The 230,686-nt window shown below is 35.7% G+C and carries 218 protein-coding genes, 1 tRNA gene, 1 other RNA gene and 1 pseudogene (2 of these 221 only partly in view); 128 read left to right on the top strand and 93 right to left on the bottom strand.

Annotation, left to right across the window (positions count from 1 at the left end; translation table 11 throughout):
* Nucleotides 1-783, bottom strand: partial view of a transposase gene (locus KKI44_RS03405; protein ID WP_250902065.1) — the 5' portion only. Its footprint begins 180 nt before the window's first position; 783 of the gene's 963 nt are visible here — the first part of the coding sequence; it begins with the start codon at nt 781-783; its stop codon lies off the left edge, out of view.
* Between the two features lie 777 nt (nt 784-1,560).
* On the opposite strand from KKI44_RS03405, the gene KKI44_RS03400 reads away from it, so the two are divergent.
* From KKI44_RS03400 to KKI44_RS03385, 4 genes are all read left to right on the top strand, one after another.
* The gene (locus tag KKI44_RS03400; RefSeq protein WP_076390536.1) at nt 1,561-2,397 is read left to right on the top strand and encodes a 1,4-dihydroxy-2-naphthoyl-CoA synthase; all 837 of its coding nucleotides are present in this window, start codon (nt 1,561-1,563) and stop codon (nt 2,395-2,397) included.
* Nucleotides 2,398-2,468: 71 nt separating this feature from the next.
* Nucleotides 2,469-3,398, top strand: coding sequence for a 1,4-dihydroxy-2-naphthoate octaprenyltransferase (gene menA / locus KKI44_RS03395; RefSeq protein ID WP_214589840.1), 930 nt, complete (start codon nt 2,469-2,471; stop codon nt 3,396-3,398).
* A 9-nt stretch (nt 3,399-3,407) separates the two neighbouring features.
* The gene (locus KKI44_RS03390; protein WP_214589839.1) at nt 3,408-3,689 is read left to right on the top strand and encodes a hypothetical protein; all 282 of its coding nucleotides are present in this window, start codon (nt 3,408-3,410) and stop codon (nt 3,687-3,689) included.
* A 29-nt stretch (nt 3,690-3,718) separates the two neighbouring features.
* Nucleotides 3,719-4,405, top strand: a complete 687-nt coding sequence (locus KKI44_RS03385; RefSeq protein WP_214589838.1) for a metal-dependent hydrolase — start codon at nt 3,719-3,721, stop codon at nt 4,403-4,405.
* 105 nt (nt 4,406-4,510) lie between these two features.
* Here KKI44_RS03385 and ffs read toward each other — a convergent pair.
* An RNA gene (gene ffs / locus KKI44_RS03380) (signal recognition particle sRNA small type) lies at nt 4,511-4,608 on the bottom strand.
* Between the two features lie 131 nt (nt 4,609-4,739).
* On the opposite strand from ffs, the gene KKI44_RS03375 reads away from it, so the two are divergent.
* The 12 genes from KKI44_RS03375 to KKI44_RS03320 all read left to right on the top strand — a co-directional run bounded on the left by KKI44_RS03375 (nt 4,740) and on the right by KKI44_RS03320 (nt 15,515).
* Nucleotides 4,740-5,339 carry a DUF4199 domain-containing protein gene (locus KKI44_RS03375; protein WP_185204623.1) on the top strand — a complete coding sequence of 200 codons (600 nt, stop codon included), beginning with the start codon at nt 4,740-4,742 and terminating at the stop codon, nt 5,337-5,339.
* Between the two features lie 17 nt (nt 5,340-5,356).
* Nucleotides 5,357-6,307: a glycosyltransferase family 2 protein gene (locus tag KKI44_RS03370; RefSeq protein WP_214589837.1), complete on the top strand. Its 951-nt coding sequence runs from the start codon at nt 5,357-5,359 to the stop codon at nt 6,305-6,307.
* A gap of 11 nt (nt 6,308-6,318) precedes the next feature.
* Nucleotides 6,319-7,077 (top strand): hypothetical protein, encoded by a 759-nt coding sequence (locus KKI44_RS03365; RefSeq protein WP_214589836.1) that lies wholly within the window; start codon nt 6,319-6,321, stop codon nt 7,075-7,077.
* Nucleotides 7,078-7,123: 46 nt separating this feature from the next.
* Complete coding sequence (locus KKI44_RS03360) at nt 7,124-7,831, top strand: GIN domain-containing protein (protein WP_214589835.1); 708 nt, start codon at nt 7,124-7,126, stop codon at nt 7,829-7,831.
* 8 nt (nt 7,832-7,839) lie between these two features.
* The gene (locus KKI44_RS03355) at nt 7,840-8,451 is read left to right on the top strand and encodes a hypothetical protein (RefSeq protein ID WP_214589834.1); all 612 of its coding nucleotides are present in this window, start codon (nt 7,840-7,842) and stop codon (nt 8,449-8,451) included.
* Between the two features lie 134 nt (nt 8,452-8,585).
* Complete coding sequence (locus KKI44_RS03350) at nt 8,586-10,301, top strand: phospho-sugar mutase (protein ID WP_214589833.1); 1,716 nt, start codon at nt 8,586-8,588, stop codon at nt 10,299-10,301.
* 16 nt (nt 10,302-10,317) lie between these two features.
* The gene (locus KKI44_RS03345; RefSeq protein ID WP_214589832.1) at nt 10,318-11,226 is read left to right on the top strand and encodes a hypothetical protein; all 909 of its coding nucleotides are present in this window, start codon (nt 10,318-10,320) and stop codon (nt 11,224-11,226) included.
* A gap of 20 nt (nt 11,227-11,246) precedes the next feature.
* The gene (locus KKI44_RS03340) at nt 11,247-12,500 is read left to right on the top strand and encodes a pyridoxal phosphate-dependent aminotransferase (RefSeq protein WP_116099159.1); all 1,254 of its coding nucleotides are present in this window, start codon (nt 11,247-11,249) and stop codon (nt 12,498-12,500) included.
* An 85-nt stretch (nt 12,501-12,585) separates the two neighbouring features.
* Complete coding sequence (kdsB, locus tag KKI44_RS03335; protein WP_214589831.1) at nt 12,586-13,308, top strand: 3-deoxy-manno-octulosonate cytidylyltransferase; 723 nt, start codon at nt 12,586-12,588, stop codon at nt 13,306-13,308.
* Nucleotides 13,309-13,398: 90 nt separating this feature from the next.
* Nucleotides 13,399-14,061, top strand: a complete 663-nt coding sequence (locus KKI44_RS03330) for a histidine kinase (RefSeq protein WP_076390160.1) — start codon at nt 13,399-13,401, stop codon at nt 14,059-14,061.
* Nucleotides 14,062-14,082: 21 nt separating this feature from the next.
* Nucleotides 14,083-14,661, top strand: a complete 579-nt coding sequence (locus KKI44_RS03325) for a glutathione peroxidase (protein WP_076390161.1) — start codon at nt 14,083-14,085, stop codon at nt 14,659-14,661.
* 59 nt (nt 14,662-14,720) lie between these two features.
* Nucleotides 14,721-15,515: a tetratricopeptide repeat protein gene (locus tag KKI44_RS03320; RefSeq protein WP_214589830.1), complete on the top strand. Its 795-nt coding sequence runs from the start codon at nt 14,721-14,723 to the stop codon at nt 15,513-15,515.
* Between the two features lie 74 nt (nt 15,516-15,589).
* Here the strand turns inward: KKI44_RS03320 and KKI44_RS03315 are convergent, their stop codons facing one another.
* Nucleotides 15,590-16,246 (bottom strand): NAD(P)H-binding protein, encoded by a 657-nt coding sequence (locus KKI44_RS03315; RefSeq protein WP_214589829.1) that lies wholly within the window; start codon nt 16,244-16,246, stop codon nt 15,590-15,592.
* A gap of 93 nt (nt 16,247-16,339) precedes the next feature.
* Here KKI44_RS03315 and KKI44_RS03310 point away from each other — a divergent pair.
* Nucleotides 16,340-16,686 (top strand): annotated as a pseudogene (locus KKI44_RS03310) (MmcQ/YjbR family DNA-binding protein).
* Here the strand turns inward: KKI44_RS03310 and KKI44_RS03305 are convergent.
* Nucleotides 16,683-17,603 carry a bifunctional riboflavin kinase/FAD synthetase gene (locus KKI44_RS03305; protein ID WP_214589828.1) on the bottom strand — a complete coding sequence of 307 codons (921 nt, stop codon included), beginning with the start codon at nt 17,601-17,603 and terminating at the stop codon, nt 16,683-16,685. The pseudogene KKI44_RS03310 and the gene KKI44_RS03305 sit on opposite strands and share 4 nt — an antisense overlap.
* Nucleotides 17,604-17,807: 204 nt before the next feature.
* On the opposite strand from KKI44_RS03305, the gene atpD reads away from it, so the two are divergent.
* The 3 genes from atpD (at nt 17,808) to KKI44_RS03290 (ending at nt 20,584) form a co-directional block, all read left to right on the top strand.
* On the top strand, nt 17,808-19,316 hold the full coding sequence (gene atpD, locus KKI44_RS03300) for a F0F1 ATP synthase subunit beta (RefSeq protein ID WP_116099167.1): 1,509 nt from the start codon (nt 17,808-17,810) through the stop codon (nt 19,314-19,316).
* 84 nt (nt 19,317-19,400) lie between these two features.
* A complete protein-coding gene (locus KKI44_RS03295) occupies nt 19,401-19,682 on the top strand; it encodes a FoF1 ATP synthase subunit delta/epsilon (protein ID WP_214589827.1) in 282 nt (93 codons plus the stop codon).
* An 80-nt stretch (nt 19,683-19,762) separates the two neighbouring features.
* Complete coding sequence (locus KKI44_RS03290; protein ID WP_214589826.1) at nt 19,763-20,584, top strand: hypothetical protein; 822 nt, start codon at nt 19,763-19,765, stop codon at nt 20,582-20,584.
* A 155-nt stretch (nt 20,585-20,739) separates the two neighbouring features.
* On the opposite strand, the gene KKI44_RS03285 is transcribed toward KKI44_RS03290, so the two are convergent.
* From KKI44_RS03285 to KKI44_RS03275, 3 genes are all read right to left on the bottom strand, one after another.
* Nucleotides 20,740-22,932 (bottom strand): B12-binding domain-containing radical SAM protein, encoded by a 2,193-nt coding sequence (locus KKI44_RS03285; RefSeq protein WP_214589825.1) that lies wholly within the window; start codon nt 22,930-22,932, stop codon nt 20,740-20,742.
* 113 nt (nt 22,933-23,045) lie between these two features.
* Nucleotides 23,046-24,317, bottom strand: a complete 1,272-nt coding sequence (locus KKI44_RS03280) for an aminotransferase class I/II-fold pyridoxal phosphate-dependent enzyme (protein WP_214591091.1) — start codon at nt 24,315-24,317, stop codon at nt 23,046-23,048.
* 75 nt (nt 24,318-24,392) lie between these two features.
* Nucleotides 24,393-25,430: a PLP-dependent cysteine synthase family protein gene (locus KKI44_RS03275; RefSeq protein WP_214589824.1), complete on the bottom strand. Its 1,038-nt coding sequence runs from the start codon at nt 25,428-25,430 to the stop codon at nt 24,393-24,395.
* Nucleotides 25,431-25,652: 222 nt separating this feature from the next.
* Here KKI44_RS03275 and KKI44_RS03270 point away from each other — a divergent pair, with 222 nt between their 5' ends.
* From KKI44_RS03270 to KKI44_RS03175, 20 genes are all read left to right on the top strand, one after another.
* Nucleotides 25,653-29,138, top strand: a complete 3,486-nt coding sequence (locus tag KKI44_RS03270) for a protein O-mannosyl-transferase family (protein WP_214589823.1) — start codon at nt 25,653-25,655, stop codon at nt 29,136-29,138.
* Between the two features lie 93 nt (nt 29,139-29,231).
* On the top strand, nt 29,232-30,719 hold the full coding sequence (locus tag KKI44_RS03265; RefSeq protein ID WP_214589822.1) for a hypothetical protein: 1,488 nt from the start codon (nt 29,232-29,234) through the stop codon (nt 30,717-30,719).
* A 57-nt stretch (nt 30,720-30,776) separates the two neighbouring features.
* Complete coding sequence (locus KKI44_RS03260) at nt 30,777-31,388, top strand: hypothetical protein (protein WP_214589821.1); 612 nt, start codon at nt 30,777-30,779, stop codon at nt 31,386-31,388.
* Between the two features lie 247 nt (nt 31,389-31,635).
* Nucleotides 31,636-32,160, top strand: coding sequence for a DUF1697 domain-containing protein (locus KKI44_RS03255; protein ID WP_214589820.1), 525 nt, complete (start codon nt 31,636-31,638; stop codon nt 32,158-32,160).
* 285 nt (nt 32,161-32,445) lie between these two features.
* A complete protein-coding gene (locus KKI44_RS03250; protein ID WP_214589819.1) occupies nt 32,446-33,252 on the top strand; it encodes a hypothetical protein in 807 nt (268 codons plus the stop codon).
* Nucleotides 33,253-33,766: 514 nt separating this feature from the next.
* Nucleotides 33,767-34,399, top strand: coding sequence for a hypothetical protein (locus KKI44_RS03245; RefSeq protein WP_214589818.1), 633 nt, complete (start codon nt 33,767-33,769; stop codon nt 34,397-34,399).
* Nucleotides 34,347-34,883, top strand: coding sequence for a YfiT family bacillithiol transferase (locus tag KKI44_RS03240; RefSeq protein ID WP_214589817.1), 537 nt, complete (start codon nt 34,347-34,349; stop codon nt 34,881-34,883). The genes KKI44_RS03245 and KKI44_RS03240 overlap by 53 nt, the downstream gene beginning before the upstream one ends.
* Nucleotides 34,877-35,338 carry a DUF1569 domain-containing protein gene (locus KKI44_RS03235; protein ID WP_250902152.1) on the top strand — a complete coding sequence of 154 codons (462 nt, stop codon included), beginning with the start codon at nt 34,877-34,879 and terminating at the stop codon, nt 35,336-35,338. Before KKI44_RS03240 ends, KKI44_RS03235 begins: the two co-directional genes overlap by 7 nt.
* Nucleotides 35,335-35,712, top strand: a complete 378-nt coding sequence (ytxJ, locus tag KKI44_RS03230) for a bacillithiol system redox-active protein YtxJ (protein WP_214589815.1) — start codon at nt 35,335-35,337, stop codon at nt 35,710-35,712. Before KKI44_RS03235 ends, ytxJ begins: the two co-directional genes overlap by 4 nt.
* Nucleotides 35,712-36,308, top strand: a complete 597-nt coding sequence (locus KKI44_RS03225; RefSeq protein WP_214589814.1) for a Crp/Fnr family transcriptional regulator — start codon at nt 35,712-35,714, stop codon at nt 36,306-36,308. The genes ytxJ and KKI44_RS03225 overlap by 1 nt, the downstream gene beginning before the upstream one ends.
* Nucleotides 36,309-36,550: 242 nt before the next feature.
* On the top strand, nt 36,551-36,787 hold the full coding sequence (locus tag KKI44_RS03220) for a hypothetical protein (RefSeq protein ID WP_214589813.1): 237 nt from the start codon (nt 36,551-36,553) through the stop codon (nt 36,785-36,787).
* A 230-nt stretch (nt 36,788-37,017) separates the two neighbouring features.
* Nucleotides 37,018-37,614, top strand: a complete 597-nt coding sequence (locus tag KKI44_RS03215) for a Crp/Fnr family transcriptional regulator (protein ID WP_214589812.1) — start codon at nt 37,018-37,020, stop codon at nt 37,612-37,614.
* Nucleotides 37,615-37,666: 52 nt separating this feature from the next.
* A complete protein-coding gene (locus KKI44_RS03210; RefSeq protein WP_235130737.1) occupies nt 37,667-38,281 on the top strand; it encodes a Crp/Fnr family transcriptional regulator in 615 nt (204 codons plus the stop codon).
* A gap of 219 nt (nt 38,282-38,500) precedes the next feature.
* On the top strand, nt 38,501-39,316 hold the full coding sequence (locus KKI44_RS03205; protein WP_214589811.1) for a KGG domain-containing protein: 816 nt from the start codon (nt 38,501-38,503) through the stop codon (nt 39,314-39,316).
* A gap of 80 nt (nt 39,317-39,396) precedes the next feature.
* Nucleotides 39,397-40,026, top strand: a complete 630-nt coding sequence (locus KKI44_RS03200) for a ferritin-like domain-containing protein (protein WP_214589810.1) — start codon at nt 39,397-39,399, stop codon at nt 40,024-40,026.
* A 57-nt stretch (nt 40,027-40,083) separates the two neighbouring features.
* Nucleotides 40,084-40,404, top strand: coding sequence for a hypothetical protein (locus KKI44_RS03195; protein WP_214589809.1), 321 nt, complete (start codon nt 40,084-40,086; stop codon nt 40,402-40,404).
* Nucleotides 40,405-40,461: 57 nt separating this feature from the next.
* Complete coding sequence (locus tag KKI44_RS03190; RefSeq protein ID WP_214589808.1) at nt 40,462-42,597, top strand: catalase; 2,136 nt, start codon at nt 40,462-40,464, stop codon at nt 42,595-42,597.
* A 64-nt stretch (nt 42,598-42,661) separates the two neighbouring features.
* The gene (locus tag KKI44_RS03185) at nt 42,662-43,162 is read left to right on the top strand and encodes a CinA family protein (protein WP_214589807.1); all 501 of its coding nucleotides are present in this window, start codon (nt 42,662-42,664) and stop codon (nt 43,160-43,162) included.
* Nucleotides 43,162-43,914, top strand: coding sequence for an SDR family oxidoreductase (locus KKI44_RS03180; protein WP_250902151.1), 753 nt, complete (start codon nt 43,162-43,164; stop codon nt 43,912-43,914). Before KKI44_RS03185 ends, KKI44_RS03180 begins: the two co-directional genes overlap by 1 nt.
* Nucleotides 43,915-44,091: 177 nt before the next feature.
* The gene (locus tag KKI44_RS03175) at nt 44,092-44,883 is read left to right on the top strand and encodes a phosphatase PAP2 family protein (protein ID WP_214589806.1); all 792 of its coding nucleotides are present in this window, start codon (nt 44,092-44,094) and stop codon (nt 44,881-44,883) included.
* Nucleotides 44,884-44,989: 106 nt separating this feature from the next.
* Here KKI44_RS03175 and KKI44_RS03170 read toward each other — a convergent pair whose 3' ends face one another.
* Entirely contained in the window at nt 44,990-45,499 is a 510-nt protein-coding gene (locus tag KKI44_RS03170; RefSeq protein ID WP_214589805.1) for a pyridoxamine 5'-phosphate oxidase family protein, read from the bottom strand.
* A gap of 138 nt (nt 45,500-45,637) precedes the next feature.
* Complete coding sequence (locus tag KKI44_RS03165; RefSeq protein ID WP_214589804.1) at nt 45,638-46,480, bottom strand: NAD(P)-dependent oxidoreductase; 843 nt, start codon at nt 46,478-46,480, stop codon at nt 45,638-45,640.
* 350 nt (nt 46,481-46,830) lie between these two features.
* On the opposite strand from KKI44_RS03165, the gene KKI44_RS03160 reads away from it, so the two are divergent.
* Nucleotides 46,831-47,457 carry a chloramphenicol acetyltransferase gene (locus tag KKI44_RS03160; protein ID WP_214589803.1) on the top strand — a complete coding sequence of 209 codons (627 nt, stop codon included), beginning with the start codon at nt 46,831-46,833 and terminating at the stop codon, nt 47,455-47,457.
* Between the two features lie 561 nt (nt 47,458-48,018).
* Nucleotides 48,019-48,360 (top strand): helix-turn-helix transcriptional regulator, encoded by a 342-nt coding sequence (locus tag KKI44_RS03155; protein WP_214589802.1) that lies wholly within the window; start codon nt 48,019-48,021, stop codon nt 48,358-48,360.
* A gap of 13 nt (nt 48,361-48,373) precedes the next feature.
* On the opposite strand, the gene KKI44_RS03150 is transcribed toward KKI44_RS03155, so the two are convergent.
* Entirely contained in the window at nt 48,374-49,105 is a 732-nt protein-coding gene (locus tag KKI44_RS03150; RefSeq protein ID WP_214589801.1) for an MBL fold metallo-hydrolase, read from the bottom strand.
* Between the two features lie 337 nt (nt 49,106-49,442).
* Here KKI44_RS03150 and KKI44_RS03145 point away from each other — a divergent pair, with 337 nt between their 5' ends.
* From KKI44_RS03145 to KKI44_RS03135, 3 genes are read left to right on the top strand one after another with little or no spacing between them, the layout of a single operon-like run.
* Nucleotides 49,443-50,141, top strand: a complete 699-nt coding sequence (locus KKI44_RS03145; protein ID WP_214589800.1) for a DsbA family oxidoreductase — start codon at nt 49,443-49,445, stop codon at nt 50,139-50,141.
* A gap of 10 nt (nt 50,142-50,151) precedes the next feature.
* On the top strand, nt 50,152-50,733 hold the full coding sequence (locus KKI44_RS03140; RefSeq protein WP_116099468.1) for a nucleosidase: 582 nt from the start codon (nt 50,152-50,154) through the stop codon (nt 50,731-50,733).
* Between the two features lie 3 nt (nt 50,734-50,736).
* Nucleotides 50,737-51,258 carry a GNAT family N-acetyltransferase gene (locus KKI44_RS03135; protein ID WP_214589799.1) on the top strand — a complete coding sequence of 174 codons (522 nt, stop codon included), beginning with the start codon at nt 50,737-50,739 and terminating at the stop codon, nt 51,256-51,258.
* 18 nt (nt 51,259-51,276) lie between these two features.
* Here the strand turns inward: KKI44_RS03135 and pdeM are convergent, their stop codons facing one another.
* The 5 genes from pdeM to KKI44_RS03110 form a co-directional block, all read right to left on the bottom strand.
* Nucleotides 51,277-51,921 carry a ligase-associated DNA damage response endonuclease PdeM gene (gene pdeM / locus KKI44_RS03130; RefSeq protein WP_214589798.1) on the bottom strand — a complete coding sequence of 215 codons (645 nt, stop codon included), beginning with the start codon at nt 51,919-51,921 and terminating at the stop codon, nt 51,277-51,279.
* A 189-nt stretch (nt 51,922-52,110) separates the two neighbouring features.
* The gene (locus tag KKI44_RS03125) at nt 52,111-54,510 is read right to left on the bottom strand and encodes a ligase-associated DNA damage response DEXH box helicase (RefSeq protein WP_214591088.1); all 2,400 of its coding nucleotides are present in this window, start codon (nt 54,508-54,510) and stop codon (nt 52,111-52,113) included.
* A 231-nt stretch (nt 54,511-54,741) separates the two neighbouring features.
* Complete coding sequence (locus KKI44_RS03120) at nt 54,742-56,322, bottom strand: ATP-dependent DNA ligase (RefSeq protein WP_214589797.1); 1,581 nt, start codon at nt 56,320-56,322, stop codon at nt 54,742-54,744.
* A gap of 198 nt (nt 56,323-56,520) precedes the next feature.
* Nucleotides 56,521-57,537, bottom strand: a complete 1,017-nt coding sequence (locus tag KKI44_RS03115) for a ligase-associated DNA damage response exonuclease (protein WP_214589796.1) — start codon at nt 57,535-57,537, stop codon at nt 56,521-56,523.
* 57 nt (nt 57,538-57,594) lie between these two features.
* Entirely contained in the window at nt 57,595-59,079 is a 1,485-nt protein-coding gene (locus KKI44_RS03110) for a PLP-dependent aminotransferase family protein (RefSeq protein ID WP_214589795.1), read from the bottom strand.
* A 65-nt stretch (nt 59,080-59,144) separates the two neighbouring features.
* On the opposite strand from KKI44_RS03110, the gene KKI44_RS03105 reads away from it, so the two are divergent.
* The 5 genes from KKI44_RS03105 (at nt 59,145) to bioA (ending at nt 64,394) form a co-directional block, all read left to right on the top strand.
* Nucleotides 59,145-59,771 (top strand): hypothetical protein, encoded by a 627-nt coding sequence (locus tag KKI44_RS03105; protein ID WP_375181596.1) that lies wholly within the window; start codon nt 59,145-59,147, stop codon nt 59,769-59,771.
* Nucleotides 59,761-60,870: an aminotransferase class I/II-fold pyridoxal phosphate-dependent enzyme gene (locus tag KKI44_RS03100; protein WP_214589794.1), complete on the top strand. Its 1,110-nt coding sequence runs from the start codon at nt 59,761-59,763 to the stop codon at nt 60,868-60,870. Before KKI44_RS03105 ends, KKI44_RS03100 begins: the two co-directional genes overlap by 11 nt.
* 312 nt (nt 60,871-61,182) lie before the next feature.
* The gene (bioD, locus tag KKI44_RS03095; RefSeq protein ID WP_250902149.1) at nt 61,183-61,833 is read left to right on the top strand and encodes a dethiobiotin synthase; all 651 of its coding nucleotides are present in this window, start codon (nt 61,183-61,185) and stop codon (nt 61,831-61,833) included.
* Nucleotides 61,830-62,810 carry a biotin synthase BioB gene (gene bioB / locus KKI44_RS03090; protein ID WP_214589793.1) on the top strand — a complete coding sequence of 327 codons (981 nt, stop codon included), beginning with the start codon at nt 61,830-61,832 and terminating at the stop codon, nt 62,808-62,810. Before bioD ends, bioB begins: the two co-directional genes overlap by 4 nt.
* 312 nt (nt 62,811-63,122) lie before the next feature.
* Complete coding sequence (gene bioA / locus KKI44_RS03085) at nt 63,123-64,394, top strand: adenosylmethionine--8-amino-7-oxononanoate transaminase (RefSeq protein WP_214589792.1); 1,272 nt, start codon at nt 63,123-63,125, stop codon at nt 64,392-64,394.
* A 179-nt stretch (nt 64,395-64,573) separates the two neighbouring features.
* Here bioA and KKI44_RS03080 read toward each other — a convergent pair whose 3' ends face one another.
* Nucleotides 64,574-64,894, bottom strand: coding sequence for a winged helix-turn-helix transcriptional regulator (locus KKI44_RS03080; RefSeq protein ID WP_214589791.1), 321 nt, complete (start codon nt 64,892-64,894; stop codon nt 64,574-64,576).
* A 93-nt stretch (nt 64,895-64,987) separates the two neighbouring features.
* Between KKI44_RS03080 and KKI44_RS03075 the strand changes: the two genes are divergently transcribed.
* The 3 genes from KKI44_RS03075 (at nt 64,988) to KKI44_RS03065 (ending at nt 67,167) form a co-directional block, all read left to right on the top strand.
* Complete coding sequence (locus KKI44_RS03075) at nt 64,988-65,755, top strand: MBL fold metallo-hydrolase (protein ID WP_214589790.1); 768 nt, start codon at nt 64,988-64,990, stop codon at nt 65,753-65,755.
* A gap of 58 nt (nt 65,756-65,813) precedes the next feature.
* Nucleotides 65,814-66,350, top strand: a complete 537-nt coding sequence (locus KKI44_RS03070; protein WP_214589789.1) for a GNAT family N-acetyltransferase — start codon at nt 65,814-65,816, stop codon at nt 66,348-66,350.
* Between the two features lie 109 nt (nt 66,351-66,459).
* Entirely contained in the window at nt 66,460-67,167 is a 708-nt protein-coding gene (locus KKI44_RS03065) for a DUF421 domain-containing protein (protein WP_214589788.1), read from the top strand.
* A 180-nt stretch (nt 67,168-67,347) separates the two neighbouring features.
* Here KKI44_RS03065 and KKI44_RS03060 read toward each other — a convergent pair whose 3' ends face one another.
* A complete protein-coding gene (locus KKI44_RS03060; protein ID WP_214589787.1) occupies nt 67,348-68,199 on the bottom strand; it encodes an AraC family transcriptional regulator in 852 nt (283 codons plus the stop codon).
* A gap of 357 nt (nt 68,200-68,556) precedes the next feature.
* On the opposite strand from KKI44_RS03060, the gene KKI44_RS03055 reads away from it, so the two are divergent.
* Nucleotides 68,557-69,090 carry a carboxymuconolactone decarboxylase family protein gene (locus KKI44_RS03055; RefSeq protein ID WP_214589786.1) on the top strand — a complete coding sequence of 178 codons (534 nt, stop codon included), beginning with the start codon at nt 68,557-68,559 and terminating at the stop codon, nt 69,088-69,090.
* A 149-nt stretch (nt 69,091-69,239) separates the two neighbouring features.
* The gene (locus tag KKI44_RS03050) at nt 69,240-70,160 is read left to right on the top strand and encodes a DUF3078 domain-containing protein (protein ID WP_214589785.1); all 921 of its coding nucleotides are present in this window, start codon (nt 69,240-69,242) and stop codon (nt 70,158-70,160) included.
* 87 nt (nt 70,161-70,247) lie between these two features.
* Here the strand turns inward: KKI44_RS03050 and KKI44_RS03045 are convergent, their stop codons facing one another.
* The 3 genes from KKI44_RS03045 to KKI44_RS03035 form a co-directional block, all read right to left on the bottom strand.
* A complete protein-coding gene (locus KKI44_RS03045) occupies nt 70,248-71,063 on the bottom strand; it encodes a ferritin-like domain-containing protein (protein WP_076390205.1) in 816 nt (271 codons plus the stop codon).
* Nucleotides 71,064-71,087: 24 nt separating this feature from the next.
* Nucleotides 71,088-71,795: a ferritin-like domain-containing protein gene (locus KKI44_RS03040; RefSeq protein ID WP_076390204.1), complete on the bottom strand. Its 708-nt coding sequence runs from the start codon at nt 71,793-71,795 to the stop codon at nt 71,088-71,090.
* A 104-nt stretch (nt 71,796-71,899) separates the two neighbouring features.
* Nucleotides 71,900-72,469, bottom strand: coding sequence for a fasciclin domain-containing protein (locus KKI44_RS03035; protein ID WP_214589784.1), 570 nt, complete (start codon nt 72,467-72,469; stop codon nt 71,900-71,902).
* Nucleotides 72,470-72,831: 362 nt separating this feature from the next.
* Here KKI44_RS03035 and KKI44_RS03030 point away from each other — a divergent pair, with 362 nt between their 5' ends.
* Nucleotides 72,832-73,284, top strand: coding sequence for an RNA polymerase sigma factor (locus tag KKI44_RS03030; protein ID WP_250902148.1), 453 nt, complete (start codon nt 72,832-72,834; stop codon nt 73,282-73,284).
* A 1-nt stretch (nt 73,285) separates the two neighbouring features.
* Nucleotides 73,286-74,098: an anti-sigma factor domain-containing protein gene (locus tag KKI44_RS03025; protein ID WP_214589783.1), complete on the top strand. Its 813-nt coding sequence runs from the start codon at nt 73,286-73,288 to the stop codon at nt 74,096-74,098.
* A 77-nt stretch (nt 74,099-74,175) separates the two neighbouring features.
* Here the strand turns inward: KKI44_RS03025 and KKI44_RS03020 are convergent, their stop codons facing one another.
* Nucleotides 74,176-76,020: a chloride channel protein gene (locus tag KKI44_RS03020; protein WP_214589782.1), complete on the bottom strand. Its 1,845-nt coding sequence runs from the start codon at nt 76,018-76,020 to the stop codon at nt 74,176-74,178.
* A gap of 67 nt (nt 76,021-76,087) precedes the next feature.
* Entirely contained in the window at nt 76,088-77,365 is a 1,278-nt protein-coding gene (locus KKI44_RS03015; RefSeq protein ID WP_214589781.1) for an NAD(P)/FAD-dependent oxidoreductase, read from the bottom strand.
* A 141-nt stretch (nt 77,366-77,506) separates the two neighbouring features.
* Here KKI44_RS03015 and KKI44_RS03010 point away from each other — a divergent pair, with 141 nt between their 5' ends.
* From KKI44_RS03010 to KKI44_RS03000, 3 genes are all read left to right on the top strand, one after another.
* Complete coding sequence (locus tag KKI44_RS03010; protein WP_214589780.1) at nt 77,507-78,496, top strand: aldo/keto reductase; 990 nt, start codon at nt 77,507-77,509, stop codon at nt 78,494-78,496.
* A 282-nt stretch (nt 78,497-78,778) separates the two neighbouring features.
* Nucleotides 78,779-81,964 (top strand): TonB-dependent receptor, encoded by a 3,186-nt coding sequence (locus KKI44_RS03005; protein ID WP_214589779.1) that lies wholly within the window; start codon nt 78,779-78,781, stop codon nt 81,962-81,964.
* A gap of 161 nt (nt 81,965-82,125) precedes the next feature.
* Nucleotides 82,126-82,698, top strand: coding sequence for an OmpH family outer membrane protein (locus KKI44_RS03000; protein ID WP_214589778.1), 573 nt, complete (start codon nt 82,126-82,128; stop codon nt 82,696-82,698).
* Nucleotides 82,699-82,790: 92 nt separating this feature from the next.
* Here KKI44_RS03000 and KKI44_RS02995 read toward each other — a convergent pair whose 3' ends face one another.
* Nucleotides 82,791-82,961 (bottom strand): lmo0937 family membrane protein, encoded by a 171-nt coding sequence (locus KKI44_RS02995; protein ID WP_214589777.1) that lies wholly within the window; start codon nt 82,959-82,961, stop codon nt 82,791-82,793.
* A gap of 133 nt (nt 82,962-83,094) precedes the next feature.
* Nucleotides 83,095-83,892 (bottom strand): Cof-type HAD-IIB family hydrolase, encoded by a 798-nt coding sequence (locus tag KKI44_RS02990; protein WP_214589776.1) that lies wholly within the window; start codon nt 83,890-83,892, stop codon nt 83,095-83,097.
* A gap of 153 nt (nt 83,893-84,045) precedes the next feature.
* Here KKI44_RS02990 and KKI44_RS02985 point away from each other — a divergent pair, with 153 nt between their 5' ends.
* Complete coding sequence (locus KKI44_RS02985; protein WP_214589775.1) at nt 84,046-84,501, top strand: PA2169 family four-helix-bundle protein; 456 nt, start codon at nt 84,046-84,048, stop codon at nt 84,499-84,501.
* Nucleotides 84,502-85,087: 586 nt separating this feature from the next.
* On the opposite strand, the gene KKI44_RS02980 is transcribed toward KKI44_RS02985, so the two are convergent.
* A complete protein-coding gene (locus KKI44_RS02980; RefSeq protein WP_214589774.1) occupies nt 85,088-86,719 on the bottom strand; it encodes a response regulator transcription factor in 1,632 nt (543 codons plus the stop codon).
* A 379-nt stretch (nt 86,720-87,098) separates the two neighbouring features.
* On the opposite strand from KKI44_RS02980, the gene KKI44_RS02975 reads away from it, so the two are divergent.
* The 5 genes from KKI44_RS02975 to KKI44_RS02955 all read left to right on the top strand — a co-directional run bounded on the left by KKI44_RS02975 (nt 87,099) and on the right by KKI44_RS02955 (nt 91,337).
* Nucleotides 87,099-87,563: a transposase gene (locus tag KKI44_RS02975; RefSeq protein ID WP_214589773.1), complete on the top strand. Its 465-nt coding sequence runs from the start codon at nt 87,099-87,101 to the stop codon at nt 87,561-87,563.
* 10 nt (nt 87,564-87,573) lie between these two features.
* Nucleotides 87,574-87,858, top strand: coding sequence for a helix-turn-helix domain-containing protein (locus tag KKI44_RS02970; RefSeq protein ID WP_250902147.1), 285 nt, complete (start codon nt 87,574-87,576; stop codon nt 87,856-87,858).
* A 65-nt stretch (nt 87,859-87,923) separates the two neighbouring features.
* Nucleotides 87,924-89,072, top strand: a complete 1,149-nt coding sequence (locus tag KKI44_RS02965; protein WP_214589771.1) for a hypothetical protein — start codon at nt 87,924-87,926, stop codon at nt 89,070-89,072.
* Between the two features lie 158 nt (nt 89,073-89,230).
* Entirely contained in the window at nt 89,231-90,421 is a 1,191-nt protein-coding gene (locus KKI44_RS02960) for a hypothetical protein (protein WP_214589770.1), read from the top strand.
* 67 nt (nt 90,422-90,488) lie between these two features.
* Nucleotides 90,489-91,337: a hypothetical protein gene (locus tag KKI44_RS02955; protein WP_214589769.1), complete on the top strand. Its 849-nt coding sequence runs from the start codon at nt 90,489-90,491 to the stop codon at nt 91,335-91,337.
* Between the two features lie 315 nt (nt 91,338-91,652).
* Here the strand turns inward: KKI44_RS02955 and KKI44_RS02950 are convergent, their stop codons facing one another.
* The gene (locus KKI44_RS02950; protein ID WP_214589768.1) at nt 91,653-92,333 is read right to left on the bottom strand and encodes an XRE family transcriptional regulator; all 681 of its coding nucleotides are present in this window, start codon (nt 92,331-92,333) and stop codon (nt 91,653-91,655) included.
* Nucleotides 92,334-92,918: 585 nt separating this feature from the next.
* Between KKI44_RS02950 and KKI44_RS02945 the strand changes: the two genes are divergently transcribed.
* Nucleotides 92,919-93,497, top strand: coding sequence for a YdeI/OmpD-associated family protein (locus tag KKI44_RS02945; protein ID WP_214589767.1), 579 nt, complete (start codon nt 92,919-92,921; stop codon nt 93,495-93,497).
* A gap of 151 nt (nt 93,498-93,648) precedes the next feature.
* Nucleotides 93,649-94,152 carry a hypothetical protein gene (locus KKI44_RS02940; RefSeq protein WP_214589766.1) on the top strand — a complete coding sequence of 168 codons (504 nt, stop codon included), beginning with the start codon at nt 93,649-93,651 and terminating at the stop codon, nt 94,150-94,152.
* 46 nt (nt 94,153-94,198) lie between these two features.
* On the opposite strand, the gene KKI44_RS02935 is transcribed toward KKI44_RS02940, so the two are convergent.
* Nucleotides 94,199-95,230: a threonine aldolase family protein gene (locus tag KKI44_RS02935; RefSeq protein ID WP_214589765.1), complete on the bottom strand. Its 1,032-nt coding sequence runs from the start codon at nt 95,228-95,230 to the stop codon at nt 94,199-94,201.
* An 84-nt stretch (nt 95,231-95,314) separates the two neighbouring features.
* On the opposite strand from KKI44_RS02935, the gene KKI44_RS02930 reads away from it, so the two are divergent.
* On the top strand, nt 95,315-95,968 hold the full coding sequence (locus tag KKI44_RS02930; protein WP_214589764.1) for a metal-dependent transcriptional regulator: 654 nt from the start codon (nt 95,315-95,317) through the stop codon (nt 95,966-95,968).
* A gap of 357 nt (nt 95,969-96,325) precedes the next feature.
* Here KKI44_RS02930 and KKI44_RS02925 read toward each other — a convergent pair whose 3' ends face one another.
* The 4 genes from KKI44_RS02925 to KKI44_RS02910 all read right to left on the bottom strand — a co-directional run bounded on the left by KKI44_RS02925 (nt 96,326) and on the right by KKI44_RS02910 (nt 100,784).
* A complete protein-coding gene (locus KKI44_RS02925; protein ID WP_214589763.1) occupies nt 96,326-97,504 on the bottom strand; it encodes an aminotransferase class V-fold PLP-dependent enzyme in 1,179 nt (392 codons plus the stop codon).
* A gap of 142 nt (nt 97,505-97,646) precedes the next feature.
* On the bottom strand, nt 97,647-98,786 hold the full coding sequence (locus KKI44_RS02920) for a hypothetical protein (protein ID WP_214589762.1): 1,140 nt from the start codon (nt 98,784-98,786) through the stop codon (nt 97,647-97,649).
* Nucleotides 98,787-98,796: 10 nt separating this feature from the next.
* A complete protein-coding gene (locus tag KKI44_RS02915) occupies nt 98,797-99,711 on the bottom strand; it encodes a TssN family type VI secretion system protein (RefSeq protein WP_214589761.1) in 915 nt (304 codons plus the stop codon).
* A 56-nt stretch (nt 99,712-99,767) separates the two neighbouring features.
* Nucleotides 99,768-100,784 carry a type VI secretion system baseplate subunit TssG gene (locus tag KKI44_RS02910; RefSeq protein ID WP_250902146.1) on the bottom strand — a complete coding sequence of 339 codons (1,017 nt, stop codon included), beginning with the start codon at nt 100,782-100,784 and terminating at the stop codon, nt 99,768-99,770.
* Between the two features lie 211 nt (nt 100,785-100,995).
* Here KKI44_RS02910 and KKI44_RS02905 point away from each other — a divergent pair, with 211 nt between their 5' ends.
* From KKI44_RS02905 to KKI44_RS02870, 8 genes are all read left to right on the top strand, one after another.
* Nucleotides 100,996-101,787, top strand: a complete 792-nt coding sequence (locus KKI44_RS02905; protein ID WP_214589760.1) for a S1/P1 nuclease — start codon at nt 100,996-100,998, stop codon at nt 101,785-101,787.
* Between the two features lie 391 nt (nt 101,788-102,178).
* Entirely contained in the window at nt 102,179-103,045 is an 867-nt protein-coding gene (locus KKI44_RS02900; protein WP_027385416.1) for an RNA polymerase sigma factor RpoD/SigA, read from the top strand.
* Nucleotides 103,046-103,209: 164 nt separating this feature from the next.
* Entirely contained in the window at nt 103,210-103,557 is a 348-nt protein-coding gene (locus KKI44_RS02895; protein ID WP_214589759.1) for a hypothetical protein, read from the top strand.
* Between the two features lie 111 nt (nt 103,558-103,668).
* Complete coding sequence (locus KKI44_RS02890; RefSeq protein ID WP_214589758.1) at nt 103,669-104,916, top strand: hypothetical protein; 1,248 nt, start codon at nt 103,669-103,671, stop codon at nt 104,914-104,916.
* A gap of 313 nt (nt 104,917-105,229) precedes the next feature.
* The gene (locus tag KKI44_RS02885) at nt 105,230-106,453 is read left to right on the top strand and encodes a hypothetical protein (protein ID WP_214589757.1); all 1,224 of its coding nucleotides are present in this window, start codon (nt 105,230-105,232) and stop codon (nt 106,451-106,453) included.
* The gene (locus tag KKI44_RS02880) at nt 106,453-107,247 is read left to right on the top strand and encodes an alpha-ketoglutarate-dependent dioxygenase AlkB (RefSeq protein ID WP_214589756.1); all 795 of its coding nucleotides are present in this window, start codon (nt 106,453-106,455) and stop codon (nt 107,245-107,247) included. Before KKI44_RS02885 ends, KKI44_RS02880 begins: the two co-directional genes overlap by 1 nt.
* A gap of 273 nt (nt 107,248-107,520) precedes the next feature.
* Nucleotides 107,521-108,129 (top strand): hypothetical protein, encoded by a 609-nt coding sequence (locus tag KKI44_RS02875; protein WP_214589755.1) that lies wholly within the window; start codon nt 107,521-107,523, stop codon nt 108,127-108,129.
* Nucleotides 108,129-109,247 (top strand): FAD-dependent monooxygenase, encoded by a 1,119-nt coding sequence (locus KKI44_RS02870; RefSeq protein ID WP_214589754.1) that lies wholly within the window; start codon nt 108,129-108,131, stop codon nt 109,245-109,247. The genes KKI44_RS02875 and KKI44_RS02870 overlap by 1 nt, the downstream gene beginning before the upstream one ends.
* A 570-nt stretch (nt 109,248-109,817) precedes the next feature.
* Here KKI44_RS02870 and KKI44_RS02865 read toward each other — a convergent pair.
* From KKI44_RS02865 to kdsA, 6 genes are all read right to left on the bottom strand, one after another.
* Nucleotides 109,818-112,607 carry a multicopper oxidase domain-containing protein gene (locus tag KKI44_RS02865; RefSeq protein ID WP_250902145.1) on the bottom strand — a complete coding sequence of 930 codons (2,790 nt, stop codon included), beginning with the start codon at nt 112,605-112,607 and terminating at the stop codon, nt 109,818-109,820.
* Between the two features lie 276 nt (nt 112,608-112,883).
* Nucleotides 112,884-113,357 (bottom strand): DUF3347 domain-containing protein, encoded by a 474-nt coding sequence (locus KKI44_RS02860; protein ID WP_214589753.1) that lies wholly within the window; start codon nt 113,355-113,357, stop codon nt 112,884-112,886.
* Nucleotides 113,358-113,466: 109 nt separating this feature from the next.
* Complete coding sequence (locus KKI44_RS02855) at nt 113,467-113,844, bottom strand: HYC_CC_PP family protein (protein WP_214589752.1); 378 nt, start codon at nt 113,842-113,844, stop codon at nt 113,467-113,469.
* A 107-nt stretch (nt 113,845-113,951) separates the two neighbouring features.
* The gene (locus KKI44_RS02850; RefSeq protein WP_214589751.1) at nt 113,952-116,198 is read right to left on the bottom strand and encodes a TonB-dependent receptor plug domain-containing protein; all 2,247 of its coding nucleotides are present in this window, start codon (nt 116,196-116,198) and stop codon (nt 113,952-113,954) included.
* A gap of 40 nt (nt 116,199-116,238) precedes the next feature.
* Complete coding sequence (locus KKI44_RS02845) at nt 116,239-116,616, bottom strand: hypothetical protein (RefSeq protein ID WP_214589750.1); 378 nt, start codon at nt 116,614-116,616, stop codon at nt 116,239-116,241.
* A 138-nt stretch (nt 116,617-116,754) separates the two neighbouring features.
* Nucleotides 116,755-117,564 (bottom strand): 3-deoxy-8-phosphooctulonate synthase, encoded by an 810-nt coding sequence (gene kdsA / locus KKI44_RS02840; protein WP_214589749.1) that lies wholly within the window; start codon nt 117,562-117,564, stop codon nt 116,755-116,757.
* Between the two features lie 194 nt (nt 117,565-117,758).
* Here kdsA and pncA point away from each other — a divergent pair, with 194 nt between their 5' ends.
* A complete protein-coding gene (pncA, locus tag KKI44_RS02835; RefSeq protein WP_108410940.1) occupies nt 117,759-118,364 on the top strand; it encodes a bifunctional nicotinamidase/pyrazinamidase in 606 nt (201 codons plus the stop codon).
* Nucleotides 118,365-118,960: 596 nt separating this feature from the next.
* Here pncA and KKI44_RS02830 read toward each other — a convergent pair.
* Nucleotides 118,961-120,106, bottom strand: a complete 1,146-nt coding sequence (locus KKI44_RS02830) for a pseudouridine synthase (RefSeq protein WP_228457585.1) — start codon at nt 120,104-120,106, stop codon at nt 118,961-118,963.
* A gap of 103 nt (nt 120,107-120,209) precedes the next feature.
* Here KKI44_RS02830 and aroB point away from each other — a divergent pair, with 103 nt between their 5' ends.
* The 4 genes from aroB to KKI44_RS02810 all read left to right on the top strand — a co-directional run bounded on the left by aroB (nt 120,210) and on the right by KKI44_RS02810 (nt 123,871).
* Nucleotides 120,210-121,262: a 3-dehydroquinate synthase gene (aroB, locus tag KKI44_RS02825; protein WP_214589748.1), complete on the top strand. Its 1,053-nt coding sequence runs from the start codon at nt 120,210-120,212 to the stop codon at nt 121,260-121,262.
* 269 nt (nt 121,263-121,531) lie between these two features.
* Nucleotides 121,532-122,215: a porin family protein gene (locus KKI44_RS02820; protein WP_214589747.1), complete on the top strand. Its 684-nt coding sequence runs from the start codon at nt 121,532-121,534 to the stop codon at nt 122,213-122,215.
* Between the two features lie 241 nt (nt 122,216-122,456).
* Nucleotides 122,457-123,173: a porin family protein gene (locus tag KKI44_RS02815; RefSeq protein WP_214589746.1), complete on the top strand. Its 717-nt coding sequence runs from the start codon at nt 122,457-122,459 to the stop codon at nt 123,171-123,173.
* Between the two features lie 119 nt (nt 123,174-123,292).
* Nucleotides 123,293-123,871, top strand: coding sequence for a porin family protein (locus KKI44_RS02810; RefSeq protein WP_076390240.1), 579 nt, complete (start codon nt 123,293-123,295; stop codon nt 123,869-123,871).
* Nucleotides 123,872-123,944: 73 nt separating this feature from the next.
* Here KKI44_RS02810 and purF read toward each other — a convergent pair whose 3' ends face one another.
* The 5 genes from purF to KKI44_RS02785 all read right to left on the bottom strand — a co-directional run bounded on the left by purF (nt 123,945) and on the right by KKI44_RS02785 (nt 129,611).
* Nucleotides 123,945-125,444, bottom strand: a complete 1,500-nt coding sequence (gene purF, locus KKI44_RS02805; protein ID WP_214589745.1) for an amidophosphoribosyltransferase — start codon at nt 125,442-125,444, stop codon at nt 123,945-123,947.
* Between the two features lie 119 nt (nt 125,445-125,563).
* A complete protein-coding gene (gene purC / locus KKI44_RS02800; RefSeq protein WP_214589744.1) occupies nt 125,564-126,283 on the bottom strand; it encodes a phosphoribosylaminoimidazolesuccinocarboxamide synthase in 720 nt (239 codons plus the stop codon).
* A 32-nt stretch (nt 126,284-126,315) separates the two neighbouring features.
* Nucleotides 126,316-127,011, bottom strand: coding sequence for a DUF3307 domain-containing protein (locus KKI44_RS02795; protein WP_214589743.1), 696 nt, complete (start codon nt 127,009-127,011; stop codon nt 126,316-126,318).
* A 2-nt stretch (nt 127,012-127,013) separates the two neighbouring features.
* Nucleotides 127,014-127,619, bottom strand: coding sequence for a SatD family protein (locus KKI44_RS02790; RefSeq protein ID WP_214589742.1), 606 nt, complete (start codon nt 127,617-127,619; stop codon nt 127,014-127,016).
* Nucleotides 127,620-127,745: 126 nt separating this feature from the next.
* Entirely contained in the window at nt 127,746-129,611 is a 1,866-nt protein-coding gene (locus KKI44_RS02785; RefSeq protein ID WP_214589741.1) for an endonuclease, read from the bottom strand.
* 191 nt (nt 129,612-129,802) lie between these two features.
* Between KKI44_RS02785 and KKI44_RS02780 the strand changes: the two genes are divergently transcribed.
* From KKI44_RS02780 to KKI44_RS02750, 7 genes are all read left to right on the top strand, one after another.
* Nucleotides 129,803-130,942, top strand: coding sequence for an acyl-CoA dehydrogenase family protein (locus KKI44_RS02780; protein WP_076390246.1), 1,140 nt, complete (start codon nt 129,803-129,805; stop codon nt 130,940-130,942).
* 34 nt (nt 130,943-130,976) lie between these two features.
* Nucleotides 130,977-131,474 carry a DinB family protein gene (locus KKI44_RS02775; RefSeq protein ID WP_214589740.1) on the top strand — a complete coding sequence of 166 codons (498 nt, stop codon included), beginning with the start codon at nt 130,977-130,979 and terminating at the stop codon, nt 131,472-131,474.
* A gap of 205 nt (nt 131,475-131,679) precedes the next feature.
* The gene (locus KKI44_RS02770; protein ID WP_214589739.1) at nt 131,680-134,610 is read left to right on the top strand and encodes a reprolysin-like metallopeptidase; all 2,931 of its coding nucleotides are present in this window, start codon (nt 131,680-131,682) and stop codon (nt 134,608-134,610) included.
* 376 nt (nt 134,611-134,986) lie between these two features.
* Nucleotides 134,987-135,454, top strand: coding sequence for a nucleoside triphosphate pyrophosphohydrolase family protein (locus KKI44_RS02765; protein WP_087710124.1), 468 nt, complete (start codon nt 134,987-134,989; stop codon nt 135,452-135,454).
* Nucleotide 135,455: 1 nt separating this feature from the next.
* Nucleotides 135,456-136,022, top strand: a complete 567-nt coding sequence (locus KKI44_RS02760; RefSeq protein WP_214589738.1) for a TlpA family protein disulfide reductase — start codon at nt 135,456-135,458, stop codon at nt 136,020-136,022.
* A gap of 3 nt (nt 136,023-136,025) precedes the next feature.
* Nucleotides 136,026-136,631 carry a DUF4230 domain-containing protein gene (locus tag KKI44_RS02755; RefSeq protein WP_076390251.1) on the top strand — a complete coding sequence of 202 codons (606 nt, stop codon included), beginning with the start codon at nt 136,026-136,028 and terminating at the stop codon, nt 136,629-136,631.
* A 12-nt stretch (nt 136,632-136,643) separates the two neighbouring features.
* Nucleotides 136,644-136,832 carry a hypothetical protein gene (locus tag KKI44_RS02750; protein ID WP_087710119.1) on the top strand — a complete coding sequence of 63 codons (189 nt, stop codon included), beginning with the start codon at nt 136,644-136,646 and terminating at the stop codon, nt 136,830-136,832.
* 354 nt (nt 136,833-137,186) lie between these two features.
* Here the strand turns inward: KKI44_RS02750 and leuB are convergent, their stop codons facing one another.
* The 4 genes from leuB to KKI44_RS02730 form a co-directional block, all read right to left on the bottom strand.
* Nucleotides 137,187-138,308 (bottom strand): 3-isopropylmalate dehydrogenase, encoded by a 1,122-nt coding sequence (leuB, locus tag KKI44_RS02745; protein WP_214589737.1) that lies wholly within the window; start codon nt 138,306-138,308, stop codon nt 137,187-137,189.
* Nucleotides 138,298-138,897, bottom strand: a complete 600-nt coding sequence (gene leuD, locus KKI44_RS02740) for a 3-isopropylmalate dehydratase small subunit (RefSeq protein WP_214589736.1) — start codon at nt 138,895-138,897, stop codon at nt 138,298-138,300. Before leuD ends, leuB begins: the two co-directional genes overlap by 11 nt.
* A 333-nt stretch (nt 138,898-139,230) precedes the next feature.
* The gene (gene leuC / locus KKI44_RS02735) at nt 139,231-140,610 is read right to left on the bottom strand and encodes a 3-isopropylmalate dehydratase large subunit (RefSeq protein WP_214589735.1); all 1,380 of its coding nucleotides are present in this window, start codon (nt 140,608-140,610) and stop codon (nt 139,231-139,233) included.
* A gap of 30 nt (nt 140,611-140,640) precedes the next feature.
* Nucleotides 140,641-141,804, bottom strand: coding sequence for a 2-isopropylmalate synthase (locus tag KKI44_RS02730; protein WP_087710112.1), 1,164 nt, complete (start codon nt 141,802-141,804; stop codon nt 140,641-140,643).
* Between the two features lie 147 nt (nt 141,805-141,951).
* Here KKI44_RS02730 and KKI44_RS02725 point away from each other — a divergent pair, with 147 nt between their 5' ends.
* The 9 genes from KKI44_RS02725 (at nt 141,952) to KKI44_RS02685 (ending at nt 152,317) form a co-directional block, all read left to right on the top strand.
* A complete protein-coding gene (locus KKI44_RS02725) occupies nt 141,952-143,502 on the top strand; it encodes a hypothetical protein (RefSeq protein WP_214589734.1) in 1,551 nt (516 codons plus the stop codon).
* Nucleotides 143,503-143,657: 155 nt separating this feature from the next.
* Nucleotides 143,658-145,595: a threonine--tRNA ligase gene (thrS, locus tag KKI44_RS02720; protein ID WP_214589733.1), complete on the top strand. Its 1,938-nt coding sequence runs from the start codon at nt 143,658-143,660 to the stop codon at nt 145,593-145,595.
* 152 nt (nt 145,596-145,747) lie between these two features.
* Complete coding sequence (infC, locus tag KKI44_RS02715) at nt 145,748-146,248, top strand: translation initiation factor IF-3 (RefSeq protein WP_175608770.1); 501 nt, start codon at nt 145,748-145,750, stop codon at nt 146,246-146,248.
* Between the two features lie 254 nt (nt 146,249-146,502).
* The gene (locus KKI44_RS02710; protein WP_214589732.1) at nt 146,503-147,324 is read left to right on the top strand and encodes an alpha/beta fold hydrolase; all 822 of its coding nucleotides are present in this window, start codon (nt 146,503-146,505) and stop codon (nt 147,322-147,324) included.
* A gap of 781 nt (nt 147,325-148,105) precedes the next feature.
* Complete coding sequence (gene rpmI / locus KKI44_RS02705) at nt 148,106-148,303, top strand: 50S ribosomal protein L35 (protein WP_076390550.1); 198 nt, start codon at nt 148,106-148,108, stop codon at nt 148,301-148,303.
* A 120-nt stretch (nt 148,304-148,423) separates the two neighbouring features.
* Nucleotides 148,424-148,768 (top strand): 50S ribosomal protein L20, encoded by a 345-nt coding sequence (rplT, locus tag KKI44_RS02700; RefSeq protein ID WP_029293267.1) that lies wholly within the window; start codon nt 148,424-148,426, stop codon nt 148,766-148,768.
* Nucleotides 148,769-148,872: 104 nt separating this feature from the next.
* On the top strand, nt 148,873-150,045 hold the full coding sequence (locus KKI44_RS02695; protein WP_214589731.1) for a M28 family peptidase: 1,173 nt from the start codon (nt 148,873-148,875) through the stop codon (nt 150,043-150,045).
* 98 nt (nt 150,046-150,143) lie between these two features.
* Entirely contained in the window at nt 150,144-151,319 is a 1,176-nt protein-coding gene (locus tag KKI44_RS02690) for a M28 family peptidase (protein WP_214589730.1), read from the top strand.
* An 80-nt stretch (nt 151,320-151,399) separates the two neighbouring features.
* Nucleotides 151,400-152,317 carry a M28 family metallopeptidase gene (locus KKI44_RS02685; protein WP_214589729.1) on the top strand — a complete coding sequence of 306 codons (918 nt, stop codon included), beginning with the start codon at nt 151,400-151,402 and terminating at the stop codon, nt 152,315-152,317.
* 57 nt (nt 152,318-152,374) lie between these two features.
* Here KKI44_RS02685 and KKI44_RS02680 read toward each other — a convergent pair whose 3' ends face one another.
* On the bottom strand, nt 152,375-153,334 hold the full coding sequence (locus tag KKI44_RS02680) for an NAD(P)-binding domain-containing protein (protein ID WP_214589728.1): 960 nt from the start codon (nt 153,332-153,334) through the stop codon (nt 152,375-152,377).
* A 106-nt stretch (nt 153,335-153,440) separates the two neighbouring features.
* Between KKI44_RS02680 and KKI44_RS02675 the strand changes: the two genes are divergently transcribed.
* Nucleotides 153,441-153,800, top strand: a complete 360-nt coding sequence (locus KKI44_RS02675; protein WP_214589727.1) for a winged helix-turn-helix transcriptional regulator — start codon at nt 153,441-153,443, stop codon at nt 153,798-153,800.
* 34 nt (nt 153,801-153,834) lie between these two features.
* On the opposite strand, the gene KKI44_RS02670 is transcribed toward KKI44_RS02675, so the two are convergent.
* The 26 genes from KKI44_RS02670 to KKI44_RS02545 all read right to left on the bottom strand — a co-directional run bounded on the left by KKI44_RS02670 (nt 153,835) and on the right by KKI44_RS02545 (nt 179,286).
* The gene (locus tag KKI44_RS02670; RefSeq protein WP_214589726.1) at nt 153,835-153,975 is read right to left on the bottom strand and encodes a hypothetical protein; all 141 of its coding nucleotides are present in this window, start codon (nt 153,973-153,975) and stop codon (nt 153,835-153,837) included.
* Nucleotides 153,976-154,168: 193 nt separating this feature from the next.
* Nucleotides 154,169-154,756: a bifunctional phosphoribosyl-AMP cyclohydrolase/phosphoribosyl-ATP diphosphatase HisIE gene (gene hisIE, locus KKI44_RS02665; protein WP_214589725.1), complete on the bottom strand. Its 588-nt coding sequence runs from the start codon at nt 154,754-154,756 to the stop codon at nt 154,169-154,171.
* Nucleotides 154,753-155,505, bottom strand: a complete 753-nt coding sequence (gene hisF, locus KKI44_RS02660) for an imidazole glycerol phosphate synthase subunit HisF (RefSeq protein ID WP_214589724.1) — start codon at nt 155,503-155,505, stop codon at nt 154,753-154,755. Before hisF ends, hisIE begins: the two co-directional genes overlap by 4 nt.
* Nucleotides 155,498-156,220, bottom strand: a complete 723-nt coding sequence (gene hisA / locus KKI44_RS02655) for a 1-(5-phosphoribosyl)-5-[(5-phosphoribosylamino)methylideneamino]imidazole-4-carboxamide isomerase (RefSeq protein ID WP_214589723.1) — start codon at nt 156,218-156,220, stop codon at nt 155,498-155,500. The genes hisF and hisA overlap by 8 nt, the downstream gene beginning before the upstream one ends.
* Before the next feature lie 8 nt (nt 156,221-156,228).
* Entirely contained in the window at nt 156,229-156,807 is a 579-nt protein-coding gene (hisH, locus tag KKI44_RS02650) for an imidazole glycerol phosphate synthase subunit HisH (protein ID WP_214589722.1), read from the bottom strand.
* Nucleotides 156,807-157,901, bottom strand: a complete 1,095-nt coding sequence (hisB, locus tag KKI44_RS02645; RefSeq protein WP_214589721.1) for a bifunctional histidinol-phosphatase/imidazoleglycerol-phosphate dehydratase HisB — start codon at nt 157,899-157,901, stop codon at nt 156,807-156,809. Before hisB ends, hisH begins: the two co-directional genes overlap by 1 nt.
* 65 nt (nt 157,902-157,966) lie before the next feature.
* The gene (gene hisC, locus KKI44_RS02640; protein ID WP_214589720.1) at nt 157,967-158,992 is read right to left on the bottom strand and encodes a histidinol-phosphate transaminase; all 1,026 of its coding nucleotides are present in this window, start codon (nt 158,990-158,992) and stop codon (nt 157,967-157,969) included.
* The gene (gene hisD / locus KKI44_RS02635; protein WP_214589719.1) at nt 158,979-160,271 is read right to left on the bottom strand and encodes a histidinol dehydrogenase; all 1,293 of its coding nucleotides are present in this window, start codon (nt 160,269-160,271) and stop codon (nt 158,979-158,981) included. The genes hisC and hisD overlap by 14 nt, the downstream gene beginning before the upstream one ends.
* Before the next feature lies 1 nt (nt 160,272).
* Complete coding sequence (gene hisG, locus KKI44_RS02630) at nt 160,273-161,130, bottom strand: ATP phosphoribosyltransferase (RefSeq protein ID WP_214589718.1); 858 nt, start codon at nt 161,128-161,130, stop codon at nt 160,273-160,275.
* A 249-nt stretch (nt 161,131-161,379) separates the two neighbouring features.
* A complete protein-coding gene (locus KKI44_RS02625) occupies nt 161,380-162,474 on the bottom strand; it encodes a glycosyltransferase family 4 protein (protein ID WP_214589717.1) in 1,095 nt (364 codons plus the stop codon).
* Entirely contained in the window at nt 162,471-163,247 is a 777-nt protein-coding gene (locus tag KKI44_RS02620; RefSeq protein WP_214589716.1) for a polysaccharide deacetylase family protein, read from the bottom strand. The genes KKI44_RS02625 and KKI44_RS02620 overlap by 4 nt, the downstream gene beginning before the upstream one ends.
* Nucleotides 163,248-164,177 carry a glycosyltransferase family 2 protein gene (locus KKI44_RS02615; protein ID WP_214589715.1) on the bottom strand — a complete coding sequence of 310 codons (930 nt, stop codon included), beginning with the start codon at nt 164,175-164,177 and terminating at the stop codon, nt 163,248-163,250.
* A gap of 2 nt (nt 164,178-164,179) precedes the next feature.
* Complete coding sequence (locus KKI44_RS02610) at nt 164,180-165,349, bottom strand: glycosyltransferase family 87 protein (protein ID WP_214589714.1); 1,170 nt, start codon at nt 165,347-165,349, stop codon at nt 164,180-164,182.
* 31 nt (nt 165,350-165,380) lie between these two features.
* Nucleotides 165,381-166,193, bottom strand: coding sequence for a 2,3,4,5-tetrahydropyridine-2,6-dicarboxylate N-succinyltransferase (locus KKI44_RS02605; RefSeq protein WP_076390279.1), 813 nt, complete (start codon nt 166,191-166,193; stop codon nt 165,381-165,383).
* A 726-nt stretch (nt 166,194-166,919) separates the two neighbouring features.
* The gene (locus KKI44_RS02600; protein WP_214591082.1) at nt 166,920-167,486 is read right to left on the bottom strand and encodes a C40 family peptidase; all 567 of its coding nucleotides are present in this window, start codon (nt 167,484-167,486) and stop codon (nt 166,920-166,922) included.
* A 418-nt stretch (nt 167,487-167,904) separates the two neighbouring features.
* Nucleotides 167,905-168,282: a hypothetical protein gene (locus tag KKI44_RS02595; protein ID WP_214589713.1), complete on the bottom strand. Its 378-nt coding sequence runs from the start codon at nt 168,280-168,282 to the stop codon at nt 167,905-167,907.
* 27 nt (nt 168,283-168,309) lie between these two features.
* Nucleotides 168,310-168,383: transfer RNA gene (locus KKI44_RS02590), tRNA-Ala, on the bottom strand.
* A gap of 199 nt (nt 168,384-168,582) precedes the next feature.
* Nucleotides 168,583-169,998 carry an efflux transporter outer membrane subunit gene (locus KKI44_RS02585; RefSeq protein ID WP_214589712.1) on the bottom strand — a complete coding sequence of 472 codons (1,416 nt, stop codon included), beginning with the start codon at nt 169,996-169,998 and terminating at the stop codon, nt 168,583-168,585.
* 87 nt (nt 169,999-170,085) lie between these two features.
* Nucleotides 170,086-173,232 (bottom strand): efflux RND transporter permease subunit, encoded by a 3,147-nt coding sequence (locus KKI44_RS02580; protein ID WP_214589711.1) that lies wholly within the window; start codon nt 173,230-173,232, stop codon nt 170,086-170,088.
* Nucleotides 173,232-174,416: an efflux RND transporter periplasmic adaptor subunit gene (locus KKI44_RS02575; RefSeq protein ID WP_214589710.1), complete on the bottom strand. Its 1,185-nt coding sequence runs from the start codon at nt 174,414-174,416 to the stop codon at nt 173,232-173,234. The genes KKI44_RS02580 and KKI44_RS02575 overlap by 1 nt, the downstream gene beginning before the upstream one ends.
* Nucleotides 174,417-174,418: 2 nt before the next feature.
* Nucleotides 174,419-174,871 (bottom strand): transcriptional regulator, encoded by a 453-nt coding sequence (locus KKI44_RS02570; RefSeq protein ID WP_214589709.1) that lies wholly within the window; start codon nt 174,869-174,871, stop codon nt 174,419-174,421.
* 117 nt (nt 174,872-174,988) lie between these two features.
* On the bottom strand, nt 174,989-175,501 hold the full coding sequence (locus KKI44_RS02565) for a GNAT family N-acetyltransferase (protein WP_214589708.1): 513 nt from the start codon (nt 175,499-175,501) through the stop codon (nt 174,989-174,991).
* Between the two features lie 37 nt (nt 175,502-175,538).
* Entirely contained in the window at nt 175,539-175,814 is a 276-nt protein-coding gene (locus tag KKI44_RS02560; protein WP_214589707.1) for a SemiSWEET family sugar transporter, read from the bottom strand.
* Nucleotides 175,815-176,024: 210 nt separating this feature from the next.
* A complete protein-coding gene (locus KKI44_RS02555; RefSeq protein ID WP_076390287.1) occupies nt 176,025-176,252 on the bottom strand; it encodes a DUF2007 domain-containing protein in 228 nt (75 codons plus the stop codon).
* A gap of 62 nt (nt 176,253-176,314) precedes the next feature.
* On the bottom strand, nt 176,315-177,640 hold the full coding sequence (gene lat, locus KKI44_RS02550) for an L-lysine 6-transaminase (protein ID WP_214589706.1): 1,326 nt from the start codon (nt 177,638-177,640) through the stop codon (nt 176,315-176,317).
* Nucleotides 177,641-177,735: 95 nt separating this feature from the next.
* On the bottom strand, nt 177,736-179,286 hold the full coding sequence (locus tag KKI44_RS02545; protein ID WP_214589705.1) for an aldehyde dehydrogenase family protein: 1,551 nt from the start codon (nt 179,284-179,286) through the stop codon (nt 177,736-177,738).
* 113 nt (nt 179,287-179,399) lie between these two features.
* Here KKI44_RS02545 and KKI44_RS02540 point away from each other — a divergent pair, with 113 nt between their 5' ends.
* The gene (locus KKI44_RS02540) at nt 179,400-179,621 is read left to right on the top strand and encodes a hypothetical protein (protein ID WP_214589704.1); all 222 of its coding nucleotides are present in this window, start codon (nt 179,400-179,402) and stop codon (nt 179,619-179,621) included.
* Nucleotides 179,622-179,702: 81 nt separating this feature from the next.
* On the opposite strand, the gene KKI44_RS02535 is transcribed toward KKI44_RS02540, so the two are convergent.
* The 3 genes from KKI44_RS02535 to ccsA form a co-directional block, all read right to left on the bottom strand.
* A complete protein-coding gene (locus KKI44_RS02535; protein ID WP_076390291.1) occupies nt 179,703-179,891 on the bottom strand; it encodes an Arc family DNA binding domain-containing protein in 189 nt (62 codons plus the stop codon).
* A 259-nt stretch (nt 179,892-180,150) separates the two neighbouring features.
* Nucleotides 180,151-181,017, bottom strand: a complete 867-nt coding sequence (locus KKI44_RS02530) for an SPFH domain-containing protein (RefSeq protein ID WP_076390292.1) — start codon at nt 181,015-181,017, stop codon at nt 180,151-180,153.
* Between the two features lie 319 nt (nt 181,018-181,336).
* The gene (gene ccsA, locus KKI44_RS02525; RefSeq protein ID WP_214589703.1) at nt 181,337-184,582 is read right to left on the bottom strand and encodes a cytochrome c biogenesis protein; all 3,246 of its coding nucleotides are present in this window, start codon (nt 184,580-184,582) and stop codon (nt 181,337-181,339) included.
* 417 nt (nt 184,583-184,999) lie between these two features.
* Between ccsA and KKI44_RS02520 the strand changes: the two genes are divergently transcribed.
* The 5 genes from KKI44_RS02520 to KKI44_RS02500 all read left to right on the top strand — a co-directional run bounded on the left by KKI44_RS02520 (nt 185,000) and on the right by KKI44_RS02500 (nt 191,682).
* The gene (locus KKI44_RS02520; protein WP_214589702.1) at nt 185,000-187,573 is read left to right on the top strand and encodes an FtsK/SpoIIIE family DNA translocase; all 2,574 of its coding nucleotides are present in this window, start codon (nt 185,000-185,002) and stop codon (nt 187,571-187,573) included.
* A gap of 63 nt (nt 187,574-187,636) precedes the next feature.
* Nucleotides 187,637-188,284, top strand: a complete 648-nt coding sequence (locus KKI44_RS02515; RefSeq protein WP_087710051.1) for a LolA family protein — start codon at nt 187,637-187,639, stop codon at nt 188,282-188,284.
* A gap of 109 nt (nt 188,285-188,393) precedes the next feature.
* On the top strand, nt 188,394-189,854 hold the full coding sequence (locus KKI44_RS02510; protein WP_214589701.1) for an LptF/LptG family permease: 1,461 nt from the start codon (nt 188,394-188,396) through the stop codon (nt 189,852-189,854).
* A gap of 130 nt (nt 189,855-189,984) precedes the next feature.
* Nucleotides 189,985-190,773, top strand: a complete 789-nt coding sequence (locus tag KKI44_RS02505; protein ID WP_076390297.1) for a hypothetical protein — start codon at nt 189,985-189,987, stop codon at nt 190,771-190,773.
* 270 nt (nt 190,774-191,043) lie between these two features.
* Nucleotides 191,044-191,682, top strand: a complete 639-nt coding sequence (locus tag KKI44_RS02500) for a hypothetical protein (RefSeq protein ID WP_214589700.1) — start codon at nt 191,044-191,046, stop codon at nt 191,680-191,682.
* 64 nt (nt 191,683-191,746) lie between these two features.
* On the opposite strand, the gene frr is transcribed toward KKI44_RS02500, so the two are convergent.
* Nucleotides 191,747-192,301, bottom strand: a complete 555-nt coding sequence (frr, locus tag KKI44_RS02495) for a ribosome recycling factor (RefSeq protein WP_214589699.1) — start codon at nt 192,299-192,301, stop codon at nt 191,747-191,749.
* 146 nt (nt 192,302-192,447) lie between these two features.
* Complete coding sequence (gene pyrH / locus KKI44_RS02490; protein ID WP_040999212.1) at nt 192,448-193,155, bottom strand: UMP kinase; 708 nt, start codon at nt 193,153-193,155, stop codon at nt 192,448-192,450.
* A 263-nt stretch (nt 193,156-193,418) separates the two neighbouring features.
* Here pyrH and porQ point away from each other — a divergent pair, with 263 nt between their 5' ends.
* From porQ to KKI44_RS02465, 5 genes are all read left to right on the top strand, one after another.
* Nucleotides 193,419-194,411, top strand: a complete 993-nt coding sequence (gene porQ, locus KKI44_RS02485) for a type IX secretion system protein PorQ (RefSeq protein ID WP_116099245.1) — start codon at nt 193,419-193,421, stop codon at nt 194,409-194,411.
* Nucleotides 194,412-194,507: 96 nt separating this feature from the next.
* Nucleotides 194,508-195,182, top strand: coding sequence for a (d)CMP kinase (gene cmk / locus KKI44_RS02480; protein WP_214589698.1), 675 nt, complete (start codon nt 194,508-194,510; stop codon nt 195,180-195,182).
* A gap of 95 nt (nt 195,183-195,277) precedes the next feature.
* Nucleotides 195,278-195,625, top strand: coding sequence for a YtxH domain-containing protein (locus KKI44_RS02475; RefSeq protein WP_214589697.1), 348 nt, complete (start codon nt 195,278-195,280; stop codon nt 195,623-195,625).
* A gap of 80 nt (nt 195,626-195,705) precedes the next feature.
* Entirely contained in the window at nt 195,706-196,014 is a 309-nt protein-coding gene (locus tag KKI44_RS02470) for a phage holin family protein (RefSeq protein ID WP_214589696.1), read from the top strand.
* Nucleotides 196,015-196,017: 3 nt separating this feature from the next.
* Nucleotides 196,018-196,515: a phosphoribosyl-ATP pyrophosphatase gene (locus tag KKI44_RS02465; protein WP_214589695.1), complete on the top strand. Its 498-nt coding sequence runs from the start codon at nt 196,018-196,020 to the stop codon at nt 196,513-196,515.
* A 90-nt stretch (nt 196,516-196,605) separates the two neighbouring features.
* Here the strand turns inward: KKI44_RS02465 and KKI44_RS02460 are convergent, their stop codons facing one another.
* Nucleotides 196,606-197,337, bottom strand: a complete 732-nt coding sequence (locus KKI44_RS02460) for a TrmH family RNA methyltransferase (RefSeq protein WP_214589694.1) — start codon at nt 197,335-197,337, stop codon at nt 196,606-196,608.
* Between KKI44_RS02460 and KKI44_RS02455 the strand changes: the two genes are divergently transcribed.
* Nucleotides 197,323-199,920 (top strand): BamA/TamA family outer membrane protein, encoded by a 2,598-nt coding sequence (locus tag KKI44_RS02455; protein ID WP_214589693.1) that lies wholly within the window; start codon nt 197,323-197,325, stop codon nt 199,918-199,920. The genes KKI44_RS02460 and KKI44_RS02455 overlap by 15 nt on opposite strands.
* Before the next feature lie 51 nt (nt 199,921-199,971).
* Here the strand turns inward: KKI44_RS02455 and KKI44_RS02450 are convergent, their stop codons facing one another.
* Nucleotides 199,972-200,589, bottom strand: a complete 618-nt coding sequence (locus KKI44_RS02450) for a vancomycin high temperature exclusion protein (protein WP_214589692.1) — start codon at nt 200,587-200,589, stop codon at nt 199,972-199,974.
* Complete coding sequence (locus KKI44_RS02445) at nt 200,586-201,710, bottom strand: ferredoxin--NADP reductase (RefSeq protein WP_214589691.1); 1,125 nt, start codon at nt 201,708-201,710, stop codon at nt 200,586-200,588. Before KKI44_RS02445 ends, KKI44_RS02450 begins: the two co-directional genes overlap by 4 nt.
* A 33-nt stretch (nt 201,711-201,743) precedes the next feature.
* On the opposite strand from KKI44_RS02445, the gene KKI44_RS02440 reads away from it, so the two are divergent.
* From KKI44_RS02440 to KKI44_RS02375, 14 genes are all read left to right on the top strand, one after another.
* Nucleotides 201,744-202,298 (top strand): TlpA family protein disulfide reductase, encoded by a 555-nt coding sequence (locus KKI44_RS02440; protein WP_214589690.1) that lies wholly within the window; start codon nt 201,744-201,746, stop codon nt 202,296-202,298.
* Nucleotides 202,299-202,310: 12 nt separating this feature from the next.
* Nucleotides 202,311-203,282 (top strand): iron ABC transporter permease, encoded by a 972-nt coding sequence (locus tag KKI44_RS02435; protein ID WP_214589689.1) that lies wholly within the window; start codon nt 202,311-202,313, stop codon nt 203,280-203,282.
* A 215-nt stretch (nt 203,283-203,497) separates the two neighbouring features.
* Entirely contained in the window at nt 203,498-203,875 is a 378-nt protein-coding gene (locus KKI44_RS02430) for a GxxExxY protein (protein WP_214589688.1), read from the top strand.
* A gap of 96 nt (nt 203,876-203,971) precedes the next feature.
* Nucleotides 203,972-204,895, top strand: coding sequence for an ABC transporter ATP-binding protein (locus tag KKI44_RS02425; protein ID WP_214589687.1), 924 nt, complete (start codon nt 203,972-203,974; stop codon nt 204,893-204,895).
* Nucleotides 204,896-205,060: 165 nt separating this feature from the next.
* Nucleotides 205,061-205,510, top strand: coding sequence for a MarR family winged helix-turn-helix transcriptional regulator (locus KKI44_RS02420; protein ID WP_076390553.1), 450 nt, complete (start codon nt 205,061-205,063; stop codon nt 205,508-205,510).
* Between the two features lie 128 nt (nt 205,511-205,638).
* On the top strand, nt 205,639-208,032 hold the full coding sequence (locus KKI44_RS02415; RefSeq protein WP_214589686.1) for a 3-hydroxyacyl-CoA dehydrogenase/enoyl-CoA hydratase family protein: 2,394 nt from the start codon (nt 205,639-205,641) through the stop codon (nt 208,030-208,032).
* An 84-nt stretch (nt 208,033-208,116) separates the two neighbouring features.
* Nucleotides 208,117-208,581, top strand: a complete 465-nt coding sequence (gene tnpA / locus KKI44_RS02410; RefSeq protein WP_214589685.1) for an IS200/IS605 family transposase — start codon at nt 208,117-208,119, stop codon at nt 208,579-208,581.
* A 102-nt stretch (nt 208,582-208,683) separates the two neighbouring features.
* Nucleotides 208,684-209,862 carry an acetyl-CoA C-acyltransferase gene (locus KKI44_RS02405; protein WP_214589684.1) on the top strand — a complete coding sequence of 393 codons (1,179 nt, stop codon included), beginning with the start codon at nt 208,684-208,686 and terminating at the stop codon, nt 209,860-209,862.
* A 36-nt stretch (nt 209,863-209,898) separates the two neighbouring features.
* Nucleotides 209,899-210,177, top strand: a complete 279-nt coding sequence (locus KKI44_RS02400; RefSeq protein ID WP_317195187.1) for a four helix bundle protein — start codon at nt 209,899-209,901, stop codon at nt 210,175-210,177.
* 110 nt (nt 210,178-210,287) lie between these two features.
* Nucleotides 210,288-212,066: an acyl-CoA dehydrogenase family protein gene (locus KKI44_RS02395; RefSeq protein ID WP_214589683.1), complete on the top strand. Its 1,779-nt coding sequence runs from the start codon at nt 210,288-210,290 to the stop codon at nt 212,064-212,066.
* A 162-nt stretch (nt 212,067-212,228) separates the two neighbouring features.
* A complete protein-coding gene (locus KKI44_RS02390; RefSeq protein WP_214589682.1) occupies nt 212,229-212,546 on the top strand; it encodes a hypothetical protein in 318 nt (105 codons plus the stop codon).
* A gap of 21 nt (nt 212,547-212,567) precedes the next feature.
* Nucleotides 212,568-212,900, top strand: coding sequence for a YegP family protein (locus KKI44_RS02385; protein WP_214589681.1), 333 nt, complete (start codon nt 212,568-212,570; stop codon nt 212,898-212,900).
* 81 nt (nt 212,901-212,981) lie between these two features.
* Nucleotides 212,982-213,428 (top strand): phosphohydrolase, encoded by a 447-nt coding sequence (locus KKI44_RS02380; RefSeq protein WP_214589680.1) that lies wholly within the window; start codon nt 212,982-212,984, stop codon nt 213,426-213,428.
* 21 nt (nt 213,429-213,449) lie between these two features.
* Nucleotides 213,450-215,501: a M48 family metallopeptidase gene (locus KKI44_RS02375; RefSeq protein ID WP_214589679.1), complete on the top strand. Its 2,052-nt coding sequence runs from the start codon at nt 213,450-213,452 to the stop codon at nt 215,499-215,501.
* On the opposite strand, the gene KKI44_RS02370 is transcribed toward KKI44_RS02375, so the two are convergent.
* The 4 genes from KKI44_RS02370 to KKI44_RS02355 form a co-directional block, all read right to left on the bottom strand.
* Complete coding sequence (locus KKI44_RS02370) at nt 215,498-216,214, bottom strand: DUF2490 domain-containing protein (RefSeq protein ID WP_214589678.1); 717 nt, start codon at nt 216,212-216,214, stop codon at nt 215,498-215,500. The two genes, KKI44_RS02375 and KKI44_RS02370, sit on opposite strands and share 4 nt — an antisense overlap.
* A gap of 75 nt (nt 216,215-216,289) precedes the next feature.
* Nucleotides 216,290-218,101 (bottom strand): TonB-dependent receptor plug domain-containing protein, encoded by a 1,812-nt coding sequence (locus tag KKI44_RS02365; RefSeq protein WP_214589677.1) that lies wholly within the window; start codon nt 218,099-218,101, stop codon nt 216,290-216,292.
* Between the two features lie 272 nt (nt 218,102-218,373).
* Nucleotides 218,374-218,595: a hypothetical protein gene (locus tag KKI44_RS02360; protein WP_214589676.1), complete on the bottom strand. Its 222-nt coding sequence runs from the start codon at nt 218,593-218,595 to the stop codon at nt 218,374-218,376.
* Nucleotides 218,596-218,808: 213 nt separating this feature from the next.
* Complete coding sequence (locus KKI44_RS02355) at nt 218,809-219,735, bottom strand: IS1595 family transposase (protein ID WP_214589675.1); 927 nt, start codon at nt 219,733-219,735, stop codon at nt 218,809-218,811.
* A gap of 333 nt (nt 219,736-220,068) precedes the next feature.
* On the opposite strand from KKI44_RS02355, the gene uvrA reads away from it, so the two are divergent.
* Nucleotides 220,069-222,861, top strand: a complete 2,793-nt coding sequence (gene uvrA / locus KKI44_RS02350) for an excinuclease ABC subunit UvrA (protein WP_214589674.1) — start codon at nt 220,069-220,071, stop codon at nt 222,859-222,861.
* A 135-nt stretch (nt 222,862-222,996) separates the two neighbouring features.
* Here the strand turns inward: uvrA and KKI44_RS02345 are convergent, their stop codons facing one another.
* Together KKI44_RS02345 and KKI44_RS02340 are read right to left on the bottom strand one after the other, a co-directional pair.
* A complete protein-coding gene (locus tag KKI44_RS02345; protein ID WP_214589673.1) occupies nt 222,997-223,632 on the bottom strand; it encodes an NAD(P)-dependent oxidoreductase in 636 nt (211 codons plus the stop codon).
* Between the two features lie 658 nt (nt 223,633-224,290).
* On the bottom strand, nt 224,291-225,208 hold the full coding sequence (locus tag KKI44_RS02340; protein WP_214591081.1) for a ClpXP adapter SpxH family protein: 918 nt from the start codon (nt 225,206-225,208) through the stop codon (nt 224,291-224,293).
* A gap of 248 nt (nt 225,209-225,456) precedes the next feature.
* On the opposite strand from KKI44_RS02340, the gene KKI44_RS02335 reads away from it, so the two are divergent.
* Nucleotides 225,457-225,825, top strand: a complete 369-nt coding sequence (locus KKI44_RS02335) for a winged helix-turn-helix transcriptional regulator (protein WP_076390327.1) — start codon at nt 225,457-225,459, stop codon at nt 225,823-225,825.
* Between the two features lie 405 nt (nt 225,826-226,230).
* On the opposite strand, the gene KKI44_RS02330 is transcribed toward KKI44_RS02335, so the two are convergent.
* The 4 genes from KKI44_RS02330 to KKI44_RS02315 form a co-directional block, all read right to left on the bottom strand.
* A complete protein-coding gene (locus KKI44_RS02330) occupies nt 226,231-226,731 on the bottom strand; it encodes an endonuclease V (protein WP_214589672.1) in 501 nt (166 codons plus the stop codon).
* A 67-nt stretch (nt 226,732-226,798) separates the two neighbouring features.
* The gene (locus KKI44_RS02325; RefSeq protein ID WP_214589671.1) at nt 226,799-227,161 is read right to left on the bottom strand and encodes a glyoxalase; all 363 of its coding nucleotides are present in this window, start codon (nt 227,159-227,161) and stop codon (nt 226,799-226,801) included.
* Between the two features lies 1 nt (nt 227,162).
* Nucleotides 227,163-227,600, bottom strand: a complete 438-nt coding sequence (locus KKI44_RS02320; protein WP_214589670.1) for a GNAT family N-acetyltransferase — start codon at nt 227,598-227,600, stop codon at nt 227,163-227,165.
* A 75-nt stretch (nt 227,601-227,675) separates the two neighbouring features.
* Nucleotides 227,676-228,722, bottom strand: coding sequence for a M28 family metallopeptidase (locus KKI44_RS02315; protein WP_214589669.1), 1,047 nt, complete (start codon nt 228,720-228,722; stop codon nt 227,676-227,678).
* An 88-nt stretch (nt 228,723-228,810) separates the two neighbouring features.
* Between KKI44_RS02315 and KKI44_RS02310 the strand changes: the two genes are divergently transcribed.
* Nucleotides 228,811-229,950 carry an aminotransferase class I/II-fold pyridoxal phosphate-dependent enzyme gene (locus KKI44_RS02310; protein WP_214589668.1) on the top strand — a complete coding sequence of 380 codons (1,140 nt, stop codon included), beginning with the start codon at nt 228,811-228,813 and terminating at the stop codon, nt 229,948-229,950.
* A 177-nt stretch (nt 229,951-230,127) separates the two neighbouring features.
* Here the strand turns inward: KKI44_RS02310 and KKI44_RS02305 are convergent, their stop codons facing one another.
* Nucleotides 230,128-230,686, bottom strand: partial view of a sodium-translocating pyrophosphatase gene (locus KKI44_RS02305; protein WP_214589667.1) — the end only. 2,168 nt of this gene lie beyond the right edge of the window; only the last 559 of its 2,727 coding nucleotides appear in the window; its start codon lies off the right edge, out of view; its stop codon occupies nt 230,128-230,130.

The raw sequence follows: 230,686 nt of genomic DNA, 5'->3' as shown, positions 1-230,686 counted from the left end.
TATAGTAAAATACGATCGTCTGATAAGCTTGTGGGTATACCAGTATCTTTCGGTTTCAAGATTAATTGTTTTTTCATTAATATAATCCTGATGTCTCAAATACCAGTCGTTGAGTTCATTTTTCCACCAGATTTTATCGTTTTGTGTTTTAATTTTCAGTAATAATAAAACGTGTTTTCGAAGTTCCTGACCGGCAATGTGTTTAGGAAACTTTGTGAGCCAGATCAGGCACATTCTCTGAATATGAACCAGACATCTCTGAGTAATGATGTCTCCATCAGATTTATTTATGGCTTTCAAAACGCTTTTATGTCCATCTGTAGTAATGCTTTCCAGCTTTACGCCCAGCCGTAAAAGATTGTTTAAATCTTCCCTGATTTCTTCATAATGTTCTCCATCGGTAAAACGGATAAGCTGTGTATATCCATCAAAATCATCCTGATAAGCAATTAAACAGAACTGAGCAAAATAAGTTGCATCCATTCTTAAATTCACCTTTTCCCGTTTGATGATCTTTAAGGTAGGAGACTGCTCTAAAATGGTATAAAATGTTTTCTGCAAAGTATCTTTCGAATAACCGCTGTCTCTGCAAAGCGTTTTGTAGGTCTGCCTTTCCAATACCCATTTTTTGAACCAGATAAAACGATTTTTAATTCTCTGCTCCGTTCTGTTTTGAGTAAATAAAATCCCGCAATTTTTACATTTAAATCTTTGCTTTCCCCCTTGTTTTCCCCAACGAATTACCTCCAGGCTTGAACAAGACCAACAACGTTTTTTTGCCATTTTTCAGACAAAGAAAAAGTTTTATGAAACACGTTTCATAAAACTTCCTCCAAGCAGCCTAACAATGAGGTTTTGATAGGATTCTACCAACTATTTTTCAGTATTATGCCAATATTTTCATGCTTTAATAATGTAGTATTAGATATCTGTCATTATGAAAGAAGCGAAGCGTATTGAAGAATCTGTTTCTATTGCCCAAATTTAATCTTCAAAAAAAATTCGGGTTTTGTATTGGAATAAAGTTAGTTTTCAAATATTCAGCATTATTCAATTTTTTGAGCCAAAAGTAACTAAAGTATCAAAATATTTTTCATCTTTTGCGGTAAAAAAGTTTAAACAGGATGTAATTTAAAAACAATGAGCCGTTAAACAAGATGCAGCGAAATTTGTATTAAAATAACCTTAGTTCGGGATAAGAAATAAATTTAAATAATTGATTTATAGTATAGTATTTATTTATCGCAAAGAAAAACAAAAGATTTTTTTACTTATTGAAAGTTGGTAAGCTAAACAAAAGCACTTCGTTTATTTAAAAAAGACAAAAATGGTATTACTTTGATAAGTTTTACGCCTTTGTATATCTTAAAAGCTGAATTACTGATAATTGAATCTCTTTGTTTAACGTTGCGTGTAATAAGACTTATCCCGAACTCAGGTTAAAATAATTTCTAGCATCAAAAACAGCTGATATTCGAACCAAAATTCCAACGATTATCATCAAAAATCAATGTTAAAATTCTCTGCAATTCCGTATCTTTGAGAAAAATTTTTACAAAAATGATTGAGTGGAAAACCGCCAAAGAATACGAAGATATTACGTACAAAAAATGTAATGGGGTAGCGAGAATTGCTTTCAACAGACCGGAAGTCCGTAACGCTTTCAGACCAAAAACAACCTCAGAATTATACGATGCTTTTTATGACGCTTATGAAGATCCGAAAATTGGTGTTGTCCTGCTTTCAGGAGAAGGACCAAGTCCGAAAGACGGAGGCTGGGCATTTTGCAGTGGTGGAGATCAGAAAGCAAGAGGACATCAAGGGTATGTAGGAGAAGACGGAAGACACCGTTTAAATATTCTTGAAGTTCAGCGTCTCATCCGTTTTATGCCAAAAGTGGTGATTGCAGTGGTTCCGGGTTGGGCTGTTGGTGGAGGACACTCTCTTCATGTGGTTTGTGATCTTACTTTAGCAAGTGAAGAACATGCAATTTTCAAGCAAACCGATGCCGATGTTACAAGTTTCGATGGAGGTTACGGATCTGCTTATCTTGCAAAAATGGTAGGCCAGAAAAAAGCCCGCGAAATTTTCTTTTTAGGAAGAAATTATTCCGCTCAGGAAGCTTTCGAAATGGGAATGGTAAATAAAGTGGTTCCTCATGCAGAACTGGAAGATACAGCCTATGAATGGGCTCAGGAAATTTTAGCTAAATCTCCTACTTCTATCAGAATGCTGAAATTTGCCATGAACCTTACAGACGACGGAATGGTGGGGCAGCAGGTTTTTGCAGGTGAAGCAACACGTCTGGCGTACATGACGGAGGAAGCAAAAGAAGGAAGAAATGCATTCCTTGAAAAAAGAAAGCCGAATTTCGGAGACGATCAGTGGATATCTTAACATAAGTAATTGGCAATGAGTAATGAGCAATAAAAACATTACTTATTACCAATTACTCATTACCTATACATATGAAAGATTGGATAAAAGCCGCAAGGCTTAGAACGTTGCCGTTGTCGCTCAGCGGAATTATTATGGGAGCTTTCATTGCAAAATGGAGGCTTTATGGTGAAGGTAAAATTTGGGACTGGAGAATTTTTGCTTTGGCATTAGTTGTAACTTTATTATACCAGATCCTTTCAAATTACGCCAATGATTACGGAGACGGAGTAAAAGGAACCGATGCCAAAAGAGCGACAGAAGCAGAAGCAAGAGCAGTAGCCTCAGGAAAAATTACGGCAAAACAGATGAGAAATGCAGTTATTCTTTTCTCCGTTTTATCTTTTATAGCAACAGTAGCCCTTTTATATGTGGCGTTTATTCCCAATTATATGAATGAATTTTACATATTCATCGGTTTGGGAATCTTGAGCATTTTAGCGGCAATTGGTTATACGGTGGGTAAGAAACCTTACGGATACATGGGATTGGGAGATATTTTTGTATTTATCTTCTTCGGTCTTGTTTCGGTCTGCGGAAGTTATTTCCTGTTTACCAAATCGTTCAGCTGGGATATGTTACTGCCCGGAACCGCGATCGGAATGATGAGTATGGCTGTTCTGAACCTGAACAATATGAGAGACATCGAAAGCGATAAATTATCAGGGAAAAACAGTTTTGCACTGAGAATCGGCTTCAAAAATGCAATGATTTATGAAATGATTCTTTTACAGCTTCCTCTGATTTTAATTTTGTTGTTCTTAGGAGTCAATGGTTTTTTCCAGACTCAGAATTACAAAGTGTTTATTGTGATGATCTTAATGATCCCTTTAATGAAAATCAGAAGAAAGATTATGACCGTAAAAAATCCGAGAGAACTGGATCCTTTCCTGAAACAGGTAGGAATCATGACGTTTATGATTGCAGCTCTTACTGCTGCAGGACTTAATCTGTTTGGTTAAAATAATAATATGACCGCTTTAAAAATTACCTCCTGTTTATCCGTAGCAGCGGCATTCATTATAATTTACAGTTTAATTAATGAAATGCAGGATGGGGCGTCTTTCTCAGAGATTGCCTTTCTGCCATTTTTAATCCTGATTGCTGTTTTGACAAACGCGGTTATGGCGGTGCTTTTTTTAGCAGGAAAAATAAAGCTGATAAAGGAATTCCTTATTATCCAGATTTTTATCTTGATGCTTACCGGCTTCATGATATTTCAGATTTTATTTAATTCAACAATTTCAGACTAAATCAAAATATAATTTTTAAATAAATTAAAATGAAAATACAATACTTAGGACAAAATTGCTTTTTGTTCACGTACAAAGACAAAACAATATTATCAGATCCATTCTACAACTATAAAAAGGCAGAGTCAGGATTCGATATTTCTGCACAGAAAATCGATTATATTTTATTAACGCACGCTCATGGAGATCACATTGCGGATGTAGAGGAAGTTTTACAGCATCATCCTGAAGCAACACTTATTGCAGTTCCCGAAATCTGCGGATACTTTAAAAATGCAAAAAACACAGACGATGTCAACTTAGGAGGATCAGCAAAAATCGATGATCTTAAAATTTCTATGGTTCCGGCTCATCATACAAGTTCGTTTCCGGACGGAAGTTATGGCGGCGTTCCTGTAGGCTATATTTTCAGGCTTCCTGAAGGTAAAAACCTGTATATGGCAGGAGACACCGGAGTAATGGCAGATATGGAGCTGTTTCCAAGGTTGTACGGTAATTTACACCTTTCCATCCTTCCGATCGGAAGTCACTACACAATGTGCCCGAGAAAGGCAGCATTTGCAGCAGCAGAATTATTAAAAACTCCAAAAGTAATCGGATGTCATTTTGATACTTTCCCTGCTATTGAAATTAATCATGAAAGTGCATTAAAGCATTTTGAAGATAAAAATGTAGAACTTGTTTTACCAAAACTGGGAGAGACGTTCGAATTTTAAATAAATGTTGGGAGGTAATTTGAAAACAGGAATTAAAATGTTGAAGTATATAAAAACAAAAAAAGATAATTATCCAATTACCTCTCTTCAACTTAAACCAATAAAAAATGGCAAGCTACCTAAATCACACCGCTACGACCGATTACCTTTGCTGCGTTCCCACCCTGGAGGATTCTCAGGAGCTGGTTGTTTAGGACTTGCCGTTGCAAAGGTAGGAATATTTTGCAAAACTCAAAACTTTATTAAAGAAAATTAATGGAAAAAATTGGCTTGCAGAGGTAGTTTGCTGAAATTCAGACCAATAATTTTTCAGAAATTTTCAAAAAAATTAGATATGACGAAGAGCCCTTCCACATTAGGAATTTTACTGTTTGGCGCTACGATGATCGTTTTTTTCGTGGTGTATTACTTCTTTTCAGGAGTTAATTATTTTGATATTTCATTGAAAGCCAATGCTTTCGTTTTACCGATTCTGTATGCCGGAGCTGCGTTCTGGTCGGTGAAATCTTACTGGAGCAGCCATAGAACGGTGAGCTTCAAAGAAGCATTTAAAAGAGCTTTCGTTCCCATGTTTATCGGAGGAATTTTATCCATTTTCAGCATTTATGCTTTCTTAAATTTTGTAGATACAGACGCGAAAAAACTGCTGAATTATCAGTATGTGACAAGACAGAAAGCGGAAATGGATAAAGAATATTATTCTGCAAGAAAAGTTTTAAAGCACCAGAAAGACATTGATGAACTGGATAAAAAGTACAAAGAAAGGCTTCCAAGCTTCTCTCCGGAAGCGGTGAAAGGAAAAGATATGCTTACTGCAAGTCATTTTTCAGGATATTTTGCGGCAATTCTTATATTTTACGTAGTTTTGTCAGTGTTTTTCGGAGCGTTTTTCAGAACAAAAACAATCTATCAGGAAGAACAAAACCAAGAATAATTTTTTATTAAAATTAAATGAATTTATCTATAGTTATTCCGTTACTGAATGAGGAAGCCTCTCTGGAAGAGCTTTTTTCAAGGATTGATAACGTTTGTAAATCAAATAGTTTATCTTATGAAATCTGGTTTGTAGATGATGGAAGTACGGATCTTTCGTGGAGCATTATCGAAAATTTGAAAGTACAGCATCCTCAGATCCACGGAATTAAATTTTCTAAAAATTACGGAAAATCTCAGGCGCTTCATGCTGCGTTTGAAAGAACAAACGGAGATGTCATCATCACCATGGATGCTGATTTACAGGATTTTCCGGAAGAAATCCCTGAATTGTACAACATGGTTGTTCAGGATAATTACGACATTGTTTCCGGCTGGAAAAAAAAGCGTTTTGATAACGTAATGACGAAAAACGTACCGTCGAAATTATTCAATGCCGCAGCCAGAAAAGTCTCCGGTGTTTATCTTCACGATTTCAACTGCGGACTGAAAGCTTACAAAAAGCAGGTCGTAAAATCAATTGATGTTTACGGAGATATGCACCGTTACATTCCTGTTTTGGCGGCAAATGCAGGATTCAGAAGAATTACGGAAAAAGAAGTTCAGCACCAAGCGAGACCTTACGGAACTTCAAAATTCGGAACCGAAAGATTTATCAGAGGATTTCTGGATCTGGTAACACTTTGGTTTGTAAGTCGTTTCGGAGGAAGGCCGATGCATTTCTTCGGAGCGGTAGGAACTTTAATGTTTATCTTTGGTTTTCTCTCTGCACTTTGGTTGGGTGTTTCAAAGTTAATTGATGTGGCAAGAGGAATTTATGGTCATTTAATTACCAATAATCCGTGGTTTTTTATTGCTTTAACCATGATGATTATGGGAACCCTGCTTTTCGTAGCCGGATTTTTAGGAGAAATGATTATCAGAACCAACAGAGAGCATAAGAATTATAATATTGATGAAGTTTTGTAAATAAAATCAGAATGAAATCCCGATTAATTCCGGTTTTTTTGGTGTTCCCTTTTCTGGTTTTTTCGCAAACTAAACATAAGAAAATAAAAAGGGTTTTTACGAATCAGAATATTGCGATTATAGAGAAAAATCATTTACAGCAGGAATCTACTTTTCTGTTTGAGTTTGATGAAGGCAATCAGGCTTTTTCTTTACCTGCCACCAGACTGAGATTAGGCATAAATAAAGATGTTGAAATTTTCACGGATATCAATTTTGGATACACAAAACCTTCAGGATTCGGACTCCAGCCTTTGTCTTTCGGTGCAAAAGCCAATGTGTTTAATGAGGGAAAATATTGTCCCGAGATAAGCATTTTAGGCGAAGTGCAGACAAAAAACTGGGGCTCAAAAAACTACAGGAATGAAAGTTTTCTGGTACCGCTCTTATCATTTATGATTCAGAAAGATTTTAATGATAAATTTTCGGGTGAACTGGATTATAGTGTACAATGGTTTGACGGTAATGCGAAACCCAGTTTCATAAAAGATCTATTCTTTAATTATAATTTTAATCAGATCTATTCTGCAAGCATTGGAATTACCGATTTTTCTACGGAATTACAGAATAATAACTTTCTTTTTTATGGAAGTGTGACAGATACTTTTAAAGACAAAAACTTTACCTTGTCTCTGGAATATGGGAAATATATAGAAAACTCTATTCAGAATTCTTATTTTAGTTTAGGGTTTACAAAAAATTTTAATCTGAAAAATAATGATAAAAATTAAAATCATATCTTATTTTTGTACGAGTATGAAAAAAAAATATAACTGTATGGTATGGAGGAATTTGCTATATGTGGCTTTTTTTTCTGTTCTCTTTTCATGTGGTAAAATATCTCCGAAAGGAAATATCGAAAGAAAAGATGTAGAGGTAGCGGAATTTGTAAATCTAGATTTGCAGGGGAAATTCCGTGTTTTCTACGCAAGGGGAAGCAAAAACTTTATAGAAATCGAAACCTATCCGAATGTCGCCGATAATCTTGATGTGGATGTAAAAGATAAAACCCTGACCATCAGAGAAAAACGAGGAACAAAAGGAGTAGATTTTTATAATGTAACGATCTATTCAAAATACAATCTGGAAAAAGTAACCGCTTCAGATTCTGTAGAAATGAATATTTCGAGCGAAATTAAAACCGATAATTTTAAGCTGAATTTAAAAAATTATGCTACTTTTATGGGTTCGGTAAATACAAGAAGGGCAGAAGTGGAAATGATGAACCGAAGCAGGGCCAATTTTCTGGGGCAAACAAAAGATGCTGTCATTAAAGTATCTGATACAGCAAGTTTAATCGCTCCTTACTGGAAAATTGAAAACCTGAATATCGACTCTAAAAACGGAAATTACGCCGAAGTCAATGTAAAAGATTCATTAAAAGGACATATTCAGAATACGGCAAAATTTGTGTATTATAATGATCCGGTTAGGGTTTTTAAAATTGATAAAAGTACAAGAGTGGAGAATAAGAAATTGGATTGAGAAGTAAGTTGGAAGAAAAAAAATACACAGCGAATAGTATTCAAAGCTTAGAAGGAATGGAGCATGTAAGACTTCGTCCTAAAATGTATTTTGAAGACTGTTTTAAAGAAAATAATTTAAATGCTCTTGTATTTGGATCTTTATGTCACGCTATTGATGAATATTTTGATGAAAATTGTAGTGAAATTATAATTAATGCTGTAGGAAACTCATTAAAAATTGAATATAATGCAGGAATGTCTTTAGAAAAATCTCACGATTTAACTATAGCAGAATGCATTATGACCAAAATCGGCGCATGCAGTAATGAGAAGAAGCATTTGGAAGTAGGTGATGAATTTTGTCGGGTTGGAATGGCAATAATTAATGCTGTCTCTGAAAAATGTGAACTCAAGACAATTTTCAACAGACAAGAAGGTCATTTTATTTTTGAAAAAGGAAAAACAGTATCGAAGGAAATTATTAAAACGGATAATTCTGAGGATTTTACAACAATAAGCTTTGAGATCAGCAAAGAGATTTTTGGAGATTCTGTTTTTGAATTAAATGATTTGCAATTGAAATTAAATGCTTTGAAAGAAAGACTGCCAAATTTAAAAATTGAGACAAGTAATCTATAAATAAGTGCTTGTCATTTTGAATGAAATGAAGAATCTTTTATAAACAGATTTCTCCTTCGTCAAAATGACAAATGCTGAAACGATAAAACAAAGAAATTAAAACCGGAACTTTATAAAAATTAGAAAATACAAATATGACAACATTAGAAAAAGCAAAACTTTGGTTGGGCGAAACATTTGATGAGGAAACAAGAAACGCTGTTCAGGTATTAATCGACAGCAATTCACCTGATCTGGAAGACTCTTTTTACAGAGAACTGGAATTCGGAACAGGAGGGATGAGAGGAATTATGGGCGTTGGAACCAACCGTTTAAATAAATATACTTTAGGTCAGGCAACACAGGGACTTGCCAATTATATGTTAAAGCAGTTTCAGGGAGGAGAAATTAAGGTGGCGATTGCTTATGACGTAAGAAATAACTCGAAAGAATTCGGAAAACTGGTGGCTGATGTTTTAACGGCAAACGGAATTAAAGTATTGCTTTTCAAGGATCACAGACCGACTCCTGAATTGTCTTTTACTGTGAGAAATAAAAAATGTCACGGAGGAATTGTTTTAACAGCTTCCCACAATCCGCCTGAATATAACGGTTACAAAGTATACTGGAACGACGGAGCGCAGATTGTTCCGCCACACGATGAAGCAATCATCAATGAAGTTTATTCTACAAAATTTGAAGATATTAAATTCAACGGAAATGATGATTTAATCGAATGGATCGGGGAAGAGCAGGATGATGTGTATATTGATGCATGTATCGAAAATTCTACCTATCAGAATGTAGGAAAAGAAAATTTAAACATCGTTTTCACATCCATTCACGGAACAACTTATACAACCGTTCCGAAGGCTTTGGAAAAAGCAGGATTCAAAAAAATTGATCTTGTGAAAGAGCAAATGATCCCAAGCGGAAATTTCCCGACGGTAGATTCTCCAAATCCGGAAGAACCTGCCGCTTTGGAAATGGCAATGGATTTGGCAAAAATTACCAATGCAGATATCGTGATCGGAACAGATCCGGATGGTGACAGACTGGGAATTGCGGTAAGAAATCTTGACGGTGAAATTGAATTGTTAAATGGAAACCAGACCAATACGATCCTTACGTATTATATTTTAAACGAATGGAGAAAGCAGGAAAGAATCACCGGAAAAGAATTCATCGGTTCTACGATCGTAACTTCTGATATTTTCTTTGATATTGCACAGAAATTTGGTGTAGACTGTAAAGTTGGATTAACCGGATTCAAATGGATCGGAAAAATGATCCGTGATTTTGAAGGAAAAGAAAAATTCGTTTGCGGTGGCGAAGAAAGTTTCGGTTTCATGACGGGTGACTTCGTTCGTGATAAAGATTCTTGCGGAAGTATTGTTTTAGCCTGCGAAATTGCAGCGTGGTGTAAAGCCAACGGAAGAACGATGTACCAATACATGATCGAAATTTATCAGGAGTTGGGAATGTATTATGAAGGACTGGTAAATCTGGTAAGAAAAGGAAGAGACGGAGCGGAAGAAATTCAGAATATGATGAAAAATTTCCGTGAAAATCCTCCAAAAGAATTGGCTGGTTCATTGGTTGAAGAAGTGAAAGACTTTAAAGAACAGACTAATTTTATCGTTTCAAAAGGTGAGAAACAAGTAATGAACGATATTCCGAAATCGAATGTATTGATTTATTACACTCAGGACGGAACCAAAGTCTGCGTAAGACCTTCAGGAACAGAACCAAAGATTAAATTCTATATTTCTGTAAAAGATTCCGTTACTTCTGAAGCAGATTTCAGAGATAAATTGAAGTCTTTAGAAGCAAAAATAGAAGAAGTAAGAAAGGATTTGAAATTAGATTAATTTCAAATCGATCTTCATGATAAAAAGAAGTTTAGCGGCTTTTACTCTGTTGGTTTTTATTTTTTCATGCAAAAAAGAAGCACCAAAAACTTCTGCAGGAAATATAGAAAAAAACACCGTTTCAAAAGCAGAAACAAAAGAGGATTCGTTTAAGCCTATTGATACTGCCTGTTCTTCCAGAAATAAGACGGAAGATTATATTGCAGCGTTTCAGTGGTATCAGCAGAAAACGGAAAAAGAAATTGCTCAGAATTCACCTGAACAGAATGATAAATTATACGAAGATTATATCAGGATTCGTGAAAAATATACAGCTTGTTTAAGCGAAAGTCTGAGTAAGATCCTTGAAGAATATGTGAATTATTATGATTCCGAAAGCAAAAGTTACAAGTTTCCTGAAAATATAAAGAAACTGATTGCCGAACTGAAGGAAGCTGATCTTGAATTTAAAGAAGTAGGAGAAGGATATACCGAAATATATTCGGTTCCGGATCATTATTTTTCTGTATTTAAAGATAAAGTAACTCCTGATTATAATACGTATATCGAGCAGTTAGCGAAAGAAAGCGAAGGTCTTTATTCGGCGGATGCAGGATTGGTAATTTCATGGAAAGAGTTAGGAGAAAGGACTGTTTTTTGGGAAAATTTTATAAAAAAATATCCTAAAAATTCATTGATTTCCAGAGTAAAAGAAATATACAATAATTATTTGTATGATTATTTATTCGGTATGGAGAATACACCAACTTACGAGTTTTTGGATGGAACCATATATGACGAAAACAGGAAAGAATTCAATAGGATCATAAAGAAATATCCGAATTCTGCTGTAGCTAAAAAGGCAAAAGAATTAATCAGCCTTCTGGATGCAAAAGTTCCTGAAGAAGAAGTTGTAAGAAAAATAAATATTAGAAGAATATATTAAATAAATTTAAATAAAATAAAGTGAAAGTTTCAAAATTAGCGGCGAACCTGATTGGTTCTGAAATTGTAAAAATTGGTAATGAAGTAAATGATTTAAAGGCAAAAGGAGCGGAGATTGCCAATCTTACGATTGGTGATTTGAATTCTAATATTTATCCGATTCCCGCAAAATTGAAGGAAGAAATTCAGAAAGCTTATCAGAATAATCTGACAAATTATCCGCCTGCAAACGGACTTTTATCTTTAAGAAAAGAAGTTTCCAAAGATTTAAAAACCAGATGGAATTTAGATTATTCTCCAAATGATATTTTAATTACGGCAGGTTCAAGACCTTTAATTTATGCGGTGTACAAAACAATCGTGGATGAAGGAGATAAAGTAGTGTATCCGATTCCGTCCTGGAACAATAATCATTATGCTTACCTTACTTCTGCCAATGCCGTAGAAGTAAAGACCACTCCTGAAAACAATTTCCTTCCGACTGCAGATGATCTTAGACCTCATTTAGAAGGAGCCGTTTTACTGGCACTTTGTTCACCGTTAAATCCTACCGGAACCATGTTTACAAAAGATCAGCTTGCTGAAATCTGCGAACTGGTTTTAGCGGAAAACAAAAAAAGAGGTGAAGACGAAAAACCTTTATATTTAATGTACGACCAGATTTATTCTAACCTTACTTTTGGGGCTGAACACGTAGATCCGGTTTCTCTTTTCCCTGAAATGAAAGAGTTTACGGTGTATATCGACGGTATTTCAAAATGTCTTGCCGCAACAGGAGTTCGTGTAGGATGGGGGTTTGGTCCGGTTCATATCATGGACAAAATGAAAGCTCTTTTAACGCACGTTGGAGCTTGGGCGCCAAAACCTGAACAGGAAGCAACGGCAAAATATTACGAAAATCCTGAAGATGTGAATGAATTTGTTGAAGATTTTAAAGGTAAACTGGAAGCCAGCCTGAAAGTTCTTCACGGCGGAATTCAGGATTTAAAAGGAAAAGGACTTTCTGTTGACAGCATCGAGCCAATGGGAGCACTTTATCTTACCATTAAATTAGATTATATCGGAAAAACAAAACCGGACGGAACAGTGATTGAAAACTCTTCTGATCTCGTATTCTATTTAATCAATGAAGCAGGTGTTGCTTTGGTTCCCTTCTCTGCTTTCGGGGAAGAAAAATCAGAACCTTGGTTCAGAGCTTCTGTAGGAGGTTTGGCAATCGATGAAATTGAAGTGATGATGCCAAAACTGGAAAATGCTTTGAACGCTTTAAAATAAAATATTGAAAAAATATACCAATCTAACAGTGTAACAGTTTAATAATTGTTACACTGTTAGATTTTTAAATTGTTATATTGGTAGTATGAAAATTATCGCAGTTATTCCCGCACGTTATGAAGCCAGCCGTTTTCCGGCGAAACTGATGCAGTTGTTGGGAGATAAAACCGTTATTACCACCACTTATCAGAATGTGGTAGAAACAGGTTTATTTGATGAAGTCTTTGTTGCCACAGATTCTGAAATTATTTTCGATGAAATCACTAAAAACGGAGGAAAAGCTGTAATGACCGGTCAACATGAAACCGGAAGCGACCGTATTGCCGAAGCGGTGCAGAATATCGACTGTGATATCGTGATCAATGTTCAGGGAGATGAACCTTTTTTAAAATTAGAACCTTTACAACAGCTGATCGAAGTTTTTCATCAGGATCATAATCAGGAAATTTCTTTGGCTTCATTAAAAATAAAACTTACTGAAAAAGAAGAGATTGAGAATCCGAATAACGTGAAAGTAATTACCGACAACAACGGTTTTGCACTGTATTTCAGCCGTTCTGTAATTCCGTTTCATCGTGAGATTTCATATAATGTTGATTACTTTAAACATATTGGAGTATATGCCTTCAGAAAACACGCTTTGATCCAGTTCTCAAAACTGGAAATGAAACCTCTGGAGATTTCAGAAAAGATAGAATGCATCCGCTATCTCGAATATGGCATGAAAATCAGGATGATAGAAACCAATTTCGTTGGTGTAGGAATAGATACGCCGGAAGACCTTGAAAAAGCAAGAAGATTAATTTAAAAATGTGATGTAATTCACATTTTCAAATTGTTTCATTTTCAAATTTTCAAATTAAAAAAGCCTTATATTTGAATTGATAAAATAAAATTAATGAAGAAGTTACTTTTAGTATTCGTCCTGATCATTTCACAATCCTTTTTTGCGCAAACCGCCAAAGAAATTATTGATAAAAACATTGAATTGTCCGGAGGATTAACCAATTGGAAACTATTAAATTCAGTATTGCTGCAGGGAAGAGTTATTCTGGGAATCAAGGATGAATATCCTATCAAAATTTATCAGCAGCGTCCGAATCTTACCAAAACCGTCATTACCATTAGCGGAAAAGATACAGCCATTGAAGGCTACGACGGATCAAAAGGATATGCTATGAATTATGCGACCAACAAAGTTCAGGAATATGCAGGATATGTAGCGGAAAGTTTCGACAATGATTTTATAGACTGGGAAAATAAAGGATTTGAAGCGAAATATTTAGGCAAAGAAGTGGTAGGAAATATTTACTGTCATAAAGTGGAATTAACGAAAAACGTTAACAAAAACATCTATTATTTTGACACAAAAAACTATATGTTGCTGAAAGAAGTAAAAAAAGATGAAACTTTATCGTATTCAGATTATAAAAAAGTCGGAAATTTATCCATGCCTTTCAGAATAGAATCTTCCAGTGCAAAAAAAGACGGAGATTATGTAATGCTCATCAACAGGATTGATATTAATAAGGTATTTCCTGCCAATACATTTAAATTTTAAATCAGATAATAAAATTTAGTTATGAAAAAGTTATTTTTAATGTTCTTATCAGTTGTTGCATTTTTCAACAGCTGCGCTCAGAAAAAAAGTGAAGAATCTAAAGCCAAAACCAAAGAACTTATGGGAAAATCAATATACGACTTCAAGGTTGATGCCTTGGAAGAAGGAAAGCAGATTAATTTTGCAGATTTTAAAGGAAAGAAAATCCTTATTGTAAATACTGCTTCAGAATGCGGATTCACTCCTCAATATGCTGATCTTGAAAAAGTTGCTGAAGAATATAAAGACAAATTGGTCGTGGTAGGATTTCCTGCCAACAATTTCGGAGGTCAGGAACCGGGAAGCAATAAAGAAATCGGAGCTTTCTGCCAGAAAAATTACGGAGTAACATTCCCGATGGCTGCCAAAGTTTCAGTAAAAGGAAGCGACACAGCTCCAATCTTCCAATATTTAACGGAAAAAGACCTGAACGGAGTAAAAAATACAACCATCCTTTGGAATTTTACCAAATTTTTGGTAGATGAAAACGGAAAACTGATCGATTCTTTTGTAAGTACAACAAAACCAACGGACGAAGCGATTACCAAATATTTGAAATAATATCAAAAAAATATATTTTTGTAAAGTGGATTTTGATCCACTTTTTTATTTTAAAATTTATGAAAAAACTACTAACCATTTTTATTTTGATTTTTTCAGTTAAAACATTTTCACAGGACTTTTATTTTTCTGGTAAAATGAATTACTGCACTCCGGAACATGCAGATTCTAAAAAGAACTTTGAGACCGCTTTTTTAGGATTAAAATACCCTCAGTATTATGGAGGAGTCACGGCATTACTTCTGAAAATAATAGAAAAAGATCCTAAATATTGTGATGCTTATTTTATGGCTGGATATTTTTTCAGATTGCAGGAAATGCACAAAGAAGCCCTTGCTTTATATTATGTTGCAGATAGCCTCGCTCAAAATAAGGCTCCGATTTTCAAACAGAATTTAGCCATAGAATTTATGAAATTCGGAAAGGTTGACAAGGCTAGACAAAAGTATGAGGAAATGATAAAATATTTCCCCGATAATCCTGAAGGATATTATGGAATTGGCAATACTTCTATTGTTATGGGAGATTATGATAATGGGTTAAAAAATCTGAAGCAAGCCGAAAATTTATATAATACTTCAGGAAAAGTTAAGGATGATGTTATTTATATGTACGGAATGTTGTATACCTTAAAAGAAAACTATGATGTAGCTTTACCATATCTTGAAGACGTTTACTCAACATATAAAAAAGATGATGGATATCTTTCTTTATATGCTCTTGCACTGATAAAAGTAGGTAAAAGTAAAAATGACGAAAAACTTATCAAAAAAGCTCAAAAAACTTATGATAAGGTAAAAGATAAAGTTATAGTTCAGGAAATCAGAAAAAAGTTAAATTCAGAGTTTGGTTAATTTGTATAATTGATTACAAAATTTATTCGACTCTATTTGGTTAAAATATAGTTAAATAGAGTCGAAATCAAAAGTTAATCATTGCTCTTTTCCGCAAAACAAAAAATATTCCCCAGTTTTATGCTTGAATAGCCATTGCTTTTAATCTTGGAAGAATTAATCATTGCTTTTGCCAGAACATCTGTCGGTAAAGGTTTCTGACTTTCTAACAGTCCTAGTTTATTGGCAAATTTAATGATACGGCTTCCTAAAACTTCTCCTGTTCTGTCAGAATCTTTTCTTTCCAGCATTCCCGGTTTGAAAATGGTTATTTTATTGAAATGAAGCTGTTTTACAGCATCTTCCAGTTCGCCCTTCATTTTAGAATAAAAAATTTTAGATTGGGGATTCGCTCCGTAAGCAGAAACTAGAATATAATCATCTACATTATTTTCTTTGGCAGCTTTTGCAAATTCGTACTGGTAATCAAAATCTACTTTTCTTTGTGCTTCCTTGCTTCCGGCTGCTTTTAAAGTTGTTCCGAGACAGGAAAATGCAACATCACCTTTTACTTTACCTTTCCATTCTTCAGGTTTTTCAAAATTAACGATATGCACCTTAAGTTTATCATTTTCAATTTCAAGAGGTTTTCTCACAAAAATATTTACTTCTTCAAAATCTTTATCCTGAAGTAACTGATTCACAAGGTCTTTTCCTGTAGCACCTGTTGCGCCGATAACTAAAGCTTTCATAAAGAATTTGATTTTAATTAATAATTAAAGAATTTACCTACTAAATTTACAAAATTTTAATAATATTGAACTCTCAATTTTTAAACCAATTTAATGGACGCTAACGAAATTCTGGACTATTGTTTATCGAAAAAAGGAGTAACCGAAAGTTTTCCTTTTGATAACGAAACCCTTGTGCTAAAAGTAGGAACGAAAGTATTTTTATTGATGGGTCTTGAAAGACAGCCTCTCGGAATCAATGTAAAAACAGATCCGGCGCAGAACTTCGTGAGCAGCATCCGCAAATTACAGGTGCTTATCATATGAACAAAACCCATTGGAACTCTGTGGTTATAGACGGTTTAAGAAAAGATTTAATTCTGAAAATGATCGATCAGTCGTATGAATTGGTCTTTAAATCTTTGACGAAAAAAGTAAAAGAAGAAATTTTAAACAGTTAAAAATTAAACTCTTCCGTTAATCTTTTATCTTCGTCTAATCTTTCAATTAATTTTTCAAGACCTTCAAATTTAATTTCGTCGTGAAGAAAATCTCTGAATTTTACAGTAATTTCTTCATCATAAATATCACCATCAAAATCAAGAATATAAACTTCAACTGTTAATTTTTCGCCATTTACGGTTGGGTTGGTTCCAACGCTCAACATTCCTTTATGCTGTTGGTTTTTTACAAAAACTTCAACAATATAAGCTCCTTTTTTAGGCAAAAGTTTAATGGATTCCGTTTCGATATTGGCGGTAGGATAGCCAATTGTTCTTCCGATCTTCTTCCCGTGAACAACAGTACCGGAAACAGAGTAGGAGTATCCCAACATTTCATTGGCTTCTTTAATATTTCCTGCCGAAAGTGCATTGCGGATTTTCGTAGAGCTGATGTTATTCTCGTGAATATTAATGGCTTCCATCTGTTCAACTTCAAAATCCAACTCTTTTGAAAGTTTCTGAAGCAGTTCAAAATTGCCACTTTTATTTTTCCCGAATGAATGGTCGTAACCAATAATCAGGTATTTTACATTCAGTTTTTCAATTAAAATCTGTCGTACAAATTCTTCTCCGGTTAAATTCCTGAATTCCTCATCAAATTCCTTTAGAAATAAATTCTCGATGTTGTATTTTTCCATCAGAAATTTTTTTTCTTCTAAAGTGTTTAAGAGCTTAAGATCCTCATTGGGGTTAAAAACAAATCTCGGATGCGGCCAGAAAGTAAGGACAGCGGTTTCCAGATCGTTCTGTGAACCCACTTTAATTAATTCATCAATAATACTTTTATGCCCAAGATGAACCCCGTCGAACATTCCCAAAGACAGCGCTAATGGCTTCTGAGAGGTATAATCTTTAAAATTTTTGAAAACTTTCAAACCGGAAAAATTTTGACTGCAAATATAGGAAATAATGTAACAATGTATCAATATAACAGTTTACCAATATTTAATCTCCGATTATTGTTATATTGCTAAACTGATAGATTCTTATACTTATAAAAAGATATGATAAAAATCTGTTTTTTACCAATTGCAGGTTTATGAAGAATCATTATATTTGCACCAAGAAAAAATTTAGCAATGGCAAACCAAATTAAAGGTAAAATTTCTCAAATTATTGGTCCGGTAATCGACGTTGTCTTCAGTGATGTGGAAGCAGTTCCAGCGATCTATGATGCGTTAGAAATTACAAAAGAAAACGGTGAAAAAGTAGTTTTAGAGGTAGAACAGCATATTGGCGAAGATACAGTAAGATGTATTGCAATGGATGCTACTGACGGTCTTAAAAGAGGGCAGGACGTAATCGGATACGGAAATCCTATTATGATGCCAATCGGTGAGGCTGTAAACGGAAGACTATTTAACGTTGTTGGTGATGCTATCGACGGACTTCAAAATATATCTAACGAAGGTGGTCTGCCAATTCACAGACCAGCTCCGAAATTTGATCAGCTTTCAACTTCTGCTGAAGTTTTATTTACAGGTATTAAAGTAATCGACCTTATCGAGCCTTATGCAAAAGGAGGTAAAATTGGTTTGTTCGGTGGTGCAGGTGTAGGTAAAACCGTATTGATTCAGGAGTTGATTAACAATATTGCAAAAGGACACGGAGGTCTTTCTGTTTTTGCCGGAGTAGGTGAAAGAACGAGAGAAGGAAATGACCTTTTGAGAGAGATGTTGGAATCCGGAATCATCAAGTATGGTGACGATTTCATGCACTCTATGGAAAACGGAGGTTGGGATCTTTCTAAAGTAGATTTAGAAGCAATGAAAGATTCTAAAGCAGCATTCGTTTTCGGACAGATGAACGAGCCACCTGGTGCAAGAGCGAGAGTAGCACTTTCCGGTCTTACATTAGCTGAGTACTACAGAGACGGTGGAGAAAGCGGACAGGGTAGAGACGTACTTTTCTTCGTAGACAATATCTTCCGTTTTACACAGGCTGGTTCTGAGGTATCTGCACTTTTAGGTCGTATGCCATCTGCAGTAGGTTACCAACCGACACTAGCTTCTGAAATGGGGGCGATGCAGGAAAGAATTACTTCTACTAAAAATGGTTCAATTACTTCAGTACAGGCGGTTTACGTACCTGCGGATGACTTAACTGACCCGGCTCCTGCAACTACGTTTGCTCACTTGGATGCTACAACGGTACTAGATAGAAAAATTGCTTCATTGGGTATTTATCCTGCGGTAGATCCATTGGCTTCTACTTCAAGAATCCTTGCTCCTGAAATTATCGGTGAAGAACATTATAACTGTGCACAGAGAGTAAAAGAAATTCTTCAGAGATATAAAGCACTTCAGGATATCATCGCGATTCTTGGTATGGAAGAACTTTCAGAAGAAGATAAATCAGTTGTTTACCGTGCAAGAAAAGTTCAGAGATTCCTTTCTCAGCCTTTCCACGTAGCAGAACAGTTTACAGGTATTCCAGGATCTTTGGTAGACATCAAAGATACCATTAAAGGATTCAACATGATCATCGATGGTGAATTGGATCACTTACCGGAAGCTGCTTTCAACCTGAAAGGAACTATCGAAGAAGCGATCGAAGCAGGACAAAAAATGTTAGCTGATAACGCTTAAGAAATTTTAAATGTTAAATTTTAGATTTTAGATTGAATTTCAATAATTTATAATTTAAAATCTATAATCTATAATTTCATAAAAATGAATATAAAAATTTTAACACCAGAATACGTAGTTTTTGAAGGAGAAGTAGACTCAGTATTATTGCCTGGGAAAAATGGTGAATTCCACATCATGCATAACCACGCAGGAATTGTTTCTTCTTTAATCGGTGGTAAAGTAAAATTATATGCCAAGTCGATAGATGAAGCCTATTCAAAATACTTTACAAAAGGAACGGACAAAGATTCTTTTTTCTCTTATCCTATCAAAAGCGGTGTTGTAGAATTTAATCATAATAAAGGAATTATCCTTTGTGAATAATTAAATGAAAAGCTAAATATATTTTCAAGAAAGTGTAACGAATTGTTACACTTTTTTTATTTTTGTATGAATTTGGTTTTATGAAGGGATTTTTAATTATTTTACTGTCTGTTTTAGGAGCATTTTTTAATGCGCAAACCGTTAAAATTAAAAGAGGAATTGTTGATCTTGAAGGAGTTCATGTCGCAAAACTGTCTAACAAAGGAAGAGTGTATACTTTTATGGATCTTAAAGAAACCCCGATTTATACGATAGAATTTGTAGATAAAACGGTAGTAGATTCTGTACGGGACAGTTATATTAAGCTTAAAAGAGTTTACAATCAGGATAAAACGCTCGATTTGGACTATATTTCGCCATCTGCATTTTCAGGTGAAGAAAAATCAGCAGCTTACACCTGTGTTAAAAGTCTGAAAATTATTGATGAAAGAGGAATCAATATTAAAAACCTAGATGAGCTTTTTAAAAATTCCCCTAAAAGAAAACTGGATACGAAAACGAAAGATGCTTATACCATCCGAACTAAAATTGATAAATTAAATATTACGGTAAATAATGTAGGTGAAATTTTAAGTAACGGAAAACCAGTGGGTTATTTTACTAATTTACCGGCAAGTTTTGGTTCTGATGATACCATTACGGATAAAACTTTTGTTGATATTGAAGTTTATGATGCGAACAGCAAATACATCGGAAAATATATTACGACAACTAAGCAGATTAAAACTGCCGGAGGGAAAATCTTTACTCTGTACCGCGAAATGTCGGGAAGGGCATCGATTTTAAAATTCCCAACCTACAAAGCTATTGCCGAAAGAATGGCAATTATGGATCCGAATTTTATTAAAATTCAGGAAAAAGTAATTGTGGGTGAAGTCACAAAAGACGGTGTTCAAAAGTAAAAATCATCAATAGGAACGGGCTTTAGCCCGTTTAGTTTAATAAAATTCGATTGGCTTCAGCCAAAACATAAAAAAGCTTCAGATATTTTGAAGCTTTTTTATTTAATTTTTCCTGATTAGAATTTCTAAATAATTTAAGCCTGATATTTTTTAATCTACAAACTCAGAATAACGCCATTTTCTTTCAACTGCTGCATCGGTTTAGAAAACCAGAATAATTCAAAGTCTTCAAAATTTTCTTCGAATTGAGTTTTCAATTGTTGCAAAGTTGGCTTTTTTAAATTTTCTATTGGATATTCACTAAACATTTTCATAAGCCATTTTGCGTGTTCCTGCTCCAAATCTACACTTACGACATTGGTTTTTAAGTGCGCTGTAATTTTTGTGTACGCATAAATATATTTCTTTTTATTTTTTACGCGATTCTCAGCGATTACGTTTTTAGCTAAAAATAGAACTTTAGAATTTCCTTTAAAAACAAAATCATCCTCTTCCAGAAGACAGTCATGAATATAATCCGGATGAATCGTTGTTCTCGGAATTTTAAAATCAAACCATTCTTGAAGCGGAAGTTCGAAATTAATTCCGTGCATATAATTGAATAAAGATTTTTTTAAACCAAAGCTGAATTTTCCATGATCGATTCCTGTTTTGTCTGTAAAATCAACGTCGTTGTTCGCAAACAGAATTTCCTGTTTGATGGGAGTTACTCCAAATTCTTCGGGATTTAATCCCACTGGTGAATGAGCAGTCATCGCAAACTGATGCCAGAATCCACTTTGTAAAATTCCCATCTCAAAAAGCTGACGAACCATTTCCAGAGAATCCACTGTTTCCTGAATAGTTTGAGTAGGATAGCCATACATTAGATAAGCATGAATCATGATTCCGGCTTCTGTAAAATTTCTTGTTACTTTGGCAACCTGTTCTACAGAAATTCCTTTATCGATCAATTTCAAAAGTCGGTCACTCGCAACTTCCAGTCCACCTGAAACGGCAACACAACCGGAAAGTTTTAAAAGAAAACACAAATCTTTGGTGAAACTTTTCTCAAAACGAATATTCGTCCACCACGTTACGACCAGATTCCTTCTTAAGATTTCCAATGCAACTTCACGCATCAATGCCGGAGGAGCCGCTTCATCCACAAAATGAAATCCTGTTTCTCCAGTTGTCCGAATCAATTCTTCCATTCTGTCAACCAGAATTTTAGCTGAAATCGGTTCGTAAATTTTAATATAATCTAAAGAAATATCGCAAAAAGTACATTTTCCCCAATAACAGCCATGCGCCATTGTGAGCTTATTCCATCTTCCGTCACTCCACAAACTGTGCATAGGATTGGCAATTTCAATTACAGAGATGTATTTATCTAATTGTAAATCAGAATAATCGGGAGTTCCGATATCGGCTTGTTTGTAATCGTGTCTTGTGGAATTATTTTTATAGGAAACTTCTCCGTTTTCAATTAAAAAAGTTCTTTTGACTTCGACAGGCTCAGTCACCTTCGAAATTATATTTTGATAAAGTAATTCAATCGGAAGTTCTCCGTCATCCAAAGTAATAAAATCAAAAAACTCAAAAACTCTTTGATCTTTTAATTCTCTAAGTTCTGTATTCGGAAATCCGCCGCCCATTGCAGTTTTAATGTGCGGATAATTTTCTTTGATGTATTTCGCACAACGAAAAGCAGAATATAAATTTCCCGGAAAAGGAATAGAAAAACAAATCAGCTTTGGCTGAACAAACTCTAATTTTTCCTGAAGAATTTTTAAAGTAAAATCATCTATAAAAGTAGGTTCACCGCAAATTTTAGAATAGAGTTCATCAAAAGAATTGGCACTTTTTCCTAATCTTTCCGCATAACGGCTAAATCCAAAATCGGGATCAATATTTTCAACAATATAATCCGAAAGATCTTCTAAATACAAAGTTGCCAAATGTTTGGCTTTATCCTGAAGCCCCATATTTCCGAAAGAAAATTCCATATCATCAAGCTGATTGAATCGGGAGGCTTCCGGAAGAAAGTTCATCGAACAGATTTGTCTTGCCAACGTTGGGGTTTTACCCTGCAGAAAAGCAATAACCTGATCGATCGTTTTGAGATACTCTTCTTTTAAAACATAAATTCTCTGAGCGTTTTCTGAAATATTTTGAAGATCAATTTCTTTGGCAAAAATTTTCTGAAGTCCGTCTTTCGAGAATAGTTTCAAAATGACCTCAATTCCCAAATCTGTCTGAAAGCTGGAAATATTTTTGGTATTCAGAAAACCTTTAATATAAGCTGTTGCCGGATAAGGCGTGTTAAGCTGAGTGAAAGGCGGAGTAATGAGAAGTAGATCTTTCAAAAGAAAATTTTTGCAAAGTTATTTTAAATATTCAGATTCTGAAAATTTATGACCGTTTAAAACAAAACCACTGATCGGATGTCAGTGGTTTTTTAATTTATTTTATATTCAGATTAAATTTCTTTGAAACTTAAACCTTGTTCTGCCAACAGTTTTTGTTCCTGATCTTTGTAATAACCACTTACTAATTTATCGTGAATGGCTTCAAACGCTGCAAGGGTTTCATTGATTTCAACATCGGTGTGAGAAGCTGTAGGAATTAATCTTAACAAAATCATTCCTTTCGGAATTACAGGGTATACTACTACCGAAGTAAAGATTCCGTAGATTTCTCTTAAATCTTTTACCAGAAGGGTAGCTTCTACCGGGGTTCCCTGCATCATCACCGGAGTTACACAAGTGTTTGTGTCTCCAATGTTAAAGCCTCTTTCTTTAAGACCATTCTGTAATTTGTAAGTATTTTCCCAAAGTTTTGCTTTGATTTCCGGTCTTGTTCTCAGCAGTTCCAGTCTCTTTAAACCTCCGATTACCATTGGCATCGTTAAAGATTTAGCAAAGATCTGAGATCTTAGATTGAATTTCAGGTATCTGATAATTTCTTTATCACCCGCGATGAATGCTCCAAAACCCGCCATAGATTTGGCAAAAGTAGAGAAGTACACATCAATCTGATCCTGACAACCCTGTTCTTCACCGGCTCCGGCTCCTGTTTTTCCAAGAGTTCCGAATCCGTGAGCGTCATCAACTAAAAGTCTGAATTTATATTTTGATTTTAATTCACAGATTTCTTTTAATTTACCTTGTTGTCCTCTCATTCCGAAAACCCCTTCGGTAATCACTAAAATTCCTCCTCCGGTTTCTTCCGCTACTTTGGTTGCTCTTTCAAGGTTTTTTTCAAGACTGGCAATATCGTTATGTCTGTACGTAAATCTTTTTCCTGCGTGAAGTCTTACACCGTCTACGATACAAGCGTGAGAATCAACATCGTAAACGATTACATCGTTTCTTCCCACCAAAGCATCAATGGTAGAAACCATTCCCTGATAACCGAAATTTAATAAATATGCAGATTCTTTCTGAACAAAATCAGCCAGTTCTTTTTCCAATTGCAAATGCTGCTCAGTTTCTCCCGACATTGCTCTTGCGCCCATCGGATAAAACATTCCGAATTCTGCCGCTGCTTTTGCATCAGCTTCCAGAACTTCAGGATGATTACACATTCCCAAATAATCATTCGCGCTCCAGAAAATAACTTCTCTTCCCTGAAACTGCATTCTCGGTCCGATTGGTCCTTCTAATCTCGGGAAAATAAAATAGCCTTCACCATAATCTGCAAATTGTCCAAGAGGTCCTGGATTTTCTTTTATTCTGTCAAAAATATCCAACATTTTTATTAATATTTTAAGTAAAAAAGCCTTTTGCGATTACAAAAAGGCTTGATTTGTATAAATTTTTCGTCCTTATTTAATGAATTCAGTTTTAAAAACTTCGTCGTAGTTGTGCACGCAGTTGTTTATAAATCCTTGTTCTGCCATCCACTTATCACTGTATACTTTAGTGATATATCTTGAACCGTGATCCGGGTAAATCAATACAACTAAATCATTTTCTGAAAATTCGTGAGATTGGGCATATTGCATTAAAGCCTGTGTAACGGCTCCTGTTGTATAACCTCCCATAATTGCTTCTTTCAAAGCGATTTCACGGGTTCTGTAAGCCGACATTTCGTCATTTACTCTTACAAATTCATCTACTTTATCGAAAAGAAGGGCAGAAGGGATTAAATTTTTTCCCATACCTTCAATCTGATAAGGATGAACATCTTCTTTATGAATTTCTCCGGTTTCGTGGTAGCTTTTCAGGATAGATCCGTCTGCATCCACTCCAATGATTTTAATATCCGGATTTTTCTCTTTTAAGAATTTTGCTGAACCTGACAGAGTTCCTCCGGTTCCTGTACACGCAAAAAGGTGAGTTACTTTTCCCTGAGTCTGTTCCCAGATTTCAGGACCTGTGGTCTGGTAATGCGCATCAATATTCAATTCATTGAAATACTGGTTGATATAAACGGAATTAGGCGTTTCTGAAGCGATTCTTTTGGCAACTTCATAATAGGATCTCGGATCATCTGCGGGAACATTGGCAGGGCAGATATAAACGGTAGCTCCTAAAGCTTTCAGATAGGCAATTTTTTCAGGCTTGGTTTTATCACTTACCGCCAGAATACATTTATATCCCTTGATGATACAAACCATTGCAATTGAGAATCCTGTATTTCCTGAAGTAGTTTCCACCACTACGGAATCTTCTTTTAATAAACCTTTTTTCTCAGCGTTTTCTATAATATGAAGTGCGATTCGATCTTTTGTGGAATGTCCAGGATTATATGATTCTAACTTGGCATAAACGGTTGCAGGAATATCTTTCGTCACAGTGTTAAGCTTCACCATAGGAGTATTTCCTATTAGGCCAAGTATATTATCGTAAACATTACTCATTATTTGTTATTTTTCAATAAAAATCTGTCGGCAAAAATACAAAAAAATAAATTTATTTCTAAACTTTTGTTTGATTTCTAACCTCTAAAATAGATAAAAAATTGTTTTCTGTTGCTATCTAAAGATGAAACTTTTCAAAAAGCGAGCCAAAATCTTTAAATTTTGTTAAAAACCGTCTAAAATCATATAAAAGCCTTATTTTCGCGTAATTGATTTATTACTATGAAAAATTGGACTTTTAAGCAATGGAACACCATTCTCGGATGGGTCGTTTTCGTCATTGCATTTTTCACGTACTTGTCCACCATAGAACCGAATTTCAGTTTTTGGGATTGTGGCGAGTATATTTCCTCGGCGGTAAAACTTGAAGTAACGCACGCTCCGGGAGCGGCTTTGTTTCAGATTGTGGGTGCTGTGGCAGCCATTTTTGCTTTAGGAAAGGGCGAAAATTATTCTATCGTGATCAACGCGATGTCTGCATTGTTTAGTGCGTTTACGATTTTGTTTTTGTTCTGGACTATTACACATCTTGTAAGAAGGCTTTTAAACAAGGATTTTGATGACATTACAAAACATCAGGAGATTTCTATTCTTTTTGCAGGAGTTGTAGGAGCGTTATGCTTCACCTTTTCAGATACCTTCTGGTTCTCTGCGGTAGAAGGGGAAGTTTACTCGATGGCTTCTATGTTTATCGCACTTTTGGTCTGGTTAATTACCAAATGGGAGAATGAATATCAGGCGAAAGATAGCGAGAGATGGATTATTTTAATTTTCTTCATTCTCGGACTTTCAGTAGGGGTTCACATGATGTGTATGCTGGCGATTCCGGCAATTTGTCTTATCTATTATGCGAGAAATTATACTTTCACCTGGAAGAATTTCATTTGGGCAAATGTAATTACACTGGTAATCTTAGCCATTGTTTTCAAAGGGATTTTCCCATTAATCATGACGATGTTCGGGAAACTTGAAATTTTCTTTGTGAACGGTTTAGGTCTTCCTTTCCATTCAGGAACCATTGCTGCTTTTATTTTAATGGTTGCGATCTGCTATTTCCTGATTTCTTACGCAAGAAAGATGAAGAAAAATCTTTATCAGACAGTTGCCTTATCCATTGTTTTCATGATGATCGGTTTTTCATGCTGGATGGTTATTCCTATCCGGGCAAATGCCAATCCGCCAATGAACCTTAATGATCCGGACAACGCCATCGGAATGCTGGACTATTATAACAGAGAACAATACGGAGACTGGCCGACAATTTACGGTCAGAATTATACGGCTTTTCTGGATGCAAACGGAATTGAGAAAAATGAAGACGGAAGCTTCAAAACTCAGAAAACCGGAGAAATTTACGAAAAAGACGAGAAAACAGGAACGTACAGAAAAACGGGAGACCGATTCAATTATGTTTTCAACAAGGCTCATGTAGGTTTTATGCCAAGAATGTTCAATGAGGACAAAGATGTAATGGCAAACTACATTTCAATGTACGGTGCGCCGGATTTCACCTTTAATTACAGTAATGAAGATGTTGCAGACAGCCCTGAAGCGAAGCAGATTTTCGATGAATTAAGAAAGAAATATGAAGACGGATCTATTACCGCTGCAGATTATTTAAAAGTAAAACCATACAACTTAATCAACGTTCAGAAGCCTTCTCTGGCTCAGAATATGGATTATTTCATCACGTTCCAGAACGGATATTACTTTGTAAGATATCTGATGTGGAATTACGTAGGTCGCCAGAATGATCTTGAAGGTAACATGGAAAGCACAAGAGGAAACTGGATCTCAGGAATTTCTTTTATTGATGATGCTTTATGGGGAAATCAGGAAAAGATGCCTGCAAAATTCAAAAATGAAAGTACCGTAAAATTTTTCTTTTTACCTTTAATTTTAGGATTAATCGGATTCTTTTTCCAGCTTAACAGAGATTTCGGAAGATTTTATGCAATGCTTTCAATCTTTGTATTGATGAGTGTAGGAATCGTTTTCTATACCGGAGTAAAACCTTTTGAACCGAGAGAGAGAGATTATGCAATGGTAGGTTCATTCTACGTTTTTGCCATCTGGATCGGATTGGGAGCAGGAGCAATTCTTTGGTTCTTGCAGTCTAAAATCAAATCAAATGCAGCAAATATTGTTGCAGGAGTGGTTCTTCTTGGAGTTCCTTTCATGATGGGCTTCCAGAATTATAATGTACATAACAGACACGACAGATATACTTCTTACGATTACGGATATTCTGTATTGAAATCTCTGCCTAAAAACGATATTGTTTTCGTTTACGGAGATAACGATACGTATCCGGTTTGGGCAATTCAGGAGACTGAAAACTTCAGAGATGATGTAAAAGTAGTTAACTTTACCTTAGCTTCCACACCTTGGAATATCGATCAGATTAAGAGAAGAACGTACAATGCGGCTCCTGTTCCGGGAGTTTTAACGCATGACGATTACAGAGACGGTGTAAACGACCAGATCTATATGATGAAGAAGGAAGACTGGCAGGGACTTTTCTCAATGTTAAAAGAACAGGGAGCTCCGCCAACAGAATTTGCGGAATTCAGAAAATATCTTACTCAGGATTCTATGACGATGAAAGAAGCGATCAGCTTCCTGAAATATACTTCTCCGGCGAAAAATGAACTTCTTAAAATGTATTTCGGGGAAGAAAAATTCGAGAAATATAATATCTTACCTGTCAATAAATTTATTTTACCTGTCAATAAAGAAAATGCGGTAAAATCAGGAATTATTAAAGCGGCAGATCTTCCGGAAACAGTCAATCAGATCATGATTAGTTATAAAGGAAATACGCTGTATAAAAACAATTTAATTTTACTTGATGTTTTAGCGAATTTCGACTGGAAAAGACCAATCAACTTCTCTTCGGGAGGAATCTATGACAGCGAAAATATTTTCTTCTTAGATGAATATCTTCAGTTTGACGGATTCAGCTACAGATTAGTTCCGATTCATACTCCGCAATCGCAGGGCGGAGATATGGGAAGAGTAGATGCCAATTCTCTTTACAATGTGGTTAAAAACTTCAGATGGGGTAATTTTAAGAATTTAAATGCCCACTTTGACGAAACTGCAACGTCTAACATTATGAGCTACAGAGCTTCTGCAAGCAGAGCAGCAGCAGCTTTAGCAACGATGGGAGAAAAAGGAAAAGCACTGGAATTATTGGATTTAGCTTCTAAAGAAATCCCTGCTGAAAAATACAACGATCCTCGTTCTCTAAGCTCAATGGTTTACGGATATATTGTTGCAGGACAGGAGAAAAAAGGATTACAGCTTGCTGAAGTTCTGAAAAAAGGAATTTTTGAAGAATACGATTATTACATGAGCCTGAGCAAATCTGACCAGAGTTATCTGAAAAGACAGATCAGAACAAAACCAATGGAATATTCTTTAGTAATCTCTGCCGTTACGGATGCTTATTCGAAGATTGGAAGAAAAGATAAAGCATATGATTATCTGATAAAATCCATCGAGCCGATTGATAAGAAATTCAACACTTTTGTAGAAAACCTTAAAGAAATGGGCAAAGAGAAAGCGATGAAGGAATCTGAACAGGTACAGAAAATCACTCCTTTTTACCAGTATCTTTTCGATGTAATGGAACCTTTTGATTCTACTTACTCCAAAGAAAAAGAGGCGCAGATCACCAATTCAATTATTAAAGCAACGCAATAATAACAAAACTTAAAACGGAACTTCGGTTCCGTTTTTTTTATGTATTGGGATTCAGAAATTTTAAGATTATATTTGTGGGATCAAAGAAGCACAATGGTAGAGACGAAAAATAACAAAATCCCGGTGTATGCTGTAATTTTTACAGTCGTTTTTAAACTTTTATTTTTACTTACCCGCTACATTCAGGAAGATGCATTCATCACCTGGAGAGTCGCACAAAATCTTCTGGATTACGGAGTAATCGGATTTAACGGCGATACGAAAATATCTGCATCTACAACGCATCTTTATGTTTTTGTATCTTATCTCTTCAATTTAATTTTAGGGAAAGACAATTTCATAGAACCACTTCTTGTATTTAATTCCATACTTTTCACGATAGGAACTTTATTTCTTTCGAATCTGGTTCTGAAAAATGTCTGGCACAAAGCTGTTTTTATCTTTTTGATAGGAATCTTACCGCCATCAATTAAAATTTCCATCCTCGGAATGGAGTACGGAATTCTTTTCTTTTTAGAAATGGCTCTGCTGTATTATGGCTTTCATAACGGTAAAAAGTGGGCTCTGATTGTATTGCCAATCCTCATTTTGTTTACAAGAATTGATACGGTTATCTTTTTGGGAATTGTGTTTATAATCGATCTTTTGTGGAATAAAAAGATTCGGTGGACTTATATTTTAGGAGGGATTTTAGGGATTTCAGTTGTTTTGGCTTTCAACTGGTTATACTTTGGTGAATGGGTTAACAATACGATTGTCGCCAAAAAACTGGCGTATGACAACCATTTTACTCTGCAACAGGATCTTGAATGTTTCAGGCTGAACTTCGGAAACTTCTGGGGAATGCTGAAACTTCCCGGAGATTTTAATCCGCTCACTGTTTTATTGCTCGTCTTTGAATTGCTGTGCTTTATTTATCTGGTAAGACAGAGAGACAGAAGAAACATTTTCTTATGGATGATCTTCATTTTCGGATGGGTAAAACAGTTCATATTCCTTTCTCAGAAAAGTCTTTTCGACTGGTATTATTGGGTTCCGCAGATCTTACTTTTCGTGCCTGTCCTGATTTTTGTGTTGGAGCAGAAAGTAAAAAGAGATCTCTGGTTATCTTTATTGGTTATCGTCTATATCATTCCGATGTTAGCTTTTCAGACGGTACATTCAATTGCTACCGGAAACGGGGAATGGAATTACAGAAGAACAATCGGAACATTTTTAAACCAATATGAGAAAGACAAAAACCAATGGATTTTCCTTGAACCTGCAGGTTATGTTCCATATTTTTCAGGGTTAAAAACCATCGATGAAGTAGGTTTGGTGGATAAAAAAGTACAGGAAGAAATCAGAAAAGACAAGCCGAATTTCTGGATCAATACCGTAAAAAACAGAAAACCTAAATATCTTCTTTCTTACGACGACCTGTTTACATCTAAAAATGCAGAATATTTAAAACTTCATTATAAACTGATTAAAGAATTCCGTGTAAAGGACCATCTGAAAAGTGATAATAAGATTTTAGAAAAGATTTATATTTTAAAACCTTCCGGAACGGATTATAATTTATACGAAAGAATTGATTAATTTGGCTGGAAATGCTGGAAGCTGAAAGTTATCAGCAATTTTTTAAAGACTGTATCCGTGAAAAATATTTGCAAGCTAATTTTAGTATTTATTTTACCAATTTTATTTGGATGTAAAGACGAATTACAAAGAAAAGAATTTCTAAAAACTGCAAAAATTTATCTTAGCAAAGAGTTAAAAAATAATGCAGATTATAAATCCTTAGACTCTTTGAGAATATTAAAAATTGACACATTGTCTGATAAAGATGAATTATATCTGTATATATGTCAATTATATAGATATAAAAACCATTTATTATCACAATCAAAATCGCCGAAAGATTTGTACGAATTAAAATATGGAACTGATGATTTTGATTCGCAAATGTATGAAGACTACGTAAAGTTAGAATATAAGTCTGTAAAAGAAAAAGAAGCAAAATTTAATGTTCTGAGGGATTCTATTGACTTTATTAAAAAACAAATAAAACATTATGAACAAATATTAGTCAAAAAAGATAGTTTAAATTTATGTATGTATGAAGTTGAATATAGTTATCAAATAACAAATAAAAATATGATTACTAAAAAAGGTGAGACATATTTATTATTTACAAAGGATATGAAAATGATTGAAGATAAAAATCTGGAAATAAAAAATCTTCACAAATTTCCATTTATTAAATAGAAAAACTGCAGATAAGATCGTATTGCCAAAATGCGGGGCTTTAGTGTTAATTGAACTACTTTACTTTTATTTCTGCTAATATTTTCCAATTCCACATTTTGATTAACTTAGTTTCATTGAAAAAACATTGGCTATGATTGGACTGAACTTAAACTTTCGTTCAAATTAAGCCCGCACTTCGCCAATACTTTTTCCGTTTAATGCATAACCAATAAAACACAATAACCCTAAAAACTCTCAAACTTAAATGAAATACTGTGCATTTCTCCGCGGCGTCAACGTAAAAGGAACCAATATGAAAATGGCAGAAGTCTGTCAGGTTTTCAAAAATGCCGGAATGAGCGACGTTGTTTCAGTTTTGGCATCGGGAAATATTGTTTTTTCATCCGATAAAAAAAGTGATGAATTAAAGCTGATTCTTGAGAAAGCGATGTCTGAACATTTCTCTTACGAAGCTTATCTGTTTATAAAATCTCAGCAAGAAACAGAACAGTTTTGGAACGGAAATCCTTTTGAAAAGAATGATGATCTTCATGTGTATGCCTTTGCAGGAAATGATGGCGTGGAAAATATTTTAATGAAGGAATTTGAAAATGCTGTGAAATCTGAAAATGAAAGTGCAGAAATTGTGAATCATATTTTTTACTGGCAGGTTTCCAAAGGAAATACACTAGATTCTGCTTTTGGAAAAATTTTAGGTAAAAAAAGCATGAAAGATCAGTTTACAAGCAGAAATATCAATACTTTTGAGAAAATTTTAAAGAAATTTTAAATCGATTTCTCTTATACATGCTTCGAAAGTTTCTGAATGGGTATAAAACTTGTTTGAATTTAATAGCTGTAACCATTACAAAGGTTCCAAATATTCATTAAATACTATATTGTCATCAGTTATCAAAACTCGCTTTATTATGGAAAAAGCTTAAAGCATGTTACTACCGTTTGGAATATATTCTTATTATCAATTATTTTGATGGGATTATTTCTTTAAAATCATTACGTTTTCCCGTAAATCCCATATAAAAAATATTTCTTTATTTTGTGGAAAATTTTAATCATGAAGAAATATTTATCACTCGTATTATTTTTAATACATGGTATTTTGTTTTGCCAAAATGATATTAAAGGATTTAATGAACGTTATTTTGTTGGAGACGAAATCGGAAGCCTTAAAGGAAAGACACTAGTTGCTCTACCTAAAAAAGATTTGGAGAAAGAGTTTGGGTATAGTGACTTTTATGAAGAATTTGAACTAAAGAATATTTACAAGAAGTCTTCTAAATATTATTCCTCAAATTATGATGATATTGCTAATAAAAAATTCTTATTAAGCGATGTAAAAAAAATTGACGATTTATTATACCCGAAATATATTCTTACTTTAATTGATGAAGAAGATGATTATGTTTATTTCAAATATGATGTTAAAAACCCCACTCTCTTTCCTTTTATAACTGAACAACCTATTGAATTGACTATTGACTATTGCTCCAAAATCGATATAAAAAAAGATAAATTTACTAATATTATAACAAAAAGATCACCAGCAAGCGATCCCGTTTGTTTTATTAAAGATGGTAGTTATTATCTAAGGTTAATTACGTATGGATCAACACCTGTAGTAGATGGAAATGGTGTTATTATATTATTATCTAATGGTAAAAAAATTATCAAAAGCACAGAGATAGATGTCGATGTTGAAGATGGCAAATATGAATATCGCGCATTTATACGGTTGAATAAATCCGATATAGATTTATTGTCAAAATATGCTATTGAAGATTTTAAGCTTTATATTTTTGAAAACACTCAAAAATTAAGTGGAGAAATTTATAAAGAGTATCTAAAATGCATTATTAAATAACTCTCTTCATAGTTCTTCATAGTACTAATTGCTTTTTCTACAGTTCTTATATTAACCTTGCAATTTCCAGCAATTTCCCTTTTACGCTCCATGCTCGATTCGATATGTTTATGGCTTTCGTATTGCTCATAAATAGAAAGAAATCCTTATTGATAATCTTTGATTTTCTTGCGCCTAAAGATTGAGATTAATAAGAAACTTGTGTCTTTGCATTTTCCAACAAGAATATTTTTATTTTAAAAAAGTTTAAACAAACATAATAAGACATAAAACTTCAATGTTAAATTGGGGCTTTTTTATTGGAGATTTCTTTAATAGTCTCACAAGAATAGCATTTAAAATAAGAATAATTTGAAAGATTCGGAGTAGTTTTTTTATGACAATCCGACGATTAATACTATTTCTCAAATTATTAAACCTGATCTCAGTTCAGATTCACGAATTTTAAATAAATTTACAAAAACTAATATTCAAAAAAATGTCTGGACAATAATTTCAGACAAACCGGAATTTTATGAAAGAATTTACTATTGTTCGCGGATTATTTGATACACGGAAAAGATCATTAATCATTGACGACAATTTTATAAAATTTGAAAATAAAGATCAAAAGAATGATCTTTTTACCATCATCAAAAAGGAGGATATTGCCGGAATTCGTTACGGTATTCATTTCATCGACGGATATAAATTTACTATCGGAAGAGAATATCAGATTTTTATCCGAAATAAATCAGACAAAGAACTCAAAATATTTTTCAAACTTTTTTACAGAAGAAAATTAGACGAAAAACATCAGTTGTATTGTGATATTGTTGATGAATTGTGGGAAAAATTCATTAATGAAATTGTACATAATTATCTTTCAAAATATAGGAATAACGAGAAAATCAATATTTCAGGAATAGAAATTGATGAAGACAGAATCAGATTCAATAAGAAAGAAATATTGTTTGAAGATCTGGAATTGAAACAATATCGCCATCATTTTATGATTTTCTCAAAAGAAGATAATTATAACAACAAAATGTTGTACTACTTAAAAGATAAAGATGCAGTAATTCTGTTTAGTGTATTAAAAACTATAATTAAAGATGAACAACTTAGAACAAAAGAAATTTCCGATAGGAAAGTATCAGGAGCCTGAAAATATTTGTGATGTTACACTTGATGAATATATTAAAGTAATTAAAGACTTTCCCGGAAGGCTGAAAAACCTGATCGAAAACTTTAACGACGAACAGTTAGATACCCCATACAGAGAAGGCGGATGGACAGTGAGGCAGGTTGTGAATCATCTGGCAGACAGCCATATCAATAGTTTTATGCGTCTGAAACTGGCTCTTACCGAAGATAATCCTACGATAAGACCTTACGACGAAGCAAAATGGGCAGAACTTCAGGACAGCCTCAATATGCCTGTAAAACCTGCCATGAGAATGCTGAAAGGAACGCACCAGAGATGGACAGCTTTACTGAAAAGTATGACCAATAAACAGTTTGAAAGAACTTTTCATCATCCGGAACACAATAAAGACTACAATTTAAGAAGCCATCTTGCGCTTTACGTATGGCATTGCAATCATCATTTTGCGCACATCGAAACTTTGAAGAAAGAAAAAGGTTGGTAAAAAAAAGTCTCCATAATCCTGAAGATTTTAATGAAATTGTACAGAGAATTTCAGGGCTAAAGCAAAATTCACCCAGAAAATGGGGGAAAATGAATGTCTGTCAGATGATGAGGCATTGCAGTTATGTCCTGTTAATTCCGCAGAGAAAATTACAGCTTACGCCAATAAACATTCTTTTCCGCTGGATAGGAATTGTTACAAAATTGGAAATGCAAATTTTTAATAACGGAATTCCCCGAAATATGCCGACTTTTCAAAAACTTATTGTTAATTTTGAATGTGATTTTAATTCAGAAAAAGTGAACCTCCTGAAAACGCTTGAAGACTACAAAGTAACTTTTAAGACAGGAAATTTGCCCCTTCAACACGTGCTTTTTGGACAAATGAAAGAAAAAGACTGGGGATTTTTAGAGTATAAACATCTGGATCATCACTTAAAACAATTTAGTACATGAGTTTTTTTGATAAAATATTTGGCGGAAAAGAAGATACACCGGAGCAGAAATCGTTCTGGAAAAAGATAGAATCTGAAGAAGATCTGGAAAAAGCCATCCAGGATTCTTTTCAGCACAGGATAGCAATATTCAAGCATTCAACAAGTTGCTTTATCAGCAAAACCGTGTTGAGAAATTTTGAGAAAGAAATAGAAAATCTGGATCAGAAAATAGATTTATATTACTTAGATTTGCTGGCTCACAGACCGGTTTCCAATAAGATTGCTGAAGATCTCGGAGTAACGCACCAAAGTCCGCAGCTTATTGTAATAGAAAACGGAAAGGCTGTAAACAACGCTTCTCACCAGAATATATCGGTAGACCAAATTGTATAATGACGAATATAAATAATTATCTAGCAAAAGTTTTGAATGTTCCTTTGGAAAAAGTGAATATGTGCAGCCTGCATTATGAGGTAAAAAAAGTGCAGAAAAACCAGTTTCTTTTACAGTACGGTGAAGTCTGCAGATATATTTATTTCGTGGAAAAAGGACTTCTGAAAATGTACTCCATCGATAAAAACGGCAAAGAACATATCATCCAGTTTGCGCCCGAAAGCTGGCTTACTTCAGACCGGAGCAGTCTTTATTTTAACGAAAAGTCCGTGTATTATATTGAAGCGGTAGAAGATTCCGAAGTACTACTGCTGCATCCGGATTTTATCAATAAACTGATCGGGGAATTTCCCGACAGTCTGGAAAAAAGCGATATACTCCTTCAGAAACACATCAAAAGTCTTCAGGACAGAATCAATTCCCTTTTGGCAGAAACTGCAGAAGAAAGATATATGAAATTCATTAAAATGTATCCGGATCTCCTGCTGAGAGTTCCACAATGGATGATTGCCTCTTATCTTGGGATTACTCCCGAAAGTTTAAGCCGTGTAAGAAAAGAACTTGCAAGGAAAAATTTCGTTCCGGACAGCAAATAATTTTTAAATGAGTCTTTTTAAACTTTTACATAACCACAAAAGATAAACTGAACTTTACGGCTGTAAATGAAAAAAGACCACAATAGCTTAATAAAAAAATGTTTTTTAATTATTAAACAGTTGATTTTCAATTTATTATATTGCTTTTATTTCGTGTGATTTTTTCTTATGACCAAGGTCATAAATACTTAACATAATATTATCCTACTTTTGAAGTATCACACCACTTAAAATATAATATTATGAAATGTATCGCATCGATTGCCCTTTTGGGCATTCTCGTATTGAGCTGTCAGAAAAAAGAAAACTCAACAACCTCTAATTCTGATTCGGGGTATGATTCGACTGTTGTAACAGATCCTTCTGTAAATACTACCACGCCGATGTCTAATGATTCTATTCCAAAGAACGACAGTACAAACACCACAACACCCCGCTCCGGAGGAACAGGATCGGACAGCACACGAACTGTAAAATAATCTCCAACAATTATAACCGAACCCGTTTTATAATTTAAAGCGGGTTTAGATTCTATACATTTAAACTATTCATAAAAAGCAATATCTGCTTAAAAGATTTAACCCATACAATATTCAACTTCTTAATTTTTAACAGATTAAGGTTCGATTTTTGTACTGATTAAATTTATATCCAATTTTATTTCTACTAGGAATGCTTCAGTATTAAGAAATATCAAAAAACAGCTAATATGGTTATTAAAGAAGAAATTTTGCATTCAGTAGGAGCGAGTATTAAAAATTACAAACCCTCGGAAAGCATATTTACAGAAGGAAGCTATCCCGGTTATTACTATCAGATCATTAAAGGAGAGGTAAAGCTTAATAACTTTAACGAAGACGGAAAGGAAAGTATACAGACTATTTTGGAAGACGGACATAGCATCGGAGAGTCTCTTTTATTTATAGATAAACCTTATCCTGTAAATGCTGTTGCCCTTACAAACTGCGAAGTTCTGAAACTTCCGAAATATATATTTTTAGATTTACTAAAATTATATCCGGAAATATCTCAGGATATAAATGTTTTTATGTCTGAAAGATTGTATTATGGCCTGATTATGTCTCAGAATTTAGCCAGTCAGAGTCCTGCCGCAAAATTGAAAACCCTCATGGATTATCTAAAAAGTTTTCAGGAAGAACAGGCTCCGTATTCCTTTATGATCCCCCTTACAAGACAGCAAATGGCTGGTCTTACGGGACTTTGCGTGGAAACAGCCATCAGAGCCATTAAGGTGATGGAGAGAGACAAACTTCTGCAAATCCGGAACAGAAAAATATTGTACTGATTATAAGACATATGGTCTTTTTTTTGCTGGAGAATTGTTAAAATTCTAAGATATGAAAACTATAAGCTGCATGAACATTGATCCGGAATTATTATATGAATTCGGAGCAGAAGATAGATTTTATAAGGCGAAAGAAATAATCTATAAAGAAGGAGATACAGCTTTGTATTACTACCAGATTATCAGCGGTAAAGTGAAGCAAAACAGCTATAATGAAGAGGGAAAAGAATTTATTCATAACATTTTAGGAGAAAAAAACAGCTTTGGAGATCCCATGCTCTTCTTAGAAAAATTTTACGCAATGAATGCCATCTGTATTACAGATACAGAAATTATCAGACTTCCGAAAAACAGTTTTTTGGAACTTCTCGAAAAAAATCCGAAAATTTCTTTAGAAATGAACCACTGTCTTTCTCAAAGACTTTATTTTAAAGCCATTATGCTTCAGAATATGTCTTCCTTAAACCCCGTAACAAGATTAAAAGGCTTACTGGATTATCTGAAAAGCTACCATGAAGGAGATTGCGAACAGTGTTTTCATGTAGACCTTACCAGACAGCAGATTGCCAATCTTACAGGCTTAAGAGTAGAAACAGTCATCAGAACCCTGAAAAAAATGGAAAAAGAAGGCAGTTTAAAAATAGAAAGCCGAAAAATTTTATATTAATCCTGCAATTGTGACCTCAGTCATAAAAATAAGGGACATTTCAGTTGTACATTTGAGTATATAATTCATATTCATTCTTTCAGTTCTCGATAAGAGAAACAGTAAAAGCATTTGCTTTTTTTTAAATCTTTTTATTACTAAAACCAAAACCATTGCTGTCTAAATACTAGTCACGGCCGGCAATACACATCACTAAATATTAACATAAAAAAAACAGTTATGAACACTAGAAATTCAGGAAACCGTAGTTCAAGAGGAAATTCAGACTCATCAAGCAATCTTGAGGAAATCTACCAGTTAGGATACGATCACGGGTATAACGATGCCCAAAATGATGAAGATTATGATGATGACTTCTCAGAGTATGAAGATTACTTTGATGATGAAGACGATGATTATGAAAACAGCTACGACGACTATGATGATGAAGATTACGACGACGATGACTATGATGATGAAGATTACGACGACGATGAAGACGATAACGACAACAGAGGTCGTGGAAGAGGACGAAGCGGAAACGGAAATCAGCAGAGAGACAGCCAGGGAAGATTTACTTCAGGAAGCGGAAGAGGAGGTTCGCGCAGCGGATCGGGAAGATCTTCAGGTTCAAATTCCGGCAGATCAGGATCAGGATCGGGTTCAAGATCCGGCGGAAGAGGAAGGTCGTCTTCCGGCAACTCTAACGACGATAATTATGACCACAGACACGATAATCCGGGAAGACCGAGAGGAAGCAGAAACAGTGGCGGAAGATCTGGTTCGGGTTCCGGCTCAAACTCCGGAAGATCATCGAATTCCAATTCAGGAAGCAGCAGAGGAAACTCAGGTTCAGGTTCAAGATCAGGAAACAGCAGCGGTTCAGGTCGAAGCTCCAGTTCAGGATCTGGTAACGGTACTTCAAGAAGAGGTTTCGCATCAATGAGCAAAGCCGAACGTACGAGAATCGCTCGTATGGGAGGGCAGGCTTCTCACGGAGGCGGAAGATCTTCAGGTTCCGGCAGATCGGGATTCGGAGGCAGACGTAATTCATAATTCTTTTTCAGATTACCTCTTTATTTGTGATTATGTAAAGGGGTAATCTTTTCATAAACTTAAACACCAAAAGCAAAATTATGGCAACCAAAACCACAGAAAATAAAGATAACAGCACGGTTAAAGATTCTTCGGCAACTGCAGAAACAGCAGTTTCTGCATCTAAAAAAAACATACAGGCAGATAATGCTTCCGTAAATGAAAGTGAGATGAAAAATTCTCCGCTTCATAAATTTTTTGTTTCTGCACTTAAAGACATCTATTTCGCGGAAAATGCAATTATTGATGCCTTAGACAAAATGCAGGAAGCTGCTACAACGGAAGAATTAAAGGAAGCTTTCGAAGATCATCAGCTTCAGACGAAAAAGCACGTAAGCCGACTTGAAAAAGTTTTTAAACTGATTGATGAAACTCCCGAAAAAAAAGAATGCAAGGCAATTAAAGGAATCATCGAAGAAGGAGAGGAAATTATAAAATCTACCGAAGAAGGTTCTATGACGCGTGATGCAGCACTTATTATCGCAGCCCAGAAAGTTGAACATTACGAAATCGCCACTTACGGCGGACTTGCTCAGCTTGCCATTACCATGGGACACGACAAAGCCGCAGATCTTCTGGAAAAAACGCTTCAGGAGGAAGAAGACACAGACTATGATCTTACGGAGATCGCCGAAACCTACATCAATTTCGACGCAGAGCAGGAAGAATAATATAAATAAGCCATGTAGATTTTTTCTATATGGCTTTTAACTAAGATAATTAAATAGATGAATTGCAGAAATATTGTAAAAAACTTAGAATCAGATCATTTTACAAAAATTAAAAACAGGGGAAAATGGTTTGAAGAAGGCGCTGAAATCTATGCCAAAGAAATCAGGGAAAATATTTTTCTGCTTTTTATTGTTTTAAAAGATTCTGAAAATGAAGATATAAAGGCATTGATTGCAAAATTTTACGGTGCAGATACTATAGGAATAAGAGAACCGGAACAGATTATGTTTTACCTCTCCGTTAAATGCAAAGAAGACCTTCACTATTTCGAAAAATATATAAAAAATACCGAAAGTGAACCGGCAAAACTGAAATAGAACCGCATCCGTTTTTATTTTGCCACTTACAAAAACAAACCACAAAATATAAGAATTATGAAAGACAAAAAACCGACAAACGATAAGCTGAATCAGCTTGAATCACACAAAACATCCAACGAAGAGACGAAACTTACCACTAATCAGGGTTTAAAGATTAACGACAACCAGAACTCCCTGAAAGCCGGAGAAAGAGGCGCCACTTTACTGGAAGACTTTATTCTGAGAGAAAAAATTACCCACTTTGATCACGAAAGAATTCCCGAAAGAATTGTTCATGCACGCGGATCGGGAGCGCACGGCGTTTTTACATTAAAGAAAAGCCTTAAACAATATACAAAAGCTAAATTTTTAACTGAAGTAGGAAAAGAAACTCCTGTTTTCGTTCGGTTTTCTACGGTTGCAGGAAGCAGAGGAAGTACAGATCTGGCAAGAGACGTAAGAGGTTTTGCCGTAAAATTCTACACAGAAGAAGGAAATTATGATCTTGTAGGAAACAATATGCCTGTTTTTTTTATTCAGGATGCCATTAAATTTCCGGATCTTGTACATGCCGTAAAACCGGAACCTCATAACGAAATTCCGCAGGCAGCTTCGGCGCACGATACATTCTGGGATTTTATCTCGCTGATGCCCGAAAGTATGCACATGATTATGTGGCTGATGAGTGACAGAGCCATCCCGAGAAGTTTCAGCAGAATGGAAGGGTTCGGCGTTCATACCTTCAGATTTATTAATGATGAAGGAAAAGCCCATTTTGTAAAATTTCATTTCAAGCCGAAATTGGGAGTACATTCCGTAGCATGGGACGAAGCGCAGAAAATTTCCGGAGTAGATCCGGATTTCCATAAAAGAGATCTTTGGGAATCTATTGAAAGCGGAAATTTTCCGGAATGGGATTTCGGAGTACAATTAATTCCCGAAGAAGATGAAGATAAATTCGATTTTGATCTTCTCGATCCCACCAAAATTATTCCTGAAGAAGAAGTACCGGTAGAAATTTTCGGAACATTAACTTTAAACAGAAATCCTGATAATTTCTTTGCTGAAACAGAGCAGGTGGCTTTTCATCCGGGACATCTTGTTCCCGGAATCGATTTTACCAACGATCCGCTTCTGCAAGGAAGATTATTTTCCTATACAGATACACAGCTTTCAAGACTAGGTTCGCCCAATTTTCATGAAATTCCAATCAACAGATCTGTAAATACCGTTCACAACAATCAGCGTGACGGACACATGAGACAGCAGATCGTGAAAGGAAAAGTAAGCTACGAACCCAATTCCATCGGAGGAGGATGCCCTTTTCAGGCAATGATGTCGGAAGGAGGATTTACTTCACATCAGGAAAGAGTTTCAGGAACAAAAATAAGAGCCAGAAGTGAAAGCTTTGTAGATCATTATTCTCAGGCAAAATTATTTTACAACAGCCAGACCGATCATGAGAAAACCCATCTTCAGAATGCCCTGATTTTTGAATTGTCGAAAGTCACCATTCCGGAAATCAGAGAAAGAATGGTGGGACAGCTTAATTTCATTGATAAATCCTTAGCAAAGACGGTTGCCTTAAATGTAGGCGTTGAAGTAAAAGAGCTGGAATTCCCTAATAAAAGCCTTCCGGCAGACAGCAATCCTACAGATCTGCAAAGTGAAGAAAGAGAAGCACATACGAGAGCTTCTGAAGCTTTAAGCATGGCAAATACCGTAAAAAATACCATTCAGGGAAGAAAAATTGGCTTTATTATCGCTGATGGAGCCAATTTTGGCACTATAAATGATCTAAAAAATAAACTGGAAAGTGAGAATGCAGTTGTTGAAATCATTGCACCCAGTTTAGCTCCGGTAAAGACGGACAGCGGATCTGCCTTAACGCCAAAACACTCCCTCACAAGTACAGCAAGCGTATGTTTTGATGCCCTGTTCATCGGTGCAGGAGAAGATTCCGCAAAAGAGCTTATGAAAGCGGACAACAAGCACAAAGTGTTACATTTCATTAATGAAGCGTACAAACACTGCAAAGCAATTTATTTTGATGAAGGTACAGAAGCACTTTACAAAAACAGCAATGTCGGTTTAAGAAAACATGAAGATTCTGCCATTGTAACCTGGGAAGATCCTGAGCCTGACAGTAAATTTATACAGGCAATTGCCAGCCACAGAGTCTGGGAGTTTGAAGCCGAAAGAAACACGTAATAAATTTTGATCTGAAAAGACAAAAATTAGATATACACCACAACCACATAAAATAGTAAAGATTATGGAATTTCAAAAAAACCTCTTAGATTACATCAGTCAGTCGCTGATTACCGCTGATGAAACAATTTCTGTGGTAGAAAGCGTAACCTCCGGATGTTTACAGCTTGCCTTTTCACAAATGCCCAATGCATCATTGTTTTACAAAGGCGGAATGACAGCCTATACTTTACCCGAAAAAGTGAGACTTCTGAATGTAGATCAGACAGAAGGTGAAGAATGTGACTGCGTTTCGGAAAATATCGCAGAAACTATGGCTCTTAATGTCGCAAAGTTTTTCGAATCCGACTGGTCTATTGCCACAACAGGATATTGTACGCCGATCCGTAATTCTTCGTATAAGATTTTTGCTTACTTTTCTTTTGCCTACAAAGGAGAAATTGTTCTCACTAAAAAACTGGAACTTCATCCGAAAACACAGGCTTTGAACGCTCAGTTGTATTACACCGAATTTATTTTAGGCTGTTTTAAAAGTGAGATCAATCAGCTTTTAATTTTGAAATAATGAGGAAATTGAAATTAGACGGTAAAACCGCTCTTATCACAGGAGCCGACAGTGGAATTGGAAAGGCTGTTGCGCTACTTTTTGCTGAAGAAGGAGCAGATATTGCGATTATCTATCATTCCGATGAAAAAGATGCAGAAAAAGCGAAATCAGAAATTGAAGCTGCAGGAATAAAATGTTCTGTTTACAAAGGAGATATTAATGATTATGAATTTTGTGAAGAGGTAACCTCAAAAGTTATTTCAGAATTCGGAAAGGTTGATATTCTTGTTAATAATGCCGGAACACAGTTTCCTTCAAAAAGTATCGAAGAACTCGAAGAAGAAAATATCCGGACAACATTCAATTCAAATATAATCGGTATGATTTTATTAACGAAGGTTGTTTTTCCGTATCTGAAAGAGGGAAGTTCTATCATCAATACCACTTCCGCAGTGGCTTATCAGGGACATCCTGAACTCCTCGATTATTCAGCAACAAAAGGTGCCATTGTTTCTTTTACAAGATCTCTGGCATTGCAGGCAAGACCTAAAGGAATCCGTGTAAATGCCGTTGCTCCGGGACCTGTAGCAACTCCATTAACCAAAGAAACTTTTGATGAAGAGGAAGAAGATCCGGACAAACCTCCTTTTGAAAGAAATGCTACACCAGAAGAAATTGCCTCCAGTTTCCTTTTTTTGGCAGGCGAAGACGCTGCACAGTTTACCGGACAGGTTCTGCATCCGAACGGAGGAATCGTTGTTAACGGATAAAACTCAGCCTTATTTTATAAATTAGCTTTAGCCCACACATTTTTGTGTGGGTTATTTTATGCAATTCCCGATAAGCATGAAAATTATGTAAAACTGTATTTTAAGATTTCGCTTATATTTGAAAAATAATATTATGTATATTCATACTCTGATCTTTTCATCATTAAATTTTATTATATGAAAAAATTCTTTGCAGGACTATTTTTGATTGTCGGAAGTGTTCAACTGATTTCCGCTCAGGAAGCGGACAGCCTGCAGTTTCAGGATAATGCAGATTCTGCAATGGTTCTTAAAAGTCTTCCTGAAGATAAGACGCATCAGTTCAGCTATAAAAAGCTTATCGTTCCTACCGTACTGATTTCTTACGGAATTGCCAGTCTGAGCATTGATGAACTAAAAAACCTGAATTCTTCTACGCAATACGAAATAAGCGAACATAAACCGGATCATATTAAACTGGATAATTATACACAATTTGCTCCCGCAGTTTTAGTCTATGGTCTGAATGCGCTCGGAGTAAAAGGAAAACATAATTTCCGTGACAGAAGCATTATCTACGGAACTTCCATGATGATAACTTCCGCCATTACTATTCCGCTGAAACACGCTGTAAAAGAAGAAAGACCGGATCATTCCAACAGGCTGTCTTTTCCTTCGGGGCATACGGCAATTGCATTTGCATCGGCGCAGTTTATGTTCAGGGAATATAAAGACCATAATCTTTTGCTGGGAATTTCGGGGTATTCTTTAGCCGTTTTTACAGGAGTATATCGAATGCTGAATGACAAACACTGGTTCGGAGATGTTATTGGCGGAGCAGGATTCGGGATTTTATCCACAGAACTTGCGTACTGGCTTTATCCGAAAATCAATAAACTCTTAGGCGGAAAGCCGGAAAAATCTCAGGCAATGATGATGCCTTACTATCAGAAAGGAAATGTAGGAATCGGGTTTGTGAAAAATTTTTAACCATCAGACAAAACAAAAGCAGTGAATTTCTCCACTGCTTTTTATTTGTCCGAAAAACGAACTGTGTTGATACACAAACCATTTTTCAAATTATTTTAAACAAATCTTAAACCGTTGCTTTTCCTTCCACGCCGTCGGAATTATCTGTTGTATTTCCTGTAATGGCCGAAGTTACAAAATTGAAAAGACTTACCAGTTTTCCGGCTTTTGTATTCCAGTAATAGGTTTCTTTCGGTTCTACACGGATAATTGATACATTCGGATCATCTTTTCCTTCCTCAAACCATGCTTTTGCCATTGGCGACCATTTATCTTCAATGGTTGATCGGTCTTTATAGATGGCAGCTTCTCCATACACTGAAAGATATTCATAATCAGAATTGTTCATGAAAAATAACTGTACTCTTTTATCATCCCTTATCTCAAAGTTTTTGTTGCTTGTATCGCTACTAATGAACCAGAGATTTCCTTCGTCATCGGTTTCCTGAAGCGACATCGGGCGAGAATTGATCGGAAGTTTCTCCAGTTCTGTACAAAACATACAGATTTTTGCATTTTCAGATAATTCCTTAATTTTTTTAATCGCTTCCGTGTGGGTAAGATTTTCTGTAGACATAATATTATATTTTTGTGATTGGTTTTCTTTTAAAACTGAATTTTAATTACGGTTGTTTATTCAAAAACCCGACCACAATTAAAAAAATCCACAGAAAAATCGGAGAAAACGATATATTTTAAGAAGATTTTTGGAGCGCTATTTTTTCAGATAATTAATGATCCCGATCACATCCTCTTTTCCAAAACCTTCATCATGAGCAGATTGATACGTTCTGATTAACGTTTCAGACAATGGAAAATCTGCCCCTGCATTCTTTGCCAGTACAATATCTTTCAGCATCAAATCCAAAGCAAAAGCGGGATCATAATTTTCTTCCGTTAAAAGTGGTGTCTTTACTTTGGTAGCGCCGCTTCCGCTAGCACTTTCATTAATGATTTCCAGCATATCTTTACGGTCGATTCCCAGTTTATCCGAAAACAGAACTGTTTCCGCAAGTCCCTGATAAATCGCTGAAAGAAAATAGTTCACCGAAAGCTTCGCTGCAATTCCTTTTCCGTTTTCTCCCAAATGTTTAATGGTTTTTCCCAGTTTCTGTAAATAAGGTTCCGCTCTTTTGAGATCTTTTTCTTCTCCACCCGCCATAATCAGCAGTGTGCCTTCTGCGGCAGGCTTTGTACTTCCGGCAACCGGAGCATCAATGAAACCCGCTTCTTTTATTTTTACCGCACTCGAAATTTCTCCAGTCATTTCCGGCGAAATCGTACTCATATCAATAAAAAGCTTTTCTGAGATATCCAGTGAAAGTATTTTCTGATAAACGTCTTTTACTGCTTCGTCATTGGTAAGCATCGTAAAAATGATATCGCTGTTTTTTACGACATCTTCCACCGTATCATAAACAACAGAATTTTCTTTAAAATCTTCCGCCTTTGCCGGAGTTCTGTTGTAAACGGATAACGGAACTCCCGCTTTTTCTAAATTTTTCGCCATAGGATATCCCATATTTCCCAATCCGATAAATCCTGCTTTTTCTTTCATTTCCAATAGTTTTGTTGAAAAATTTGTTTAAACTTTTTTACCGCAAAAGATGCAAAAGATTGTAACACTTTAGTTGTTTAAGTTTAATACCTAAATGAAAAAAGAACACATAAGTTAAAAAAAAATCAAAGATTTTTTTCTCTTTGCAGACTTTTGAAACACTTAAAATAAATCCAATAAAGTCTTTTGTACCTTTTGCGGTTAAATTTAAAATTAGTTTACACAAACTTTAAATAATAATCTGGAGATTTTACTGCAAATCCTGTACAAAAATACGTTGCCGGATGCATTTATTTCCTGATAATTTTTATAATTGATAAATCTTGCAGACATTTGCAAAAAATAGAGCAGTGAAGATTATAGATATTGAGAGCTGGAACAGGAAAGAGCATTTCGAATTTTTTTCTAAAATGAAAAGCCCTTATTTCGGATTTACTTCGGAAGTGGACTGTACCAAAGCTTATGATGAGGCGAAAAAAAATAAACAGTCGTTTTTTGCGGCATATCTTTACAAATCCATGATAGCTGTAAACTCTGTAGATGCCCTGAAACTGAGAATTGTAAATGATGAGGTAATTTTATATGATGAGGTTCATGTGGGAAGTACAATTGGCAGGGAAGACGGAACTTTCGGGTTTTCATTTTTTCATTATTCTGAAGATTTTGAAGTTTTTAATGAAAGACTTCAGGAACAGGTAAAAACCGTACAAAATTCTAAAGGACTGGGAATCAGTAATGATGGTTTACCGATCAATCATATCAGGCATACTTCTATTCCTTGGACTTCTTTCAGCGCGCTGCTGCATCCTACGAATTTTGATCCTAAAGAATGCATTCCTAAAATCGCCTTCGGAAAATTCAGTATCAGAGAAGGAAAGAAGTTTCTTCCGGTTTCTATAGAAGCGCATCACGGTTTGGCAGACGGTCTCCATCTCGCGCAATATTTTGAAGAATTTCAGAAACAACTGAATCTTTAATTTTTTCCAGTCATTTATCCTATATTTCGTTATTAGATTTTAAACAGTCCGGACTAATTTATTTTTCCTGATCACTTTTATGTATCAAAGTGGGTAATTTTTTGATTTTCAAAATACTACAAAGGAAAAAAGTTTTTCAGTTCCGGCTTTAGACTATATTTTCATGTGCAATTGATTGTAATCATAAAAAAAGATGACAAAAACTTCTAGTTTTGTTCACAGTTAATTGAAAATGTCAAAAAAAATATCCCGAAAAATAAGGCTGCCCGAAGAATAACGTGGTATGTATGTGGTATTTTAATTATATAAAATTTTAATCATTTTTTCTTTCTTTGTCTTTGGCTAAAATCTTAATCGTTGTTTTCACGATATTATTTTAATCATAAATTCAAAAACAAAGAAAAAATAAGCAAATAAATGGTATTGAAATAGTAAAATATTCAAAACTGAAAAATTACTTCAACCGATAAAAAATAAACTGCGGAACCGAAGTAAAAGAGCGTAGAAATTTATGCTGAAGCTTTTTTGGAAAGCGTCAGAAATTAGTAGAGATGAGAAATTATGAAAAACGAAAAGACTGAATTCAATTTAGAAGATTTAAACCAAAAGATTTTTGTACAGGACGAGATTTTAGCATTAGCGAAAGAAAATTCGCCCCGTCTGCTGAATAAATTCAGATTGGTTGAGCCGGATTTCTTCAGTAAATTATCTGCAATCCAGCCCAATCTTAAAAACTCAGAACTTATTTTTTGTATTTATTTAAAACTGAATTTAACGACTAAAGAGATTGCAACGTACACGTTTGTAACTCCCAAAGCAATACAAAACCGTAAGAACAGGCTTCGTAAAAAGCTTAATATTGCTTCTGAGATGGATATTTATAAATGGTTTAATGATCTTTAAACCATTTTTTTGTTTAGAATTCCAGAACTGCAGTATCCAGATCGTGGTACAATAAAACTTTCCAATGGTTTTCGATAGCTTCTTTTTCCCATTTCATCCTTAAATTCATCGCTTTTTTTCCGTCAGAATCACTTTTGTAAGCCAGATGATATTTTAAATAAGATTGCTGAGGAAGATTATCCGCTCCGTAAAAAACAGTTTCATTTTCTTCTTTCACCCAAAACACCTGCATAAAAGGAGTATGACCACCCACAACTTCAAAGGAAATTTCGTCCGTAATATTTCCCTTGTCTTCATCCATCCAGACAATATTTTCAAGCTCGATCAGCTTTTCAAGCGTATCAAAATCAAAAGAATAATTTCCTTTATTTTCCATAGCAAATTCCAGTTCGCGTTTTTGGATGTAGATTTCCGCATTCGGAAAAGTAGGTTGAAATCCGTTTTCGGTTCTGGTAATTGTGGTTTCAATATGGTCTTTATGAAGATGAGAAAGTAAAACTTTGGTAATCTGATCAGGATGAACATTTTCCCTTTCCAGAATTTCTGAAATCACCGTTTTTCCCTCTTCGTTTTTCCATCCGATTCCCGCGTCCAGAAGAATAGTATCTTTTTCTGTAATGATTAAAAAAGGAGTAACAGACATTCTGATTCCTTTAACCGTATCTTTATTTTCTTCAGTTAAAAGCGTAAAATCTTTGGTTTTATTGGTAGAAAAATTTCCTTCTTTCAGTGGTATGATTTTCATGGAGCAAATTTCCTGATTATTTATAAAACAATGAAATATTTCCGTCAATACCTTTCATCAGCAAAACCAATAAATGCAGTAAATTTTTTAGCAGTAAATTGAGTATTTTTGTACTGCTGTTTTTAATTAAAAAAAACCGAAAAAAAAGAATTTAAAAATAAAAAAACGCTCTGTGTGCTTATTTAAGTGAAATCTAAGATTCGACGTAGTCAAACGACTCTGTGAACTTAAGAACGAATAGCTGTTAAAAAAAATCTCAGCGATCCTTTGCGTTAAAAACAGTATGATTAATAACGGATAATCAATAAAAAGAATATAATTTTTTAATTTAATAAAAATGAAAGTAGAAATCTGGTCGGATGTGATGTGTCCGTTCTGTTATATAGGAAAAAACAATTTTGAAAAAGCACTGGAAAATCTGCCTTTTAAAGATCAGGTAGAAGTAGAGTGGAAAAGTTTTCAGTTAGATCCTACTTTAGACCCGAAAGAAACAAAGACAACTTCCGAATATTTTAAAGAAAAGAAAGGTTTCCCTGAAGCTCAGGCGCAGCAGATGATCGCGCAGGTAAAACAGATGGGAAGCGGAGCCGGAATTGATTTTAATTTCGAAAAAGCTTTGATTACCAATACATTTTCTGCTCATAAATTATTGCATTTAGCCAAAAAATACAATAAGGCAAACGAAATGGAAGAAGCCCTTTTCATTGCTCATTTTATAGATGGTAAAAATGTAGGAGATGTGGAAACATTGGTTGATCTTGCCGGTTCTTTGGGGATTGATCGGGAAGAAGCTCAGAAGGTTTTAGCTTCCGAAGAATATCATCAAGAAATTGGCAGAGACATTACAGAAGCGAGGAATAATGGAGTTTCCGGTGTTCCGTTTTTCGTACTGAACGGAAAATATGCCGTTTCCGGAGCACAGCCTGTAGAACTTTTTGCCAGTGCATTGCAGCAGACTTACGATGAAACGATAACTCCGTTAAAAAATCTTTCGGATAACGGAGCTTCGTGTGATACAGACGGTTGTGAAATCTAAGCTTAATTAAATGATAAAAATAAACGACGAACTTCAGTTTTCGGTTGAAGATACCCTTTTTGTTTTTGCTTTGGATTCTGAAGCAGGAAAAGTATTTAATGATAAAAATAAACTGATTACAGGCATCGGAAAAGTAAATGCAGCAATGGAATTAACGAAAGAAATCTATCGTAAACGTCCAAAACTGATCGTTAATCTGGGTTCTGCAGGAAGTAAAAGTTTTCACAAGGGAGATGTTGTATGCTGTACAAAATTCATCCAGCGCGATATGGATGTGAGAGGACTTGGTTTCAGCCTGTACGAAACGCCGCTTTCAGGAATTCCGCCCGTTTTGGAATATGGTTTGAAAAGACACGATCTTCCGGAAGGAATCTGTGGAAGCGGCGACAGTTTCGAGATGAATCATTCGGAAACAGTTTATAATATTGTGGATATGGAAGCTTATCCTTTGGCTTTGATCGCGATGAAGGAAGAAATCCCTTTCCTGTGCCTGAAATATATTTCCGATGATGCAGGAAGCGATGCCGCAGACGATTGGGCGGTTCAGGTTCATCTGGCTTCGGAAGCGTTTAATAAAATTTTATTTTCGTAAAAAATGGAAGCAATTATCATTAAAAAAGCTTCTTTAAGTGATCTTGAAATCATTCAGAAAATAGGAAAAGAGACCTTTTATGAAACTTTTGCACCTCATAACTCAGAAGAGCAGATTCAGAAGTATCTTACCGAAAGTTTTGCGGAAGAAAAACTGACAAAAGAATTAAATAACTCTCATTCTGAGTTTTATATTGCTTATGATGAAGAAAATGCAGTAGGTTATCTGAAAATTAATTTTGGAAATGCACAAACCGAACTTCAGGACGAATCGTCTGTGGAAATTGAAAGAATTTATGTAAAAAGTTCACATCACGGTAAAAAAGTAGGGCAGCTTTTGTACAGCAAAGCTCTGGATATTGCCGTTTCACACCACAAAAAATACATTTGGCTGGGAGTTTGGGAAGAGAATAAACGAGCCGTCAATTTTTACAAAAAGAACGGTTTTGAAGAATTTGACAAGCATATTTTCCGTTTGGGAAATGATGAACAGACTGATCTGATGATGAAGAAAATTTTAGAATGATTTTATTTAAATTTTCTCTTAAATCTCATAAATTTCAGCATCCGTAAATACATAGAATCTTCCTTTTTTAGGGAGATTTTTTGTGTCTAAACCTGTAAACTCACTGAAAGCGGGAAGCAATAATTGATTTTCTGTCACCACAAAACAAGGCAGTTTGATTTTTTTTACCACAGAATTAATGACAAATCCGGGATGAATGTGTCCCGTAATCTGAAATTTTTCATTCTTTTTCTGAAAATCGTGGACGAATAAAAAATCATCAATATTTAGGGTTTCGTCCCTGAAATTAAGACAGAGTTTAGCTTCGAGTTTCTTTGAAATTCTGTCGTGATTGCCTTCTATGAGATGAAATTCAAGATTTGGAAATTCATTTTTCCATTCGCAGAATTTATCTACTCCGGAATTGTCTCCTGCGTGAAGCAGATCGCCGACAACGATAAATTTTTCCGGCTGAAAATATTCAATTAAAACAGATAAACGTTGCAGATCATTTTCAAAAATATGATCGGAAAGCGCAATTCCGTTTTTGCGGAAATGGGCGGTTTTTCCAATGTGAAGATCCGACAGGATCAAGGCTTTTTCTTTTTTCCAGAATAATGCTCTCTGATTGGTTAACGTAAAGACTTCGTCCTGAATATGGATATTTTTTGTTACTATTTTCATAATTGTTTTCTGATTTCCGCTAACTTTTGTTCTGATGACTAAATTCGCAGCCCGAAGTGCCTCTCTAATTTACATTTTTATTAATGAATCGGCGAATCTCGTTCCTCGATTTGAGTGGAGCTCTTTTTGTGAAGCATCGCGGAACAAAAAAGCGGGAACGGAGGGCGGATTAAGCTGCCCAGATAAAAATTATTTCCCTTTTTTCGCCTGCTGAATCAGTTTCTGAATTCTCGCATCCAGTCCTTCGCTGGAAAGCGTCTGTCGCAGACTGTCCACTTTTATCGGGAAACTCAGCGGGGTAAAAGTATTGGCAAATTTCAGAATTATTTTTGATTTTTCAATGCGTTTAAAGGCTTCCACCAGTCGCTGTTCCTGCAATTGTGCATTAAAAACTTCTGTATAAGCCTGTCTTACAAGGAAATGATTCGGATCGTAATCTTCAAGAACTTTGAAAATTAATCCTGCCGAACTTTGCAGAGATTTGTTGGAACGCTGTTTTCCTGCATAATTCTGGATCACCATTCCGGAAATAACCGCAATGTCACGGAATTTTCTTCTTGCCATTTCTGCTGAATTGATGCTGTAAATTACATCGGTCATCAGATTTTCCCTGCTCAGAATTTTATGGAGATTTTCATCATTCAGCGGAATTTCTTTATCGCTGAACAGTTCAAAACCATAATCATTCATCGCCATTGAAAAGGAAATCGGAGCCAGTTTGGAGATTCTGTAAGCGATTAAAGCCGACATCACTTCGTGAACAAGCCGACCTTCAAACGGATACATGAACAGATGGAATCCTTCGCGGTTTTTAATGAGTTCCACCAAAAATTCGTCCTCTTTCGGGATGTGAGAACGTTCTTCCTGATTCATCAGCAAAGGATGCAGAAATTTCAGTTCTTTTTCTGAAGCTTTCGGATTAAGCGCTCCTGATAATTTTTCTCTTAAAAACTGACCTAAATTTGAACTTAAAGGCAGTCTTCCTCCCAGATAACTCGGCGCAAAAGCTTTTCCTTTGGCAGCGCGGACAAAAACCGTCATATCTTTTATCATCGCGACTTCCAGAACTCTTCCTGCCAAAATAAATTTTTCGTCTTTTTTGAGTTTTGAAATAAAATATTCTTCTACCATTCCAATATATCCACCGGAAATAAATTTCACTTTCAGCATCGCATCGCTTACGATAACGCCCATATTCATCCGGTGAAGCATGGCAATTTTTCGGGATGTCACTTTATACAAACCGTCTTCCTGAATGACGATTTTATGGAATTCTTCATAGCTTTTTAGGACACTTCCGCCGATGGTAAGAAAATTGAGAATGCTTTTCCATTCTTCATCCGTCATTTCCTGAAAAGCATATACTTTTTTAATTCTTTCGTACAATTCCTGCGGATAAAATCCATCACCGACCGCCAAAGTCATTAAAAACTGAACCAAAACATCAAAACACAAAACCTGCGGATCTCTCGGCTCAATCACTTTCTGCTTTACGGCTTCCTTTAAAGCGGCAACTTCAATCAATTCAAGTGAATGCGTCGGAACACAGTAAATTTTTGAAGTTTCAAAAGGGGAGTGACCACTTCGTCCTGCACGCTGCAGAAATCTCGCAACGCCTTTTGCAGAACCAATCTGAATAACAGTATCAACCGGCTTAAAATCAATTCCCAAATCCAGAGAAGAGGTCGAAACGACAGCTTTTAATTTTCCGGAACTTAGATTTTCTTCAATCCAGATTCTCAGATGAGCATCAATTGAACTGTGATGAATGGCGATCTGTCCTGCAAAATCGGGATAGGCTTCAAGCAACAGCTGATACCACATTTCGCTCTGGCTTCGGGTATTTGTAAAAACAATGGTAGATTTCGATTCTAAAATGATGGGAACGATTTTATCAGCTAATTTTGCTCCTAAATGTCCCGCCCACGGAAGAATTTCCACTTCATCCGGAAAAACGGGGAGAATATCAATTTTCTTCTGTTCTTTAGCGGTAATTTTTGTTTTTTTAATGTCATATGGAATTAAAACATCTATCGCTTCATCAAGATTTCCGATGGTTGCCGTAATTCCCCAGATTTTCATTTTGGGAGCATATTTTGTGAGTTGAGAAATGCCCAATTCCACCATTACACCGCGTTTTGAACCGAGCAATTCGTGCCATTCGTCCACAACGATGGTTTTCAGTTCCTTAAAAAAGCGTTCGTGATTTTTCTGCCCGAGAAGAAGATGTAAGCTTTCCGGTGTTACCACAAGAATTTCAGGCATATTTTTCACCTGCTGCTGCCGTACTTTCGGATCTGTGTCGCCATTTCTTACGCCAACAGACCAATCCAATCCGATTTCGTCAATGGCTTCCTGCATTGCTTTGGCAATGTCTTTGGACAGAGATCGGAGCGGTGTGATCCAGATCATTTTTAAACCTTTTCCATATTGTTCAGGATGGTTTAAAAAATGGGTTAACAATGCTAAGAAAACAGAAAATGTTTTCCCGAAACCGGTCGGAGCAATCACCATTCCGCTGTAGCCGTTCTCGAATTTCTGCCACGTATCGACCTGAAATTTGAAAGGGGAATTGCCTTTATCCGTCATCCACTGCTGAATGACTTTGAAGCCGTTGGTATTTTCGAAGTTGCTCAAATTATTTCTTTTTATTTATCGCAAAGTCAACAAGGGATTATAAAATCATCTTTTTAAAGATATACAATGGGGTTTCATTTATCAAGGAAATACAAATTGTGTTTCCTTGATAAGCGAAGCGGCTTAGTTTAACATTTAGTAAGCAAAGTATAAAAAAATTTGTTTCTCCTTGCGATTAATTTATTACTGTATTAATTTTTTTATTTCTTCCAAATCATCAATTTCATCTACTGTTTTATCTTTTCTCCATCTTAAAATTCTCGGAAATCTTAGCGCAACACCGCTTTTATGACGGTTGCTGAAACCAATTCCTTCAAAAGCAATTTCAAAAACCAATTCAGCTTTCACCGTTCGAACCGGGCCGAATTTTTCAATGGCATTTTTATTCACAAATTTACTGACTTCCATAATTTCTTTATCCGTTAATCCGGAATATGCTTTGGCGATGGTGACCAGTTTATCTTCATTTTTCACGGCGAAGGTGTAATCGGTGTAATATGCGCTTCGTCTTCCGCTTCCTTTTTGGGCGTAAATCAGAACTGCATCAATGGTTAAAGGACTGATTTTCCATTTCCACCAATCGCCTTTTTTTCGTCCGGAATGATAAGGTGAATTTTTCTGTTTCAGCATCAAACCTTCGCTGTTGATGTCCCTGGAATTTTCTCTGATCTGGTTTAATTCTTCCCAGTTTTCAAACTCTATTGATTCGGAAATTTTAATGTTTTCAGGATTTTCATTTAATAATAATTCTTCCAGCATGGCACGTCTTGCGGAAATGGGCTTTTCACGCAAATCGTTTCCTTCCAGTTCTAAAAGATCATAGGCAAAGACTTCGATCGGAATTTCGGAAAGCATTTTCTTTGTTAATGTCTTTCGATTGAGACGTTTTTGTAATTCGTTAAAATTTAAAACTTTATCGTCTTTTACCGCGAGAATTTCGCCGTCAATTACGAAATTTCCGTTCATTTGCTGAACGGTTTCTGCGATTTCGGGAAACTGTTCCGTTACCAGTTCTTCTCCTCTCGACCAAATGAAAACTTCATCATTACGCTTGATAATCTGTCCGCGGATTCCGTCCCATTTGTATTCAATCAGCCATTCATCGGGTTTTCCGAGTTCTTCCAAATCTTTTTCCAATGGATAAGCCAGACAAAAAGGATAGGGTTTTGAATTATCAGGATTTACATTTTCAGCCGAAATTAATTCCTGAAATGAAGCTTCTGTCGGCTGCCATTTTCCCATCAAACTGTGCATCAATGCGCTGGATTCTTGTCCGGAAAATTTCGTAAGAGCATTAATCAAAGTTTTATCTGAAACCCCGATTCTGAAACTTCCGCCCAGTAATTTATTGAAAATCAGTCGTTCCATATAATCCAAGCCATTCCACGAATTCAGGACAAATTCTTTTTTCTCAGCATCGTTTTTTGTTTTTAAATTAATGATGTCATTCATCCAATCTGATAAAGAACGTTCAATTTTTTCCGTGGGTGGTGGAAGAATCAGGGAAATAGTTTCGCCTAAATCTCCGACTGAAGAGTAGCTTTCCTGAAACAGCCAGAACGGTAATTCTGTGATTTCCAAAGCCCATTCTTTCATATAGTTGGTGTTCACATTCCGCTTGGGTCTTTTGCCTGTAAACAAAGCGATGAACCAGACTTTATCTTCATCAGGCGCACGTTCCAGATAATCAATGATGGCATCGATTTTTGCATTGGTCTTATTGGTGCTTTCGAGAGCGTTGATCAGTTCTGCGAAATGTTTCATAAATTTTGATTGGCGTTTTTTAGACGTATGTTAACAATTTTTTTGGGCAGCTTAATCCGTCTTCCACTCCCGCTTTTTTGTTCCGTTTTGCTCCACAAAAAGAGCTCCGTTCAAGCCGGGCTGCGTGCAATTCAGCGTTAATTATGATGGGCTATTAACAGGTCGCTCCTACGGAGCTTTCCTGCATCGCTATAATTATTAGTCTTTAATAATTTCTTTCTCTTTTTCTTCCTCATCATCATCGCCGTAAAGCGTTTCCACCACATCAGATTTAATACCGATTTCATTTAAATATTTAGAAAAAACTTCGGTCTGCCCGTGCGTAACGTGAACGATTTCAGCTTCGGTGGCTTTTATAGCCTGTAACAAACCTTTCCAGTCGGCGTGATCGCTCATCGGGAAACCTGCATCGGCACTCCGCCATCGTCTTGCACCGCGAACCTGCATCCATCCGGAACAAATTGCTGTTGCGGCATCCGGAATTTTTTTGATGACATTGGAATCCAGCAAAGCGGGCGGAACAATTACAATATCTCCTGCAACGTACTTGATGCTTTCCCTGAAATCGGGAATTTCGTAATCAGGAAGTACGATTCCCACTTCTTCAAAGGCTTTATTCAGTTTTCCGATCGAGTAGTGGACGTGGATTTTTCCCATTCCTTCAACGGCTTTCATTACGCGTTGTGCTTTTCCCAAAGAATAACCTATGAAAACAGAGGTTTTTTGATTTTCCTGATTTCTGAGTACCCAGTTCTGGAGTTTTTTATTCAGATCCGGAACTTCCAGCCAGTTGTAAATAGGCAGTCCGAAAGTGCTTTCGGTAACGAATTCATTACATCTTACTAGTTCGAAAGGCATACTTAATCCATCATCCTGAACTTTATAATCTCCTGAAACAACGCTTACATAGCCTTTGTATTCCAACCGGATCTGTGCTGAACCTATGATGTGACCGGCAGGATGAAGTGAAACTTTTACGCCATTAATATTGATGACTTCGCCATATTCCACGCTCTGAACTTCAAGATCTTCGCTGATTCTCTTGTGCAGAATAGGTTTGGTAAAATGATGGCACAAGTATTTTTTCATGCCCCAACGTGCGTGATCGGCGTGTCCATGAGTAATGACTGCCAAATCAACCGGTCGCCAAGGATCAATATAAAATTTTCCCTGCGGACAATAAATGCCTTTATTTGTGAATGTGATAAGTTTCAATGGTGCAATTTTGTTATTTTTTACATTCAAAAATCTAACCAATATATTTAAAAATCTTTAATGTAGCATCTTTTTCACATGATCCGTTACTATTTCAACCGATTTTTCCATTTCTGTGGTATTGAGGTTTCCAAATCCTAAACGCATGGCGGTTAGATTTTTATTCTGATAAAGTAAGGTTTTAGGAATAAATAAATTATTTTGCGCACAGTTTTTAGAAAGCTGCATTAAATTAATGGGAATTTGCCATTCCGCCCAGACCGCAAGTCCGCCCGACGGTTTTTCGAATTGTATATAATTTCCTAAACTTTCCTGAATCAGATGAATAAAATAATCTCTTCTTTCCTGATAAATTTTTAACGATTTTTTCAGATATCGGTTAATTTCTCCTTCGGCAATCATTTCACCCAAAACGTGTTCCATTAAAATATCACCCTGTCTGTCGATAATTCCCAGATGTTTCCTCATTTCAGACATCAGATTTTCGGGAGCGACAATAAATCCTGTGCGGAAACCGGGAGCTAAAGATTTTCCGAAAGAACCGATGTAAATCACCATTCCGTTCGTATCTGCGCTTGCAAGCGGAAGAAGCGGACTTTTGTCGTAATGAAAATCGTAATCGTAATCGTCTTCTAAAATGATAAAACCAAATTCATTCGCAAGATTCAGCAACTCTAATCTGCGCTGTGCGCTCAATGTAACAGTTGTGGGATAATGATGATGCGGTGTAAGATACAGCATTCTCACTTTTTGCTGTTGACAAACTTTCCTGACTTCTTCCGTATTAATTCCTTCATTGTCAATGGAGACTGATTTTATTTTCACCCCTGCTTTTTGAAAAATCATGTTCACCGAGAAATAGCTCAGTTCTGCAACTAAAACAATATCACCTTCAGATAAAAGAATTTCCGAAGCAATATAAATGCTCATTTCGGTACTTCTTGTAATCAGAAGGTTATTTTTAGAAATAGGTAATCCTCTGGATAAATTTAAATATTTAGAAAGATTTTCTTTAAAAAATTCACTTCCATCCTGATTGTACTGTCCTATTTTATGTGCTTTTCTTTTTAAGATAGAACTGTAAATTCTGGAATGCTGATCGATTTGAGTTAAGCGGATGTCGGGAATTCCGTCATTAAAAATGTATTCACAATTGGAATATTCAAAAGGATTATCTAAAATATTGGATGTTTTGAAGGTAAATCCTGTTGATTTCGGATAATTTTCGAGCTGAATTTTTTTTGAATTTTTCGATTCCAAAAACTGATACTGGTCTTTTCCGATGATAAAAGTTCCTTTGTTGGGAAGACTTTCCACCCATCCCTGAGAAAACAGCTCTTCATAGACAGAAACAATGGTATTTCTGTGAACATTCAGCATTTCGCTTAACATTCTTGTTCCCGGAAGTTTGGTTCCGAATGGCAAAAAACCACGTTGAATGGCATTAATCAGCTGATTGGAAATCTGCATGTAAATAGAAACTTCGGAATTTCTATTGATTTTAATGAAGCTCTGATAAGGAATTTTAACCGGACTATCCATAATCTTAAAACTGGCACCATGTAACCATCCGGCAATATACTACTTTTGAACCAAAACAAAAAAGAATGGAATTGTACAGTCTTTTAGAAAAAATTGTTCAGCAAAATGAAACGCACGCAAAATGGCTGAATACGCTTTCCTTTATGGAAAATGCAGGAGCCAGAAAAATTTCAGCTTGCGAACATCCGACTAAAGTGAGTTTAATACAGCTAAAACACGCTGCGGAAGAACATCGCCACGCTTATTATCTTAAAAAACAGATCCTGAAAATTGATCCTGAATTCTGCAAAACGTACAATAGCAATGAACTTTTAGCCGCAACGGCAACGAGACAATATCTTCATTCTCTTGACATTAAAGCGTGTAAATATCTTCAGCAAAATTTCAATCTCAGCAAAGAAGAATTAAAATATGCGGCGTATCTGTTTGTAACATATGCTATTGAGGTTCGTGCCGATGAATTATATCCTGTTTATCAGGAAATTCTGACAAAATATACCTCAAAAATTATGGTAAAGTCAATTATTTTGGAGGAAGAAGGACATTTGGAGGAAATGATTAATCAGTTGGACGAATTTTCGGAAGACTGGAAAATTCATGCAGAAATTGTTTTAGAGATTGAAAAAGATTTTCATAGCCAATGGATTGATGCCATTTCAAAAGAGATTTTACAGGTAAATTATGCTGAATAATTTTCGTCATTTTCACGAAGCCTTAGAAAAAAGAAAAGAAAACGGAACCTTAAGGGTTTTAAAATCCCAAAAGGAAGGAGTGGATTTTTATTCCAACGATTATTTGGGATTGGCAGGAAATAAAGATTTTCAGCAGATTTTATTAAAAAAAATCAACGAAAATCCTGAATTGCTGAAAGGAAGTAAAGGTTCCAGACTGATCAGCGGAAATAGTTTAATTGTTGCTGAAACAGAAGAATGTATAGCCAAAGAACATCAATACGAATCGGCTTTGCTTTTTTCTTCTGGTTATAATGCGAATCTGGCTTTGTTTTCAACAATTCCCAATCGACATGATACCATAATTGTGGATGAAAAAATTCATCGTTCCGTTCATGATGCATGTAGGATGTCGAATGCTAAAAAACTGAAATTCAGGCATAATGATATTGAAGATTTAGAAAGGATTCTGAAAAAGCAAACCGGACTTTGCTATGTTGCTGTTGAAAGCCTTTATTCGATGGACGGAGACATCGCTCCTTTGAAAGAGATTGCAGAAATCATAGCAAAATACAAGGCTCAGTTAATTGTGGATGAAGCCCACGCTTTCGGTGTTTTTGGAAACGGTTTGGTGAGTGAATTTAATCTGCAGGAAAAAGTTTCAGCAACGGTTGTAACCTATGGAAAAGCTTTGGGAACGCATGGTGCGGCGATTTTAACGGATGATTTAATTAAATCTTATCTCATCAATTTTGCATCCCCTTTTATCTATACGACTTCAGCGCACGATTTTCTATGGATGAGTATTTCTAGCGGTTATGAATTTTTAAAAGCAAACAGTAGATTATACATTCAACTTCAGGAAAACATTAAAATTTTTCGTAAGCAGAATTTAGCCACTCCGTCTTCTGAAAACAGCCCGATTCAAGCCATTATTATTCCGGATAATCATCAGTTGAAAATTGTACAGAACGTTTTATCGGAAAGTGGATTGTTAACGTATGCGGTTTTCAGTCCAACGGTAAAAGAAGGAACGGAAAGACTGAGGATTTGCATTCACAGTTTTAATACAGAAGAGGAAATTTTGAAGTTAACCGGGATTATTAAAGAATTTGTTTAAAACGTAAATATCATTCAATTGGGGAGTAATGAATCTATTGATTAAGTCTGTTTAAACTTTTATTTAACCGCAAAAGTCACAAAAGATTAACTAAACTTTTATTTAAAGTTGATCATTATAAATCAAAAAGGTAACAATAGTTTTTAAAAATCTTTGATTTTTATTCTTTTGAGCGCTTTAATTATTATAGAAATTCACTTTAATACTGTCTTTTGTGACTTTTGTGGTTAATCCTGAAACAGTTTAAACAATTTTATGATTAAAAAAGGATAGATTTCTCCTTCGTCGAAATGACAAGAAAACATTGAAATAATGAACATTGAATTAGAAATACAAAACATGAATCAGAAAAAACTCTTCGTCACAGGAATCGGGACAGAAGTCGGGAAAACGGTTTGTTCGGCGGTTTTAACAAAATATTTTGAGGCAGAGTATTGGAAACCGGCTCAGTCCGGAGATCTGGAATACTCTGATACGATGAAAATTAAAGACTGGGTAGGAGAACATACGGTTTGCCATCCGGAAAGATATCGTTTTAAACTGGCTGCATCACCACATCAATCGGCAAAGGAAGAAGGAGTTCTGATTGATCTGAATGAATTTAAACTTCCTGAAACACAGAATCATTTAATCATAGAAGGAGCGGGAGGATTGATGGTTCCGCTGAATGATAATGAATTTATAATTGATTTAATTGAAAAACTGAACGTTCCCGCTGCTTTGGTTGTGAAGAATTATTTAGGCTGCATCAATCATACATTGTTGTCTGTTTTAGTTTTAAACCAAAAGAAAATTAAACTGAACTATTTAATTCTCAACGGAAATTTTCCACCGGACACGGAAAGGGTTATTTGTGAAAATATTCCATCAGAAACTGAAATTATAAGAATTCCTGACCTTGAAAATATAACAAAAGAAAGTATAGAAAGTATTGCAAAACAATTAGAAAAAATAGAATCATGAATAAAAATCAACTAAGAAACGACTGGACGAAGGAAGAAATAGAAGAAATTTATAATCTTCCGCTTCTGGAACTTGTTTACAAAGCTGCAACAGTTCATCGGGAGTGGCATAATCCTGAAGAAGTTCAGATGTCTACATTGCTTTCGATTAAAACAGGAGGCTGTCCGGAAGACTGTTCGTATTGTGGACAGGCAGCGCGTTATCATACGAATATTAAAGTTCAGGCTTTACTGCTGACAGAAACGGTCATAGAACACGCGAAAAAAGCAAAAGAAGGCGGTTCGTCGCGCTTCTGTATGGCTGCGGCGTGGAGAGAAGTGCGTGACAATCGTGATTTCGACCGTGTTATTGATATGGTAAAAGGGGTGAATGAACTTGGACTGGAAGTGTGCTGTACGTTGGGAATGTTAACGGAAGATCAGGCAAAACGCCTTCAGGAAGCAGGTTTGTATGCATACAATCACAATCTGGATACTTCTGAGGAATATTACGACGAAATTATTTCCACAAGAACATTCGACAACAGAATCAATACGATTAATAATGTAAGAAAAGCCGGAATTACGGTTTGTTCGGGAGGAATCATCGGATTGGGAGAAACGCCAAAGGACCGGATTTCGATGCTTTTAACATTGGCAACAATGCCGAAACATCCGGAATCTGTCCCGATCAATGCATTGGCAAGAGTGGAAGGAACGCCGCTTCAGGATAATGAAAAAACGAATACCTGGGAAATGGTAAGAATGATCGCCACGGCAAGAATTGTAATGCCTTCATCAATGGTTCGTTTAAGCGCAGGAAGAATTGAAATGACTGAATTTGAGCAGGGATGGTGTTTCATGGCGGGAGCCAACTCGATCTTTACAGGGGAAAGAGAAACGCTTCTGGTAACGCCAAATCCGGGTGTTTCTGAGGATATGCAGATGCTGCAGACTTTGGGATTAAAGCCGATGATGAAGGAGAAAACGATGTGCTGAAAAGTGAATGGTCAATAGTGAATTTTTGGAGTGTGAAAATAACAATTCAGCATTGAATTCTATTTATACTTTCAGTACTTATCTATTAAAGTAAAGAATGATTAAACGCAAAGAAAAATGTTTTGTTTTAATAATGAGTAAAGCAAAGAAATTTCCGTCAGAGACGGATGATGAAGCGGTTGCTTAATGGCAGATGAAATCTGCTTTACTTTGCTTAGCTTAAAATATTAACATGGAAATAAAATCTTTGCGTTTACAATTTACGATTAACAATTCACCATTGATAAAATTAAACATTACGAACAATTATTTATGAATTTACAAGAGCGCGACAGAGCCGTCAACTGGCATCCTTACACGCAGATGAAAACAGCGGAAGATGCAATCCCGATCGTGAAAGGAAGCGGAATTTATCTTTATGATGAAGACGGAAAAAAATACATCGATGCAGTCGCTTCGTGGTGGGTTACGCTTCACGGTCACGCGAATCCGTACATTGCACAAAGAGTTTCTGAGCAGTTGAATACGCTGGAACAGGTTATTTTTGCGGGATTTACACACGAACCAGCCATTCAGCTTTCTGAGAATTTACTGAAACTGCTGCCAGAAAATCAGGAGAAGGTTTTTTATTCGGATAATGGTTCTACTGCGGTGGAAGTGGCACTGAAAATGTGTATTCAGTACTGGCATAATCAGGGAAAAGAAAAGACGAAAATTCTGGCTTTTAAAGAGGCTTATCATGGCGATACTTTCGGAGCGATGTCGGTGAGCGGAAGAAGTGTCTGGACAAAACCTTTCGGGGAAATGCTTTTTGAAGTGATCTTTATTGATCCGCCGACTTCTGAAAATATGGAAGATTTAAAAGCCATCATAAAAAATCATTCTGAAGAAATTGCGTGCTTCATTTACGAACCGCTGATTCAGGGAGCCGCGGGAATGTTGATGCACGAAGCTGAAGATTTATCAGAACTGATGAAATTTTGCAGAGAAAACGGAATTTTAATGATTCAGGATGAAGTTTTTACAGGTTTCGGAAGAACCGGAAAGCTGTTTGCGGCAAATTATCTTTCGGAAAAACCGGATATCATGTGTTTTTCAAAGGGACTGACAGGCGGAACAATGCCGATGGGAATTACGACTTCTTCACAACAGATTTTCGACGCGTTTTTGTCGGATGATAAGTATAAGACGTTATTTCACGGTCATTCTTTCACGGCGAATCCTTTAGCGTGTGCAGCGGCTTTGGCAAGTATGGAATTGCTTTTGAAAGAAGAAACGCTGGAAAAAATCAATCTAATCAGTCAGAAACATTTCAATTTTTCTCAGATTTTAAAAAATCATCCGAAAGTTGAAAATGTGAGACAGACCGGAACGATTATCGCCTGGGAAATTAAAAATGATGAAAAAACGTCCTATTTTAACGAAATCGGGAAGATTTTGTATCGTGAATTTTTAAAAAGAGGAATCATCATGCGTCCATTAGGAAATGTGATGTATCTTGTTCCGCCTTACTGCATTACGCCTGAAGAACTGGATTTTGTGTATCGGAATATTCTTGAAGTTTTGGATGGCTTCAATAATTGAATGATTGACTTATCCCATTAATTAATATTGTAGAATAACTATCAGTAATTGGTTTTCTAATAGTGTCCCTTCGACAAGCTCAGGGTGGCATCTCGAATACTAACCGCAATATTTTAACATTGTCAGACTAAACCTGTCGAAGCATTTATTAGTAAAAGTGATAAATCAATTAAATGATTTTAAATCTTCTGATGTTCGTTTCCCCATTGGTGAAGTTCATCAAGGATAGGACCAAGCTTTTTGGCTCTTTCCGTTAATTTATAATATACTTCCGGAGGAAAATTGTAGACTTCAACCCGTTGAATGATATGATCTTCCTCCATTTGTTTGAGCTGTTCTGCTAGAACTTTTTTAGAAACTTTAGGCATTTTTCTCCATAATTCCACAAAACGGACTTCTTTTTCCTCAAAAAGATTCGATAAAATAAGCGGTTTCCACTTTCCGGAGATCATGTCTAATGTTTTTCTCAGTCCGCAGTTTTTAAATTCTTCAAATGTCATACGTTACAAAATTGTATATAGTGCACCTTTTGGTAACCATCGATTATTTAATTTCACTTAAATAATAGCTTTGCAGATACAAAATTAAAGAAAATGAAATTACAATTATGGCGAAATGCAACGCTGCTTTTAAATATTGATGGACTGAAAATTTTAATTGATCCGATGTTAGGTGAAAAAGGTTCTTTGGGACAATTTCCGATGGTAGACAATGAATTATTGAATCCATTAATTGATTTACCTTTCGCTGAAGAAGAACTGCAGGAAAAGTTAAAAACGATTGATGCGGTAGCCGTTACACATCTTCATCCCGATCATTGGGATCCGAAAGCAATTGAACTTTTAGATAAAAATGTACCCATTATTTGTCCTGAAATCATTTCCAAACAGATTTCCGAGGCTGGATTTAAAAATGTGATTGCTTTTAACGATACAATACAGTTTAAAAATATTGAAATTTCTTTAACGGACGGACATCACGGAACAGGGGAAATTGAAGAACAGATGGGCGTAGTTCATGGGTTTGTCTTTAAAAATGCTGAACAGTCTGTTTATATTGTCGGAGATAGTATCTGGTGTGAAGAAGTGGAACAGGCAATTAAAAAACATCAGCCGGAACACATTGTTGTTGCAGGAGGAGCCGCAACTTTTGTCGTGGGAGATCCGATTGTGATGACGAGTCATGATATTGTAAAAGTCTGTGAATCTGCGCCGAATTCAAAAATCTGGGTAACACATCTGGAAAGTGTAAGTCATGCAAAAGAAGACAGAAAATTCATTAAAGAAAAAATTAAGGAAAATGGTTTGGAAGAAAGATGTTTTGTGCTGAATGATGGTGAAGAAGCTGAATTAAGTGTTTAAATCTCTTGTTTTAAGATTTGAGATTAAATCTTAATTTAGCCGGATCAAATTATAAAAGATGCATTTAGAAACAGAAAGATTACTGATTCGGGATATAACTTTGGACGATAAACAGGCAGTTTTTAATTATCGTTCTGATGCGGAAGCGAATAAATTTCAGAGCTGGATTCCTGAAACGTTGGAGGATGTTGAACAGTTTATTGAAAGAAATAACAAAGAATTTAATCAGCCGGAAAGCTGGTATCAGGTTTTAATTACGGAAAAAGATACAAAAGCTGTGATCGGCGATATCGGAATTCATTTTTTTGGTGCAGAAAATTTGCAGGTGGAATTAGGAATTACTTTAAATAAAGACTTTCAGGGAAGAGGATATGCTTCTGAAGCGTTAAAAGGAGTGATTAATTTTCTTTTCAGTGATCTGAAAAAACACAGGATCATGGCTTCCATAGATCCGGAAAATATTGATTCTCTTAAACTGATGGAACGCATTGGTTTTAGAAAAGAAGGTCATTTTGTGAAAAGTCTATTCTGGAAAAACAACTGGACAGATGATGTAATCTACGCTTTGCTCCGCGAAGAATGGATTAAAGAATAAAGGAAAAAGCCGTTTCAACAGAGGCGGCTTTTATTTTCAGTACAAACGTTCATGATGCATTTTTCTTTTGCTTGGCTTATTTTTTGAACCTTGCAAAAATAAATTTTATATGCTATCCGTATTTCTGTTACAATTAGACTGGAAAGAGCTTTTAATGGGACACGAAGAATGGTCTTTTATTCTGGAAATCATTCTCCGCACCGCCATTATGTTCATTACCATTATCATAGGATTAAGAGTTTTGGGAAAGAGGGGAGTGAAGCAGCTTTCTATTTTCGAACTGGTGGTTATTATCGGACTTGGTTCTGCAGCGGGAGATCCTATGTTTAATAAAGATGTCGGAATTGTTTCATCCTTTATCGTATTTGCGGTTATTATTCTTCTGTACACCATTGTAACCTATTTTATCGCAAAAAATAAGAAAATCGAACAGCTTATTGAGGGAAAATCGATCTGCCTGATCGAAAACGGAGAATTTTCCATTGAAAATTTTAAAAAAGAAAATCTGGGGAGTGATGAATTTTTTGCTGAATTAAGGTTAAAAGGAATTTCCCAACTTGGGCAGATTGAAAGTGCCATTGAAGAAATTTCCGGAGAAATCAGTGTGTTTTATTTCGAAGATGAAAGAGTAAAGTACGGACTTCCGATTATGCCGGATTCTCTGGATCATCCTGTGAAAACGATTGTTCATCAGGGATTTTATTCATGCACATTCTGCGGATATACGGAAGAAAAGCCGAAAGGTATGGCAGGAAACTGCAGCAAATGTAAAAAAGATGAATGGGTAGCTTCGAGTAACAAGAAACGCGTTACCTGATAAAAACAAAAAAGACTCCTTAGAAAGGAGCCTAAAAAAACACAAATGATGAAAAAAAATTATTTCGATTCACAAATATAATTAAAAAATGATTTTCGAACCTAATATTTTCAGAAAAAAAATAACATATTTTTTTCATGATGTCAATAGATAAAACTAATTGGTTTAAAATCATCTTTTTTATTTCTTTACAGGCTTTTTCTTTTTAAATGAAACAGGTGTATTTCCTGAAAGTCTCTTGAAAAAATTACTGAAATACGACACGTCTTCAAACCCCAGTTCATAGGTAATTTCCTTTACAGATTTATCGGTAAACAGCAAAAGTCTCTTTGCTTCAAGAAATATTCTCTGCTGAATAACAGACGACGGACTCTGGCTGTTGTACAATCTGAATAGGTTGGATAAAGTCTTTGGCGATTTATGAAGCTGATCTGCATAAAATTTTACAGAATGCTGAGTTTTGTAGTTCTTTTCCACCAAAAGATTAAAACTTCTGATGATATCCAGCTTTACTTCGGGAAAATCATCTTTTAAAAACTGCTTTTTTCCAAGCCTTGTAATAATAATGATGAGTCTTTTGATGAGCATCCGGATCATATCCTCCTGAATTCCGTCGATTTCCTGAAACTCCTCAATAAAAATGCTTTGTAAAAATGATAATTTTTCATGATCTTTTTCATCAACAGCAATAAACATGATGTCGGCTGAACCGTAAAACAGAAATCCGACACAGCTCACTTCTTCATCGTGCGTTTCAATACAGTAAAAATCTCTGTTAAACTGCCATGCAACGATTCGGGAGGAATCTTCAAACTGAAAAGACTGATTGACCATAAGACAAAGAACGGTTCCCGATCTAAAAATATATTCAATCCCGTCAATGATTACTTTTTGGTCTTCGCCTTTGTTCCAGGCAATGGTAAGCAGCTTTTTCTCCCGGTCTTTCCCGTAAAAATCCCGGTCGAATAGTTCGGGATGTACAAAAAGCCGGCATTCGGAGCCGGTCTGTCTATTATTTAAAGAATAAATCATTAAATCTGTTTGAACTTCTTATGTAACCGCAAAAGTAGCAAAAGATAAACTAAACTTTTATTTAAAGTTGGTGATTATAAATGAAAAGCTTACAATAGTTTTTAAAAATCTTTGATTTTTATTCCTTTGAGCACTTGGATTATTCTGGAAATTTCCTTTATCATTATCTTTTGTCCCTTTTGCGGTTTATTCTGAAATTAGTTAAACAGCATTACTAAAATTTCATTTTAATTCAGAAAAACTTTTAAAAAGTCAGAAAAGGAAAAAATCTAAATCTTTCGGGAAATTCTGCTATGGAATTGCCTTTCCTGAAACCGCAACTTTGTATTGTAAAATTAATTAAACAAATTAAAAACAATGAAAAATTTTGAAGTTCCTCAAAAAGAACAAGTATCAGCAGCAAATCAGGCAATTTTTGAAAATTTAGAAAAAGGAATTGGCTTTGTACCCAATTTGTATGCAACTTTTGCCCATTCGGAAAATGCCCTTTCAACGTATATTGCATTACAAAGCTCTAAAACTTCCTTAAAAGCAAAGGAGAAAGAAGTGGTAAATCTTGTGGTAAGCCAGTTCAATAACTGTTTATATTGTTTAAGTGCTCATACAGCCATCGCTAAAATGAACGGTTTCACAGATGAACAGATTATTGAGATAAGAAAAGCAGACGTTTCATTTGACTCGAAATTGGATGCATTGGCGAAGATAGTACAATCTATTGCTCAAAATAAAGGAGCGATTTCTGATGAAATAAAAGAAAACTTTTTTAAAGAAGGGTATACAAAGGGAAGTCTCGTAGATGTAATTGTTTTAACAGGCGATAAAATAATAACCAATTATCTTTTTGCAGCCACTGAAGTTCCCATCGACTGGCCTTTGGCAAAAGCAATTTAATTCACATTATTTTTTTTAAAACTGTTCCTTATTGCGAACAGTTTTTTTTGTATAATGACGTAAAATAATTTCAGATAAATTCATTTAAGTTCAAAATTTTTAATAAATCATTAAATTTTATTTTTAATTTTAAACTAAAATATAAACCTATGAAAAGAAAATTACTTCCGTTTATCGTTTTACTAGGGATTCATTTATCGGCTCAGGAAAAAAGCGAAGCTACTGTTTCTGATACTGCAAAAGTCTGGAGCATTCAGGGGCAGAATACCTTAATGCTGAATCAGGCTGCTTTTTCCAACTGGGTTGGAGGAGGAGCCAATAATGTGGGATGGCTTGCCGGAGTAAACTATAATCTTACCTACGAAAAGGGGAAAGATCTTTGGGAAAACATTATTATTTTAGGATACGGACAAAATAATACGAAAGGAGTAGGAACAAGAAAAACTCAGGATGTCATTAATCTTTCGACCAATTACGGAAGAGAATTTGCAAAAAACTGGTACATCTCTGCAGGAGCCAGTTTGCAGACGCAGTTTGCTCCGGGATATGCGGACGGAAATAATCCTGATGCAGCTAAAATTTCAAATTTCATGGCTCCCGGTTACCTGAATATGGGAGCAGGGGTAACGTACAGACCTAATGACAATTTTACGGCTACAATACGTCCTGCGAATGCAAGATGGACTTTTGTACTGGATAAAGATCTTCAGTATAAGGGAATTTATGGATTAAAAAATGACGGCGATTCATCTTTATTTCAATTCGGTTTTTTGGGAACAGCTATATACAAGCTGAAGATCATGGATAATATCACCCTGATTAATACAGGTTCTGTTTTTTCCAATTATCTCGATCATCCGGAAAGACTCGTGCTTGCCTACAGCGGAATTTTAAATATGAAAATTAATAAGTTCATTTCTACCAACGTTACTCTGGACTTATTGTATGATCATAACCAGATTGCCAAAACACAGCTAAAACAGACTTTAGGGGTTGGTTTCGCCTATAATGTTGATAATGGCAGAAAACGTTCTGACAATAAAGAAAATCAGACATGGATGAAAAAATAATTAACAGTTTTTTTTAATATTTTCAAAATCCCTTTCCGAACATATCGGAAAGGGATTAAACAGCTAAAAATTTAAGGTAAAAACTCCTCAGACAATGAATAATGATGCAATTGCCTGGGCATCACTTCCACTTAAAATTTCGTCATAGGCAGCAGAACCTGCAGCAGCTCCAAAAGCTGTAGCGGTATTAAAGCCTGCCTGATTTGTATTGCCTTCTCCTGCGTAAACAGGGTTGGTTGCAGAAGGCATATTTCCTCCGTCTGCCAATTCTATCCATCCTTTATTCGCTCTCATTCTTCTCACCTGTGAAGCGTGTCTCGCTTCTACCGAGTGAATCTGTAATGCTGCCTGAAGAACAGTCTTGTTAGACATTACGTTTCCTGCCTGTCCTTTATACGCTCTTACTCCTGTATCTTCAAAAGCCTGCGCTAAAACGAGGAACTGATTGTAATCTGTAAAAGGTGAAAAACTTCCGTTCGCCGTAAAATCGAAAGTTGGTTTGGCTCCCGGAGTTACTCCCAAAGAAGTTAAAGTATTTTTCAGAAAGGTTACGTGTGCAGATTCATGTTTTGCGATCTGCATAAATACTACACGGTCTGCACTCGGAATTAGAGACGAAGCCGCTAATCCTAATGCATAATATTCATTTTCAAGATATTCTAAAACCAAAGCTAATTGTAATGCATCCGTTAAAGCGCTTTTAAAGAATGTTGCATTTTTGGTAGTATCTGTGGTTTCAGCTTTTGCAGGAGTCGTCATCAAAGCTCCCAATCCGAAAGGTACCGCAGCAATAGCCGCTTTTTTCCCGAAAGATGAAATATTGGTAAGTGTTTCTAATCTTGATGTTTCTGTAGTGAAGAATTTATCATCAGAAAGCTTATCTAGTAATTTAAGAATATTCATAATGTAATTTTTTGAAGTGAATAATTAACCGATTCCCTGTTCTTTCCAAGTGAAAGGTGTTTTGAAAAATCCTCCTGCTGCAGATACAACTTCTTTTGGTTCTTTGGCAAGATCCAGTCCGTTAGCATCAATCACATCATCACCAGAGAAAGCCGCAGTTCCGGGGTTGATAAGGTTTCTGATCGCTGAAGCGTGTCTTGCTTCTACGGAAACAATTTTACCTGCAATTACAAGATAATCTGCGTTGGTAATGTATTTTCCAGCTCCGTTGTACGCTGCAACTCCTGTATCTTCCAATGCTTTTGCAGTAGCCAGTACAGAGTTTCTGTCGTTAAAATTTACATTTGGATATTGAAATTCCAGAGTAGGCAATACATTGGATGTTGCTCCGCTGATCGCTGCCTTAAAGAAGTCTCTGTGGATTACTTCATGATGATAAAGATCTGTAAAAAGTTGTTTTTCGGCATTTGATATTCCGGAGTAGAAATTATTAACAACCTTAGTATAGAAGTCTGCTTCCAACTGTTCAAGTGCATAAGCATAATTTAATACACCCACGTCACCTTTTCCAAGGTCGAAAACGTTATTTTCAACCATATCGAAATTATCGTCATCACAACCGATCATGGTAAGACCTGCAAGAGCAAGACCTACACCGCTCAGTTTCAAAAAATTTCTTCTGCCTGTATCCAGAGTCGCTCCCTGGTTAGACACATTAATAGTTTTTTTCATAATATTATTTTTTAGTGTAGAGATTTATATATTGTTAATGTGTTTTAAATAAGTTTGAAAGAAAACAGCATAAATATTATGCTGTTTCTCACACTTAAAAATTATTATGGCATTAATACCGTATCGATAACATGAATTACACCATTGGATTGGTTAACGTCTGCAATGGTTATTTTTGCATCGTTCCCTTTAGTGTCTCTTACATAAAGATTTTTACCTTTTGCCCAGAAAGTAAGTTCTTCACCTTCTACTGTTTTCATCATTGCTTTACCGTTTCCTGCTTTTACAGCTGCCCAAACCTGTTTAGAGCTGTATTTTCCAGGTAGAACGTGGTAAGTAAGGATTTTTGTAAGCATTTCTTTGTTTTCAGGCTTTACAAGATTTGCTACTGTTCCTTTTGGAAGTTTTGCAAAAGCTGCATCTGTAGGCGCAAATACTGTGAAAGGTCCTGCTCCCTGTAAAGTTTCTACAAGACCTGCAGCTTTTACGGCAGCCACCAATGTTTTGTGATCTTTAGAATTTACTGCATTCTCGATAATGTTTTTTGAAGGATACATCGGCGCTCCGCCAACCATTACTGTTTTTTCCTTCATTGTCTGTGCGGTAGCGTTTCCACTAAAAGCGAATGATAAAGCCACCATTCCTAAAACTGCGATTTTTGATCTTGTATTCATTTCTTTTGATTTTTAATGATAAATTATTTGATTTGTCTGTTCTTAAAATCATTTACGAACTCGGTTTTATTTTGGATTTAAAAAATTGAATAAAAATCACAAGTAATTGAAAAACAGGTTATTAAATTTTATATTTGTTTTGAAATAGATGAATATTGTTCACAATCTGTTAATATATACTCTATTTTAATAAAGATTTAAAAGAGTTTTTAAAATTTGGTTATCATTAATATTATTGTTACTTTTGATGAGTAAAATAATTTACTATTAAAACAAAATATTCTGAAGAGCAGCTAATCGTTTTATTAAAAGAAAAAAACGAAACCGGTTTTCATCATCTGTATGATCACTATTCAGGTGCATTGTACGGAGTAATTCTTCGAATTGTTCAGTCTAAGGAATATACAGAAGAGATCATTCAGGACGTTTTTGTTAAAATATGGAATTCTATCCACCAATATGATGCTTCGAAGGGCAGGTTTTATACCTGGATGATAAATATAGCAAGAAATACAGCGATCGATTATTTAAAATCCAAAGGTTTTCAGAATGAACTGAAAAACCAATCGCTTCCGGATTTCGTATATAATTCTGCAGAGCTTTCAACAACCAACAACTCTTCCGATTACATCGGTTTTGCCAACGTGCTTGAAAGTCTGGAAACTGACAAAAAGGAACTTATCGATCTCGCGTATTATCAGGGATATACACAAAATGAAATATCCGAAAAACTGAAGATACCGCTGGGAACGGTTAAAACTAAAATGAGGAATGCACTTATGAAATTAAAAGATTTGCTAAAAGATTATCAATAAATTGAACACTAAAGAATACATATCATCCGGAATCATAGAATCTTATATTCTAGGTCTTGCTTCTCCTGAGGAGGCGGGTATTTTGGAGTGTGTGATGAAAAACAATGCAGAAGTAAAAACTGCTTTTGAAGAAGCACAGAAAACACTGGAAGATCTTGCAACGGCACAGGCAGTCGCACCTCCGGCAGATTTAAAATCAAAGATTTGGAACAGAATTCAGCAGGAACAGACTGCTGAAGAAGAAGAAAAGCCTGTATTTTCTGCAGATATTCCTGCAGCAAAACCACAGGAAGAGATAAGAATTCAGGGAAATAATAACTGGAAAGTATATACCGTTGCAGCATCGGTTCTGCTTCTGGTAAGCGTTGGCGGAAATATTTTCTGGATGAACAGCCAGAAAGAAACAAAAGCAGCCATTGCAAAAATGGAAACTGAGAAAAATGCTCAGAATCTTGCAATGCAGAAAATGAATCAGAAAATGGAAATGATTTCCAATCCTGATATGAAAATGGTAAAACTGAAAGGCGTAGAAAAACACACCGATTCCAAAGCAATGGTTTTCTGGGATACCAAGACTAAAGATGTTTATCTTGATGCCGAAAGTTTACCAAAAGCTCCGGAAGGAATGCAGTATCAGCTTTGGGCGATTGCAGACGGAAAACCTGTGGATGCAGGTATGTATACTGAAGAAAAAGACAGCAAGATTGCTCTTGCCAACATCACCAATGCTCAGGCTTTTGCCATTACACTGGAAAAAAAGGGCGGAAGTCCGGTTCCTACAATGGAAAATATGTATGTGATGGGAGGAGTTTAATTCAATAAAATTTAAAATATAAAGACCGACGGAAATGTCGGTCTTTTTTGTTGATGATGAAAATATTTTTAAAAATCTTATTCAGAATATTCTTTTAAAAGCTGTCGGTAGCTCATTAATATTGTTGATTTAGATATAAATCCTATAAATTGATTATTATCGTCTACAACTGGCAAATTCCAGACTCCGGTGTCATCAAAAGTCTGAAGGATCTCAAGAGGCTGATCTTCCGGACGGATAATTGCAGGTGGGGCTTTCATGATCTGAATAATTGTTGCGGAAACTTCATCATTGCTAAATAAGTAAGGTCTGATATCATCCAGTGTTAAAATTCCTCTTAAAACTTGATCTTCATTTATTACCGCAAAAATATTTTTATTTCCGCTTTTTACCAATTCAAATAATTCAGTAACAGGAGCATTCTCGTTAATAGTCTGAGAATATCTGTCGATAAATTCTTCTGTTTTTAAAGAGAAAAGAATGTTTTTATCATGCTTATTCGTGAAAATTTTCCCCTGATCTGCCAAAGATTTCAGTTCCGGAGAAATAGGAGAGAACCATTTAGCAATCAGATAAGAAATAATGGAAACAATCATCAGCGGAATAAAAAGATCATACCCAAAACTGGATTCTGCAATTAGGAAAATAGCCGTAAGAGGAGCATACATTACGCCGCTCATGGCTCCAGCCATTCCTACCAGAACAAGATTGGTTACAGGAACTTCTGTAAAGCCAATCTGCTGACAGACAACAGCAAAAAGATAGCCTACTGTTCCTCCCGCAAAAAGAGAAGGGGCAAAATTGCCGCCGTTTCCGCCACTGAAAATAGTGAAAGAAGTGGCAAAAGCTTTTAGCAATAAAACCAGAATCAGGAAAATAATAATCGTAAAATCTTTGATTTCAAAATATCTGAAAAAACTGTTCTGGATAATATTGTGGGTATTTCCGTTGGTAAAAGCTTTCACCGTATCATAACCTTCCCCAAACAAAGGCGGAAAAAGAACGCAAAGCAGCGACAAAACCGCTCCGCCAAACATTGCTTTTCTAAGCCGCGACATTTTCAGCCCTTTGATGAAATGTTCAACTTTTTGAGAAATCACTACAAAATATCTTGCGTATAGACCTGTAAAAATTCCTAAAATAAGATAATACGGTACATTTTTATAATTAAAAGCTTCTCTTGTATAAAATCTGAAAAGGACATCTTCCTGAAGCAGAATTCTCGAAAGCAAGCTCCCACAAACCGCTGCAACAACCAAAGGAATAAAGTCTGTAAACACAACTCCCGTTAAAAGAATTTCAAAGGCAAACATAATTCCTGCAATCGGTGCATTAAAAGCGGAAGCGATTCCGGCAGTGGCTCCTGCAGCGAGTAAAAGGGTTCTTTCTTTGTAGCTGAGACGATAGGTCTGCGCAAAATTGGAACCTATGGCTGCTCCGGTTACTGCAATCGGACTTTCAAGACCTGCAGAACCACCGAAGCCTACTGTTATAGCACTTTGTACAATCTGCGAATACATTTTAACGGAAGAAACAATACTTGAATTCTGTGCAATTTCATATAAAATTGCTCCGATTCCTTTTCTGTCCTGTCCTTTAAATATCGTTAAAACAATGCTCGTCGTTAAAACAATTCCCAGAAACGGAAAAATAATATAGAACAGAATCTGGTATTCAAAATGAACTTTTGTGGTAATAAAATGGTGAATATTATGAACAAGAGTTTTAAGAATTACTCCTGCCAAACCTGCTGAACAGCCGACAATAATCCCGGACAAAACCAAAAACTGATTTCTGCTGAGTCTGTTGTTTAACCAATGTAAAATAAGTTCGTAGCTGCGCGCTTTTTCAAGTCCATACTTCTGAAAGTCTCTTTTGAACTTCAGAAAGCTCAGAAACTTTTTCCTGTTATGAATATTCACTTTTGGGAATTTTAGACCGTAACCGAATTGTTACAGTTCCGTAAAGTTATGAAATAAATCATGAAATTTAAAATTCTGTGTGAAACGCATTTTCCTTTTTAGGTCTTAAAATAAGACGGATGGAAGGATTATTGGTAATAAACAATCTTAACCAGTTGAAAGCCAGACGCACCCTGCTTCCAAAACTTATCAATGGAATAATATGAATAAAAAGCCACGTTAACCACGCCATAAATCCTTTGTAGGAAAACTTGGGAAGATCTACCACTGCATTGAATTTCGAAATAATTGCCATACTTCCTTTATCATTATATTTGAAAGGAGTGAGTACTTTTTCCTCTTCAATTCTTTTAAAATTTTTACCTAAATTTCTGGCATGCTGGATCGCAACCTGAGCCAGTTGCGGATGTCCTTTCGGGAAGTTTTCATCGGAGAACTGCAATGCAATATCGCCTAATGCATAGATGTTTTTCATTCCCTGAACTTTATTATAAGCATCTGCTAATATTCTTCTTCCTTTACCTAAACTCTCTGCCGGAATTCCGGGAACTTCACGACCGATAACACCTGAAGTCCAGATTAATGTTTCTGTTTCAATGGTTTTTCCGTCTCCTAAAATTACTTTTCCATCCACATAATCTTTTACGGCTGTATTTAAAATAATTTTTACCCCTAATTTTTTAAGCTGATCGTGGGCAGCTTCCTGAGCCATCTTGCTCATCGGAGAAAGTAAAGTCGGAAGTGCATCAATTAAATAAATACTGGAAAGGCTGAGTTTAATTTCAGGATATTCTTTTTCAGCGATATAGCTTCCCATTTCCGCAATCATTCCCGCAAGTTCCACTCCAGTCGGTCCGCCTCCTGCAATCACAATATTCTGAAGTTTCTGTGCTTCTTTGATGTTTTTATTTCTCGCAGCTTCTTCAAGAGTTAAAAGCATATAATTTCTTAAGTAAAGTGCTTCATCAATGGTTTTCATAGGAATAGAACATTTCTTTACATTTTCCATTCCGAAGAAATTAGATTCCGTTCCCAAAGCAAGAACCAGATAATCATAATGCAGATTTCCCGTATCGGTTTCAAGAATATTATTTTCATGATCCACGTTTACAAGACTTCCCATATGGAAATTTACATTTTTATAATTTGAAAGTAATTTCCTGAAAGGATAGCTGATATTCGAAGCCTCAATAAATGATGTAGCAACCTGATAAATCAATGGCGGAAAGAAGTGATAATTGTTTTTATCCACTAAAGTAATTCTGAATCTTTTATCATTAACCAAAGATTTTATAAGATTAATTCCTGCAAAACCTCCTCCTACGATTACGATGTGCTTTTTCATATGTATGTGATTGAAATGGTAACCAATTTTATTCAATAATAAAGCCAAATGTAAGGTTTGTGGTATTTATACATAAAGATTTATTGTTAAATTATCAGCACGATGTTTGTATCGTTTAGAACAACCAAATTTTACAACAATATGAAAACAGATGTTTTAAAGGAAAAACACAGGCTCGGATTAGGCGGAGTAGCCATCGGAACAGCTTTTGACAAATTAACAGACGGTGAATCCTACGAAGTCCTTCAAAAAGCGTGGGATCTCGGTATACGATATTACGATACTTCACCGTGGTACGGATTAACAAAAAGTGAAAGACGATTCGGAAATTTTCTTCACGGGCAGAACAGGGAAGAGTTTGTATTATCCACGAAAGTCGGGCGTTTATTTGTGGAAGTTCCGGAAGATGAAGTTCCGCCAACCATGTGGAAAGCGCCTTTAAATTATGATTTTGAACACAATTACACAGCAGATGCCATAAAAAGGTCTATTGAAGAAAGTCTTGAAAGAACACGATTGAGCCATATTGATATTGTTTATGTACATGATTTGTCGGAAGATCAGGTGGGAGACCGTTATCCCTATTTTTTAAAACAGGCGAGAGAAGGCGCTTTTAAAGTTTTATCGGAATTGAGAGATCAGGGTGTCATTAAAGCATGGGGAATGGGCGTTAATAAAATTGAGCCGATTCTGGATTGTCTGGATTCCGCAGATCCGGATATTTGTCTTTCTGCAACGCAATATTCTATTCTGGAACATGAAGATGCGGTCGACAGACTGCTTCCAGCGGTAAGGAAAAAAGGAGTGAAGCTGGTTTCCGGCTCAGGTTATAATTCAGGTTTTATCAATGGACGAGATCGTTACAACTATAAGGATGTGATCCCGAAAGGAATGAAAGAAAAACGTGAAAAAATTGATGAAATAGCGAAAAGATACAACACAACCATTACACACGCCGCACTGCAGTTTGTTTTGGTCGCCGATGAATTTGCCTCTATTATTCCCGGAGCAAGCAAGCCGGAACAGGTGGAAGACAATGTAAAGGCTTTGAATGAAAAGATTCCGGCAGATTTCTGGAAAGAGTTGAAATCCGAAGGACTGATCTATGAAAAAGCTCAGGTTCCTCATTAAAATAAACTTCTGCTGCCTCTCGACTGAGAGGCTTTTTTTTTAGATAAAAATTTAAAATTAATAAAAACTTAAATAAAGATTAAAGCTTAAAACATCCATAAACAGATGTGTTTTAACTAAAAATTAAGATTTATTAAAATTAAAATGATCTATCCAAATAAATCTTTTTAATTTTTTTTTAAGAAATTATTAAGCATTTTGTCATGTAATGTTATCTGTATGTTAACGAACAAGGAGTCTACTTCGGGATAATTTTGCGGTAGAATTTTGAAAGTATAAAAAATGAAAAAACTTATCTGTGCTGTAGCTTTACTCTCTTTTAGTTTAGCCTTTTCGCAGGAAACCAGTTCAAAAATTTTCGGAAGATTAAAAGGAACAACTTCCGAAATGACCATCAAAGTAATCCATGTACCGACTAACAGCAGTTTCGAAACAAAAAGTAACAAAAACGGACAGTTCAGTCTGGACAATCTTCAACCCGGAGGACCTTATACCATTGAGGTAATGGATGGTGCAAATGTGGTTTATTCCAACAGCAATGTACAGCTTTCTTTAGGAAGCAATGATCTTCCGGTGGTAGAAGTGGGAAGCAAAGAAAAGATAATTGATGAAGTAAAACTGACTTCCAAAAGAGCGACCACTGCAAAATTCGGTGTCGGAATCAGTCAGGCACAGATCTCTGGGCTTCCAAATATCAACAGAGGAATCCAGGATGTTACGAAACTGATTCCCCAAAGTGCCAATAACTCCTTCAATGGAACAAATTTCCGCTACAACAACGTAACAATTGACGGTTCTATTAACAACGATGCGATCGGATTCAGCCCTTCTTTAGGCGGACAGACAGGAACTTCGGGAATGCCGGGAAGCAGTACACGTTCGAATTCCATCAGTTTGGATGCTATTCAAGATGTGCAGGTTTACATCGCCCCTTACGATGTAAAATTAGGAAATTTCCTTGGCGGAAGTATCAATGCGGTTACCAGAAGCGGAAGCAATAATGTGGAAGGCTCTTTGTACATGTACGGAAGAAATGCAGCTATTACAGGAAGTAACAGAGTGGGAGACAATTCTAAAATGCCAAGTTCTTTCGAAGATTTTATTTACGGAGGCAGAGTAGGATTACCGGTTGTGAAAGATAAACTTTTCTTATTCAGTAATATAGAATATACAAAAAGAACAGATCCTGTTTTCTATAACGCAGGAGATCAGGGAGCTCTGGTAAATAATGATGTGGCTCAGCAAATTGCAGCTTTTGTTAAAAACAAATATGGCTTTGATGCCGGAAGCTTCAATAATTACAATAATTTTTCTGAAAGCGGAAAACTTTTCAATAAACTGGACTGGAAAATTAACGATAAACATACTTTATCCATTAAAAACAATACGGTATTTTCACAGGCTTCAAACCTTGAAAGAGACGGTGCAAACTTCCGTTTTTCAAGCATGGATTTTATTCAGAAAAATACGTCTTCTACCACAACTCTAGAGCTAAAAAGCCGTTTTAATGATAAATGGAATAACAACTTAGTTGTAGGATATTCTTCAATTCACGATTACAGAGATCCGACTTCTCAAAATGCTATGTTCCCGCAGGTTGAAATTTCTTACAACGGAGGAACTATTTTATTAGGAAATGACAGGGAAGCAACGGTTTTTAATATGAAGCAGAAAACTTTTGAAATCACGGATAACTTAACGTACAAAACAGGGCATCATACGTTCTTATTAGGTACTCACAATGAATTGTACAACATCGATTACGGTTTTGTGAATGCTTTAAACGGAAGAATTTCTTATAAAAGTTTAAATGATTTTTATAATTCCATTCCTGCAAGAATCAGGGGAACATATTCTTTAACAGGTCAAAACAGAGATGATTTATTTAACAATCCTTATGCAAGCTATAAAGTCAACCTGTTATCAGCATATCTTCAGGATGAAATTAATTTAGGAAGATTAAGATTAACTCCGGGAGTAAGAGTTGATTATACAGATTTACCTGATAAACCGATGCTGAGTCCTAAAGTAACCAGCTCTCCTGCAGATCCAAACTACGGAAATACATATACTTACACACCGCTAAGCCAGCTAACAAACAATTATCTGAACAAACCGACCATCTCGCCAAGATTAGGATTCAATTTAGATCTTACCCAAAACAGATCTTTAGTAATGAGAGGAGGTTCAGGAATTTTTGTGGGAAGAATTCCGTTTGCATGGCTGGGTTATGCTTATTATAATGACGGAGTTGGATTCGGAAGTTATGATTATAATTCGCCAACTGCCGCACAATTGGCAACAAACGGAGATCCTCTGGTAAGCTCAAATTTTCCGAAATGGCAGAATTCATCAAAAGTTCAGGTCGATTTAATTGATAATAACTTCAAAATGCCAAGAGTCTGGAGAAGTTCATTAGCTTTTGATTATACCGTTTCAGGATATAAATTTACATTAGAAGGAATTTACACAAAAGTTTTATATAATCTTAAATTCCAGCAGGTTAATAAAACGGATAACGTGACGTATTTCAGCTATGATACCAATCACGAAATGCCGGTCTACACAACGAACATCAACAGTAATTTCTCTAATGCTTATATGCTTTCCAATACAAAAGAAGGGTACAGATACAATTTAACAGCCCAGCTTCAGAAATCTTACAATTTTGGCTTAAATTTCTTCGTTGCATATACGTATGGTGATGCGAAAGACATTACAAACGGGATCAGAAATTCTATGGAAAGTAACTGGCAAATGAATCAGTCTTTAACACCAAATGATCCCAAATTATCAACTTCTAATTTTGCAATTAAAAACAGAGTTGTTGCAAATGTAGGGTATACTTTACCGCTTTCCGAGTCGAACAGGTTATCGGCGAATGTTTATTTCAATGCACAATCCGGAAACCCTTTCTCTTGGGGATTTGTAAACAGTACCATTGCAAATACAGGACAGGCAGCAGGTTTAGCCTATATTTTCAAAGATGCAGCTGAAGCAACGAAATATATCGCTCCGATTAAAGACGGATCCGGAAATATTCTGGTTACTACAGCTCAGCAGGTTGCCGATTACGAGAAATTCATCAGCAGTAATGCATATTTAAACAGCAGAAGAGGAAAATTCACAGAAAGAAACGGAGATTTCACTCCTTGGAATATTCAGGCTGACTTCAGAATAATGGATGAAATAAGATTAAGCGAAAAATCTAAAAATACGCTTCAGATCTCATTAAGTATCATCAATTTAACGAATTTGTTAAACAAAGACTGGGGAAAAGTTTATTTCGTACCAAATACATTCAACTCAACTGCAAGTGTAGGTTTAACGAAGGTTGGAAATATTGCCTCCGGACAGCCTTCTGCAGGAGATCCAACGTATAACTTCAGAACACCCGGGCTGCCTTACACCATCGATCAGTTTGCGTCGAGATTTCAGGCACAGCTGGGAATCCGTTATAATTTTTAACAGTATTTTCATTTCTTACATAATATAGACTTATTAGATTCTTTCAAGAAGAAGTCCGAAGTTTCTTTTTCGGGCTTCTTTTACTGTTAATATAACTAAGCATTTAGTTATATTTATTATATTTGCTGACTTTTAGAAACGAAAATAAAAATTAAATAAAGATGAAAAAGTTTATCACAACATTTTCTTTAGCGGCAGGACTTTTCCTTACGTCTAACATGGTAAGTGCACAGCAAAAAATCGGGCACGTAAATTCTGATGACATTTTTGCGAATCTTCCTGAAGCTAAAACAGCAGAAGGATCATTAGATACTTTCACAAAAACAAAACAGGGTGAAATTGAAAAAATGATTACTTCTTACCAGACAAAACTAAAAGCAGCTCAGGATAAGGAAAAGACAATAAGTGAAGCAAATAAGGAAACTGTAATTAAGGAATTAACGGCAGCTCAGACAGAATTGCAGACTTTAGGTAAAGATATTGAATCTTCCAGAACAAAAGCTGCGCAGGAAATTTCTAAAAAACAGACCGAATTATTCGCTCCTATTCAGAAAAAGGTAAGCTCTATGATTGCTACTGTTGCGAAAGAAAAAGGATTAGCTTATGTTTTTGACATTGCACCTTCTCAGGGAAACAGTCAGGTTGCTTATATGGATGGAGGAGAAGATATTACTCCGACTGTAAAATCTAAACTTGGAGCTACAGCAACTGCTGCGAAACCTGCTTCTAAATAATTTTTCTGGAAAAATATTCATCTGAAAAATAAAAAAAGCTGGAAATTATAAATATTTAATTTCCAGCTTTTATTTCATTGTTTTACATCGATCTAATCGAGCGGCTTTCGGCCTGATATCAGATTATACAGTACCACGATAATGGCAATAACCAGTAAAACGTGAACCAGATATCCTGTACTCATTCCCGGAACGACTCCTAACATTCCTAAAAGCCATACCACAATACAAATGACTGCGACTAACCATAATATACTTCTCATAATTAAAAATTTTAAGTGATTTGATAAAGTAGATACACATATTATGCCTTTTTATTAAAAACAGCTTAAAAATATATACCACATATTATGAAAAGTGAATATTTTCCTTCAAAAATAAGGGTGTAAATGAAATTTAATTCAGAATCCCAAAATGAATTAAAGCTTTTTCAATTCCATGATTGTCAACATCTTCCGTAATGTAGTCTGCAACTTCTTTTAAGCTGTCATTAGCATTTCCCATTGCAATGCCGATTTTTGTAAATTTTAACATAGAAATATCATTTCCGCCGTCTCCGAAAGACATGGTTTCTGAAACATCAATATTAAAATGTCTGCAGAAATTTTCAATTCCGGTCTGTTTACTGATGTTTCCGGGATTTACATCGGCAAAAAGCGGAGTCCATCTGGAAGATATGCTTTTTGGCATTACTTCTTTCATGAATGTGGCTTCAGCCTCCGGTTTCAGAAAAATATTAGCCTGAAGCACATTCTCAACATCAATATTTTCTTTATCATGAATGGGCGGAACAGGAATATTAATATGAGAATACATTCCCACTACTTCAGGCGTTGCATCATTTATTTCAACCTTATCTTCATACATTAAAGAATAGCTCAACGGAATATTTTTAGCATAATTAATCAGACTTTTGATGTCGGAAGGATCTATTGTGTATCTGGAAATCAGCTTGTTGGATGTTGTGATACAGTATGCTCCGTTAAAAGTGATAAAGCCGTCAAACTTCAGATGATCGATATGATGCAGAGAATTGATTGATCTTCCCGTTGCTATAATTACTTTTATTCCTTTTTCTCTGAGTTTCTGAATTGCATTTTGAGTTGAAGAGGGTACTTTTCCTGTTTTAAAGCTTAATAAAGTTCCGTCTATGTCGAAAAATACCGCTTTAATGTTGTGATCTTGGGTGTTCATTGAAGTTTAATGATTTAATCGTTTAAGTTGTATAACAAAAATACAACAATATAATTTTGTTTTATGGTGTCGTATTTTAATTAAAACTGAATTATTGCAGAATCTGTAAGGTATAATTCTTGTACAGTTTTTACCACACCAAAAAATAATATTATGAAAAATCAGGAAGAAATCGATCTTTTGAATGATCTTGTGCACATTACCAACGACAGAATAAAAGGTTTTGCTAAAGTGGAAGGTAAAATATGGGAAAGTTATCCGGACGTAAAATCAGAATATGCCAGAATGAATTCTCTTTCTAAAGTCATGAAAAATGAACTTATTGATCTCATCACAGAACATGGAGGAGAAGCGAACGATTCTCCCTCTATCGCCGGAACGCTACACAGAACATGGATTGATATTAAAAATTCCTTTACCATTGGAAATACGGAAGAATCCACCATAGAAAATGTAATTTTTGGCGAAAAAGCAGCAATTGACGCTTACCAAAATGCAATCGACACCGGAAAACTGAGTGAAAAAAGCAGAGAAATCGTTTCGGAACAGCTCAAGCATATTAAAGATTCTTATCATGAATTTAAAGGAATGAGCAATTACAAAAATTAATTGAATCTGTTTAAAAGCATAAACTTCCCAAACCGGGAAGTTTTTTTTTAGTATAAAAATGTTGAAAAAAGAATTAGAATTGATAACTGACGGCTTTTTTTGGGGAATTCTGAGGATTAAAAATCACCATATATTGAATAAAATCATCTTTTTTTTGATTGTTTTGGACAAATCTTGCTTCTTTTTTATTGGGTAGAATAGAGGTAATAGAAGAGTTGTTTATTATGGTAAATTAATGATTATCAAAAAGATATAAATTCCATAAAAGTAAAAGACATTCATTATTGATTATAAAATTAAGACATCAAAGAAATTTAAGAAAATTTTCCATTAAATTCTTTTGTATTATTAAAATTATTCATACATTAGTGATGTATAAAATACAGGTTTTATCATTTTATAGAATTTAGGGAATAAAATAATTAACCAAAAGTTTTATTTATTCATCTCTATATTTAATTCTGCTTTAAAATTAGGTACATGCCACTCTTGTAAAAGGGTGGTGTTTTTATGAAATAAACTGAAACAAAAATGCTGTCTTTACTAGACAGCATTATAAATATTTATCTTAAAAACTTTACTAATATTAAATTTCATCAGGTATAAAAGATTCATTTTTCAATTGGTTTATGTAATAAGAAGTTGTAATGCCTGTTTCTTTTTTGAAAACCGTAGTAAATACCTGTCTGGAAGAAAAACCGCATAGCTCTGCCAAATAAGTAATTTTGTATTCTCTGTATTTCGGTTCGTTATAAAGAACCTTCATGATGTAGTTGATTCTTAAACCGTTAATGTACCTGCTGAATGATTTTCCTTTGTAATTTTTAAGAACTTCATTCAGATATTTTGTATTGGTATTGGCATAATTGGCAAGATAGGATAAACTTACATTTGCATTAGTAAATTCATTTGTCTTTTCAAACGCATCAAGACATGTCAAAATAGACTGTATGGAAGCCTCAGGTATTTCTACATTATTGTTTTTATCCGCATCAATTGTTTTTTCCTCTGTTTGTTCTTCTTCATTATCAGCACTTTCTGCTAAAACAGGAATATCTTCATTTTTTTTGAAATTCTCTATAATGGTTTCATATCTTGCCTTTGTCTTTTTAATATGTTTCAACCATATTATCCCGAAAACAATGATAAGGATCATTATGATCACTGCTATCATCAACCAAGTTTTTTTCTGATCTTCTTTAAAATTTTTCTTTTTTTCTTCGATAATCTGACTATTAGAATAATTTATACTGGATTTTTCCAATGATCTTAAACTGTCTGAAAGCTGAGTGTAAAGCTCCAAATATTTAATTTTCATCTCCTTATTTCCGAGCTTGTCATAAGCTTTATAGAGGGTTTCATAAGTAATTTGTTTCTGGCTGGCACTTTGTGCTTTCATAATTTTTGAAAGTGCAATTGTGGCATATTCTACAGCTTTATTATAGTCTTTTTTTTCATTGTAAAAACGAGCAAAGTTATTGTAAAAAATAACACTATTCGCCTTAAAATTATCTGTATCCTTATATTTTAAAACCTCATTAAAGTATCTCTCTGCAAGGTCTAATCTTTGAGGTTTACTTACTCCAGTGTAATAACTTGCAATATTAAGATTTGTAAAAATTATATTATCATATTTTGAAGAACCATATAATTTTGAGCTGTCATTAACCTGCTTAGATTCTTCAATGCTTCTTTTTAGGAAATAAATAATAGAGTCTGGCTTTTGTTTTATTTCGTAATATGAAGCCATATTTTGATAAACATTTGATAACTGGTCATGCTTAATATCATTATTTTTTGACTCATTATTATATTTAATAGAACTTTTAAAATCCTCTAACGCTTCGTTCATAAAACCCAATCCTAAATAAGCAATGCCCCTATTCATATAAACATGAGCAAGTCTTTCTACATCTGGCGTTGAAATTAAGATTTTCTCACTTTCTTTAGCTATTTCTATAACTTTTTTATAGTCATGTGCAAAAACATACATGGTCATTAAACCTTCATTACAATTGAGCAATCCTGATTTGTAATTTATTTTTTTAGAATCACTTTTGGCTTCTATCAGAAGTTTCAGAGCTTTATCTCTATTCTCAGTTTTATTGTATTCAGAAGATTTTTGAATCTTTTTAAAAATCTCTTGTTCTGTGATCTGCGAATATATACAGCTTACAAAGCCTAACAAAAATATTAAAGTAAAGATTTTTTTCACCATTGTCATATTTTTTTTATCTGTCATTAAAAAATTAAAGCAAAGATATACTTTGATTTTGTTTTAAATAATGCTTTTAAATTGTGTTTATTATTTCTAAAATTAAAATTTCCTAGAAAAATCGCTGACTGTAGATGTTTAATTTATATAAATAATTGTTATACAATATATTAATAAGGTTTTAATTTCAGATTTATTTACTTAGGGACACATTACATTTATGTCATTTTTTATAGAAAATGTTGCATACTTTTCTTTTTTAGCCTGAAAACATTTACAAATTTTGCAGACAGAAATATGAATGTAGAATATCTTATAACGAACGATAAACGACAAAGTAGGGATTCGTAATTCAATTTTGCCAGATCAAATTTTAACTAAAATGCAAATAAACTTTAAAACAATCCATATCGGAAATCTTATTAAGTTTCGTGTGAAAGAAAAGAATATTGAGACTGAGCGCATCTGTAATTTTATGAAATGTTCTGAATATGATATTGTAAAAATGTATGATTGCAAAAGTATTGATACAGATCTTTTGATGAAATGGAGTAAACTTCTGGATTATGATTTTTTCAGGATTTATACACAGCATTTAATCCTTTTTTCTCCACCGGAGAAAAGGGATTATAAGAAAAAAAAACAAATACACTCAAAATTGCCTCAATTCCGTAAAAATATATATACAAAGGAGATTATCTATTTTATACTTGAAATTATACAGACGGGGGAAAAAACAAAAAAACAGGTAATTGAAGATTATAATATTCCTAAAACAACATTATACAAATGGATAGAAAAATATACGGAAAAATCTCAAAATCATAATGAGCAGACCAAATTATAAAAGTATTTATATGGATATTCTGACTCTAAGATATCCGGAAAAAATGCATAGCTGTGAAAAAATACTATTGAAAGAGCCTCTTACCTCTATGGATATTATAGAAATTAATAAAAGAATATTTGGGACTGAGGATTATTATCAAACAAATCAAAAACACAAATTCTATGATAAATCTGATATCCTCAAAATACTTGACTATCAAAAAAAAAATAAAATGAACAATACTCAACTTGCGAATCATTTTAAAATGAGCAGAAATACGATTGCAAAATGGAAAAAAAAGTTTCAGATATAATTTGTAAAAATGATAATCTCATTAATACTAAAGATTCTAAAAACATAAATATTAAAAAATTTGTAATGAAAAAAATAATTTTACCAATTACCTTAAGTATATCAGCTCTGACATATTCTCAAATAGGTATCAACAATACGAATCCGCAGGCGATATTTCATGTTGATGGGGGGAAAGATAACCCTAATACAGGTACACCTTCTGCAATACAACAAAGAAATGATTTTGTTGTAACTTCAACCGGAAGAGTAGGGATAGGAATAACCCAACCTTCAACATCTTCTGTTTTAGATATTAACTCTGTGGATAAAGGTGTACTGATGCCGAGAATTGCTCTAACAAGTTCTACAGATATAACAACAATAACATCTCCTGCTAATGGACTCATGGTGTACAATACCGGAACTGCAGGACTTTCCTATGCAGGATATGTATATTGGAATGGTTCCGAATGGAAATCTTTTGATGATAAATCTGTTGTAAATCCTACAATTACTTCTTTAACTTGCTCAGGAGCAAGTGTTTTTCCCTCCGTATTTATTTCCGGAACGGCGTACAGCGGAACGTTAACTGTTCCGTATACAGGAGGAAACGGAGGCAGATATAATTCTACAGTTCCATATACTCAAAACGGATTAACTTTTACTTTAAACCCAGGAAATTTAAACAATGGAAACGGCAGTATTACTTACTCAGTAAGTGGTACACCTAACTTTAGTTCTCCTAATACAGTAAGTATTCCCTTAACTTTTCTAGGGCAGTCATGTAATGCTACAATTGGGCAGAATTCTTCTGTCTCAAACCTTCAATATGTAAGAAATGTTACAACCCCAATTGATTCAAATACACCTACCAATTCTATTACAACCATAGGAAATTTATCTGTGAGATATGATTCGCCAAATGGTAATTTACAATACAGAGTGAATGCGATGAACCAGAGAACATCGATCTGGTATTGGAAAGGCGGAACCGGAGGAGCATTTTTTTCTTATTACGCCCAAAATGATATCACTGCAAATTCTTGGACTAATTTCCCTGCTAATTTTAATGTTTTTAATAGAGATTCTGCACAAACAACGATAAGTTTATTTGAAAGTAAGCAGGTATATAGAATTACTGTTGTAGGAAATGCAGACATGGCAGCAAGCGGTGTATTCCCATTCTTAACATCATCCATTACCATTTTCGTCGAATTACTAAGTCCACAATAAAAATTAAATAGCTGTCAAATATGGTTTATAGATTAGTTTGAACGGTAAATCTGATAAATGACATTAATGTTTCCATCACTTAAACAATTATTATAATCATTCATAGTAGTATGGCAATAATGTAAAATAAAAAATATACATATAATTTTATTAATCAAATGAAAAAAATTTCAATTATAATTGGCTTATTTGCCTTTTTAAAAGCATTTACTCAAGTTGGAGTAAATACTGCAAACCCTCAGGGAGCGTTTCATGTAGACGGAGCTAAGGATAATTCTAATATTGGAATACCTTCTGTTACACAGCAAAAAAATGATTTTATAGTAACTTCTTCCGGAAAAGTTGGGATAGGAACTGTTCAGCCAGCAGCTTCATCTGTTTTGGATATTACTGCAACAGATAAAGGCGTCTTATTACCCAGAGTCGCATTGACAAGTTCCACAGATGTGGTTACGATTGCAGCTCCGGCTAATGGACTTATAGTATACAATACAGGAACGGCAGGGCTTTCTTACATTGGATATGTATTTTGGAACGGCTCAGAATGGAGAAGTATTCCAAGTTCTACTCTTATAGCTCCATCATTATCACAAATTAACTGCGGATCTGCTTTTCTTACTCCTTCTACCTATACTTCAGGTGTGTCTTACGCAGGTACTCTTGCTGTTCCTTATTCTGATGGAAATGGTGGAAACTATACAGGAGGAACCACCACAACAGTGAATGGACTTACTTTTAAATTAAATCCCGGAACCTTAGCTATCGGCAATGGATATCTTTATTTTTCCGTAACCGGAACCCCGACCGTAAGTTCACCTACTGAAAGCAATATTAATATAAATTCCACCTTAATACCTTTTTTTTCAGGTGTTTCTTGTACAACTGCCAATGTAGGAGGCGGAGTAGTTACGATAGCGGGAAGTACAACTTCTGCAGGGTATGATATTGATACAACAACTCCTACAGCGTCTGTTACCTGTTTTGACGGCGGAAATTTCTGTGTAAGATATAATGGAACCACAGCAAACCAAAAGCTTGAGGTTAAACAGACCTATGGAGCTACCCAGGTAATGTTATCTTATTCGTATTGGGGAGTAGGTGATGGCGGACAATTTAACAGTGGTACATCTGCTATAAAAAACACAGCTTTACTGCAAAATACATGGACCCAAATGTATGATTTTGGTGCAATTAATAATACGGAAGGAACGGTAATTACTACTGTTCTTGTAGATAAAACAACAGGAAAACTGAAATCTTTTACTACTGAAGCTGATATTGTTGTAAACTCAGAAATTGGGATTTCTGGAGGTAAGGATAAGTTGTTTCTAAGACTTACAAAAAATTAGTCTTAACATTCTATAAAAAAAAAACAAACATAATGAAAAGGCATTTATATACTGGATAATTAATTCAATGAAAAAAATAATTTTAACAATCGCTATTGCTCTCTCAACAGCAATATACTCTCAAACGGGTATTCATACTGCAAATCCTCAAGGAGTATTTCATATAGACGGAGGAAAAGATAATCCAATAGCAGAAATACCTTCTGCGACACAACAGAAAAATGATTTCGTAGTTACTTCAGCAGGCAACGTCGGAATTGGCACGACAAATCCAAATAGTGATGCTGCCTTAGAGATAAACGCTACGAATAAGGGATTTCTTCCTCCAAGATTAGCTTTGACAGGAAGTAACGATATTACAACCATATCTTCTCCTTCTATTGGTATGATAGTTTATAATACAACTACTAGTGCTACCCTTAATAAAGGGGTTACATACTATGATGGTACATCCTGGAAACAGCTTGTTCCTGCTTCTTCAGCTAATAGTTCAGCGGTAGTAGACTTGCTTTCAGATGCAACAACAGGGAATTCTCTTTCCGGATCTACCTCTGGAGCTACAGTACTTAATTTTGGTACAATAACGGCTCCTTCAGACGGATCATATGCTTTTTCTTTTAGATTATATGGTACTACATCCGGTACAGGGAGAGGTATTTTTTACATATATTTGGTAAGAGTACGTTCTGGATCAGAAACATTACTGGATCTTGCAGAACTTAATCCCTATTGCTTTGGTTCTGATGCTACAACCTATTCAGTAACACTTTCGGGTGGCGGAGTAGTACAGGGAGATACCTTTAAGATTTACATAGGTAGATATAATGGAGGTGGTGCAACATCTCCGACATGGACTTTAAAGGGCAACCCAGGGAATTTTGCCAATAAAACATCTTTCACATGGTGGAAAATATAATTATTGATATTAATAGCTTATACAGAGATATAATAATCATTAATTATTAAGTTTATAACAGCTTTTCTTTTTCATGCAAGTAAAATTAGGCAAATATTATTCATTAATCTGAAGACTGTACCGATTTGTTTTTCAACAAATTAAAAGAGGGCAGGAGAATTTTCCTGCCTTTATTTATTAATAGAATTTGATAATATGACAATTAAAGTTTCAACGGATTTTTGGAGAAACAGCATGAATTGGAATTTAACATAATATTAAGTAATATGATAATCATTTAAATTCTGATAGAGTAGTACATTGATAATTTCCCTATTAAAAATCTTCCGGAAAAATTCCAGTTGCGTATTGCCATACTTCAACAATTTCATTTAGAGGAATTTCGTAAGGTTTGTAAAATGTATTATCTGCAGCAACTGTTAAAGAATTTTCATTTATAGATTTCAGACGTTTGTAAGTAATACCGTCGTTTAAAGTAATGAAAACGTAAGTGTTACCGGATTTCAGATCATTAAGACCTTCCACATATTTTCCGATGATGTATGAACCGTTCTTAAAGGGAGGCATAGAATCTCCATTCGCAGGAAATGCCCGAAATTTTCCGTTTTTAAGAAACGGCAGAGAAATTCTCTGTAAACTTTCAATATAATCTGGGTCGCTGTAACCCGTTAAATAACCCATAGAAGCCTTCTGTGAAACAATTTCAATGCTTTCATCGCCGTTCTGATCTACCATTACAGGCAGAACAATGCGGTTATCAGGAAGTTTCAGCATATCTTCAAGCGCATGTTTTGTTAAATCTACAGACAGCAGCAGATCAATACTAACGTTAAAAATTCTCGAAATTTTTATTAAAACATCAACCGGAGGTTTAGATTTTCCGTTTTCATAAGAACTGTATCTGGAAGCTGTGATCTGTATTTTTTGAGACAATTCGCGCTGGGTTTTTCCTAATTTGGCGCGTAAAAGTCTGATATTTTCTGAAAAAATCGACATATAAAAAATTAAAGCGTAAAAATACACAAGTTTGTCCGAGAATCCTAAGTTTTAGGGCAGTTGTGGATAAGTTCTTTTGAAAAAATATTTTGCTAGAGTCGGCTGTCAAACGTGAGATTAAAACTTTTAAAGAAAGTTTTGGATACAAATAATAAGCGCTGATTTTGGATTAAGCATTATAGTAAGTTCTAATTTTAAAAAATCGGATCATGAAAAAAATATAGCGGATTTATCATTTCAATAAATTCCTAAATACCTTCAATTTAACATAATATAAATTATAGGATTTTTATTTATTCATCAAATAGAGTATTCTGAAATTATTTTCTATTGATAAATTCTTTATTCATCGATATTCAGGCGTTTTAAAGCATTATGAAGCAAAGCTCTACCTATGCTATTTAGATAATTTACAATGGCAATTATGCGCATTAAAAAGGTATGCTTCTGTCTCGCGCATATTTTACATTTTATCTGATTTTGAGGATCTAAATAATCTTATAAACATAAACATCTTTTATTATCGAAATCTAAAAAATGAATAAATTTGATTTTGTATAAATTTGTATAACTACCAATCATAATATGAATCCAAAAGTTGATTTCTTTTTTAATAAAACCGGACAATGGCAAGCAGAATTTGAAAAATTAAGGACAATTGCCTTGAAGACTGAGCTTACAGAAGATTTAAAATGGGGATGCCCGTGCTATACATACGAAGGAAAAAATATTTTCTTAATTCATGGTTTTAAAGAATATTGTGCACTCCTCTTTTTCAAAGGTGCTTTGATGAAGGATGCTGAAAATATTTTGATTCAACAGACTGAAAATGTACAGGCTGCAAGACAGATTCGCTTTACAAACCTGCAACAGATCATTGATTTAGAGCATGTTTTAAACGATTATATATTCGAAGCGGTGGAAATTGAAGAATCCGGAGTGAAGGTTGAAATGAAAAAAACGAATGAATTCAACATACCTGAAGAATTTGCTCAAAAACTAAATGAGAATCCTGAACTTCAGAAAGCTTTTGAAACATTAACTCAGGGAAGACAACGGGCATATCTACTCTATTTTTCCTCAGCTAAACAACCAAAAACCAGAATATCCAGAATTGAAAAATACATTCCGGAAATTCTTAACGGAAAAGGTTTAAATGATTAATTTTTTAAATAAGGCTTAAGGCTTTTAGGATAAAATTTTATTGTTTAGAAATTAACAATAAATCATTATTTCAATAAAATTTAAAATTAAAGTAGCTCGGAAATTAGTATTTTAGTAAGATCGAAAAAATTTGACTATAAATAATAAGGTTATGAAAAAATTACTTTTATTAAGTTCATTATCCATTGTATTGTTTAACTGCAACAAAAAGCCGGAAGCTCCTGCTGCTGATAAAGTTTCTGCGGATACTGCTGCGACAACAGAAAAAGTGATCGATACACTAGGTGCGAAATCATTCTGTTACATGGGAGTTACCGGAAAAGATACTATATTTGTAAGCATTGACGATAATCTTGGAACCATCACCGGAAAAATGGCGACCAAAAACAGCGAAAAAGACAGCAATAAAGGTACTTTAAGCGGAATTAAATCTGGAGATACGCTTAAACTGACGTATGAATTTGCTTCTGAAGGGGTTTCAGGAAATAAAAACGACATCTATTTTATACAGACCAAAGACGGCTTAATGGAAGGAATCGGCGGACGGGATGCTGAAACCGGAACAAAATACGCCAGTGAAAAAAAGATAAAATATGAAGGTGGCAGAAACCTTAAAACCGCTGATTGCAATACGGTTACAAAGGCTTTAGAATAAGAAGTCTGCAATAATATAAATGCAACCAAAATCGGTCGCATTTTTTTTATAATTCTTTATTAATAATTGCAATAAATCTGTTTACGGCTTCATCATCTGTATTCCAGGAAGTGATGAGTCGGACAGCAGAAAAATGCTCCTCGATTTTCTTCCAGACATAAAATTCAAACTTTTCAGATAGTTTTTCAATTAAATCATGACTCAGAATCGGGAAAATCTGATTGGTGTATGTATCAGATAAAAACTGTACTCCCCTTTCTTTCATAGCATTTTTCATCTTCATCGCCTGCGAATTGGCGTGTTTTGCCAGATCAAAGTACAGATCATTTTTCATCAGTTCCAAAAACTGAATTCCCAGAAGTCTTCCTTTGGCAAGCAACGCTCCTTTCTGTTTGATATTGAATGCAAAATCCTGCTGTAAATCTTTATTGTTGATGACAATTGCTTCTCCGATTAAAGCTCCGTTTTTGGTTCCTCCCAGATAAAAAATATCAGTCAGTTCTGCCACTTTTTCCAGCGTAAGATTACTGATTTCGGAGGTTAAACCATGTCCCATTCTCGCACCGTCCATGAACAGATAAAGACCTTTTTCTTTACAGAATGTAGAAAGTTCTTGCAATTCTTTTAGGGTATAAATCGTTCCCAATTCCGTAGAATTCGATATATATACCAGCTTCGGCATTACCTGATGCGGAACATTTTTATGATTTTCCAGAACCGGAATAATGTCATCAGGAGTTAATTTTCCGTCTGCTTTTTCAATGCTCAGAATTTTATGTCCTGTTGCTTCAATCGCTCCGGTTTCATTGTTGAGAATATGTCCTGTAGATGCAGAAACAGCACATTGATAAGGTCTTAAAACCGAGGAAATAACGATAAGATTTGCCTGCGTTCCGCCCGAAACAAAATAAACATCAGAATCTGAACTGTTCATTTTTTCTTTTATCAGTGCTTTGGCTTCTAAAGAATACCGGTCTTCTCCGTATCCGGCTTGCTGATCGAGATTATGCTCTGCAAGAGCTTTTAAAATATTGGGATGACAACCTTCCGAATAGTCGTTTTTGAATGAAAATTTCATAGAGTAAAATTAAAAAAGTTCGCTGAAAGTGCCTAATTTATTCATATTATTTTGTTAGATTTGTGCAGAATATCATCTAACATTTTGAAAAATACATTAACAGAAGAGAATTATCTCAAAGCGTTGTTTCATTTGGTCGACCATGAAGGAAAAGTAACGATTAACGAACTGAGCAAATTTTTAAACGTAAAAATGCCAAGCGTTAACAATATGATGAAGAAATTTGCAGACAAAAGCTGGGTAATTTACGAAACCTACAAACCGCTGATTGTTACAGATAAAGGCCGTCGGGAAGCTTCTCTGGTTGTAAGAAAACACCGTCTTACAGAAATGTTTCTGGTGAAAAAGATGAATTTTGGCTGGGAAAATGTTCATGAGATCGCGGAACAGCTCGAACACGTCCACTCTGCTGTTTTCTTTGACAAAATGGATGAAATTCTGGATTACCCGAAATTCGATCCTCACGGAGAACCCATTCCCGATAAAGACGGAAATATTATTGCGCAGGATTTGCAAAAGCTAAGCAACTGCGAAGTTGGTGAGACAGTCATTTTTGCTTCGGTTACACTTTCGGATGATGCTTTTTTAAATTATCTCACGGAAAGAAATTTACTCCTGAATAAAAAAATCAAAATTATTAAAATTGAAAGTTTTGATAGATCCGTAACCATCGAAATCGAAGGAAAACAGGAAGTTTTAAGCAAAAAAGCAACTGAAAAAATATTGGTGAAGAAGTAATTTTTTCACCAATAAATAAATGCTTTGAAAAGTTCATTTTGATGATTTTAAGTGTTTCTCTAAGCTTGTCGAAAAAGATAAATATTATTTTACCTGAGTTCAGGATAAGTCTTCTTAAACGCAAGGTTAAACAAAGAGATTCAATTATCAGGAATTCAGCTTTTAAGATATACAAAGGCGTAAAACTTATCAAAGTAATACCATTTCATTTTTGTTTTTTTTAAATAAACGAAGTGCCTTTGTTTACCTTACAAACTTTCAATAAGTAAAAAAATCTTTTGTTTTCCTTTGCGATAAATTAATATAATATTATAAATCAATTATTTAAATTTATTTTCTTATTCCGAACTGAGGTTATTATTTTAAACTATTCTTCAGAATTTCAGAAACCTCTTCAATCTCTTCCAAAGTATTGAAATAATGAGGCGATAATCTCACAATTCCGTTGATTTTTTTATTTGTAAAATCAATTAACGCTGAATTCTTATATGTTACAGAAAAGAAGACATTATTTTCTTTCAAAACCTTCTGAATATTTTCCAGATCGCCATCCGGACCGGAAAATGTAACAATGCTGCTCAGATGATTTCCCCAATCCCAAACTTTAAAACCGATGTCTTTGAGTCTGTTCCGTAATTTTTCAGATAAAATCTTATTGTATTGCTCAATGTTATCCAATCCGATATTGTTGGCATATTGTATGGCGTGTTTAACTCCTAATAAGGAAGCATAGGAAATTTCCCAGTGTTCAAATCTTTTGGCTGTTTTAAACAATTCATAATCATTATATTCCGTCCAGTTCGCTCCTCTCATATCCAATAGCAAAGGTGCATAATCCTGTTCCAGAATTTTATCCGAAACATATAAAAACCCGGTTCCTCTCGGTCCGCGCAAAAATTTCCTTCCTGTCGCCGTCAGAAAATCGCAACCTATTTTGTTTACATCAACAATCATTTGACCAACTGATTGACATGCATCAACCAAATACAAAATATTATATCTTTTACAGATTTTGCCGACTCCTTCAACATTCTGAATCAGTCCCGAATTGGTGGGAATATGCGTAACGGCAACTAATTTCGGGCTGTATTTTCTGATCAGATTTTCAAGATCTTCAAGATCAATCTCATTGTCGGAAAGATTTCTTGTTCTGATGATTTTGATATTTAATTTTTTCTGAAGCGAAATAAAGGTGATCTGATTGGAAATATAATCATCAACCGTTGTGATAATGATATCATTTTCTTTAAAAACAATGCTTGATAATGCCTTTGCAAATGCTTCTGTTGCGCTCGTTGCAAACGCAATATTGGAAGGTTTACAGTTAATCAGTTTTGCAGTCTCCTCATAAAATCCTTCTAATAATTCAGCATTTCTGTTCGCAACCTCATATCCTCCGAATTGTTCTTCCTGCTTTAAATAATCAATCATTGAATCCACTACGATTGAAGGCATTAATGAAGATCCTGCGTTATTCATGAAAATTTTTCCGTCCGAAAGACCTCTTATATCTTCTCTTATTTTAGCTGCATTCATTTTTTATTACTTTTTAATTCTGACGAAAGAATAATCATTTTCAATAATCTGATTTCCAAAGAAATTTAACGTCTAACAATTTTACACAAAAAATCCCGAATTTATCGTGTCGGGATTTGTATTTTTTAAATATGTTTTGGCACTAATCCAAAACGCTCCATCCTCTTTTCGGGTTATTATTATTGGACACTTCCTGCTCGTTAACAATAATATTTTCTTTTCTCTGACCAATATAATCCAGTTCACTCAGTTTGGCAAAGATCGTTTCAAGACTTCGCAGCATCTGCTGAATATAAAGGAACGGTTCTCCGCAATTATGATGATCGTAATTGGTTTCGGCAACTATTGATAGCTGATTAAGCAAGATATGAGGAGCAATTTCACTCCATTCCAGACTGTAATTCAGCATTTCTTCCAATTCTGCAGGAACCAGAACCTGAGTCGCATTATACAGTCGGAGTGCAAGTTTTGCAAAAGATTCAATTAAAAATACAGGCGGCTGATAAGGCGTAATATTTCTGAACTGAAAATACATATCTCCGAAAGTATCGATCATGGTATTGCACAGGAATTTTACATTTTGTGCCAATGCCGTATTCTGGTTTTTATGAGAAGCTTTCTGAATAATTTTAAAAGCATACTGCTGTAAATTCCCAATGGATTTTGCAAAATTGTTGTAATAGCCAAGCAACGCAGGATGACTCTGAATCGATGTGCATGGCGGAATAAAATTGGAATCTACCTGCGCAATATTTCCTTTTAAATCTACTTTTCCGATGATCAGATAATTTCCTCCCGAATAACTGCTGTTCAGAGATGTTACGGGAAGCAATTCGATATGGTGATTCGATTGTGTATTCGGATGACGGGGCGGAATTTCCTCCGGATCGATATCTCCGAAAGGAACTTTATCAAAAGGATTTACCGAAATCAGGATATAATATTCTCCGTCTGCCTGTTCCTCATGCATGGATTTTGCCAGAGATTTCACGCTTACTCTCCTGTCGTTCAGTTCAATTCTGTAACCCGCCATCGTAACCGCGCTGCAATGTTTGATAACGAGCTGAACATCATTGGTAGCCGTATTATGAACATCAAAAATAGTTCGGTCGGTAAAATTATTTGAGATCGGTAAAAGTCCGTAATTATAGGTCGTTATTCCCAAAGAATTGGAATCTCGAATGGTATCGATTAAAAAATTATCCTGATCATTAAGATGTCTCTGGGAAACTTTCATCCCGTCAACCCAATTAATGGCAAAATGCTTTATAGGCTGTATCATATTCAATATTTTAGATGGTGTTTTGCTGTGGTTTTCTTACGCCTTCCTCTTCATGCTGGATCACTCTTTTGCAGATCACGACGTCGTTTTCAGAAATTTTGTTTTCTGAAATGTCCTGATCAAAATCGATGTATTTTCTGAAGCTGAAGAACGATTTTTTGGTATAAAAGATCCAGTAATACGATTCTCGGGTTTCATCCGTAAGATGAATAACAGAATTGGGGTTTTTGTGGTTATAATCGTCCACAACTCTGTAAAACCAGTCTCCGAAAGTAATTCCCGTAGGTAAAGTCTTAGCTTTGATTCTGAATCTGTTGGAATCCTCAAGGTTTTTGCTTAATTCTACATTCAAAACCATTAATCTGTCGAAATCCGCTCCTTCAAAATCCGGAAGTTTCTGTTCCGGAGAATACCTCCAGGTTTTATAAATATCCACCGGAATGCTGATTAACAGGACATAACAGTAATGAAAAACGAGAGGAACAATAAATATGAAAATACTCGTTGCTGCCATAATCGGATAACCGGTTCCACGACTCATCCAGCCGAAAATCAGGTAAAAAAGATACCCTCCGAATCCGATGCACGTTAAAGAAAGAATCGATTCAAACAAAATACTTTTTGTGGTAGAACTGAAATGTTTTTTGAAATACCGATCTGATAAATTAACATGAATAATTCCTAAAATAAGGTAAATGATCTGGGCAATTAAATACCAGTAAGGATTGAATAAATTTCCTGCAAACCCGAAAATTCCCGGAATCGCAAGGCATAAACTGCACAGCAGAACATAGATGATAATGGTTTTGATCTTAATTGCGGGTTTGTCTTTTCTGATGATTCCTAAAATGACCATCATGATAACCGCAAATAAAGGCATAAGAATATACCTTAAAAAGATTCCTTTTACTGAAGAAATTTCCATTTGTCTTTTTTCGAATTAATATTTTTCTTGGTGATTGTAAATATAGTTAAAAAAATTCACAGAAAGGTAGAGTAACCGAGCCGGTTTGCATTTCTATCATCATCTTCCAGTGCAAAAGAATAATCCTGTTTTTCTGTGATGAAATTTTCTTCCACATCCACACTTACAGGCAGAAAATAATCGTACATCGCCTGCAAAACTTTCCGGAACGGACTTCCGTCTATATATTTTTTCATTTCGTTGTAAGGAATCGGTCCGATGTTTATTACCCAGTTTCTTTGTCCGTCCATATGTTTTCCGCTCGGAATATAGGTAACTCCCAATCTGGAATTTCCAAGCAGCATAGAATCGTCCTCCTCTTCCACTCCGTCAATAACATTCGGGGCAAAAGTTACTTTTACAGGAATTTGTAAAAATGCGGTCATACATCGCTCAAACCATGATTTATTTCCTCTGATCTGATGAAAAAACGGAAGAATATAAATAAAAATACAGGCGTTTTTTTTATCTAATTTATTAATCAGAGGCCAGAGTTCACTTACAGTTTCCAGTAAAGAATCTGTATCACTTGATATTTCAAAATCAAACTCTTTGAGTAAAGCACTGATCTCGGTAAAAAATATTTCCAGCTCAAAAGGCTTGAAAAATTTTCGGGCATCCTCTTCCACTTTTTTCTGTTTGCGGATTTCGCGGACAACGGTGTCTACATTTTTTCGGGAAGCTCCCAAAGAAGGCGGATGGAAAAGTCCTTCGGGAAGATAATCGTAAATTCCTTCTCTATACGTTTCTATGGTAAAAACTTCTTCGTCAAAACCCAGATAATCGCTCGAAATACTTTTAATATCCTTTAAATAAGCACGGTCATTAATCCCGATCCTGTCGATAAAAATATTGCTTACCGCTCTGTGGTATTTTAAAAGATTAACGGCTACAGCTTCCGCTTTGAAGTCGGTCTGCAGCTTATTGTATTGCATATCTACAATATTATTCTCATACATGGTTTTTCCTGTGATTTGGCTTGTAAAAATAGTATATCTCGAATTATTGAAAAAATATTCTTTCAATAAATTCATATTAAAAATACTAAATTATTAGCATTTAAAAGAATAATATAAACCTGAAATGTAAAATTTATGAAAAATTGCAACAAAAAATTCACTTTAAAAATCCGAAATAATATTGGGTTGTGTTTAAGATTACGTTAATTTTTAAAATCCTTATCCTCAAGCTTAACCTGAACCTTAAATTAACCGTATCTTTGCTCCCTGAAAATGTTATTTTACAATGAAAAGTATTTATTCTAAAATGCTGGTTTTAGCATTCATCGCATCTTCGCTTTATTCTTATGCGTGGGGATTAACGGGACACAGAATTATTGCAGAGATCGCAGAAAATCACCTTTCCGGAAAGGCAAAAAGAGAGATCAGAAAAATGATGGGGAGAGAACGTCTTGCGTACTGGGCAAACTGGCCGGATTTCATTAAGTCTGATACTACAGGAGTCTGGAAAGAAACTTCAGCATGGCATTATGTAAACATCGATCCGCAGACGGATTTTAAAGTATTTGAAGAAAAACTGAAAGCGCAGGCGGGATCAAGTTTATACACACAGATCAAAACATTATCCAGCCAGATCAAAGACGAAAAAACGTCTGAAAAAGACAGAAAAATCGCTTTAATTTTCCTGATCCATATGATGGGAGATCTTTCGCAGCCTTTACACGTAGGAAGAGCGGAAGATTTGGGAGGAAACAAAATTAATGTGACATATTTCGGAGATAAATCCAATTTGCACTCTGTCTGGGACGGAAAACTGGTAGATTCTCAGAAATACAGCTACACAGAATATGCAAAATTATTAGACATCAAATCTGATGATGAAGTAAAGCAGATCCAGACCGGAACTTTAGAAGACTGGCTGTACGATTCCCACAAAATAGCCAACAGAATCTATGCACAGACCCCAAACGATTCTAAACTGTCTTACGATTATCAGTACAAATTTAATGATACAATGGAAAGACAGCTTTTATACGGAGGATTGAGACTGGCGAAACTGCTGAATGACCTTTTTTAAAGTGAAATTGTCAATGGTGAATTTTAAAAGTCAATTTTTTTCACCTTTAAATAATAGAGCGGAACTTCGGTTTCGCTTTTTTTATTTTAAATAACAATATTCACAATATTTGTCATGCTGAAACCATCTAAAAAAGTTTAATGAAAGATTTGTTTTCAGGTAAGACTTGAGCATATATTTCGAACGCGAAAAGCCTTTATGTAAAAAGTTTTAAAAATTTATTGAACATCTAAAAAGCCCTAAAATCGCTGTTCTGTGAAGTGAGAGCTATAATTTACAACTATTTTTTCAAATGAAGTTTAATTAAATGAAAATATTTTGTAACCCGTGTAACCTTTTTGTTCCTTCATACGTATATTATAGTAGAAACTCTTTTTTGAGGATAAAATAGATGAGACAATTAAAAATCACTAAGCAGGTAACCAACAGGGAAACTGCTTCATTAGACAAGTATTTGCAGGAAATTGGTAAAGTAGAACTAATTACTGCGGACGAAGAGGTAGATTTGGCACAGAGAATCCGTGCGGGCGACAGAGCAGCACTGGAAAAATTAATTAAAGCCAACCTTCGTTTCGTGGTATCCGTTTCTAAACAGTACCAAAATCAAGGTCTTTCTTTACCCGATTTGATTAATGAAGGTAACTTAGGACTCATGAAGGCGGCAAAAAGGTATGATGAAACTAGAGGTTTCAAATTCATCTCTTACGCGGTTTGGTGGATTCGTCAGTCGATCTTACAGGCTTTGGCAGAACAGTCGAGAATTGTAAGATTGCCGTTAAATAAGATCGGTTCCATCAATAAAATCAACAAAGCTTACGCTCACCTTGAGCAGGAAAACGAAAGACCACCTTCTCCGGAAGAATTGGCGGAAGTTCTTGACATGAGCGAGGAAGATATCAAAGAATCGATGAAAAACTCCGGAAGACACCTGTCGATGGATGCTCCTTTAGTAGAAGGTGAAGATTCTAATCTCTATGACGTATTGCGTTCAGGAGAATCTCCAAGTCCGGATAAAGACTTAATGCTTGAATCTCTGCAAATCGAGATCGAAAGAGCATTGAATACTTTAACTCCGAGAGAGGCTGATTTGGTAAGATTATACTTCGGACTGAACGGAAAACATCCGATGACTTTAGAAGAAATCGGGGAAACTTTCGACCTTACAAGAGAGAGAGTTCGTCAGATCAAAGAAAAAGCGATCAAGAGATTGAAGCACAACACCAGAAGTAAGATCTTAAAATCTTATTTAGGGAAGTAATTTTTAACGAAACAATATTACGCGGAGCTTGATTTTCAGGTTCCGCTTTTTTATTTTTGCTGAAATGAATGAATCACAACTTTTTATCGGAGGAATTATCCTGATTTTTATTTTCGGGAATATATTCGTTTACTTCTTAAATAAAAATAAACAGAAACGGTTTTATGATTTCATCAGAGACAGAGAATTATACTTTAGTTCGAAATGTGGAAGCCGAGATAGAAGGCTATTCAAAATTAGGTGCAAAAATAAGCTACAGAAAAGCAGATATTGTTTTTCTGGATGACGAAATTTTCATTCTGACAATCAATAAACCCATCATTCAGCTTACTAAAAGTTATGAGGATTTTCCAGAGGTTTTCTATAAATATTCTTACTATGCAAAACAAAAAGTAAAAGAAAGACTAGAAATAAGGAATTCTAATAGAAGCATTAAAGTAAATCTTAACCTCAAAAAAAAAGATTTTGATTTAGAAAAATATATTAAAGGTCAAAATATGCATGATAATTGACCACTCATAAAACATAAATTTAATACATAATTAATCCGCTTGAAATCCAATTAGAAAAAGAATCCGATAGTTTCGCATGCAATTTAAAATCCCAAACAAATTAAATTAATCATGATTCAAAGAAAACTTTTCGGATGGATGCTTTTGCTTACCATAACGAGCATAGGATGTACAGATAATGAAATCGCTTCCACTTTAAAAGAAGAAAATTTATCTTCAAAAGCCGATCTCGGCAAAGCTGCCGCAGACGTAAGCGTAAATGCTTACACCGATACAAGCACATACATCAATTCCGGTTTTAGCTTTTTAAATCCTTCACAGATTGATAAAAACCGTCAGGCAATCGGCGGAAATGCTTATACCGAAGTCTACGGATTCAATATTCCTGAAGAAAACAGAGTGAGAGGAATCCGATGGAACACCGATGATGAAACAACTTCTCTTTGGAGACCGCAGGGAATTTCAGGATTTACCAAAGATGGGGTCCGTTATCTTTTGGTGAGTTGGTATGCGAAAGATGAAGCAGAATTTAAAGGTTCCCGAATTACCCTGATTGACATCAGTCCGAGTTCCAGTACATATCTTACTTACCGTCATATTCTTTTGGTTCAGCCCGATATTCCGGCAGGTACAACAGGCTATTCGCAGTATGGTTCTTATGCTCCGCTGAATGTTCATGCAGGCGGAATTGCCTATTTTAAAGGTAAAATTTATCTCAGCAGTACAAATTTAGGCGTCCGTGTTTTCGATCTGAATAAAATTATTGAAGTAAGTACAGGCGACACAACCAATGATAAATGTGGTAAAGATTCTAACGGAAACCTGTTCGCTTTCAATTACAGGTACATATTGCCGCAGACAGGATATCAGAAGATCAATAACGCAAATCCTTTCTCTACGATTCAGGTAAATGATGAAGGAACGCAGTTCTGGACAGGACAATATTATTCAGGCAGCGCGGATGCTTCCATTGTCCCAAAAGTATTTGGTTTTCCGGTTGATACGAACGGTAGACTTCAGAATACAGGAATTGTAACCGTGACTCCGAAAAACAGTCTTTTCACAGACAATCATGCGCACGGAATTCAGGGTGTTTCCAGAAAGGGCAACAGAACATGGCTTTCCTGTACCGGATCTCCAAGCAATTCTTACGGATCAAACGCGAGATTAGCGCGTTATACGGATGGTGCAGACGATACGGTACGTTTCAGATGGCCTTACGGAGCGGAATCTCTTTACTATGAATCTCAATATAATTATTTGTGGAGTTTAACCGAATACGAACCGAATGCAGGAGCACAAAACGGAAGTCAGGTGAACCGATGCATCTTTGCGGTTGATTTTTCCAAATACGAATAGTACAATTTGAATCTGAAATTCAAAAAACAGATAAAGACCGTCATTGTGATGGTCTTTTTTAATTCTAAAATTTGGATTTTATCTGCGATAAAATTCAGCAACAATCTTTATGAAAATCTTTAATTTTCTTGCGCTTTAAAGATTTGAGATTAATAAAAAACTTACGTCTTTGCGTTTTCCAACAAGAATATTTTATTTTTAAGCCTCCTTAGCTTAAAAAAACTGAGTGAAAATCAATGTATTTATTCCTTAAGGGCTTTAAGATTTTAAAACATTTAAAATTTTAGCTATCTTCACTTTTCAATTGAGAAACATGAATAACCATTCAGAAGAAAACAAAATATCAAAAGAGAAAAATGTTCTTGTTGTTTTAAATAACAGTCAGGAAATCAATACAGAACTTCAGTACATCATCGATCATTTCTGCGGAACCGTAGTTCATGAGCTTAGTCCGGAACTTGATCATCAAAAAATATACATCTGCGGAAATTTGGAAAATATTCAGAAAGACCATCATTTCCTGCATATCATTAAAGAATTTTCGGTGAATTTTGAAAATAGCAGCGAAGAAAAATCAAAGGTTATTCAAATTGGAGAAGTTCCGGTTATTGTAAGCAATGCGGGAGTCTATTTCCGAAGAATTTTTCATGAGAAGAATATTTTTGAAAAAGTAAAATCTGAACATCATTTTCAGGAGCTTACAGAATCCAATAAAGAAGCGAAAGCTCTGAGAAAAGGCGTTTATCTGAGTAAAGTGACTCATGAAGCCAATGAAAACGGAGAACAAACACTGCATTTCAATTTGTTGAGATGTTCGAGTAATCTGACAGGACCTACAGATAATTTCAGAGAAACCGACCGAAAAATTATAGCTCTTCTTAACGAATGTGCAAAAGAAACTTTTGAATATGAAACCGATCTGAATCACGCTTTGGTACAGATTTATGAGAACAAAAAGAAAACTTCCGATGCTGAAAAGGAAGTGAAAGCTAAAATTAAAGCCCATTCCGATAAAACGAAGGATATGCCGAAAGAAGGACTGATCGCATTCTGTACTTTCTACGACGATTCCAATTCCGACCATTTAAAACCATCGGAAACAGATCGATTTGATGTGTGTTATAAGCAAACGAGCGCATTAACAAGACTCCATTTCAGGCTTAAGAAAACGGTTGAGGATGAATCTCTGGAAAAAGAATTTACGGTTACTTTATACCCGGATTCTGCGTTTATTATTCCGCTGTCTACCAACAGATTGTATACACATGAAATCCGCCCTTCTGTTTTGGGAGTCGATCAGATTCCGATAAGAATGGGATATGTGGTTCGTTGTTCGAATCTTGAGGCGATGTACAGAGACAATCAGACCTACATCAGAGAAAGCGGTAGTTATGTTAAATTGGAAAGCATGACTCCTGAAATGCAGGCGGAACTTCGCAATTCTTATTACGAAGAGAACATGACGGAGAATAAGGTAAACTATAAAACAACCCATTTCAGCATGAATCTGGGCGATTATGAAAAACCAATACTGTAATGAGCAGCTTCGGATTTTATAAAATAAGGCTTCCTGAAAAGCAAAATACATTTGAAAATCTCTTGAATTCTGCGGATTTTGAAGCAACAGGAAAAGGCAGGCTCGGAAATCATCTCGTGAAAGAAGAAAACGGAACTTTTGCTGTTGTAAGAACAACAACAAGATATCAGATTCCGGCGAATCTCTTTTCTAGGGTTCATCATTCCGTTGTTGAACAAATTAACCAAACAATTTCAGCCGAAATAACAGATGTGCCTGAACAGCATTTCAACAATGCATTGATTGAAGTGTATGATTCTTCGTACTCGAAAATGGGTTTTCATTCCGATCAGGCTTTGGATCTGGAAGATCATTCATTTATTGCTTTGTTTTCATGCTATGAAAATCCAGACCAGTTAAAAGAAAATCAGCTCAGGAAGCTTGTTATAAAAGACAAAATCACGGAAGAAGAATCTGAAATTATACTGGATCATCATTCTGTTGTACTATTTTCTGTAGAAACGAACAAAAAGTTTCAGCATAAAATTGTTCTGAATTCTAATCCTAATTCCAAAGATTTTACGGATAACAGATGGTTGGGAATGACGTTCAGAACATCCAAAACCTTTATCAGATTTAAAGACAACCAACCGTATTTTTCAACCGGAGAATTATTTATTTTAGCCGATGAAGAAAAGGAAAAAGAGTTTTTCCGGCTGAGAGGTGAAGAAAACCGTTCTCTGGATTTTGTCTATCCTGATCTGTTTTTCACGATCAGTCCGGCAGATCTTTTAATTCCTGAAATAAAAAATTAAATAACTTCAGTTCGGATAAAAAATAAATTTAAATAATTGATTTATAATACTATAATGATTTATCGCAAAGAAAAACAAAAGATTTTTTTACTTATTGAAAGTTGGTAAGCTAAACAAAGGCACTTCGTTTATTTAAAAAAGACAAAATAGTATTACTTTAATAAGTTTTACGCCATTGTATATCTTAAAAGCTAAATTCTTAATAATTAATCTCTTTGTTTAGCATTGTGTTTAAGAAGACTTATCCGAACTCATATGAAATATATACACAACATGAAAAAATTATTTTTTACTTCTACCCTGCTTTTAGCCCTGTTTTCCTGCAATGAAAACAGATCCGAAAATAAACCTTTGGTTGAAAATGCAGTAGACAATGCGGAATCTTCCGCTTCAGGCTCCATAACAAAAGGAACAAGATTTTCTTCCCGTGAAGATGATATGGTTCATCAGATTTATGATGAATTGCTTAAAAACGATAAAAATCTTCAGGCTCTTGATGAAAAAGTAAGCATGATCGACAGCAAAACAGATGAGGCTACTCTTGAATATGATGATGTCATTAGCAAATCTGAAACCTATTACAGCAATGCGGAATCTTTGGCTAAATCTCTAAGCGATTCAATATCACGAAAAGCAATTGAAGCAGAAATTAAAAAAAGCGCAGAACGCTATAATCTCAAAGTGAAAAAGATAAAAGATCTGATTGAAGAAATTACAAAAAACCGTGAAAGAATTCACGATACGTATACAATTTTCAAAATCAGAAAAACCCTTCCTGAAATTGAAAAATATCAGAATGCACATCCTTTAAAAACAGACAGTCTGGATAATTTTATCAGTAAACAGAATCAACTGCTGAGCGAATTGAAAAATCTAAAATAATGAATGAAATATCGATCATCGGAGGCGGAATCGGCGGTTTAACATTAGGAAATATCCTGAAACAACAAAACATTGATTTTACCCTGTATGAATCGGCAGCGGAAATAAAACCTGTCGGTTCCGGAATTATGATGGCAATCAACGCGATGCAGATCTTCGATAGATTGGGGTTAAAAGAAAAAATTGAACAGGCGGGAAACAAAATTCACGGCATTTCGATTACAGATGAAAAGCTGAAACTTATTTCCAAAACCAATGTTCTGGAATTGGAGAAGAAATACAATTCATGCAATGTAGCCATTCACAGAGCCGATCTGCAAAAGATTTTGGCGGAAAATATCGGCTATGAAACTATTCAACTGAATCATGCGCTGAACAAAATTGAAAAGAAAGAAAATTACATTCTACATTTTGAAAACGGAACTGAAACTGAAAGCAAAATTGTTTTCGGAGCGGACGGAATTCATTCAAAAGTCAGAAAGCAGATTTTCGGAACCGGAACCATCAGAAATACACAGCAATTGTGTTGGCGCGGTTTGGCAGAATTTGATCTTCCTGAAAATTTCCACCATGAAGCCATTGAAGCATGGGGAAAAGGAAAACGTTTTGGTTTTGTAAGAATGACCGACCGAAAAATATACTGGTATGCTGTTATCAATAAAAACATTCATCAGACTGATAATCAATTAGCTGAAAATTTTCACGGTTTTCATCCTCTGATTCTTGAAATTATTGAGAAAACATTTCAGGAAAATATCATTTTTAACGAAATTATCGACCTCGCTCCTATTCCGAAATGGCACACGAATCATCTTTGTCTGATCGGTGATGCAGCACACGCCACAACGCCGAATCTCGGACAGGGAGCCTGTCAGTCAATTGAAGACGCTTATATTATCGGAAAGCTGCTGGAAAACCATCAGAATTTCAATGAAGTTTTTGAAAATTTTCAGAAGACCAGAAGAAAAAAAGTAGATTATGTAGTTGATACAAGCTGGAAAATCGGACAGGTTTCACAATGGGAAAAAGGAACTTTTTTAAGGAATTTCATGTTCAGACTGGTTCCTGAAAGCTTTAATCAAAAACTGGTTGAAAAAACAATTCGACTGGAAATGTAGTTTCCCAGACATTTTGATTATCTGTCTGCTTGTTTTTTAACGCGAAGTACGCAAAGATTTTCTTTTAAAAACTTACCGGAAATTTTTAAGTTCGCTAAGACGTTTGACTTTAATAAGCACACAGAGCGTTTTTTATTACATCCTAATTATTTTTAAATGTATCCTTCAATTTGCCTGCAAATTCTTAATCTCTCTTAACTGCTTAACTGCTCTTAATGTTTATCTTTTTATAACGCTCTTTGAGATTATTGAGAATATTCTTCGTTTGCAAAGGTTCAACAAGCTCAGTAGCTATTCACTCAGCGAAGATATTTCCAAAGGTAAATCATAAAACGTTCGCTTAATTACAGATGAAATTTGAATAACTTTGTTTACTTTAAAATATTTATCTTAAAATATCAACTTTGCGTTAAAATTTTCAGTTTGAATGCAATTGAAAAATTTTAATTAGACTGTTTAATAAAGTTTCAGCAGACTTTCAGATAAATTTCATTCTGTCTGTCGGAAATAAAAATCCTTCAAAATTTAAAAATCTTGAAGGATTAAATATTCTATTGTTTTATAAAAACTTTAATAAATAAGGGTAATTCCGGCTCCCCATCCCATTTCATTATCATAATTTCCGGAAACAGAAAGCCATTTCTGTAAAATATAGCGCAAACCTGTATTGAATTCGCCATCAGAATTGACCGTAAAATTTCCGCGAAGCCTTCTTGAAAGCGGAATATCTTCCCTGCTGAACTCCAGTAAAACCTTTCCGTTCTGGTCTACACTTGCATCCGCTGTAACGAGCATCGGTAAAAGATACTGCATCCCGACCGTAAATGCACCCTGAGTTTTGGAAGCCTTCTGCTGTCCGAACCACGTTTTTCTGCCGTGAAAATCCATTCCCATTTCTTCTGCCATTTTTCGTTCCATAATTTCATGATTTTTCTGAATTCTGAAACCCGCATAAGGAATTGCCCACTGGAATTTTCCTAAAAATATGCCGACTTTAAAATTTCCGTCAAAATGATTAAAATCCCAGTTCGAGTGAAATTCATTTAAATTAGCCCATCTCGGTCCGAACATTGTCATGGTTTCGGCATGTATTTTATTGCTGTTAAGATCAAGCATTGCCATTGAGCTTATCATCCTGTTATCTTTCAGAAAATTTTTCCAAGCCAGTTTTCTTTCGGGTAGTTGTGGATTCGGTTTGGAATTTTCATAGCTGAAAATTCTTCCCATTCCCGCCATCATGTGATACAGAATGTGGCAGTGGAAAAACCAGTCGCCATCCTGATTGGCAGCAAATTCAATCGTATTGGTTTCCATCGGCATGATGTCTACCACATTTTTAAGCGGAGAATATTCACCTTTTGAGTTGATTAATCTGAAATCATGTCCGTGAAGATGCATCGGATGGCGCATCATTGAATTGTTATACATTGTAATCCTCAGAATTTCTCCTTTTTTGACTAAAATTTTATCGGTTTCCGTCACCGTTTTATTATCTAAAGTCCAGAGATAATGGTTCATATTTCCTTCCAGAGTAAATTTCAGTTCGCGGACGTTTTCTGTCGGAAGAATGGTTTTCTCAGGAGATTTTAACAGATTATAAGACAGCCTTTTAATTGATTTTTCTTCCTTCATTTCCATCGAATGACCAGAATGCTCTTCGTTTTCCTCTTGGGTTTTGATGCCCATCATTTCATTCATGTGCTTCATCGTCATTTTTCGTTGATTTTCAGGAAGTTCGGGATACATCACTTCGTTCATATCCATCATCTGGTTGCCCATCGTCATGTTCATCGGCTTCATATTTCCGCTCATTTCCATCATTCCGTTCATCATTTTCATGCCTTCGAAAAGCTTTAATCTGGGTAAATCGGGTGCTTCTACTTTCTCTCCTGAACCCAGCCAGAGCGAAGCGTGACCAATTCTGTCCTCCGAAGTTGCCCGAAATTCAAAACTTTTATTTTCCGGAATGGTGACTTCAATATCGTACGTTTCAGAGACTCCTACAATCAATCGGTCGACTTCTACCGGAACCACATCGTTTCCGTCATTTCCCACTACTTTTATTTTCCCGCCTCCAAAATTCAGCCAGAAATAAGTGGATGAACCTCCATTTGCCACTCTTAACCGTATTTTATCTCCAGCTTTTAAGCTTGAATAGTCAGAACTTGGCTGCCCATTGATGAGAAATTTATCGTAGAAAACATCACTTACGTCCATAGCTTCCATCCTTTTCCATTCATTCAGCACTTTTGTTCCGAAGTTTCCGGATTTTATAGCTTCCCAATAACTTTGCACCGAATTTTTCTTAATGGCATACCAATCTGTATTTGCCATATGAAGACGTCTTGCAATCTGCATCGGATTTTCATCACTCCAATCACCGAGTAAAACAGGGATTTCCTGGGTGTAATTTACTTTTGGCTCTCCTTCTCTTTTTTGAAAGACCAAAATTCCGTTCATCCCGATCTGTTCCTGCAAACTTTCATGAGAATGATACCAGTAGGTTCCGTTCTGGGAAACTTTAAATTTATATAAATGTGTTTCTCCCGGTTTTACAGGTTTTGTCGTTAAATACGGAACGCCGTCGTGTTCATTTGGTAAAATCACGCCGTGCCAGTGAAAGCCTGTATTTTCTTTCAGCATATTGTGAAGAAAAATTTCGGCAGTATCGCCTTCCGTGAAATATAAAGTCGGAGCCTGTAATTTTCCGTTGACAGCAATTGCTCTGCGGTTTTTTCCTGTAAAATTTACGATTGTATCTTTGACGTATAAATCATAACGAATCGTTTTTCCTCCAAAATTTACTCTGCCGTTTTCCGAATTTCTTTTTAAAACAGAGTTATCAGGTTTAGGTTCCGGATCTGATTGATGTTGCGAATGATTTTCAATTTCTATCAAATCCATTCCGCATTTCGGACATTTTCCGGGTTTGTCTGAAATGATTTCCGGATGCATCGGACAGATATATTTTTGAGGCTGAGATTGGGTTTTAGAATGAGACTTTGACTGTGTTAATACTTTAGTCTCAGATGTATTTAAAACAGGTTTAGAAATATTTGCTTTATCTGCTTTTTTTGCCTTTTTAGAATCATTCTTTTTCTCAATCTTAGCCTTACTCTTATTATTAATTTCTTTTGATTTTATTTCTGTTTTCTGTATGGGTTCTGCTTCCGGCTTTGAAATAGTCTTCGGTTTTACAGCAACTACTTTTTTCCTTAAGGTCATTCCGCATTTCGGGCAGTCTCTCGGTTTTGAAGAAACGATTTCCGGATGCATCGGACAACTGAAATAGGTTTTTGTAGTCTGTGAAAAACTGAAAACAGAGAATAAAAACAGCAGAAATATTATTATTTTTTTCATAATATTTCGAAGTTTTTTAAAGTTGTATAGCCTGAATTAAATTTTAAAAACTTTCATTTTGAGCAAAACGATGTGAAGTAGAAAATCTAAAATCACTTAATTTTTAATGGAAAGCTCGCAAAGATTTTGTTGAAATTATTGAGAATATTTTTAAGTTCACAAAGGCGTTTCACTTAACTAAGATCTCATAGTTTTGGAATACACTCCAAATCAATCTATTAAAGTAAATTTTAATTTAAGCTATACAACTTATTATTTTTAAATAAGATATAATTGTTATTTAATTGTAGATTTCACATTTCCACAAGAAAGCATTGATTTTCCGTAGTAAGGATTTACAATCTTGGATTCATCACTCAGCCAGCTTCCGTCTGCCATCGGACAATATTGAACATAAACCGGATTTTCAGAAAATTTGAATTCTTTTGCCAGAGCGATCATATTATCGGAAAGATTCATAAATGTTTCTCTTTGTGTACTGATGTTTCTTGCTTCAGAAATTGCAGTAGCATCTTTTCTGAGAATATTTAAATTTCCTTCCGAAACCTGTTTGTAATCAATTGTAGAAGCTGTCTTAATGAATTCCGTAGCTGCTTTGGATGTTTGATCGGCATCGTCTGAAGCCAGAGCAGATTTTATAGCAATATAATTTTGGTATAGTTTTGTAACCTGTGCATCTTTTTTAGATTGTGCTGAAATTGAAATAATTGAGAATAATGAGAATATTGCTGTAATGATATATTTTTTCATTGTTTTAAATTTTAGAATTAATTTTTAAAGAAAAAGTTGGTAAATTGATCGCGTAAAGCGACAAGCCGTGTCATTCGTAAAGATCAAAAGATCAAACGACTGACGGATTTTAAATTCTAAAATTACAATGACTGATAAAGATCGGAACGGAACGGTTTTCCGGCGGCGCATTGATCTGAATCTGAGAAAATTTTGTTGTCGAAAAAGAATGATCTACGAAGAAAAAATCGTTTTTGTGAACGTCATGGATTTGTTTTAAAAAATCAATTTTAAGAAAATCTGACTTTTGAGAATCATCCACTTTTACGATTTTGATTTCTGTCTTACAACAATCCTTTTTGGTTTTTACGCCACATTTACTGCAGACATCATCCACTTTCTGACTGATGGAAGCCAGCTCATTCATGCAATAATGAACGCTGAAAACCGCTCCGGAAGAAAAACCGAAGTAGAAAACAGAGAACAGGATGGCAAGAATCTTTTTCATTGAGACAAAGTTAAAAATATAAAGTCAACCTTCGTTATAAAATTCTGTAAAGATGTTATAAAATTCAGGAAATAAAAAAACTCCCGAAAATTTTCAGGAGTCTGTATTTATTTAATTCTAAATTCAAGTTTCACATTGAAGAAACGTCCCGTTAAACGTACAGGAACAGGATACATCAGATTGGTATTCGCATCGGTAATCCACTGATTGGAAACTGTATTTCTGATATTGAAGGCATTAAAAACCTGAACACCCAGCGTCAGTTCATCAAAATTACCCCAAAAACCATACGCCTGATTTTTCTCTTTAGGATCGATGAAGGCATACGAAAGTCCTAAATCTACCCTTTTATAAGACGTTAATGTTTTTTGATAGGAATATCCTGCAAGATAATCGATTTTTCTGTTTTCATCCAATACGATCGGCGATCCTGTAGGCAATCCCATTGCGTAAGTTAACGTAAGATTGACGCGCATTTTCGGGAATCTCGGCATATAATCCTGATAGAACATCGCAAATCTTAACCTTTGATCGGTTGGTCTCGGAATGTCTCCTCTCCCATCAATATTTTCATACACTCGGGCATAACTTGCCGATAACCATGAATCCACTCCGGGAACAAATTCTCCGAACAATCTGGTATCAATTCCGTATGCGTATCCTGAAGCATTATTTTTTCCGGAGTAACGTATTCTCACGTTGTCCATGAAATACGGAATCAGATCATTCATTTTCTTGTAATACAGTTCCGTAGTCAGCTTAAACGGTCTGTCATACATCTGGAATTCGTAATCGTTCGCCAGAATTGCCTGAATAGATCTTTGGGATTTGATATTTGAATTAAAATTTCCGTCTAAATCTTTGATTTCCTTGTAAAAAGGAGCCTGATAATAAATACCTCCGGAAAGCCTGAACAACATATCGGTATCCCAATCGGGTTTGATCGCAAACTGAGCTCTCGGAGAGAAAATGGTTTCGTTATTGAAACTCCAGTGCGATACTCTTGCTCCGGCGTTTACAAACACTTTATTGCTTCCCCAGAAAAATTTCTGAGAATACTGTGCATAAGCAGACATTCTTGTCGGCTGAATATCATTTTTTCCTGCAATGTTGTAATATAATTTTAGATCCGGTGGATTTCTGGGATCTAAAAGTGCGGAAATCGGTGTGCTATAACCTGCAGAATCTACCAGTTTCCATTCGTTGGTAAGATCTTTCAGATTTTCTTTTTCATATTTAAATCCGACTTCAATATCTGTATTTACGTTAGGCGAAAAACGGGTTCGGAACTGTGTTCCGTAAGTTTTTACATATAAATCATTTCTTGCATGCTCTATTTGTCCGCCTGTATCGTATGAAGTAACGGGTTCTCCCGTGATCGGATCAAAAGTCTGTAAAACGTAAGCCGAAGCAATGGTATAATATTCTCTTTCACGGTTTTGGTAGGCAAAAGCGTCTAAAGTAAATCTCCATTTGTCGGATGGCTTATAATTCAGGGAGAATGTTCCCATCATATTTTTATACTTATCGTCTTCACGGCCACCATAATTTACCGTTAAATTAATTGGCTGCTGCAAAGATCCGAAGTCTACACTCCTTGCCTTCGGAATCATTTCGTAATCATTCTTGGAGTAATATCCGATGAACGAAGCCGTGAATTTCGGGCTGAAATGATAATTCAGATACGTCTGAAAATCCATGTATTTCGGATTGAAGTCTGTATCTTCTTTCAGGGTATTAAGAACAAGGTTTGTATTTCTGTATCTTCCTGAAAATAGAGCGGTGAATTTCCTGTTTCCTTCTTTGTCTTTTCCGACAGCAAAACCGGTGGATAATCTTCCTCCGATTAAACTTCCTTCTCCGGAAACTTCAAATTTTTCAGGTTCACGGTAATAGATATTTAAAGCAGATGACATTTTATCGCCGTATCTCGGCTCGAAACCTCCGGCTGAGAAATTAACGGTGGAAACCATATCGGGATTGATGATGCTTAACCCTTCCTGTTGAGAATTTCTGATGAGGAATGGTCTGTAGATCTCAATATCATTAATATAGATCAGGTTTTCGTCATAGTTTCCGCCACGAACCATGTATTGAGAAGACAGCTCCGTATTGGAGTTTACGGAAGGCAGAGTTTTAAGAATTCCTTCGATACCTCCGGAAATGCTTGCCACATTCTGAGCATCTTTTGCCGAAATTTTTACGGCGGTGATATCGTTGGTTTTTCCTGTTACTTTTTTCTGGAAAACTACTTCTTCAATAGTTTCGGTCTTCACTGTATCCCTCTTTTTTTTTACCTGAGAGAATACTAATGCAGGAACCATAAGGCTCAATGGTAAAACTAGTTTTTTCAAAAGAAATGCTTTAAAATTTCAAACGGTTAATTTATAACTTTTATTTTATAATTTGACTTTGCAGGAAAACTTTTGACCATTCTTCTACAAAATCCTTTGGTAAATTCTTTTCTTTAATTGCTGCAAGACACATAAATACATCATTGTCGCCTTTTACAAAATACTGTATCTGAGATTCTGTAGTTGTTGAATTGGTATAAGAATCTGCTTCAGCAGTAAAAAGAATGTATTCTCTTTCGCCTTTTTTATTTCGGGACAATTCTTTTATTCGCAAATTTTTGGTTTTAGACTGAAGAAGCTTTTTATTATTGTCAAAAAAAGTCTGCAACGGAATTTTTGCCAGATTTTTGGATACTAATTTTGTAATTATAATATCATAGTTGTCCCAGTTCTGACCTTTTGGAATATATTCCATCATTATCATTTGGTCATTTTCCTGTTTTTCCTCTAAATGAAGATTATATTTTTCGGGCAAAGAAAATTGTAAAGAATCTCTTTTTTGAGAATAAAAAACAGCTGAAAAAAGAAAGAGCTAAAGGTAAAAAAAGTTTTGTCATTATAAAATTGCTTCTCTTACTCTGGTTAGTTTTTGTAGTAAATCTTCAAGCAGATCCAGTCTCAACATATTGGCTCCGTCGGACAAAGCGGTTTCGGGAGTGGGATGCGTTTCGATGAAAATTCCGTCTGCACCAACTGCGATTCCTGCTTTTGCGATGGTTTCAATAAGATCAGGTCTTCCTCCTGTAACTCCGGAACTTTGGTTCGGCTGTTGCAGGGAATGCGTAACATCCAGAATGACAGGTGCATAATTTCTCATGGTTGGAATTCCTCTGTAATCTACCACCAAATCTGTGTAACCAAAGGTATTTCCTCTTTCAATGATCGCTACTTTCTGATTGTGTGAGTCTGTAATTTTTTCAACGGCAAATTTCATGGATTCCGGGGAGAGAAACTGTCCTTTTTTTAAGGTGACACATTTTCCTGTTTGTGCTGCGGCAACCAAAAGATCTGTTTGTCGAACCAAAAACGCAGGAATCTGCAACACATCTACATATTGCGCCGCCAAAGCTGCGTGTTCGTTTTCGTGAATATCCGTTGTTGTAGGAATATTGAAAGTTTCTCCTACTTTTTTAAGAATTTCCAGAGATTTTTCTTCTCCGATCGTGGTAAAAGAGTCTACTCTGCTTCGGTTGGCTTTTTTAAAGCTTCCTTTAAAAATGTAGGGAATATTATATTTATTGGTTAATTCCACCACTTTTTCGGCAATTTTCAGCGCCATATCTTCGCCTTCAATGATGCAGGGACCGGCAATTAAAAAAAAGTTTTTGGAATCTTTGTGATGAATATTATCTAAATACTGAATCATTTTATTTTTTGATTAAAAAGTTCAGTAAAAATAGGGAGAAAGTTCGGAAATCCGAAATTATTTGGAGGGTTTTACCGACTTCGAAACGGATAGCTTCAATAAACTTAATGCCGATTTGTCCGATAATTCTGTTTTGGATAATTTTTTGAAGCTAGGAATTCGTAGATTTATCAAAAATTTCGAGAATTTTAAATATGAAAAAAGCGTTAATAATCGTAGATGTGCAGAATGATTTTTGTGAAGGCGGAGCGTTGGCTGTTCCGGGAGCTAATGAAGTAATTCCTTACATCAATGCTCTGATGGAAGAAAACGAATACGATCAGATTGTACTTACGCAGGACTGGCATCCTGCAGATCATAAAAGTTTTGCCAGCAATAATGGCAGAAAGGTAGGCGAAAGCATTATCCTGAATGGTGTTCCGCAGTTTATGTGGCCGGATCACTGCATTCAGGGAACTTTCGGGGCAGAATTCCATAAGGATCTTAACAGAGACAAAGTAACCCACATCGTACAGAAAGGTAAAAATGTAGAAATTGACAGCTACAGTGGTTTTCAGGACAATAATCATTTCATGAAAACAGGTTTGGATGATTTTTTAAAATATCATGACATCCAGTTGGTGGAAATCGTAGGTCTTGCTATGGATTACTGCGTAAAATATACCTGCACCGATGCAGTAGCCAATGGTTATGTAACCTGTCTTCACTTTAACGGAACACGTGCCGTAAACGTAAAGCCGGATAACGGAAGAGATGCCATTTATGATATGATCCAGAAAGGGGTTACGGTTTTAGGTTAGTTTTTAAACACAAATAGCACTGATGCTTTTTCACAAATAGCACAATTTAATATTAAACTTAATAATGAAGTTATTTAAAGTAAAAGAGTTTGCTCCTTTAGGAGTAGAATCTGTGTAGAAATAAGAATAAATTCGTCAATCAATCCATAGGATTGATATCTTAAATATGATAATTTTCTAAAGATAGCGTTCCTACGGAACGCAGAACGCCTTGCGAATATGTTTTCTACACAGATAAAACTCTATAGAGTTTTCTACCATTTTACTTTAAACAACTTTAATATAACTATCGCAAAGACGCAAAATATTTTTTAAATACGGTCTTTTTTTAAGGCGCAAAGATTTTATCTACGATAAAATTAAGCATTAATCCTTCTTAAAAATCTTAGATTTTCTTGCGTCTTAAAGATGTGAGACTAATAAAAATCTCGCGTCTTTGCGCTTTCCAACAAGAATATTTTATTGATACAAAAGTTTAAATAAACTCATTGTGATATTTGTGAAAAAGCATTTGTGGCATTCGTGTTAAAGCAAAAAAAAGACGCTGAAAAAAAATTCAACGTCTTTTTATTTTTAGCTTAAAATTTACTTCAAAATTAAAGCATTTTAAGATTATTCACTTCCTGTTCTGTAAGGATTCTCCAGTGTCCTCTTTTGATGTTTTTCTTCGTTAATCCGGCAAACATTACTCGGTCTAAGGCTTCCACTTCATATCCTAATCTCTGGAAAATTCTTCTGATAACACGGTTCCATCCGATGTGGATTTCAATTCCCACTTCATTTTTCGGCTTTCCTTCGATGAATGAAATCTGATCTACCTCAGCAACTCCTTCATCAAGACGTATTCCCTCTGCAATAAGTTTCATATCTTCGTGAGTAAGCTTTTTATCCAGCGTAACGTGATAGATCTTTTTTGCATCAAAAGACGGATGTGTCAGTTTTTTCGTCATGTGCCCGTCGTTCGTTAAAAGAATAACTCCGGTTGTAGAACGGTCTAATCTTCCTACCGGAAATACTCTGTACGGTGAAGCGTTCGCTACAAGATCCATTACTGTTTTTCTGGCTTTGTCGTCTTTTGTAGTAGAAATATACCCTTTTGGCTTGTTAAGAAGAACATAAACCGGCTTTTCGGGTGTAATATTCTGTCCGTCGAAAACCACTTTATCCGTTTTCTGAACCTGATATCCCATTTCCGTTACTACTTTTCCGTTTACTTCCACAAGACCTTGCGTAATCAGCTCATCGGCTTCTCTCCTGCTGCAGATTCCGGAATTGGCGATGTATTTATTCAGACGAATCGTGTCTTTATGTACATCTTTCTCAATTTTATTCAGTCTTCTCTTCTGTACAAAAGATTTATTCTTATCTTCTCTGTTTTCTGTTCCGGGTCTTCTTCCGTATTTCAGGCTGCCTCTTTCGTATTTATCTCTTGTATCAAAAGTATTGGGTCTGCTTCCGCCTCTTTTCGGTGCAGATTTTCCGAAAGATTTTTTTTCTTCCCCTGAACTGGTTATGAAAGGTTCTTTTTCAGTCTTTCCGTATTTCTTATCCATTCTGTCCTGATAGCTCGTACCACTTCTCTTCGAGTCTGAATTTCGCTCTCCTGCTTTCGGGAAAGATTTTTTAAAAGGTTTTGATTCTGAAGAATTTCCAGATCTGGAAGCACGAGAATTATCAGAATTTTTCTTGGTTGAAATTCTTGGTCTCTTTGGTCGTTCTGAATTATTATTATCTCTGCTCATTCTAAAAATTTCTGCAAAGATAGTATATTTAATAACGAGTTAAAAATTAAGAATCATAACTTTGCAATATAGTTTTACATTTAACCTTACAGAAAATCTGAAAATGATAACAATATTAAACGATAATTTTTCTCAATTAAACGACTTTTTACACGAAAAATCTTTCAGCAAAATCCTTATTTTAGTTGATGAAAATACACATGAATATTGTCTTCCCATCCTTTTAGGAAATATGGAAACGGATCTCGGATTTGAAATTCTGGAGATTGAAGCCGGTGAAGAAATGAAAAATATACAGACGGCCAACCAGCTTTGGGAAATTCTTACGGAAATGCAGGCAGACCGAAAAGCTCTGGTCATTAATCTCGGCGGCGGCGTTATTACGGACATGGGAGGTTTTGTAGCATCTACTTATAAAAGAGGAATACAGTTCATCAATATTCCGACGACGCTTTTATCGATGTGTGATGCTTCTATCGGAGGAAAAACGGGGATTGATCTGATGCATTATAAAAACATGGTGGGAACTTTTACTTTTCCTGAGAAAATCTTTGTCTATCCTAAATTTTTGGAAACATTACCCTTCAAAGAATTAAGAAGCGGATTTGCCGAAATGCTAAAACACGGATTAATTGCCGATAAATCTCACTGGGAAAATCTCACCCAAATTAATAAACTGGACATTGAAGGCGTAATTCCGCATATTCAGACGTCGATGGATATTAAACAGAATGTTGTTCAGGAAGATTTTCACGAAAAAAATATCAGAAAGACTCTGAATTTCGGTCATACGATCGGTCATGCCATTGAAAGCTTATGTTTAAGTCAGGGTAACCCTATTCTTCATGGCGAGGCAGTTGCTATGGGGATGATTACGGAAGCGCATCTCGCTTTTCTTGAAGGTTTAATTTCTGAGGAAGATTCTGTACTAATTATAGAAAACATTCAGAAGTATTACCCTTATCTTGATATCAGCGATTTCAAAGACGAAGATATTTTCGGTCTTTTACTTAATGACAAGAAAAATGCTGACACTAAAATTAATTTTTCCCTGCTTACCGCAATCGGAGCGTGTAATTTCGATCATCAATGCAGTCAGGAGAACATCACGGCTTCTTTAGATTTCTACAGAAAACTGAATGATGTTTCTTTATAGTTTCTAAAAATTCACTTAAAAATCGAATATATTTTCAGATCTGTTTTGAATTTAGATTATTTCTAAACAAATGTTTAATTGAAAAATTAAATTTCTGAAAATCAAAATATTAAATAAAATCCGTTTGTTTTTACAGGCGGATTTTTCTATGATATTTATCATAATCTGTTTTTTGGCAAGCAATTTGAAAGATACTCTCCGTCAAACGAAAAAATTGACAGTAGTAAAATTTAAAATTAGAAAATAGTAAAAATTAAAAAATTAAAGTTATGAAAAAGTTAATTTTAGGAGTAGCACTTACAGCTGGTTCATTAGCATTCGCTCAGACGACGGGTTCATCTTCAAGCCCGGTAAGATTTGGTATCAAAGGTGGGATGAACGTAGCTTCTCTTTCTAAAGATGCAAGTCTTGAAGATCAAAAATCTAAAATAGGATTCAACGCAGGTGTATTTGCAAACATTCCTTTAGCAAGTTCATTCAGTGTTCAGCCGGAGGTTTTATACTCTCAGTACGGAGCTAAAGTTAAAAATACAGATGAATTTACAGCATTAGGTACAACAACAAGAAATGTTGAGTCTTATTCAACTCACTTAGATTACATCGCTGTACCGGTAATGTTCCAGTATAACTTCGTTCCCAACTTTTACGTAGAAGCAGGTCCTGAATTCGGATTTCTGGTAAGCGCAAAGAATAAAGGAGACAGAACTACTACTGTAACTAACGGTTCAGGAACAACGACTTCTTCAGCAAGCTATACAGATGATATCAATAAAGATAACCTAAACACATTTAACTTCGGTATCGGTTTAGGAGCAGGATATTATTTCACAGATAACCTTGGTATTACTGCAAGATATGTTGCGGGTGTAACAGACGTTGCAAAAAACAGACCAAATGGTTCTGATGCTACAAGAAACAATACATTCCAGGTTGGTTTAGCTTACAAATTCTAAGAAGCTGATTCAGTAAAAACAATTTTGATTTCAATACATAAAAGGTCAGGTTTCATCATGAAGCCTGACCTTTTTGATTTGAATAGCATTATCCAATGCATAATAATTCACTCAAAAATTTGTGAATTATTAACTTTTAAAAATCCGGAAATCCTTTATTTGGCAAGCATTTTGTAAAATAACTGTTACCTGAATGAAAATTTAAGGAAACAAAAAAGTAGTAAAATTTAAATGTAAAATTATGAAAAAGTTATTTCTAGCAATGGCAGTAACGGGAGGAGCATTTGTGTTTGCACAGGAAGTAAAAACAACAGCTGTCCCACCGATGAAAATGAAGGAGCCTGTAAGATTTGGTATTAAAGGAGCGGCAACCGCTTCCCAATTCAGCGAACAGAAGCTTGCTGCCAAAAACCAGAAAATAGGATTTAATGCAGGTGTTTTCGTAAATGTACCATTATCTGAAAAGTTTGCATTGCAGCCGGAAGTTTTATACAACCAAATGGGTGCAAAAAGTGTACTTTCCGATACGGAAGTTACCACAGGAGCTACAACCGTAAGAACCAAGCAGGATTATAGCACTACACTGAACTACATTTCCGTACCGGTAATGCTTCAGATGAAACCTACCGACAATTTCTATGTAGAAGCAGGTCCGGAAGTAAGTTATTTTGTAGATGGTAAAAATAAAGGTGAGCAGACCATTTCCACAACAACTTCCGGAACTACCACCACACAGACTTTATCGGCTTCGGAAAGCATTAATAAAGATGATATTAAAAAGTTCAATCTGGGCTTTGGAGTCGGTCTGGGATATTATTTTACCCGTAATCTAGGAATTAATGCTAGATATGTAAACAGTCTTACCCATATTTACAATAATTCTGATGCAGTAACCGATGCTCAGAAAAACGTAAACACAAACAGAGTATTTCAGTTAGGTCTGAACTATAAGTTTTAAATAAAAAAACAATTTTTGATTTCATAACAAAGATCAGGTTTCATCATGAGGTCTGATCTTTTTCTTTTTATTAAATTTGCAGCACTTTAATAATAAACATTCATAAAAATTAATAGACTATGAAAAAGATTTTTCTAGGACTTGCGATTACAGCAGGTACATTATCATTCGCACAGGAAAAAGCAGCAGCTTCAGCTTCACCGGTAAAATTCGGAGTAAAAGCGGGACTTAACGTATCTTCTATTAACGACAACGATTCTAAAGCAAAAGCAGGATTCTACGGAGGTTTCTTTGCAAACATTCCTGTAGCAAGTTCTTTCAGCGTACAGCCGGAAGTTTTGTATAACGGAATGGGTGCTAAAGATAAAACTTATTCTTCTGTAAAGCTTAATCTGGATTATATTTCAGTTCCGGTAATGGTACAGTATAATGTTCTTCCTGATTTATATGTAGAAGCTGGTCCACAGTTCAGTTTTGCAATCAGTCAGAAATTAAAAGGAGACGGAGGTTCTGTAGATGTAGATCAGGCTTTCAAAGGTTTTGATCTTGGTTTAGGTCTTGGAGCAGGATATTATTTTGAGCAGAAATTCGGAATTACGGCAAGATATGTTGCAGGACTTACAGATATCGCAGAAAACAATACAGGTGACGCAGTAAGAAACGGCGTTTTCCAAGTTGGTGTAGCGTATAAATTCTAATCCATTTCGGATACAATAAAAAATGTCAGACTTAAATTTTTAAGCCTGACATTTTCTTTTTGATGGAAATATTTTAATTGAATAATTCTACTTCCTCTCCTTTTCCTACAGGATATTCTTCGGTGAAACATCCGAAACAGTGATTGGCAGAGCCTAAAATTTCTTTCAGATTTTCAACGCTTAAGAATTCAAGAGAATCTACTCCCAAGTAATCTCTAAGTTCTTCCGTAGACATATTGGCAGAAATCAGATCGTCTTTCGACGGCGTATCGATTCCCAGATAACAAGGAGCGATAATCGGCGGAGAAACACTTCTGAAGTGAATTTCCTTCACACCTGCATCTTTAAGAATCTTAACGAGTCTTTTTGAAGTGGTTCCACGTACAATGGAATCATCAATAATCACGACTCTTTTATCTTTAATCTCGGAAATAATCGGATTCAGTTTCAGGTTCACTACTCTTTCTCTCATTTCCTGAGTTGGTACAATGAAACTTCTTCCGATGTATCTGTTTTTAATTAAAACCGGACGGAAAGGAATTCCCGAAGCCTTGGAAAAACCAATGGCAGCCGGAACTCCGGAATCCGGAACTCCAATCACAACATCTGCTTCCACCGGAGCCTGATGCCAGATTTTTTCTCCAGATTTTTCCCTGATTTCGTACACATTAATATTTTCTAAAGTAGAATCGGGTCTTGCAAAATAAATATATTCAAAAGAACAGATTCTCTGCTTTCCTTTTTCTTCATCCACCATGTAAGAATGAAGTTTTCCGGGTTCGTTTTCATTGGTATAAATGATTTCTCCCGGTAAAATATCACGCACATACTGTGCTCCTACTGCATCTAAAGCCACAGATTCTGAAGCTACCACGTAAGAATTTTCATTAATCGCTCCCAAAACCAAAGGACGGATTCCGTTGAAATCTCTGAACGCGAAAAATTTATTTCTCGTCATTCCTACAACAGAATAAGCCCCTTCAATTTTCTCCATGGTTGCCTTGATAGCTCCGCGAAGTCCTAAATCAAGATTCTTCTGAATTAATCTTAAAATCACCTCAGAATCGGACGTTGCTCTGAATACCACCCCTTCAGCTTCGAGCTGCGTTTTCAGTTCTTTTGCGTTGGTTAAATTACCGTTGTGTGCAATCGAAAGGATAATCTGGTCGTATTCGTTTTTCGCGAAAAACGGCTGAAAATTATATTTCTTTTTGTCTCCTGCCGTCGTGTAACGGGTGTGTCCGATAGCAGAATTTCCCATAAAAGTTTCAGGATCGTTGATCTCTTTATAAACATCCAAAACGAGACCTTCATCTTTCATATTGGTGATTTTTCCGTCTTTAAGAACAGAAATACCACAAGCTTCCTGACCTCTATGCTGTAAGGCAAAAAGACCGAACTGTGAAAGAGAAAACGTATCCAGATCATTATCAGAATACATTCCGAAGATTCCGCACTCCTCGTTCGGAGCATCTAATCTTTCTTCTTCCTGCGTTCTGAAAAGATTTCTTCCGTAGGTCTGGGTTTCAAATTGTTTTAAATATTCACTTTTATGAATGTCTAAACTTTTCATTTTTATTTTTTCTAAATTTTGATGGTGGAAGCCGGGAGCTCGAAATCTGAAGTTTGTTACAAAACTTTTACATATTCAGATAAACTTCCGGCATCCAACTTCTAGCTTATGCCTGATAATTATTTAGCAAGTACCGTTTTCAGTCTGTTATAGATCTCAACGTAAGCTTCGGTAACTTCACCAAGATCTCTTCTGAATCTGTCCTTATCCAGTTTCTTCATCGTATCTTTGTCCCAAAGTCTGCACGTATCCGGAGAAATTTCGTCTGCAAGGATAATTTCACCGTCTGCCGTTTTTCCTAATTCAATTTTGAAATCTACTAAGATGATGTTCATTTTGTCGAAAAGATCGATTAAGATTTCGTTGATGTCTGACGTTAATTCATACATTTCATCAAGCTCTTCATACGTTGCAGCTCCTAAGAATACTGCATGGTGATCGTTGATTAGCGGATCCCCCAATTCGTCTTTTTTGTAGCAGATATCGAAGATGGTAACCGGAGATTTAATTCCTTCTTCCACTCCCAGTCTCTGCGCCATGCTTCCAGCCGAATAGTTTCTTACCACCATTTCCAAAGGAATGATGGATACTTTTTTTACCAACTGCTCTCTTTCGTTCAGTTGTTTAATGAAATGAGTCTTAATCCCTTTTGCATTCAGATATTCAAAAATAAGAGTCGTGATCGCGTTGTTCATTTCTCCTTTAAGATCTACAGATCCTCTTTTCTGAGCGTTAAATGCAGTAGCATCGTCTTTGAAACGTACCACTACTTCATTAGGATTGTCGGTTGCAAAAACCTGTTTTGCCTTCCCTTCGTACAACATTTCTTTCTTTTCCATTTTCTAAAATTACTTTTTATTAGATTGATATATTACTTAATTAAAATTCCTGTTAAAACCGCCATTCCAAAGCTTAAAAGGGTTCCTATCAGAACATATTCGGTTAACTTTCTCTGCTTTGCCTGAGCAAGATCACTGAACCTGAAGACAGATTTTGCAGCGACCATAAAACCTACGCCTTCCCAATGGTTCACCACAATAAAGGTGAAGACCAATAAACGTTCTAAAATCCCGATATATTTTCCGGCACTTGATAAAGATTCGGTTTGTATATTGTTCTGAGTTTCGGGAACCGGAGTCCACGAAGACAATAAAATCTTGATAAAAATGGAAGCGGGTGTTGTTAAAAATAAAGCTGCCATAAGAATTTTTAGAATTTCCTTATCTTTTAAAAATTCAAAATTAAATTCATTGAAGTAAAAGGAAACTCCCGCAATCACGGCAATATGTAAAGCCTGATCGATAAAAAACCATGACTTTTTAGATTTTGCTGTCTGAAAACTAAGCTTCGCAGCGTCAATAATAAAATGTGAAACTCCGATCAGAACGGCGATCCACCACAATTCGGTGTTCCAGAGGAAAATAAAACTCAGAATGGTGTGAATGAGAACGTGAAAGTACAAATATCTGCTTTTCAGCTTTTTGCTTTCCTTCTCTGCAACCCATGAATTTGGCTGAAGAATAAAGTCTCCAAATAAATGCGCCAATATGAGCTGAATAAAAACCATGCTTACAGTTCGGATATTTTTTTTCTGAAATATTGATTGGTTTCTACGATCAGTTCATAGTTTGCGCGCTTCAGTCTCTGGCTTACGGAAGACTGTGAAATGGCAAACTTTTTCGCAAGATCTTCCTGCGTAATGTCTTTATTCATAATCATCTCATGAATAATTTCTGCATTGGCAACCGTCCAGGAATCAAAATCTTTGGAAGACCATTTCAGCAGAATATTCAGATCCCGGTCTACAGAATCGTTGGATGTTTTGATGGAAACGGTATGTCCGTCATTTTTAAGATCATTCAGCAGTCTTCCGGAATGCACATAAGCAGTTCCGTTGGATTCGGTGATTTTTTCAGAAGAAAAATTCTCTTCTCCAATACCGATGGCAATTCTTACGTCTAAATTTTCCTGACTTTTTATAAGAGATTTAATGGCAAGAAAACGCCAGAATACCTCATCTATCTTACATTTGAACTGAAATTCGTCGCCTCTGTAGATTTCCCATGTATGAGGAGTACTTCCCCACTTTTCGAGAAGATTTTTAAGCTTGGTAATCCAAACCTCTGTTTCCGCGTGCTGTGAATTTATAATATCTCCGGTAATGACCGCTATCATTCTGCAAATATAAGCATTATTACTTATAAATAAAAAATATAAGCAGAAACACTTATAGATAATGATTATTAGTGAATCTGCTTATATCGATTATATATTGCTTTCCCCTTTTCGGGAGATCACAGCTTATTTTTTGATAAACGGGTAGATCTTATCATCAATTTTTAATAAATATGAACCTGTAGATAAACTTTGTACAGAAATGCCCTTTTTGTTTTTGAAAGGATTTTGTTCGGAATAAATTATTTTTCCAGAAAGATCTAAAATCTGTGCTGATTTTACATTCTCTGTTTTCCCATCAACGAAAACATTGTCATTAACAGGATTTGGATAAATTTTAAATTCATTATTTCTGGCAAGAATAGCTTCTGCGGTTGCCAGTGTTCCTAAATTCTGACAATAATTGCTGGCGTAAGAATCCCATTCACTAATACTAAAGGAAGTTGTTGGCTGGTTGATATTAGATTTTCTGTACAAAGAAATATTTCCTAAAACCGAAAAATTGTTTGTACCGGAAACACCTATTGCATCCACGGTTGAAGATTTATATCTCAGTTCCAGATACTGACTTCCGGAATACGTCATCTGCGGAGCTGCCGTTACAAACTTTGCCTGATTTATTGTATAGCAGGAGAAATTGGCATCCGGATGCAATACTACAAAAGTCTCGTTATTCTGAACAATTCCTTCCAGCTCATAAGGATCTGCAAAATAATAATTTGTTCCGCTGGAAAACTGGATTGATAATCTGTAGTCACTAAGGTTTACGGGATGTCCCGTCTTATTGGTAATTTCAATACCTTTATTATTCGAAGTTCCTTCAAGATATTTCGTTACCATCAGATCTTTAGCATAAATATCCGATGCTAAAGTTGTAACAGAAACCGTATTACTGTCCGGAGAAAGCAGGTATCCGTTGTCGTAAGCCTTCACTGTAAAAGTATACGCTGTAGAAGGAGTAAGATGATCTACACTGAATGTTGAACCTTTCGTTGTCCCTACCAATGTTCCGTTCTGGTAGATTTTATATCCGATTACGTCCGTACTTGTACTGGGAGTCCAGCTTAAAGTTGTAAAATAAGCACTGTTTTGCGTAACGCTTACGTTTGTAGGAGTTTGTGGTGCTACAGCATCCGGAGTCTGTCCCCATATTGTATTCACCCACGAAGGATTATCAATAAAAGGATTTCTGTTTTTCTGTATTGCATACACCGCATTATTTCTGTCGATTTCCCTTTGCGAAACAGGATCTTGCTGATGCCACTGAAGCAGCATGGCGATATAAGCGGGATCATACGCTCTTTCCTCCGTTCCGTCAAGCGGATTGGTATCCGAAGCAGGATTTGCATTATTGTTGAAATTAAAAGTGCCCAATTTCCCTTCATACCTAACTGCAAAATAAAGCAGACATCTCGCAACGTCTCCTTTAAACTCGTTAATAGGCTCATATACTCTTCCGGTATAAGTAATTCCCGGAATGGCACAATTTCCTATTCTTGAAGTATTGGTAAAAGTATAATAAATAGTAGAACCTACGATTCCATAAGGGTAATTACTTCTCAACTGGTTAATTCTTGCGTCCGTTGGAACCACATAAAACAGATCTGAGTACATCGGGTAATTGCTGTAAAATGTACTTTGTGGCATCATGTGTTCTCTATTCCAGCCCTGTCCTTCTGCGGAAGCACTTCCGATGATATTCGCCGTTGTGTATTCATAAGCATCCGGTCCTGTAGGAATTTCAGAATAAATATCAAGGAGAATGGTCGTATTGCTTGGTCCGTAGTCGTAATATCGATCTAAATCCGTCTGATTATAATAATTGGTGAGATCACCATAATTCCAGTTTATATTTTTCGCCGAAATGATGTCATGAAGCTTTGACTTTAAGGCGTAACCCGTCAAACCTGTCGTTCCATCGTAATACCCTGCAGGAGCTTGAGCTGCAAAATAAGATGAAATCATAATAATAGGCAGTAGAAATTTTTTCATGCTTTAAAAATTGGGTGGCTAAAATAGTAAATTAATCTGCTTAAAGTTCGGAAAATTTTATTAAAATATCATTAATTTTAAGAATATAAAAAATTGAAAACTAGATTTTTGCAGATACCGCCTTATGTCATAAATAATTTTTTTGGGTGTTACAGCAATTTAATTATCTTTGGGAACTAACTATTATCTATATGAATACAGAGACTATTGACAACATCAAAATGATAGCGGAAACGGCAAGAGAGTTTGCTGAAAAGAATATTAGACCTAATATTATGGAGTGGGACGAAAGCCAGACTTTTCCTAAAGATTTGTTTCATGAGTTAGGAGAAATGGGGTTCATGGGGATCGTTATTCCGGAACAGTACGGAGGTTCAGGTCTTGGTTATCATGAATATGTAACAATTCTTGACGAAATTTCTCAGGTAGATCCATCCATCGGTCTTTCTGTGGCAGCACACAATTCACTTTGCACCAACCATATTTACGAATTCGGAAACGAAGAGCAGAGAAACAAATGGCTTCCTCAGTTGGCTTCCGGTAAAGTAATCGGAGCCTGGGGACTTACAGAACACAATACAGGTTCAGATTCCGGAGGAATGTCTACTACTGCGGTAAAAGACGGTGACGAATGGATCATTAACGGGGCTAAAAACTTCATTACCCACGCGATTTCAGGAGACATCGCTGTTGTGATGACGAGAACAGGCGAAAAAGGAGCTAAAAATAATTCCACTGCATTTGTTCTGGAAAAAGGAATGCCCGGTTTTTCTTCCGGTAAAAAAGAAAACAAACTGGGAATGAGAGCTTCCGAAACGGCTGAATTAATCTTTGATAACGTTCGTGTGCCGGATTCTCACAGATTAGGTGAAGTAGGTGAAGGTTTCAAACAGGCAATGAAAATACTGGACGGAGGAAGAATCTCTATCGCCGCTTTAAGTTTAGGAACAGCAAGAGGAGCTTATAAAGCTGCTTTAAAATATGCTAAAGAAAGACAGCAGTTTGGAAAATCTATTTCAGAATTTCAGGCAGTTAATTTCATGTTAGCAGATATGGCGACAGAAATTGACGCAGCGGAACTATTAATCCAAAGAGCATCAACTCTGAAAAACGCGAAGCAGAAAATGACAAAAGAAGGAGCAATGGCAAAATTATATGCTTCTGAAGCCTGCGTAAGAATTTCTAACAACGCGGTGCAGATTTTCGGAGGATACGGATATACAAAAGATTTCCCGGTAGAAAAATTCTACAGAGATTCTAAACTTTGCACCATCGGAGAAGGTACTTCCGAAATTCAGAGACTGGTTATCGGCAGAGATATTACAAAATAAATTTTAACTAAATTATTTCAAAAAACATCAACAAATGATTAAACAGGCATTATTAGGTGAATTTTTGCATGAAGCAGAAAACACCCGAAAACTTTTACAGGCAATTCCGGACAGTGCTTTGGATTACAAGCCGTCTGAAATTAACTGGACAACAGCACAGCTGGCTTCTCACGTAGCCGAAGTTTACAACTGGTACGACGGAACATTTAATCAGGATGTATTCGATATGGGAACATACCAATACGATAAAGGTGATATTTCCAAAGCGGAAAATATTGTTGCCAAATTTGAAGAAAATGTTGCTAAAGCGCAGAAAGCCATTGAAAGTTGGGATGAAAACACCATGATGAACGAGTGGAAAATGGAAATGGGAGGAAATTCGATATTTCCGCCAATGCCTAAAATTCAGGTTATCCGTTCGTTTCTGTATAATCATTTGTACCATCATCGCGGTGAGTTGGTAGTGTATTTAAGATCCACAGGAAATAAAGTTCCGGGACTTTACGGACCAACTGCCGATGATAAGTTTTAAAAATTAGAATTAAACTATTAATAATTCAATAGCATCCGTATTTTGCGGGTGCTATTTTCTTTTTTTGAGAAATTCACTATATGATGACATTTAATGTATTGCATAATTGTTTGATTGTATTGTCTAAATTTTTCTTAAAAAATTTTGTTTTTCGTAACGTTTTTTTCATTAGCTTTGGAATTCCACAATCAAATAGAAAACTTGTATGAGAAAACAGCTATTGGTGATTGGAATGCTTGCATCAGGTATTTCATTCGCTCAGACCGATCGACTTTGGTCTGAATCGTCAAGAAAATCAGCTACTGAAATTTTTGAAAACAAATTAACCATTAACAATCCAAAAATCTATAGTCTGGATATTAATGGTTTAAAAAATGCTCTTGCTAAAGCTCCAAAAAGACTTGCAGCAGGAGAAAAGTCTGAAATTATTATCTCGTTCCCGAATTCTGAGGGAAAAATGGAAAATTTTAAAGTAAGAGAAAACTCTAACTTTGATCCTCAACTGGCAGCAAAATATCCAGACATCAAATCGTACGTTGGTGAAGGATTGGGAGACTCCGGTTCTACAGTTTATTTCAGTGTTTCTCCATTAGGACTGTCTTCTATGGAAATCTACGGAGATAAATCAGCGGTTTTCATCGAGCCTTATTCAAAAGATCTTTCAACGTATGTGGTTTACAAAAAATCCGACAAGAAAGATGATTTAAGCAAATTTGAATGTACTGTTATTGATGTTGCACAGAAAGGCGTTGCAAACACTGCAAATTTAGTTGCAAGACCAAATGCAGATGATGCAAAACTCAGAACATTCAGACTGGCATTGTCCTGTACAGGAGAATATACAGCGTATTTCGGAGGAACTAAAGCGAATGCGTTAGCTGCAATGAACAATACCATGACCCGTGTAAACGGAGTTTTTGAAAAAGATTTTGCAGCAAGAATGGTTTTAATCGCAAACAACGACTCGGTAATTTACACCAATGCTTCTACGGATCCTTACTCTGCAGCAGCAAGCATGAGTAACTGGAATTCGGAGCTTCAGTCTACCCTGACTTCGGTGATTGGCGAGGCAAATTATGACATCGGTCACTTATTCGGAGCTTCAGGAGGCGGCGGAAATGCAGGATGTATCGGCTGCGTTTGTACCAATGGCTCTAAAGGAAGCGGTTACACTTCTCCGGCAGATGCAATTCCTTCAGGAGACAATTTCGATATTGATTATGTAGCGCACGAAATGGGACATCAGTTTGGAGGAAACCACACTTTCTCCATGAACAACGAAGGAACAGGAGCTAATATGGAACCGGGATCAGGATCAACCATCATGGGATATGCAGGAATTACTTCTCAGGATATTCAGCCGCATTCTGATGCTTTCTTCCACGCGATCAGCATTCAGCAGATTACCAACAACATCAAAGCAAAAACCTGCCCTACAAGCACAAGTACAGGAAATTCAATTCCTACAGCCAACGCAGGTCTGGATTATATTATTCCGAAAGGAACACCATTTATGTTAACAGGAGCCGGAACAGATGCAAACGGAGATTCGTTAACGTATATCTGGGAACAAATGGACAATGCGTCGTCTTCACAAACCGGAGCAAGTTCTGCGGCGAGTGCCACAAAAGCGACAGGACCTACTTTCAGATCATGGACACCGCAAACTACTCCTGTAAGATATTTCCCTAGAATGGCTTCAGTTCTGGCAGGAGCTACTACAACAGCGGGATCTGAAATTACTGTTGAAGCATTATCAAACGTTGCCAGAACATACAATTTCAGATTTACCGTTCGCGATAACAGAGCCGGAGGTTCCGGAAACAATTCTGATGATGCAGTAATCACAGTAAACGGAACAGCAGGACCATTCAGTGTAAGCTCTCAAAATACAGCTACAACAGTTACAGGAGGAACTTCCCAAACCGTAACATGGAATGTGGCAGGAACAACAGCAAATGGTGTAAATGCAGCCAACGTAGATATTCTTTGGTCTACAGACGGAGGAAATACATGGACTACTCTATTGGCAGGAACTCCAAACGACGGAACACAGGCGGTAACTATTCCGAATACTTCTACAACAACAGGAAGAATTATGGTAAAAGGTTCCAATCATATTTTCTTTGATGTGAACAATGCAAACATTACTGTAAATGCAGGTTCAGGAACTTCAGATACTACTGCTCCTACCGCTCCTACTCTTGCGGCTTCAGGAACAACTTCTACAAGTACGAATCTTTCATGGTCCGGCGCAACAGACAATGTAGGGGTTACAGGTTATGATGTTTATCAGGGAACTTCATTAGTAGGTTCTACCGCATCAACTTCTTATACTGTATCTAGTTTATCACCTTCAACAACATACAGCTTTACAGTTAAAGCAAAAGATGCGGCAGGAAATGTTTCAGTTGCCAGCAACACAGTTTCCGTAACCACTTTAGCAGGAACTGCAGTTACTTACTGTTCTGCTTCAGCTAGCAATACTGCTGATGAAAGAATCGGAAATGTGAAGTTCGGAAGCATTAACAATACTTCAACAGGAACAGCAGGTTATGAAAACTTCACTTCAATTTCTACAAATGTAACAAGAGGTTCTGCTTATTCACTTTCTATTACTCCGGTTTGGACTTCAACGGTTTACAGCGAAGCATATGCGGTGTATATCGACTATAACGGAGACGGAGACTTTGCAGACAGTGGAGAATTGGCATGGTCTAAGACAGGATCTACCACAACTCCTGTTACGGGATCTATTACCATTCCTTCAACTGCAACTGTAGGAACAACAAGAATGAGAGTTATGATGCAGTACAGTTCTGTACCTACATCTTCATGCGGAACGTATACTTACGGACAGGTGGAAGATTATACATTAAATATTGTATCAGCAGGAAGAGGAAACGTTTTAGATACGAAAGACATGATTACAGATATCAGATTATATCCGAATCCTGTAAAAGATGTTTTAAATGTTTCAAATACGACGAACGAAGACTATAAAATCTTCGATATGGGTGGAAAACTAATCAATTCAGGAAAACTTGAAAGAGGCGCAGTAAATGTGAGCGGTCTTATTAAAGGAGCTTACATGATCCAGATTGGAGAAGTCTCTAAGAGATTCATTAAAAACTAATTGCTTCACTCAATTAAGCTTTGAGGTAAAAGGCTGTCCGAAAACGGACAGTCTTTTTTGTTTCTGAGTCCGCAAAATTAACACACTTCTACTCTCTGCATAAATTCCAAACGGGATTAAGCTCTTAAAAATCATTTAATCACAAATCCCAAAAACATTTTCACCAAAACTCACCGTCATTTAAAATATGAGAAATTTCTGGAAGAAAAAAACTCATAATCTATTCCTTGGCTCTTGAGATTCTTCACTTCACTTTTTAACGATGCTCGTAGACTTTCAGTCTATGTTCTGAGTGATATCATTGTGTAAAAAACCTAAGCCCCAATTCTTAAAATCTAAAACCCAATTGTTATCTTTGCGTAAATAAAAAATATACATGGATAAAATTGATAGTCTGAACCAGGTAGCAGAATTCCACACCACTTTTAAAGCCCCTATTTTAGATACCCCCCAAATTCCTTCACCGGAAAGATGCAATCTGAGAGTTGAACTTCTTCAGGAAGAACTGAATGAACTGAAACAGGCAATTGCAGACAATAACATCGTAGAAATTGCAGATGCTTTATGCGATTTGCAGTATGTTTTAAGCGGAGCGGTTCTGGAATTCGGACTTGGCAGCAAATTTGTAGAGTTGTTCAACGAAGTTCAGCGTTCCAACATGTCGAAAGCCTGCGATAATGAAGAACAGGCACAAGAAACCGTTGAATTTTACAAAGCAAAAGACGTAGAATCATTTTATGAAAAATCCGGCGAGAAATTTAATGTATACAGACAGGCAGATCATAAAGTCCTGAAAAACAAATACTACTCTCCTGCCGATTTAAAGACAATTATTGAAAAATAGTATGAAAAAATTTATTACGAATTGTATGGCTGTTTCAGCTCTATTCATGGCAACTCAACAGCTTACTGCACAAAAAGTGGTTGTAGGACGTGAAGTTGAAACCACTGCCGACGGAAAAATGCTTTTGGGAAATCAGCTTAAAAGTAAATTTCTTGAAGCTCCCTATTCCGACTGGTATGTGAAAGAGCATGATGAATATGCTTTGGATCAGAAAGCCATCGGAGAGCTTAAAAAAAGTAAAATCAATACGTACAACATCACGGTTTTCATGGGAACATGGTGCGAAGATTCTCACAGAGATTTTCCGAGACTCATGAAAATCCTTGAAGAGGTAAAATATCCGGAAGGCAAACTTACCATTATTGCCGTAAACCGTAAAAAGGAATCTCCGAACGGAGAAGAAAGTCTTTTCAACATCCAGAAAGTTCCGACGATTATTGTTGAGAAATACGGAAAAGAATTGGGAAGAATTATCGAAATGCCTACATCAGGATACATCGAAAGAGATTTGGTGGAAATTCTGAAAAAAGATGACAGTTCTGTAATTAAAGAAATTTTTGGTAAATAAGGTTTGAGAAATAGTAAAGTTTTAATATCGTTTTTGGCGGGAGCTGCACTGGTAACGGTTTTGTTTTTCAGTTTAAAGTCATGCTTTAATCTTAGTGAAAAAACCGAGAAATCAGATTATTATATTCTGACCAATCAGATTTCGAAAATGAACAAAATGGTCGTGCTTGAGCAGAATACTTCTTCCATTCAGAAAACCAAAATGGGCTATGAATTTTTAGGCAAAGAAGTTTCCAGCAACAGCATCATTACCTACACCAAAACGAACGCACAGGTTTCTTATGATCTTAACAAGATGAAAATGGAGGTAGATTCGATCAATAAAAAATTAGTGATCACCGAACTGCCCGATGCAGACATCAGAATTACGCCAAGTGTGGAAATCCAGTCGATGGACGATTCTTTTTTCAACAGAATTTCCGAAAAAGACATTAAAAACGTAACGCAGAAAGCGAAAGATACCGCTGTAAAATCCATCGATCAGAACAAGCTGAGAACGGAAGGGAGACAACAGCTAATGGAAAATCTTAATAATATTTTTGTTTTGGCAAAGGCTTTGAATTATACCATAGAAGACCAGACCGGAAAGCTGGGCATTTTAGGACTATAAAATTCAAAAGCTATGCATTCAGAAGAAAAAGAAAAACAGGAATCTGCAAATTCTGCGGAAACCAAAAAGCAAAATCAGGATTTCCCCGACATTCCTGCTTCATCAGAAAAGACAAATCCGTCCGATGTAGATAAGGAAGATGTTCAGAAATCTTCTCAAAACAACAAATCCGGAAAAACGGATAATACCGACGAAAAATAAAAAGGTTCTGCTCAATGAGCGGAACCTTTTTTAGAAAAAAACACAAATAAAAGTCAAATATGTAATATGAACTACAACGGTCAATCTGCCCCGCTTGTCAACTACCGTAACTATTTGGCTGTTGACTTACGAAGCAAAACTGACATATTTTTCAATGATTATCTATTATTAATCATAATTATAACACAAAGTTCGCAAGGTTATTTTAAATACTAAGTGCTTTTAAGATATACAAAGGCGTAAAATTGATCAAAGTAATACCATTTTTGTCTTTTTTAAATAAACGAAGTGCCTTTGTTTACCATACAAACTTTCAATAAATAAAAAAATCTTTTGTTTTTCTTTGCGATATTTTTAAACAATAGTTGATTTTCCGAGCTTCACATTTTCAAAATTGTAATACGATTTCTCGGAATATTTAATATAATCTGCGATAAAACTTCCCACTTCACTGGTGGAATAAGACTGTTCAGAGTTCAGATCCACCGTAACGTATTTATTTTCAATAGCATATTCTACAGATTGTCTCAATTTTTCTGCTGCCTGTTCAAGCTGTAAATAATCCAGCATCATTGCCGTACTTAAAATAGAAGCAACAGGATTTGCAATTCCTTTTCCTTTTGCCTGCGGATAAGAACCGTGAATAGGCTCAAACAAGGCATTTTCATTTCCAATGGAAGCCGAAGGAAGCAGACCGATAGAACCGCCGATTACACTCGCTTCATCCGAAATAATATCTCCGAACATATTTTCGGTAACAATCACGTCAAAATGTTTCGGATTTAAAATTAACTGCATTGCCGCATTATCTACAAACATAAAATCAAGTGCTACATCAGGATATTCTGCCGCAATTTCTTTGCAGACCTTTCTCCATAATCTTGAAGTATCCAAAACATTCGCTTTATCAATTAAAGTTAACTTTTTTCTCCTTTTCTGAGCCTCCTGAAAAGCCATATGAACAATAGGCGCGATTTCATCACGGTTGTATTTGCAGATATCATACGCATAACCCGCTTCCTCATCCGTAAATTTTTCACCAAAATAAATTCCGCTCACCAGTTCCCTGAAAATCTGAATATCTGTTCCTTCAATAATTTCCCTTTTCAAAGGACTTTTCTCAATTAAGGAAGCATACGTTTTCAAAGGCCGGATATTCGCAAAAAGCCCTAATTCTTTGCGAAGTTTTAACAACCCCTGTTCCGGACGTACTTTGGCATCCGGATTATTATCGAAAGAAGGATCTCCGATCGCCCCGAAAAGGACCGCATCAGATGCTTTGCAGATCTCCAGTGTTTCATCCGGCAAAGGATTTCCAGTCTTATAAATCGCTTCCGCTCCCATCAATCCGTATTTAAAATCAAACTGATACTGGAAAGCTTCCGCAATGGAATCTAAAATTTTAATACTTTCTGCAACTACTTCCGGCCCGATTCCGTCTCCCGGAAGCACTGCAATTTTAAAATTAGTTTTCATACACTTTTTGTGTTTTTAGTTCGAATTGTTCGATCGCCTGTTTTCTGCTGATTAAAAAATCAATATCATCATACCCATTCAGCAGACATATTTTTTTGTAAGAATCTATTTCAAAACTTTCCGTCTTATCATTGAAGGTAATGGTTTGTTTTTCAACATCTACCAAAATTTCTTTTTCAGGATTTTCGGTAATCTCAGTTAAAATTTCTTTCAAAAATTCCTCAGAAACTTTTACAGGCAATAATCCGTTGTTCAAAGCATTGCCCTTAAAAATATCCGCAAAAAAACTTGAAACAACCACCTTAAAGCCATAATCCGTTAAAGACCATGCAGCGTGTTCGCGACTGCTTCCGCAACCGAAATTGTTTCCCGCAACCAGAATTTCACCGCTGTATTTTGCGTTATTCAGGACAAAATCAGGATTCGGTTCATTCGTATGAACATCGTATCTCCAGTCTCTGAAAAGATTTTCGCCAAAACCTTTTTTATCAATACTCTTTAAAAATCTCGCCGGAATAATCTGATCCGTATCTATATTTTCTACAGGCAAAGGAGTTGCTCTGGATTGTATAATGACTAATTTTTGCATTTTTTTTTGAGCCAAAATAGTTTTAATTATTGTTTTTTTTCTTTTTCAGGAGCTATTTCCCGCTATCCACTCATACTCCTCGCTCCATTGCTTTTGCCTTCGCTTGCTGCGGGGTAACCGTTTCTATCGGGGCTAAAAAAGTGAATGGTTAATTTCACTTTGTGAGTCAATAGTCAATTTCTAAAATTCACTATTCACAATTCACAATTCACTTTTAAACTTATGTGCTCTTTTTTACGTTTAAGTATTAAGCCTAAAAAACTAAAGTGTTTAAATCTTTTGCGTCTTTTGTGGTAAAAAAAATTAGACAAGTTTTAAGTAAATTCATCTCCATCAGTTTTCAAAGACGGAAATTCTTCCTTCCACAGCAACTTTTGCAGCCGTCAAAGGACTTGCCAGAATTGTTCTCGCACCTTGTCCCTGTCTTCCCTCAAAATTCCTGTTCGAAGTAGAAACGCAATATTCCCCTTCCGGGATTTTATCATCATTCATCGCTAAACACGCCGAACATCCCGGTTGTCTGATCTGGAAACCGGCTTCATTAAAAACCGTATCTAAACCTTCTTCAAAGATCTGTTTGGCAACCTGTTGAGAACCCGGAACAAGCCACGCATGAACATGATCCGACTTCCTTTTTCCTTTAACATAATTTGCCGCAGAACGGAAATCTTCAATTCTCGCATTTGTACAGCTTCCGATGAAGACATAATTCACTTTAATTTCAGAAAGAGCCTGTCCCGCTTTTAAACCCATGTATTTTAAAGCCTTCTCTTCAGATTCATTCTGAGGATTCGGGATATTCTGACTGATGGAAATTCCCATTCCCGGATTGGTTCCATAGGTTACCATCGGATAAATTTCCGAAGCATCGAAAGAAAATTCAGCATCAAAAACTGCTCCTTCATCGGTTTTCAAAGTTTTCCAGTATTCCAGTTTTTCTTCCCATTCCTCGCCTTTCGGTGCGAAAGTTCTTCCTTTTACGTACTCAAAAGTTGTTTCATCGGGAGCTATCATTCCTCCGCGAGCGCCCATTTCAATGCTCATATTACAAACCGTCATTCTGCCTTCCATCGACATTTCTTCGAAAACATTTCCGGCATATTCGCAGAAATACCCTGTTCCGCCGTCAGTTCCCACTTTTGAAATAATGTACAAAATCACATCTTTGGGCTGAACATTTTTATTTAACTTACCATTTACGGTAATTCTCATCGATTTTGGCTTATTCAGCAACAGACACTGGCTCGCAAAAACCTGCGCTACCTGACTTGTTCCGATTCCGAAAGCAATTGAACCGAAAGCGCCGTGCGTAGAAGTATGGCTGTCTCCGCAAACAATGCTCATTCCCGGCTGTGTAACGCCTAATTCCGGAGCAATGATGTGAACAATTCCCTGATATTGGTGTCCCAAACCATACAATTCTATGTTGTTTTTCTTACAGTTTTCCGTTAACTGCTCCACCTGATTTCTGGATGATGCATCGCGAATCGGCTGATCCTGATCCAAAGTCGGAACATTATGATCCGCAGTTGCCACAATCTGTTTCGGTCTGAAAACTTCCAGATTTCTGGCTTCCAGTTCCGCAAAAGCCTGTGGACTGGTTACTTCGTGGATGAGATGTTTATCAATATAAATAATCTGAGGTCCGTCCGGAATCGTCTCTAGAACGTGCGCATCCCAGACTTTATCAAACAGTGTTTTTTTTGTATTCATTCTAATTTATGTAATGGAGAATCAATTCTGTTACCCTATTTTTCTTGTCACTTTTTCAATCATTGAACTTAAATCGTCATTATTGACTTCTTTTTTACCGTCAGCAATTTTCAAAAACTCCTGATACAGAAAATCCAGTTCATTTTTAGTAACTTCAAAACCAATATGTTTAAATCTGTATGCCAAAGCAGAACGTCCGCTTCTTGCTGTTAAAACAATGGTAGAAGCATTCACGCCCACTTCCGCAGGATCAATAATTTCGTAAGTTTCCCTGTTTTTAATCACTCCGTCCTGATGAATTCCTGAACTGTGCGCAAAAGCATTCGCTCCCACAATCGCTTTGTTCGGCTGAACCGGCATTCCCATCAATTCAGAAACCAAAACACTCATAGGATTGAGCATTTTGGACTGAACGTCAGTATATAATTCTAAATATGGATGCTGTTTTAAAATCATCACCACTTCTTCCAGTGCCGTATTTCCGGCTCTTTCTCCCAATCCGTTGATGGTGCATTCTATCTGTCTCGCTCCGTTGATGACTCCTGCAATAGAATTGGCGGTTGCCATTCCCAGATCGTTGTGGCAGTGACAGGATAAGATCACGCGATCAATGCCTTTTACATTTTCTTTCAGGTATTTTATTTTTGCACCGTACTCTTCAGGAAGACAATATCCCGTTGTGTCCGGAATATTAAGCACGGTTGCCCCTGCTTTTATCACTTCTTCGCAAACTCTTGCCAGATAATCGTTGTCTGTTCTTCCTGCATCTTCCGCATAAAATTCCACATCTTCCACATACGATTTGGCATATTTTACCGCCTGAACCGCTCTTTCAACAATATCTTCCCTGTTTGAATTGAATTTAAATCTGATGTGAGAATCCGAAGTTCCGATTCCGGTATGAATTCTCGGTCTTTTGGCGTATTTTAATGCTTCGGCTGCGGTATCAATGTCTTTTTGGTTGGCTCTCGTCAATCCGCAGACTTTCGCATTTTTCACTAATTTTGAAATCTCCGAAACCGAATGAAAATCTCCGGGACTGGAAATCGGGAAACCGGCTTCAATGACATCTACTCCCAGTTCATCCAGTTTTTCGGCTATAATTAATTTTTGCTCGGTATTTAATTTACAGCCGGGAACCTGCTCTCCATCACGCAGCGTTGTATCAAAAATTTCGACTTTTTCGGAATTCATAATGAAGTTTTTACTTAATTTTGATTCAAAACTAGAAAGATGAAACGTTTATTCAGTTTCAGTTTTTATAAAAAATACAATACTCAAAATATTGTATTTTAATTTCAATTATTTGATTATCATTATTTTAAATTTTAAAAATTTACAATGGCAGAATTGCATAAAGATTTTTTATTCGTACTCATCAAATCTCTGACAACTTCAGAAAAAAGGCAATTCACCTTGTATGTAAACCGTCTCGGAATTAATGCGGATGCCAAATTTCTTCTTCTTTTTTCAGAACTGGATAAGATGAAGGAATACGATGAACATATCATCATCAACAAAAAAATTTCGACGAAACAGCAGTTATCGAACCTGAAAGCGCATCTTTATAAGCAGATTCTGGTGAGCTTACGAATGAACCCGAGTCATCAGAATTACAGAATTCAACTGCGCGAACAATTGGATTTTGCGAATATTCTGTATCAGAAAGGTTTGTATAAACAGGCTTTAAAAATTTTAGATAAAGCAAAACAGACTGCTTTGGAATTGGATGAAAAAAGTATTGCTTCGGAAATTATCGATCTGGAAAAAGTAATTGAATCCCAGTTCATCACCCGAAGTATTGAAGGTCGAGCCGATGAACTGATCAGACAATCCACGGAAATCAGCAAACAGAATCATTATGCGACAGAATTATCCAATCTTTCGCTGAAACTGTACAGTGAAATGTTGACAAAAGGTTATGTGAAAAACGATGAAGACCGTGCGGAAATTATGAAAATTTTCAATGCGCAGATTCAGAAAATCAATTTTGAAAAACTGAATTTTACGGAGAAATTGTGGTATTTTAAGGCGCACGTCTGGAAAAACCAATTGCTTCAGGAATATAAATATACACTGAAATACGCTTTTCAATGGGTGGATTTATTTCACAAAAATCCTGAAATGATCGTGAGTCATCCCGTTTGGTACATTAAAGGAAATACCTACCTGCTGAAAATCTTATTCCTTTACGGAAATATTGATATTCTTGAGGAAAGTTTCAAGGATTTCAATGAGGTTGTTCATTCTTCAAGTTTTGCTCAAAATGAAAACCTTCAATCGCTTATTTTTCTGACACATTACAATACTTTAATGAACATTCACTTTGTGAAAGGTGAATTCTTCTCTGGTTCGAAATTAATTCCTGAAATCGAGCTGAAAATGGAAAAGCTCCGGGATAAAATTGATGAGCATCATTTCATGATTCTTTATTTAAAAATGGCAGCGATGTTCTTTGGAAGCAAAAAATTTGAAGAATCCATCAGTTATTCATTGAAAGTTATCGAATCGAAGGGAAATGTTCAGGAAGATTTACTGTTTCACACCCGGATTTTGATTCTGATGGCGAAACACGAATCCGGAAACGATGAAGATTATGATGAATTTATAAAAGCAACTTTAAAATTCACGAAAAAAATGAAAAAACCGGATGAATTTCATTTTGAAAGCATTCATTTTTTCAAAAACCTGAATAATATAACACCGGACAAACAATTGGAATCTTTCAAAAAATTTGATGAAAAATTATCCCTGTTTTCGGAAAATGAATACTACAGAAGGTCTTTGCTGTACATAGATATTCATGGTTGGGTACAGTCTAAAGTAAGAAATGTGGACGTTATTGAGATTATTAAAGAAAAGGTACGGTACAAAAGAAAGCATCAGTCTTAATTTAACCTATTCATAATTAGACCGTTGGTTAAACGGTAATTATTTATAACGGTATTCTGATATTTTTCGTATTAAATCTCGTCTCAAAAATGCGTGAAAGTAGTATTTTAAATAAAAAATCCGTATTTTTGCATCTTAAAATTTCTTAGTAAACAATGATAAAAATTACACTTCCAGACAATAGTGTCAGAGAATTCGAAGCGGGAGTTACTCCGCTAGATGTGGCAAAATCTATAAGCGAGGGATTGGCTAGAAATACCATTTCCGCAGTTGTAAACGACAAACAAGTAGAGACGACCACACCTATAACCACGGATGCTACGGTACAATTGCTGACCTGGAATGATGATCTTGGAAAGAAGGCTTTCTGGCATTCTTCTGCCCACCTTTTGGCGCAGGCAATCCTTGAATTTTATCCTAATGCTAAGTTAACGATTGGTCCTGCCATCGAGAAAGGATTTTATTATGATGTAGATTTCGGGGACGAAAGTTTATCTGATAAAGATTTCGAAAAGATCGAAAAGAAGGTTTTAGAAAATGCTAAAAAAGGATCTACATTCTCTTTATATCCGGTTTCTAAAGAAGAAGCTTTAAAAGTGTATGCAGACAATCCTTATAAAGTGGAACTGATCTCTAATCTTAATGATGGAGAAATCACTTTCGTAACGCATGATAACTTTACAGATCTTTGTCGTGGAGGACACATTCCGAACACAAGTATTGTAAAGGCAATGAAGATTCTGAATGCAGCCGGAGCATACTGGAGAGGAAACGAAAAAAATCCTCAGTTAACAAGAGTTTATGGTATTTCTTTCCCAAAACAGAAAGATTTGACAGAATATCTTGAACTTTTAGAAGAGGCTAAAAAAAGAGATCACAGAAAACTGGGTAAAGAACTTGGAATTTTCGCTTTCTCTGAAAAAGTTGGTCAAGGGTTACCTTTATGGTTGCCAAAAGGAGCAGCTTTGAGAAAAAAATTGGAAAATTTCCTTTCTGAAGCTCAGAAAAAAGCAGGATACGAGTTTGTAATTTCGCCGCATATCGGTGCGAAGGAATTGTATGTAACTTCCGGTCACTGGGATAAATATGGAGCAGACAGTTTCCAGCCGATTAAAACGCCGAATGAGGGAGAAGAATTCATGCTGAAACCGATGAACTGTCCGCATCACTGTGAAATCTACAAAACTTCACAATGGAGCTACAGAGATTTGCCTAAAAGATATGCAGAATTTGGTACCGTTTACAGATATGAGCAAAGTGGTGAACTTCACGGTTTAACGAGAGTTCGCGGATTTACTCAGGATGATGCGCATTTGTTCTGTACTCCGGATCAGTTAATGGAAGAATTTAAGAAAACGATTGATTTGGTTCTATATGTTTTCGGTTCATTAGGTTTTGCTGATTTTACCGCTCAGATTTCTTTAAGAGATCCTGAAAATAAAGAAAAATACATCGGAACCGATGAAAACTGGGAGAAAGCAGAAAATGCAATCGTAACAGCAGCAACGGAAAAAGGACTGAATACAGTAACTGAATACGGTGAAGCCGCATTCTACGGTCCTAAACTGGATTTCATGGTGAAAGATGCTTTAGGCAGAAAATGGCAGCTTGGAACAATTCAGGTGGATTATAATTTACCAGAAAGATTCGATCTTTGGTATACAGGAAGCGACGGCGAAAAGCACAGACCGGTCATGATTCACAGAGCGCCGTTTGGTTCTATGGAAAGATTCATTGCGATTCTTATTGAGAATACAGCGGGAGATTTCCCATTATGGCTGGCTCCTGATCAGTTTATCATTCTTCCGATCAGTGAAAAATACGTAGATTATGCTAAAAAAGTTTCTCAATTACTGGAAAATCACGATATTAGCGGATTAATTGACGACAGAAATGAAAAAACGGGTAAAAAGATCCGTGATGCCGAATTAAAGAAGATTCCATTCATGATTGTAGTGGGAGAAAATGAGGAAAAGGATGGCACAATTTCTGTAAGAAGACGTAGTGAAGGCGATCTAGGAGTAATGAAGATTGAAGATTTCGTTTCTTATTTTAAAGAACAGTCAAAAACAGGATTTGAGTTTAACGCTTAAATCTTAAAGAATATCATTCTGAATAACTGAAAATTATTTTTGTTCAGAATGATGTGTAAAAAATAGAAGTTAACCAATAAAATTATAATACAATAGCACAAAGATTTAACAACAGGGGCCCACAGAGACGTCCGGTACAGGAGGACGCACACTTGATCAACGATAAAATTCGTGTGAGAGAGCTTCGTTTGGTGGGCGATAACGTAGAGCCGGGAGTTTATCCTACAGATAAGGCAAGACAGATTGCTCAGGAGCAGGAACTTGATCTTGTAGTAATTTCCGACAAGGCTGAACCGTTTATTGCAAGGATTCTGGACTATAAAAAGTTCTTATACGAGCAAAAGAAAAAGCAGAAGGAATTAAAAGCTAAGCAGGTAAAAGTAGTTGTGAAAGAAATCCGTTTCGGACCTCAGACAGATGAGCATGATTACGAATTCAAAAAGAAGCATGCTGAAAAATTCCTTGAAGAAGGTTCAAAATTAAAGACCTACGTATTTTTTAAAGGACGTTCGATTATCTTTAAAGACCAGGGAGAAATCTTACTTTTAAAGCTTGCTCAGGAATTGGAGCACGTTGGAAAAGTAGACCAGCTTCCTAAGCTTGAAGGAAAAAGAATGATTATGATGATGAGTCCTAAAAAACCAGCTAAATAATCTACAGCCGGATCTACGGATCTGAAACTAAAATATACAGCCTCAAATTATTTTTGAGGCTTTTATTTTTTATGATTTCTAAATTAATCATTAATTAAAATTCAATATTTTATATTAATTATTAAATATTTTTTAATTTTTACCATAGATCAAGATTATCCATTTAATTTACGACTACATTTGCTTTAGAAAAATAAGATAACAATAAACTTATTTAAAAATTAAAATTGAATAACAAATTAAACAACAAAGCAATGAGTACATTAAAATTAAAAGACGGAACAGAAATTTTTTACAAAGATCAGGGAGAAGGACCAGTATTGATGTTTCACCACGGATGGCCATTATCTTCTGATGACTGGGATGCGCAGGTTATTTTCTTTTTACAGAGAGGTTACAGAGTAATTGCTCACGACAGAAGAGGTCACGGACGTTCTAGCCAGAATATTTACAATCATACGATTGAGCAGTATGCCTCTGATGCGGCAGAATTGGTAGAATTTCTGGATCTGAAAGATGTTATCCATATTGGACATTCTACCGGTGGTGGTGAAGTGATTCGTTATGTAAACAAATATGCCAACGGAAGAGCAAAAAAGGCGGTATTGATAAGCGCAGTTCCTCCGGTAATGGTAAAAAGCGAAAACAATCCGGATGGCGTTCCGATGGAGGTTTTTGACAACATCAGAGAGCAAACTTTAAATAATAGAAATCAGTTTTTTATGGATTTAACGGTTCCTTTCTACGGCTACAACAGAGAAGGTGCCGTAGTGAAGCAAGGTGTACAGACCAACTGGTGGAGACAGGGAATGATGGGAGGAATTGTAGCTCATTATGACGGAATCAAAGCTTTTTCTGAGACCGATTTTACAGAAGACCTGAAAGCTGTTGATATTCCGGTACTGTTGCTGCACGGTGAAGACGATCAGATTGTGCCTATTGAAAATTCCGCTATAAAATCTGCTAAATTATTGAAAAACGGTAAACTGATTACTTATCCGGGATTCCCTCACGGAATGCCTACTACTGAACATCAGACGATTAATAAGGATCTTCTGGAATTTATTGAGGCTTAATTTTTTCGACATATAAGTAAAGCAGCAATCAGAGTATTTTGGTTGCTGTTTTTATTTCAAGCGATTTTAGCGGAACTTTTTAGTAATTTTATTCAAAAATATTTACAAAGTTTGTCATGCTGAAAGGATTCAACAATACATTGAAATACTTTATTTAGATGCTTTCAGCATGACAAATATTATGGATATTCGTTTACTATTTAACCTCAGTTTGGGATAAGAAATGAATTTAAATAATTGATTTATCGCATTATATTAATTTATCGCAAAGAAAAACAAGAGATTTTTTTACTTATTGAAAGTTTGTAAGCTAAACAAAGGCACTTCGTTTATGTAAAAAAGACAAAAATGGTATTACTTTGATCAATTTTACGCCTATGTATATCTTAAAAGCTGAATTCTTAATAATTAAATCTCCTTGTTTAACGTTGCGTTTAACAAGACTTATTTATTCCCGAATCCGGTTATTTATATTGGGAACTGCCATTCTAGCCCTGATTGGAACGACATCCTTTTTGGTTGCGGGCGGAGCATAAACTGGAGGTTTACGAACGTAGTTCAGGAGTCCGCAACCAAAAAGATACAGTGGAAAGCAGGAAACAGCTTCAAATAAAATTTATCTCACAAAAACAGTAATATCTAAGGCTTCATACACTTCCCTATTTCATTCAAAAAATCTTTTTAAATCTCGAAATTTTTCCGTAATTTTGCAAACTATTATTCCGGGCGATCGGAAAAAGCCAAAACAGATATTGATAACAAAACAATAAAAAGCAAAACAATGCCAAAATTAAAAACGAAATCAGGTGCTAAGAAACGTTTTGCTCTTACCGGATCTGGTAAGATCAAAAGAAAGAACGCTTACAAAAGCCACATCTTAACGAAGAAAGAAACGAAGCAGAAGAGAAATCTTACTACGACTTCTTACGTTGCTGCTGTGGACGAGAAAAGCGTATTGCGTCAATTAGCAATTAAGTAGTTTTTATAAATCTATAGTCGGTTTATAAGAATTCAAACAAATTCAACATTTTAACCCTGAAATGGAGCCACTAAGAGTAATGAAATAATTACCGCACATTTCAAAAAAACAATTTAAATTATGCCAAGATCAGTAAATTCGGTAGCTTCAAGAGCTAGAAGAAAGAAAATTTTTAAGCACGCTAAAGGTTATTTCGGAAGAAGAAAGAACGTTTGGACAGTAGCTAAAAACGCGGTAGAAAAAGCAATGCAATATGCTTACCGTGGTAGAAAAGAGAAGAAAAGAAATTTCAGAGCACTTTGGATCACTCGTATCAACGCGGGAACCAGAGAGCACGGAATGTCTTACTCTCAGTTTATGGGAGCTCTTAAAAAGAACAACATTGAGCTTAACAGAAAAGTTTTAGCAGATTTAGCAATGAATCACCCTGAAGCTTTCAAAGCAGTTGTAGATCAAGTAAAATAATGTAAAATTTTTGTTATCAATATAAGTCCCAGGTTTTTTGCTTGGGATTTTTTTATTATTTACATTTGCGTAATATTATTAAATTTATAAAATTTTCCTTTAAAGTGAAAAAAATAACTACTCTTCTGCTGTTTTCATTAGGAACATATGCATTTCAGGCTCAAAGTTTTATTCAGGCTTATCAGAACAGAGCCAATTTGGTTACCCAGACCAATATAACTACATTACTTCAGGAATTTGGGAATCTTGGCGTAAAAACAACGGGTTCTGCAGCCAACACCAATGCATTAAACTGGCTTAAAGCAAAATATCAGTCTTACGGTTATACAGCAAGTCAGATGGTAGAAGATCCTTTCACATTTGGCTCTACAAGTTCTAAAAATTTAATCATTACCAAGACAGGAACCGTTTATCCGAATACGTACGTTATTATCTGCGGACATTACGACACCATTACAGGTCCCGGAGTAAGCGATAACGGAAGCGGAACTTCTATTATTCTGGAAGCGGCAAGAATTTTAAAAGATGTTCCGACAGAATATTCTATTAAATTCATCCACTTTTCCGGCGAAGAACAAGGATTACAGGGAAGCGCACATTATGTAAACAGTGTGGTTTTCCAGAACAGTGTCCGTCAGTTGGATATAAAACTAGTCTTTAATTTAGATCAGGTAGGTGGAAAAATAAGCAATTCTAATGTTGCCATCAACTGCGAAAGTGACCAAAGCGGACAAACAGGAAACAATGCAGCCTCTCTTTCCGTTACACAGCAGCTTGCAGCATGTACAACGCTGTATTCACCATTACAGACAGTTATGTCGAACGCCTACTCTTCCGATTATATGCCTTTTGAAGCGAAAGGAGACATTATTACAGGCTTTTACGAGACGGCAAGAAGTTATAACGAACACACCGTAAATGATACTTTTGCGAATGTAGATCCTACTTATGTTTTCAACGTAGGAAAGGCGGCTGTAGGAGCTTTACAGCATTTCGCAACAGCCTCTACAAGTTTATTGGCGACGGATGAAAAGACAATTAATAATCTGGAAACCGTAAAGATTTATCCCAATCCGGCGAAAGATTATTTAAATGTCGAACTTCCGGAAGATGTTAAAAATTTCAGTCTTGAAATTTCAGATATAAACGGCAGGCTTATTTTAAATAAGGAAAATGAAACGAAAGTAAATGTTTCAGAATTACCAAACGGAACGTATATCGCAACGATTAAAACAAAAGACCAAAAAGCGGTAAGAAAAATAATTATCGGTAAATAATTTTTATTTTTCTGTAAAATTAAAATCCTGAACTTTTGTTTAGGATTTTTTTATTATTACATTTGTATACCAATCAAATTACAAAAATTAATATCAAAATGAAAAAGACTTCTACAATTCTGCTCTTTTCTTTATCGGCTTTAAGCTTCAATGCACAATCTTTTATTCAGGCTTATCAGGACAGAGCTAATATGGTGACACAGACCAATATTACAACAAACTTACAGAATTTTGCCAATCTAGGGATTAAAACCACGGGTTCCACAGCGAATAATAATACTTTCAACTGGCTTAAGAATAAATATCTGGGTTTCGGATATTCTTCAAACCAGATTTCGGAAGATGCCTTCACTTACAACGGCAAGAGTTCAAAAAATTTAATCATCACTAAAACAGGAACCGTTTATCCTAATAAATACGTTATCATTTGCGGACATTTCGACACCATAAACGGTCCCGGAGTAAACGATAACGGCAGCGGAACATCCATCATTCTGGAAGCTGCAAGAATTTTAAAAGACGTTCCTACAGAATATTCGATTAAATTCATCCATTTTTCTGGTGAAGAACAGGGACTTATTGGAAGTTCACATTACGTAAATAACGTTGTTTATCAAAATAATATTAAGAAATTAGACATTAAATTAGTCTTCAATCTGGATCAGGTTGGCGGAAAAATGGGCAATAATAACAATACGATCTATTGTGATGAAGATCAGGGAGGTCTTTCCAGCAATAATGCAGCTTCAGCAAACGTTACACAGCAATTGCGAAACTGTACCGCTTTGTATTCTCCTCTTTTAACGGCGGTGGATCCGGCTGAAGCTACGGATTATATTCCTTTTGAAAGAAAAGGTGAAATTATTACAGGTTTTTTTGAAAGAATAAGAAGTAATTATCCTCATTCTTCAAACGATACTTTTGCTAATACAGATCCTGTTTATATTTACAATGTAGCAAAAGCTTCTTTGGGAGCTTTACAGCACTTTGCAGTAGCAGCAAATTCTTTACTGAAAAAAGAAGCGTTACTTTCCGGAAATTCTTTAGAATCTATAAAGATCTATCCCAATCCTGCGAAAGATTATTTAAATGTCGAACTTCCGGAAGATGTTAAAGATTTCAGTCTTGAAATTTCAGATATAAACGGCAGGCTTGTTTTAAATAAGGAAAATGAAACGAAAGTAAATGTTTCAGAATTACCAAACGGAACGTATATCACAACAGTTAAAACAAAAGACCAAAAAGCGGTAAGAAAAATAATTATTGGAAAATAATCAACGGTCAAGCAAAATCCTGAGCTTTTCCTCAGGATTTTTTATTTCTATATTTGTAAAATAGTAAACTAATTACTAATATGAATTTCAAAAAATTAACAGCCATTCTTCTTTTTTCTGTAACAGCCGTTGGATTTCAGGCACAAAGCTTTATTCAGACTTATCAGGACAGAGTTAACTTATTAAAAAAAGAGGACATCATATCCAATTTAAAGGAATTTGAAAAACTGGGTGTTAAAACTACAGGTTCTGTAGAAAATGAAAATGCATTGAACTGGATCAGGAATAAATATTTGTCTTACGGATATTCCGAGAACCAGATGGAAGAAGATCCTTTTTCCATAGGAAAATTAAAATCTAAAAACCTGATCATTACTAAGAAAGGAACTTTATATCCTGATAAATACATCATTATTTGCGGGCATTTCGACAGTATTAACGGTCCCGGAGTTAACGATAACGGAAGCGGAACGTCCATCATTCTGGAAGCCGCAAAAATCCTGAAAGACATTCCCACTGAATATTCCATTAAATTCATTCATTTTTCAGGAGAAGAACAGGGATTATACGGAAGCAGACATTATGTAAATGAAGTTGTTTATCAGAATAAAACAAGGCAGATTAATATAAAAATGGTCTTCAATCTGGATCAGGTCGGTGGTAAAAAAGGGATGTTCAACGATACCGTATTTTGTGATGAAGATCAGGGAGGAAGCTCAAAAAATAATGAAGCTTCTAAACAGGTTACCAAAGAATTGATGATCTGCACAACACTGTATTCTCCATTACAGGTAAAAATCGATCCCGCAGAAGATACCGACTACATCTCTTTTGAAAAAAAGGGTGAAGTAATCACCGGATTTTTTGAATATCTCAGAAGCGATCTTCCTCATACTGTAGATGATACTTTCGCCAATACTGATGTTCAGTATGTTTTTAATATTGGTAAAGCAGCAATCGGTGCATTGCAGCATTTCGCTGTTGCTTCCAAAAAATAACTGAGTTTTATTTGAATCATAAATAAAAAGCCAATGCGCGATTACATTGGCTTTCTTTTATTCTTTTACAGGCATCGACCAGCTGTGACAATGAATTTTCCATACAAGATCTTCCAAAATCCATGTGACGGAATATGTGCCGCTCCCGAGAACTTTTTCATCAGACAGATTGACATCCTTAAAAATTCCATATTCAAAAGCTAAGTTTTCAGAAATAATCATACTTTCAGGTTCAAAAATGACGGCTACTTTTCCCAAACCTCCTTTCATAAAATCAAGAATATTTGCATTTCCCTGAATAACAGGCTTGTTGGGAGGAAAAATCAAGGCGTTGTTTGCGTAGATATTTTTAAAATTTTCAGAATCTGCTTTTCTCCAGCTTTCTGTCCAGATCTGCATGGCAGGATTTTCCATTTTTAAATTTTTGTTTTGAACATAAATAAATCCTGCATCCGTTCCTCCACCGTTTAAAGCCACTGCAATATTCAGATGAGCCATTGCTTCCAGATGTTTTGCATTTTTAATTCCTCCTACAACAAATCCGTTGAAACCTGCTTCATCAGCCAAATTTTTCACAATAAGTGCAGCTTCCTGATCGTCCGAAGCGATAAAGGCAGTTAATTTTTGTCCGTTAAACTGTTTCTCCGCTTTCATTGCATCTGCAAAAATAGTATTGAAAGCCTTTACAACCTTACTTTCTGGCAGCAATCGTGCGGTCTGCTCTCCTCCGCTGTCTTCTCCTAAAAATACAGGTGACCAGTCTGAAATATGAATAGCATTCGTAATATCCACAACAATTTTGCCTTTAAGATTTTCTCTGTTTTCCGTTAAAACTCCGTTCATTGCAGAAAAAGGAATCGCAAAGCAGATTACCTCGCCAAAAGAAATGGCTTCCGCTACAGAAAGCTGGTTATCTTTAGGATTGTATGTTCCAAACTGCACAGAATGACCTGCATTTGTAAATAAATTTCCGAGATTGGATGCTACATTTCCTGCACCGATAAAACTTATATTCATGAGATATTATTATTTAAAATTTCAGTTGCAAACTTAGTTCGGTATCATTACTTTTGCAAGTAGTTACCTAATTGTATGGTAGTTACCAAAAAGTAAGTATTACAAAATGAGAAAAGAAAGCTCCGTAAATCTGGAAAATGAACAGGCTTTAGAAACAGAATGTCCTTTCATATTTGCATTATCTTTAATGGGAAAACGATGGAAACCTGCTATTTTATGGAAAATGACAGAAGGAATTTACCGTTTTGGAGAAATGAAGAGAGCAATCCCTCAAATCAGCGAAAAAATGCTCAGCCAGCATTTAAGAGAATTGGAAACAGACGGACTGATTACCAGAACTATTTACCCTGAAATGCCGCCACGCGTTGAATATGCATTAACGGAACTCGGATTATCACTTCAGCCGATACTGCAACAACTGAACGATTGGGGCGAAAATACCAAGAAAATAAAAAGCAAAGTATAAAAAAACCAGCCGAAAAATACGACTGGCTTTTCATTTATCCGGCTCTTGTACCGCCTTTTGCAGTATCAGAATTGGGAGATTTCACTTCTTTGATCTTTCCCTTTTCGGGAGTAACTTTTGCTGAATTTTCCGCTTCCGCTTTGGATTGCTGATTTTCTTTGTTGTCTTCTTTCATGGGATAATTTTTTAATGAATTGTATTTAAAACACATAAGTGACAAAAATAAGCTGAAATTTCATTTAAAACAGTTAAAAAAATCTTCGATTTTATTCTTCTGATAGCTTTGAATATTCTAATTCTTGCAACATAATGGTCTTTTGCCTCTTTTGCGGTTGATTCTTAATGAGTTTAGAGATAAAAATACAACTTTATCGGTTTCTGGAAAGTAAAATTTCTTCGATATCTTTCAGTGTAAAATTCTTGGCTTTCAGTAAAATCAAAAGGTGATACAGCAGATCTGCTGCTTCATTTTTAAATAAATCATCATTGCTGTCTTTGGCTTCAATCACCACTTCTACGGCTTCCTCTCCCACTTTCTGAGCCATTTTATTAATTCCTCTCTGGAATAATGAATACGTGTAAGAACCTTCGGTTTTTTCATCAATTCTTTGGCTTATTTTTTCTTCCAGTTCATACAGAAAACCTTTAGAATCTTTATCGCCAAAACAACTGAAACTTCCGGTGTGGCAAACAACATTCGTAGGAATTGCCTTAATTAAAATCGTATCCTGATCGCAGTCTATCGTAACATTTTTAACCTTTAAAAAATTTCCGGACTCCTCTCCTTTTGTCCAGAGACGGTTCTTGGAACGGCTGAAAAAAGTTACAATTCCTTCTTTTTTGGTTTTTTCAAAAGCTTCTTCGTTCATGTAACCCAACATTAAAACCTGTAACGTTCTGTCATCCTGAATAATCACCGGAACCAAACCTTCACTTTTATTAAAATCGATATTCATCGTACTGCAATTTTTTTTAATTTCAAATTATTTTTAAGATCCTGAATCTGTACTTCTCCAAAATGGAAAATACTTGCCGCCAAAGCTCCTGTTGCTTTGGTCTGATTAAAAACGGCTTCAAAATCTTCCATTTTTCCTGCACCTCCGGAAGCAATGACAGGAATATTTACACTTTCGGAAATTAACTTTGTTATTCTGAGATCAAACCCGTTTTTTGTACCATCTCCATCCATTGAAGTAAGAAGAATTTCTCCTGCTCCCAGTTCTTCTGCTTTCTTTGCCCAGTCTAATGTTTTCAGATCCGTTATTTCCCTTCCTCCTTTTACGTGAACCCAGTCTGATCCGTTTACTAATTTTGTATCAATAGCAACCACAATACACTGACTTCCGAATTCTTTTGACAACTCCGAAATTAAAGCCGGATTTTTTTCCGCTGAAGAGTTGATACTGATTTTGTCTGCTCCTGCTTCCAAGAGTCTTCTTACATCTTCCACCGTAGAAATTCCGCCGCCGACAGTAAAAGGAATACTTAATTCTGCTGCAATTTTCTGTACCAGTCCGGCAAAAGTTTTCCGTTCTTCTATCGTTGCGGTAATATCCAGAAAAACCAATTCGTCTGCGCCTTCTTTTTCATATCTTTTGGCAAGTTCTACAGGATCTCCCGCATTTCTTAATCCTTCAAAATTAATTCCTTTTACCGTAGTTCCGTCTTTGATATCCAGACACGGAATGATTCTTTTTTTAAGCATTTTCAATAAAATTTTGGAGTTGCTGCAAACTGATTCTTCCTTCATAAATTGCCTTCCCGATAATCGTTCCGGAACAGCCGATGTTTTTCATCTGTTCAACATCTTCAATACAAGAAATGCCGCCGCTTGCAATTAACTGAACTGCTGTTTTTTCTACAATTTCCCTGTACAGTTCATCCGATGCGCCCTGAAGCATTCCGTCTTTGGAAATATCCGTACAGATCACGTTTTTAATTCCTTTATTTTTATATTTGAGAATAAAATCAATCACATCCAGTTCGCTTTCTTCCAGCCAGCCCGAAGTTTTTATCTTACGGTTTTCGCAATCGGCTCCGAGAATAATTTTATCGGAACCGTATTTTTCAATCAGATCAAAACAGAAATCAGGATCCTGAACAGCAATACTTCCAATCGTAATCTGCTTTGCTCCGGAACTGAAAGCTATCTCAATATCTTCAAGAGTTTTCAGTCCGCCGCCAAAATCAATTTCCAGAGAAGTCTCTTTTGCAATAGTTTCTAAAACTTTTTGGTTAACAATATGCTTCGATTTTGCACCGTCAAGATCCACCAAATGAAGATATTGTATGCCAAAACTTTCAAATTCTTTGGCAACTTCAAGCGGATTTTCATTGTATATTTTTTGGGTATCGTAATCTCCTTTCGACAAACGAACGCATTTTCCGTCGATGATGTCTATAGCGGGAATAATTTTCATATTCAGTTTTATTGTTTTAAAAAGTTTTCCAGTAAACGGCTTCCTACATCTCCGGATTTTTCAGGGTGAAACTGCATCGCATAAAAATTATTCTTTTGCAGAGAAGCGCTGAACGGCAGAATGTAATCGCAGACCGATGTCGTGTTTTCCGATAATTCGCAGTAGAAACTGTGAACGAAATACACATGACTGTTTTCTTCAATCCCTGAAAATATTCCGGATTTAAAATCTGAAATCGTATTCCATCCCATGTGCGGAACAATATTCTTTGCAGGAAACTTTTTTACATCGATATCAAAAATTCCCATCCCGACTGTATTTCCCTCTTCATTATTTTTACACATGAGCTGCATTCCCAGACAAACGCCTAAAACAGGCTGTCTTAAAGTAGGGATTAACTGATCCAGACCTTTTTCCTTTAGTAATTTCATGGTGGAAGAAGCTTCACCCACTCCCGGAAAAATCACTTTGTCGGCTTTTCTTATCAGTTCAAAATCATCAGTTACCACAGATTCTACATTTAATCTGTTCAATGAATTTTGTACGGAACTGACATTTCCGCCGTTGTATTTGATGATGGCAATCATTATAAACTTCCTTTGGTTGATGGTAAATTAAAATTCTTATCCGTCTGTTTTACTGCCATTTTTACCGCTTTGGCAAATGCTTTAAACACAGATTCGATCTTGTGGTGTTCGTTATCACCTTCCACTTTAATGTTGAGATTACACTTTGAAGAATCGGTGAAGGATTTAAAGAAGTGATAAAACATTTCAGTCGGAACATCGCCAATTTTCTCACGTTTGAAATCCGCTTCCCACATTAACCACGGTCTTCCTCCGAAATCAATTGCAACCTGCGCCAAACAATCATCCATCGGAAGCAGGAAGCCGTAACGTTCAATTCCTTTTTTCTTTCCCAAAGCTTTCAAAACAGCTTCACCAAGAACAATTCCCGTGTCTTCAATGGTGTGATGTTCATCAACCTGTAAATCTCCTTTGACATTAATTTTTAAATCTAAATTGCCGTGTTTGGAAATCTGTTCGAGCATGTGATCAAAAAAGTGTAATCCTGTTGAAATTTCAGAGGCTCCGCTTCCATCAAGATTAACTTCAACTTCAATTTCTGTCTCATTGGTTTTTCTTGAAACTTTGGCTTTTCGCGGAATATTCGTCAAAAACTGTGTAATTTCACTCCAGTTTTCTGTTGTTAAATCGGCTTCATCATTCTGAACTTTACTGATCAGTATGGATTTTGAGCCTAAGTTTTTCGCCAACTGAATATCTGTAAGCCGGTCTCCAATCACAAATGAATTTTTAAGATCGTAATCTCCGTAAATATATTTTCCCAGCATTCCGGTTCCCGGTTTTCTTGTGGGCAGGTTTTCACTTTCAAAACTTCTGTCGATCAGAATATCACTAAAAATTATTCCTTCATTTTCAAAAGCTTTTAACATTTTTTCCTGTGGTATGATGAAATCTTCATACGGAAAACTTTCGGTTCCCAAACCATCCTGATTGGTTACCATCACGAGTTCAAAATCAAGTTCTCTGGCAATTCGGGAAAGATTCTGGAAAACTCCGGGATAAAATTCCAGCTTTTCAAGAGAATCAACCTGAAAATCAATGGGCGGTTCTAAGATTAAAGTTCCGTCACGGTCTATAAATAATACTTTTTTCATTTTACTTTTCTTTTACTCTTCTAAACCTCACAGATTTTTTAAAACCTGTGAGGTTTCAGATTTAATTAAATACTTTTTAAGACGTTAATCAGCTTATTGTTTTCTTCTCTATTACCCACATTAATTCTAATGCAATCCGGAATCTGCGTACTTCTTTTGCTCGTCAGAATTTCATTTTCCAGCAATTTCCGGTACACCTTATCTACGTTTTCAAACTGAATCAGAAAGAAATTTGCGTCGCTTGGAAATACTTTTTTGATGCAGTTTATTGTCTCTAATTCATTTCTTAACCAAGAAATTTCATTTAAAGTATTTCCTATATTGGATTTTACAAATTCTTTATTACTAACAAGTTCCGATATTTTATTTAAACTTAAAGAATTAACATTGTACGGAGATTTCACCGTATTGATCAGTTGAATAATCTCTTCTGAAGCATATGCAATTCCGACTCTTGCTCCTGCCATTCCCCAAGCTTTGGAAAACGTCTGAAGAACGATAAGATTGGGAAATTTTTCCAACAGTTCAACACACGATTTCTTTCCTGAAAATTCAATATAAGCTTCATCAACCACAACAATTCCTTCAAAATTCTGAATGTAAAATTCAATGTCTTCGATAGAATTTCCGGTAGGATTATTGGGCGAACATAAAAAGAAAACTTTTGGTTTTTCTTCGTTTGAGATTTTTAAAAACGCCTCTTTATTGATTCCAAAATTTTCATTCAGATTCAGTTTAACCACCTTATTTTCATTGACTGAAGCATAGAATCCGTACATCGCAAAAGAAGGATTCATCATCAGAATAGCATCTTTCTTCGGTTCACAAAAAACTTTCACGATAAGATCAATCAGTTCATCGCTTCCGTTTCCCACTGCAATCTGTTTAGCCGAAACATCTTTCAAAACTGCCAATTTCTCTTTCAATTCTTTTTGAGTAGAATCCGGATAGCGGTTCAGTTCTCCAAATGCGCTTTCATTCGCATCCAGAAAAACAGGATTTTCAAATGTATTGTTGTCCCTGAAACTCACATAAGGCTGCAGTTCAAGAATATTTTTTCTTACTAAATCTTTGATATTAAATTCTTTCATTCTGTTCTTTTAATCTGATACTTACTGCATTTTTGTGAGCGAATAATCCTTCTGCTTCCGCCATAACTTCAATGGTTTTTCCTAAATTTTTCAATCCCTGTTCCGAAAGATTCTGGAAAGTAATTTTCTTCACAAAACTGTCAAGAGAAACCCCGCTGTAATTTTTCGCAAAACCGTTCGTAGGAAGGGTGTGATTGGTTCCGCTCGCGTAATCTCCCGCACTCTCGCAAGAATAATTTCCTAAGAAAACAGAACCGGCATTCTGAATTTTCGGAATATAATTTTCAAAATCATTAACGGCTAAAATCAAGTGTTCCGGAGCGTACAAATTACTGAATTTCAAAGCTTCATCAATTGAATTCAATAAAATAAAGTGGCTGTTTTTTAAAGATTCTGCCGCCATTTCATTTCTTGGAAGTGCTTCAAGCTGTTTTTGGGTTTCCAGAAGGGTTTCATTAAGAATTTTCTCGTCTGTGGAAAGGAAAATCACCTGACTGTCGCTTCCGTGTTCTGCCTGAGAAAGCAAATCTGCTGCACAGAATTCAGGAACTGCTTTTTCATCGGCAATCACAAGAACTTCACTCGGTCCGGCAGGCATATCGATGGCAATATTATAGTTTTGCGCATATTCTTTAGCGGCAACAACATACTGATTTCCCGGCCCGAAAATTTTGTAGACATTCGGAATACTTTCTGTACCGAAAGTCATTGCTGCAATCGCCTGAGCGCCTCCTGTTTTGAAAATCTGCGTTACTCCGCACAATTTTGCCGTATATAAAATGGCAGGATTTACATTGCCGTTTTTATCGGGCGGCGTACAGAGGATAATTTCTTTGCAACCCGCTAACTGAGCCGGAATGGCAAGCATTAAAACCGTAGAAAACAAAGGTGCTGTTCCTCCCGGAATATAAATTCCTACTTTTTCAATGGTCCGGTTTTCTCTCCAGCAAACCACTCCTTTTGTCGTTTCTATTTTTTCGACTGTTGGAATTTGTGAAGCGTGAAACTTGGTAATATTTGATTTTGCTTCCTGAATCGCTGTTTTCAGTTCTTCACTGATCAGATTTTCAGCGGTTTCAATTTCTTCTTCAGAAACTTTAATGCTGTTTATTTCTGCGGAATCAAATTTTTCAGCAAAATCAATCAGCGCCTGATCTCCGTTGTTCTTCACTTCATCGAAAATTCCGGCAACGATTTCTGTTAATTGTTCTCTTTTTATAACGGGTCTTTTTGTTAATTCAGACCATTTTTCCCTTTCAGGATATCTTTCTATCTGCATATTAAATCACCATTTTATCGATTGGAATTATTAAAATATCCTGCGCTCCTTTGTCTTTCAGTTCATCAATCACTTCCCAGAAATGCGCTTCGTTTATCACGGAATGAATGCTGCTCCATCCTTCTTCCGCCAAAGGAATTACCGTAGGACTTTTCAGCACAGGAAGCGCTTTTGAAACTTCTCTGATCTTGTCGTTCGGAACATTCATGAGAATATATTTTGAATTTTTTGCTTTAAGAACGGCTTTAATTCTGAAGAGGAATTTTTCAAGAATTCCGGTTTTTTCTTCATCCAGTCTGAATGTTTTTGCCAGAACGGCTTCAGAAGTAAGAATGGTAACGGTTTCTCTTAATCCGTTTTTAAAGAGGGTACTTCCTGAGCTTACAATATCGCAGATTCCGTCGGCAAGACCTATATTGGGAGCGATTTCTACAGAACCTGAAATAATGTGAATGTCTGCTGAAATATTGTTTTTATCCAAAAAGTTTTTCAGGGTATTCGGATAAGAAGTGGCAATTTTTTTTCCCTGAAAATAGGTGATGTCATCGGTTTCAATTTCTTTCGGAACAGCCAGAGAAACCCTGCATTTTGAAAATCCCAAAGGCTGAACGATTTCAATTTTTTTCTGTTTTTCTACCAGAAGATTTTCTCCTACAATGGCAATATCTACCACTCCATCTTCCAGATACTGAGGAACATCCGAATTTCTGAGATACATGATTTCCATCGGGAAATTTTCTACGGAAACCTTTAACTGGTCTTTTCCGTTGTTGACAAAAATACCGCAGTCTTTCAGTAGCTGAAGTGATTCTTCATAAAGCCTGCCGCTTTTCTGTATTGCTATTTTTAATTTACTCATTTTACTTTTTGTTGTGTCTGAGTAAAAAAAGGAGGGTTTGGAAATAAATTGCCCGGGATGAATTTAGAAACAAAAAACCGCCTGTTTACTCAGACGGTTTTAATTATTTTGATTTTTAACATATGTACATATCAATCAATTCCGTCTTAGCAGAGATGATGATGATAATGATGTACTGTTAAAAAATTCGGTTTCATTGTTGAAAATTGTGGTACAAATGTAGGGCTTATTTTTAAATTGCCAAATAATTTACGAAATAATTTTTCGGTAAAGGTTCATTAGATTATTGGCAATTGGTTCGTCATTGAACTGCTGAACAAATTGAAAACCCTTATCAGCACGGCGTTTGCGTTCGGATTCATTGTCCCATAAAAATTTAATTTTAGACTGGATATCAAGATGATTTTCCGGATCTACATAGACGGAATCTGGACCGCCCGCTTCGGGAAGACAGCTTGTATTGCTTGTAATAACTACTGTTTTCGAAAACAATGCTTCGATGACAGGAATTCCGAAACCTTCGAAAAAGCTTGGATAAACGAAAATATCGGCAAGTTTATAGATTGCAGCGAGTTCATCCATGGAAACTCCTTCGAGAAACTGCACGCTGATTTTATGCTGCTGTACAAACTGTTCTACTTTCCTGAAATATTTTGTTTTTTTGCCGACAACGACCAACGGAATGTTGGTGTCTTTCAACGCTTTTACCACATTGAGAAGATTTTTACGTTCTTCGATGGTTCCGACATTGAGAATGAATTTTTCCAGAAGACTGTATTTTTCTTTGGTTTTCTGAATAAATTCTTCTGACTGCTGTTCTTTAAAAGCTTTGTGGCATCCCTGATAAATGACTTCGATCTTTGATTCGGGAACTTTTAAGAATTGGATAATATCGCGCTTGGTCTGTTCTGAAATGGCAATGATTTTATCGGCAGAATTGGCGGCTTTCCTGAATTTCCAGAAGTGAATTTTACGGTCGAAAAAGGAATAATATTGTGGATATCTCTCAAAAATAAGGTCGTGAATGGTGACAATTTTTTTGATTGGTTTTTTATCCCATTTCAAAGGCAATTCGCCGGATAATCCATGAAAAATATCGGCGTTCTGTTTCTGCGCATCCTTCCCCATTTTAAACTGTCGGGACATTTTTCCTTTGGAAGTTTCCACAAAATGAACGTTGGAATTTTCTAAAATATCCGAACCTCTTTCCGATTTGTTTTTGTTGAGCAGAATGTATTCGTTTTTAGGGAAATACTGTGCTAAAATTCTAACGAGATCACGGGAATAATTTCCTAAACCGGAGGTATTATGAAAAAATCTTTTGGCATCAAATGCTATCTTCATGGCTGTATTTGTTTTTGAAATTCCTGAAATGTTCCGAATGAATGATTTTTACTTTTTAACCACGAAACAAATTCATCAAATCTTTCTATCATATCATTTCCGGAATTTTTTACGGTAAAACCGGGTAATTTAAAGGCTTCATCTTTTATTTCGGCAAATTCCCACGGATGAAAGTAGATGTTGAGATATTTGTCTTTTTTCAAAACGTCTGAAGCCAGTTTTTTGTAGAAAAATAATGGAAAATTGTGAAAACTCAGCCAAAATAACGGGATTCTGAAATTGGGCGAAACGGAAGCCGGAATCTGCACTACTTTTCCTTCGTTAAAGTAGGTTCTCGATACTTTTAAATTGTTATATCTTCCGGGAAGATAGGTCGGATTGATGGACGAATTGTAAGAATATCCTGCTTTTTCCACAGCATTTTTGCTGACAGGCATCATTCTGGGCATTCGAAGTCCTGTAACCTGTGTTGAAAACAGTTCTTCGAGCCGTTCTTTGGATTCTTTAAGGTGTTTTTCTTCAAAATCTGAATGAAACCATGTGTGAGAAGCCAATTCGTGGCCTTCATTTAAAAGTCTTCTGATGAGTTCTTTGCTGTTTTCTGCAAAAACGACTGTTGAAAAGAACGTTGCTTTTGCATGGTGTTTGTTGAGAATATCTAAAATTCTTTCAACGCCTTTCTGTGAAATTGAGATTTGCTGTTCAAAGGAAATTTCTCCTTTGTATTCGAATGGCATATCAAATTCCTCGATGTCAAAACTTAATAAAACCATTTAAAAATTTTTATTTTTGATGATATAATTTGGTCTTTCTTTTACCTGCTTGAAAATTTTGCCTAAATAAATTCCCATAATTCCTAAAATAATCAGTTGCAGACCGCCAAAAAATACGATGGTCATAATTAATGAAGCCCAACCTGAAATTTCTGTTTCTGCCACAAAGGAATAAATGACGTACAAACCATATCCGACAATTGAAAATGCTGAAAAAAGAAATCCTAAATAGGCTGCAATATACAATGGTTTTACACTGAATGCCGTAATTCCCGTAAATGCAAAAGTGATCATTTTCTTGAGGTTATAGCTGCTTTCGCCTGAAAGTCTTTCATTGGCTGTAAATTCAATTCCGGTCTGTTTAAAGCCCATCCAACTGGTTAAACCCCGTAAAAAGAGGTCATCCTCGTTGAAAGTTCTCATGACTTCCACGGCATTTGCATCCATCAGTCTGAAATCTGATCCGCCTCCTTTTGTTAAATTAACATCGGACAAACTCGACAGGATTTTATAAAAAAAGTCGGACGTTTTTCTTTTAAAATAAGAAATCTGCTTCGGATAGGTTCGAATCGTAAAAACAATGTCGTAGCCTTCTTCCCATTTCCGGATCATTTCAGGAATCATTTCGGGAGGATGCTGCAGATCGCCGTCCATGGAAATGACCGCATTTCCGAAAGCGTTGTCCATTCCTGCTTTTACCGCAGGCTGATGTCCGAAATTACGTGAAAACTCAATGAATTTTACTTCGTCATATTTTGCGGAAAGTTCTTCGAGCTTCTGCTGGGTTTTGTCGCGGCTTCCGTCGTTCACGAAAATAATTTCAAAGCCGTAATCATCCAGTCCATCAAAAACTTCTTTAATTTTCTGATGAACCAAAGCCACATTTCCTTCTTCGTTATGCGCAGGAATTACAATTGAAATTTTTTTCATAATCAGTTCAGGCTGTAGTCTTTTTCGAAGTCTTTTGTTACCAGTTCATAAATGATCCTGAACCAGACAACGATGCAAGGTAAAGCTTTTAGAGAATATTTAACGATATAATTCTGTTTTATAAATTTTGGAAATAAGTCTGATGGCGAAAAACAGGTAAGAATAATTACGAAAATCAACATAGCATAGACAATCGGTGTTCTTTTTTTCTGAAGGAAAAACCAGATCATCACTCCTGCCACAGCAATAATGTACGTTGGAGATTCTGATCCTGAACTGAACAATACTAAAAAAAGAAGTGTTGAGGCTAGAATCATCAATTGATATGCATAATTCTTATATTGATTAATCCTCACATACGGTAAAAAGAACAAAGGCGCTCCGAAAGCCATAAAAGTAAGATTGGAGATTGAAGCATCCTGTAAAATTCTTCTTACAAATCCCATTAAAGAAATGTCCTGATAAGAATCCAGACTTTGATTGAGTCCGTTTTTTTCCGCCAGAGAATGGAACCAGTCTGTATAGCTCTGTACAACGAACTGTGGGCTGGAAATTGCCATCGGTAATACAAAAAATAAAACCGCAACTGCAATTCCTGACAGAATAAATTTGAGCTTGTTTTTGATAAAGAAAAACTGCGAAAGTCCCAAAATTCCGTACAGTTTTACAAATACTCCGACTAAAATGGCTGTAGCAGACTGTACTTCTTTTTTTTCATAAATAAAAATGGCAGACAACATAAGCAATCCCACCAAAGCAATATTGAACTGAAGACTTACCGCCGCTGTAATATATTCCTGAAGACAAAGCAGTGCAAAAAGTGCTTTTTTAGCGTCTGAAAACGGAAGTTTGTAAATGGCAAACAGGAAAATGGCTGCGTTGGCAACGTTCCATAAAGAAATTCCAAGCCAATCGGGAATCAAAGCAAAAGGAGCAATCAGAATACTGAAAAATATTCCATAATGATTGGCATCTAAGTATCTTTCGGGATACTGCAAGTAGAGATTTTTCTGCTCGAAGGTATTTACAAAAACATTTTTGAAAATCAGATAATTGTTAATCGCCTGTGGTCCTCTGAAATATTTAGATAACGCCGTTGCAACAGCTATAATAAGATAAACCCCAAATATGTATTTAGGGTTTAGCAATATTTTAAGAATTTTTTCTTTCAAGATGTGAGGTTTTTAGTTTAAAATATTCATCTTAAACAGCAACATTATTCTCTCTCAACGCATCATTTAAAGACGTTTTTTTGTCTGTAGATTCCTTTCTTTTTCCGATAATTAATGCACACGGAACCTGATATTCTCCTGCAGGAAAGGTTTTGGTATAACTTCCCGGAATAACTACTGATCTCGCAGGAACTCTTCCTTTGATCTCAACCGGAGTTTCACCTGTAACATCAATAATTTTTGTAGATGCCGTTAAAACCACATTAGCTCCCAAAACAGCTTCTTTTTCAACATGAACTCCTTCTACAACGATGCATCTTGATCCTACGAAACAATCGTCCTCAATAATTACCGGAGCTGCCTGAAGCGGTTCTAAAACACCACCGATACCAACACCACCACTCAGGTGAACATTTTTACCGATCTGCGCACAGCTTCCAACCGTTGCCCATGTATCCACCATGGTTCCTGAGTCTACATAAGCACCAATGTTTACGTAAGACGGCATCATAATAACTCCCGGCGCAATATAAGCTCCTTCTCTTGCGATTGCATGCGGAACAACTCTTACTCCTTTTTCAGCGTAGTTTCTCTTCAAAGGCATTTTATCATGAAATTCGAACGGACCGACTTCAATCGTTTCCATTTTCTGAATCGGGAAGTACATTACTACTGCTTTCTTCACCCACTCGTTTACCTGCCATCCGTTTTCTGTAGGTTCTGCGGTACGAAGTTCTCCTTTATCAACCAAAGAAATCACCTCTCTAATCGCCTTCTGGCTGTCTTCATTCTGCAATAGTTCTCTGTTTTCCCAGATATTTTCAATAGTTTGTTGTAACGACATGTTTATTATTTAATATTAAATTGAAAAATTATACGCTGCCAAAGATACAAAAAAGATCAGCAAAACCTTTTGAAAGTATTTTGTTTAGAATGAAACTTGTTTAAACTTTTTTACCGCAAAAGAAGCAAAAAATTTAAACACTTTAGTTTCTTAAGTTTAGTTTAATAGTTAAATAGAAAAAAAGTGCACTTAAGTTTAAAAAAATCAAAGATTTTTTTCTATTTGGAGATTTTTGAAGTACTTTAAATAAATCCAATAAACTCTTTTGTTTTAAGATTAAACTTAAATTAGTTTAAAACTATTCCGGATGCTTTAAACAATGTTTTAATTTAATTGCATAAGCCACATGCGATTTAAGCAAATCAAAATCGGCTAAAGCGGAAATTCATGATCTGTTTTAGCTAAAGCCAAGTGTATTCTTAATTATTTAAAATGGGTTAAAGCCCATTTCTATTGATGTATTAGATAGCATGAAACGCTATCTTTAGAACATTACCGCATTACAGATATCAATCCTACGAGTTTTTTATTACTATTTCTACACAGATTCTGCTCCTAAAGGAGCAAAACTCTTTTACTTTAAAAAATCTTATGTTTTTAAGTTATACAATGCCTTTTCTGTTTATTAAGGTAATATAAAAACAGTTGTAATGTTTTGATTATCAGAATTTAATTAAATTTTCTTTGTTTAAAAGATTGAAAAACAAAACAGCTAAACAATTTAAACTACAGCACTCTCTGCGCGTGAAGATAGGCTTTGTTCCAGTAGGTTTCATTTAAGGAAGAAATGATAACGCCTTTTGATGTGGAAGCGTGGATAAATTTGACTTCTCCGTCACTTCCGATGTCATGAACAATTCCGACGTGTGAAACTCTACTTCCTCCTGCTGTTGCGAAAAACAGAAGATCTCCCGGTTTTACATCTTTGATGTCAATCTGAGATCCTGCTTCTGCCTGATCTGCTGATCTTCTCGGAAGTTTGAAGTCATTTTCCTCAAAAACTTTTACGGTAAATCCGGAACAGTCGAAACCTGAAGAAGTGTTTCCGCCGAATTTATAAGGCGCACCCAAATATTTTTCTGCGTCTTTCAGGAGTTCATTGATGGATTTTGAAATTTTCCCGTCAAATCTGGAATCAAGTTTTCTGAGATTTTCAGATTTTGCAACGGTTTTTGTAACCGGAGGTCTTTTTACAACGTTTTTTGAACTTCCGCAGGAAATGATAAATACGGAAAAAAGCGATACAATAAATATGTCTTTAACAAACTTTTTTTTGCCTAAAAATCTATTCATCATATTTCCCTGAATTTTACAATCTATACAAATATAATAAAATTATGCTTTCGCAGAGCTGAAGTAAGAAATACCACAAAAATTTTAAGACTGTTGATTTGAATGATATTAAAGAATGCGAAGTTTTCTTTTTAAAATTGTCTGTTGATTTTTAGCCTAACAAAGACATTAGATGTTTAAACTTTTTACCACAAAAGATGGAAAATATTTAAACACTTTAGTTTTTTAAGTTTAATACTTAATTGAAAAAAAAAGAGCACATGAGTTAAAAAAATCAAAGATTTTTTCTCTTTGCAGACTTTTGAAATACTTTAAATAAATCCAATAAAGTCTTTTTTCATATAACCGCTGCTTAAAAACTTAATAAAAAAAGCCATCCCAGAAGGATAGCTTTATTATATTGTATGTAAAAATCTTTTTATTTTGAAGTTTTAGCACCTTTCCAGGTTCCGGATCTTGTAGGCGTAGGAACGGCATTAGACCATGTTCCTGTAGCTTTTTTGTCTTCTCTTGTGAAAGTTCCTCTGAATTCGCCATCTTCAGGAAAACCGATCGTTGCAACAAGATCTCCGGATTCGCTAAGATGTCCTGAAATATAATAGTTTTCTGTTGTCTGATCAGAATGTAATGTTCCGGTTACTTTTCCGTCGGTAGCTACCACCACATTCCAGTCGCCTTTTTCGGTTCCTTCGTACGTTCCCGCCCAGGTTCCGATGAAATCATAAATCGTATCTTCATCTTTGCTGCAACCCACGAATAAGAAAGCTGTTAATAAAAGTAAAAATATTTTCTTCATAGTTTACAAGTAGTTAAACAATATTTGTGGAGAATACGGGGATCGAACCCGTCACCTTTAGACTGCCAGTCTAACGCTCTAGCCAGATGAGCTAATTCCCCCTGATTTTTCTTCAAAATTCCGAAGCCGTACAAAAGTAAGTATTTAAACCACATATACAAACATTTTATTACATTTTCTTTAAAAACTGATGGAAATATCTGTAAATATTTTATCAGAAATGAATTTTTTAAGACCAAATAAAAAACGCATACTGAAATAAATCCGTATGCGCTTTCTTTTTACTTTTATAGTCAGAGTTTATTTCCAACCGCCGCCGAGAGCCTGATAAAGTTCTACTCCGGCTTTCATTTTACTGTACTGTGCATTGGCAATATTCAATTCTGCATTTAAAGAATTGACACTTGCATTGAGTACTTCAAGATAATTCGCCATTCCGTAGTTTACTAATTCCTGAGAATAGTTTACAGAATTTTTATAATTCACCAGTTCTTTCTGCTTTAAATCGATGTACTGATCCTGAACGGAATAGACTCTTATGGCATCAGAAACTTCTTTTCCTGCAGTAAGAATGGCTTTTCGGAAATTCAGATAAGCGGTTTCCTGATTGGCAAGACTTACTTCGTAATTGGTTCTGATGGTTCTTTTATTCAGAACCGGCTGTGCCAAACCGCCTACAACACTTGCGAAAAGTGAATTTACACTGAATAAATGGTCGATATCCAAAGACTGAATTCCTCCGTTTCCTGTAATTTTTAATGTAGGATAAAACTGGGCTTTTGCAGAATTTGTAAGTTCAAAAGCATTCATTAAATTATATTCTGCTCTCATAACATCGGGTCTGTTTGCTAGTAATTGAGCGGGATATCCCAGTTTTACATCAATCGGAACAGTCTGGGCTGTTAGTGTAGATCTTTCTATTGCATGGGAAGGTTCTCCCAGTAAGAGACTCATGGTATTTTCCAGCAACTGAATCTGTGTATCAATATCAATTAACATGGATTTTGCATTATACACCAATGCCTCACTCTGCTGAACTGCCACTTCTGTTAAAGTTCCCGCCGTTTTCAGGGCTTTTGTAGTTTCCAAATTCTGCTCACGGACTTTGATGGTTTCTGTAATGATTCTTTTTTGCTCATCAAAAGTCAATAACTGATAATATGCAGAAGCAACTGAAGCCACAAGGTCACTTTTTACCGCTTTATGTGCAGCAACCGTTCCTAAATATGACGCCAGCTGAGCTTTTTCCTGCGCCTTTAATTTTCCCCAAAGATCAGCTTCAAAACCGATGCTTGCGGTAATATCGAGCTGATTGATGTATCTTCTGTCACCAAACAAACGTCCTGTCTGTGTATTCAGCGACTGGGTCTGGAAAGTGTAACCGGGACCTACAGTTACCGTTGGCTCATACGCTGCCTTGCTTTGTTTTAAATAAGCTTCTGCTGAATTTATACTCTGCAAAGCAATTCTTATATCCAGATTATTTTCCAGAGCTTTTGTAATATGTCCCTGAAGTACAGGATCTGTGAAAATCTCTTTCCAGGAAACATTCGCGATATTGGTGCTGTCTGCAGGAAGCATATCTGTACGGTAGAGTTTTTCGTCCACCACATTATCCGGTCTGTGGTATTCTTTTCTCGCCATACACGATGATACAGCGGCAAGAACAGCGACTGAAAATGTTATTCCTTTTATGATGTTTAAAATACTCTTCATTATTTGAAGTTTAAGGTTTAAAGATCAGGGTTTCCGGTTTTAGTTATTATTTAAACTTTACATCAAAAACCCTGAACTCACTTAATTTTATTCTGCTAAATTGATTTCTTTCGGTTTGATCGGTTTTACTTTCTCCTGTAAATATTCAAAAATGACATATAAAACAGGGATCACGAAAAGTCCTAAAATAGTTCCTATCAACAAACCGATTGCCGCTCCTGTTGCGATGGATCTGTTTCCTACCGCTCCGATTCCGCTTGCCAGAACCAATGGCAGTAAACCGAAGATAAAGGCAAATGAGGTCATCAGAATCGGTCTTAATCTCGCTTTAGCGGCGTTAATTGCCGACATAACGATGGTTTCACCGTGATGTCTTCTCTGAACGGCAAATTCCACAATCAGAATCGCATTCTTTGCTAATAATCCCACCAACATAATCAGGGCAATCTGGAAATAAATGTTATTTTCCAAGCCCATGATTTTCTGTCCGAAATATGCTCCCATTACTCCGAGAGGGAGAGAAATCACAACGATTAAAGGAAGTATATAGCTTTCGTACTGTGCAGAAAGGATAAAGTATACGAAGATTAAACTCAATCCAAAAATTAATATCGTCTGAGATCCTGAACTTAATTCTTCTCTTGACAGTCCTGTAAATTCTACATCATAATTCTGGTTCAGGGTTTCTTTTGCCACCTGCTGTACCGCTGAAATAGCATCTCCGGAACTGAATCCTGCGGAGTTGGCTCCTGTAATTTTCACCGAAGTGAAGAGGTTATAACGGCTTACTGACTGCGGTCCATACGCTTTAGTGAGCGTTACAAACTGTGAAATCGGAGACATTGCTCCGGAACCTGTTTTTACATACAGTTCATTCAGATTTTCAATATTCTGTCTGTTTTCAGGAAGAGCCTGAACCATTACCCTGAACTGCTTTCCGTATTTGGTAAAGTCTGCAGTATAAATTCCTCCGATATATCCCTGCATCGTTGCCAGAATGTCACTTACGGAAACGCCCAGCTTTTTAGCTAATGGAACATTGATCTTCATTTCATACTGAGGATATTTTGTATTGAACGAAGTCTGGGCAAAGTCAATTTCCGGTCTTTCAATCAGTTTTCCGATAAATTCATTGGTTTTTGCATCTAAATCTGAATATTCTCCTCCGGATTTATCCAAAAGAACCATCTCGAAACCGGCACTGTTACCAAAACCGGGTACACTTGGCGGCTGGAAGAATACAACTTTTGCATCCGGAACTTTTCCTGAGATTCCAAATAATTTTTTCGTAATATCTTCAGAAGTCTGCCCGTCTTTTTTACGGTCTTCAAACGGTTTTAATTTAATAAAAGCCAAACCGTTGTTGCTTCCGTTTCCGGATAAGAATCCTCTACCGGTGGAAATTGTAACGTTTTGTACTCCCGGAACTTTTAAAGCATTTGCCTGAAGCGTCTTCAATGCATTATAGGTTCTTTCCATAGACGCTCCCGGAGGAAGCTGAACATCGGTAAAGATAATTCCGCGGTCTTCCGTAGGTACGAAACCTTTTTTCATGGTAGAACTCGCCCAGTATAAAATTCCGCCCGTTACAGCAAAAATAATCAGCGTAACCCATTTATGTCTCAGCAGGAATACAAATCCTCTTCCGTAACGTTCTGTTGTTGTTTTAAAAGCGATATTGAATTTATAGAAAAACTTCTGAATGAAATTTAAATTCTTATATTCTTTATGGTGTGCATCGTGAGGTTTTAAGAATAATGAACATAAAACCGGACTTAACGTTAATGCATTGATCGCAGAAATAATGATCGCTACAATAAGAGTGATTCCGAACTGCTGATAAAAAACTCCGGTAGGACCTGTAATAAACGTTACCGGAATAAATACAGATGCCATTACCAAAGTAATTGAAATAATTGCTCCTGTAATTTCGTCCATTGCCTCCACGGTTGCTTTTTTCGCATCCGAGATACCGTGTTCCATCTTCGCGTGAACGGCTTCGACGACGACAATCGCATCATCCACAACAATACCAATGGCAAGAACCAAAGCGAACAACGTTAACAGGTTTAATGAATATCCGAATAAATTCAGGAAGAAAAAGGCTCCCACAATAGAAACCGGAACCGCAATTGCCGGAATTAAAGTGGATCTGAAATCCTGTAAGAAAATATATACCACGATGAAAACCAAGATGAAGGCTTCAATTAAGGTGTGCACTACTTTTTCGATAGAAGCATCAAGGAATTCGTTTGTATCAAAGTTGAAAGTATATTTAATTCCCTGCGGAAAACTTCCTTCTGCTGATTTCAGATAAGACTTGATGTTTTTAATAATTTCCTGCGCATTGGAACCTGGTGTCTGGAAAATCCCCATACTGATAGAAGGATTATTTCCGTTTTCCCCGATTCCCGTGTAAGACTGTCCTGCCAGTTCTACTTTAGCAACATCTTTTAGCATTAAATTCTGTCCGTCCGGTAAAGACTTAATGATGATATTATCGTACTGTTCCTTATCGTTGAATTTCCCTACATATTTAATGATATATTCGAAAGAGCTTCCGCTGTTTTGTCCGATAGAACCTGCGGCAGCTTCTCTACTCTGCTCATTAATCGCATTGGTAACATCGGTAGGTGTTAATCCGTAAGCTGCCATTTTAGAAGGATCCAGCCAGATTCTCATAGAGTAGTTTTTACCTCCGAAAACATTGGCATCTCCTACTCCGTTAATCCTTTTTAAGTTCGGAATAACATTGATATTCAAAAAGTTCTGAAGATATACGTCATCCAGATCTTTATTCTCAGAATAGAAAGACATATACATCAGGGCACTGGTCTGCTGTTTTTGGGTAACAACCCCGGAACGCGTCACTTCACTCGGCAGTAAAGGGGTTGCTCTTGTTACACGGTTTTGTACGTTTACCGCAGCAATATCCGGATTAATTCCCTGTTTAAAAAACACCTGAATCTGTGCAGAACCGTCATTTCCGGCAGATGAAGTAATATAATCCATTCCTTCTACCCCGTTGATCTGTTCTTCCAGAGGAACAACCACACTTTTCATTACGGTTTCTGCGTTCGCTCCGGTGTAGTTTGCCGAGACACTTACCGTTGGCGGCGCAATATCAGGATACTGCGTTACGGGTAACGAGATCAATCCTAAAACACCGAGAATCACAATTAAAATTGAGATTACGGTGGATAAAACCGGTCTGTTGATAAAATTTTTAATCATTAGAATTTCGGTTTTATAGATTGAACAAGACTATCCATTTTTACAGGTTTCTTTATCACTGCAGTTCCCGGTTTCAGACCTCCGATTCCTGCAGCAACTACGGTTTCCCCTTTGTTGACTCCTGATTTTATCAACGCCATGTTGTCGATTCTGTCAATAACATTAACTACTACATTTTTTGCAGTGTCTTTATCTACTTTATATACGTAAACAATTCCCTGTTGTTCGTAAGTTGCACTTTCCGGAACTACCAGAACATTGTCGTAACGTTGAGGGAATCTGATGGTTCCGCTGTTTCCGTTGCTTAAAAGTTTCTGCGCATTGGTAAATCCTACTCTGAACTGGATGGTTCCGGTTGTAGGATCGATCTGTCCTGTAATGGCTTCAATTCTGCCCTTTTCAGGATAAAGACTTCCGTTCGCAAGCTGTAATTCCACCATCGGAAGGTTTTTTATTTTTTCGGGCATGGATGCACCCGGAGATTTTTCAAGGAAATCAAAGTATTCTTTTTCATTCATTGAAAAGTAGGCGTAAATCTGAGAAGTATCTGAAATGGTGGTTAAAGGAGTCTGATCTGAAGGGCCTACCAAACTTCCCACTTTTAAAGGTAGCTTTCCGATTACTCCGGAAATAGGCGCACGAATAACAGAATATTCGATATTGGCTTCTACACCTTTATAATTGGCAACTGCCTGACTTTTTGCAGCCTGTGCCTGTTTTAGCTGTGCCTGAGCCTGCGCTAAATTTGCCTGTGCGGTCTGTAACTGCACATTGCTGATGATATTTTTCTGAACCAGCGGTTTAAGTTTATTTACTTCAACATTTGCTGCCGCTACAGAAGCCTGCGCCGCAGCGATATTGGATTCCGCAGCACTGATTCCTGCTTTTGAAGCCGCTGCATTTTCGTTCAGAATATTGGTTTCCAGACGGAAAAGCGGCTGTCCTTTGGTTACGTATTGTCCTTCATCTACCAAAACCTGAGTAATATACCCCTGAATTTTAGCGCGGACATCGTTATTAACTTTCCCCTGAATGGTAGCCGGAAAGGTTTGATAGCCTACTATATTTTTTGCCTCCACATTAACCACAGGATACGGTTTCGGACCATCCTGCTTCGGGGCTTCTTTTTTGCAGGCTGTTAAAGAAAGAGCCGCAACAGAAAGTATAACTAGCTTATTATTCATTTCTATAGTTTATTAAGTGATTCCTGAATATTTTTAATGTTCCTGTTTAAAAGAGCTTTATAAGCTTCCATCTTTTCATTGTAATCGTCATGATTTTTTTTAAAATTGTCTAAATCATCCAGTAGTTGTAATTCGTCTTGCATTTTTTGAACTATTTTTTCAAATCTTATCTTCTTATAACCATCATTGATGAAAAAATACCGTTTCCTCTCGTCCATCTTGTTGTGATCTACGATGAGTTCTGCGTTCAGCAGTAAAGAAATACTTGTAGAAACCGAACTTTTGCTCGCGGAAAGCACTTCCACAAACTCATCAAAAGTAATGCCCACTTTATCATAATCGAATAAAAGATAGGCGTAAATCTTTGAAGCTAATGGCGGAAGGCTGAAAACGGTACCGTAGAACTTTACGGCATTCTGAAAAATTTTTTCATCAATTTCTATACTCTTATGCATTGTATATAAATTTGAAGCAAATGTAAAAATTAGTTCAGAACTAAACGAACAAACCTGATAGAGTTTATAAATATCAGGCTTTTTAAAATTTCAATGAAAACGGATTTAACTTTCAGACTAAAAAATAATCTTTTCAAAGGCTTTTCTTACACCTCCTGCAAGAAATACTTCCCCACAATAGCTGTAACCTTTGCTTTCTAAGATCTTCAGCATAGGAATATTATCATAGTTGGTATCAACTTTTATGCTTTGAATTCCATGAGATTTTGTGAATTCTTCAATATGGTCGAAAAGGATTTTTACCATTCCCTGTCCTGCAAATTTTTCATCAACAGCCACTCTGTGAACGACAACGAATTCTCCGTTACTTAGCCAGGCTCCTTCAATGGTACTGTAAGCGGGTTCATCATTCAGAATTAATGCTACATAAACCGCCACTTCTCCATCTGCCGTCATTACATATCCGAAACCTTTTGCAATATCGCTTTCCACGGTTCCCAAATTCGGGTAACCTTCCTGCCATTGCGTACTTCCGTCTTTTCTCCTTCTTTCGATTGCCTGCTGCAAAATGTTCCAGATTATATCTCTGTCTTCAATTTCTGCTTTTCTCAGCTTAATTTCCTGTGCCACGTTGTTATATTGATTTTAAGTTTGTTTGTCCTTTGATTTAATTATGAAGGACTTCTTCAGTTTTTTTGTATTTTATTTTAAGGAATATCATGACAATCAGCATGATTAACATTAAAACATTGGTAATCCAGAGAGGTTTTGCATCTTTCATTACTCCGTAAACTGCCCAAAGCAAAGCATTCAGGGTAAGAAATGATAAAGTAACCATGGAAAGGTCTTTTCCGGATTTTGTCTTCCATAATTTTATGACCTGCGGTAAAAAAGATATGGATGAAATTAATGCGCCTGAATAACCGATTATCTGCTCTATCATACTGCTTTTTTTTGAATTATAATCTAATATACTAAAAACAAAATAATGCTTAAACGTTAAATCTTACGTCTTATTTATAAAAATTAGACTATTATTTTCAAAAAAAATACATTTTTTTCTGATAGATCTTCAAAGAAAAAAACCGAAAACTAATTTAAATTAATTTTCGGTTCGAAGTAGTAAAATTTAAAATTATGAAATTGTTTTTTATTAATTTTCACTTTGCTGAAGATAAGCATCGATAATTTCAAATGCTTTTTTTTCATCTTCAAGTTTAACCATTACTTTCAGCGATGTCGCCGTGGGCGTGGTTGTAAAAGTAAGGTAATTGTTTTCTACTGAATTTTTAATCTGCGCATCGTCCAGTTTAGACTTTATCAATTGGATTTCTGCAGGTTTGTCACTTTCAAAAACTGATACTCTTGTACTTCTTTCCATATTCTGTCTCGTTTGAGTATCTAAATATATAACGTTTTTTTGAAAATTACAAATTTCAGCTTTTAAATTTTATTAATATTATTTTCAATTTTATCTAAAGCGATCTGAATTTCTTCTTTAGTAACGTTCAGATGCGGTCTGAAGCGAAGTGACTGATCTCCACATGAAAGGATTATCATTCCGTCGTTCCAAAGCTCGTCTCTTAATGCATTTCTCTGTTCAGAAGTCGGAAGATCAATCGCGCACATTAATCCTCTTCCTCTCGCATTGGAAAGTTTTTCAGGATATTTTTCTGCAAGACCAATCAGTCCGTTCAGCAAATATTCTCCTACAACTCTCGCATTTTCTACAAGGTTTTCTTTTTCAATAACTTCCATTACCAACTGGAAACGAAGCATATCAATAAAATTGCCTCCGAAAGTGGAATTGATTCTTGAGCTTTCTCTGAAAACATTGTTCGGAACTTCATCAAATTTTTCTTTGTTGGCTAAAACTCCGCAAACCTGCGCTTTTTTACCGAAAGAAATAATATCCGGTTTTGCTGTAAAATGTTCAAATGCCCACATTTTACCTGTAATTCCGATACCGGTCTGAACTTCATCAAAAATTAAAAGAATGTCATGCTGATCGCAGATTTTTCTCAGTCCCAATAAAAATTCGTCTCTGAAATGGTTGTCTCCGCCTTCAGCCTGAATCGGCTCGATGATGATACACGCTACTTTATCCGGATTCATTAAAATCGCTTCTTCGATATTTAATAAAGCCAGTCTTTCGTTTTTAATGGTTTCTTCCAAATTCTCTTCCGTGATCGGGAAAGTAAGTTTAGGATTTAGGATTCTTGGCCAGTCGAACATCGGGAAATACTGATATTTTCTCGGATCGGAAGTGTTGGTTAAGCTTAAAGTATACCCGCTTCTTCCGTGGAACGCCTGTCTGAAATGGATGCAGATTCCTGCTTCTACATCAAGACCTTTATCAAAATTTTTACGCGTTTTCCAGTCGAAACATGCTTTCATCGCATTTTCTACCCCTAAAGTTCCGCCTTCAATAAAGAAAGCATACTGCAATTCTTCAGGAATTACCACTCTTTCGAAAACTTCTAAGAAATGCGCATATTCTTCAGAATATACATCTGCCAAAGTGGGTTTGTTGACTGCCATTTTTCCCAGCCATGCCGATTTTTCTACAATATAGGGATGATTGTAACCGATAGATGCCGAAGCAAACATGGAAAACATATCTAAATATTCTCTGTCTGTAAGTTTATCGTACAGCCATGAACCGTGGGATTTTTCAATATCCATCACGAAATCGAAACCATCTGCCAAAACGTGTCTGCCAACGGTTTCTTTTACTTTATTTGCTTTTATTTCAATTGTCTGTTCCATTTTTTAAATAAAAATCTTAGGGGTGATTTAAAATTTAATAATAATTTGAGACTTAAAAATCTGCTTCCAAATTTTCAAACTCATGATGTTAGTTTTTAAAGGTCAAACTTAATTCCCTGTGCTAAAGGTAAGTTTGTGGTATAATTGATGGTGTTGGTCTGTCTTCTCATGTAATACTTCCAAACATCTGATCCGGATTCTCTTCCGCCTCCGGTTTCTTTTTCTCCACCGAAAGCTCCGCCGATTTCCGCACCTGAAGTTCCGATGTTTACATTGGCAATTCCACAGTCTGAACCTGCATGAGAAAGGAATAATTCTGCTTCTCTTAAGTTCTGCGTCATGATTGCAGACGACAATCCCTGAGGAACATCATTCTGAATAGCAATTGCTTCTTCTAAAGTTTTGTATTTGATTAAATATAAGATGGGTGCGAAAGTTTCGTGCTGAACGATTTCGTAAGAATTCTTTACTTCAGCGATACATGGTTTTACGTAGCAACCGGATTCGTATCCTTTTCCTTTAAGAACTTCACCTTCCACGATGAATTTTGCGCCTTCTTTTTTACCTTTTTTGATGGCTTCCTGATACATATTTACCGCATCGGTATCGATAAGCGGTCCCACATGATTCGTTTCATCCAGAGGATTTCCGATTTTCAGTTGTCCGTACGCTTTTACCAGTCTGTTTTTCACTTCATCATAAACACTTTCGTGGATAATCAGTCTTCTTGTGGAAGTACATCTCTGTCCTGCTGTTCCTACAGCTCCGAAAACTGCTCCGATGATCGACATATCAATATCTGCATCTTTAGAAATAATGATGGCATTGTTTCCACCTAATTCAAGGATCGATTTTCCGAATCTTTGTGCAACATTCGCTGAAACCATTCTTCCCACTCTTGTAGAACCGGTGAAAGAAACTAAAGCGACTCTCTTATCATCCACTAATTTCTGTCCGATTTCGTGATCTGCAACCAATACGCTGGAAATACCTTCGGAAAGATTATTTTCCTTTAACACTTCGTTCATGATGTTTTGGCAGGCAATGGCACAAAGCGGTGTTTTTTCTGACGGTTTCCAGATCGTAACGTTACCGCAGATCCATGCTAAAGCTGTATTCCAAGCCCAAACTGCTACCGGAAAGTTGAACGCGGTGATGATTCCTACGATTCCCAATGGATGATACTGCTCATACATTCTGTGTCCCGGTCTTTCCGAGTGCATTGTGTACCCGTGAAGCTGTCTTGAAACCCCTACTGCAAAATCGCAGATATCAATCATTTCCTGAACTTCTCCAAGACCTTCCTGCAGGGATTTTCCCATTTCATAGGAAACCAGTTTCCCCAAATCGTCTTTGTACTGTCTTAATTTCTGACCTAACTGTCTTACAATTTCCCCTCTTTTAGGAGCCGGAATCAGTCTGAATTCTTTAAAAGCTTTTTCAGCCGTCTCAATTACCTTGTCATAATCAGATTCTCCGGAAGTCTTCACTTTAGCAATCAGATTTCCGTCTACAGGAGAGTAACTTTCGATGGTTTTCCCTGATGCAAAGTATTTTCCGCCTACTGAAGTTCCCTTATTTTCATCCTTAATTCCTAGATTTTTGAGTGTTTTTTCGATCCCAAAATCCTTTACTTTTTTAGACATAAAAATTTTACTTTTCGTTTCCTCTAAAGATAGAAATATTATGCGAATCCCAAAATTTTAATTTTTTAACAATTTTTTATTTGGACTAATTATAAACATAGTTATCTTTGTATATGAATCATTTTATTTCAGGAATGGAAAATAATAAGATTAATAACGAACCTGCCACAGAGGAAAAAAAATCCTCCAGATGGAAAAGCCTGGTGAAAAAATTCGGGATCGGCGGAATTATATTTTTTACCGTAAAAGGAATTATTACCTCTACGCTGATTTATTTTCTGGGGAAAAATTTCTGGACGGTGATCTCCGATTATATTACCGGAATTTTTGATTAATTAATTGATATATAGATACAAAAAGCTGAGAAATTTCTCAGCTTTTGTTTTGGATTCAATGTCATTCGGAATGACGATATTTTATTCTTTCTTTTTCCTTCCTGAATTAATCAGGCTCTGATGCAGCAAATACTCAATCTGTCCGTTTACACTCCGGAATTCGTCATTTGCCCATTTTTCCAGAAGCTTAAATGTAGACTCATCAATCCTTAAGACAAAAGATTTTTTGCCTTTATTTTCGGAAGGATTCTGAGCTTTTTCTGATTTCATTTTTGTTAATTCTTTTTGTTTTCAACGTAAATCGCGCAAAGATTTTTCTGAACTACTTTATGTTTTTATGTTCGCCAAGGCGTTTCACTCAGCAAAGATGTAAGGTCATATAGCCATTCAGAACGGAGCACATTCGAGTGAAAATCTTTTAAATATAAATCTTCTTCCATTTTGCTCAAATTGACGTTTCTAATGCTATTCTTCTAAATACACAACTTAGATTCCTACGGAATGACAAATATTGCGAAAATTTTAATTATCAATTATATAAAGTTCCGGCATTTAAAATGGGTTGTGCAGCTTTTTCCCCGCAAAGAACCACCATTAAATTGCTTACCATTGCGGCTTTTCTTTCGTCATCCAGTTCTACGATATTTTCTTCCGAAAGCTTTTTCAGGGCTAAATCTACCATTCCTACAGCTCCTTCTACGATCTTTGTTCTTGCCGCTACAATTGCCGTTGCCTGCTGTCTCTGCAGCATTGCTCCTGCGATTTCCGATGCGTAAGCCAAATGTGAAATTCTTGCTTCCTGAATGGTAATTCCTGCCTTTGAAAGTCTTTCGGTAAGTTCCTGCTCCAGAATAGCGTTGATCTTTTCACCGCCTTCTCTTAAAGTAATCGGTGCATGATCATCTTCTAAATTATCGTAAGGAAAACTCATCGCCAAATGACGCACCGCAGCTTCACTCTGCATTTTCACAAAATCAGAATACCGTTCAACGTCAAAAGCCGCTTTGTACGTATCTCCCACTTTCCAGACAATCACAACTGCAATTTCAATCGGGTTACCCATCTTGTCATTCACTTTAAGAGTCTGTCCCTGTAAATTTTCAGAACGGAGACTGATTTTCTGTGAGGAATATAAAGGGTTGATAAAAAACAAACCGTTGTCTTTTACGGTTCCCACATATTTTCCGAAAAAGTTCAGCACTCTTGAATGATTCGGCTGAATAATCATTAACCCTTTCATGAAAAAGCAAAACAGAATAAATGACAATAATGATAAAACGACAAGCGTAACACTGTTATCGACACCGATTGCAAATAAATAAACGGAAACGGCAAACAATCCAAGACAAATGACCAAAGTAAGGTATCCCGACATTGGTTTTAAGATTTTTTCCATGATATTAAATTTTAATTTGATATTATTTTGATATCATAAAGGTATAACTTTTTTCACATGAAAAATCATTTATTTTAAAATTTCTTTTGACTTGTCGGTTCAATTCTAAGCAAAAAAATCCCTGAAAAATTAATTCAGGGATTGTATGTATGATATTTTATTGATTATCCGTTATTAGTAATACTGCTTTTTAACGCAAAGGATCGCCAAGATTCTCTTTATATACTAACTGTTTTTAAGTTCACAAAGGCGTTTCACTTAGCAAAGAACTCAAAGGTTTTTTAGTTATGCCAAATTATGGATAATCATTATCTTAAATTTATTTTTTATTTAAAATTCTGAACTTGTAATAAGATGCGGCTGATAAAAGTGCCATTGTTGCAAGTCCGATGTAAACCCAGGCCGGAACCGGAACCGGATCTCCCGCTGCGTAAGAGTGAAGTCCGCTCAGGTAGTAATTTACTCCGAAATACGTCATGACCATTGAACAGAATGCAAACATCGTCGCTACGTGGAATGCCCATCTGCTTCTTAATCCCGGAACCAGTCTCATGTGAAGAACAAATGCATATACCATAATGGAAATGAATGCCCATGTTTCTTTCGGGTCCCAGCTCCAGTATCTTCCCCAGGATTCGTTTGCCCAGATTCCTCCTAAGAAGTTTCCTACGGTTAATGCAAACAGACCTATGGTTAAAGACATTTCCGAAACGATTACCAGTTCTTTCAACGTTGTATCGTGATGTAATTTATAGGTTTCTTTATTTGAAATGATATAAAATACCAAACTGATTACTGCAATGATCATCGACAGTGCAAAGAACCCGTAACTTGACGTAATAATCGCAACGTGAACAATCAGCCAATAGGATTTCAATACAGGAACCAACGGTGTAATCTGCGGATCAAGAGCTGAACCTCCGTGAGCAAATCCCATCATAATAACAGCTACCATAAATCCGGCTGCCGGAATTAATGCGTTGGAATTTCTGTAGAGTAATAAACCTGCTGTAATTCCTACCCAAGAAATGAAAATAATGGCTTCATACCCGTTACTCCACGGAGCGTGACCGGAAATATACCATCTTGCCACCAAACCAAGGAAATGGAACAGATATCCTACAATTCCTAAAACAATGATGATTTTAATTGCTTTGTTTAAAACTTTTTTAGACTTAAATAATTCAACAAAACCTAAGATCAATAGCAATCCTCCGATTAATGTATAGAATATCAACAATTTGAAGTTGATATTCACTTTATTCATGAACACCTCAAGATCAACTTTAGATTTCGCAGGAACAACAGCTTTCCCCCATTTTTGCTGATAATCTGAAAGCTTCGCCAGTTGCGCATCTGCTTTTGCCCAGTTTCCTGATTGCTGAGCCTGCAAAACTTCCGCAAAATAAGGTCCCATAACCTGTTGAGATTCCATATCCGGTTCCATTTTCTGATCCAGCCATGAATGCCATGTATGATTAGCGTCATTCTTTACCGGAACAATTCTCATAAACTGACCGCTGAAAAATTCGTTGAAGATCTGAACTCTTTCGTTTACCGCAATCACTTCTTTATCATAATTAGTCTGTTCAGCCGGTTTTTTACGGAACGCAGTGTTGTAATCGCTTTCAAGGATATATCTTAAATTTCCATTGGCATCCGCAGGAAAAAGATTCATTAAAGAAGTATATCCGTCTTCGTCTGCTTTGGTTTTATTTTTCAGTTCGTCTCCGCCTTTTGTTCCCACTTTAATCATCGGAACCATCGTCCAGCTTGGCGTATCGATATTCACTGATAAAAACCATTGGTTTGCTGTTAAAGCTTTTCCGTCTGTTCCTTTAAACTCGTCTTTTTTGTAAAGCTTTCTTAAAACGTCTAAAGCTTCCGTATTGATCGGAACGATTCTCCCTTCAAAATTCTGCACCAAAAGATATCCGAATTTATCAGCATGTTCTTCACTGATTTTATTTCTTGCAATAATTTCATCGGCAGAAACCACTTTCATTTTTGTAAACGGCTGCGCTCCCTGTGGTTTTAGAGTTTCTGAACCCTGAGCGTGACTGTGATTATCACCTTCTACATGGATGTGTTCCCTGCTTCCGTCGGTTGTGCCGTGTGTCTCAATTTTCTGGGCATTTAAGCCGAAACTCAACAATAATAAAATTACTGCTGCTGCTTTCTTTTTGTTAACGTCTTTCAGCATTTTGTTTAATTTCCAGAAGTGGGTTCCTTTCCAGAAGAACATAAAGAACATTCCCCCGAATAAGAATGTATACCCGATGTAGGAAATCAAAGTTCCCCAATAATCGTGGTTTACGGAAAGAACGGTTCCCATTCTGTCCGGATCGAAACTCGACTGGAAGAAACGGTAGCCTTTATGATTCAGAACGTGGTTCATATAGATTTTAAACGGAGTCTGTTTTCCTTCATCAACAATTTTAATGTGACTTTCGTACGCACTCGGAGAAGAACTTCCCGGATATGTTTCCATTACGAAATCATCCAGTTTCAGTGAGAAAGGCGTATTGTAAATTTTAGGACCAAAACCGATCATGATGTTCAGTCCGTCCATTGTTACCTGTTTGTAAGCATTCGGATTTCCTTTTTCAACAGAAAGATCTACCATTTGCTTTGTTTTAGGTCCCTGAAGTTCTACCGTTAACATATCCGGAACATTCTGATCTTTCTTTCTGTCGCCTTCAATCGCAATCAGTTTTCCTTTTTTAAGACCTTCCGGAACTACTAATTTTAATTCGTTGATGGAATATAAACTTCTTAAAGCCAAAGGCTGGAATTCATCTTTCACCGTTGTTCCTGTTGCCTGAGTTGCCATCGTCATATAACTTGCATCCACAGGAGTTTTGATGAACAGTTTTCCGCCTTCGTTTTTAAATTCAACCGCTCCTTCAATAGCTCTGTTGAACGTTACCAACGTTCCGTTGATTGATTTTGTTTCGCCCGGCTTGATGAAAATATTCTGTCTTCCGGTTTGTCCTGTGGAAACCAAATGAAGATATTCTGCCCCATTCGGATCAGCCAGAAGACTGTCTTTTTTTCTCTGAACATATTCTTTGGCAACTACTTTTACCTGCTTTCCGTGGAAATCGTAGGTTGCTTCCAGATCCTTGTGCAAAGGAGACATTAAGTAAGGAATGTCTTTATAGTTAAGAACATCTCCTTTTTCTTCAATCTGTACTTTCAGGAAGTTTTTATCCGTTACGATTTCGTTAGACGTTTCTCCTTCGCGGATGTGCATTGTTCCTTCAAAACTGATGTATCTTGTGATTGCACCACCGATGAAGATCAGTACAAAAGCAAGGTGAAACACCAGAACCGGCCATTTTTCTCTCTTCCAAAGTCTGTATCTTCCGATGTTTCCGATGAAGTTGAGAATGAGCAGGAACATGATAAGTTCGAACCATTTCGCTTCGTAAATTAACGCTTTTGCTGTAGGAGTACCGTAGTCGTTTTCCAAGAACGTTGCATAAGCCATCGCAAATGCATACACCAGTAACAATACAGCCATTGTCCTGGTCGAGATAAGAATATCTTGCAGCTTCTTCATGATTTATATACTTGACATGCAAAAATAAGGATGATAAACCACAAAGACTCCAAAAAAAACTGTCATTTATCAGTTGAGACCGCTTTTAATCTTATTTTTATTGATTCTTAATAAGTAAATTTCCTTTGAGGAAAATTCAAAATGGTAAAAATATCAGAATTGAATTCATAAAAGCTATACTATTGATTGACAAGCTCTATTTATTTAGCATTTTTAATTTTTATTTGATTCAGATTTTCTAAACAGCAAAAAATGATGAATTATTTTTTTCCAGTTCATTTTATTTTAAATATTTTTAATCATTAAAACCAAATCAATTCAAAATTCCTTTTAAAATAAGGAAAAAATTAGTTACTTTTTTAAGCTTATGCGCATCCATTTAATGTAAGAAAAACATTAAATTTGCCAATTGACATTATGAATAAAAACACACAAAACAAACCGACTGAATCGCCTGATAAAGGCAAATTTTTATCTAAGCCAAGAGTATTTTTCGGGCTTACTTTCATCCTTTTTTCTGTAGTGCTTACTTTTTCGTTCGTTTCTTACCTAATGAACTGGAAGGCAGATCAGAGCCAGGCCGGAACGATGCTCGATAAAACAATAAAATCTTCCAATCTTTTCGGAAAGCTGGGCGACTGGCTCGGAAATATTTTTATTTTCGAAAGTATTGGTGTAGCTTCATTCATCATTGCCTTTTTATTTATGGTTTTCGGAACCGTTATTCTGAAAAAGAAAATGTTCAAACCTTGGAAAACGGTTGGTCATTCCCTGTTTTTCATTTGCTGGCTTCCGATTCTGTTTGGAGCAATTACTAAAGGACAGGGTGTTTTAAGCGGAGTTTACGGATATCAGATCATGGAATCTCTGAATACGATTATTGGTTCTTATGGTCTTTGGCTTGTTTTAATTGCAAGTATTGCTTTGTATTTTATTTTAGAATTCAATCTTCGTCCAAGTTCAATTAAGTCTAAATTAAATGACATCAACGAAAATACCATCGGAAAAGTAAGATCGATGATGCCGAATTCTGATGAAAATTTTAAAGCCGATGAAGAACTGATTGAGGAAATTGAAACGGCAGAACAGGAAGAAGAGCAACCCAAAATAAAAGTAACGGAAGTTGTAGAAAAACCGGCTCCCAAAATAACGGAGCCTGAACCTGTAAAAGTTCCGAAAGGTTTTCCGGAAGTTCCGGTATCCAGCAATCTGGATCCGATTGTAACACCGAATAAAACGTCTTTTGATGAGGAACCTAAAAATGATTTTTCAAATTCCATTAATTTAAATCTCGACTCCAGACCTAAAGTTCCGACTTCAAGTCCGGAACAGGCATTTGATATGACTCCTTCTATTCCGGTAAGTACAGTTACTGCGGCTGCACCTCAGGAAAATATTAAATTTAATGTAGAAGTCGCTCCGGTTATCGATATTCTTGATGATTCCGAAAGACAGTCTCAGGAATTGGTAGACAAACATGGATTGTACGATCATAAACTGGATCTTGCCAAATTCCAGATGCCGCCTGTTGAATTGCTGAAAGATTACGGAAATGAAGAAATTTCGATCAACAAAGACGAATTAGAAGAAAACAAAAATAAAATTGTCGGATTGCTGAAAAACTTTAACGTAGGAATTGCCGAAATTAAAGCTACGATAGGACCGACTGTAACCTTGTATGAAATTGTACCGGAAGCGGGAATTCGTGTAGCAGCGATTAAAAAACTTCAGGATGATATCGCCCTGAATCTTTCTGCTTTAGGAATCCGTATCATTGCACCGATGCCCGGAAAAGGAACCATCGGGATTGAAGTTCCGAGAAAAAATCCAACGATGGTTTCCATGCGTTCAGTGATTGCTTCGCAGAAATTCCAAAATACAGATATGGATCTTCCTGTGGTTTTCGGAAAGACTATTTCAAACGAAATTTTCATGGCAGATTTATCCAAAATGCCTCACTTACTGATGGCGGGAGCAACAGGACAGGGTAAATCGGTCGGGATTAATGCAATTCTTACTTCTTTATTATACAAAAAGCATCCGAGTGAACTGAAATTTGTAATGGTAGATCCTAAGAAAGTGGAACTTTCATTATATTCAAAAATCGAAAGACATTATCTTGCCAAACTTCCGGATGCAGAAGAAGCGATCATTACAGACACGAATAAAGTAATCAACACGCTGAATTCTCTCTGTATCGAAATGGATACGAGATATGATTTGCTTAAAAATGCATTCTGTAAAAATTTAAAGGAATACAATAAAAAATTTGCGGAAAGAAAATTAAATCCTGAAAACGGTCACCGTTATTTACCTTACATTGTTTTGGTAGTAGACGAATTTGCCGATTTAATTATGACTGCCGGAAAAGAAGTAGAACTACCGATTGCCAGATTGGCTCAGTTGGCAAGAGCGGTGGGAATTCACTTAATTGTTGCCACGCAAAGACCTTCCGTAAATGTAATTACAGGTATGATTAAAGCGAATTTCCCTGCAAGAGCAGCATTCAGAGTAATTTCAAGTGTGGATTCCAGAACGATTCTGGATTCTCCGGGAGCAGATCAGTTAATTGGTAAAGGAGATATGCTTTATTTTAACGGAAATGAAATTTTAAGACTTCAATGTGCATTTGTAGACACTCCGGAAGTGGAAAGACTTGCAGAATTTATCGGGGAACAAAAAGGGTACGCTTCCGCATTTATTCTTCCGGAATACGTTTCTGAAGATTCTACGAGTACAGTAGGAGCTTTCGATCCGAACGAAAAAGATGCTTTGTTCGAAGATGCAGCAAGAATTATTGTTTCTACTCAGCAGGGTTCTACTTCTATGCTTCAGAGACAACTGAAACTGGGCTATAACAGAGCGGGAAGAATTATGGATCAACTGGAAGCCAGCGGAATTGTTGGCGGATTTAACGGGGCAAAAGCAAGAGAGGTTCTCATCAGTGACCTTCATTCTTTGGAACAGTTTTTGGAAGATCTGCGCAGTTAAAGCGAAATTTCAGTTTAACTTTTAACATTAAAGAAAGTCTAAAGATTAAAGAATTTAATAAAAATGAAAAATATTATTTCAAAAGTTATAGTAAGCAGTTTGGTAGTTGGAGCGGTCGGATTTACAAATGCACAGAAGATTGATGCAAAGGCAAAAAAAATCCTTGATGATATTACGGCTAATTATAACTCTAAGAAAAATTCGTATTTCAAATTTTCTTTCGGAAGCGGAACCAACGGAAAGGTTGATAAAACGGAACCTGGAATTTATTATGCTGCAGGAGATAAATACAAACTGAAGATCATGGAAACGGAGCAGATCTTCGATGGAAGCAAAATCTACAACATCAACACAGAAGATATGGAGGTTACGGTAGCGAAACCTAACGGAAGCAGTTCTATGTTCTCCCCTATCAACTATCTTTCTACCTATAGAAAAGATTATAATGTAACGTACGGAGGAAAGAAAAATGTAGATGGCGTAAATGCGGATTTCATTAAATTAACTCCGGTAAAATCCAACGGAATTAAATATGTGTATCTTTTTGTAGATTCTGCAAAAAAACAGATGGTAAAACTGGAACAGCACGGAAACAATAAAGACCTTGCCGTAATTGCGATTAAAGAGTACAAGGAAAACCAGACACTGGATCCGGGAATGTTTACATTTGATAAAAACAAATACAAAAATTACCTGATCACAGAACTTTAAAAATAATCAGCAGATAAGCGAATACGCGGATTTGCTTTTAATCATAAAAATTTCATAAAATATAAGAGCTGCAAAGAAAACTTTGTGGCTTTTTGTTTAATTTTGGCGAATGTTAAAAATACTAGACCGATATATTATAAAAACTTTCTTCGGACCGTTTTTCTTTATATTCAGCGTATTGTTTTTCATCTTTATTGTGAACATTATCTGGATTCAGCTGGGTCAGTTTATGGGAAAAGGACTGAGCTACTGGCAAATCATGAAACTTCTTTTTTACCTCGGGGTAAGTGTAATCAGTATGGTTTTACCGCTCACGATTCTTCTTGCGAGCATTATGTCTTTCGGGGAATTCGGGGAACGATATGAACTTGCTGCCATGAAAGCCGCAGGAATTTCGCTCACCAGAGTGATGATGCCACTTTTGGGAGTAACCGTTGTACTTTCCATCATGCTGTATTTTTTCTCCAACAATATTATTCCGGATTTTCAGAGAAAGGCGAAAAATATGCTTTTCAATATTGCGCAGACCAAACCGGCCCTGAATTTCACACCGGGACAGTTTATCGATCAGATTCCCGGAAACATGGTGAAGTTCGATAAAATTTATGGTAAAAATGATGAAAATATAGAAGGTGTTTTTGTTCATAAGAAAGCAAGTTCCTATGAAAATCAGCAGACTGTAATTGCCCAGAAAGGTGTTTTTGCTCCGGCAGAAAATACGAATTATCTGAAACTTAAATTGTTTAACGGATTTGTTTATGAAGATAATTTTGCCGGAAAAGGAGAAAATGTCCGTTTAAAACAGCCCGATCAGGTAATTAAATTTGATACGTTAACGCTTCACTTCGACGTAAGTGAGATCATTAACAAAGCCATTGAAGAGGAAAAAATCACAGATGATTACCGTTTTCAGACCTTCAATGAACTGAATACAACGATTGATAAAACGAAGAAAGACAATCAGAGATTCTTCACCAACGTAAGCAACGACGTTTTGGGACAGACCAATTCTGTGGTAAGTTATATGGATACCAAACAGAACAGTGCAAAGGCAAAACCAAAACAGAGCATTAAGCTTGATACGGTGAAAGGAAATAAAAAACTGGAGATCATCGATAATGCTTATAACCGTCTCGATAATCTTAAAAGTACGCTTGAAGGAAAAAATAACGAGATTGATCCCGGCGTAAAATATTACAGCAAAGTCGTGATTTATCAGCAGAGAATCGTGACGTATTCTTTCACCTGCATCATTTTCTTTCTGATCGGTGCGAGTTTGGGTTCCATCATCCGAAAAGGAGGAATGGGACTTCCTGTGGTAATTGCGATTGTAATTTTCATTATTTTCTACGTGATTAATGTAGGCTTTGAAAACATGGCGTGGTCCGGAAAGATCAACCCTTATCTTGCAGCATGGGTTCCGAATCTGGTTCTGTTTCCTTTCGGAGTATGGATGACGTACAAAGCTCTTACGGATTCTCAACTGTTTGATGCCGAGAAATACAAAGCGGCTTTCAAACCTGTGATTAAACTTTTTGTAAAGAATACAGAACATAAAAGGTATCAATAATAAATCGAAACCTGTAAATATAAAAGATCCGGAATTTCTTCCGGATTTTTTTGTGGTATGTTAAAAAATGAATTTCAATTTCTTTTTAGCTGTAAAAAATTATCTTTGTCAAAAATTATAACAATTCTATATGAGAAAATTATTATTGATTGGCTTATTCAGTATTGTTTCTTTCAATGCTTATGCGCAGGAAGACAATACGGAATATGAAATGAGAATCGGAGAAAAACCGGGTTACATTATTGATAAAAGCGGAAAAAAGATCGAAGGTATCGTAAGACTTGCCGGAGATGAAATGAATCCGTGGACAAATCAGAAAAAAGTGAAATTCATTGCGACTTCGGACGTTGACAATTCAAAGAAAAAGCAAAAGTTCAAAACGTATGATGTAGATGATCTTAAAGGTTATATGGCGATCGACAACAATACGGAAAGAGTTTTCGAGACCATAAAATACACCAATACGAAAGAAGCTTACAATACGCAGAATGGAGGTTTAAGCGGTGGCCTGAAAGCTTTCAACAACCTGACAAAAAGCAATCAGTTTGCAGAAGTTGTGGCAGACGGAAAAATTAAAGTGTACAAAGTGTATGGTTTCCCGACTACTTTCTCAGCGGGCGGACAAATTGCAGTTGCCGATGAAGAAAACAAAAGAATGAGAGAAAATCCGGCGTATGTGTATTCTAAAAAAGGTGGAAAACCGGAAGAGCTGAATGTTGCAAAAGCAAAGATCATTACCGCAGACTGTCCTGTTGTAAAAGCTAAAGTAACGAAAGGAGAATATGGTTCTTTGAAAAATGATACCAAAAAGAGATCGGGCTTAGGAAAATTCATCCGAAATGAAATCGACAATGCAATGGCAGATAATCTTTCTATCGTGAATGAAGTGATCTATGATTATAACGAAAATTGTAAATAATCAATTTAAAATATTTTTTACAGCAGTTTCATTTTGGAGCTGCTTTTTTTATTTGCAAGTTTTAATAAAATATTCCTGTCGGAAAACGAAGATGTAAATCTTTATTAGTTTCAAATCTATAAGGCGCAAGAAAATCAAAGATTTTCAATAAGGATGATGCTTAATTTTATTTTAGATAAAAATATTCGTGCCTTTGCAATGGTTACAGCTATTAACCTTAAATAAGTTTTGCGCATATTTTTTGCAGTATGAGTAAACAAAATCATTTTTATGAAAATACTTCTTTTGACTTTAAGTTTTCTTGCTATTGTTTCCTGTAAGAAAGAGAATGCAGAAACGATTCAAAATAATTCAGGCACTGATAATGTAACGATAAATAAATCTTCGGAAAAACCAAATGATTCCATTACCTCAATTGAAGATATAAAGAAAGAATATGCAGCCGTAAATAATCTTTTGTCTGCGAAACAACTGGATTCAACGAAATTCACATACAACTGCGATGAAAAGGAAGGTGAAGTTGTCTTGTATTATGAGAATAAAGATCTCAGAATGGTTAAAGATTTTTATGCAGAACACAGTCACTTCTCTTCATCCACAAAATATTATGTAAAAAACAACAAAGTATTTTTCATCTTTAAGGAGGAAACAGCATGGAATTTTGATGAAGGAGGAACACCGGAAAAACCGGAAACAAAAGATGATATCAATGAAAAAAGAATCTATGTTTTAAACGATAAAGCCATTCAGTGCCTAGAAAAAAATTATACGATTCGCTCAAAAGGAAATAATAAAAATCCTGATTCGGTTCCGAATAAAGAAACAAAATGCAAAATTTCCGATCTGATGAAAAACTATAATTTAATCCTTAAAAATAAAGACAGAAAAGGAAAAATTAATTGTCTTTAAACTCTACCCAAAACAAAAGCGGCTTCAAAATGAAACCGCTTTTTATATTTTCAGGAGCCGAAAATTATACTTTCATAATTTCAGCTTCTTTTACTTTAAGATGCTCATCGCAAGCTTTTACATATTTGTCGGTAAGCGTCTGAATATCTGCTTCAATACCTTTAATGATGTCTTCAGAAACTCCTTCCAGTCTTTTAAGCTCTTTCAGACCGTTTTGTCTTGCGTTTCTTACAACTACTTTCGTGTCTTCTGTTTCAGACTTAGCCTGTTTTGCCAGTTCACGTCTTCTTTCTTCCGTTAAAGGCGGCACATTAAGGATAATGTTGATCCCGTTATTAGAAGGGGCAAAACCTAAATTGGAATTGATGATCGCTTTTTCAATATCATTAATGGCTTTTGCGTCCCAAGGTTGAATAGAAATCGTCATTGCATCGGGAATAGAAACATTGGCAACCTGATTAATCGGAGTTAATGCTCCGTAATATTCCACCATAACATCCTGAACCATTGTTGTAGACGCACGTCCCGCTCTGATTCTCTGAAATGCATGATCCAGGTGCTTAATAGCTGCTTCCATGTCCTGCTGTACAGACTCTACTATAAGATCTAATTCTTCCATTATATAATAAAAATTTGATAGTTACACATTTATTGAAGATTCAAGTTAAAAGAAACAGGTTAAAAGTAAAAAGCCTATCTACTTTACAAACTCTATCACCTCTACTCTACTTGGCTCATTTTACTTTTTACTTAGCTCTTAATTTCTTACAAATCAACTAAAGTACCCACATTTTCGCCGTCAACAATTTTCTCCAGATTTCCGTCTTTGTTCATATCAAAAACAATAATCGGCAGTTTGTTTTCGTGGCTTAAAGTAAATGCCGTCATATCCATTACCTTTAGATTCTTCGCATAAACTTCGTCGAAAGATAGTGAATTATATTTTACCGCATCTGCATTTTTTTCAGGATCGCTGTCGTAGATTCCGTCTACTCTTGTTCCTTTCAGAATAACATCTGCACCAATTTCGATCGCTCTTAACGTTGCAGCAGTATCTGTTGTGAAATACGGGTTTCCGGTTCCGGCTCCGAAGATCACTACTCTGCCCTTTTCAAGATGTCTTACTGCTCTTCTTTTGATGAATGGTTCTGCCACTTTATCCATTTCGATGGCAGACTGCAGTCTTGTTTTAATTCCCGCATCTTCCAGAGCACCCTGCAAAGCCATCCCGTTGATTACTGTTGCAAGCATTCCCATATAATCTCCCTGTACTCTGTCCATTCCTTTTGCAGCTCCTGCTACTCCGCGGAAAATATTTCCTCCTCCGATTACGATGGCAACTTCACAGCCTTTTTCTACCACTTTCTTAATTTCTGCAGCATATTCCTGTAGCCTTTCATTATCAATACCATATTGTCTGTTTCCCATTAAGGCTTCACCACTTAGTTTCAGAAGGATTCTTTTATATTTCATTGTATGTAAATAACTTTTTTTCGTTAGATTTATTTGTCTAAAAATTTGACTTTGCAAATATAATCATTAATGGGGTTGATTTTTACTTCTGCATTAAATTTTTAAATCTTATGCAGGAAGCGGTTTGTAATACCTTGGAACTTACCTGATCCGTTCAATAAGTCTTCGATTTTCACAAAACTTAAATATTTAAATATAAATAATGTGAGAAATATTTTGAAAAGTACGAAAAAGGATTATTTTTGCATTACTAATAAACTGAGTTGAAGAAAATTGTTATTTTTTCATTATTTCTGTCAGGAATTGTTTCTTATGCACAAACAGGAACAAACGTTTATCCATTCTTAAATATTCCTGTTTCAGCGAGACAGGCTGCTTTGGGAGGAGATGCAATTTCTGTGAGAGATCGTGATGTTTCCTTTGCTATTGCAAACCCCTCATTACTGAATAAAGATTCCGACAACCAACTGTCTGTAAACGCAACGGCTTATCTTGCAGATTCCAAATACGGAACAATTGCCTATGCAAAAGACTTTGATAACGGTCACATGGCAACCATCAATGCGAGATATATGAGCTATGGGGATATTCCGCGAACAGACGACAGCGGTTTCGAGAACGGAACTTTCAAAGCTTCGGACGTTGCCATCGGAGCAGGATACGCCTATCAGTTTGAAGAAGACTGGACGATTGGAGGTGGATTGAATTTCATTACTTCTAAAATTGATACCTATACTTCTTCTGCCATTTCAGGAAATGCAGGAATTACCTACCACAACAAAAAAAATAAAGAAACAGCTTCTGTTGTTTTCAGAAATTTTGGATATCAGTTCAATTCTTTCAACGGAACAAGGGAAAACCTGCCATTCCGTGTAGATTTGGGATATACAAGAATTTTAAAAGTAATTCCTTTGGCTGTTACCATTACGGCGCATGATTTACAGGAGTTTAATATTTCTTCCCAGTATAACGTTAACGGACAGGAAGTAAATACAGGCAGAAAAATCGCCGATCACTTCTCTATAGGAGCAGAATTGTTTCCGGAAAAAGGATTCAACATCAGACTAGGATATAATGTGAAGAGAGGGAATGAACTAGCCGTTGCAGACCAGAGAAATTTTTCAGGACTTTCTGCCGGATTCGGGATTAAAATTGCCAGATTCCGTGTGGATTACGCACACGTAAGGTATCATAATTCTGCGAATGTCAACCAGATAGGAGTTTCTATCGATCTTACAAGTCACGCAGGATACTAATTGTTAATCATTTTCAAAACAAAATAAATATCAGAAACCTCAAGAAAATCTCCTGAGGTTTCTTGATTTTTAAGAAAAAATCTTGAAATTTGCAGAATGAAAAAACCTGTAATAGCTATCGACGGCTACTCATCTACCGGAAAAAGTTCAATTTCTAAAGTCATTGCTGCAAAGCTGGGACTTATTCATCTCGATACAGGTGCGCTTTACAGAGGAGTAACATGGTTTGCTCTTCAGAATTGTTTAAATGACAGCGGAACCATTGATCTTGAGAAATTATTCTCTTCTCTGGATCAGGTGGAACTTGAATTTAAAAATATTGATGGAGAACTGGTTCTTTTCCTTAATCATATTGATATTTCAAAAGCGATACGGACTACCGAAGTTTCGGAGAATGTAAGTTTCGTTGCCAAACAGAAAGAAGTGAGAGATTTTCTCCTGCAGTCTCAGCGCAATCTGGCAGAAAAAGGAGGCATTATTATGGACGGACGTGACATCGGGACAGTAGTTCTGCCAAATGCAGACTATAAATTTTTTCTTACCGCAAGTATTGATGAAAGAACCAGAAGGCGTTATCTGGAACTGCTTTCTTTAGGAATCGAGGCGAATGAACAGCAGGTGAAAGAAAATCTTATAGAACGCGACAGAATAGACAGCGAGCGGAAAATCGCCCCACTAAAGCAGGCAGAAGATGCTATTATTATTGACAATACAACGATTTCTAAGAAAGAAACCATTGATGAGATTTTATCTCACATCAGAAAGATTTAACATTTTTTAATAGAAGTCTTTCTCCTTTGGTATGTTAATTGTACATTTCAATACAAGTAAAAAGCTAATATTATTAACTATTAAAAAAAACGAAAATGTCTAAAAAAAACAATACAGCGGGTATTTTGGCAGGACTTCTTGCAGGTGCTGCGGCGGGTGTTATCTTAGGAATGCTTTATGCTCCGGAAGAAGGTAAAGAAACCAGAAAGAAAATTAAAACTAAAGCTGAAGATCTTAAAGATCAGGCTAAAAATAAATATGGTGAAGTTTCCGAAAAAGTAAAAGATCAGTACAGCAATATTTCTTCTACTTTTAAAGAAACAGCAAACAGCGTTGCCAATACTGTGAAAGACGGGTACGATAAATACAAAGATCAGATCGTTTCTAAAACTGCAGACGTAGTAAAAAATGTAGAATCTGAACTGAATGATCTAAAACAATAATATAGTTTATTTTTTAGGTAAATTATGAGAAGGAACTTTATAAACGAAAGTTCCTTTTTTTGTAACTTTAAAGAAAAACAATGATTGAAACTATTAAAGAATACGCTTCCAAAAGGATCGATCTCCTGAAAATTGAAGCCACCGAAAAATCCTCTCTTTCTGCAGGAATGATCACTTATTTTGTGGTTTTACTGGTCGCTTTTGGTTTTTTCATCATTCTGTTCAACTTCGGAATTGCCTTTCTTATCGGTAAAGCATTGGGCGATCAGTCTTACGGATTTCTCATTGTTGCCGCTTTTTATCTTTTAACCATGATTCTTATTGTGATGTTTAAAAAGAAAATCGTAAATTATGTGGCAGATCAGGTAATTAAATTTTTAAATCATTAAACTATGAGCAGAAAGTATGAAAGCTTAGAGGAACTGAGAAGAAAGAAAAAGCTGCTGAAGCAGGAAATAGACGGTCTGGAAGATCTCTTAACCTTCAAAAATACAAAGGAAAGTCTGAGTGCTTTTACCAATGGTTTAACAGATCAGTACCTGCAGGAAAAAATAGATGAAGACGGCGACGAAAAGGTAGTTCTACGAAAAGATGTTATCGCCAAACAGATTACTTCGGAAATTAAAGGAGCCTTAATCAATAAAAATACAGCAATGGGAATTGCAAATTCCGCATTTAAAGGAGATGCTGCTGATATTATGATTAATCTTGCGGTAACCACACTTGTCGGAAATTATGCCAGAAAAAACTTTAAAAGTTCAAACTGGAAAAAGAAATTAATCGGCGCAGCCATGATTTATCTTGCTCCCGCCGCTTTAAGATTTGTACGAAAGAAACTTGAAACCTATCAGAAAAATAAAAGTGTTTCCAGCATGGAACAGCTTATCTAAAGTTTGCGGGTTTTAGAGTTTTAGAGTCAGAGATTTTTTAAGGGTTATAAAAACTCAAACACTCCCACTCTAAAACTCTATTACTCAAACTTACTCTCCCATTCTGAAAAGCTGCCCCAGAATAATCCCTGCAGCCATTGAAACATTAAGACTTTCTGTAGACTGCGATTTTCCAAATCTCGGGATCATGACACTTTTATGAAGCAGTTTTTCCGTTTCCGGACGCATTCCATTGCCTTCATTTCCTAAAATTAAATTCATTTTTTCAGGTCTTTCGAAAGCATAGATATTTTCACCGTCCATATCGGTTCCGATATTGATATTTTCTGTTTCGGATAAATATTCAGTCAGATTTGTATAGATTATATTTACCCTCGTAAAAGAACCCATACTTGCCATTATAACTTTTGGATTGTAAAAATCTACAGTGTCTTCACTGCAGATAATCTGCTCTATTCCAAACCAGTCTGCAAGACGGATCATCGTTCCCAGATTTCCGGGATCCTGAATACCGTCCAAAACAAGCTGAAGATTTCTATCCTCCGTTTTTTGTTCCGGATTAAGATAACAGACCGCCACAGAATCTTTTGGATTTTGCAGAAAACTGATTTTTTTCAACTCATTTTCAGAGATATGAGTTACCGGAGCTTCCATACGGTCTAATTTTTGCGGATCCGTAGAAAATATTTCTTTAATTTTAAATCTGGAATCAGGAAGTTCACGGATGATTTTATTACCTTCAACCAAAAACAAATTGTATTTTTGCCTGAACTTCTTTTTATCTAAAGACTGTAAAATTTTTATTGTATGAGCTGTAAGCATTATAAGAATTCTCCTCAAAAGTATTATAAAATTATATCATTTGCAACATTTGTAGGTCTCCTTTATGCTTGTAGTACCACCAAAAAAGTTCCGGATGGTGAATATCTGCTGGTAAAGAATAATTTTCAGTTTGAGGATAAAAAAGAATCTTTCGATGGTGAGCTTAAAGATTATGTTCAGCAGAAGCCTAATAAAAGGCAGCTTCTTTTCATGCCATTAAGCCTTTGGCTTTACAATGCCGCCAATCCCAAATACGACACGCTTCTTAACGAGTACATGACGTATCCTAATGAATTGAGAAATCAAAAACTCAGAGATTCTCTTTTCATAAAATACAATATGAAAAGCAGCGTCGGCAAAAGTCTTTTCTTCGACAGACTTTATCACAACTGGGGTTCTGCTCCTGTAATTCTCGACCAGACAAAAACGTCAAAGAGTGCCGAATCTATTAAAAAAAGAATGACGTACCGGGGTTATTGGGATGCAGATGTAAAATTTAAACATGAGCTTGATTCTTCAGCCAAAAAAGCTGCGGTTAATTATTTTATCACGCATAATCAGCCAACTTATATTAAGGATTATTATTACAATATTTCCGATCCTAATATTAAAAGTATCTATCAGCAGAAAATCCGTGAAACTCTTGTAAAAAAAGGTCAGATTCTGGATCAGACAATTTTAGAGAAGGAAGTAAGCAGGATTAATGATGTGATGCGGGAATACGGATATTACCGTTTTAACAGTCTTGGTGATGAGGTAGGTTTTGTGGCAGATTCTCTTAAAAGTACAAAGCAGGTTCCGCTGGTTTTGGAAATCCGAAAAGATTCTCTGGACAGTCCATACAAACAGGCAACCATCGGAAATATTGATGTTGCTATTGTAGATGAAGCAAAAGATTTCCCGAATAATACAAGAAAAGACAGCTTAAGAGGAATCCGTTTTCATAAAACAGATAACAGCTACGATTCCCGTTCTATCTGGAGAGCTATTATCATAGGAAATAAGCAGGTTTACGATCAGAAAAAATTGGATCTTACCAAAAGAAATATTCTGGCGATGAATAATTTCAGTATTCTGAAAGCCAGAGATTCATTAAGAAGAGGTGGTACTTCCAGCCCTAATGACAGTATTGTAGATGTAACCTACATCTTAAAACCGCTTCCGAAATATGATCTGAAAGTGGGAACAGATTTAAATTACTCTGAAGTATTGAATTTTGGAATTTCTCCTTCTGTTGATCTTACGACAAGAAATATTTTTGGCGGAGCGGAAAACCTTACCACAAGTCTTTCCGGAACTTTCGGACGTATTGTAAACCCGAAAAATATAGACAACAGAATCTGGGCATACGAAATCTCAGCACAGGCTTCGTTAAATTTCCCGAGATTATTGCTGCCTTTCAATTATTATAAACTGATACCCAAAAGATACAGCCCAACTTCTTCCATTACTCTGGGAGTTTCAGATCAGAGCAATATTGGTTTGGGAAGACTTAACTTTAATACTGGCCTTAATTATCTGGCAACGGTAAATGATAAAGTAACACACAGACTTACGCTGTTTAATACACAGCTGAGTTTAACGAAAAATAAAGATGCTTATTATGATTATTTTGTAAATGACAATGCCATCCGCGAAGAGTTCTTTGCCAATTATTTTGCTTACAAACCTTCTGTAGCAAACGATTTTAAAGCAGGACTGCTTACCATTGATCAGGTTTCCCAGAAAATCATAGCAGATACAGATTACCTTAATGGACTTGATCAACAGGGAGTTGACCGATTCGTAGCGTTTGTGGGAACTTTGGTAAATAAAGACCGACAGACCCAGGATGTATTAATTTCTTCTTTCATCTATAATTTCATTTATAACGAGATAGGAAAAAAAGATTATCCAAATGCTTTTTATTTTAACGGAAAAATAGAATTAGCGGGAAACATTTTCAGTATTTTTAATCAGAAAAGAAGTGACGGAGGTGTTGTTACCAGTCCGGAAAGAACCATTTTCAATATTCCGTATGCTCAGTTTGTGAAATTTGATTTTGATTTCAGAAAATATTTTAAATTCGGAAACAATACTTTAGCACTTCGTCAGTTTATCGGAGTCGGAATTCCGTACGGAAACTCTTCGAATATGCCGGTAATCCGTTCTTATTTCAACGGTGGACCGAATGACATCAGAGCTTGGGTTCCTTTCGGAGGATTAGGACCTGCAGACTCTCAGGTGGATGAAAGAGTGCGTACTTATATGACTGATAATTTAAAACTGACCACAAATATAGAATTCAGGATGCCTTTTAATGATATGTATGAAGGTGCTATTTTCACAGACATCGGTAACATCTGGAGTCTTAAAAATTATAACAACGGATACGGAGATGAGTTTAAATTCAATAAATTCATCAGACAGGTAGGTGTAGGAAGCGGTTTTGGTTTAAGAGTAAATATTGCTTACATAAAACTCAGACTGGATCTCGCTTATAAAATATATGAACCGAACAAGCCTGAAGGCGACCGATGGAGACTAAAACACCTGCAGCCGTTTAAACCAACTTTAAATATCGCTTTCGGATATCCATTCTAAAAACGTATAACAGGTAGTATCTCTAATAAATGATACTGCCTGTTTTTTTATTTAATCCGGCGAAATTCCTAAAGCAAAATATACCACTGCAACTGTTCTCGCAAGAATTTCTCTGAACTGATTTCTGTAATAACTTTCAGGTTTGGTAACGTCCTGTGCATCAAAACCCAGTGCGTTCATATTGTTATTTCTGGCAAATAACAGAGCCCGGAGATTATGAAATCCCTGAGAAACAATAATTACATTGTCTTTTTTGTAAACATCTTTACAGCGGAGAATACTTTGATAGGTGTTAAAACCTTTCGGATCTTCCATAATAATTTCCTCCGGAACACCTTCCTGATAAATAAGATATTTTTTCATTGCAGCAGGTTCGTCATATCCTTTACTCTTCTCGCCACTTACAAGAATTCTGCGGATTTTACCGTGATGATAAAGCAGTGCAGCCGCATCCATTCTCTTTGTAAAATAAGGATTGGATAAACCCGATCTCATTTTAGGAGAAGTTCCCAGTACTAAAGCAACTTCCCTCGGAGGAATTTTTGAAATTTTAGTATAGGTTCTTCCGTCCGTAAGGGCAAAAACCCATGCATTGGCAAGACATATCAACAGAATTCCAATTTCTATTGATATGAAGATCAGGTTAAATATGTTTTTTATTATTCTCAAGTAAGATCAAAGTTAAGCTTTATTTTTTTGCTTTTTGCAATCGACATACAAGCTAAGATATGTCCTCTCTCCTCTTCATTTTCCGTTAAATATTCATTTTCAAGCAATTCCACCTCTCCTTCTTCTAAAATGCACTCACAACTTCCGCAAATTCCCGATTTACAGGAATACGGAACCTGAAATTGCTGTATAAGAAGCTGCTGCAGAATTCTTTCTTCATTAGTGGGAAGTATGGCAGAATATTCCTTTTCGAGCATTTTAAATTCCAGTTCCACATTTTCTATTAACGGAAATTCTTTTTCTACAGGATAAATATCGTCATTAAATTCTTCAAAAAGTTCAAAATGAATATTTTTTTTCGGAATTCCGTGATGATAGCATGCGTTGGCAAGTGTTTTAATCATCTCTCCCTTTCCGCAGATCAGCACTTCATCTACAGCATCCCAAATGGTAGATTCTTCATCCGTATCATCCAGATGAAGGATCTGGTTGATGATGAGACTTAATTTTTTATCATCCAGCCTTCCATGAAAAAAACTGTTGGCTGTTTTCTCTTGGGAGAAAAAATAAAAAATCTGTAACCGTTCTCCGTGCATTTTAGCGAGGCGATCCAGTTCATCTCTGTAAATGAGATCTTCAGAGCTTTTATTTCCAAAAAATAAAAACAGTCTGGTTCTCGGTTCGTTATGCAGGATATTTTTAAAATGACTTAAAATTGGGGTAATTCCTATTCCTGCAGCAAATCCTACAATGGTTCTGAATTCGCTGGGCTTTGAAATAAGTGTAAATCTTCCACCCGGTTCACTTACCAATAATTCATCGCCTTCATGATAATTTTGAAACAGTTGCGAAACAGCTCCTTCCGGAGAATTCATCTTTATGCCCAAAGCAATTTTATGTTCGTACGGAGCGGAAGTCATCGAATAGTCATTAATAATTTCTTTACCGTGAGCCAGAAATCTTATACTGACAAACTGACCGGCATCAAACCTGAAATTTTCTTTCAGATTCTCCGGAATCCCGAATTCCAGAGAAAAAGTATTTTTGGTCAGTTCTTCCTTTTTCGCTATTTTTAACCGATGAAACTGTGTAAGTTTCCCTTTATAGATTTGTTGTTCCATAACTTCAACTCAAAAATAGATAAAAAATAATTTATGAAGAAGATAATTTTATCCACGCTTGTAGTTTTTTCACTGGCGAGCTGTAAAAAGGAAAACCAGAAAAATGAAGAAAATGTAGCAACAACAGATTCTACAGCAGTTTTACAGAAAGAAGAAACTCCAACAGCTCAATTCAAAGAAATTTCTCAACAAAATCTGGTTGAGAATTTATCTAAAAAGAATGACACTTTATATGTTACCAATTTCTTTGCAACCTGGTGCGGACCCTGCATGATGGAAATTCCTCATTTTAAGAAAAAAATAGAGGAATTAAAGGGTAAACCTGTAAAATTTACTTTTGTAGATATTCTTGATAAACCGGCATGGAAAGATAAAGTACCTGCTTTTGCCAAAGAAAATAATCTGGAAAATTATATTGTTTTAGTAGACGAATCTAAATTTGATGATACCTTTTTCGGTAATTTCAAAACGTGGAAAGGAAACGGAATTCCATTTACTCATTTCAGAAAAGGCGATAAAACAGAAGAAGTTGAAGGATCAATGTCTGAGGAAATGCTCAGCGAAAAAATCAATTCTTTATTAAAATAAACTTCAGACTTTATGTCAGACAAGTTTAAAATCCTGTGTTTGGTGCTATTGATTGCCATTATTTTGGCAACGGTTATTAATCTGAATACAGGATTTTTAAGTTTACATTTTCAGGACTTTTGGGGAGAATCTTCCAACAGCCAGATTGCGGAAATTCGTGTCAATCGGGTTTTGGTAATGCTTTTGGCAGGAATTTCTGTCCCGACTTCAGGTTTTCTGATGCAGGAATATTTTCAGAATCCTCTTGCGGGACCCGATATTTTAGGAATTACTTCCATTGCAAGTTTGTCGGTGGCATTTTACATTTTTTTTTCGCACGATTTAATTATCCCTGAATTTCTTCAGAACAGTTTTTTAAGCTTTGCTGCCATTGGCGGAAGTCTTTTACTGATGCTGATTCTTCTTTCCATTTCAAAAAGATTTCAGGATAAATCTTATCTTATTATCTTTGGGTTTCTGGTTTCGGCTTTTGCAGGAGCCATTGTTTCTCTTTTGCAGTTCTATGGAGAAGATCAGAGTCTGAAAAACTATATTTTATGGTCTTTCGGAGCCAACAATATGGTTTCAAGAAATCAGATTTATGTTTTATCGGTTTTAATAATAATCGGTTTGCTTGTCTGTTTTAAAACCATAAAACCATTGATAGGAAATTCGTTGGGAACTTCATACGCACAAAGTCTGGGCGTTAATCTGAATCAGCTTAAACTGTTTATTATCGCTGCTTCTTCCCTTCTTTCGGCTTCAGTAACTGCCTTTTTAGGTCCCATTTTATTTATCGGAATTATTGTCCCGCATTTCAGCAGACTGATCTATAATCCGGCAAAACTTTGGCAGCAGTGGATTTTAAATATGATGCTGGGAATGCTGATGATGCTTTTTTTCTCCATCATCGCAGAAAAAACTCAGATTCCTTTAAATGTCATAAGCTCTGTTTTCGGAATTCCTGTAATTTTGATGATGCTTTTGAAGCAGAATAAAGTGTAATATTGTTGGTTTTTCGCAAAGGCGCAAAGTTATTTTTATAAGTACGTTTTAAGGCGCAATGATTTTATCTTTGATAAAATTTAGGATCGCAAAATTAACGCAGTACACTTGCTGAAAATCTTTGATTTTCTTGCGCCTTAAAAACAGTATAAAATTTGAAATCTTTGCGCCTTTGCGAAAAACCAACACAGGATAAAATAAAAAACATAACACAAATGACAGAAAACGAATTATCAAAAATTGTCTTTGAGACGGGATTAAAAATCCATAAAAAACTAGGAGCCGGATTATTTGAACACGTTTATGAAGAGTGCCTGTTTTATGAACTGACAAGAGCAGGACTTTTCGTAGAAAAACAAAAATTACTTCCAATTATATATGAAGAATTAAAAATTGAAAATGCGTTCAGATTAGATATGATTGTCGAAAACAAATTAATTTTAGAGATAAAAACTGTTGATTATATTAACTCAACGCATAAAGCACAACTTCTAACTTATCTCAAAATGACAAGTTGTAAATTAGGACTTCTTTTAAACTTTCAATCTGATATTTTTAAAAACGGGGTGACAAGAATTGTAAATTTTTTATAATTGAACGCAATAAAAATTTGACAAAGTCAAATTCCCTGCGTCTTAAAACAGTATTTTTGCAAAAAATTTTTGCGCCTTAGCGAAAATCCAACCATAATGCACCTACAAATTAAACAAGCAAACATTGGCTATCACAAAACCTTAATTTCAAATGCAACAGCTCATCTGAAATTAGGAGAAGTATGCCTTTTGATTGGTAACAACGGTGTAGGAAAGACAACATTAATCAAATCTATTTTACATCAGATTCCTCTTTTAAGCGGAGAAATATCAATCCATAACAAAAATGTAAAGAATCTTTCTGTTAAAGAGATTGCAGAACAGATTGCGGCTGTCTTTTCAAGTTCGGTAATTCCGCCGAATTATACAGTGGAAGATCTAATTTCTCTCGGAAAATATATTTACTATCCTTTTTATTTTGAGCTGAAAAAAGAAGACAAAGAAGAAGTTTCGCATATTATTGAGGAACTCGATCTTTTACAGTACAAAAATACTTTGCTTAAAAATCTGTCAGACGGAAATCTTCAGAAAGCATTTATCGGAAGAGCCATCACACAAAACGCTCCCATCATTATACTGGATGAACCAACTACACATCTGGATGAAAAAAACAAAATTATCATTCTCAAAACCCTTCGAAAATTAGCCAAGGAGCACAATAAACTAATTCTCTTCTCGTCTCACGACTGGCGGCTTGCCAAGGAATTTGCGGACAAAATCTGGTATGTAAAAGAAGGCAGTCTGTTTTCCGGAATTGTGGAAGATCTTTTACTTCAGCACGATGAATTAATCAATCCTTCGCTGTTTCAGATTAATGAAAATTTTGTTGCTCCGAAAATTATTGCCTCGGATGCGTATAAAGAAATGCTGTATTCTTTGCTGCAAAAAAACTTTCAAAAAGATCTTTCTTCTTTAAAATTTGAATTTCAGGATAACTTTTGGAACATTACTTATCATTCAGAATCTTTTCAATGCGAATCCTTTGAAGAAATCATTAAATTATTGAAAACCATTTATTAATACCCGTATTTTTTTGAATATATTATATACTATGCATGCATAGTATTATGCTTGTCATATAATTTAATCATCTGATTATCATTTATTTAACAAAATTTAACGTAAATAAATATTATGCATGCATAATATTTACTAAATTTGGATTATAACCATTCGGCAAAAATGATGGATAACAATAAAGAAAAAATAGAAAACGTAGATCTTATTTTAAAACAGACATGGTTAGCTGTTTCTAAAATGTATACCGAATTAGCTCAGGAGCACGATTCGACGGCGGTTCAGGCACTTACTCTTCTAAAAATTGATCCTAAAGAAGGTACAAGAAGTACAAATCTGGGTCCGAAAATGGCAATTGAACCTACTTCCCTTACAAGAATTATTAAACTACTGGAAGATAACGGATATATCTATAAGGAAAAAACAACAACTGATAAAAGAGAAGTCATTATAAAGCTTACAGATAAAGGTCTGAACTCCAGAAATCTTTCTAAGGAAGTTGTGGTAAATTTCAACAAAAGGGTAATGGAAAAAATCTCTCCTGAAAAGCTGGACACTTTCAAAGAAGTGATGAGTGAAATCATGAAAATAGCAACCGACTTAAACAATAAAAAATAAATTCTGATGAAGAATAATTTGTTTGAAAGTTGAAACCTTCATGAAGAATAAAGAATTAAAAAGTACAAATAATAAATTAAACAAACCGTCAGGTTACAACTGACCAATAATAAAATAAATATAATCAAATGAAAAGAAGAATCAAACACGTTACAGTTCTTGGTTCAGGAATTATGGGAAGCGGTATTGCAGCACACTTTGCCAATATTGGTGTAGAAGTTTCGTTGCTGGATATTGTTCCTTTTGAACTTTCTGAAGCAGAACAGAAAAAAGGTTTGACCAAAGATGACAAAGCGGTAAGAAACAGAATCGCTTCAGAAAACTTTGAAAAACTCAAGAAAGCAAGTCCGGCTCTGCTCTACTCTCCGAAATTCGCAGACAGAATAAAAGTTGGAAACTTTGATGATGATTTGCCAAAAATAAAAAATACAGACTGGATTATTGAAGTTGTGGTTGAAAGACTGGACATCAAAAAATCGGTTTACGAAAAAATTGAGCAGTTCAGGAAACCGGGAACATTGATTTCTTCCAATACTTCCGGAATCCCTATTCACCTTTTAACAGAAGGAAGAAGCGAGGATTTCAAACATTACTTTGCAGGAACACACTTCTTTAATCCTGTACGGTACCTTCCTCTTTTAGAAATTATTCCTACAAACGATACTGCTCCTGAAGTTATCGACTTCTACATGAATTACGGAGCAAAATTCTTAGGAAAAACAACCGTTTTAGCAAAAGACACCCCTGCTTTTATTGCCAACAGAATCGGTGTTTTCTCTATGATGGATCTTCTTCACAATGTTCAGAAATTAGGGTTAACCGTTTCCGAGGTTGATAAATTAACAGGTCCTGTGATTGGCCGTCCGAAATCTGCGACCTTCAGAACAGCGGATGTTGTAGGTCTTGATACATTGGTAATGGTGGCAAACGGTGTTCGCCAAAGCGGAGTTGAAGCCAATGACTTCAATAATGTTTTTGCCCTTCCGGATTACATCCAGAAAATGGTTGACAATAAATGGTTGGGTTCAAAAACACAACAGGGTTTCTATAAAAAAGTGAAAAATGCAGAAGGAAAATCTGAAATTCACGGATTAAACCTTGATACTTTAGAATACGAACTTCAGGGCAAATCTTCTTTTGCGACTTTAGAATTAACTAAAAATATCGATAAACCGATTGACAGATTCAAAGTGTTAATCGGCGGAAAAGATAAAGCGGGAGAATTGTACAGAAAATCTTTGGGTGCATTATTCGCCTACGTTTCTCATAAAGTTCCTGAAATTTCCGATGAGGTTTACAAAATCGACGATGCAATGAGAGCAGGTTTCGGCTGGGAAAACGGTCCTTTTGAAATCTGGGACGCTGTAGGCGTTCAAAAAGGTATTGAACTGGCTAAAGAAGCAGGTTACGAAGTTTCAGACTGGGTGAAAAACGTTGAGTCTTTCTATAAAGTGAATGATGAAGGTCAGAGTATTTACGTTGATAAAAACTCAGGTGCTTACAACACCATTCCGGGACAGGATTCTTTAATTATTTTAGATAATATCAGAAAAAATAAAACGCTTTGGAGCAACTCCGGTTCTGCAATACAGGATTTAGGCGACGGAATTATCAACTTTGAAATCCGTTCCAAAATGAACTCCTTGGGAGGTGAAGTTCTGGATGGATTAAACAGAGCAATTGATTTAGCTGAAAAAGAATATGACGGATTGGTTGTCGGAAATCAGGGCACAAATTTCTCTGTTGGAGCCAATTTGGCAATGATTTTAATGATGGCTATTGAGCAGGATTGGGATGATCTGAATATGGCGATTGCTTACTTCCAGAAATCAATGATGAGAGTTCGCTACTCTTCTATTCCTGTTGTTGTTGCTCCTCACGGAATGACACTTGGTGGAGGTTGCGAAATGACGATGCACGCTGACAGAGTGGTTGCAGCGGCAGAAACATATATCGGATTGGTAGAAACCGGAGTGGGTGTAATTCCTGGCGGTGGAGGAACCAAGGAACTAACCTTAAGAACTTCAAGAGAATTCCACAGCGATGATGTTAAAAACAACAGACTTCGTGAGGCTTTCATGAATATTGCGATGGGTAAAGTGGCAACTTCTGCTTATGAAGCTTACGATATGGGAATTTTGGAACATGGAAAAGATATTGTTTCCGTAGATAAGAGAACCCAAATTAAAACTGCGAAAATGTTGGCTAAAAGTTTAGCAGAACACGGTTATACGCAACCTATCGAGCAAAAAGTAAAAGTTTTAGGTAAAGACGCTTTAGGAATGTTCTACGTAGGAACAGACCAGATGTTAACCGGAAATTATATTTCTGAACACGATAAGAAAATTGCAGATAAGTTAGCCAACGTAATGGTAGGTGGAAATCTTTCTGAACCAACAGTTGTAACGGAGCAGTATCTATTGAATCTCGAAAGAGAAACATTCTTACAGCTTTGCGGGGAAAGAAAAACACTGGAGAGAATTCAGTATATGTTACAGAATGGTAAACCGTTGAGAAATTAACAGGGAGCTCCGTAGGAGCGAACTGATAATAGCAGAATAATTTTAGAAAGACATTGAGCCTCGTAGAGGCGACCTGTTAGTTTTATGGCAAACACGTATACACAAATTTATATTCAAATTGTTTTTGCGGTTAAAGGAAGACAAAATCTGATTCCAAAAGAAAACAGAGAAGAATTACATAAATTTATTACAGGTATTGTTTCCAACAGAAATCAAAAATTATTCGCAGTTTTTGCAATGCCGGATCATGTACACATTCTTGTAAGTATAAGTCCTACGATTACAATTTCAGATTTGGTAAGAGATATTAAAGCAGGTTCATCAAAATTGATTAATGAGAAAGTATGGATGAATGGAAAATTTAACTGGCAGGAAGGATACGGAGCTTTTTCCTATTCTAAAAGCAGTATAGATTCAGTTGTGAAATATATTTTAAACCAAGAAGAACATCATAAAAAGAAAACATTCAAAGAAGAATATCTGGATTTTATGGAAAAATTTGAAATTAAATATGATCCTGAATATCTATTTGAATGGATTGAAATTTAACAGGTCGCTCCTACGGAGCTCCGCAAAGCAAAAACAAACAACTATTAACAGTTTACCTCTATGAGGCAAAAAATTCTCAAAAAATTTAATTAAATAAAACATATGAAAACAGCATATATAGTAAAAGGGTTCAGAACTGCCGTTGGAAAAGCGCCAAAAGGAAGTTTAAGATTCACAAGACCCGATGTAATGGCGGCAATCGTAATTGAAAAATTAATGGCTGAACTTCCGCAATTAGACAAAAACAGAATCGATGACCTTATCGTAGGAAATGCAATGCCGGAAGCTGAACAAGGCTTAAATGTGGCACGTCTGATTTCTTTAATGGGTCTTAACACTGACAAAGTTCCCGGAGTTACCGTAAACAGATACTGTGCATCAGGAAGTGAAGCGATTGCGATTGCTTCTGCAAAAATTCAGGCAGGAATGGCAGACTGCATTATTGCAGGAGGTACAGAATCGATGTCTTACATTCCGATGGGTGGTTACAAACCGGTTCCTGAAACTCAGATTGCCAAAACAAATCCTGATTATTATTGGGGAATGGGTTACACGGCGGAAGAAGTTGCCAAGCAATATAAAATTACGAGAGAAGAACAGGATCAGTTTGCGTTTGAATCTCACATGAAAGCTTTAAAAGCCAATCAGGAAGGAAAATTTAAAAATCAGATCGTTCCGATTCCTGTTGAATATAATTTCTTAGATGAAAACCAGAAAATGCAGACTAAAAAGTTTGATTTCTCTGTTGATGAAGGTCCGAGAGCAGATACATCTTTAGAAGGTCTGGCTAAATTGAGACCAGTTTTTGCCAACGGAGGAAGCGTAACTGCCGGAAACTCATCCCAGATGAGCGATGGAGCGGCTTTCGTAATGGTCATGAGCGAAGAAATGGTAAAAGAATTGGGACTTGAACCTGAAGCAAGATTAGCAGCTTATGCAGCAGCAGGATTGGAACCAAGAATTATGGGAATGGGACCAATTTATGCAATCCCGAAAGCTTTAAAACAGGCAGGTCTGGAATTAAAAGATATTGAGCTTATCGAACTAAACGAAGCATTTGCCTCACAATCAGTTGCAATCAAAAAAGAACTGGGTTTAAATCCGGATATTTTAAATGTAAACGGTGGAGCCATAGCTTTAGGTCACCCTCTTGGATGTACCGGAACAAAATTAACGGTTCAGCTTCTTGACGAAATGAGAAAACGCGGAAATAAATATGGTTTGGTTTCTATGTGCGTTGGAACAGGACAGGGAGCAGCAAGTATATTCGAACTTCTTTAATTAATTATAGATTTTAAATTATAAATTTTAGATGAAATGAGTTTTAAGGAAGACAATTTGATTCAGATTAAGACATTTGAATTTGCATTGAAAATTATTAAATTTTATATCCAGTGCAAAGCTCAGAATGAATTTATTCTATCAAAACAAATTCTTCGTTGCGGAACTTCAATTGGAGCCAATGTTGAAGAAGGAATCGCAGCTCAATCTAAAAAAGACTTTATTTCCAAACTTTCAATTGCAAACAAAGAAGCACGGAAAACCAGATATTCTGAGACTTTATCAGTCTTCAAATTTAGTTCAAATCGAAATTGATTCCTATTTAAAAGAAATTGAAAGTATCATTAATATTTTAACGAAGATCATTAAAACTTCATCTGAAAATTTATAATTGAAATCTAATTTAAAATTTAAAATAAACAATAATGAGCAATATAGTAAAAGGTGGAGAATTCTTAATTAAAGAAATTCCTGCAAACGAAATCTTCAGTCTTGAAGAACTGAATGAAGAACAAAAAATGCTTCGCGATTCTGCGAAAGAATTTATAGACAGAGAAGTAGTTCCGCAAAAAGAACGTTTCGAAAAAAAAGATTATGCATTTACAGAAGAAGTAATGCGTAAACTTGGAGAAATGGGATTATTGGGAATTGCTGTTCCTGAAAATTACGGAGGTCTTGGAATGGGATTCGTAACAACGATGCTTGCCTGCGATTACATTTCAGGAGTTACAGGTTCATTGGCAACAGCTTATGGAGCGCATACAGGAATCGGTACCCTTCCGATTGTTCTTTACGGAACAGAAGCTCAGAAACAAAAATATCTTCCGGACTTAGCTGCGGGAACAAAATTCGGTGCTTATTGTTTGACTGAGCCGGATGCCGGTTCTGATGCCAATTCAGGAAAAACAAGAGCAAAATTGTCTGAAGACGGAAAACATTACATCATCAACGGACAGAAAATGTGGATTTCCAATGCAGGATTTGCAGATACTTTTACTTTGTTTGCCAAAATTGATGATGATAAAAACATCACAGGTTTCGTCATTAACCGTTCAGAACTAGAAAATCCTGAAAGCCTTACTTTTGGTGAAGAAGAACATAAATTAGGTATTCGTGCCTCTTCTACCCGTCAGGTTTTCTTTAATGATATGAAAATTCCTGTTGAAAATCTTTTAGGAGAAAGAAACAACGGATTTAAAATCGCTTTAAATGCATTGAATGTTGGTCGTATCAAATTAGCGGCAGCTTGTCTTGATGCACAAAGAAGAATTTTAAATCACTCTATTCAATATTCCAATGAAAGAAAACAGTTCGGGGTTTCTATTTCAACTTTCGGGGCGATCAGAAAGAAAATTGCTGAAATGGCAACCGGAGTTTTCGTGAGTGAAGCAGGATCTTACAGAGCAGCAAAAAATATTCAGGATAAAATTGATGAACTGGTTGCAGGAGGAATGGATCATCAGGCAGCAGAACTGAAAGGAGTTGAGGAATTCGCGGTTGAATGTTCAATTCTTAAAGTTTTCGTTTCAGATCTTGCGCAGCATACTGCCGATGAAGGAATTCAGGTGTACGGAGGAATGGGATTCTCTGAAGATACTCCGATGGAAGCAGCATGGAGAGATTCAAGAATTTCAAGAATTTATGAAGGTACCAACGAAATCAACAGATTATTAGCGGTTGGAATGCTCATCAAGAAAGCGATGAAAGGAGAATTGGATTTATTATCTCCAGCAATGGCGATCAGCAAAGAACTGATGGGAATTCCTTCATTCGACGTTCCGGATTATTCAGCATTTATGAGCGAAGAAAAAGCAATTATTGCGAATCTTAAAAAAGTATTCTTAATGGTTTCCGGAGCGGCGCTTCAGAAATACATGATGGATATCGAGAAACAGCAGCATTTATTGTTAAACGCTTCCGAAATTCTTAATCAGATCTATATGGCAGAATCTGCAGTTTTAAGAGCAGAAAAACACTTCTCTCCTGATTCTGTGGAAGCAGCAATGGCTCAGCTAAACCTTTACAAAGCGGTTGAAAAAATTATCGTGGCAGCAAAAGAAGGAATTGTTTCTTTTGCAGAAGGTGACGAGCAGAGAATGATGCTTTCAGGATTAAGAAGATTCACGAAGTATACCAACCACCCTAATGTGGTTGCATTAACAGAAAAAGTGGCAGCTCATTTTATTGAAAAAGGAAACTATTAAAAATAGTTTGATGCAATAGAAAATCCCGAAAATAATTTCGGGATTTTTTTATTAAAATATTATGGAAGTAATAAAAAATAATATTCAATTGTCTTTTCAATATTATTTTTAACCATTTTAAAATTCAATTATTTTTTATACTTTTAACGAAAATACAAAAAAATGAAAATAACATTATTAGCAATTCTATTGTTTTCAGCATCACTTACGGCTCAGCAAAAGATCAGAAAACAATTAATTCCAAGAACAGATTCTGCCGGAATTTATAAAATTGATTCTAAAGAGATCCAGCCCCCACAAAAAGCAGATAAAAAAAATCTGTATAAAATGCCCTCTGCAAAACCCAAAGAAGGTACAGAATATTCCAGCCTAAAAGATCAAAGACAGGATAAAAATGATTACAGAATGCTGAATTCCATCTCTCCGGAAATTCCGGAAAAAGAAGGTATAGCAAAACAGGCTCCGTCATCATCAAAATAAACAAATCTTAAAATTATACACATGGGAAAATTTATTATTTCTACAAGAAAAAACGGTGAGTTTCAATTTAATTTAAAAGCCGCAAACGGACAGGTTATCCTTTCCAGCGAAGGCTACAGTTCTAAAGCCGGTTGCCAGAATGGCATTGAGTCGGTAAGAAAAAACGCTCAGGACGATTCTAAATTTGAAAGGCTTACCGCAAAAGACGGACGTTCTTATTTTAATCTTAAAGCAACAAACGGGCAGATTATCGGAAGCAGCCAGATGTATGAATCTGATAACGGCATGGAAAAAGGCATCGAATCCGTAAAAAACAATGCGCCAAACGCATCTGTGGAAGAAGAGCTTGATTAAAAAAGATATCATAAAATAATTTTTGTAAAATGTCTCAGAATGTTGAGGCATTTTTTATTTTTGTACTCTACTTTACATAAGATGACAAAAGAAGAAATGCTCCACAGAGCAATAAAAATAGCCGATAAGGCACATAAAGGACAAACCGATAAATATCATGCACCTTATATTGCACACGTAATGCGGGTAATGGAATACGGAAAAACACTGGACGAAAAAATTGTAGGGGTTTTGCACGACGTTGTGGAGGATCATCCTCTGGAATTCAGCCTTGATTATCTGAGAGATCAGGGATTTCCCGAATATATTATTTTTGCGATAAGCTGTCTCACCAAATTCGATCCCAACGAAGAATATGATGATTTTGTACGAAGAACAGAACGTTCTCCTCTTGCGGTTGCTGTAAAGCTCAACGATTTGCGTGATAATATGGATCTGAGAAGGGTAAACAGAGAACTTACTCCCAAAGACATCAAGAGATTTAATAAATACCTGAAAGCCTATCATTATCTAATCGAGAAATACTAGAAAATTATAAAAAAACACACAATGACTAATAACCTGCCTCCTATTTCATCGGCTTACCGTTCTAAGCTGATTTCTGCTGTTATATCAATATCCGTATTCTTTATTGTTTATTTTATCCTGATTCTCATATCGCTGCTGCTGATTTTCCTGCTGGGGTATGGAGCAATAAATCTTGTAACATTTCATCCCAGCTATTTTACTGCTATTATTGCTTTGGGGATGATAAGTATCGGGCTTATTGTTTTTTATTTTTTAATAAAATTTATCTTCATCAGGAAAAATTACAGCACAAAACATTTAATAGAAGTAGACAGAAAAACTCAGCCGGAACTGTTTGCCATTATTGATGAAATTATTCTGGAAACAAAAGTAAGCAGACCGGGAAAAGTTTTTCTGTCGCCGGAAGTAAACGCAAGTGTAAGCTACAATTCTCTTTTCTGGAGTATGTTTTTGCCTGTTAAAAAGAATCTTACCATCGGGATCGGGCTGGTAAATTCTTTAACTGTAGGTGAACTTAAAAGCGTTTTAGCACATGAATTCGGACATTTCTCACAGCGAAGTATGAAAATCGGAGGATATGTAAATCAGGCAGAAAAAATTATTTTTGATACGGTTTACAACAATAAAGATTTTGAAAATTCAATCAGACACGGATCAGGACAATGGGCATTTCAGATTGCCGGATTAATTTCTGTAGCTTTCATTAATATCTTTCAATTTATTTTAAAGATCTTTTCAGATTTTCTTTTTAAAAACAATGCTTCGTTGCGAAGAGAAATGGAGTTTCATGCGGATGCAGTGGCTACTTACGTTACTAATCCAAAAGAGCAGACTTCATCTTTATTAAGGCTGGATTTAAGCAATGCGGCGTTCAACAGTTCTTTTATGTTTTATGCAGAGAGCGGGAATAAATATCTGCCTGAAAATTTATTTGAAAACCAAAGCTTGCTGATGAAAATTTTCGGTGAAAGAAACAATCATTTATTTGAGCATGATCTTCCGAAAATAGATCTTGAAGATATTACCCGATATAATAAGACAAAAGTAAAAATTGAAGATCAATGGTCTTTTCATCCCGAAACGGACAAAAGAGTTGAAATGATCCGGAAAAATCAGACAAAAAACAATCCTGAAAATAACGATCTTGCAAAAAATATAATCCGCGGATATACGGAAATATGCAGGATTCTGACAAGCAAATATTTAACGCTGTACAATATTAAAAATGCGGGTGAAGTTATTGGTAATAATGATCAGTTCCTTCAGCTTTACAATGAAAAATATCCTTACAGACTGATAAATTCTGCATTCAACGGATATTATGAAAGTCACAATCCTGTTTTGGAAAACATTGATGAACTTATAAAAGATACTGAATTGGTAGAAAAAGAGGACTTCTTCAGCGATCACTATGTTTCTCTGGTTTATGAAAAGGCGGGAACAGAAAGTGATTTGTATACTTTGAATTATCTTGCTGAAAATCCTAAAGCTGTTAAAACCTTTACCTACACGGGAAAGCTGTACAAATCCAGAGAAGCAAGACTTCTGGTTCCTAAAATTAAAGAAGAATCCGAAGATCTGAATAAGCAGTTGTTAGAAAATGACATTCATATTTTCAGATACTTTTACAGCATTGCTGATAATCATGAAAAGGAAATTTTAGCAGCTAAATACAGAAAATTTGCTTTGCTGGATAAAGAGTTTGATATTTTCCAGAATTCCATTAACAATTTTACGCCTCATCTGGAATTTATGATGGTTACTTTGCCGTTGGAGGAAATCCGTAAGCACAGAGCTGTTTTACTAAAGAACGAAAAACCGTTTAAAGATATTTTGAAACATTTCATGGAAGAATCTGCCTACAAAGACTTTTTAACGACTGAAAATAAGCAGCTTCTTAAAGATTTCATCAGTTCCGAATATATTTATTTCAATCATGACAAATACATTCAGAAAGAAGTGGATGTTTTATTTTCTTTAATTAACGAATATCAGGCAATAATCAATAAGATTTACATAGATTTTAAAGAAGAGCTTATTGAATATCAGAAAAGACTGGAAAAAGTACATTAATCCGCTCCGGGATAATCAAATGTTTTAACTGGATGTTTGGTTCCGTCGATATTAATGTTTAAAGCAACATACAGGAAATGAAAATTCTGGTTTGAGGAAACATTGAATTCTCTCTGCCAGAGATATCCTGCAGCAACTCCCACACTATTATCGATCTGATAACCACCGCCAACATACACTCTGTTTCTTGCGAAAGTAGGTTTTGCAGGGCTTACAAAGAAAACCTCATCGTATGCATTGGCAAAAACAGTTCCTTTCTTTACTTCTTTTGCATTAAGGGAAACACTTACATTCAGACGGTAACGGTAACGCATTCTTTCAGAATTTTTGTCAGACTGAGGTTCGTAAAACCATGATTTTTCTGCACGGATTCTGTTTTCAAACTTTACAATTCCTTTTTTAAAATCGATTACGTCCTGTAACCATACCCGGAACTCTTCTTTGTTGATAGAATGGTCTTTATAAGTTGCATATCTTCCCATTCCGATGAAAGGTTTATGATTTTTGGTAAGATTATACCCCAATCCTCCTTTTATTTCGTAGTAATCGGGGTATGTAAATTCTTGAATTCCTCTTGACTGACCTTCCAGATAAAGAAAAAATTTAGGATGAAATTTGTAAGTGATGGTGACTGCATTGAAGCTGGAAATATGTTCCTGTGCTTTAAGAAATGTAACACCTAAAAGTAAACTCAAACTCACAAACAGTTTCATCTAATAAAAATTTTTGCAAATGTAAATGAATTAACAATTTCGTAATATTAACTTTCATTCATTATTAATTAACATTTACTTAATATTAATATTGTAAGAAAAACCAATGTGGAACCAACTTTGCGGCATTTGTACACCGAAAGTTTCTGTATATGAAGTATTTGTTAAATTATTAATTAAAACATACACGGAAAAATCTTTTTTGGTAAAACTCAGTTTTTCATCAAGAAGATTATAGCTTCCATTGTTCAGTCTTTCATTATAACGGTAAACCACTTCATTGGTAAAGTTTTTCAGGAATTTTGTTTCCAGTTTTGCAATAAACTGATGTTTTAAATTATCCAGAACATATCTTGCCACAAAATTACCAGACTGGTTCGCTTTGTTATCCAGATACGTGTAACCGACTGTATATTTCAGCCATTCATTTAATCTGTGATTCAATTCCGCTTCAATTCCTTTTAAGGTAGTATCTCCTATGTTCTGTGCATACCAGACTGCATCATTCGGCTTAATTTTAGTCCAGTCGATTGCATTTCCGGAATCCCGAAGGAATCCGCTCACTTTTGCCAGAATATTTTTTGTCTGATACTGATATCCCAATTCTGCGTAAACCGCACTTTCAGGTTTTAGATTCGGATTTCCAACCTCTGTTTTGCTTACATAATACAAATCTGTGAAAGTAGGAACCCTGTGAACTTTTGCAATATTTCCGTAGATTTTATTGTTTGGGTTAAAGCTAAATCCTACATCCAAACCGGGATAAAAAAAGTTTCCTTCTTTGGAATAATTTGCCCAGGAAATTCCGGGACTGATGTTTAATTTTTTATCGAGTAAAGAAAAATGATGTTCAAAGAAAACCTGCGATACAAAACGGTTTCTTTCTCCCAGATTATTGCTTACCAGAAATTCTTTCCTTAATTCTACTCCTATTCCTGTTGTTCCCAATCCCCATTCGTAAGTAGAATTTACTTCTCCTCCTACATTATTTCCGATGTGCATATTACGGTAAATTTCAGGTTTCTGCCTGTTGAAAAGATACATATCCTGCCCTCTTCTCCAGTACACATTTGAGCTGAGTTTTAACTTTCCGAATCTTTGCTGATGAGCCAAACTTACAATTGAAGCCTGCGTTTCTTCATACTGTTCCGTAGCCGCTTTTGAAGCATAAAAACCGTTTGCTCCGAATTTCTTCTCAGAAAAACCAGCCTGAAGTCTGATATTGCCTTCTTTTATATTCAGTTTACTTTGATAAAATACATTTCTGATCTCATAATCTGTATTGTACATATAGCCTTCTGAACCTGCAGAATTAGCCTGTAAAGAATTGGAAAATTTTTCATTTCCAAGCTGTGCGTTCAGACCAAAACCGTAAGTTTTATAATCTCCTCCTTCTGCGCTTATCTTTACTCTTTTTCCCGGATTTGTTTTTGTGATCACATTAATTACTCCGGCATAGGCATTCTGCCCGAATCGTCTTGCTGCAGGACCTTTGATTACTTCAATTCTTTCGACATCATCAAGATCAACAGGAAGATTCATGGAGTTATGTCCGGTCTGCGAATCATTCATTCTGATTCCGTTAAGAAGCAGCAGAACCTGTTCAAAAGAGCTTCCTCTAAAGCCGATATCACTCTGCACACCATTGGCTCCTCTCCTTCTGATATCCATTCCCGGAACCTGCTGAAGAATTTCATCGATGCTTTTTGCAGGAGAATTAATGATATCTTCTCTTGTAATGATCGTGATATTCTGGTTGGCTGTTTTGTAAGGTGTTGAAATAAGTTTTCCCTGAACCTCAATGGTCTCAATATCGGTTGATTTTTCCTGTGCGTGCATAAAGCAGAATGTTCCTACAAGAAAAACAGGAAGTATTTTTTTAATCATAATCAGTTTTATTCTCAGTTAGTTTCGTGAACGCAAAAGTACTGGAGATCATGAAGAATGACAAATGATAGTTGTCATAAAAAAAGATGCGACAGTAATATCGCATCCCGGGAAGTAATTTCGTTATCTTTTTCTCATTAAATGTGTAATAAGATCTCTGAATAATTTTCTCATTTCTATATTACATATTTATGACTGCAATTTTAACAAATTTTAAAATAAAAAGCAATACCACAAACTTAAAAAAACTTATCTTTCAAAAATTTAATCTCTTATTTTTTATTTTTAAAAATATTTTTTATCGTATTATCAAAGTCTGATACTAAAGATACATCTTCAGCTTTTATAAACTGTAACTTTTTAACAAGGATAATACGGCTGACATCAATTTTCAAATCGGGATGATTCTTTTTAATATCCGCTACATCAAAGTATTCTTCCTCCTTAAAAAAAATACTTTTTATTTTTTTTTGTTTTAATAGTTCAGGTAACATATTTCAAGTGTTAAAATAGTCATTATTTATGTTTTTCTGAAAGAAAACTTATCTTTTATCAGCATTTTTTACATCTAAAAAAAGAAACCAATCCCCATCAGAACATATATAAATCACAAATTTATGATTTAAATATAAGACTTAATATGGCATTCCGTAAAATTACCCGAAAACAATGATTCGTATACAAAATAATTAATAATAATTGTTTTTTTATTTAATAAGATCCTCGTATTTGGTTCTAACCGTGCATTTTTTGAGCAGATATGTAAATTTCTCGTTGCTGGATATATATCTCAAGTTGAACTTATAAATAAATTCATTTACATATTTTTGAAGATGTTTCTTAGATACAAAGTTATAAATTCCAGAGACAGAATTTTTAAGAATTTTCCAGCAACCTTCAATCGTATTGGTATGTATAGATTTATCTTCAGAATTAACATATTCTTTTTTGGAATGATCAACAACCAAATGAAAATAAGATGTACCCAACCCTTTATATCCGCACCATTCATCACTTATTAACCGGGTATTTTCAGAAATTACATATTGATAGATAAACGGCTGAATACTGGCTTTTTTGGTATCTTTTACAACGTATGCATTCATTTTACCACCTCTCTGCAGCATTCCTACAACAGGAACTTTATCCGGAAAATTACGGTTTTTAGAATATTCTACTTTTTTATGACGGTGCCTGTTTCTGTTCTTGCCGCCAATAAATGTTTCGTCACATTCCACATCTCCTGCAAGTTCATTATTATTTTCAATGCCAAAACATTCACGTATACGGTGCGACAGAAACCATGCTGTTTTCTGCGTTACTCCGATATCCTTTGCAAGCTGAACAGAACTGATTCCCTTTTTTCCGGATGTAAGGAGCCATATCGCCAAAAACCATTTCTGCAGGCTGATTTTAGTATTCTCAAACATGGAACCTGTTTTAACGTTAAAATATTTTCCGGTGTTCCTGCATTTGTAGCGATTTTTACTGCATTTATACACTTTAGAAGCAGAGTCGAACGGACTTTCAACAATTCCGCCCCATCTCATTTGTTCAAGATACTCAATGCAGACCTGCTCGGAAGAGAAAGTCTGTATTAACTCCAGTATAGAATTGAAATTTGTGTTAATCATGGTATTGCAATATTAGCAATTATTTAAACGAACAGTTTTCAAGCATATTATTAAATTTTAGTTAAAGTTTCTATATTTTTCTAAAAATAGGCAGCATACTCCTGAAAATAGCTGAGCATACATTCAAATATAAAAGGCTGTGGTGTAGGATTGTACATACTTACCTTTCTTTATCCGTTTTTCAAAGAAGTGAGAATTAAAATTAATTAAGAATTATAATACTCTTCAGAATATACAATATTAAAATTCACACTGTGTAGAATTGTAAATAGTCGCCATAGAGTACATTCAATCCGATTAAAAATTCGTAATTTTGTTAGTCTTAATTTTACTATGGCTCATACAACAGAAATAGATATTAAAAAACAGATTTTCGTTAAGAACGCACACCTTAACAATCTGAAACACATAGATGTTCTTATCCCAAAAAATAAACTGATCGTCATTACAGGAGTTTCCGGAAGCGGAAAATCTTCACTGGCTTTTGATACGATTTATGCGGAAGGACAGAGAAGGTATGTAGAGAGTTTAAGCTCTTATGCACGTCAGTTTTTAGGAAAACTCGAGAAACCTAAAGTTGACGATATTAAAGGATTGGCTCCTTCCATTGCCATCCAGCAAAAAGTAATTTCTTCCAATCCCCGATCTACAGTAGGAACTTCCACCGAGATTTATGATTATATGAAGCTTCTTTTCGCGAGAATCGGGAAAACGTATTCGCCGGTTTCGGGTGAAGAAGTGAAAAAGGATTCAGTTTCTGATGTGGTGGATTTCATTAAATCTTCAAAAAAAGAAACTTCGTTTCTATTAACGGCTCCTTACGATTACGATGCCGGGAATTTTAGCGAAAATTTAAATGTTCTGAAATTAGCAGGTTTTACAAGACTTGAAATTAATGGGAATGTTGCAGGAATTGAAGATCTGGAAAGTTTTGGTTTTACCCCAGAAAAGGGAATGGAAATTAATCTGGTCATCGATCGTTTTACTTATGAAGAAGATGAAAGCTTTTTACAGCGTTTGGCAGACTCTATTCAGATGGCTTTTTACGAAGGTCGGGGATATTGTTCGTTAAAAAATGTAGATACCGGAAAAGTAAAAGAATTTTCAAATAAATTTGAACTGGACGGAATCGAGTTTTTAGAACCAAATGTTCATTTTTTCAGCTTTAATAATCCTTACGGAGCCTGCCCTACTTGTGAAGGATACGGAAAAGTGATCGGAATTGATGAAGATTTAGTTATTCCCAACAAAACATTATCCGTTTTCGAAGATGCGGTTGCTTCATGGAAAGGCGAAAGCATGAGCGAATGGAAAAAGGATTTTATTAAAAAAGCAAAAGATTTTCCTATTCATAAGCCGTATCATCAGTTAACCAAAGACCAGAAAAAATACCTTTGGAAAGGTGACGGAAAAAGCACGTTCCCATCGATTGACAATTTCTTCAAAATGCTTGAGGAAAATCTGTATAAAATTCAGTACCGTGTCATGCTTTCACGTTATCGCGGAAAGACTCTTTGCCCGACTTGCGAAGGCTTGAGATTGCGTGAAGAAACAAGCTGGGTGAAAATCGACGGACATAACATCCAATCAATGATTGAACTTCCTCTGGATGAACTTTTTCCTTTAATTGAAAGCTTAAAGTTATCCGAACACGATCAGGAAGTTGCCAAAAGATTATTGTACGAAATTACAACCCGACTGGAGTTTTTACTGAAAGTAGGTTTAGGATATTTAACCTTAAACAGAACATCCAACACACTTTCCGGCGGTGAGAGTCAGAGAATTAATCTTGCGACAAGTTTAGGAAGTTCTTTGGTGGGTTCTATTTATATTCTGGATGAACCTTCCATCGGACTGCATTCAAGAGATACGGAAAACCTGATTGAAGTTTTGCAGAATCTCCGTGATCTTGGCAACACCGTAATCGTTGTGGAACATGATGAAGACGTAATGAAAGCGGCAGATTACATTATTGATATTGGTCCTGAAGCCGGCTATCTTGGCGGAGAATTGGTTTTTGCCGGGGATTACAAAGAATTGAAAGATGCAGATACATTAACTTCAAAATATCTTACCGGAAGACTGGAAATTGAAGTCCCAAAAAAGCGGAGAAAAGGTAAAGAATGGATTCATATAAAAGGAGCAAGACAAAATAATTTAAAAAATATTGATGTAGATGTTCCTTTGGAAAATCTTGTTGTAATTTCGGGAGTTTCAGGAAGCGGGAAATCGACTTTAATGAAGGAAATTCTTACCAATGACATCCAGATTCAGCTTGGAATGGGCGGTAAAAAAGGAGATTATGATGCTGTGGATTTTCCGAAAAAACTGATACAGCATATTGAACTGATCGACCAGAATCCTATCGGAAAGTCTTCAAGATCCAATCCTGTAACGTATCTTAAAGCCTACGACGACATTCGAGATCTTTTTGCCAAGCAGAAAGTTGCCAAAATGATGGGGTATAAACCTAAACATTTTTCCTTTAACGTAGATGGCGGAAGATGCGATGAATGTAAAGGAGAAGGCGTTATCAACGTTTCCATGCAGTTTATGGCAGATATTGAACTGGAGTGTGAGGTTTGCAAAGGGACACGCTTCAAAAGTGAAATTCTGGAAGTAAAGTACGACGAGAAAAATATTTCAGACATTCTTCACATGACTGTGGATGAAGCACTGGAATTTTTCAAAGATAATAAAGAAGAAAAAATCGCTACCAAATTAAAACCATTACAAGATGTAGGTTTGGGATACCTGCAGCTTGGGCAAAGCTCTTCTACCCTTTCCGGTGGTGAAGCACAGCGTGTAAAACTGGCTTCGTTCCTTGTAAAAGGTGTTACCACAGACAAGACCTTATTTATTTTTGATGAACCTTCAACAGGGCTGCATTTCCATGATATTCAGAAATTACTGAAGTCTTTACAGGCTTTAATTGATCTGGGGCATTCTGTGATTGTAATTGAACATCAACCTGATATCATTAAATCCGCAGATTACATTATTGATATCGGTCCGGAAGCAGGAAAACATGGCGGTGAAGTCGTTTTTACCGGCACACCGGAAGAACTGGCAAAAAATAAAAAATCTCATACAGCAAAGTATATTAAAGAAAAGCTGGAGAATTAAAATAAAACAGAGAGCTTTTTACTCTCTGTTTTTTTATTTGAAGATATTTAAGCTCTCACATTCAATTAAGAAAATTATCAGATCATAAACTTTGTTAAACCTTATACTTCTTAATTAAAATCTTATTGATCAGATTTATATATTATACAAAAACGGACTCTGCTTACAAAAAGTCTGATCATCCATCTGAGAAATTAAAAATTTTGCCAGATCTGTTGCGGAAATTGTTTCACCTTTGCAATCCTGAAGACTGGTTTCTGTCGCAAAACTTTCATCAGTCAGATTAATTAAAGGAAGCCTTACCAATGTCCAGTTCAGATTGCTTTTATTCAAAAGCTCATATTCTTTTTGCTTATCGGTAGTTGTTTCAGGATAATTTTGATACATCCAGTCGGTTGCCATTTTCACCTTTTCATTTTTGTGATCAAATGGTGTATTTACATTCAGTCCTGTTGTAACGATATAACGGTTGATTCCGTAGGAATTCATTGCTTTAATTATATTACCTGTTGCGTCGCTGAAAATTGATTTTTCGCCGACTGATTGTCCTAGCGTACTTATCACTACATTACAATCTTTAATTAAATGATGAACAGCTTCAGAATTTCTGACATCACCTTTCACAATATTAATCAAAGGACTCTTAAGAGTAAAATTCTCAGGATTCCTTAATAACATTCTGATGGGATATTGTTTATTTAAAAGGTTTTGAACAAGAAATTGTCCCGATTTTCCTGTTCCGCCGATAACGGCTATTGTATTTGTATTCATGATATTCTCTTTATAATGTAAAAGCAAAATTGTTAATGTACAATTGCTTTTTAGGTTTAAAAAAACGATTTTATGGGTTCAAGGAGTCTGAACCATAGAATTTTCAGGCTTTAATATTATCCTGAAATATTGGGCGTTATTTATAAAGAGATTTTAATGTGATAAAGATAGGAATTTTTCAATGATGAGAAGATATTTAATGCAAGAAAGTAACAAAGATCTGATCTTCTGTATCAAAAAAATAAAATGTACAGGAAGGATATATAAACAAAAAGAAGACCATAAATCAGCTTTTGGAGATTATTTAACAAAAAAATAATATCACAAATTTATCCATCAAAAAATATAAATTTTAACATTTAGTATATTGTCTGGCAAACATTTTATTCCTACATTTACTATGAAATACAACTGAAGTGGAAACATATTTTGCTTTTTTCAATTCTGAAATCGCAATTAAATTTATAAAAATTTAAGCACAGCATCGTCGGCTGTGCTTTTTTATTGTTGTCTAATTAAAAAAATGAGATGTATTTATCTACTGGATCTGCTCCTAAAGAGCAGATTCTTTTACATTGATAACAATGGCAATAAAAATCCGGAAATTCAATGAACTCCCGGATGTTAAAAAAAACTTGCTAAATATTAATGAAATTAATTATGATTTAAGGGTCCACATAGAACCGTTTTTGGTGGTCAGCTTTTCTAGTTTTCCTTTCTCTGAAAGCTCGTTTAACAGTCTTTCGCTTTCCTTTCTGGGAGTTCCCGATAATTCTGAAAATTCCTTTGCAGAAAGCGAATTATACTTTTCAAAAAGATTCTCCCAGTTTTTAGAGTACTCAGATTTTTTGGTGTCCGAATTCACTTTCAGAACAGCTGTTTCATAAAATGCGTAAGGTTTAGAACCGTACACAATTTCTCTTTTCCCTGCATCATTGGTAAAAAACATCGTAGGAAAACCGCGAACTCCCATCTCTCTTGCCAGCTTCAGATCTTCCTGAAAAAGCTCTTTTGCTCTTCCTTCAAAGTCTTTTTTCAGCTGGTCTGTATTTAATCCTGCTTTTTTTGCTGCGGTTACCATATGCTCCCATTTTGCAATATTTTTTTTCTTCAAAAATACCATTTCACGAAGCTCTCTCAGGAAATCCAGTGCTTTTTCTCTGTCCTGCATCTGCGCAGCTTTAAAAGCGATAGAAGGTGGATAAGAAGAATCCAGCGGATCCTGAAGCCATATATCGCCGTCGATAGGCATATCGTAATAAAGACTTACTTCATCCCAGTGATGCGCAACATCGGAAGGTTTGCTGATTCCTCCGCTGTTATAGCTCCAGTCCGGAAGAAGCCCTCCCATTCTGTATTCTATATCTATGTTATCTCCGTATTCCAGTTTTAATTTTCTCAGCTGAGGCTCAATTCCCCAGCATGAAGAGCAGATTGGGTCTGTAAAATAAATAACTTTTACAGGTTTTTCATCAGTCATTACATCAATATTCCCAATTTCAAACTTTTCTCCGGGAACTTCACAAACTCCTGTCGCAGGATCGCATAATAGAGGATTTGTAGATCTGTTTTCCATTTTTTTACTTTTATCATTCTGTCCGTTACAACTGCTTAAAGCTGCCGTGAGGAACATAAATGTTAGTATTTTGTTGTTTATCATTTTTTGCGATGATAAATATTTTACAATTTTTTAATGTTACCACAAATCTAATATATAATCATCATACTCTGGTAATGGATTTCCTTTTAGAAACTGGTTTCCTCGAGGAAACTACCTTTCTGTTTTTTTATTATCTTTACAGCACTATAATTTATTTTGAAATCATGAAAAAAGAAGCTAACCTGAATATTACTCCTATCTGTAAAAACCGTATGAATGCAATCAAAGATTCAATGGAAATTTTATCCGGAAAATGGAAATTTCATATTCTCGGAACTTTAATGCAGAGCGAAAAAATGCGTTTTATGGATCTTTTAAGAGAAATTGACGGTATTGCTGCCAAAATGCTTTCAAAAGAACTTCAGGATATGGAAATCAATCACCTGATAAAGCGTACTGTTTTAGACACAAAACCTGTAACTGTGGAATATGAAATCACAGAATACGGAAAAACTATCGAACCGATTATTGATGAAATTGCCAAATGGGGAATTGAGTACAGGAAATCTTTATATCAAAAAACCGACAAATAGTTTCTGCCGGTTGAAAAAACAAAAATTGATATGGATATGATTGATATGTGTTTTAGTGCTTTGATTTTTTATTAAAACAAATTTATATTTATTTAGACTTAATAAAAAATAACATTTGAATGACATTTGTCACTTTAAAGAAAATCTTGCGAATTAAAGTTAAATAGGAACTTGTTTAAACTAATTTTAAATTTAGCCGCAAAAGATATAAAAGACTTTATTGGATTTATTTAAAGTATTCCAAAAGTCTGCAAAGTGAAAAATCTTTGATTTTTTTTAACTTATGTACTCTTTTTTCATTTAAGTATTAAACTTAGAAACTAAAGTGTTTAAATCTTTTGCTTCTTTTGTGGTAAAAAGTTTAAAAAAATTTTAGGTGTTTTAGCCGTTGGAAGTTACAATATTTTAACTTCGGGAAAGCTGATCTAATTTTTTAAGCAATGTCGGAATTCTGAAATTTCCGTGCATCTGTTCAACTTTTCGTTTAATTTCATCTACATCTGCTCCTTTTGCAGTCAGAAATAAGGGAGTCTTACTTTCTCCGCGATAAACTGTTCTTCTTCGTGAATCCGAACTGTTAAAACCGTTTTTTGCAATTCCGACCACCGGAAATTTTTGGTCTAAAGCTTCATAAAGATGTCCTCCAAGTCCTATTTTTCCTTCTTCATCCAAAGTTACGTAGCCATCTATAATGATGATGTCGTCTTGTTGAAGCTGAATTTTATTTAAAAGACTTAAAATACACGGCAATTCTCTCTTGTAAAAGGCTCCGCTTTCGTAATCGGAAGTAATTGCTGTTTTTTCTGTAAAAATTTCTGATTCCTGTTCAGAATCCCAATCCTGAAAAGCTAAACAAACTGTATGGGCGTAGTCATCGTAATAATAAGTATCGAAAGCGTAAATCATTCTTCGTCTTGTCGTTGATTATTGTTTTTAAATGATGATAATGTAATTTTCTCTTAACTCCAATTGATTAGAAAAATTCTCCGAAATGCCACAGAATTCCACAAGGATCATGCACAAAACATTCTTTACCCCAGTCCATTGTTCTCACGGGCAATATTCTTACTTTTTCATATTTTTCAGTAAGATGTAAACTGATCAGTTCCTGATAAAATTTGTCTGTATCTTCAACTTCCACAAAAAGCATGGTATTATCAATCCAGTCTTTTACATAGGCATCCTGAAGATAAAAAGCGGTCCCGTTCCATTTAAATAAAGACATTTTAGCGTCAAGAACCACTTCTTCAAAACCCAGATCACGGTAGAAACTCCTGCTGGTTTCAAAGTTTTCAGAACCTACAAAAGGGCGCATTGATTTTATATTCTGTTCCATATTATCTGTTTTTCCAGTCGTTATAAGCCATTTCAAATTTTATTTCATTCTTTCCGTGAACTCCGTTTTCTGTCCATCCGGATTTTCTGTAGAATATCTCTGCCCTTGTGTCCGGAGAAGTACTCAGCCAGATTTTCTCGTCCGTCTGATCAAAATACCAGTTCAGCATGGTGTTATGAAGTTTTCTTCCGATTCCTCTATTTTCAAATTCAGGATGAACAAAAAGTGCCCAGATGCTTTTCTCTTTCATATCTACAATTCCGAATCCCAAAATTCTGTCATTATGTTCACAAACCCATCCTTTTCCTCTGTTAAAAAGGAAATCCTCACAATCCTGATCTGTCACAAGATTGGGATCAGATAACGTGTTCTCTTTAACCGAATTTCTTACGATCTGGATCTGCGGAATATCTTTCCGTTCAGCTTCACGGATTTTCATGTAAATTTTAATTTAACTAAAAAGGCAAACCGCTGATCTGCTAATTTGCCTTTTGTAGTGTATTTATTGATTCAATTATTTCTTATCAACAACGATTCTTTCTGGTCTGTTGGCGATTTCCCAAGCGGTTGTGAAAACTAACTGAGTTCTTTTAGCCAGTAAGTTGTAGTCAATTTTCTCTACATCATCCGTTGGTTTGTGGTAATCTTCGTGGATGCCATCAAAGAAAAATGCTACCGGAACATTATTTTTAGCAAAATTATAGTGATCTGATCTGTAATACAGTCTTTCGGTATCATTCGGATCGTCATACTTATAATTTAACTCAAGATTGTTGGTCTTTTTATTCGCAGTTTCGTTAATAACTTTTAACTGAGAACTCAGCATTTCAGAACCAATAACGTAAACATATTGTTTTCCTCTGTTTTCCGGATCATCACGACCGATCATATCAATATTTAAATCTACAACCGTATTTGCCAGAGGAAAAACCGGATTATCCGTATAAAATTCAGAACCAAATAAACCATGCTCCTCTCCCGTTACGTGAAGAAATAAAATGGATCTTTTCGGACCGTTTCCTGCTTTTTTAGCTGCCTGAAAAGCTTTTGCAATCTCCATTACCGCAACCGTTCCGCTTCCGTCGTCGTCTGCTCCGTTGTAAACTACTCCGTTTCTTGTTCCTACGTGATCATAATGACCGGAGATCACAACAATTTCTTCCGGCTTTTCAGATCCTTCGATAAAGGCTAAAATATTTTCGGAATCAGGAAGATTTCCACCGCCTCTTTTCTTCATAAAATCTGCCGGAACTTTTTGATAATATGATCCCAAACCTTTAGGATGAGAAATTCCCAAACCTTTGTAGTAGTTCACCATATATTGTCCCGCCTTTTTTTGTCCCGGACTTCCCGTATCTCTGCCCTCCATTTCATCGGAAGCAATAACGTATAAGTTTTTCTTTAAATCTTCTGCCTTAATTTCCTTATAGGCAGACAGAAAAGCTTTATCACCTTTTGCGACAGCCGAAGATTGGGTTCCTCCTGCATCGGCTGCGTTTTTTGCTGTTCCGCAGCTTACCACTACAGCAAGTGAAAATAGTGGAATGAATAATTTTCTCATTATGGAATAATTTGCCTAAAAATAACAAAAAATATTTAATCTTTTACGGATTGCTATTTTTCTTATATTTGAAATAAATGCAAAAAGCATGGAGAATATCTACGGATTCAATCATTATTCTTTTTTTACCGAAATGTCTGAACTGGCAGTTAGAAACAACAGCTTTGATCTGTCTTTGGGACTGCCGGATTTTGATATTGACCATCGCTTACGGGAATATCTGAAAGAAGCTGCAGATCTTAACAGCCATAATTATGAACCACTTGCAGGAAATCCGCTTCTGATAGAAAATGTAATCCGTTTTAATTCTAACAGAAAAAACAGCATCCGATTACAGCAAAATGAAGTTACGATTGTTCCCTGTGCAACTTTTGCTTTATATACCTCCCTTAAATCTATTCTTAATCAGGGAGATGAGGTTATTGTTATACAGCCTTCTTATTATACCTATGGTCCATCCATTTTCCTGAATGGAGGCATTCCTGTCTATTATGATCTTGATAATGATTTTTCGGTAAATTGGGAAAAACTGCAAAACTGCATTTCTGAAAAAACAAAAGCTATTATTGTAAATTCGCCACAAAATCCAACCGGAAAAATATGGTCTGAACAAGATTGGAATCAATTATACAGCATTATCAAACATCAGGAAATTTATCTGATTTCCGAAGAAATTTATGATACCTATTGTTTTGACGGAAAGGAACATTACAGTTCGTTTCTTCATCCTGAGCTCAAAAAAAGAACTTTCTGCATTTTTTCTTTTGGGAAAATGTTTCATTCCACAGGATGGAAAGTGGGATATCTTTTGACACCTGAAGAATTAACTGCAAAATTCCGCTGTCATCAGCAATACATTTCTTACAGCGCAAATGCGCCGTGTCAGTACGCAATAGCCAAATATCTAGAAGTTTTTGATGCTTCACAGAATCAAAATCTAATGCAAAAAAAGCGTGATCTTTTTAATGATCTGATTAAAGAAACGCCTTTCATTGTGGAACAAAAAGCAGAAGGTGCCGTTTTTCAAATCGTGAATTTCAGAACTGTTTCAAAAACAATGACAGATGTAGAGTTCTCAAAATGGCTGACTATCGAAAAGAAAGTCGCATGTCTGCCTTTATCGGCTTTTTACAATTCCAGACAGAATTCAGATTATATCCGGTTTAGTTTTGCTAAAAATGATGATCTGATTATTAATGCGCTTGAGTATTTGAAAAAGAATCTCTAAAATCATTTGTAAGCTTAAAATTCTTTACCAATCAGTTAGATTTTTCTTTTGTCGAAATGACAGTAGGAAATATTTTATTTTGTTGATTGAGCAGATTTCTTAGCAGGAAAATTTAAATGATATTTAAAACAAAAGCACCGCATTACGCAGTGCTTTTCAGTATTCAAAATTGATTTTTTAAAGAGACAATACTCTCACATCAATTCTTCTGTTTTTTGCCATACATTCGTCGGTATCGTTCGCTGCGCAAACAGGATGCTGAGAACCGTATCCTTCCGCTTCCACTCTGTCTCCGGAAATACCCAGTTCCAGCAGTTTCAGTTTTGCGGTCTGAGCTCTCAGATTGGAAAGTTTCTGATTACTCTCTTCATTTCCTGAATTATCGGTATAGCCTCCCAATTTAATTTTTAAAGACGGATAGGCATTCATGATTTCAACTAAATTTAATAACTGAACTTCCGAACCCGTTTTTAAATCACTGGAACCTGTCTCAAAATAGAGATTTTCTACCGTAAACCATTTATTCGGATCCAAAACTCCCTGATCTTTATTTTTAACCGAATTGTACATTTGATATAACTGGCTTCCTTCCCCGATTTTTATCTTTTTTCCTCCATTCAGCTGAATTTCCTGTATATTTCCTGTATCATAAACAAAGTCTCCGCTTTCATTAACATAGCCTTTTATTTCCTGTGGAACAACGGCTGTTGATCCTGTCTGATTGGTTAATGAAATT

It is taken from the genome of Chryseobacterium sp. ZHDP1 (assembly GCF_018603435.1).
Classification (GTDB): Bacteria; Bacteroidota; Bacteroidia; order Flavobacteriales; family Weeksellaceae; genus Chryseobacterium; species Chryseobacterium indicum.
Note: the sequence above shows the minus strand (reverse complement) of the source record. Positions and strands in the feature narration are given on the sequence as shown.

Excerpts from the sequence above, each read along its gene's own strand:
- cmk (WP_214589698.1), top strand. The coding sequence starts at position 194,508 with ATGAAAAAACCTGTAATAGCTATCGACGGCTACTCATCTACCGGAAAA.
- KKI44_RS02585 (WP_214589712.1), bottom strand. The coding sequence starts at position 169,998 with ATGAAGAGTATTTTAAACATCATAAAAGGAATAACATTTTCAGTCGCT.
- KKI44_RS02515 (WP_087710051.1), top strand. The coding sequence starts at position 187,637 with ATGAAAAATATTATTTCAAAAGTTATAGTAAGCAGTTTGGTAGTTGGA.
- KKI44_RS03325 (WP_076390161.1), top strand. The coding sequence starts at position 14,083 with ATGAAAAAGTTATTTTTAATGTTCTTATCAGTTGTTGCATTTTTCAAC.
- KKI44_RS03035 (WP_214589784.1), bottom strand. The coding sequence starts at position 72,469 with ATGAATACAAGATCAAAAATCGCAGTTTTAGGAATGGTGGCTTTATCA.
- KKI44_RS03145 (WP_214589800.1), top strand. The coding sequence starts at position 49,443 with ATGAAAGTAGAAATCTGGTCGGATGTGATGTGTCCGTTCTGTTATATA.
- KKI44_RS03350 (WP_214589833.1), top strand. The coding sequence starts at position 8,586 with ATGACAACATTAGAAAAAGCAAAACTTTGGTTGGGCGAAACATTTGAT.
- KKI44_RS03255 (WP_214589820.1), top strand. The coding sequence starts at position 31,636 with ATGAAATACTGTGCATTTCTCCGCGGCGTCAACGTAAAAGGAACCAAT.
- KKI44_RS02990 (WP_214589776.1), bottom strand. The coding sequence starts at position 83,892 with ATGAACACCCAAGATCACAACATTAAAGCGGTATTTTTCGACATAGAC.
- purF (WP_214589745.1), bottom strand. The coding sequence starts at position 125,444 with ATGAAAAGTTTAGACATTCATAAAAGTGAATATTTAAAACAATTTGAA.
- KKI44_RS02810 (WP_076390240.1), top strand. The coding sequence starts at position 123,293 with ATGAAAAAGATTTTTCTAGGACTTGCGATTACAGCAGGTACATTATCA.
- KKI44_RS03390 (WP_214589839.1), top strand. The coding sequence starts at position 3,408 with ATGACCGCTTTAAAAATTACCTCCTGTTTATCCGTAGCAGCGGCATTC.
- KKI44_RS02345 (WP_214589673.1), bottom strand. The coding sequence starts at position 223,632 with ATGAATACAAATACAATAGCCGTTATCGGCGGAACAGGAAAATCGGGA.
- KKI44_RS02690 (WP_214589730.1), top strand. The coding sequence starts at position 150,144 with ATGAAAAAGACTTCTACAATTCTGCTCTTTTCTTTATCGGCTTTAAGC.
- atpD (WP_116099167.1), top strand. The coding sequence starts at position 17,808 with ATGGCAAACCAAATTAAAGGTAAAATTTCTCAAATTATTGGTCCGGTA.
- KKI44_RS03070 (WP_214589789.1), top strand. The coding sequence starts at position 65,814 with ATGCATTTAGAAACAGAAAGATTACTGATTCGGGATATAACTTTGGAC.
- bioA (WP_214589792.1), top strand. The coding sequence starts at position 63,123 with ATGAATTTACAAGAGCGCGACAGAGCCGTCAACTGGCATCCTTACACG.
- ytxJ (WP_214589815.1), top strand. The coding sequence starts at position 35,335 with ATGAGTTTTTTTGATAAAATATTTGGCGGAAAAGAAGATACACCGGAG.
- KKI44_RS03005 (WP_214589779.1), top strand. The coding sequence starts at position 78,779 with ATGAAAAAACTTATCTGTGCTGTAGCTTTACTCTCTTTTAGTTTAGCC.
- KKI44_RS03135 (WP_214589799.1), top strand. The coding sequence starts at position 50,737 with ATGGAAGCAATTATCATTAAAAAAGCTTCTTTAAGTGATCTTGAAATC.
- KKI44_RS02970 (WP_250902147.1), top strand. The coding sequence starts at position 87,574 with ATGGATATTCTGACTCTAAGATATCCGGAAAAAATGCATAGCTGTGAA.
- KKI44_RS02400 (WP_317195187.1), top strand. The coding sequence starts at position 209,899 with ATGAGTTTTAAGGAAGACAATTTGATTCAGATTAAGACATTTGAATTT.
- aroB (WP_214589748.1), top strand. The coding sequence starts at position 120,210 with ATGATAACAATATTAAACGATAATTTTTCTCAATTAAACGACTTTTTA.
- KKI44_RS02505 (WP_076390297.1), top strand. The coding sequence starts at position 189,985 with ATGAGAAAATTATTATTGATTGGCTTATTCAGTATTGTTTCTTTCAAT.
- KKI44_RS02375 (WP_214589679.1), top strand. The coding sequence starts at position 213,450 with ATGACTAATAACCTGCCTCCTATTTCATCGGCTTACCGTTCTAAGCTG.
- hisG (WP_214589718.1), bottom strand. The coding sequence starts at position 161,130 with ATGAGTAAATTAAAAATAGCAATACAGAAAAGCGGCAGGCTTTATGAA.
- KKI44_RS02955 (WP_214589769.1), top strand. The coding sequence starts at position 90,489 with ATGAAAAAAATAATTTTAACAATCGCTATTGCTCTCTCAACAGCAATA.
- KKI44_RS02865 (WP_250902145.1), bottom strand. The coding sequence starts at position 112,607 with ATGAAAAAAATAATAATATTTCTGCTGTTTTTATTCTCTGTTTTCAGT.
- KKI44_RS02570 (WP_214589709.1), bottom strand. The coding sequence starts at position 174,871 with ATGCATAAGAGTATAGAAATTGATGAAAAAATTTTTCAGAATGCCGTA.
- leuC (WP_214589735.1), bottom strand. The coding sequence starts at position 140,610 with ATGAATACAAAAAAAACACTGTTTGATAAAGTCTGGGATGCGCACGTT.
- KKI44_RS03075 (WP_214589790.1), top strand. The coding sequence starts at position 64,988 with ATGAAATTACAATTATGGCGAAATGCAACGCTGCTTTTAAATATTGAT.
- pdeM (WP_214589798.1), bottom strand. The coding sequence starts at position 51,921 with ATGAAAATAGTAACAAAAAATATCCATATTCAGGACGAAGTCTTTACG.
- KKI44_RS02870 (WP_214589754.1), top strand. The coding sequence starts at position 108,129 with ATGAATGAAATATCGATCATCGGAGGCGGAATCGGCGGTTTAACATTA.
- KKI44_RS02470 (WP_214589696.1), top strand. The coding sequence starts at position 195,706 with ATGATTGAAACTATTAAAGAATACGCTTCCAAAAGGATCGATCTCCTG.
- KKI44_RS03250 (WP_214589819.1), top strand. The coding sequence starts at position 32,446 with ATGAAGAAATATTTATCACTCGTATTATTTTTAATACATGGTATTTTG.
- KKI44_RS02475 (WP_214589697.1), top strand. The coding sequence starts at position 195,278 with ATGTCTAAAAAAAACAATACAGCGGGTATTTTGGCAGGACTTCTTGCA.
- KKI44_RS02790 (WP_214589742.1), bottom strand. The coding sequence starts at position 127,619 with ATGATAGCGGTCATTACCGGAGATATTATAAATTCACAGCACGCGGAA.
- ccsA (WP_214589703.1), bottom strand. The coding sequence starts at position 184,582 with ATGAAGAAGCTGCAAGATATTCTTATCTCGACCAGGACAATGGCTGTA.
- KKI44_RS03155 (WP_214589802.1), top strand. The coding sequence starts at position 48,019 with ATGAAAAACGAAAAGACTGAATTCAATTTAGAAGATTTAAACCAAAAG.
- pncA (WP_108410940.1), top strand. The coding sequence starts at position 117,759 with ATGAAAAAAGCGTTAATAATCGTAGATGTGCAGAATGATTTTTGTGAA.
- kdsA (WP_214589749.1), bottom strand. The coding sequence starts at position 117,564 with ATGATTCAGTATTTAGATAATATTCATCACAAAGATTCCAAAAACTTT.
- bioD (WP_250902149.1), top strand. The coding sequence starts at position 61,183 with ATGAACATTGAATTAGAAATACAAAACATGAATCAGAAAAAACTCTTC.
- KKI44_RS02925 (WP_214589763.1), bottom strand. The coding sequence starts at position 97,504 with ATGAATGCAGCTAAAATAAGAGAAGATATAAGAGGTCTTTCGGACGGA.
- KKI44_RS02310 (WP_214589668.1), top strand. The coding sequence starts at position 228,811 with ATGGAGAATATCTACGGATTCAATCATTATTCTTTTTTTACCGAAATG.
- KKI44_RS02780 (WP_076390246.1), top strand. The coding sequence starts at position 129,803 with ATGAATACAGAGACTATTGACAACATCAAAATGATAGCGGAAACGGCA.
- KKI44_RS03045 (WP_076390205.1), bottom strand. The coding sequence starts at position 71,063 with ATGAATATTCTTAAATTACTAGATAAGCTTTCTGATGATAAATTCTTC.
- menA (WP_214589840.1), top strand. The coding sequence starts at position 2,469 with ATGAAAGATTGGATAAAAGCCGCAAGGCTTAGAACGTTGCCGTTGTCG.
- KKI44_RS02500 (WP_214589700.1), top strand. The coding sequence starts at position 191,044 with ATGAAAATACTTCTTTTGACTTTAAGTTTTCTTGCTATTGTTTCCTGT.
- KKI44_RS02320 (WP_214589670.1), bottom strand. The coding sequence starts at position 227,600 with ATGAAAATCCGTGAAGCTGAACGGAAAGATATTCCGCAGATCCAGATC.
- KKI44_RS03320 (WP_214589830.1), top strand. The coding sequence starts at position 14,721 with ATGAAAAAACTACTAACCATTTTTATTTTGATTTTTTCAGTTAAAACA.
- leuD (WP_214589736.1), bottom strand. The coding sequence starts at position 138,897 with ATGCAAAAATTAGTCATTATACAATCCAGAGCAACTCCTTTGCCTGTA.
- KKI44_RS02795 (WP_214589743.1), bottom strand. The coding sequence starts at position 127,011 with ATGGTTTTTATTCAGCTCATATTGGCGCATTTATTTGGAGACTTTATT.
- KKI44_RS02725 (WP_214589734.1), top strand. The coding sequence starts at position 141,952 with ATGGCAGAATTGCATAAAGATTTTTTATTCGTACTCATCAAATCTCTG.
- KKI44_RS03360 (WP_214589835.1), top strand. The coding sequence starts at position 7,124 with ATGGTATGGAGGAATTTGCTATATGTGGCTTTTTTTTCTGTTCTCTTT.
- KKI44_RS02595 (WP_214589713.1), bottom strand. The coding sequence starts at position 168,282 with ATGAAGAAAATATTTTTACTTTTATTAACAGCTTTCTTATTCGTGGGT.
- KKI44_RS02775 (WP_214589740.1), top strand. The coding sequence starts at position 130,977 with ATGATTAAACAGGCATTATTAGGTGAATTTTTGCATGAAGCAGAAAAC.
- KKI44_RS03105 (WP_375181596.1), top strand. The coding sequence starts at position 59,145 with ATGGAATTGTACAGTCTTTTAGAAAAAATTGTTCAGCAAAATGAAACG.
- KKI44_RS02625 (WP_214589717.1), bottom strand. The coding sequence starts at position 162,474 with ATGAAGATAGCATTTGATGCCAAAAGATTTTTTCATAATACCTCCGGT.
- KKI44_RS02600 (WP_214591082.1), bottom strand. The coding sequence starts at position 167,486 with ATGAATAGATTTTTAGGCAAAAAAAAGTTTGTTAAAGACATATTTATT.
- KKI44_RS03180 (WP_250902151.1), top strand. The coding sequence starts at position 43,162 with ATGAGGAAATTGAAATTAGACGGTAAAACCGCTCTTATCACAGGAGCC.
- KKI44_RS02965 (WP_214589771.1), top strand. The coding sequence starts at position 87,924 with ATGAAAAAAATAATTTTACCAATTACCTTAAGTATATCAGCTCTGACA.
- KKI44_RS02950 (WP_214589768.1), bottom strand. The coding sequence starts at position 92,333 with ATGTCGATTTTTTCAGAAAATATCAGACTTTTACGCGCCAAATTAGGA.
- KKI44_RS02985 (WP_214589775.1), top strand. The coding sequence starts at position 84,046 with ATGAAAAATCAGGAAGAAATCGATCTTTTGAATGATCTTGTGCACATT.
- KKI44_RS03175 (WP_214589806.1), top strand. The coding sequence starts at position 44,092 with ATGAAAAAATTCTTTGCAGGACTATTTTTGATTGTCGGAAGTGTTCAA.
- KKI44_RS03185 (WP_214589807.1), top strand. The coding sequence starts at position 42,662 with ATGGAATTTCAAAAAAACCTCTTAGATTACATCAGTCAGTCGCTGATT.
- hisF (WP_214589724.1), bottom strand. The coding sequence starts at position 155,505 with ATGCTTAAAAAAAGAATCATTCCGTGTCTGGATATCAAAGACGGAACT.
- frr (WP_214589699.1), bottom strand. The coding sequence starts at position 192,301 with ATGGAAGAATTAGATCTTATAGTAGAGTCTGTACAGCAGGACATGGAA.
- hisB (WP_214589721.1), bottom strand. The coding sequence starts at position 157,901 with ATGAAAAAAGTATTATTTATAGACCGTGACGGAACTTTAATCTTAGAA.
- KKI44_RS02380 (WP_214589680.1), top strand. The coding sequence starts at position 212,982 with ATGACAAAAGAAGAAATGCTCCACAGAGCAATAAAAATAGCCGATAAG.
- KKI44_RS02670 (WP_214589726.1), bottom strand. The coding sequence starts at position 153,975 with ATGAAAGAAGACAACAAAGAAAATCAGCAATCCAAAGCGGAAGCGGAA.
- KKI44_RS02355 (WP_214589675.1), bottom strand. The coding sequence starts at position 219,735 with ATGATTAACACAAATTTCAATTCTATACTGGAGTTAATACAGACTTTC.
- KKI44_RS02675 (WP_214589727.1), top strand. The coding sequence starts at position 153,441 with ATGAGAAAAGAAAGCTCCGTAAATCTGGAAAATGAACAGGCTTTAGAA.
- KKI44_RS02385 (WP_214589681.1), top strand. The coding sequence starts at position 212,568 with ATGGGAAAATTTATTATTTCTACAAGAAAAAACGGTGAGTTTCAATTT.
- KKI44_RS02370 (WP_214589678.1), bottom strand. The coding sequence starts at position 216,214 with ATGAAACTGTTTGTGAGTTTGAGTTTACTTTTAGGTGTTACATTTCTT.
- tnpA (WP_214589685.1), top strand. The coding sequence starts at position 208,117 with ATGGCAAACACGTATACACAAATTTATATTCAAATTGTTTTTGCGGTT.
- KKI44_RS03225 (WP_214589814.1), top strand. The coding sequence starts at position 35,712 with ATGACGAATATAAATAATTATCTAGCAAAAGTTTTGAATGTTCCTTTG.
- KKI44_RS03365 (WP_214589836.1), top strand. The coding sequence starts at position 6,319 with ATGAAATCCCGATTAATTCCGGTTTTTTTGGTGTTCCCTTTTCTGGTT.
- KKI44_RS03065 (WP_214589788.1), top strand. The coding sequence starts at position 66,460 with ATGCTATCCGTATTTCTGTTACAATTAGACTGGAAAGAGCTTTTAATG.
- KKI44_RS02540 (WP_214589704.1), top strand. The coding sequence starts at position 179,400 with ATGAATCATTTTATTTCAGGAATGGAAAATAATAAGATTAATAACGAA.
- KKI44_RS02940 (WP_214589766.1), top strand. The coding sequence starts at position 93,649 with ATGAAAAAATTACTTTTATTAAGTTCATTATCCATTGTATTGTTTAAC.
- KKI44_RS02360 (WP_214589676.1), bottom strand. The coding sequence starts at position 218,595 with ATGTTACCTGAACTATTAAAACAAAAAAAAATAAAAAGTATTTTTTTT.
- KKI44_RS03010 (WP_214589780.1), top strand. The coding sequence starts at position 77,507 with ATGAAAACAGATGTTTTAAAGGAAAAACACAGGCTCGGATTAGGCGGA.
- KKI44_RS03265 (WP_214589822.1), top strand. The coding sequence starts at position 29,232 with ATGGTAGAGACGAAAAATAACAAAATCCCGGTGTATGCTGTAATTTTT.
- KKI44_RS03140 (WP_116099468.1), top strand. The coding sequence starts at position 50,152 with ATGATAAAAATAAACGACGAACTTCAGTTTTCGGTTGAAGATACCCTT.
- KKI44_RS02750 (WP_087710119.1), top strand. The coding sequence starts at position 136,644 with ATGCATTCAGAAGAAAAAGAAAAACAGGAATCTGCAAATTCTGCGGAA.
- KKI44_RS02560 (WP_214589707.1), bottom strand. The coding sequence starts at position 175,814 with ATGATAGAGCAGATAATCGGTTATTCAGGCGCATTAATTTCATCCATA.
- KKI44_RS02900 (WP_027385416.1), top strand. The coding sequence starts at position 102,179 with ATGAGACAATTAAAAATCACTAAGCAGGTAACCAACAGGGAAACTGCT.
- purC (WP_214589744.1), bottom strand. The coding sequence starts at position 126,283 with ATGGAAAAGAAAGAAATGTTGTACGAAGGGAAGGCAAAACAGGTTTTT.
- KKI44_RS02465 (WP_214589695.1), top strand. The coding sequence starts at position 196,018 with ATGAGCAGAAAGTATGAAAGCTTAGAGGAACTGAGAAGAAAGAAAAAG.
- hisIE (WP_214589725.1), bottom strand. The coding sequence starts at position 154,756 with ATGAATATCGATTTTAATAAAAGTGAAGGTTTGGTTCCGGTGATTATT.
- KKI44_RS02815 (WP_214589746.1), top strand. The coding sequence starts at position 122,457 with ATGAAAAAGTTATTTCTAGCAATGGCAGTAACGGGAGGAGCATTTGTG.
- KKI44_RS02455 (WP_214589693.1), top strand. The coding sequence starts at position 197,323 with ATGAGCTGTAAGCATTATAAGAATTCTCCTCAAAAGTATTATAAAATT.
- KKI44_RS03050 (WP_214589785.1), top strand. The coding sequence starts at position 69,240 with ATGAAAAGAAAATTACTTCCGTTTATCGTTTTACTAGGGATTCATTTA.
- KKI44_RS02860 (WP_214589753.1), bottom strand. The coding sequence starts at position 113,357 with ATGAAAAAATATATCATTACAGCAATATTCTCATTATTCTCAATTATT.
- bioB (WP_214589793.1), top strand. The coding sequence starts at position 61,830 with ATGAATAAAAATCAACTAAGAAACGACTGGACGAAGGAAGAAATAGAA.
- KKI44_RS02935 (WP_214589765.1), bottom strand. The coding sequence starts at position 95,230 with ATGAAATTTTCATTCAAAAACGACTATTCGGAAGGTTGTCATCCCAAT.
- KKI44_RS02435 (WP_214589689.1), top strand. The coding sequence starts at position 202,311 with ATGTCAGACAAGTTTAAAATCCTGTGTTTGGTGCTATTGATTGCCATT.
- KKI44_RS03245 (WP_214589818.1), top strand. The coding sequence starts at position 33,767 with ATGAAAGAATTTACTATTGTTCGCGGATTATTTGATACACGGAAAAGA.
- KKI44_RS02580 (WP_214589711.1), bottom strand. The coding sequence starts at position 173,232 with ATGATTAAAAATTTTATCAACAGACCGGTTTTATCCACCGTAATCTCA.
- KKI44_RS03190 (WP_214589808.1), top strand. The coding sequence starts at position 40,462 with ATGAAAGACAAAAAACCGACAAACGATAAGCTGAATCAGCTTGAATCA.
- KKI44_RS03315 (WP_214589829.1), bottom strand. The coding sequence starts at position 16,246 with ATGAAAGCTTTAGTTATCGGCGCAACAGGTGCTACAGGAAAAGACCTT.
- KKI44_RS02365 (WP_214589677.1), bottom strand. The coding sequence starts at position 218,101 with ATGATTAAAAAAATACTTCCTGTTTTTCTTGTAGGAACATTCTGCTTT.
- kdsB (WP_214589831.1), top strand. The coding sequence starts at position 12,586 with ATGAAAATTATCGCAGTTATTCCCGCACGTTATGAAGCCAGCCGTTTT.
- KKI44_RS03125 (WP_214591088.1), bottom strand. The coding sequence starts at position 54,510 with ATGACGGATAAAGGCAATTCCCCTTTCAAATTTCAGGTCGATACGTGG.
- KKI44_RS03205 (WP_214589811.1), top strand. The coding sequence starts at position 38,501 with ATGAACACTAGAAATTCAGGAAACCGTAGTTCAAGAGGAAATTCAGAC.
- KKI44_RS02905 (WP_214589760.1), top strand. The coding sequence starts at position 100,996 with ATGAAAAGTATTTATTCTAAAATGCTGGTTTTAGCATTCATCGCATCT.
- KKI44_RS03170 (WP_214589805.1), bottom strand. The coding sequence starts at position 45,499 with ATGTCTACAGAAAATCTTACCCACACGGAAGCGATTAAAAAAATTAAG.
- KKI44_RS02880 (WP_214589756.1), top strand. The coding sequence starts at position 106,453 with ATGAGCAGCTTCGGATTTTATAAAATAAGGCTTCCTGAAAAGCAAAAT.
- KKI44_RS02340 (WP_214591081.1), bottom strand. The coding sequence starts at position 225,208 with ATGGAAAACAGATCTACAAATCCTCTATTATGCGATCCTGCGACAGGA.
- KKI44_RS03200 (WP_214589810.1), top strand. The coding sequence starts at position 39,397 with ATGGCAACCAAAACCACAGAAAATAAAGATAACAGCACGGTTAAAGAT.
- KKI44_RS02605 (WP_076390279.1), bottom strand. The coding sequence starts at position 166,193 with ATGTCGTTACAACAAACTATTGAAAATATCTGGGAAAACAGAGAACTA.
- KKI44_RS02980 (WP_214589774.1), bottom strand. The coding sequence starts at position 86,719 with ATGGTGAAAAAAATCTTTACTTTAATATTTTTGTTAGGCTTTGTAAGC.
- KKI44_RS02910 (WP_250902146.1), bottom strand. The coding sequence starts at position 100,784 with ATGAATTTATTGAAAGAATATTTTTTCAATAATTCGAGATATACTATT.
- KKI44_RS03120 (WP_214589797.1), bottom strand. The coding sequence starts at position 56,322 with ATGAAACATTTCGCAGAACTGATCAACGCTCTCGAAAGCACCAATAAG.
- KKI44_RS03210 (WP_235130737.1), top strand. The coding sequence starts at position 37,667 with ATGAAAACTATAAGCTGCATGAACATTGATCCGGAATTATTATATGAA.
- KKI44_RS03000 (WP_214589778.1), top strand. The coding sequence starts at position 82,126 with ATGAAAAAGTTTATCACAACATTTTCTTTAGCGGCAGGACTTTTCCTT.
- KKI44_RS02390 (WP_214589682.1), top strand. The coding sequence starts at position 212,229 with ATGAAAATAACATTATTAGCAATTCTATTGTTTTCAGCATCACTTACG.
- KKI44_RS03110 (WP_214589795.1), bottom strand. The coding sequence starts at position 59,079 with ATGGATAGTCCGGTTAAAATTCCTTATCAGAGCTTCATTAAAATCAAT.
- KKI44_RS02890 (WP_214589758.1), top strand. The coding sequence starts at position 103,669 with ATGATTCAAAGAAAACTTTTCGGATGGATGCTTTTGCTTACCATAACG.
- KKI44_RS02845 (WP_214589750.1), bottom strand. The coding sequence starts at position 116,616 with ATGATGGAATATATTCCAAAAGGTCAGAACTGGGACAACTATGATATT.
- KKI44_RS02960 (WP_214589770.1), top strand. The coding sequence starts at position 89,231 with ATGAAAAAAATTTCAATTATAATTGGCTTATTTGCCTTTTTAAAAGCA.
- KKI44_RS02895 (WP_214589759.1), top strand. The coding sequence starts at position 103,210 with ATGATTTCATCAGAGACAGAGAATTATACTTTAGTTCGAAATGTGGAA.
- KKI44_RS02335 (WP_076390327.1), top strand. The coding sequence starts at position 225,457 with ATGAAAAAAGAAGCTAACCTGAATATTACTCCTATCTGTAAAAACCGT.
- KKI44_RS02920 (WP_214589762.1), bottom strand. The coding sequence starts at position 98,786 with ATGATACAGCCTATAAAGCATTTTGCCATTAATTGGGTTGACGGGATG.
- KKI44_RS03220 (WP_214589813.1), top strand. The coding sequence starts at position 36,551 with ATGAAATGTATCGCATCGATTGCCCTTTTGGGCATTCTCGTATTGAGC.
- KKI44_RS03330 (WP_076390160.1), top strand. The coding sequence starts at position 13,399 with ATGAAGAAGTTACTTTTAGTATTCGTCCTGATCATTTCACAATCCTTT.
- KKI44_RS02680 (WP_214589728.1), bottom strand. The coding sequence starts at position 153,334 with ATGAATATAAGTTTTATCGGTGCAGGAAATGTAGCATCCAATCTCGGA.
- KKI44_RS02685 (WP_214589729.1), top strand. The coding sequence starts at position 151,400 with ATGAATTTCAAAAAATTAACAGCCATTCTTCTTTTTTCTGTAACAGCC.
- KKI44_RS02405 (WP_214589684.1), top strand. The coding sequence starts at position 208,684 with ATGAAAACAGCATATATAGTAAAAGGGTTCAGAACTGCCGTTGGAAAA.
- KKI44_RS02770 (WP_214589739.1), top strand. The coding sequence starts at position 131,680 with ATGAGAAAACAGCTATTGGTGATTGGAATGCTTGCATCAGGTATTTCA.
- KKI44_RS03215 (WP_214589812.1), top strand. The coding sequence starts at position 37,018 with ATGGTTATTAAAGAAGAAATTTTGCATTCAGTAGGAGCGAGTATTAAA.
- hisA (WP_214589723.1), bottom strand. The coding sequence starts at position 156,220 with ATGAAAATTATTCCCGCTATAGACATCATCGACGGAAAATGCGTTCGT.
- KKI44_RS03150 (WP_214589801.1), bottom strand. The coding sequence starts at position 49,105 with ATGAAAATCATACCACTGAAAGAAGGAAATTTTTCTACCAATAAAACC.
- lat (WP_214589706.1), bottom strand. The coding sequence starts at position 177,640 with ATGGAACAGACAATTGAAATAAAAGCAAATAAAGTAAAAGAAACCGTT.
- KKI44_RS03275 (WP_214589824.1), bottom strand. The coding sequence starts at position 25,430 with ATGAGTAATGTTTACGATAATATACTTGGCCTAATAGGAAATACTCCT.
- KKI44_RS02730 (WP_087710112.1), bottom strand. The coding sequence starts at position 141,804 with ATGAATTCCGAAAAAGTCGAAATTTTTGATACAACGCTGCGTGATGGA.
- KKI44_RS02820 (WP_214589747.1), top strand. The coding sequence starts at position 121,532 with ATGAAAAAGTTAATTTTAGGAGTAGCACTTACAGCTGGTTCATTAGCA.
- leuB (WP_214589737.1), bottom strand. The coding sequence starts at position 138,308 with ATGAAAACTAATTTTAAAATTGCAGTGCTTCCGGGAGACGGAATCGGG.
- KKI44_RS03040 (WP_076390204.1), bottom strand. The coding sequence starts at position 71,795 with ATGAAAAAAACTATTAATGTGTCTAACCAGGGAGCGACTCTGGATACA.
- KKI44_RS03400 (WP_076390536.1), top strand. The coding sequence starts at position 1,561 with ATGATTGAGTGGAAAACCGCCAAAGAATACGAAGATATTACGTACAAA.
- KKI44_RS02425 (WP_214589687.1), top strand. The coding sequence starts at position 203,972 with ATGCACCTACAAATTAAACAAGCAAACATTGGCTATCACAAAACCTTA.
- hisD (WP_214589719.1), bottom strand. The coding sequence starts at position 160,271 with ATGCAGATAGAAAGATATCCTGAAAGGGAAAAATGGTCTGAATTAACA.
- KKI44_RS03270 (WP_214589823.1), top strand. The coding sequence starts at position 25,653 with ATGAAAAATTGGACTTTTAAGCAATGGAACACCATTCTCGGATGGGTC.
- KKI44_RS03015 (WP_214589781.1), bottom strand. The coding sequence starts at position 77,365 with ATGAAAAAGCACATCGTAATCGTAGGAGGAGGTTTTGCAGGAATTAAT.
- KKI44_RS02575 (WP_214589710.1), bottom strand. The coding sequence starts at position 174,416 with ATGAATAATAAGCTAGTTATACTTTCTGTTGCGGCTCTTTCTTTAACA.
- KKI44_RS02555 (WP_076390287.1), bottom strand. The coding sequence starts at position 176,252 with ATGGAAAGAAGTACAAGAGTATCAGTTTTTGAAAGTGACAAACCTGCA.
- KKI44_RS02765 (WP_087710124.1), top strand. The coding sequence starts at position 134,987 with ATGGATAAAATTGATAGTCTGAACCAGGTAGCAGAATTCCACACCACT.
- KKI44_RS02995 (WP_214589777.1), bottom strand. The coding sequence starts at position 82,961 with ATGAGAAGTATATTATGGTTAGTCGCAGTCATTTGTATTGTGGTATGG.
- pyrH (WP_040999212.1), bottom strand. The coding sequence starts at position 193,155 with ATGAAATATAAAAGAATCCTTCTGAAACTAAGTGGTGAAGCCTTAATG.
- KKI44_RS02420 (WP_076390553.1), top strand. The coding sequence starts at position 205,061 with ATGGATAACAATAAAGAAAAAATAGAAAACGTAGATCTTATTTTAAAA.
- KKI44_RS03345 (WP_214589832.1), top strand. The coding sequence starts at position 10,318 with ATGATAAAAAGAAGTTTAGCGGCTTTTACTCTGTTGGTTTTTATTTTT.
- KKI44_RS03370 (WP_214589837.1), top strand. The coding sequence starts at position 5,357 with ATGAATTTATCTATAGTTATTCCGTTACTGAATGAGGAAGCCTCTCTG.
- KKI44_RS02615 (WP_214589715.1), bottom strand. The coding sequence starts at position 164,177 with ATGAAAAAAATTTCAATTGTAATTCCTGCGCATAACGAAGAAGGAAAT.
- KKI44_RS02330 (WP_214589672.1), bottom strand. The coding sequence starts at position 226,731 with ATGATTTACGCTTTCGATACTTATTATTACGATGACTACGCCCATACA.
- hisH (WP_214589722.1), bottom strand. The coding sequence starts at position 156,807 with ATGATTGCCATCATCAAATACAACGGCGGAAATGTCAGTTCCGTACAA.
- KKI44_RS02445 (WP_214589691.1), bottom strand. The coding sequence starts at position 201,710 with ATGGAACAACAAATCTATAAAGGGAAACTTACACAGTTTCATCGGTTA.
- KKI44_RS02545 (WP_214589705.1), bottom strand. The coding sequence starts at position 179,286 with ATGTCTAAAAAAGTAAAGGATTTTGGGATCGAAAAAACACTCAAAAAT.
- KKI44_RS02620 (WP_214589716.1), bottom strand. The coding sequence starts at position 163,247 with ATGGTTTTATTAAGTTTTGACATCGAGGAATTTGATATGCCATTCGAA.
- KKI44_RS03195 (WP_214589809.1), top strand. The coding sequence starts at position 40,084 with ATGAATTGCAGAAATATTGTAAAAAACTTAGAATCAGATCATTTTACA.
- KKI44_RS02530 (WP_076390292.1), bottom strand. The coding sequence starts at position 181,017 with ATGGAAAAAATCTTAAAACCAATGTCGGGATACCTTACTTTGGTCATT.
- KKI44_RS02855 (WP_214589752.1), bottom strand. The coding sequence starts at position 113,844 with ATGAAAAAGATTCTTGCCATCCTGTTCTCTGTTTTCTACTTCGGTTTT.
- KKI44_RS03375 (WP_185204623.1), top strand. The coding sequence starts at position 4,740 with ATGACGAAGAGCCCTTCCACATTAGGAATTTTACTGTTTGGCGCTACG.
- KKI44_RS02395 (WP_214589683.1), top strand. The coding sequence starts at position 210,288 with ATGAGCAATATAGTAAAAGGTGGAGAATTCTTAATTAAAGAAATTCCT.
- KKI44_RS03055 (WP_214589786.1), top strand. The coding sequence starts at position 68,557 with ATGAAAAATTTTGAAGTTCCTCAAAAAGAACAAGTATCAGCAGCAAAT.
- KKI44_RS02875 (WP_214589755.1), top strand. The coding sequence starts at position 107,521 with ATGAAAAAATTATTTTTTACTTCTACCCTGCTTTTAGCCCTGTTTTCC.
- KKI44_RS02885 (WP_214589757.1), top strand. The coding sequence starts at position 105,230 with ATGAATAACCATTCAGAAGAAAACAAAATATCAAAAGAGAAAAATGTT.
- KKI44_RS02520 (WP_214589702.1), top strand. The coding sequence starts at position 185,000 with ATGAATAAAAACACACAAAACAAACCGACTGAATCGCCTGATAAAGGC.
- rpmI (WP_076390550.1), top strand. The coding sequence starts at position 148,106 with ATGCCAAAATTAAAAACGAAATCAGGTGCTAAGAAACGTTTTGCTCTT.
- KKI44_RS03240 (WP_214589817.1), top strand. The coding sequence starts at position 34,347 with ATGAACAACTTAGAACAAAAGAAATTTCCGATAGGAAAGTATCAGGAG.
- KKI44_RS02460 (WP_214589694.1), bottom strand. The coding sequence starts at position 197,337 with ATGCTTACAGCTCATACAATAAAAATTTTACAGTCTTTAGATAAAAAG.
- KKI44_RS02830 (WP_228457585.1), bottom strand. The coding sequence starts at position 120,106 with ATGAGCAGAGATAATAATAATTCAGAACGACCAAAGAGACCAAGAATT.
- KKI44_RS02510 (WP_214589701.1), top strand. The coding sequence starts at position 188,394 with ATGTTAAAAATACTAGACCGATATATTATAAAAACTTTCTTCGGACCG.
- KKI44_RS02440 (WP_214589690.1), top strand. The coding sequence starts at position 201,744 with ATGAAGAAGATAATTTTATCCACGCTTGTAGTTTTTTCACTGGCGAGC.
- KKI44_RS02315 (WP_214589669.1), bottom strand. The coding sequence starts at position 228,722 with ATGAGAAAATTATTCATTCCACTATTTTCACTTGCTGTAGTGGTAAGC.
- thrS (WP_214589733.1), top strand. The coding sequence starts at position 143,658 with ATGATAAAAATTACACTTCCAGACAATAGTGTCAGAGAATTCGAAGCG.
- hisC (WP_214589720.1), bottom strand. The coding sequence starts at position 158,992 with ATGAAAGAATTTAATATCAAAGATTTAGTAAGAAAAAATATTCTTGAA.
- KKI44_RS03295 (WP_214589827.1), top strand. The coding sequence starts at position 19,401 with ATGAATATAAAAATTTTAACACCAGAATACGTAGTTTTTGAAGGAGAA.
- KKI44_RS02945 (WP_214589767.1), top strand. The coding sequence starts at position 92,919 with ATGAATCCAAAAGTTGATTTCTTTTTTAATAAAACCGGACAATGGCAA.
- KKI44_RS02325 (WP_214589671.1), bottom strand. The coding sequence starts at position 227,161 with ATGGAACAGAATATAAAATCAATGCGCCCTTTTGTAGGTTCTGAAAAC.
- rplT (WP_029293267.1), top strand. The coding sequence starts at position 148,424 with ATGCCAAGATCAGTAAATTCGGTAGCTTCAAGAGCTAGAAGAAAGAAA.
- KKI44_RS02760 (WP_214589738.1), top strand. The coding sequence starts at position 135,456 with ATGAAAAAATTTATTACGAATTGTATGGCTGTTTCAGCTCTATTCATG.
- KKI44_RS02785 (WP_214589741.1), bottom strand. The coding sequence starts at position 129,611 with ATGAAAAAATTTCTACTGCCTATTATTATGATTTCATCTTATTTTGCA.
- uvrA (WP_214589674.1), top strand. The coding sequence starts at position 220,069 with ATGGCTCATACAACAGAAATAGATATTAAAAAACAGATTTTCGTTAAG.
- KKI44_RS03060 (WP_214589787.1), bottom strand. The coding sequence starts at position 68,199 with ATGATTTATTCTTTAAATAATAGACAGACCGGCTCCGAATGCCGGCTT.
- KKI44_RS03100 (WP_214589794.1), top strand. The coding sequence starts at position 59,761 with ATGCTGAATAATTTTCGTCATTTTCACGAAGCCTTAGAAAAAAGAAAA.
- KKI44_RS03385 (WP_214589838.1), top strand. The coding sequence starts at position 3,719 with ATGAAAATACAATACTTAGGACAAAATTGCTTTTTGTTCACGTACAAA.
- KKI44_RS02430 (WP_214589688.1), top strand. The coding sequence starts at position 203,498 with ATGACAGAAAACGAATTATCAAAAATTGTCTTTGAGACGGGATTAAAA.
- KKI44_RS03165 (WP_214589804.1), bottom strand. The coding sequence starts at position 46,480 with ATGAAAGAAAAAGCAGGATTTATCGGATTGGGAAATATGGGATATCCT.
- KKI44_RS02710 (WP_214589732.1), top strand. The coding sequence starts at position 146,503 with ATGAGTACATTAAAATTAAAAGACGGAACAGAAATTTTTTACAAAGAT.
- KKI44_RS03290 (WP_214589826.1), top strand. The coding sequence starts at position 19,763 with ATGAAGGGATTTTTAATTATTTTACTGTCTGTTTTAGGAGCATTTTTT.
- KKI44_RS02975 (WP_214589773.1), top strand. The coding sequence starts at position 87,099 with ATGCAAATAAACTTTAAAACAATCCATATCGGAAATCTTATTAAGTTT.
- KKI44_RS02535 (WP_076390291.1), bottom strand. The coding sequence starts at position 179,891 with ATGAAATCAGAAAAAGCTCAGAATCCTTCCGAAAATAAAGGCAAAAAA.
- KKI44_RS02915 (WP_214589761.1), bottom strand. The coding sequence starts at position 99,711 with ATGGAAATTTCTTCAGTAAAAGGAATCTTTTTAAGGTATATTCTTATG.
- KKI44_RS02415 (WP_214589686.1), top strand. The coding sequence starts at position 205,639 with ATGAAAAGAAGAATCAAACACGTTACAGTTCTTGGTTCAGGAATTATG.
- KKI44_RS03080 (WP_214589791.1), bottom strand. The coding sequence starts at position 64,894 with ATGACATTTGAAGAATTTAAAAACTGCGGACTGAGAAAAACATTAGAC.